This window comes from Nocardioides xinjiangensis (assembly GCF_017916455.1).
GTDB lineage: Bacteria > Actinomycetota > Actinomycetes > Propionibacteriales > Nocardioidaceae > Nocardioides > Nocardioides xinjiangensis.
In genome coordinates, this window is the sequence record NZ_JAFMSY010000004.1 from 1 (window position 1) to 227196 (window position 227196).

General features: G+C 72.4%; 220 protein-coding genes, 5 tRNA genes, 3 pseudogenes and 1 riboswitch (1 of these 229 only partly in view). Of the genes and pseudogenes, 156 read left to right on the forward strand and 72 right to left on the reverse strand.

Annotated elements, in window-relative coordinates:
* Both J3P38_RS15020 and rarD read right to left on the reverse strand, forming a co-directional pair.
* Positions 1-233: hypothetical protein (locus J3P38_RS15020; RefSeq protein WP_210504261.1), on the reverse strand; the 233-nt coding region annotated here is incomplete at its 3' end.
* 121 nt (positions 234-354) lie between these two features.
* Positions 355-1263, reverse strand: coding sequence for an EamA family transporter RarD (gene rarD, locus J3P38_RS15025; protein ID WP_210439780.1), 909 nt, complete (start codon positions 1261-1263; stop codon positions 355-357).
* Between the two features lie 93 nt (positions 1264-1356).
* Between rarD and J3P38_RS15030 the strand changes: the two genes are divergently transcribed.
* The gene (locus J3P38_RS15030; RefSeq protein ID WP_210504262.1) at positions 1357-1764 is read left to right on the forward strand and encodes a hypothetical protein; all 408 of its coding nucleotides are present in this window, start codon (positions 1357-1359) and stop codon (positions 1762-1764) included.
* Between the two features lie 36 nt (positions 1765-1800).
* Here J3P38_RS15030 and J3P38_RS15035 read toward each other — a convergent pair whose 3' ends face one another.
* Positions 1801-2913, reverse strand: coding sequence for a 2-oxoacid:ferredoxin oxidoreductase subunit beta (locus J3P38_RS15035; protein ID WP_210439782.1), 1113 nt, complete (start codon positions 2911-2913; stop codon positions 1801-1803).
* Positions 2913-4838, reverse strand: a complete 1926-nt coding sequence (locus J3P38_RS15040; protein ID WP_307807938.1) for a 2-oxoacid:acceptor oxidoreductase subunit alpha — start codon at positions 4836-4838, stop codon at positions 2913-2915. The genes J3P38_RS15035 and J3P38_RS15040 overlap by 1 nt, the downstream gene beginning before the upstream one ends.
* Before the next feature lie 505 nt (positions 4839-5343).
* On the opposite strand from J3P38_RS15040, the gene J3P38_RS15045 reads away from it, so the two are divergent.
* Genes J3P38_RS15045 through J3P38_RS15060 form a run of 4 tightly spaced genes read left to right on the forward strand, consistent with a single transcriptional unit; the run spans position 5344 to position 9129 of the window.
* Positions 5344-6381, forward strand: a complete 1038-nt coding sequence (locus tag J3P38_RS15045) for a sulfate ABC transporter substrate-binding protein (RefSeq protein ID WP_210504263.1) — start codon at positions 5344-5346, stop codon at positions 6379-6381.
* 16 nt (positions 6382-6397) lie between these two features.
* Positions 6398-7246 (forward strand): sulfate ABC transporter permease subunit CysT, encoded by an 849-nt coding sequence (gene cysT / locus J3P38_RS15050; RefSeq protein ID WP_210504264.1) that lies wholly within the window; start codon positions 6398-6400, stop codon positions 7244-7246.
* Entirely contained in the window at positions 7239-8111 is an 873-nt protein-coding gene (locus tag J3P38_RS15055; RefSeq protein WP_307807939.1) for a sulfate ABC transporter permease, read from the forward strand. Before cysT ends, J3P38_RS15055 begins: the two co-directional genes overlap by 8 nt.
* 40 nt (positions 8112-8151) lie before the next feature.
* Complete coding sequence (locus J3P38_RS15060; RefSeq protein WP_210439786.1) at positions 8152-9129, forward strand: sulfate/molybdate ABC transporter ATP-binding protein; 978 nt, start codon at positions 8152-8154, stop codon at positions 9127-9129.
* A gap of 73 nt (positions 9130-9202) precedes the next feature.
* Here the strand turns inward: J3P38_RS15060 and J3P38_RS15065 are convergent, their stop codons facing one another.
* On the reverse strand, positions 9203-9499 hold the full coding sequence (locus J3P38_RS15065; protein WP_210439787.1) for a hypothetical protein: 297 nt from the start codon (positions 9497-9499) through the stop codon (positions 9203-9205).
* 154 nt (positions 9500-9653) lie between these two features.
* Here J3P38_RS15065 and J3P38_RS15070 point away from each other — a divergent pair, with 154 nt between their 5' ends.
* Positions 9654-10574 (forward strand): methylenetetrahydrofolate reductase, encoded by a 921-nt coding sequence (locus J3P38_RS15070; protein ID WP_307807940.1) that lies wholly within the window; start codon positions 9654-9656, stop codon positions 10572-10574.
* Positions 10575-10734: 160 nt separating this feature from the next.
* On the opposite strand, the gene J3P38_RS15075 is transcribed toward J3P38_RS15070, so the two are convergent.
* The 3 genes and pseudogenes from J3P38_RS15075 to J3P38_RS17905 all read right to left on the reverse strand — a co-directional run.
* Positions 10735-11307: a DoxX family protein gene (locus J3P38_RS15075; RefSeq protein WP_210504265.1), complete on the reverse strand. Its 573-nt coding sequence runs from the start codon at positions 11305-11307 to the stop codon at positions 10735-10737.
* Between the two features lie 131 nt (positions 11308-11438).
* On the reverse strand, positions 11439-13835 hold the full coding sequence (locus tag J3P38_RS18165) for a glycosyl hydrolase (RefSeq protein WP_210504266.1): 2397 nt from the start codon (positions 13833-13835) through the stop codon (positions 11439-11441).
* 98 nt (positions 13836-13933) lie between these two features.
* Positions 13934-15208, reverse strand: a pseudogene (locus tag J3P38_RS17905) (glycosyl hydrolase); the annotation flags it as partial.
* Positions 15209-15396: 188 nt separating this feature from the next.
* On the opposite strand from J3P38_RS17905, the gene J3P38_RS15085 reads away from it, so the two are divergent.
* Positions 15397-16050, forward strand: a complete 654-nt coding sequence (locus tag J3P38_RS15085) for a TetR/AcrR family transcriptional regulator (RefSeq protein WP_210439790.1) — start codon at positions 15397-15399, stop codon at positions 16048-16050.
* A 115-nt stretch (positions 16051-16165) separates the two neighbouring features.
* On the opposite strand, the gene J3P38_RS15090 is transcribed toward J3P38_RS15085, so the two are convergent.
* Positions 16166-16657, reverse strand: coding sequence for a YajQ family cyclic di-GMP-binding protein (locus J3P38_RS15090; protein WP_210439791.1), 492 nt, complete (start codon positions 16655-16657; stop codon positions 16166-16168).
* An 84-nt stretch (positions 16658-16741) separates the two neighbouring features.
* Between J3P38_RS15090 and J3P38_RS15095 the strand changes: the two genes are divergently transcribed.
* The 4 genes from J3P38_RS15095 to J3P38_RS15110 all read left to right on the forward strand — a co-directional run bounded on the left by J3P38_RS15095 (position 16742) and on the right by J3P38_RS15110 (position 20464).
* Positions 16742-16823, forward strand: a tRNA-Tyr gene (locus J3P38_RS15095).
* A gap of 86 nt (positions 16824-16909) precedes the next feature.
* Positions 16910-18166 carry an AGE family epimerase/isomerase gene (locus J3P38_RS15100; protein ID WP_210504267.1) on the forward strand — a complete coding sequence of 419 codons (1257 nt, stop codon included), beginning with the start codon at positions 16910-16912 and terminating at the stop codon, positions 18164-18166.
* Between the two features lie 7 nt (positions 18167-18173).
* The gene (locus tag J3P38_RS15105; protein ID WP_210504268.1) at positions 18174-19127 is read left to right on the forward strand and encodes a carbohydrate kinase family protein; all 954 of its coding nucleotides are present in this window, start codon (positions 18174-18176) and stop codon (positions 19125-19127) included.
* Positions 19124-20464 carry an MFS transporter gene (locus J3P38_RS15110; RefSeq protein WP_307807941.1) on the forward strand — a complete coding sequence of 447 codons (1341 nt, stop codon included), beginning with the start codon at positions 19124-19126 and terminating at the stop codon, positions 20462-20464. Before J3P38_RS15105 ends, J3P38_RS15110 begins: the two co-directional genes overlap by 4 nt.
* Positions 20465-20495: 31 nt before the next feature.
* Here the strand turns inward: J3P38_RS15110 and J3P38_RS15115 are convergent, their stop codons facing one another.
* Positions 20496-21176 (reverse strand): histidine phosphatase family protein, encoded by a 681-nt coding sequence (locus J3P38_RS15115; RefSeq protein WP_210504269.1) that lies wholly within the window; start codon positions 21174-21176, stop codon positions 20496-20498.
* 249 nt (positions 21177-21425) lie between these two features.
* Between J3P38_RS15115 and mptB the strand changes: the two are divergent.
* Positions 21426-22733, forward strand: a pseudogene (mptB, locus tag J3P38_RS17910) (polyprenol phosphomannose-dependent alpha 1,6 mannosyltransferase MptB); the annotation flags it as partial.
* On the opposite strand, the gene J3P38_RS15120 reads toward mptB, so the two are convergent.
* From J3P38_RS15120 to J3P38_RS15130, 3 genes are read right to left on the reverse strand one after another with little or no spacing between them, the layout of a single operon-like run.
* Complete coding sequence (locus J3P38_RS15120; RefSeq protein ID WP_210504270.1) at positions 22718-23902, reverse strand: glycosyltransferase; 1185 nt, start codon at positions 23900-23902, stop codon at positions 22718-22720. The pseudogene mptB and the gene J3P38_RS15120 sit on opposite strands and share 16 nt — an antisense overlap.
* Before the next feature lie 51 nt (positions 23903-23953).
* The gene (gene fahA / locus J3P38_RS15125; RefSeq protein WP_210504271.1) at positions 23954-25183 is read right to left on the reverse strand and encodes a fumarylacetoacetase; all 1230 of its coding nucleotides are present in this window, start codon (positions 25181-25183) and stop codon (positions 23954-23956) included.
* The gene (locus J3P38_RS15130; protein ID WP_210504272.1) at positions 25180-26025 is read right to left on the reverse strand and encodes a hypothetical protein; all 846 of its coding nucleotides are present in this window, start codon (positions 26023-26025) and stop codon (positions 25180-25182) included. Before J3P38_RS15130 ends, fahA begins: the two co-directional genes overlap by 4 nt.
* Positions 26026-26082: 57 nt before the next feature.
* Between J3P38_RS15130 and J3P38_RS15135 the strand changes: the two genes are divergently transcribed.
* The gene (locus J3P38_RS15135) at positions 26083-27303 is read left to right on the forward strand and encodes a homogentisate 1,2-dioxygenase (RefSeq protein WP_210504273.1); all 1221 of its coding nucleotides are present in this window, start codon (positions 26083-26085) and stop codon (positions 27301-27303) included.
* 43 nt (positions 27304-27346) lie between these two features.
* Entirely contained in the window at positions 27347-28621 is a 1275-nt protein-coding gene (locus J3P38_RS15140) for a multidrug effflux MFS transporter (protein WP_210504274.1), read from the forward strand.
* 3 nt (positions 28622-28624) lie between these two features.
* Here J3P38_RS15140 and J3P38_RS15145 read toward each other — a convergent pair whose 3' ends face one another.
* Both J3P38_RS15145 and J3P38_RS15150 read right to left on the reverse strand, forming a co-directional pair.
* The gene (locus tag J3P38_RS15145) at positions 28625-30559 is read right to left on the reverse strand and encodes an ABC transporter ATP-binding protein (RefSeq protein WP_307807942.1); all 1935 of its coding nucleotides are present in this window, start codon (positions 30557-30559) and stop codon (positions 28625-28627) included.
* Positions 30556-32439 carry an ABC transporter ATP-binding protein gene (locus J3P38_RS15150; protein WP_210504275.1) on the reverse strand — a complete coding sequence of 628 codons (1884 nt, stop codon included), beginning with the start codon at positions 32437-32439 and terminating at the stop codon, positions 30556-30558. The genes J3P38_RS15145 and J3P38_RS15150 overlap by 4 nt, the downstream gene beginning before the upstream one ends.
* Before the next feature lie 144 nt (positions 32440-32583).
* Here J3P38_RS15150 and J3P38_RS15155 point away from each other — a divergent pair, with 144 nt between their 5' ends.
* The 9 genes from J3P38_RS15155 to J3P38_RS15195 all read left to right on the forward strand — a co-directional run bounded on the left by J3P38_RS15155 (position 32584) and on the right by J3P38_RS15195 (position 37941).
* The gene (locus tag J3P38_RS15155) at positions 32584-33522 is read left to right on the forward strand and encodes a pirin family protein (RefSeq protein WP_210504276.1); all 939 of its coding nucleotides are present in this window, start codon (positions 32584-32586) and stop codon (positions 33520-33522) included.
* A gap of 53 nt (positions 33523-33575) precedes the next feature.
* Positions 33576-34106, forward strand: coding sequence for a DNA-3-methyladenine glycosylase I (locus J3P38_RS15160; RefSeq protein WP_307807943.1), 531 nt, complete (start codon positions 33576-33578; stop codon positions 34104-34106).
* A gap of 10 nt (positions 34107-34116) precedes the next feature.
* Entirely contained in the window at positions 34117-35532 is a 1416-nt protein-coding gene (locus J3P38_RS15165; protein ID WP_210504277.1) for an amidase, read from the forward strand.
* Positions 35533-35602: 70 nt separating this feature from the next.
* Positions 35603-35675 (forward strand) — tRNA-Thr (locus tag J3P38_RS15170).
* 37 nt (positions 35676-35712) lie between these two features.
* Positions 35713-35789: transfer RNA gene (locus J3P38_RS15175), tRNA-Met, on the forward strand.
* A gap of 39 nt (positions 35790-35828) precedes the next feature.
* Positions 35829-35999, forward strand: a complete 171-nt coding sequence (gene rpmG / locus J3P38_RS15180; protein WP_210439802.1) for a 50S ribosomal protein L33 — start codon at positions 35829-35831, stop codon at positions 35997-35999.
* A gap of 88 nt (positions 36000-36087) precedes the next feature.
* The gene (locus J3P38_RS15185; protein ID WP_210439803.1) at positions 36088-36492 is read left to right on the forward strand and encodes an FAS1-like dehydratase domain-containing protein; all 405 of its coding nucleotides are present in this window, start codon (positions 36088-36090) and stop codon (positions 36490-36492) included.
* Positions 36489-36890, forward strand: coding sequence for a MaoC/PaaZ C-terminal domain-containing protein (locus J3P38_RS15190; RefSeq protein WP_210504278.1), 402 nt, complete (start codon positions 36489-36491; stop codon positions 36888-36890). The genes J3P38_RS15185 and J3P38_RS15190 overlap by 4 nt, the downstream gene beginning before the upstream one ends.
* Positions 36883-37941, forward strand: a complete 1059-nt coding sequence (locus J3P38_RS15195) for a UDP-N-acetylmuramate dehydrogenase (RefSeq protein WP_210504279.1) — start codon at positions 36883-36885, stop codon at positions 37939-37941. The genes J3P38_RS15190 and J3P38_RS15195 overlap by 8 nt, the downstream gene beginning before the upstream one ends.
* Here J3P38_RS15195 and J3P38_RS15200 read toward each other — a convergent pair.
* Positions 37938-38978, reverse strand: coding sequence for an adenosine deaminase (locus J3P38_RS15200; protein ID WP_210504280.1), 1041 nt, complete (start codon positions 38976-38978; stop codon positions 37938-37940). The two genes, J3P38_RS15195 and J3P38_RS15200, sit on opposite strands and share 4 nt — an antisense overlap.
* 125 nt (positions 38979-39103) lie before the next feature.
* Here J3P38_RS15200 and J3P38_RS15205 point away from each other — a divergent pair.
* From J3P38_RS15205 to J3P38_RS15230, 6 genes are all read left to right on the forward strand, one after another.
* Positions 39104-39176, forward strand: a tRNA-Trp gene (locus J3P38_RS15205).
* Positions 39177-39235: 59 nt separating this feature from the next.
* Complete coding sequence (secE, locus tag J3P38_RS17915) at positions 39236-39490, forward strand: preprotein translocase subunit SecE (RefSeq protein WP_210439807.1); 255 nt, start codon at positions 39236-39238, stop codon at positions 39488-39490.
* A 48-nt stretch (positions 39491-39538) separates the two neighbouring features.
* Positions 39539-40351: a transcription termination/antitermination protein NusG gene (nusG, locus tag J3P38_RS15215; protein WP_210504281.1), complete on the forward strand. Its 813-nt coding sequence runs from the start codon at positions 39539-39541 to the stop codon at positions 40349-40351.
* Positions 40352-40495: 144 nt separating this feature from the next.
* Complete coding sequence (gene rplK, locus J3P38_RS15220) at positions 40496-40924, forward strand: 50S ribosomal protein L11 (protein WP_210439809.1); 429 nt, start codon at positions 40496-40498, stop codon at positions 40922-40924.
* 63 nt (positions 40925-40987) lie between these two features.
* Positions 40988-41710 (forward strand): 50S ribosomal protein L1, encoded by a 723-nt coding sequence (rplA, locus tag J3P38_RS15225; RefSeq protein WP_210439810.1) that lies wholly within the window; start codon positions 40988-40990, stop codon positions 41708-41710.
* A gap of 193 nt (positions 41711-41903) precedes the next feature.
* Entirely contained in the window at positions 41904-42770 is an 867-nt protein-coding gene (locus tag J3P38_RS15230) for a hypothetical protein (RefSeq protein WP_210504282.1), read from the forward strand.
* A 21-nt stretch (positions 42771-42791) separates the two neighbouring features.
* Here the strand turns inward: J3P38_RS15230 and J3P38_RS15235 are convergent, their stop codons facing one another.
* Complete coding sequence (locus J3P38_RS15235; RefSeq protein ID WP_210439812.1) at positions 42792-43727, reverse strand: DnaB-like helicase C-terminal domain-containing protein; 936 nt, start codon at positions 43725-43727, stop codon at positions 42792-42794.
* 340 nt (positions 43728-44067) lie between these two features.
* On the opposite strand from J3P38_RS15235, the gene rplJ reads away from it, so the two are divergent.
* From rplJ to J3P38_RS15315, 16 genes and pseudogenes are all read left to right on the forward strand, one after another.
* On the forward strand, positions 44068-44733 hold the full coding sequence (gene rplJ, locus J3P38_RS15240) for a 50S ribosomal protein L10 (protein WP_210439813.1): 666 nt from the start codon (positions 44068-44070) through the stop codon (positions 44731-44733).
* Positions 44734-44814: 81 nt separating this feature from the next.
* Positions 44815-45210, forward strand: coding sequence for a 50S ribosomal protein L7/L12 (rplL, locus tag J3P38_RS15245; RefSeq protein WP_210439814.1), 396 nt, complete (start codon positions 44815-44817; stop codon positions 45208-45210).
* Positions 45211-45418: 208 nt separating this feature from the next.
* Positions 45419-46375 carry an ABC transporter ATP-binding protein gene (locus tag J3P38_RS15250; protein ID WP_210439815.1) on the forward strand — a complete coding sequence of 319 codons (957 nt, stop codon included), beginning with the start codon at positions 45419-45421 and terminating at the stop codon, positions 46373-46375.
* A gap of 18 nt (positions 46376-46393) precedes the next feature.
* Complete coding sequence (locus tag J3P38_RS15255; protein WP_210440764.1) at positions 46394-47167, forward strand: MlaE family ABC transporter permease; 774 nt, start codon at positions 46394-46396, stop codon at positions 47165-47167.
* Between the two features lies 1 nt (position 47168).
* Complete coding sequence (locus tag J3P38_RS15260; RefSeq protein ID WP_210439816.1) at positions 47169-47993, forward strand: MlaE family ABC transporter permease; 825 nt, start codon at positions 47169-47171, stop codon at positions 47991-47993.
* Positions 47994-47998: 5 nt separating this feature from the next.
* On the forward strand, positions 47999-49273 hold the full coding sequence (locus J3P38_RS15265) for an MCE family protein (protein WP_210439817.1): 1275 nt from the start codon (positions 47999-48001) through the stop codon (positions 49271-49273).
* Positions 49270-50307, forward strand: a complete 1038-nt coding sequence (locus J3P38_RS15270) for an MCE family protein (protein WP_210439818.1) — start codon at positions 49270-49272, stop codon at positions 50305-50307. Before J3P38_RS15265 ends, J3P38_RS15270 begins: the two co-directional genes overlap by 4 nt.
* A 61-nt stretch (positions 50308-50368) precedes the next feature.
* The gene (locus J3P38_RS15275; protein ID WP_210439819.1) at positions 50369-51331 is read left to right on the forward strand and encodes an MCE family protein; all 963 of its coding nucleotides are present in this window, start codon (positions 50369-50371) and stop codon (positions 51329-51331) included.
* Between the two features lie 3 nt (positions 51332-51334).
* Positions 51335-52480 (forward strand): MCE family protein, encoded by a 1146-nt coding sequence (locus J3P38_RS15280; RefSeq protein WP_210504283.1) that lies wholly within the window; start codon positions 51335-51337, stop codon positions 52478-52480.
* Positions 52477-53880 (forward strand): MCE family protein, encoded by a 1404-nt coding sequence (locus tag J3P38_RS15285; RefSeq protein ID WP_210504284.1) that lies wholly within the window; start codon positions 52477-52479, stop codon positions 53878-53880. The genes J3P38_RS15280 and J3P38_RS15285 overlap by 4 nt, the downstream gene beginning before the upstream one ends.
* Positions 53877-55166, forward strand: coding sequence for an MCE family protein (locus J3P38_RS15290; RefSeq protein ID WP_210504285.1), 1290 nt, complete (start codon positions 53877-53879; stop codon positions 55164-55166). The genes J3P38_RS15285 and J3P38_RS15290 overlap by 4 nt, the downstream gene beginning before the upstream one ends.
* Entirely contained in the window at positions 55130-55768 is a 639-nt protein-coding gene (locus J3P38_RS15295) for a hypothetical protein (protein ID WP_210504286.1), read from the forward strand. Before J3P38_RS15290 ends, J3P38_RS15295 begins: the two co-directional genes overlap by 37 nt.
* Complete coding sequence (locus J3P38_RS15300; protein WP_210504287.1) at positions 55765-56592, forward strand: J domain-containing protein; 828 nt, start codon at positions 55765-55767, stop codon at positions 56590-56592. The genes J3P38_RS15295 and J3P38_RS15300 overlap by 4 nt, the downstream gene beginning before the upstream one ends.
* Before the next feature lie 272 nt (positions 56593-56864).
* Positions 56865-60416, forward strand: a pseudogene (gene rpoB / locus J3P38_RS15305) (DNA-directed RNA polymerase subunit beta); the annotation flags it as partial.
* Positions 60417-60502: 86 nt separating this feature from the next.
* Positions 60503-64348, forward strand: a complete 3846-nt coding sequence (locus J3P38_RS15310; RefSeq protein WP_210439826.1) for a DNA-directed RNA polymerase subunit beta' — start codon at positions 60503-60505, stop codon at positions 64346-64348.
* Between the two features lie 65 nt (positions 64349-64413).
* Positions 64414-65649: a geranylgeranyl reductase family protein gene (locus J3P38_RS15315; protein WP_210504288.1), complete on the forward strand. Its 1236-nt coding sequence runs from the start codon at positions 64414-64416 to the stop codon at positions 65647-65649.
* 7 nt (positions 65650-65656) lie between these two features.
* On the opposite strand, the gene J3P38_RS15320 is transcribed toward J3P38_RS15315, so the two are convergent.
* The gene (locus J3P38_RS15320; RefSeq protein ID WP_210439828.1) at positions 65657-66679 is read right to left on the reverse strand and encodes an acyltransferase family protein; all 1023 of its coding nucleotides are present in this window, start codon (positions 66677-66679) and stop codon (positions 65657-65659) included.
* Between the two features lie 30 nt (positions 66680-66709).
* Here J3P38_RS15320 and J3P38_RS15325 point away from each other — a divergent pair, with 30 nt between their 5' ends.
* From J3P38_RS15325 to J3P38_RS15345, 5 genes are all read left to right on the forward strand, one after another.
* Entirely contained in the window at positions 66710-67639 is a 930-nt protein-coding gene (locus J3P38_RS15325) for an NUDIX domain-containing protein (RefSeq protein ID WP_210439829.1), read from the forward strand.
* Positions 67636-68901, forward strand: a complete 1266-nt coding sequence (locus J3P38_RS15330; protein WP_210439830.1) for a hydroxyacid-oxoacid transhydrogenase — start codon at positions 67636-67638, stop codon at positions 68899-68901. Before J3P38_RS15325 ends, J3P38_RS15330 begins: the two co-directional genes overlap by 4 nt.
* A gap of 235 nt (positions 68902-69136) precedes the next feature.
* The gene (locus J3P38_RS15335; protein ID WP_210439831.1) at positions 69137-69802 is read left to right on the forward strand and encodes a hypothetical protein; all 666 of its coding nucleotides are present in this window, start codon (positions 69137-69139) and stop codon (positions 69800-69802) included.
* 114 nt (positions 69803-69916) lie between these two features.
* Positions 69917-71119 (forward strand): class I SAM-dependent methyltransferase, encoded by a 1203-nt coding sequence (locus J3P38_RS15340; RefSeq protein ID WP_210504289.1) that lies wholly within the window; start codon positions 69917-69919, stop codon positions 71117-71119.
* A complete protein-coding gene (locus J3P38_RS15345) occupies positions 71112-71984 on the forward strand; it encodes a hypothetical protein (protein WP_210439833.1) in 873 nt (290 codons plus the stop codon). The genes J3P38_RS15340 and J3P38_RS15345 overlap by 8 nt, the downstream gene beginning before the upstream one ends.
* On the opposite strand, the gene J3P38_RS15350 is transcribed toward J3P38_RS15345, so the two are convergent.
* Together J3P38_RS15350 and J3P38_RS15355 are read right to left on the reverse strand one after the other, a co-directional pair.
* Positions 71981-72670 (reverse strand): aspartate/glutamate racemase family protein, encoded by a 690-nt coding sequence (locus J3P38_RS15350; protein ID WP_210439834.1) that lies wholly within the window; start codon positions 72668-72670, stop codon positions 71981-71983. The two genes, J3P38_RS15345 and J3P38_RS15350, sit on opposite strands and share 4 nt — an antisense overlap.
* 20 nt (positions 72671-72690) lie before the next feature.
* Positions 72691-73443: an SDR family NAD(P)-dependent oxidoreductase gene (locus tag J3P38_RS15355; RefSeq protein WP_210439835.1), complete on the reverse strand. Its 753-nt coding sequence runs from the start codon at positions 73441-73443 to the stop codon at positions 72691-72693.
* A gap of 41 nt (positions 73444-73484) precedes the next feature.
* On the opposite strand from J3P38_RS15355, the gene J3P38_RS15360 reads away from it, so the two are divergent.
* The 3 genes from J3P38_RS15360 to J3P38_RS15370 all read left to right on the forward strand — a co-directional run bounded on the left by J3P38_RS15360 (position 73485) and on the right by J3P38_RS15370 (position 76281).
* Positions 73485-74369, forward strand: coding sequence for a ribonuclease HI family protein (locus tag J3P38_RS15360; protein ID WP_210439836.1), 885 nt, complete (start codon positions 73485-73487; stop codon positions 74367-74369).
* Between the two features lie 143 nt (positions 74370-74512).
* A complete protein-coding gene (mshA, locus tag J3P38_RS15365) occupies positions 74513-75769 on the forward strand; it encodes a D-inositol-3-phosphate glycosyltransferase (RefSeq protein ID WP_307807944.1) in 1257 nt (418 codons plus the stop codon).
* Positions 75766-76281 (forward strand): type III secretion system chaperone family protein, encoded by a 516-nt coding sequence (locus J3P38_RS15370; protein ID WP_210504290.1) that lies wholly within the window; start codon positions 75766-75768, stop codon positions 76279-76281. The genes mshA and J3P38_RS15370 overlap by 4 nt, the downstream gene beginning before the upstream one ends.
* On the opposite strand, the gene J3P38_RS15375 is transcribed toward J3P38_RS15370, so the two are convergent.
* The 3 genes from J3P38_RS15375 to J3P38_RS15385 all read right to left on the reverse strand — a co-directional run bounded on the left by J3P38_RS15375 (position 76268) and on the right by J3P38_RS15385 (position 79277).
* Complete coding sequence (locus J3P38_RS15375) at positions 76268-77221, reverse strand: DMT family transporter (RefSeq protein WP_307807945.1); 954 nt, start codon at positions 77219-77221, stop codon at positions 76268-76270. The genes J3P38_RS15370 and J3P38_RS15375 overlap by 14 nt on opposite strands.
* 69 nt (positions 77222-77290) lie before the next feature.
* Complete coding sequence (locus J3P38_RS15380; RefSeq protein ID WP_210439838.1) at positions 77291-77968, reverse strand: response regulator transcription factor; 678 nt, start codon at positions 77966-77968, stop codon at positions 77291-77293.
* A gap of 67 nt (positions 77969-78035) precedes the next feature.
* The gene (locus tag J3P38_RS15385) at positions 78036-79277 is read right to left on the reverse strand and encodes a sensor histidine kinase (RefSeq protein ID WP_374222620.1); all 1242 of its coding nucleotides are present in this window, start codon (positions 79275-79277) and stop codon (positions 78036-78038) included.
* 111 nt (positions 79278-79388) lie between these two features.
* Between J3P38_RS15385 and phoU the strand changes: the two genes are divergently transcribed.
* Positions 79389-80048 (forward strand): phosphate signaling complex protein PhoU, encoded by a 660-nt coding sequence (phoU, locus tag J3P38_RS15390; protein WP_210439840.1) that lies wholly within the window; start codon positions 79389-79391, stop codon positions 80046-80048.
* Positions 80049-80105: 57 nt separating this feature from the next.
* Here the strand turns inward: phoU and J3P38_RS15395 are convergent, their stop codons facing one another.
* From J3P38_RS15395 to J3P38_RS15405, 3 genes are read right to left on the reverse strand one after another with little or no spacing between them, the layout of a single operon-like run.
* A complete protein-coding gene (locus J3P38_RS15395) occupies positions 80106-80849 on the reverse strand; it encodes a phosphoglyceromutase (protein WP_210439841.1) in 744 nt (247 codons plus the stop codon).
* Complete coding sequence (locus tag J3P38_RS15400; RefSeq protein ID WP_210439842.1) at positions 80846-81319, reverse strand: hypothetical protein; 474 nt, start codon at positions 81317-81319, stop codon at positions 80846-80848. The genes J3P38_RS15395 and J3P38_RS15400 overlap by 4 nt, the downstream gene beginning before the upstream one ends.
* Before the next feature lie 21 nt (positions 81320-81340).
* A complete protein-coding gene (locus J3P38_RS15405) occupies positions 81341-82039 on the reverse strand; it encodes a UbiA family prenyltransferase (RefSeq protein WP_210439843.1) in 699 nt (232 codons plus the stop codon).
* Between the two features lie 157 nt (positions 82040-82196).
* On the opposite strand from J3P38_RS15405, the gene J3P38_RS15410 reads away from it, so the two are divergent.
* Positions 82197-82682: a CarD family transcriptional regulator gene (locus J3P38_RS15410; RefSeq protein ID WP_210439844.1), complete on the forward strand. Its 486-nt coding sequence runs from the start codon at positions 82197-82199 to the stop codon at positions 82680-82682.
* A gap of 2 nt (positions 82683-82684) precedes the next feature.
* Positions 82685-83266 (forward strand): 2-C-methyl-D-erythritol 4-phosphate cytidylyltransferase, encoded by a 582-nt coding sequence (locus J3P38_RS15415; RefSeq protein ID WP_210439845.1) that lies wholly within the window; start codon positions 82685-82687, stop codon positions 83264-83266.
* Here J3P38_RS15415 and J3P38_RS15420 read toward each other — a convergent pair.
* Both J3P38_RS15420 and ispF read right to left on the reverse strand, forming a co-directional pair.
* On the reverse strand, positions 83247-83930 hold the full coding sequence (locus tag J3P38_RS15420; protein WP_210504292.1) for an IspD/TarI family cytidylyltransferase: 684 nt from the start codon (positions 83928-83930) through the stop codon (positions 83247-83249). The two genes, J3P38_RS15415 and J3P38_RS15420, sit on opposite strands and share 20 nt — an antisense overlap.
* A gap of 12 nt (positions 83931-83942) precedes the next feature.
* Positions 83943-84428, reverse strand: a complete 486-nt coding sequence (gene ispF, locus J3P38_RS15425) for a 2-C-methyl-D-erythritol 2,4-cyclodiphosphate synthase (RefSeq protein WP_307807946.1) — start codon at positions 84426-84428, stop codon at positions 83943-83945.
* A 36-nt stretch (positions 84429-84464) separates the two neighbouring features.
* On the opposite strand from ispF, the gene J3P38_RS15430 reads away from it, so the two are divergent.
* Complete coding sequence (locus tag J3P38_RS15430) at positions 84465-85982, forward strand: molybdopterin-dependent oxidoreductase (protein ID WP_307807947.1); 1518 nt, start codon at positions 84465-84467, stop codon at positions 85980-85982.
* 43 nt (positions 85983-86025) lie between these two features.
* On the opposite strand, the gene J3P38_RS18465 is transcribed toward J3P38_RS15430, so the two are convergent.
* The gene (locus tag J3P38_RS18465; RefSeq protein WP_210439848.1) at positions 86026-87228 is read right to left on the reverse strand and encodes a peptidase C39 family protein; all 1203 of its coding nucleotides are present in this window, start codon (positions 87226-87228) and stop codon (positions 86026-86028) included.
* Positions 87229-87328: 100 nt separating this feature from the next.
* On the opposite strand from J3P38_RS18465, the gene cysS reads away from it, so the two are divergent.
* The 3 genes from cysS to J3P38_RS15450 are packed head-to-tail and all read left to right on the forward strand — an operon-like array spanning position 87329 to position 91210.
* The gene (gene cysS / locus J3P38_RS15440) at positions 87329-88729 is read left to right on the forward strand and encodes a cysteine--tRNA ligase (protein WP_210439849.1); all 1401 of its coding nucleotides are present in this window, start codon (positions 87329-87331) and stop codon (positions 88727-88729) included.
* A gap of 2 nt (positions 88730-88731) precedes the next feature.
* Positions 88732-89688 (forward strand): 23S rRNA (guanosine(2251)-2'-O)-methyltransferase RlmB, encoded by a 957-nt coding sequence (rlmB, locus tag J3P38_RS15445; RefSeq protein WP_210439850.1) that lies wholly within the window; start codon positions 88732-88734, stop codon positions 89686-89688.
* 7 nt (positions 89689-89695) lie between these two features.
* A complete protein-coding gene (locus J3P38_RS15450) occupies positions 89696-91210 on the forward strand; it encodes a metallophosphoesterase (protein WP_210439851.1) in 1515 nt (504 codons plus the stop codon).
* Positions 91211-91232: 22 nt separating this feature from the next.
* Here J3P38_RS15450 and J3P38_RS15455 read toward each other — a convergent pair whose 3' ends face one another.
* Entirely contained in the window at positions 91233-92441 is a 1209-nt protein-coding gene (locus tag J3P38_RS15455; RefSeq protein WP_210439852.1) for a DUF4032 domain-containing protein, read from the reverse strand.
* Positions 92442-92452: 11 nt separating this feature from the next.
* The gene (locus tag J3P38_RS15460; RefSeq protein ID WP_210439853.1) at positions 92453-94297 is read right to left on the reverse strand and encodes a glycoside hydrolase family 13 protein; all 1845 of its coding nucleotides are present in this window, start codon (positions 94295-94297) and stop codon (positions 92453-92455) included.
* 49 nt (positions 94298-94346) lie between these two features.
* Between J3P38_RS15460 and J3P38_RS15465 the strand changes: the two genes are divergently transcribed.
* Positions 94347-94422 (forward strand) — tRNA-Thr (locus J3P38_RS15465).
* A 9-nt stretch (positions 94423-94431) separates the two neighbouring features.
* Here J3P38_RS15465 and pdxY read toward each other — a convergent pair.
* The 6 genes from pdxY to J3P38_RS17930 form a co-directional block, all read right to left on the reverse strand.
* A complete protein-coding gene (gene pdxY, locus J3P38_RS15470; RefSeq protein WP_210439854.1) occupies positions 94432-95295 on the reverse strand; it encodes a pyridoxal kinase PdxY in 864 nt (287 codons plus the stop codon).
* 33 nt (positions 95296-95328) lie between these two features.
* Entirely contained in the window at positions 95329-96102 is a 774-nt protein-coding gene (locus J3P38_RS15475; RefSeq protein ID WP_210439855.1) for a dioxygenase family protein, read from the reverse strand.
* Between the two features lie 96 nt (positions 96103-96198).
* Positions 96199-96921 (reverse strand): uracil-DNA glycosylase, encoded by a 723-nt coding sequence (locus tag J3P38_RS15480; protein ID WP_210439856.1) that lies wholly within the window; start codon positions 96919-96921, stop codon positions 96199-96201.
* Positions 96918-98342 carry a pyridoxal phosphate-dependent decarboxylase family protein gene (locus tag J3P38_RS15485; protein WP_210439857.1) on the reverse strand — a complete coding sequence of 475 codons (1425 nt, stop codon included), beginning with the start codon at positions 98340-98342 and terminating at the stop codon, positions 96918-96920. The genes J3P38_RS15480 and J3P38_RS15485 overlap by 4 nt, the downstream gene beginning before the upstream one ends.
* A complete protein-coding gene (locus J3P38_RS17925; protein WP_307807948.1) occupies positions 98339-99697 on the reverse strand; it encodes an MFS transporter in 1359 nt (452 codons plus the stop codon). Before J3P38_RS17925 ends, J3P38_RS15485 begins: the two co-directional genes overlap by 4 nt.
* The gene (locus J3P38_RS17930; protein WP_246850065.1) at positions 99694-100824 is read right to left on the reverse strand and encodes an alpha/beta fold hydrolase; all 1131 of its coding nucleotides are present in this window, start codon (positions 100822-100824) and stop codon (positions 99694-99696) included. The genes J3P38_RS17925 and J3P38_RS17930 overlap by 4 nt, the downstream gene beginning before the upstream one ends.
* Positions 100825-100921: 97 nt before the next feature.
* On the opposite strand from J3P38_RS17930, the gene J3P38_RS15495 reads away from it, so the two are divergent.
* The 4 genes from J3P38_RS15495 to J3P38_RS15510 all read left to right on the forward strand — a co-directional run bounded on the left by J3P38_RS15495 (position 100922) and on the right by J3P38_RS15510 (position 104624).
* Positions 100922-101560, forward strand: a complete 639-nt coding sequence (locus J3P38_RS15495; RefSeq protein ID WP_210439858.1) for a fasciclin domain-containing protein — start codon at positions 100922-100924, stop codon at positions 101558-101560.
* Positions 101561-101640: 80 nt separating this feature from the next.
* Positions 101641-102231: an RNA polymerase sigma factor gene (locus J3P38_RS15500; RefSeq protein WP_210439859.1), complete on the forward strand. Its 591-nt coding sequence runs from the start codon at positions 101641-101643 to the stop codon at positions 102229-102231.
* A complete protein-coding gene (locus J3P38_RS15505; protein WP_210504293.1) occupies positions 102218-103003 on the forward strand; it encodes an anti-sigma factor in 786 nt (261 codons plus the stop codon). The genes J3P38_RS15500 and J3P38_RS15505 overlap by 14 nt, the downstream gene beginning before the upstream one ends.
* Before the next feature lie 58 nt (positions 103004-103061).
* Positions 103062-104624 carry an FMN-binding glutamate synthase family protein gene (locus tag J3P38_RS15510; protein WP_210504294.1) on the forward strand — a complete coding sequence of 521 codons (1563 nt, stop codon included), beginning with the start codon at positions 103062-103064 and terminating at the stop codon, positions 104622-104624.
* Between the two features lie 33 nt (positions 104625-104657).
* On the opposite strand, the gene J3P38_RS15515 is transcribed toward J3P38_RS15510, so the two are convergent.
* Positions 104658-106100, reverse strand: a complete 1443-nt coding sequence (locus J3P38_RS15515; protein WP_210439862.1) for an alpha,alpha-trehalose-phosphate synthase (UDP-forming) — start codon at positions 106098-106100, stop codon at positions 104658-104660.
* 190 nt (positions 106101-106290) lie between these two features.
* Between J3P38_RS15515 and J3P38_RS15520 the strand changes: the two genes are divergently transcribed.
* The 23 genes from J3P38_RS15520 (at position 106291) to J3P38_RS15630 (ending at position 128575) form a co-directional block, all read left to right on the forward strand.
* Complete coding sequence (locus J3P38_RS15520; protein ID WP_210439863.1) at positions 106291-106584, forward strand: DUF3263 domain-containing protein; 294 nt, start codon at positions 106291-106293, stop codon at positions 106582-106584.
* A 101-nt stretch (positions 106585-106685) separates the two neighbouring features.
* Positions 106686-107171 carry a LytR C-terminal domain-containing protein gene (locus J3P38_RS15525; RefSeq protein WP_307807949.1) on the forward strand — a complete coding sequence of 162 codons (486 nt, stop codon included), beginning with the start codon at positions 106686-106688 and terminating at the stop codon, positions 107169-107171.
* A gap of 55 nt (positions 107172-107226) precedes the next feature.
* Entirely contained in the window at positions 107227-108066 is an 840-nt protein-coding gene (gene otsB, locus J3P38_RS15530; protein ID WP_210439865.1) for a trehalose-phosphatase, read from the forward strand.
* A 121-nt stretch (positions 108067-108187) separates the two neighbouring features.
* A riboswitch (SAM riboswitch) is annotated at positions 108188-108326 on the forward strand.
* A gap of 10 nt (positions 108327-108336) precedes the next feature.
* A complete protein-coding gene (gene thrC, locus J3P38_RS15535; protein ID WP_210439866.1) occupies positions 108337-109620 on the forward strand; it encodes a threonine synthase in 1284 nt (427 codons plus the stop codon).
* Between the two features lie 14 nt (positions 109621-109634).
* Positions 109635-109910 carry a MoaD/ThiS family protein gene (locus J3P38_RS15540; protein WP_210439867.1) on the forward strand — a complete coding sequence of 92 codons (276 nt, stop codon included), beginning with the start codon at positions 109635-109637 and terminating at the stop codon, positions 109908-109910.
* A 178-nt stretch (positions 109911-110088) separates the two neighbouring features.
* Complete coding sequence (locus J3P38_RS15545) at positions 110089-110928, forward strand: SGNH/GDSL hydrolase family protein (protein WP_210439868.1); 840 nt, start codon at positions 110089-110091, stop codon at positions 110926-110928.
* Positions 110929-110937: 9 nt separating this feature from the next.
* Entirely contained in the window at positions 110938-111813 is an 876-nt protein-coding gene (locus J3P38_RS15550; protein ID WP_210439869.1) for a hypothetical protein, read from the forward strand.
* Positions 111810-112697, forward strand: a complete 888-nt coding sequence (locus tag J3P38_RS15555) for an ATP-grasp domain-containing protein (protein ID WP_210439870.1) — start codon at positions 111810-111812, stop codon at positions 112695-112697. Before J3P38_RS15550 ends, J3P38_RS15555 begins: the two co-directional genes overlap by 4 nt.
* 193 nt (positions 112698-112890) lie before the next feature.
* Positions 112891-114519: a chaperonin GroEL gene (gene groL / locus J3P38_RS15560; protein ID WP_210439871.1), complete on the forward strand. Its 1629-nt coding sequence runs from the start codon at positions 112891-112893 to the stop codon at positions 114517-114519.
* 104 nt (positions 114520-114623) lie between these two features.
* Positions 114624-115415, forward strand: coding sequence for a methyl-accepting chemotaxis domain-containing protein (locus tag J3P38_RS15565; protein ID WP_210504295.1), 792 nt, complete (start codon positions 114624-114626; stop codon positions 115413-115415).
* A gap of 80 nt (positions 115416-115495) precedes the next feature.
* Complete coding sequence (locus J3P38_RS15570) at positions 115496-115999, forward strand: hypothetical protein (protein ID WP_210439873.1); 504 nt, start codon at positions 115496-115498, stop codon at positions 115997-115999.
* Positions 115996-116547, forward strand: a complete 552-nt coding sequence (locus J3P38_RS15575) for a nucleotidyltransferase family protein (RefSeq protein WP_210439874.1) — start codon at positions 115996-115998, stop codon at positions 116545-116547. Before J3P38_RS15570 ends, J3P38_RS15575 begins: the two co-directional genes overlap by 4 nt.
* Before the next feature lie 42 nt (positions 116548-116589).
* Positions 116590-117468, forward strand: a complete 879-nt coding sequence (locus J3P38_RS15580) for an AAA family ATPase (protein WP_246856354.1) — start codon at positions 116590-116592, stop codon at positions 117466-117468.
* Positions 117465-118589, forward strand: a complete 1125-nt coding sequence (locus tag J3P38_RS15585) for a vWA domain-containing protein (RefSeq protein ID WP_210504296.1) — start codon at positions 117465-117467, stop codon at positions 118587-118589. The genes J3P38_RS15580 and J3P38_RS15585 overlap by 4 nt, the downstream gene beginning before the upstream one ends.
* Positions 118582-119715 (forward strand): XdhC family protein, encoded by a 1134-nt coding sequence (locus J3P38_RS15590; protein WP_210504297.1) that lies wholly within the window; start codon positions 118582-118584, stop codon positions 119713-119715. Before J3P38_RS15585 ends, J3P38_RS15590 begins: the two co-directional genes overlap by 8 nt.
* Positions 119716-119776: 61 nt before the next feature.
* Complete coding sequence (locus J3P38_RS15595; RefSeq protein ID WP_210504298.1) at positions 119777-120676, forward strand: exonuclease/endonuclease/phosphatase family protein; 900 nt, start codon at positions 119777-119779, stop codon at positions 120674-120676.
* 206 nt (positions 120677-120882) lie between these two features.
* Positions 120883-121335 carry a hypothetical protein gene (locus J3P38_RS15600; RefSeq protein WP_210504299.1) on the forward strand — a complete coding sequence of 151 codons (453 nt, stop codon included), beginning with the start codon at positions 120883-120885 and terminating at the stop codon, positions 121333-121335.
* A 240-nt stretch (positions 121336-121575) separates the two neighbouring features.
* Positions 121576-122769: a transcriptional regulator gene (locus J3P38_RS15605; protein WP_307807950.1), complete on the forward strand. Its 1194-nt coding sequence runs from the start codon at positions 121576-121578 to the stop codon at positions 122767-122769.
* Between the two features lie 224 nt (positions 122770-122993).
* The gene (locus J3P38_RS15610; RefSeq protein WP_210504301.1) at positions 122994-123947 is read left to right on the forward strand and encodes a ScyD/ScyE family protein; all 954 of its coding nucleotides are present in this window, start codon (positions 122994-122996) and stop codon (positions 123945-123947) included.
* 113 nt (positions 123948-124060) lie between these two features.
* Positions 124061-124546, forward strand: a complete 486-nt coding sequence (locus tag J3P38_RS15615; RefSeq protein ID WP_210504302.1) for a (2Fe-2S)-binding protein — start codon at positions 124061-124063, stop codon at positions 124544-124546.
* Positions 124543-127038 (forward strand): xanthine dehydrogenase family protein molybdopterin-binding subunit, encoded by a 2496-nt coding sequence (locus tag J3P38_RS15620; protein WP_210504303.1) that lies wholly within the window; start codon positions 124543-124545, stop codon positions 127036-127038. The genes J3P38_RS15615 and J3P38_RS15620 overlap by 4 nt, the downstream gene beginning before the upstream one ends.
* Complete coding sequence (locus J3P38_RS15625) at positions 127035-127883, forward strand: FAD binding domain-containing protein (RefSeq protein ID WP_210504304.1); 849 nt, start codon at positions 127035-127037, stop codon at positions 127881-127883. The genes J3P38_RS15620 and J3P38_RS15625 overlap by 4 nt, the downstream gene beginning before the upstream one ends.
* A complete protein-coding gene (locus J3P38_RS15630) occupies positions 127883-128575 on the forward strand; it encodes an SRPBCC family protein (protein WP_210504305.1) in 693 nt (230 codons plus the stop codon). The genes J3P38_RS15625 and J3P38_RS15630 overlap by 1 nt, the downstream gene beginning before the upstream one ends.
* A 17-nt stretch (positions 128576-128592) precedes the next feature.
* On the opposite strand, the gene J3P38_RS15635 is transcribed toward J3P38_RS15630, so the two are convergent.
* Entirely contained in the window at positions 128593-129204 is a 612-nt protein-coding gene (locus J3P38_RS15635; protein ID WP_374222621.1) for an alpha-ketoglutarate-dependent dioxygenase AlkB, read from the reverse strand.
* A 117-nt stretch (positions 129205-129321) separates the two neighbouring features.
* On the opposite strand from J3P38_RS15635, the gene J3P38_RS15640 reads away from it, so the two are divergent.
* On the forward strand, positions 129322-130044 hold the full coding sequence (locus J3P38_RS15640; protein ID WP_210439889.1) for a GntR family transcriptional regulator: 723 nt from the start codon (positions 129322-129324) through the stop codon (positions 130042-130044).
* Here J3P38_RS15640 and J3P38_RS15645 read toward each other — a convergent pair.
* Genes J3P38_RS15645 through J3P38_RS15655 form a run of 3 tightly spaced genes read right to left on the reverse strand, consistent with a single transcriptional unit; the run spans position 130031 to position 131824 of the window.
* The gene (locus J3P38_RS15645; protein ID WP_210504307.1) at positions 130031-130615 is read right to left on the reverse strand and encodes an HD domain-containing protein; all 585 of its coding nucleotides are present in this window, start codon (positions 130613-130615) and stop codon (positions 130031-130033) included. The genes J3P38_RS15640 and J3P38_RS15645 overlap by 14 nt on opposite strands.
* Entirely contained in the window at positions 130612-131478 is an 867-nt protein-coding gene (locus J3P38_RS15650) for an oxygenase MpaB family protein (RefSeq protein WP_307807951.1), read from the reverse strand. The genes J3P38_RS15645 and J3P38_RS15650 overlap by 4 nt, the downstream gene beginning before the upstream one ends.
* Before the next feature lie 40 nt (positions 131479-131518).
* Positions 131519-131824 (reverse strand): DUF1360 domain-containing protein, encoded by a 306-nt coding sequence (locus tag J3P38_RS15655; protein WP_210439892.1) that lies wholly within the window; start codon positions 131822-131824, stop codon positions 131519-131521.
* 124 nt (positions 131825-131948) lie between these two features.
* Between J3P38_RS15655 and J3P38_RS15660 the strand changes: the two genes are divergently transcribed.
* Both J3P38_RS15660 and J3P38_RS15665 read left to right on the forward strand, forming a co-directional pair.
* Entirely contained in the window at positions 131949-132410 is a 462-nt protein-coding gene (locus J3P38_RS15660) for a MerR family transcriptional regulator (RefSeq protein WP_210439893.1), read from the forward strand.
* A 98-nt stretch (positions 132411-132508) separates the two neighbouring features.
* Positions 132509-133549, forward strand: coding sequence for an NAD(P)-dependent alcohol dehydrogenase (locus tag J3P38_RS15665; protein ID WP_210504309.1), 1041 nt, complete (start codon positions 132509-132511; stop codon positions 133547-133549).
* Between the two features lie 141 nt (positions 133550-133690).
* Here the strand turns inward: J3P38_RS15665 and J3P38_RS15670 are convergent, their stop codons facing one another.
* From J3P38_RS15670 to J3P38_RS15680, 3 genes are read right to left on the reverse strand one after another with little or no spacing between them, the layout of a single operon-like run.
* Positions 133691-135337, reverse strand: a complete 1647-nt coding sequence (locus J3P38_RS15670; protein ID WP_210504310.1) for a DNA repair helicase XPB — start codon at positions 135335-135337, stop codon at positions 133691-133693.
* Entirely contained in the window at positions 135334-135909 is a 576-nt protein-coding gene (locus tag J3P38_RS17935; protein WP_246856355.1) for a CGNR zinc finger domain-containing protein, read from the reverse strand. The genes J3P38_RS15670 and J3P38_RS17935 overlap by 4 nt, the downstream gene beginning before the upstream one ends.
* A 22-nt stretch (positions 135910-135931) precedes the next feature.
* Positions 135932-137992, reverse strand: coding sequence for a helicase C-terminal domain-containing protein (locus J3P38_RS15680; protein ID WP_307807952.1), 2061 nt, complete (start codon positions 137990-137992; stop codon positions 135932-135934).
* Positions 137993-138268: 276 nt separating this feature from the next.
* Between J3P38_RS15680 and J3P38_RS15685 the strand changes: the two genes are divergently transcribed.
* Genes J3P38_RS15685 through J3P38_RS15695 form a run of 3 tightly spaced genes read left to right on the forward strand, consistent with a single transcriptional unit; the run spans position 138269 to position 141286 of the window.
* Complete coding sequence (locus J3P38_RS15685; RefSeq protein WP_210504312.1) at positions 138269-139090, forward strand: PP2C family protein-serine/threonine phosphatase; 822 nt, start codon at positions 138269-138271, stop codon at positions 139088-139090.
* Positions 139080-140117, forward strand: a complete 1038-nt coding sequence (locus tag J3P38_RS15690) for an FHA domain-containing protein (protein ID WP_210504313.1) — start codon at positions 139080-139082, stop codon at positions 140115-140117. The genes J3P38_RS15685 and J3P38_RS15690 overlap by 11 nt, the downstream gene beginning before the upstream one ends.
* 11 nt (positions 140118-140128) lie before the next feature.
* On the forward strand, positions 140129-141286 hold the full coding sequence (locus J3P38_RS15695; protein ID WP_210504314.1) for an RDD family protein: 1158 nt from the start codon (positions 140129-140131) through the stop codon (positions 141284-141286).
* A gap of 40 nt (positions 141287-141326) precedes the next feature.
* Here J3P38_RS15695 and J3P38_RS15700 read toward each other — a convergent pair whose 3' ends face one another.
* Positions 141327-143414, reverse strand: coding sequence for a S8 family serine peptidase (locus J3P38_RS15700; protein ID WP_210439900.1), 2088 nt, complete (start codon positions 143412-143414; stop codon positions 141327-141329).
* A gap of 235 nt (positions 143415-143649) precedes the next feature.
* Between J3P38_RS15700 and J3P38_RS15705 the strand changes: the two genes are divergently transcribed.
* On the forward strand, positions 143650-144045 hold the full coding sequence (locus J3P38_RS15705; RefSeq protein WP_210439901.1) for a cold-shock protein: 396 nt from the start codon (positions 143650-143652) through the stop codon (positions 144043-144045).
* Between the two features lie 19 nt (positions 144046-144064).
* On the opposite strand, the gene J3P38_RS15710 is transcribed toward J3P38_RS15705, so the two are convergent.
* Positions 144065-145507, reverse strand: a complete 1443-nt coding sequence (locus J3P38_RS15710) for an MFS transporter (protein WP_307807953.1) — start codon at positions 145505-145507, stop codon at positions 144065-144067.
* A 97-nt stretch (positions 145508-145604) separates the two neighbouring features.
* Here J3P38_RS15710 and J3P38_RS15715 point away from each other — a divergent pair, with 97 nt between their 5' ends.
* Positions 145605-146399 (forward strand): DUF3027 domain-containing protein, encoded by a 795-nt coding sequence (locus tag J3P38_RS15715; RefSeq protein WP_210439903.1) that lies wholly within the window; start codon positions 145605-145607, stop codon positions 146397-146399.
* On the opposite strand, the gene J3P38_RS15720 is transcribed toward J3P38_RS15715, so the two are convergent.
* Positions 146400-147008 (reverse strand): class I SAM-dependent methyltransferase, encoded by a 609-nt coding sequence (locus J3P38_RS15720; RefSeq protein WP_210504316.1) that lies wholly within the window; start codon positions 147006-147008, stop codon positions 146400-146402. It lies immediately after the preceding gene.
* The gene (locus J3P38_RS15725; protein ID WP_307807954.1) at positions 147005-147292 is read right to left on the reverse strand and encodes a DUF2530 domain-containing protein; all 288 of its coding nucleotides are present in this window, start codon (positions 147290-147292) and stop codon (positions 147005-147007) included. The genes J3P38_RS15720 and J3P38_RS15725 overlap by 4 nt, the downstream gene beginning before the upstream one ends.
* A gap of 21 nt (positions 147293-147313) precedes the next feature.
* Here J3P38_RS15725 and J3P38_RS15730 point away from each other — a divergent pair, with 21 nt between their 5' ends.
* The 8 genes from J3P38_RS15730 (at position 147314) to J3P38_RS15765 (ending at position 155937) form a co-directional block, all read left to right on the forward strand.
* The gene (locus J3P38_RS15730; RefSeq protein WP_210504317.1) at positions 147314-148840 is read left to right on the forward strand and encodes an NCS2 family permease; all 1527 of its coding nucleotides are present in this window, start codon (positions 147314-147316) and stop codon (positions 148838-148840) included.
* A 74-nt stretch (positions 148841-148914) separates the two neighbouring features.
* A complete protein-coding gene (locus J3P38_RS15735; RefSeq protein WP_246850088.1) occupies positions 148915-149358 on the forward strand; it encodes a MarR family winged helix-turn-helix transcriptional regulator in 444 nt (147 codons plus the stop codon).
* 89 nt (positions 149359-149447) lie between these two features.
* A complete protein-coding gene (locus J3P38_RS15740) occupies positions 149448-150665 on the forward strand; it encodes an MFS transporter (protein WP_307807955.1) in 1218 nt (405 codons plus the stop codon).
* A 233-nt stretch (positions 150666-150898) separates the two neighbouring features.
* A complete protein-coding gene (gene rpsL / locus J3P38_RS15745) occupies positions 150899-151270 on the forward strand; it encodes a 30S ribosomal protein S12 (protein WP_056906817.1) in 372 nt (123 codons plus the stop codon).
* Complete coding sequence (gene rpsG, locus J3P38_RS15750) at positions 151270-151740, forward strand: 30S ribosomal protein S7 (RefSeq protein WP_129453354.1); 471 nt, start codon at positions 151270-151272, stop codon at positions 151738-151740. Before rpsL ends, rpsG begins: the two co-directional genes overlap by 1 nt.
* An 86-nt stretch (positions 151741-151826) precedes the next feature.
* Positions 151827-153941: an elongation factor G gene (gene fusA, locus J3P38_RS15755; RefSeq protein WP_210439907.1), complete on the forward strand. Its 2115-nt coding sequence runs from the start codon at positions 151827-151829 to the stop codon at positions 153939-153941.
* Between the two features lie 72 nt (positions 153942-154013).
* The gene (tuf, locus tag J3P38_RS15760; RefSeq protein ID WP_210439908.1) at positions 154014-155207 is read left to right on the forward strand and encodes an elongation factor Tu; all 1194 of its coding nucleotides are present in this window, start codon (positions 154014-154016) and stop codon (positions 155205-155207) included.
* Positions 155208-155349: 142 nt separating this feature from the next.
* Positions 155350-155937 (forward strand): mismatch-specific DNA-glycosylase, encoded by a 588-nt coding sequence (locus J3P38_RS15765; RefSeq protein WP_210439909.1) that lies wholly within the window; start codon positions 155350-155352, stop codon positions 155935-155937.
* Between the two features lie 61 nt (positions 155938-155998).
* On the opposite strand, the gene J3P38_RS15770 is transcribed toward J3P38_RS15765, so the two are convergent.
* The 9 genes from J3P38_RS15770 to J3P38_RS15810 are packed head-to-tail and all read right to left on the reverse strand — an operon-like array spanning position 155999 to position 167173.
* Entirely contained in the window at positions 155999-157360 is a 1362-nt protein-coding gene (locus J3P38_RS15770) for a transaminase (protein ID WP_210439910.1), read from the reverse strand.
* Positions 157357-158817 carry an NAD-dependent succinate-semialdehyde dehydrogenase gene (locus J3P38_RS15775; RefSeq protein ID WP_210439911.1) on the reverse strand — a complete coding sequence of 487 codons (1461 nt, stop codon included), beginning with the start codon at positions 158815-158817 and terminating at the stop codon, positions 157357-157359. The genes J3P38_RS15770 and J3P38_RS15775 overlap by 4 nt, the downstream gene beginning before the upstream one ends.
* A gap of 26 nt (positions 158818-158843) precedes the next feature.
* Positions 158844-160184, reverse strand: a complete 1341-nt coding sequence (gene gabT / locus J3P38_RS15780) for a 4-aminobutyrate--2-oxoglutarate transaminase (RefSeq protein ID WP_210504318.1) — start codon at positions 160182-160184, stop codon at positions 158844-158846.
* On the reverse strand, positions 160181-161503 hold the full coding sequence (locus J3P38_RS15785) for a saccharopine dehydrogenase family protein (RefSeq protein ID WP_307807957.1): 1323 nt from the start codon (positions 161501-161503) through the stop codon (positions 160181-160183). The genes gabT and J3P38_RS15785 overlap by 4 nt, the downstream gene beginning before the upstream one ends.
* Positions 161496-162392 carry an ABC transporter permease gene (locus J3P38_RS15790; RefSeq protein ID WP_307807958.1) on the reverse strand — a complete coding sequence of 299 codons (897 nt, stop codon included), beginning with the start codon at positions 162390-162392 and terminating at the stop codon, positions 161496-161498. Before J3P38_RS15790 ends, J3P38_RS15785 begins: the two co-directional genes overlap by 8 nt.
* A 10-nt stretch (positions 162393-162402) precedes the next feature.
* Complete coding sequence (locus J3P38_RS15795) at positions 162403-163314, reverse strand: ABC transporter permease (RefSeq protein WP_210504320.1); 912 nt, start codon at positions 163312-163314, stop codon at positions 162403-162405.
* Entirely contained in the window at positions 163311-164423 is a 1113-nt protein-coding gene (locus J3P38_RS15800; RefSeq protein ID WP_210504321.1) for an ABC transporter ATP-binding protein, read from the reverse strand. Before J3P38_RS15800 ends, J3P38_RS15795 begins: the two co-directional genes overlap by 4 nt.
* Positions 164423-165682, reverse strand: a complete 1260-nt coding sequence (locus J3P38_RS15805; RefSeq protein WP_210504322.1) for an ABC transporter substrate-binding protein — start codon at positions 165680-165682, stop codon at positions 164423-164425. The genes J3P38_RS15800 and J3P38_RS15805 overlap by 1 nt, the downstream gene beginning before the upstream one ends.
* A gap of 45 nt (positions 165683-165727) precedes the next feature.
* A complete protein-coding gene (locus J3P38_RS15810) occupies positions 165728-167173 on the reverse strand; it encodes a gamma-aminobutyraldehyde dehydrogenase (protein WP_307807959.1) in 1446 nt (481 codons plus the stop codon).
* Positions 167174-167343: 170 nt separating this feature from the next.
* Here J3P38_RS15810 and J3P38_RS15815 point away from each other — a divergent pair, with 170 nt between their 5' ends.
* From J3P38_RS15815 to trmB, 3 genes are read left to right on the forward strand one after another with little or no spacing between them, the layout of a single operon-like run.
* The gene (locus J3P38_RS15815; protein ID WP_246850090.1) at positions 167344-167802 is read left to right on the forward strand and encodes an Lrp/AsnC family transcriptional regulator; all 459 of its coding nucleotides are present in this window, start codon (positions 167344-167346) and stop codon (positions 167800-167802) included.
* The gene (locus J3P38_RS15820) at positions 167799-169190 is read left to right on the forward strand and encodes an aspartate aminotransferase family protein (protein WP_210504323.1); all 1392 of its coding nucleotides are present in this window, start codon (positions 167799-167801) and stop codon (positions 169188-169190) included. Before J3P38_RS15815 ends, J3P38_RS15820 begins: the two co-directional genes overlap by 4 nt.
* 52 nt (positions 169191-169242) lie before the next feature.
* Entirely contained in the window at positions 169243-169968 is a 726-nt protein-coding gene (trmB, locus tag J3P38_RS15825; protein ID WP_307807960.1) for a tRNA (guanine(46)-N(7))-methyltransferase TrmB, read from the forward strand.
* Here the strand turns inward: trmB and J3P38_RS15830 are convergent, their stop codons facing one another.
* Positions 169969-170352: a hypothetical protein gene (locus J3P38_RS15830; RefSeq protein ID WP_210439918.1), complete on the reverse strand. Its 384-nt coding sequence runs from the start codon at positions 170350-170352 to the stop codon at positions 169969-169971.
* Positions 170353-170783: 431 nt separating this feature from the next.
* On the opposite strand from J3P38_RS15830, the gene rpsJ reads away from it, so the two are divergent.
* From rpsJ to J3P38_RS15955, 25 genes are all read left to right on the forward strand, one after another.
* Positions 170784-171092, forward strand: a complete 309-nt coding sequence (rpsJ, locus tag J3P38_RS15835; protein WP_008360994.1) for a 30S ribosomal protein S10 — start codon at positions 170784-170786, stop codon at positions 171090-171092.
* 8 nt (positions 171093-171100) lie between these two features.
* On the forward strand, positions 171101-171778 hold the full coding sequence (rplC, locus tag J3P38_RS15840; RefSeq protein WP_210439919.1) for a 50S ribosomal protein L3: 678 nt from the start codon (positions 171101-171103) through the stop codon (positions 171776-171778).
* A 2-nt stretch (positions 171779-171780) separates the two neighbouring features.
* On the forward strand, positions 171781-172623 hold the full coding sequence (gene rplD, locus J3P38_RS15845; protein WP_210504324.1) for a 50S ribosomal protein L4, sunset domain variant: 843 nt from the start codon (positions 171781-171783) through the stop codon (positions 172621-172623).
* Positions 172620-172925 (forward strand): 50S ribosomal protein L23, encoded by a 306-nt coding sequence (rplW, locus tag J3P38_RS15850; RefSeq protein WP_210439921.1) that lies wholly within the window; start codon positions 172620-172622, stop codon positions 172923-172925. Before rplD ends, rplW begins: the two co-directional genes overlap by 4 nt.
* Positions 172926-172949: 24 nt before the next feature.
* On the forward strand, positions 172950-173786 hold the full coding sequence (gene rplB / locus J3P38_RS15855) for a 50S ribosomal protein L2 (RefSeq protein WP_210439922.1): 837 nt from the start codon (positions 172950-172952) through the stop codon (positions 173784-173786).
* A 5-nt stretch (positions 173787-173791) separates the two neighbouring features.
* Positions 173792-174073 (forward strand): 30S ribosomal protein S19, encoded by a 282-nt coding sequence (gene rpsS / locus J3P38_RS15860; protein ID WP_090969263.1) that lies wholly within the window; start codon positions 173792-173794, stop codon positions 174071-174073.
* On the forward strand, positions 174070-174522 hold the full coding sequence (rplV, locus tag J3P38_RS15865; protein ID WP_210439923.1) for a 50S ribosomal protein L22: 453 nt from the start codon (positions 174070-174072) through the stop codon (positions 174520-174522). Before rpsS ends, rplV begins: the two co-directional genes overlap by 4 nt.
* Positions 174522-175355 (forward strand): 30S ribosomal protein S3, encoded by an 834-nt coding sequence (gene rpsC, locus J3P38_RS15870; RefSeq protein WP_210439924.1) that lies wholly within the window; start codon positions 174522-174524, stop codon positions 175353-175355. The genes rplV and rpsC overlap by 1 nt, the downstream gene beginning before the upstream one ends.
* 4 nt (positions 175356-175359) lie before the next feature.
* Positions 175360-175779 (forward strand): 50S ribosomal protein L16, encoded by a 420-nt coding sequence (rplP, locus tag J3P38_RS15875; protein ID WP_210439925.1) that lies wholly within the window; start codon positions 175360-175362, stop codon positions 175777-175779.
* Complete coding sequence (gene rpmC / locus J3P38_RS15880; protein WP_210439926.1) at positions 175779-176018, forward strand: 50S ribosomal protein L29; 240 nt, start codon at positions 175779-175781, stop codon at positions 176016-176018. Before rplP ends, rpmC begins: the two co-directional genes overlap by 1 nt.
* The gene (gene rpsQ, locus J3P38_RS15885) at positions 176015-176299 is read left to right on the forward strand and encodes a 30S ribosomal protein S17 (protein ID WP_210504325.1); all 285 of its coding nucleotides are present in this window, start codon (positions 176015-176017) and stop codon (positions 176297-176299) included. Before rpmC ends, rpsQ begins: the two co-directional genes overlap by 4 nt.
* 118 nt (positions 176300-176417) lie before the next feature.
* Complete coding sequence (gene rplN / locus J3P38_RS15890; RefSeq protein ID WP_056599693.1) at positions 176418-176786, forward strand: 50S ribosomal protein L14; 369 nt, start codon at positions 176418-176420, stop codon at positions 176784-176786.
* 3 nt (positions 176787-176789) lie between these two features.
* Positions 176790-177143, forward strand: a complete 354-nt coding sequence (rplX, locus tag J3P38_RS15895) for a 50S ribosomal protein L24 (RefSeq protein WP_210439928.1) — start codon at positions 176790-176792, stop codon at positions 177141-177143.
* Between the two features lies 1 nt (position 177144).
* Positions 177145-177711, forward strand: coding sequence for a 50S ribosomal protein L5 (rplE, locus tag J3P38_RS15900; protein WP_210439929.1), 567 nt, complete (start codon positions 177145-177147; stop codon positions 177709-177711).
* A gap of 1 nt (position 177712) precedes the next feature.
* Positions 177713-177898: a type Z 30S ribosomal protein S14 gene (locus tag J3P38_RS15905; RefSeq protein WP_011757321.1), complete on the forward strand. Its 186-nt coding sequence runs from the start codon at positions 177713-177715 to the stop codon at positions 177896-177898.
* A gap of 87 nt (positions 177899-177985) precedes the next feature.
* The gene (rpsH, locus tag J3P38_RS15910; protein ID WP_191278206.1) at positions 177986-178405 is read left to right on the forward strand and encodes a 30S ribosomal protein S8; all 420 of its coding nucleotides are present in this window, start codon (positions 177986-177988) and stop codon (positions 178403-178405) included.
* A 34-nt stretch (positions 178406-178439) separates the two neighbouring features.
* Entirely contained in the window at positions 178440-178982 is a 543-nt protein-coding gene (gene rplF / locus J3P38_RS15915; RefSeq protein WP_210439930.1) for a 50S ribosomal protein L6, read from the forward strand.
* Between the two features lies 1 nt (position 178983).
* Positions 178984-179367: a 50S ribosomal protein L18 gene (gene rplR, locus J3P38_RS15920; RefSeq protein ID WP_210439931.1), complete on the forward strand. Its 384-nt coding sequence runs from the start codon at positions 178984-178986 to the stop codon at positions 179365-179367.
* Positions 179368-179452: 85 nt separating this feature from the next.
* Complete coding sequence (gene rpsE / locus J3P38_RS15925; protein ID WP_210439932.1) at positions 179453-180076, forward strand: 30S ribosomal protein S5; 624 nt, start codon at positions 179453-179455, stop codon at positions 180074-180076.
* Entirely contained in the window at positions 180076-180258 is a 183-nt protein-coding gene (gene rpmD, locus J3P38_RS15930) for a 50S ribosomal protein L30 (protein WP_210439933.1), read from the forward strand. Before rpsE ends, rpmD begins: the two co-directional genes overlap by 1 nt.
* A 1-nt stretch (position 180259) precedes the next feature.
* Complete coding sequence (gene rplO / locus J3P38_RS15935) at positions 180260-180700, forward strand: 50S ribosomal protein L15 (protein ID WP_210439934.1); 441 nt, start codon at positions 180260-180262, stop codon at positions 180698-180700.
* Between the two features lie 189 nt (positions 180701-180889).
* Positions 180890-182185 (forward strand): preprotein translocase subunit SecY, encoded by a 1296-nt coding sequence (gene secY, locus J3P38_RS15940; protein ID WP_210439935.1) that lies wholly within the window; start codon positions 180890-180892, stop codon positions 182183-182185.
* Between the two features lies 1 nt (position 182186).
* A complete protein-coding gene (locus tag J3P38_RS15945) occupies positions 182187-182762 on the forward strand; it encodes an adenylate kinase (protein ID WP_210439936.1) in 576 nt (191 codons plus the stop codon).
* A gap of 19 nt (positions 182763-182781) precedes the next feature.
* Positions 182782-183606, forward strand: coding sequence for a type I methionyl aminopeptidase (map, locus tag J3P38_RS15950; RefSeq protein ID WP_210504326.1), 825 nt, complete (start codon positions 182782-182784; stop codon positions 183604-183606).
* A gap of 204 nt (positions 183607-183810) precedes the next feature.
* Positions 183811-184857, forward strand: coding sequence for a TerC family protein (locus tag J3P38_RS15955; RefSeq protein WP_210504327.1), 1047 nt, complete (start codon positions 183811-183813; stop codon positions 184855-184857).
* 136 nt (positions 184858-184993) lie between these two features.
* Here the strand turns inward: J3P38_RS15955 and J3P38_RS15960 are convergent, their stop codons facing one another.
* A complete protein-coding gene (locus J3P38_RS15960) occupies positions 184994-186400 on the reverse strand; it encodes a serine/threonine-protein kinase (protein WP_210504328.1) in 1407 nt (468 codons plus the stop codon).
* Positions 186397-187575, reverse strand: coding sequence for an FHA domain-containing protein (locus J3P38_RS18470; RefSeq protein WP_210504329.1), 1179 nt, complete (start codon positions 187573-187575; stop codon positions 186397-186399). The genes J3P38_RS15960 and J3P38_RS18470 overlap by 4 nt, the downstream gene beginning before the upstream one ends.
* Positions 187576-187744: 169 nt before the next feature.
* Here J3P38_RS18470 and J3P38_RS15970 point away from each other — a divergent pair, with 169 nt between their 5' ends.
* The 11 genes from J3P38_RS15970 (at position 187745) to rplQ (ending at position 202950) form a co-directional block, all read left to right on the forward strand.
* Positions 187745-194017 (forward strand): Ig-like domain-containing protein, encoded by a 6273-nt coding sequence (locus tag J3P38_RS15970; RefSeq protein WP_210504330.1) that lies wholly within the window; start codon positions 187745-187747, stop codon positions 194015-194017.
* 79 nt (positions 194018-194096) lie between these two features.
* Positions 194097-195068 carry an AAA family ATPase gene (locus tag J3P38_RS15975; RefSeq protein WP_210439942.1) on the forward strand — a complete coding sequence of 324 codons (972 nt, stop codon included), beginning with the start codon at positions 194097-194099 and terminating at the stop codon, positions 195066-195068.
* Positions 195069-195076: 8 nt separating this feature from the next.
* On the forward strand, positions 195077-196273 hold the full coding sequence (locus J3P38_RS15980) for a DUF58 domain-containing protein (RefSeq protein WP_210439943.1): 1197 nt from the start codon (positions 195077-195079) through the stop codon (positions 196271-196273).
* Between the two features lie 65 nt (positions 196274-196338).
* On the forward strand, positions 196339-198777 hold the full coding sequence (locus J3P38_RS15985; RefSeq protein WP_210504331.1) for a transglutaminase-like domain-containing protein: 2439 nt from the start codon (positions 196339-196341) through the stop codon (positions 198775-198777).
* Between the two features lie 244 nt (positions 198778-199021).
* Entirely contained in the window at positions 199022-199243 is a 222-nt protein-coding gene (infA, locus tag J3P38_RS15990; protein WP_056599768.1) for a translation initiation factor IF-1, read from the forward strand.
* Positions 199244-199292: 49 nt separating this feature from the next.
* Positions 199293-199406 carry a 50S ribosomal protein L36 gene (rpmJ, locus tag J3P38_RS15995; protein ID WP_004008316.1) on the forward strand — a complete coding sequence of 38 codons (114 nt, stop codon included), beginning with the start codon at positions 199293-199295 and terminating at the stop codon, positions 199404-199406.
* Between the two features lie 231 nt (positions 199407-199637).
* A complete protein-coding gene (gene rpsM / locus J3P38_RS16000) occupies positions 199638-200012 on the forward strand; it encodes a 30S ribosomal protein S13 (protein ID WP_210439945.1) in 375 nt (124 codons plus the stop codon).
* Positions 200013-200082: 70 nt separating this feature from the next.
* A complete protein-coding gene (gene rpsK, locus J3P38_RS16005) occupies positions 200083-200478 on the forward strand; it encodes a 30S ribosomal protein S11 (protein ID WP_056906616.1) in 396 nt (131 codons plus the stop codon).
* A gap of 28 nt (positions 200479-200506) precedes the next feature.
* Positions 200507-201115, forward strand: coding sequence for a 30S ribosomal protein S4 (rpsD, locus tag J3P38_RS16010; protein WP_210439946.1), 609 nt, complete (start codon positions 200507-200509; stop codon positions 201113-201115).
* Positions 201116-201232: 117 nt separating this feature from the next.
* A complete protein-coding gene (locus J3P38_RS16015) occupies positions 201233-202249 on the forward strand; it encodes a DNA-directed RNA polymerase subunit alpha (protein WP_210439947.1) in 1017 nt (338 codons plus the stop codon).
* 95 nt (positions 202250-202344) lie between these two features.
* A complete protein-coding gene (gene rplQ / locus J3P38_RS16020) occupies positions 202345-202950 on the forward strand; it encodes a 50S ribosomal protein L17 (RefSeq protein ID WP_210439948.1) in 606 nt (201 codons plus the stop codon).
* Between the two features lie 324 nt (positions 202951-203274).
* On the opposite strand, the gene J3P38_RS16025 is transcribed toward rplQ, so the two are convergent.
* From J3P38_RS16025 to J3P38_RS16040, 4 genes are read right to left on the reverse strand one after another with little or no spacing between them, the layout of a single operon-like run.
* Positions 203275-204231, reverse strand: a complete 957-nt coding sequence (locus J3P38_RS16025) for a ketopantoate reductase family protein (protein ID WP_210504332.1) — start codon at positions 204229-204231, stop codon at positions 203275-203277.
* A gap of 31 nt (positions 204232-204262) precedes the next feature.
* Positions 204263-204829: a TIGR03086 family metal-binding protein gene (locus tag J3P38_RS16030; protein WP_210504333.1), complete on the reverse strand. Its 567-nt coding sequence runs from the start codon at positions 204827-204829 to the stop codon at positions 204263-204265.
* Positions 204829-205347 (reverse strand): SRPBCC family protein, encoded by a 519-nt coding sequence (locus tag J3P38_RS16035; RefSeq protein WP_210504334.1) that lies wholly within the window; start codon positions 205345-205347, stop codon positions 204829-204831. The genes J3P38_RS16030 and J3P38_RS16035 overlap by 1 nt, the downstream gene beginning before the upstream one ends.
* On the reverse strand, positions 205344-205712 hold the full coding sequence (locus J3P38_RS16040) for an ArsR/SmtB family transcription factor (RefSeq protein WP_210504335.1): 369 nt from the start codon (positions 205710-205712) through the stop codon (positions 205344-205346). Before J3P38_RS16040 ends, J3P38_RS16035 begins: the two co-directional genes overlap by 4 nt.
* 142 nt (positions 205713-205854) lie before the next feature.
* Here J3P38_RS16040 and truA point away from each other — a divergent pair, with 142 nt between their 5' ends.
* Together truA and J3P38_RS16050 are read left to right on the forward strand one after the other, a co-directional pair.
* Complete coding sequence (truA, locus tag J3P38_RS16045; RefSeq protein ID WP_210504336.1) at positions 205855-206691, forward strand: tRNA pseudouridine(38-40) synthase TruA; 837 nt, start codon at positions 205855-205857, stop codon at positions 206689-206691.
* Positions 206684-207280 (forward strand): class I SAM-dependent methyltransferase, encoded by a 597-nt coding sequence (locus J3P38_RS16050; protein WP_210439954.1) that lies wholly within the window; start codon positions 206684-206686, stop codon positions 207278-207280. The genes truA and J3P38_RS16050 overlap by 8 nt, the downstream gene beginning before the upstream one ends.
* 21 nt (positions 207281-207301) lie before the next feature.
* On the opposite strand, the gene J3P38_RS16055 is transcribed toward J3P38_RS16050, so the two are convergent.
* Together J3P38_RS16055 and J3P38_RS16060 are read right to left on the reverse strand one after the other, a co-directional pair.
* On the reverse strand, positions 207302-208045 hold the full coding sequence (locus J3P38_RS16055; RefSeq protein WP_307807961.1) for a sortase domain-containing protein: 744 nt from the start codon (positions 208043-208045) through the stop codon (positions 207302-207304).
* A gap of 39 nt (positions 208046-208084) precedes the next feature.
* Entirely contained in the window at positions 208085-209329 is a 1245-nt protein-coding gene (locus tag J3P38_RS16060) for a cytochrome P450 (protein WP_210504337.1), read from the reverse strand.
* Positions 209330-209441: 112 nt separating this feature from the next.
* On the opposite strand from J3P38_RS16060, the gene mgrA reads away from it, so the two are divergent.
* The 3 genes from mgrA to J3P38_RS16075 are packed head-to-tail and all read left to right on the forward strand — an operon-like array spanning position 209442 to position 212671.
* Complete coding sequence (gene mgrA, locus J3P38_RS16065; protein WP_210504338.1) at positions 209442-210470, forward strand: L-glyceraldehyde 3-phosphate reductase; 1029 nt, start codon at positions 209442-209444, stop codon at positions 210468-210470.
* A 49-nt stretch (positions 210471-210519) separates the two neighbouring features.
* Complete coding sequence (locus tag J3P38_RS18475; protein WP_210504339.1) at positions 210520-211896, forward strand: FAD-dependent oxidoreductase; 1377 nt, start codon at positions 210520-210522, stop codon at positions 211894-211896.
* Positions 211897-211936: 40 nt separating this feature from the next.
* Entirely contained in the window at positions 211937-212671 is a 735-nt protein-coding gene (locus J3P38_RS16075; RefSeq protein ID WP_210504340.1) for an N-acetyltransferase, read from the forward strand.
* Between the two features lie 29 nt (positions 212672-212700).
* On the opposite strand, the gene J3P38_RS16080 is transcribed toward J3P38_RS16075, so the two are convergent.
* The gene (locus J3P38_RS16080; RefSeq protein WP_210504341.1) at positions 212701-213960 is read right to left on the reverse strand and encodes an Nramp family divalent metal transporter; all 1260 of its coding nucleotides are present in this window, start codon (positions 213958-213960) and stop codon (positions 212701-212703) included.
* Positions 213961-214069: 109 nt separating this feature from the next.
* Here J3P38_RS16080 and J3P38_RS16085 point away from each other — a divergent pair, with 109 nt between their 5' ends.
* The 3 genes from J3P38_RS16085 (at position 214070) to J3P38_RS18180 (ending at position 218107) form a co-directional block, all read left to right on the forward strand.
* Positions 214070-215749: an ABC-F family ATP-binding cassette domain-containing protein gene (locus J3P38_RS16085; protein WP_210439960.1), complete on the forward strand. Its 1680-nt coding sequence runs from the start codon at positions 214070-214072 to the stop codon at positions 215747-215749.
* Positions 215750-215822: 73 nt separating this feature from the next.
* A complete protein-coding gene (locus J3P38_RS16090; protein WP_210504342.1) occupies positions 215823-216833 on the forward strand; it encodes a glycosyltransferase in 1011 nt (336 codons plus the stop codon).
* On the forward strand, positions 216830-218107 hold the full coding sequence (locus J3P38_RS18180; RefSeq protein ID WP_210504343.1) for a glycosyltransferase: 1278 nt from the start codon (positions 216830-216832) through the stop codon (positions 218105-218107). The genes J3P38_RS16090 and J3P38_RS18180 overlap by 4 nt, the downstream gene beginning before the upstream one ends.
* 12 nt (positions 218108-218119) lie before the next feature.
* On the opposite strand, the gene J3P38_RS16100 is transcribed toward J3P38_RS18180, so the two are convergent.
* The gene (locus J3P38_RS16100) at positions 218120-218923 is read right to left on the reverse strand and encodes a siderophore-interacting protein (protein ID WP_210504344.1); all 804 of its coding nucleotides are present in this window, start codon (positions 218921-218923) and stop codon (positions 218120-218122) included.
* Between the two features lie 246 nt (positions 218924-219169).
* Between J3P38_RS16100 and J3P38_RS16105 the strand changes: the two genes are divergently transcribed.
* The 5 genes from J3P38_RS16105 to J3P38_RS16125 are packed head-to-tail and all read left to right on the forward strand — an operon-like array spanning position 219170 to position 224005.
* The gene (locus tag J3P38_RS16105) at positions 219170-220210 is read left to right on the forward strand and encodes an ABC transporter substrate-binding protein (RefSeq protein ID WP_210504345.1); all 1041 of its coding nucleotides are present in this window, start codon (positions 219170-219172) and stop codon (positions 220208-220210) included.
* A 34-nt stretch (positions 220211-220244) separates the two neighbouring features.
* Positions 220245-221300: a FecCD family ABC transporter permease gene (locus tag J3P38_RS16110; protein WP_210504346.1), complete on the forward strand. Its 1056-nt coding sequence runs from the start codon at positions 220245-220247 to the stop codon at positions 221298-221300.
* Entirely contained in the window at positions 221297-222373 is a 1077-nt protein-coding gene (locus J3P38_RS16115) for a FecCD family ABC transporter permease (protein ID WP_210504347.1), read from the forward strand. The genes J3P38_RS16110 and J3P38_RS16115 overlap by 4 nt, the downstream gene beginning before the upstream one ends.
* On the forward strand, positions 222370-223185 hold the full coding sequence (locus J3P38_RS16120) for an ABC transporter ATP-binding protein (RefSeq protein ID WP_210504348.1): 816 nt from the start codon (positions 222370-222372) through the stop codon (positions 223183-223185). The genes J3P38_RS16115 and J3P38_RS16120 overlap by 4 nt, the downstream gene beginning before the upstream one ends.
* A 25-nt stretch (positions 223186-223210) precedes the next feature.
* Entirely contained in the window at positions 223211-224005 is a 795-nt protein-coding gene (locus J3P38_RS16125) for an LLM class flavin-dependent oxidoreductase (protein WP_210504349.1), read from the forward strand.
* Here J3P38_RS16125 and J3P38_RS16130 read toward each other — a convergent pair.
* The 3 genes in view from J3P38_RS16130 to J3P38_RS16140 are tightly spaced (at most 13 nt apart) and all read right to left on the reverse strand, a layout consistent with a single transcriptional unit that may run on beyond the window.
* Positions 224002-225150 (reverse strand): acyl-CoA dehydrogenase family protein, encoded by a 1149-nt coding sequence (locus tag J3P38_RS16130; RefSeq protein ID WP_210504350.1) that lies wholly within the window; start codon positions 225148-225150, stop codon positions 224002-224004. The genes J3P38_RS16125 and J3P38_RS16130 overlap by 4 nt on opposite strands.
* On the reverse strand, positions 225150-226289 hold the full coding sequence (locus J3P38_RS16135; RefSeq protein WP_210504351.1) for an acyl-CoA dehydrogenase family protein: 1140 nt from the start codon (positions 226287-226289) through the stop codon (positions 225150-225152). The genes J3P38_RS16130 and J3P38_RS16135 overlap by 1 nt, the downstream gene beginning before the upstream one ends.
* 13 nt (positions 226290-226302) lie before the next feature.
* On the reverse strand, positions 226303-227196 hold the 3' portion of the coding sequence (locus J3P38_RS16140) for an acyl-CoA dehydrogenase family protein (RefSeq protein ID WP_210439971.1). The gene runs 258 nt beyond the window's last position; 894 of the gene's 1152 nt are visible here — the last part of the coding sequence; its start codon lies beyond the right edge, outside the window; the stop codon is at positions 226303-226305.

A 227196-nucleotide genomic window follows, 5' to 3' on the forward strand; every position in this document is an offset into this window, starting at 1 on the left:
AGCGGGCAGCCGTCGCCGGCGATGGGCTCCTCGTGCTCGCACGACGGCACGGTGAACGTCGCGGCGGAGTGGATCGACTCCGGCGGGTGGAGGTCGGCCCACCGGGCCGCGAGGTCGAGCTGGTCGGCAGCTGCGCGGTTCTCGGCCGCGCGGCGCTCGCGGACCGCGGACAGCAGCTCGGCGGCGGTGAGGTCCTCCACCTCAGCCTCGGATGCCGCCAACCGCTCGATCATGTGTTCGATTCTAGGTGCCGCCACCGACAGCGGTCATGTCCTCGGCGACGTCTGTGGAACGTCGCCGCGCCCGCCCCTCGTCGGCTGCTTCGCCCACTGGACGGCGCGCCAGGGCTCGCCCTCAGCAGGCGCTCGCCTGCGCCACCAGGCGCAGCTGGCGGCGGCGGTGGTTGACCGCCTCCACGGTGAAGATCGCGAGCGCGACCCACACCAGCCCGAAGCCGATCCAGCGACTGGCGGGCATGGGCTCGTGGAACACCAGGAGGCCGAGGGCGAACTGGATCGTCGGCGCGAGGTACTGCAGCAGGCCCAGCGACACCATCGACACGCGGATCGCGGCCGCACCGAAGAGCATGAGCGGGACCGCGGTGATGATGCCGGTGGTGGTGATCAGCAGCGCGTGCCCCACGCCGTGGCTGCCGAAGTTCGACCGCCCGTCGGCGACCAGCCACAGCACGTACGCCGCCGCGACCGGCGCCAGGACCAGGGTCTCGAGCGTGATGCTCTCGACCGCGTCGACGGCCGCCTGCTTCTTGAGCAGGCCGTAGGTCCCGAAGCTGAAGGCGAGCACGAGCGCGACCCACGGCGGTCGTCCGTAGTCGAGGGCGAGGACGACGACCGCGACGAACGCGATCGCCATCGCCGTCCACTGGAGGCGGCGGAGCCGCTCGCCGAGGACCAGGACGCCCATGAGCACGGTGACCAGGGGGTTGATGAAGTAGCCGAGCGACGTCTCGACGACGCGGCCGTTGTTGACGCCCCAGATGTAGCCGCCCCAGTTGACCGAGATCACGACGGCCGCGCCACTGATCAGCAGCACCTTCCGGCGATCGCGCAGCACCGACCGGAGCTGGCCGACGCGTCGCCACAGGACCAGGACGAGCGCCATCGTCACGAGCGACCAGAGGATCCGGTGCGCCAGCAGCTCGATGGCCCCGGCCGGCTCCAAGATCGTCCAGTAGAGCGGGAAGACACCCCAGAGGACGTAGGCCAGGGCGCCGACGATCAGTCCGCGACGGCTATCTGGCACTCCGGGAGTCTAGGGCCGCGTCCTCGCCTACGATGGAGCGGTCCCGGGGTTGGGACCCGGGACCCAGTCATCGTCTCTCGAGGGGGAAACACCATGCGGACCTTCCGCGTCCTGGCGGCGTTCGTCGCCGCGCTGCTCGTCTCCGGTGCGCTCAGCACGGGCGCCACAGCCGGCTCGCTGCCCAAGCGCATCATCGACGAGGTCCCGCCGGCCACCAAGCAGGTCTCCTACAACGCCTTCAAGCTCAAGGGCACGGTCATGGAGCCGCAGGTCGACGGCACCCTGCTGCCGTACGCCAACCAGAAGGTGAAGATCCTCAAGAAGAAGTGCGGCAGCTGCAAGTGGAAGACGGTCAAGAAGATCAAGACCAACGACGCCGGCGTGTTCAAGACCCGCATCTACGCCCCGGAGAAGGGCCGCTGGAAGTGGCGCTCGAAGGTCGACCACTCCAACGGCTACGGCAACACCAAGGGCCGGGTCTGGACGCTCTACTTCCGCTGAGCGCCGCTCACCACCCCACCTGCATGACCTCGACGATCAGATGATCGTCCAGGTGTCGCCACCGCCGATCAGCGCCGCCAGACGAGCGGCGCGGTCGGCGGTGGCGTCGTCTCCGGCGCCGATCGCCGACGTGGTGGAACCCATGGCGGTGGCCACCTGCTGGCGGGCCTGGTCGTCATACGTCGGGCGCTCGACCTGCCGGAAGATGCCGATCGGCGAGGTGTTCAGGTAGCCCGCGTCGGTGAGGCGGGAGATCGCGAACGCCATCGTCGGGTCGGGGTTGTGCGCGTCGTGCACGAGGATGTCGGCCGCGTCCACGTCGGCGGTGGCGACGACCGTGACGCCCCCGCTCGCGGCGTCGCGCACCAGCGCCTTGGAGCCGTCGACGCCGAAGGTGATCGGCTGGCCGTGGACGAGCGGGATGATCGCGTCCGCCCGCGTGTCGGGGGACTTGATCGCGTCGAACGCGCCGTCGTTGAAGATCGGGCAGTTCTGGTAGATCTCGACCAGCGACGTGCCGCGGTGCGCGGCCGCGGCGGCCAGCACGCTGGTGAGGTGCTTGCGGTCGGAGTCGATGGTCCGGGCCACGAACGACGCCTCGGCGCCCAGGGCGAGCGACACCGGGTTGAACGGGTGGTCCAGCGAGCCCATCGGCGTCGACTTGGTGACCTTGCCGGTCTCCGACGTGGGGGAGTACTGACCCTTGGTGAGCCCGTAGATCCGGTTGTTGAACAGCAGGATCGTCATGTTGACGTTGCGGCGCAGCGCGTGGATCAGGTGGTTGCCGCCGATCGAGAGGGCGTCGCCGTCGCCGGTGACGACCCAGACCGAGAGGTCCTCACGGGCCGTCGCGATGCCGGTCGCGATCGACGGCGCGCGGCCGTGGATCGAGTGCATGCCGTAGGTGTCGAGGTAGTAGGGGAACCTCGAGGAGCAGCCGATGCCCGAGACGAAGACGATGTTCTCGCGCCGCAGGCCGAGGTCGGGCAGGAAGGACTGCACGGCCTTCAGCACGGCGTAGTCACCGCAGCCCGGGCACCAGCGCACCTCCTGGTCGGAGGTGAAGTCCTTGCCGGTCTGCGGCTGGTCGGCCGCCGGCACCAGCTCGGTGCCGGAGCGGAGGCCGGGGAGGCCGAGGTCGGTCGTCATCAGATGTGCTCCTTCTGGCTGGGCTCGCCCCACACGCCCAGGTCGATCTCGGTGCCCTCGGCCTGGCCCACCAGCTCGCCGATCGCGTGGGCGAGCTCGGTGGCCTTGAGGGGCAGTCCGCGGACGTGGTTGTAGCCGACGGCGTCGACGAGGTACTTCGCGCGCAGCAACAGCGAGAGCTGGCCGAGGTTCATCTCCGGCACGAGCACCTTGTCGTAGCGCTTGAGGACCTCGCCGAGGTTGCTCGGGAAGGGGTTGAGGTGGCGCAGGTGCGCCTGGGCGACGTGGTAGCCGGCCTTGCGCACGCGGCGCACGCCGGCGCCGATCGGGCCGTAGGTCGACCCCCAGCCGAGGACGAGCACCTTCGCCTCGCCCGACGGGTCGTCGACCTCGACCAGTGGGATCGAGTCGGCGATGCGGTCGACCTTGGCCTGGCGGGTGCGGACCATAAAGTCGTGGTTGCCGGGGTCGTAGGAGATGTTCCCGTGGCCGTCGCCCTTCTCGAGACCGCCGATGCGGTGCTCGAGGCCAGGCGTGCCGGGGATGGCCCACGGGCGGGCCAACGTCTGCTCGTCGCGCAGGTAGGGCCAGAACTCGGCCTCGTCACCCTCGCCGTGGTTCTTCTCGGTCGCGAAGGCCGGGTCGATCACGGGGAGCTCGTCGATCGCCGGCACCCGCCACGGCTCGGAGCCGTTGGCGAGGTAGCCGTCGGAGAGCAGCAGCACCGGCGTGCGGTAGGTGACGGCGATCCGGGTCGCCTCCACCGCTGCGGCGAAGCAGTCGCCGGGCGACTGCGGCGCCACGATCGGCACCGGCGCCTCGCCGTTGCGCCCGTACATCGCCTGGAGCAGGTCTGCCTGCTCGGTCTTGGTCGGCAGCCCGGTCGAGGGTCCGCCGCGCTGGACGTCGACGACCACGAGCGGCAGCTCGGTCATCACCGCGAGGCCGATCGCCTCAGACTTCAGCGCCACGCCCGGGCCCGAGGTGGACGTCACGCCGAGGTGCCCGGCGTACGACGCGCCGATCGCCGCGCCGACGCCGGCGATCTCGTCCTCGGCCTGGAACGTCGTCACGCCGAAGGACTTGTGCTTCGAGAGCTCGTGCAGGATGTCGGAGGCCGGGGTGATCGGGTAGGTGCCGAGGAACACCGGGAGCCCGGACTGCACGCCGCCGGCGACGAGGCCGTAGGCCAGCGCCAGGTTGCCGGTGATGTTGCGGTAGGTGCCGGGCGGGAGGGTGGCCGGCTTGATCTCGTACTGGATCGCGAAGGCCTCGGTCGTCTCCCCGAAGTTCCACCCGGCCTTGAAGGCCGCCACGTTGGCGTCGCGGATGTCGGGGACCTTGGCGAAGCGCTTCGCCAAGAAGGTGGTCGTCGGGTCCGTCGGCCGGCCGTACATCCACGACAGCAGCCCCAGGGCGAACATGTTCTTCGCGCGGGCGGCGTCCTTGCGGGAGAGGCCGAACTCCTTGACGGCCGCGACGGTCATGCCGGTGAGGTCGACGGTGTGCACGGCGTAGTCGGCCAGGTCGTTGCCGTCGAGCGGGTTCTGCTCGTAGCCGGCCTTGGTGAGGTTGCGCGCGGTGAAGTCGTGGGTGTCGACGATGATCGTCGCGCCCTTGTGGAGGTCGCCGAGGTTGGCCCGCAGGGCGGCCGGGTTCATCGCGACGAGCACGTCGGGGGCGTCGCCGGCGGTGAGGATGTCGTGGTCGGCGAAGTGCACCTGGAACGACGAGACGCCGGGCAGCGTCCCCTGGGGCGCGCGGATCTCGGCGGGGAAGTTCGGCAGGGTCACGAGGTCGTTGCCGAAGGCGGCGGTCTCCTGGGTGAACCGGTCGCCGGTGAGCTGCATGCCGTCACCGCTGTCACCGGCGAACCGGATGACGACGCGGTCGAGCTGCTTGACCTCTTTCTGGGGTGCTACCACAAGGATCAACGATAGCCGCCGCTCCCGCGCCGATCCCGTCCTCCTGACCCGTGGGACGCGCACTCCCGCGTGGCGTGTGACAGGCATCATGCGCGGTGCGCGCGCAGCGCCGTCCGCTGGCTGCGCCTCCGTCCGGGCGCGACGGTTTGCAATCCCCCGCTCAAGCGGGGGATTGCGAACTTCCGGGGGCGTGCAGACCCCAGCAAGTTCGCAGAACCCTCGGCAAGTTCGGCCCGTGCGCGCCCGTACCTACCCGGTCGTACGGCGGCGTGGCGTCCTGAGCGGACTGCCGGACGTCGTCGCCCGACGCTCCGGCGCCGCGGTTGCCAATGCCACGAGCGGGGTGCCGCTCGGCGCGGCCGCCCGTCACCAGCCGGCCGGCCTGACTGCGAACGCAGCCCGTCGCGACACGCGCGGGACGACTTCCGGACCAATGTCAGCCAGCCTCATAAAGTCATGTATGTTACTCGACATTGCTCCCGATCTAGAAAGTCGAGTACCCCTCATGCAGAACCGTTCACGTGCCGCTCTCGCGGCTGCTCTGGTCGGGGCCCTGGCCCTGTCCGCCTGCGCGCCCGGTGGCGCAAGCGGCGCTGACGAGGACGCGGCCAACACCATCCACATCGTCGGTTTCGCCGTTCCCGAGGCCGCGAACAAGAACATCGCCACGGAGTTCGCCAAGACGCCCGAGGGCGAGGGCGTGACGTTCCAGACCTCCTACGGTCCCTCGGGCGACCAGAGCCGCGCGGTCGCCGCCGGGCTGAAGGCCGACTACGTCCACTTCTCGGTGCCCACCGACGTCACCCGGCTCGTCGACGAGGGCCTGGTCGCCGAGGACTGGGACGCCGGCGAGAACAAGGGCGTCGTGTCGCGCTCCGTCGTGGTCTTCGGGGTCCGCGACGGCAACCCGAAGAACATCAGGACGTGGGCCGACCTGGTCAAGCCGGGCGTCGAGATCGTCACCCCGAACCCGGCCTCCTCGGGCGCCGCCCGCTGGAACGCGCTCGCCGCCTACGGACAGGTGATCAGCGACGGCGGCACGGAGGAGGAGGCCACCGAGTACGTCGACAAGTTCTTCGAGAACGTCGTCTCGCTCCCCGGCAGCGGCCGCGACGCGACCACGGCGTTCCTCGGCGGCACCGGTGACGTGCTCATGGCCTACGAGAACGAGGCCATCCTCGCGGCGCAGAACGACGAGCGCTTCGAGTACATCATCCCGGACACGTCGCTGCTCATCGAGAACGCGGGCGCCATCCTCGAGGACGCCTCGGAGCCGTCGCAGGCCTGGCTGGACTTCGTCCTCTCCGACGAGGGGCAGAAGCAGTTCGCGCTGACCGGCTTCCGTCCGATCCGTGACGACGTCGACTACGGCGGCACGGTCGAGGGCGCGGCCGACCCGAGCAACCCGTTCCCGCCCGTGAAGACGCTGCTCACGGTCGACGAGGACTTCGGCGGCTGGGACGAGGTGTCCACGAAGTTCTTCGACGAGGAGGACGGCCTGATCTTCCAGGCGATCCTCGGCGCCGGTCTCTCCCTCGAGTGATCCGACCCGTCACCGCATGACCTCCACCGAGATCGCCGCGGTCCGGCCGGCGAGGACTCCTCGCCGGTCGGGCCCGCGCTCCACGCTGACGCGGTCGTCGGGCCTCGGGCTCGGCATCGCCATGATCTGGTTCAGCGCGCTGGTCCTGATCCCCCTGGCGGCCGTCGTCGTCACGGCCGTCGACGGCGGCTGGGACGTCTTCTGGTCGACCGTGACCAACGGTCAGACCGCCGCCGCTATCCGCCTCACCGTGCTCACCGCGGTCGGCGTCACCGCCGTCAACGTGGTGATGGGCCCGCTCATCGCCTGGGTCCTCGTGCGCGACCGCTTCTGGGGCAAGTCGGTGCTCGAGGTGATGATCGACATCCCCTTCGCCCTGCCGACGGTCGTCGCCGGCCTGGTGCTCCTGTCGCTCTACGGCCAGGACAGCCCGCTGGGCGTCGACGTCGCGAACACCCGGATGGCCGTCTTCCTGGCGTTCCTCTTCGTGACGCTGCCCTTCGTGGTCCGCATGGTCCAGCCGGTGCTCGAGGAGCTCGACCGCGACGTCGAGGAGGCCGCGGCCTCGCTCGGGGCCAGTCGGTTCACCACGTTCCGCCGCATCGTGCTGCCGAGCCTCGCGCCGGCCATCGCCGCCGGTGCCGCCCTGTCCTTCGCCCGCGGCGTCAGTGAGTACGGCTCGCTCGTGCTGCTGTCGGGCAACCTCCCCTTCAAGACCGAGGTCACGTCCGTGCGCATCCTGAGCAGCATCGAGAACGACAACGTCCCCGCGGCCGCCGCCGTCGCCACGGTGCTGCTGGCCATCTCGCTGGCCGTGATCGTGCTGCTCGACGTCATCCAGAGGCGGGTGGCTGCCCGTGGCTGACACCCTGGTCCACGCGGTGCCCGACCCGGCCCCCGTCGAGGAGCATCGGCGGGCCCCGCGGGTGCGCCGGACGCCCACGACGTACGTCCTCCGGTTCGTCGCGACCGCGTACCTGTTCCTCCTCGTCGCCTGGCCGGTCTCGCTGGTCGTGGTCAACACCTTCGACGACGGCTTCGGCTCGATCGGCTCGCTCCTGGCGGACCCCGACATGGTGGTCGCCCTCCAGCTGAGCGCGTACGTCGCCGTGTGGTCGGTGGTCATCAACACGCTCTTCGGCGTCGGCATCTCGCTGCTGCTGGTGCGCTACGAGTTCCCCGGCAAGCGGCTGCTCAACGCCCTGCTCGACATCCCGCTGTCGGTCTCGCCGATCGTGGTCGGCCTCGCGCTGGTCCTCGTCTACGGCGGACGCAACGGTTGGTTCGGCCCCACGCTGGCCGGGTGGGGGTTCCAGGTCATCTTCTCCACCCCCGGCATCATCATGGCCACGACCTTCGTGGCGCTGCCGTTGATGATCCGGGAGATCGTGCCGGTGCTGGAGGAGGTCGGCATCGAGCAGGAGCAGGCCGCCGAGAGCCTCGGTGCGAGCGCCGCGCAGCGCTTCTGGCGCATCACCCTGCCCTCGATCAAGTGGGGCATCGTCTACGGCGTCGTGCTGACCCTGGCGCGCTCGCTCGGCGAGTTCGGCGCGGTGAAGGTGGTCTCGGGCAACGTGCTGGGCCAGACCCGCACCGCCACCTTGGCGGTCGAGGAGAAGTACCTCAACTTCGACCCGCAGGGTGCCTATGCGACCGCCTTCCTCCTCGCCATGGTGTCGGTCGCCTGCATCGTCGTCGTCGCCATCATCCGTCCCAAGAACCACGCCTGAGCCACGCCTCGGGCCCACAGAACCCGCGAAAGGTCACCCCATGAGCATCGAAGTGACTGGGCTGAACAAGAAGTTCGGCGACTTCGTCGCGCTCGACGACGTCAACGTCACCATCCCGACCGGCCAGCTCACCGCGCTGCTCGGCCCGAGCGGCGGCGGCAAGTCGACCCTCCTGCGCATCATCGCCGGCCTGGAGAAGTCCGACACCGGCACCGTCACCATCGAGGGCGTGGACGCGACCGACCTGCCGGCGCAGAAGCGCAACGTCGGCTTCGTGTTCCAGCACTACGCGGTCTTCAAGCACATGACGGTTGCGAAGAACGTCGCCTTCGGCCTGGAGATCCGCAAGCGCCCCAAGGACGAGATCGAGCACCGGGTGCAGGAGCTCCTCAAGCTGGTGCACCTGTCCCAGTTCTCGCACCGCCTGCCGTCCCAGCTCTCCGGTGGCCAGCGCCAGCGCATGGCGCTGGCGCGCGCGCTGGCCGTGGAGCCGTCGGTGCTGCTCCTGGACGAGCCGTTCGGCGCGCTGGACGCCAAGGTCCGCAAGGAGCTGCGGGACTGGTTGCGGCGCCTGCACGACGACGTGCACGTGACCACCGTGTTCGTCACCCACGACCAGGAGGAGGCCCTCGAGGTCGCGGACGAGATCGTCGTGATCAACGAGGGCCGGGTCGAGCAGGTCGGCACCCCCGACCAGCTCTACGACGAGCCGGCCAACGACTTCGTGATGTCGTTCCTCGGCGAGGTCACCCACTTCGGTGGCGTGTCGCTGCGCCCGCACGACATCGAGCTGGAGACCTCGCCGAAGCTCGCCGGCAGCGTCGAGGGCACGGTGCACCGCCTGGTCCGCATCGGCTTCGAGGTGCGGCTCACCGTGCTCACGGTCGACGGGGACGAGGTCGCCGTGGTGGTCACGAGGGCGCACGCCCGGGCCCTCCAGCTGCGCGAGGGCAGCACCGTGTGGCTCACGCCCGCGGCCGGCGCGACCGTCGTCCCGCGGATGGCGGCCGCGGTCTGACCCGCGTCGTCGAGGCCCGAAATGGGGACCACCCCCGGCGGAGCGCCGGGGGTGGTCTCGTCGGGGTCGCGGGTCAGGCGCGAGCGTCGTGACGGTGCGCGTCGTCGTCGTAGAAGTCGCGGCTGCCCGACTTGGCCAGTCCGCGGCTCACCATGTAGCCGATGGTCAGGAGCGTGACGTAGAACCACGCCTCCTGCGCACCGAAGTCGGTGGAGTCGACCATGGCGGAGGCGATGAGCACGGCCAGCACTGCCGCCACGTAGGCGATCAGCTCGGTCGTCTTGAACGACGCCTTGGTCTCGGTCGAGAGGCGCCGAGCACCGTAGGTGGTGTTCGTGTCCCGAGCACCGGTGTTGACGTTTCCAGACATGGTTGTCTTGCCCGCTTTCATGGGATGGGGTGCCGGAGGGAGGGTCCCCTCCGGCGCTGCAGCACCGCTCGTACCCGCCGTCCAGCGGCCCATTCGGCCGACCACCCGCGCGGGTGCGACGAACGGTGTGTGGAAGCCCACTACCGTGACCCCGGTGGAGATCACCACCCGCGTCAGGTCCGGCCAGGGCGACTTCATGCTCTTCGCGATCACGCCGCCGAGGCGATCGACGCCCGCCGAGCGGCTCCCGGGAATCGCGCGTGCCACGATCGAGCGGCTGGACCACCTCGATTTCGACGGACTGATCCTCTACGACATCGACGACGAGGCGTCGCGCAACCCGGTCGAGCGGCCGTTCCCCTTCAGCCCGACCGTCGACCCGTCCGCCTACCGGGCAGAACACCTGAGGGCGTGGCGGACGCCGGCCGTCGTCTACCGGGCGGTGGGGAAGTACCAGCCGGACGAGCTGCGGAGGTGGCTCGCCGAGCAGGATCCCGAGCGGACGCTGACCGTGCTGGTCGGCGCTCCCTCCAGCAGCGCCACGGCCCCGGTGTCCCTCGCCGAGGCCCAGTTGCTGCGGGCCGAGGTCAACCCGGGGCTGCTGCTCGGAGGAGTGGCGATCCCGGAACGGCACAGCCGCCGCGAGGACGAGCACCTGCGGCTGATCGCCAAGCAGGCCGCGGGCTGCCGGTTCTTCGTGTCACAGGTGGTCTACGACCTCAACGCCGCCAAGAACCTCGTCTCCGACTACCGCTACGAGTGCCAGGCCCGCGGGTTGTCTCCCGTCCCGATCGTGTTCACGTTCTCGGTGTGCGGCTCGATGAAGACCCTCGAGTTCCTCCGCTGGCTCGGCGTCGGGGTCCCCCGGTGGATCGAGAACGACCTCCGGCACTCGACCAACCCGCTGGGTGCCTCCCTGGAGCAGGCGCAGGCGGTGGCCGTCGAGCTCATCGACTTCTGTCGCCGCCTCGGCGTGCCATTCGGGCTCAACGTGGAGAGCGTCTCGATCCGCCGCGAGGAGATCGACGCCTCCGTGGACCTCGCTGCCCGGCTGACCGCCTACCTGCGCGCGTAGTCGGGCCTGGCCGGGAGACCGCCCGCACGTGGACCGACTCGAAAGTGCCGGTGCGTTGGACGGGACGGGCCAACCGCTCCGGTTCGCCGGGTCGCGCCAGGCGGACGTCGTACGTCGGCACGCGCCCGGCTCCCGTCACGCTGGGGGAGCACAGGAGCCGTCAGTCGGTGGTCACCGGGTCGCCCGCCGTCTCGCCCTCGGCGGCCTCGGCGATCGCGCCGTCAGGAGCGGGCGCGTCACCCGCCTGGCCGCCGCTCCGTCCCAGTGCCACGGCCAGGGCCGCCGCGGCGCCGCCGACGGCCAGGCCGCCGATCGCCCACGAGGGCCCCCACTCCTCCCTGCCCAGCAGCGCGTCGACCGAGAGGTCTCCGGGACCGGCATCGATCAACGCCGTCAGGGCGGCGATGAGCACGGCGTTGTACTCCCAACCGCCCTGCGCCGCCCAGGGTCCGTTGGGCTTGTGCACCTTGTGGATCGCCGTCGCCATCGTGCCGATGAGTCCCGCCGCGGCGGCAGGAGTCGCCGCCCCGAGCACCACGAGGGCACCGCCCGCCGTCTCGGTGACCCCGGCCGCAACGGCGTTCGCCCGCGTGGGACGCATGTCGAGCGCGCCCATCATCTCCTCGGTGCCACCGAGGCCGGGCCCGCCGAACCAGCCGAAGAGCTTCTGTGTGCCGTGCCCGACGAACAGCCCGCCGATCACGGCTCGTGCCACCAGTCGTCCGACCTGCATGGGAGCCTCCTCCTCTAGGGAAGCAGGAGAAGTACCCGCGTCGGCCGCCCGTCATCCGCTGACCCGCGCTCCTCGCGAACGGGGGGAGGGCGCCGGGGCAACAGCCCCGACGCCCTCCGAGAACCCCCGTGTCAGCCCCGCTTGGAGACGACCCGCACGGTCGCCTTCGGCGACCGGGACCGCGCGAGCGTCGTGGACCCGAGGAACTTCGCTCGCACCTTGTGCTTGCCGACCCTCCACTTCGGCAGCTTGAGGGAGACTCTGCCTCCGCTCAGGGTGACCGTCCGGTAGGCCTTGCCGCCGACGTTGAGACGCACCTTGCCGTTCACCGTTGCTGCGGCGGAGGTGACCGTGACGACCGCGCGGGCGCGCTTGCCGACCTGCACGGTCGCCGGCCGGACCTCGAGCGTGGTGGTCGTCGCCGCCTTCACCACGCCCGGATCCGTGGGGGCTGGCGCCGTCGGCGTCGGCGCGGTGGGACTCGGGGTGGTCGTCGGGTCCGGCGTGGTCGCCACGATGGTGTCGCGGTAGGGGGTGAGCAGGACGGGGCCCATCAGGCCGGCGTTCTGCCAGGCGGGCATCTGGTAGTTGCTGTCCCCGGTGGACCGGACGGCGTTGAACATCGTGGTTGCGACGCGCACGACCACGGTGTTCGCGCCGGCGTCCAGGTTCCTGCCGAGGTCGATGCGGCTCCGGTCGGCTTGGTCGACCGGGACCTCGACGCCGTTGACCGTGACCGTGACGCTGTCGAGGACTGCACCGAGGTCGAGGTAGGCGCCGTCCTGACCGCTCCACGTGCGGGGCAGGTCCACCCTCGCCGTGTAGGTGCCGATGCCGGAGGACTGGCTCAGGTTGACCGGGGTGAGGATGTCGCGCCAGGACGGCAGCTTCCCGTTGTCGCCGGCGGTGATGGTGAACGGCGGCTGGTCGGTCTTCGTGGTCGTGTACTGGTTGGCACCGGGCGTCCATGTCTGCGCGTCGAGCGTCCACGTGCCGAGGGCTTGGGCCGGTGCGACCCCGGTGACGTCGGTGGTCCGCCTGATGCCGTTGGACAACGTGGTGGCGTAGCTGCCGTCGGCGGTCGCGCGGAGCACCAGGTCCTGGCGGCCTGCCGCCATGACCTCGGCGCCGTCGCCGCCGGTGACGTCGACGGCGTGCACGCGGAGGCCTGGTACCGGCGCCGCGGTGTTGCCTGCGACGGCCAGGATGACGGCGTCGTGGGCGGGCACCTCCACGGGCACGGTGACGGTGCCGTTGCCGGCGTCGGTGGTGTACCGCGCGACGGGCGTGATGGCGCCGGTCGTGGTGTCGAGCAGGTAGGGCTGACCGGAGCCCGTGAGCTCCAGCTCGGTCGCCACTGCGGCGCCGCTGCGGTTGTAGACGAAGTCGTACGTCACTCCGGATGCCTGCCGGCGGACGAGCCCGAGTGCCTCGGTGGGCCGGGTGGGAGTCACTGCGGGACGGATGCCCGCGGCGGCGAGCGCGGCCGGGAGGTCAGGCTCGGCTGCCACTCGAACCACGGACGGCTGGGCGAGGAGCTCCGCCACGACATCGGCGAGAGCGCCGCCGCCGGGCTTCGCGCCCGGGGTGGTGGTGGGAGCGTCCCCGACGACGAACAGCTTGAGGCCGTCCCTCGCCAGGGCCGCGAGGGTCCGGGCGTCGTCGACCGACATGGTGACCTGGTTGTTCAGCACCAGCGCCTTCTGGTCGGAGGTGTCACCGAAGAGGCCGCCGTCGGCCTCCACGGCCACGCCGTCGAGGAAGTCCGGGGCGACGTAGTCGTAGGTGTAGCCGGCCTTCGAGGTCGCGGAGGCGGTGCCGAGGAGGTGCTGCACGGGGCCCTGGGCTCCGACGCTGTCACCGAGCAGGCCGTACTCGTCGTAGTAGACGCCGAGGTCGACGACGGCTCGCCCCTGCTGGAGGACGAGCTGCGTGCGGGCGAGGGTGTCGTTGACCTTCGCGTAGTCGGGCCACGAGGCCTGACGGGGGCCGAACTCGTCGTTGACGTTGATGACGCCGAAGATGTCCCAGGGGTGGTAGCCCGGCCACGTCCCGCCGTCGCGACCCGAGGTGCCGACACCGGCCGGAGCGTCACGGTAGGGGTAGCCGTGCCAGACGACCTGGTTCACGCCACCGGCGTACGACTTGTACACCGAGTCGAGGAGGCCTTGGGAGTACTTGCCGCCGACCGCGGTGCCGTCACCACCCTGACCGAACTGGCCGGGGACGCTCGGGCCGGCGAGGCTGGAGCGGAACCCGCCCTGGAAGATGGCGCAACACTCGACCGAGACGACGTTGCGGCCGGCGACGTGCGCGCCGCCCGCGACGACGCGGTAGTTCTGCTCTGCGCCGAGGTTGTTCCTCGCCGCACCGAAGTTGAGCGACTCGCCCTCGGGGATGCCGGTCTCGGCGGCAGCAACGCCGGAGTGGATCGGGGTGCCGTACGCCTGGGCGCGGAAGTCGAGGCCGTGACTGCTGGCCCAGCGCTGCATGGTCTTGACGTAGCGGTGCGTGTACAGGTCCGACATGGTCGCGCGGTAGTCCTCACGGACCTTCGCTCCCACGTCGGCGAGCTCGAACGCGGGCGTGCCGGTGCCTTGGAGGCCGGAACCCAGAGCGCCGGAAGGAGCAGCGTCGGGTCGTAGCCGCGCAGGGCGGTGAACTCGTCGAGGAAGCCCCAGGTCCACTTCTGCGAGGTGTGCAGCTCGAGCGAGTCCTCGAACACGGCGCCGGATCCGATCTCGTCCAGGTTCGCCCGGACGGCGTCGGTGAGGATGTGCTCGTCCCAGAAGCTGCCCTGGATGCGGGCGCCGCCGCGGCTCCAGTGGTCGACGACGTAGTTGGGCTGCGTGGCTGTGTAGCCGCCCGACTGGGCGATGAGACCCGAGGCGGTCTGCTTGAGGTCGAGCACCACCCAGGGGTTTCCGTTGCCGGTCGGGAAGGTGTGGTCCAGCGCCCCGCCGGTGACCTTGCCGGTCACGTCGACCACGGAGTCGGGGACCAGTGCGATGGAGCCGGTGGTCGCGGCGCTGCACGCGCTCGCGCACTGCGCGACCAGCGTCTTGAGGCGGGTGGACTTCGCGGTGTTGACCACCGGCTCGGCGAGCAGGTGCACGTTCTTCACGGCCGAGACCGAGAGGTCGCCGCACGTGGCGGTGCGGTCGCCGAGCCCGGTGACCACGACCTTCTCCGCGGTCGGGCCGGTGCCGACGGTGATGGTGTCGCCGGGAGCCATGCCGCCGAGCTTCTCGACCCTCAGGACCTCGTCGCCGGTGTTCGCGATGCCGCACAGCTTGGTCGTGACCGACGGTGGCGCGGTCGTGGTGGCCGGCAGGGCACCGGTGCGGCTGGTGCCGGCCGGGTTGAACTCTCGGCCGTAGATCAGTTGTTGCTCGGCCTCGGGCTGGTTGAAGCTGTTGAGCGTCGGGACGGTGGCCGGGTACTGCGGGCCGAGGTTCTGGTCGACCACCAGCCCGAGCCTGGCGGCCTCGTCGGTGATGACCTCCATCTTGTGCGCCCACGCTGGTGTTCCCCACCCGTACTGTGCGAGGAAGGCGTTGGACTGGTTGCCGGCCCCCGGGACGATGAACGGCGCGACCTCCACGCCGCCTGCGCCGGCGGCGGCCATGTCACGCAGCTCGGTGCGCAGTTGCTCGTCGTCGGTGTACGCCAGTGGCATCCACCAGCGGTACATCGGTCGGACGCTCGACGGTGGATCCGCGAACGTCGCAGCATCCAGTCGCGTGCCCTGGACCGAGGGGACAGGTGCCGCCGGAGCGGCGCTCGCGCTGCCGGGTCCGCTGACCACGGCGGTGGGCGCCACGGCCGCGAGCACGGACAGCGACGCCAGCGCCGCCAGCAGCGAGCGACCTCGCGCCGGACGGGATGGGAGTTGGAACATGGCTACCTCGGGGGTGAGTGCGGAGTGAAAGGTTTCAAGTGACGAGTGACACAGTAGGTCCGCGCGGGTCGATAAGCAACGGTGAGTTGCTTGCAGCGACGTGGGCGCGCCGGCGGTCCAGACCGGCTGGCTGGCGTCTGGGCACGACAGAGGCGTGCTGGCGTGCAGGCGGATGCGAGACTCGCGGCGTGAGCACCGCGCGGAGTGGAGCAACGGACGCACCCCCGACGGGGCCCAGCGACGCGTCGATCATCGAGGCGGGGCGCCGCAGACGCGGCCGAGCGCTCGAGGACGCGATCCTGGATGCAGCCCACGACGAGTTCGCCGAGCACGGCTGGGAAGGGTTCACCGTCGAAGCCGTAGCCCTGCGCTCCGGCGCGGCCAAGTCCGTCATCTACCGCCGATGGCGTAACCGCGTCGACCTCGCTCTCGCCGTGCTCGAGCGCGCCAACGTGCCCGCACCTGGAGCCTCGATGGACGGCCACGGCATCCGAGCGGACCTCCTCGAGTTCCTCACCGGCATGGCTCGCTTCCTCCGGACCCCGTTTGGCGCGGCAGTGCGAGGGGTCGAGAGAGACGGCGACGTCGACGGGCGCGTCAGCATCTTCCACGGCGACGCGCAGGTGGCGATCGTGCAGGACATCGTCGATCGCGCCGTCGCTCATGGCGAGCTGGACCACCAACCTTCAGTGCTGGCCATGAACCTCGGTCATGCCATCGTCATGAGCGAGTTCGTCCGGTTGCACCGCCCGCCGGACGACGACGCGTTGGCCGAGCTCGTCGACACGATCTGGCTGCCCGCGCTACGACACACGACACGCAGCGCGCCGGGCTCGGACTGACGCCACACCACGGCCGGACGACTAGTGGGATGGACGAGAACACCCTCCCCGCGCTGCACGGAGCCCGGTCGAGACGTGAGTACCTCTGGGAGCTCCACGCTCACAGCGGCGTGGCTCAGCGGTAGTTGGTGAACTGCACCGCGAAGTCGTAGTCCTGGGCCTTCACCAGCTGCTGCACGGCCTGGAGGTCGTCGCGCTTCTTCGACGAGACGCGCAGCTCCTCGCCCTGCACCTGCGCCTTGACGCCCTTCGGGCCCTCGTCGCGGATGAGCTTGGAGATCTTCTTCGCGTCCTCGGAGGTGATGCCCTCCTTGAGCACGATGTCGATCTTGGAGACCTGGCCCGACTGGCGCGGCTCGGAGGCGTCGAGGATCTTCAGGCTCTGGTTGCGCTTGATCAGCTTGTCCTGGAAGACGCTGAGCACGGCGCTGGCGCGGTCGTCGGCCGAGGCGGTGATCTCGATCGCCTTCTCGCCCTTCCACTCGATGGACGCGCCGGTGCCCTTGAAGTCGAAGCGGGTGGCGATCTCGCGGGCCGCCTGGCTGAGCGCGTTGTCGACCTCCTGGCGGTCCAGCTTGCTCACGATGTCGAAGCTCGAGTCAGCCATTCTGTGCCTCCTTGGGGGCCTTCCGCCGGGTCCCCCCGGCGATTCGTGGTGGTGTCGCTGCCTTGCTATTGTTCCGCACGGCCCGGCAGGTTGCCCGAGCGGCCAAAGGGAGCTGACTGTAAATCAGCCGGCATTGCCTACAGAGGTTCGAATCCTCTACCTGCCACTGGACGGATCCCGATCCAGTCGCGAGACCCCCGCACGACGTGCGGGGGTCTCGTGCGTCGGGGGCCCGGCTGGTTGACTGCGGACGTGAGCGACCCCTCCGCACCCGGTGACGCGTGGCTCGACGCGGAGTGCCGGCGCCTGCTCGACTTCGGCCGCCGGGTCGTGCACCCGCTCGGCGGTGCTGCGTGGCTCGGCGACGACGGCTCGCCCGACCTCGACCGGCCCGTCCACACCTGGATCACGAGCCGCATGGTGCACGTGTACGCACTCGGGTCGCTGCTGGGGGTCGAGGGCTGCGCCCAGATCGCGAGCGGTGCCCTCGAGGGCCTGCGCACCACCCTGCGCGACGCCGAGCACGGCGGCTGGTTCGGCGCCGTCGGCCCGGACGGCGACCCCGTCGCCGGCCCCGGTGGCGCGTCCAAGTCCTGCTACGCGCACGCCTTCGTGATGCTCGCCGGCTCGACCGCCGTGGTCGCCGGCCTGCCCGGCGGCGAGGACGTGCTCGCGGACGCCGCCGACGTCTTCGAGCGGCGATTCTGGGACGAGGGCCCCGGTCGCGTCGTCGACGAGTGGGACCGGGCGTGGACCGACGCCCTGCCCTACCGCGGCCTCAACTCCACGATGCACGCAGTGGAGGCGATGCTCGCCGTGGGCGACGTCACCGGCGATGCGGTGTGGCACCGGCGCGCCGGCCGCCTGGCCGGCCTGGCGCTGGACCTCGCGGCGGCCCACGACGGTCGGCTCCCCGAGCACTTCCGAGCCGACTGGTCGGTCGACCTCGAGCTGAACCGCGACCGGCCCGACGACCCCTTCAAGCCCTACGGGGCCACGGTCGGCCACGCCCTCGAGTGGTCGCGGCTGCTGCTCCACCTCGAGGCCACCCTCGGCCCGGCGGCGCCCGCCGGCCTGGTCGACACCGCCCGCCTGCTGTTCGAGCGGGCCGTCGCGGACGGCTGGCACGCGGACGGGGCGCCGGGCTTCGTCTACACCACCGACTGGGAGGGCCGGCCGGTCGTCCGGCAGCGCATGCACTGGGTCGCCGCCGAGGCGGTCGCGGCCGCGGCGGCGCTGCACCGGCGCACGGGCGAGAGCGGCTACGCCGACTGCTACGGCCGCTGGTGGGCGTACGCGGCGCAGTACCTGGTCGACCTCGAGCAGGGGTCGTGGCACCACGAGCTCGACGCCGCGAACCGGCCGCAGGCGAGCGTGTGGCCGGGCAAGCCCGACCTCTACCACGCGGTGCAGGCCACGCTCCTCCCGCGCCTGCCGCTCGCGCCGAGCCTGGCGAGCGGTCTCGCGGCCGCGGTGCGCGTGCCGGGCGCCGCGGCGCCACCGGCATGATGGAGGCATGACCGACGAGCAGCCCCGGGTCCTCGTCGTCGGCGAGGCGCTGGTCGACGTCGTGCCCGACCGCGACGGGACGCCGCGGGACCTCGCTGGTGGCAGCCCGGCCAACGTGGCCATCGCGCTCGGCCGGCTGGGGCGCGACGTGCGGCTCGTGACGCTGCTCGGCGACGACGACCGCGGCGCCGCGGTGCGCGCCTGGCTGGGCGCGAGCGGGGTCGAGGTGCTGGCGCGGCCCACCGGCAGTGGACGGACGTCCTCGGCCGCGGTCACCCTCGACGCAAGCGGAGCCGCCTCCTACGACTTCGACCTCGACTGGAGCCTCGAGGACGTCCCGGACGAGGCGTGCGACGTGCTGCACGTGGGCTCCATCGCGACCGTGCTCGAGCCGGGCGCCCGCGCCGTGCTCGACGCCGTACGCCGCTGTCGCGGCCGCGCGCTGGTGTCGCTGGACCCCAACTCCCGCCCGGCGATCACCCCCGACCGCGCCGGCCCCGCCGCGCGCGTCGAGGAGCTCGTGGCACTGGCCGACGTGGTGAAGGTGAGCGACGAGGACCTCGGCTGGCTCCACCCGGACGACGAGCCCCTCACGACGGCCGCTCGCTGGGCCACCCGTGGCCCCGGCCTCGTCGTGGTGACCCGCGGGGGCGCCGGGGCCGTCGCGGTGCGTCCCGGCGGCAGCGTCCTGGAGGTGCCGGGCGTGCCGGTGACCGTGGCCGACACGGTGGGCGCCGGCGACACCTTCAGCGGCGTCCTCCTCGACGCCCTGCTCGCCCTGGGCGTCGCCGGGCCCGGTGCGGCCGACGCCCTGCGCGCGTTGAGCGACCGCGACGTGCTCGGAGCCGTCACCACCGCGTCGATCGGTGCGGCCGTCAACGTCTCGCGACCGGGCGCCGACCCGCCCTGGCGCGCCGAGCTCACCGCCGCGCTGGGCGGTCCGGGATCGGGCGAGGAGTGAGCGCCGAGCAGATCCACGACATCGGCAGGCGACGGGCCTGGGTCATCTGGCTGGTCTCGCTCGCGGTCTACGTGCTGGCGGTCTTCCACCGCAGCTCGCTCGGCGTCGCAGGCATCATCGCCTCCGAGCGCTTCGACATCAGCGCGACCAGCCTGGCGTCGTTCACGGTGCTGCAGCTGGTCGTGTACGCCGGCATGCAGGTGCCGGTCGGCGTGCTGCTCGACCGCTACGGCTCGCGGACGATGCTGATCATCGGCCTGGTCCTGATGACCGCGGGGCAGTTCGCCTTCGCCGTCTCCTCGTCCTTCGCCGGGGCCGTCGCGGCGCGAGCGGTGGTCGGAGCCGGCGACGCGATGGTGTTCGTCAGCGTCATCCGGCTGGTGACGGTGTGGTTCCTCGTCCGCCAGGCCCCGATGGTCACCCAGCTCACCGGGCTGACCGGGCAGCTCGGCGCGATCGCCGCGGCCGGTCCGCTGTCGTACCTGCTGCACGAGCTCGGCTGGACCCGCGCCTTCGCCCTCACCTCGAGCGCCGGCGTCGTGCTGCTGGTCGCGGTGCTCGCCCTGGTCAAGGACTCGCCCTACCGCCGCGGCGACGTGGTGGCGATCAAGCTGCGCGCCCTTGCGCAGTCGGTGCGCACGGTGTGGGGCAACCCCGGCACCCGGCTGGGCATGTGGTCGCACTTCACCTCGCAGTTCTCGAGCACGGTGTTCGCGCTGCTGTGGGGCTACCCGTTCCTCGTCCAGGGGCTCGGCTGGTCCAGCGGCGCCGCGAGCACGCTGCTCATGGCCATGACCGCGTGGGCCGTCGTGAGCGGCCTGGTGACCGCCCGGCTCGTCGCCCGGCTGCCCTACTACCGCTCGTGGATCGTCGTCGGCGTCGTCGTCGCGATGGTCGTGCCGTGGACCGCCGTGCTGCTGTGGCCGGGCGTGGCGCCTGCCTGGCTGGTGGTGGTGATGGCCTTCGCCACCGCGAGCGGCGGCCCGGCCTCCATGGTCGGCTTCGACCTCGCCCGGTCCTTCACGCCACCGCACGAGACCGGCCGCGCCAACGGGCTGGTCAACGTCGGCGGCTTCACGGCCTCGCTGCTCACCATGGCGCTGATCGGCGTGGTGCTCGACCTGTCCGCGTCGGGCGGGATGGAGTCCTACACGCTCGGCGACTTCAGGCTCGCCATGGCCGTCCAGTACGCCTTCTGGGCGCTCGGCGTGGTCCAGGTGCTGCGCTACCGGCGCCGCGGCCTGGCCCACCTGGCCCGGCTGCACCCCGGCTCGGTGGAGCAGATGAAGGCGGGACGGCCGTTCGTGCACCCCGGGATCGGCACCGAGGGCGTCTAGCGTCCGTCCCCCGGCCCGGACGCCTCCGGACTCAGCCGACCTCGCCGTCGCCGTCGGCGTCCAGGTCGCCCGTCGGGTCCTCCGCGGTCGGGTCCTCGAGCAGCTCGCCCCCCACGGGGTGGCCCTGCCAGGACACCATCCGCCACCCGGCGTCCGTGTCGCCCTCCAGGACGATGAGCGCGGTGTTGTGCAGCGGCTGCGTCGCGGGCGGGGCGTCCGGGTGCGGTGCCATCCGCGTCGAGACCCACGTCCGCAGGGCGGCGCCGTGGCTGACCACCAGCGCCGCGTCGTGACCGGCCTCGACGATGGTCCGCACGGCCGCGTCGTAGCGCGCGAGGAACTCCTCGCCGGTCTCACCGCCGGGCATCCGGTGGGCGAGGTCGCCCTCGAGCCACGTGGCGACCGTGCCGATGTAGCCGGAGACCGCGTCGTGGTCGCCGCGCATCTCGTAGTCGCCCGCGGAGACCTCCTCGAGCCCGTCGAGCTGCGTCGGCTCGATGCCGCGGTCCTCGGCGACGGGTGCGGCGGTCTGGTGGGTGCGCACCCGGCTGGACACGTAGATCGCGTCGAGCGGCTCCGCGGCGATCGCGCGGGCCGCCGCGGCCGCCTGGGCGCGTCCGAGGTCGGTCAGGTCGAGGCCCGGGTGGGCGGTGTCGAGCTCGCCCGCCACGTTGGCGTGCGTCTGGCCGTGGCGCATCAGCAGGAGTCGCAAGGCAGGGTCCTCAGCTCGGGGACGAGGGAGTGGGCTCGGCGCCGACGGTGGCAGCGGCGCGCCGGGGTGCGGCGTACCGTCCGAGCTGCATCACGAGGGAAAGCCTAGGGCCCCCCGCGAAGGGCGGACGGGGGTTGGCCGCCCGTTCACCCGGACGTCGGGCGCCGGTCGGGAGGCGCCCCTACCGTCCGCGACGTGGTGTCACGGGGAGTCGTCGGGAGCGTGCTCGTCCTGCTCGGGGGCCTGGTGGTGGCGACCATCCCGCCCAGCGCCGCCGTCGCGGACGTCGAGCCCCTGCAGCTGCTGCGCGGCTCGGCCGTGGGCCGCATGGCCGGCCTCGTCGTCGTGCTCGCCGGCCTCGGCATGCTCGCCTCGGCCTGGCTGCAGCTGTGCCGGGTCGCGTCCCGGGCCGACGAGGGCGCGCAGCCGGCCCTGGTCGCACGTGTGCGCACCGCGACCGTCGCGTGGGCGCTGCCGCTCCTGCTCGCCCCGCCGCTCTTCTCCCGCGACGGGTGGTCGTACGCCGCCCAGGGGACGATGGTGCACCGCGGGATCTCGCCCTACGACCACGGACCCTGGAGCCTGGTGGGGCCGCGATCGGTCCCGGGGCCGATCGTCGAGGGGGTCGACCCGCGCTGGATGGCCACGCCGACGCCCTACGGCCCGGTGCCCCTCATCGGCGGCGACCTGGCCGCGGGCCTGACCGCGGACCCGTGGCTCCTCGTGGTCGCCCACCGGATGATCGCGCTCGTCGGCCTGGTCCTGCTGGCGTGGGCGGTGCCGCGGCTGGCCCGCTGGTGCGGCGCCAACCCGGCCCTGGCGTCCGGCCTGGTGCTGACCTCGCCGCTGATGGTGTCCAACGGCGTGGCCGGGCTGCACAACGACCTGCTCATGGTCGGCCTGATGGCCGCCGCGGTCGTCGTCGCACACGAGCACGGGTGGGTGGCAGGTGCGGTCCTGGGCGGGCTCGCCGCAGGGGTGAAGCTGCCGGGCGGCCTGGCGTGCGTCGCAGTCGTGCTGCTCACCGCTCCCGCAGCCGCCTCGGCGGTCGTCCGGCTGCGCCACACCGCGCGCGTCGGAGCGGTCGCCGTCGCTGCGCTGGTCCTCCCCGGCCTGGTGTGGGGGCTCGGCGTCGGGTGGTTCGGTGCCCTGGCCGTGCCGGCCACCGTCGACACGCCCCTGTCGCTGCCGACGCTGGTGGGCGGCTGGCTCGACCTGGTCGCCCAGATGCTGGGCGCCGACACGCCGGACGACACGTTCCTCGGACTGGTCCGGCTGCTCGCGCAGGTCGCCGCGCTGGGCGTCGTGGCCCGGGTGCTGGCGACGTACGCCACCCGCGACCGGCGCCAGGCGGTGCGCGCCCTCGCGGTGGTGATGGTCGCCGTCGTGGCGCTCAGCCCGGTGGTCCACCTCTGGTACTTCCTCTGGGCGGTCCCGTTCGTCGCCGTCCAGCGGCTCGGGCGGGGAGCGATGGTGGCGCTGGTGGCGGTGTCGCTGGTGTCGGGTCTCGTGGCGCCGATGGACTCCTCCCTGCACGGCGCCTACCTGGCGATCGTCATCGGCTCCCTGGTCGTCGCGGCCGTGGTGGCGGTGCTGCTGCTGGTCACCCGACGCGCGCGCGAGCGGCTCTCCGGCATCGCCACCGAGGCGTGGACCTCCAGCATCGACCCGACGGTCGCCGACCACGGGTAGCGCTCGGCGCGCGCACGGGCGGCCGCGCGCCGGCTGGGCACCGGACGGGCCGCCACCGCGAGCACGGCGTCCGCGAGCGCGCGCGGGTCCGGGGAGCCCCAGGCCCCGGAGGTCTCGTCGACGAGCTCGCGCGCACCGCCGCGGTCGGCGGTCACGACAGGGGTGCCCGACGCGAGCGCCTCGAGGACCGAGAGCCCGAACGTCTCGCCCGGGCACACGCTCAGCGCGACGTCGGCGTGCGCCAGCGCGCGGCTGAGCCGGGCGGGGGAGTCGACGTACCCCCGGAAGCGCACCGGCGCGTCACCGGCGATGTCGACGAGCTCGGACCGGTGGGGGCCGACCCCGTAGACGTCCAGGCGCACGGGCAGGCCGCGGCGGTGCAGCTCCACGGCGGTGGCGACGGCCAGGTGCGGGCTCTTCTCCCGCGAGAGCCGGCCGGCGTGGACCAGCCGGAGCACGTCGACCGGTTCGCGGGCATGCGGCCGGAACGTGCCGAGGTCGACGCCGAGGGGGACGCGCAGCACCGGGCAGCCGGCGGCGTCCGCGACGTGCTGGAACTCCCCGCGGGCGTACTCGGAGGTGACCACCACCGTGTCGACGCTGCGCACGAGCAGCCGGTTCAGGAGGGCGACCGACACCTTAGAGGTCGCGTCGAGGCCGGTGCGGAGCGCGAGCATGTCGTCGAGCCGCTCGTGCGAGAGGAGGACCGAGCCGACGCCGCTGCGCCGGGCCCACCGCGCGACCGGCAGCAGGGTGAGCTTGTCGCTGAGCTCGACGGAGGTCGGGCCCCACTCCTCCAGCACCTCCGTCACCCGCCAGGGCTCCACGATCAGCCGGTAGCCGCCGCCGACGCGCGGTGCCCGGAGCTGGACGACGTCACCGGCCGCGGTGGAGGTGCGGGCGTCCTCGGGCCCGGGGACGACGAGCAGGCGCCGGCACCCGGCGTCCACGTAGCCGGCGCCGAGGGCGCGCAGCGCCGTGCGCATCCCTCCCGACGCGGGGCCGACGAAGTTGGCGAGCTGGGCGATGCGCATGGGCGCACGCTGGCGCAGGCAGGTGAACGGACGCCGACGCCGACCCGGCCGTCAGCGGGCCGGGAGGATGCGTCCGGTGACCTCGCCGAGCGAGATCCGGCCCCCGCCCGTGCCGGGCGCGGTGTAGCGCAGGGTCACCTCGTCGCCGTCCTCGAGGAAGGTCCGCTCGCGGCCGGCCGCGGTGAACGGCTCCGTGCCGCCCCAGCACAGCTCGAGCAGCGAGCCTCGCTGGTGGCGCTCGGGGCCGGACACGGTGCCGGAGCCCCACAGGTCGCCCGTGCGCACGCTCGCGCCGTTGACCGTGGTGTGCGCCAGCATCTGGGCGGGCGACCAGTACATCGTGCGGTAGGGCGGGCGGGCGACGACCTCGCCGTCGAGCACCACCTCCACCTCGATGTCCAGCCCGGCCGGCTCCTCGACGCGCAGGTAGTCGAGCACCGGCGGGTCGTCCTGGCCGGGCAGGTCCGTCCAGGCGGCGTCGAGCGCGGCCAGCGGCGTCACCCACGCGCTGACGGAGGTCGCGAAGGACTTGCCGAGGAACGGGCCGAGGGGGACGTACTCCCAGGCCTGCAGGTCGCGTGCCGACCAGTCGTTGAGGCCGACGACCCCGAACGTGTGGCGGGCGAAGTCGGCCGTCGTGACCCGCTCGCCCATCGCCGACGGCACGCCGACGACGAAGCCCAGCTCGGCCTCGATGTCGAGTCGCCGCGACGGGCCGTAGGTGGGGAGCTCGTCCGTCGGCGCCTTGCGCTGGCCGCAGGGCCGCACCACGTCGGTCCCGGAGACCACGACCGTGCCGGAGCGCCCGTGGTAGCCCACGGGGAGGTTCTTCCAGTTGGGCAGCAGCGGCTCCTGGTCGGGCCGGAACATCCGCCCGACGTTGGCGGCGTGGTGCTCGGAGGCGTAGAAGTCCACGTAGTCGCCGACGGTGAACGGCAGCAGCATCGTCACCGAGCCCACCGGGGCGAGGGCGGGCTCGACGAGGTCCCGCTCGGCCTCCGTCGTGAGGAGTGCGGTGATCCAGGCACGCGTCGAGGCCCACACCTCGGGGCCGGCGGCCATGAAGGGGTTGAGCGAGGGCTGGTCGAAGAGGGCGTGGGTGTCCACCATCTCGGCGGCGGCCACCACGCTGAGGTCGAGCACCTGGTCGCCGATGCGCACCGCCACCCGCGGCCGCTCGCCGTCGCGGGCGACGACGCCGTAGGGCAGGTGGTCGACGTCGAAGCCCGAGCCCGCCGCTCCCTCGACCCACGTCGTGGCGGGACGCTGCGGCGGGGTCATGGTTGCTCCGTGGGGTGCTGGGTGGGGGGCGCAAGGAGGCCGAGGGCGAGCAGGTCCTCCAGCGGTGCGGTGACCGAGCACGACCCGAAGGAGGTGAACCAGCGCCGCGCGGCGGCGACGTCGGTGGCGGCGAGGGCCGCGCCGTCGCGCACCTCGAGCACGGCGGCCGCGTCGTCGACGGACCCGCCGTCCCAGAGGACCTGCGTCGCGGCGAGCACGTTGAGGAACCCGTGCGCGCCACCGCCCTCGGGGTCGTGGCGGACGGCCCGGTGCAGCCCGGCGGTGGCCTTGAAGCGCGTCTCGCGGTCGAGCGCCGCGTCGATCCAGGCCGCGACGGTGGCGGGGGAGGGGACCAGGTCGTGGTCGACGTTGCCCAGCCTGAGCTTGAGGCGGTGGCCGCAGGCGGCGACCTCGTCGACGGCCGCGAGCCAGGCCGCCGTGACCGGGCCGGGCACCTCGACGAAGAGGGGTACGTCGACCTCGGCGGCACGGGCGGCGGCGTCGATGCGCCGCACGTTGCCGACCGGGTCGTCGGCGTCGCGCACCGCGGCCTCGATGCCGGCGACCCGGAGGCCCTTGCGCGCCGCGAGCGCCGCGACCCCGGCGACGGCGCCGGCGCCGCTCGTGAGCACCACGGAGACGGGGACGTCCGCAGGGACGGAGGCGAGGTGGGTGTCGGTGACCACGAACGAGCCGACCAGGCCGGAGTGCCACTCCGCGGCGCGGTCGGCGTAGGTCGCGAGCGCGACGCCGAGGTCGGCGTCGCCCGGCGGGAAGGTCGCGGCGTCGTCGACCAGACCGCGCCAGGCGTCGGGGAAGGGAGGTGCGGGATCAGGGGCCACGGCGCTACTCTAACCACCAGATAGCGGACGCATACGTTCGATAATCGGAGGATTGCGATGGCCCACTACCGAGCACTCGGCCGCCTGCCGCGCCAGCGCCACACGCAGCTGCGAGACGACAACGGCCACCTCTTCCGCGAGGAGCTGATGGGTGAGGAGGGCTTCTCGTCCGACTCCTCGCTGCTCTACCACCGCGGTGTGCCCAGCGCGATCACCGACAGCCGGGTGTGGGAGCTGGGCGACCAGTCACGCACCCCGAACCACCCGCTCAAGCCGCGGCACCTCCGGCTGCACGACCTCGAGACCGGCGGCTGCCCGGTCGAGGGACGCCGCCTCGTCCTCGGCAACAACGACGTCCGCATCGCCTACGTCGTCACCGGCACCGAGCCCTCGCCGCTCTACCGCAACGCCATCGGCGACGAGTGCGTCTTCGTCGAGTCCGGCACCGGCACCGTCGAGACGGTCTTCGGTGTCGTGCCCTACCGCCCCGGCGACTACGTCGTCGTCCCCCGCGCGACCGACCACCGCTGGGTGCCGGCCGAGCCGTCCCGGCTCTACGCCATCGAGGCCAACAGCCACATCCACCCGCCCAAGCGCTACCTCTCGCGCTTCGGGCAGTTCCTGGAGCACGCCCCCTACTGCGAGCGCGACCTCCACGGGCCGACCGAGACGTTCGAGGTGGAGGGCGCCGACGTCGAGGTGCTGGTCAAGCACCGCACCAGTGCCGGCATCGTCGGCACCCGCCTGACCTACGCCACCCACCCGTTCGACGTGGTCGGCTGGGACGGCTGCCTCTATCCCTACACGTTCAACGTCGAGGACTTCATGCCGATCACCGGCAAGGTCCACCAGCCGCCGCCGGTGCACCAGGTGTTCGAGGGCTGGAACTTCGTGGTGTGCAACTTCCTGCCGCGCAAGGTCGACTACCACGAGCTCGCGATCCCGGTGCCCTACTACCACTCGAACGTCGACTCCGACGAGGTCATGTTCTACGTCGGCGGCGACTACGAGGCGCGCAAGGGCTCCGGCATCGGCATCGGGTCGATCAGCCTCCACCCCGGCGGTCACGCCCACGGCCCGCAGCCCAGCGCCATCGAGGCCAGCCTCGGCGTGCAGTACTTCGCGGAGTCGGCCGTCATGGTCGACACGTTCGCCCCGCTCGAGCTCGGGGAGGGCGGCCTGGCCGCGGAGGATCCGGCCTACGCCTGGACGTGGGCCGGCCGCGGTCCCGACGCGGCCGGCGGCGACGGCGGGCCCGCGGTCTACAGCAACACCTGACGCCGCGGGGCCGCCGCCGCAGCGGGGGACTAGATTCGCTCCGGTGCCCATCGATCCCGCCCGGTCCACCGCCGGAGGCGGGACGACGCCGAGGACGCCGAGGAGGCTGGGAACGCTGGGGACGCGCAGGTCGCTGGCGCTGATCCCGGTCGTGCTCGCGATGCTGTCGATGATCGGCCCCTTCAGCATCGACACCCCCTTCCCCGCGTTCCCGCAGATGGGCGTGCAGCTCGACGTCTCGTCCGGCGAGCTCCAGCTCGTGGTGACGGCCTACATGCTGGCCTTCGCGGCGATGAGCGTCTTCCACGGGCCGCTGTCCGACGCGGTCGGTCGCCGACCGGTCATCGTCGGCTCGCTGCTGGTCTACGCGGTCGCGTCCGCGGCGTGCGCCTTCGCGCCGACGCTGGAGTGGCTGCTGGTGGGGCGGGTCGTGCAGGGCCTGGCCGCCGGCGGCTCGACGATCGTCAGCCGCACCGTCGTCCGCGACCTGTTCGAGGGCCCCGAGGCGCAGCGGATGATGAGCCAGGTGTCCGTCATCTTCGGGGTGGCGCCGGCCGTCGCCCCCGTCGTCGGGGGCCTGCTCGTGCAGGTGGGCCCGTGGCAGACGGTCTTCTGGTTCATGGCCGGCCTGGCGCTGGTGCTGGTCGCCGCCTCGGTGGCGCTCCTGCCCGAGAGCCACCCGCCCGAGCGCCGCGTCCCGCTCCGGGTGGGCGAGATCGTCCGCGGCCTGGCCGCCGTCGTCGCCGTGCCGGCCTTCCACCGGATGGCGTGGGCGGGCACCCTGGTGTTCGGCGCCCAGTTCCTCTACATCGGCGGCGCGTCCATCTTCATGGTCGACGTGCTGGGCCAGGGCGAGCTCGACTTCTGGAAGCTGTTCGTCCCCATGATCGGCGCGATGGTCGTCGGGTCGGTGGTGAGCGGGCGCTACGGACGGCTGGTCAGCAGCTCCCACCTCGTCTCCACCGGGTACGCCGTCAGCGCCGCCGGTGCCGTGCTCGGGGTCGGCGTCGCGCTGACGCCCCTCGGCGAGGTCATGCCGTGGGCCGTCGCCGGGGTCGCCCTGATCGCCTTCGGCAACGGGCTGGCCTACCCCAACATCCAGCTGCTGATGCTCGACCTCGTGCCGACCCGCCGCGGTGCGGTCGTGTCGGCGGCGGCCTCCATCACCCTCGTGTTCAACGCCGTCAGCGCTGCCGTCCTGGCCCCGTACGCCGGCCGGTCCGTGCTCGGCTTCGCGCTCACCGCCGCGACCTGCGTGCTCCTCGGCTGGGGCTGCTGGCGCTGGCACCAGCGGACCGCGAGGGTCCGGTCCGCCTGAGGCTCAGGACGTCCAGGCCCGCCAGAGCGCGGCGTACTCCCCGTCCAGGTCGAGCAGCTCGTCGTGGCTGCCGAGCTCCACGATCCGCCCGTCGAGCACCACCGCGATGCGGTCGGCGTCGTGCGCGGTGTGCAGGCGGTGGGCGATCGCGACGACGGTGCGACCCTCGAGCAGGCTGTTCATCGACCCCTCGAGCGTCCGTGCGGTGCGCGGGTCGATGAGGGAGGTGGCCTCGTCGAGCACGAGGGTGTGCGGGTCGGCGATGATCAGCCGCGCGAGCGCGACCTGCTGGGCCTGGGCGGGCGTCAGCGCGTGACGGCCGGACCCGATCGTGGTGTCGAGCCCCTCGGGCAGCCGCTCCACCCACGCGAGCGCGCCGACGGCCCGCAGGGCGGCGCGGACGTCGTCGTCGGAGGAGTCCTCCCGCGCCAGAACGACGTTGTCGCGCACGGTGCCGATGAAGACGTGGTGCTCCTGGGTCACCAGCGCCACCTCGGTGCGCAGCACCTCGAGGGGCAGGTCGACGAGGTCGACGCCACCGACGCGGGCCGACCCGGTGCGCGGACGGTTGATGCCCGCGAGGAGCCGGCCGAGCGTGGACTTGCCCGACCCGCTCGGGCCGACCACGGCCAGCCGCTCGCCCGTGCGCAGGCGCAGGTCGACTCCGTGCAGCACGTCGTGGCCCTCGCGGTAGGCGAAGCGCAGGTCCTCGCCCACCAGCTCGACGCCGTCCGGCAGCCGGTCACCGGGCTCGCGGTCGGGCGGGACCTCGGCGATGCCGAGCAGCCGGCTCGTCGAGGCCGCCCCGACCTGGAGGCGGTCGACCTCGCCGATCACGGCGTCGAGCGGCTCGCTCAGGGCGACGACGTAGAGCATCGCGGCGGTGATCTGGCCGAGGTCCACCCAGCCGCGGCTGTAGCCGTAGGCGCCCACGACCAGGGTGACGACCTGGGGCACCTGGAAGGCGCCGTTGAGGGCCGCGAACAGCACGTTGCGCAGCGTCATGCCGTAGCGCTCGGCCTGCGCGGACACCTCGATGTCGTCGCCACCGGCCCGCACCCGTGCGGCGGAGAGGCCGAGGGCCTCGACCGTGCGCGCCCCCTCGACGGTCTCGGTGAGGGTGGTGTTGATCCGGGAGTACGTCGCGCCCTCGGTGATGTACGCCTTGGGTGCTCGCCTGAGGTACGTGCGCACCGCGGGGGTGCAAAGGGCGAACACCAGCAGTGCCGGCACGGCGAGCACCAGCGAGTTGAGCAGCATGGCCACCACGGACAGCACGACCGTCAGCAGCGAGATCAGCAGGCGGGGCACACCCCACTGGACGGAGCGGGCCATCGTGCCGACGTCGCGGGTGACGCGCGTGACGAGGTCGCCGGTGCTCGCGCCCTCCACCCGGCCCACCGGGAGCCGGAGGATCGTGCCCACGACGTATTCGCGGGCCGAGGCGAGGAGGTCCTGGCCGAAGTGCGTGGAGGTGCGCTGGGCCCCGAAGGTGAACAGGGCCTGGAGGACGACGACGCCGACGACCGTCAGCGCGAGGGCGTCGAGCCCGTCGACGGCGGTGCCCTGCGACTCGACCCGGTTGACCAGCGCGCCGAGGAGGCGGGGCACCACGAGCGCCGAGCCGGCCGCGAGGGCGTTGAGGAGCACGAGCAGGGCGAAGGAGCGCCGGCGCCGGCGCACGAGGTCGCCGAAGAAGTGGAGCACGGCCCGGTTGCCCGACACCGGCCAGCCGCGCACCGGGTTGCGCGAGGCCGCGTAGACCTCCTCCGCGCGCTGTCGGCGCAGTGCGTGCCGGTGCCACAGGGCGCGGTGGCGCTCGCGCAGGCTCGCGTGCTCGGGCGGGCGCAGCACGTCGGGCACGGCGGGCGCGTCCTGCGAGCGGTCCCGCCAGGTCTGCGCCGAGGTGGCCAGGAGGTCCGGGCCCGAGCCGGTCACCGGACGACCTCCTCGTCGTCGAGCGCGCGGGCCACGACCCGTCGGTAGTCGTCGTCGGAGACCAGCAGGTCGGCGTGGCGGCCCTCGGCGACGACGGTGCCCTCGTGGAGCAGCACGACGTGCTCGGCGTGGTGCAGCCAGAGCGGCGAGACGGTCGTGACGACCGTGGTGCGGCCCCGGCGCGCGTCGGCGACGCGCTCGGCGATCCGTGCCTCCGTGTGGGCGTCGACCGCCGACGTCGGCTCCACGAGCACCAGCACCGGCGGGTCCGCGGCGACCGCGCGGGCGAGGACGACGCGCTGGCGCTGGCCGCCCGACAGGCCGCGACCGCGCTCGTCGAGCTGGCCCTGCCAGCCCTCCGGCAGCGCGTCGTAGACGTCCTCGGCGCTGGCGACCCGCAGCGCGTGCTCCGCCTGCTCGCGGGTGAGCCGGCCGTGGGGGTCGACGGCGTCCTGGAGCGTGCCGGCGAACAGCTGGCTGCCGGTGTCGCTCACCAGCACCTGGCGGCGTACGTCGTCGAGGCGGGCGCGCGACAGGTCGACCCCACCGAGGGTGACGCCCCACTCGCGACCGGCCCGCTCCTCGTCGCGCGCGGCGATGCGGGCGCGCTCCTGCGCACGGGCGGCACGGGCGCGCCGTGCTGCCCGGCCCCTGACGCCGTCGTCCTCGGCCGCGGGGACGGGCTCGGTGTCGGCGGGGAGGTAGCGGCCCAGGCGGTCGGCCAGCGCCGCGCTCTGCTCCGGCACGGCGCTCACGACGACCGTGAGCAGGCCGGGCCGCACGGTGAGGCCACTGGCCGCGTCGTGCAGGGCGCCGGCGCCGTCCAGCGCGACGGGGTCGGCCGGGTCGCGCCACGGCGGCCGCTGCTCGAAGATGGCGATGGCCTTGCGGGCACTGACCAGCGAGCGGACGCCCTTCTGCGCGAACTCGAAGAACGTCCGGATCGGCCCCACCATGAACAGGCCGTAGCCCAGGAAGGTGATGAGCTCGCCGACGGTCAGGGCGCCGGCCTGGACCTGCCTGGTGCCGAGCCAGACGAGGGAGACCAGGAAGATGCCGGACAGGAGCACGCCGACGGCCTCGACCGCCGCCTGCCAGATGCCGGCGCCGACCCCCGCCTGCTTGGCCGACTGCGACTGGCGGGCGTAGTTGGCGCCGAAGGTCTGCTCGCCGCCGATGCCGCGCAGGATGCGCAGGCCCGCCACGATGTCGGTGGCCAGGGAGGTGAGGTCCGACGTGCGCGAGCGCTCCACCTGCTGGCGGCGGTGCAGCGGGCGCAGCAGCGGCAGCGCCGCCCCGACCAGCACCGGCGCCGCGACCAGCGTGAGCAGGCCGAGCTCCCACGACATCGTCAGGACGATGACGGCCACGGTGAGGTACGACGCGAGCTGGCCGAGCGTGCGGGAGAGGATCTCGGTGAGCGCACCGAACTCGTCGGAGTCGCTCGAGGCCACGCTGAGCACCTCGCCGGTGGGGGAGCGGCGGGGCAGCACGTGCCCCATCTGGGCCACCTTGCGGGTCACCATCTCGAGCGTGCCGTAGAGGCCGACCAGCCAGCTGCGCACGACGAGGGTGTGCGACACGATGCCGAAGACCGCGCCCACCGCCACCACGCCGAGCAGCAGCGACGCCCATCCGAGCAGGGCCGCCTCCGAGCCGCCGACGATGCCTTCGTCCACCGCGTTGCCGAAGATCCACGGTCCGAGAGTCATCGGGAGGAACCACAGCGCGTAGCACAGCGACGACAGGGCGACCAGGGCCTTCTGCTGTCCGAGGACCCAGCGGAGGAACGCCGCGGGCGACCGGGTGTCGGGGTCCGGGCTGGGGGCGTCGTCGCTCCCGGTGAAGAACGTCGCGATCCGGGGTGGGAAGTCCTGCATGTCGTGGGAGACCCTAGGCGTCGCCGCCCAGCGGGCCGGCTCCGCGCGGGCGGTGAGGTGTGTCACGTAGACCAAAGTCGGCAGTCCTCTCACTCCCTGCCACTCCCTCCCGCTCGTCCACCCCTGCGGGTACCGTGGCGGTCGATGACCGACGTCGAGGTGATGACTCCCCGCGAGGTCCCGCTCGGGGGCCCCCGGGCCATGCGCGTACGACGGACGCTCCCGCAGCGGCACCGCTCGCTGATCGGCGCCTGGTGCTTCGTCGACCACTACGGACCCGACGACGTCGACGAGACCGGCGGCATGGTCCTGCCGGCGCATCCGCACACCGGGTTGCAGACCGCCAGCTGGCTCTTCGACGGCGCCCTGGAGCACCGCGACTCCGTCGGCAGCCTGGCGACCGTGCGTCCCGGCGAGCTCAACCTGATGACCGCCGGCCGGGGCATCAGCCACACCGAGGTCTCCACGCCGGGCACCACGACGCTGCACGGCGCCCAGCTGTGGATCGCCCTGCCCGAGGACAGCCGCCACGTCGAGCCGCGGTTCGAGCACTTCGCCCCCCGGCCGGTGCGGGGTCCGGGGTGGGAGGCGCGGGTGTTCATCGGCTCGCTCCTCGGCGCCAGCTCGCCGGTCGTGACCCACACCCCGCTGCTCGGCGTCGAGCTCATGCTCGCGACCGGCAAGAGCCTCGACGTCGACGTCGACGAGACCTTCGAGCACGGGGTGCTGCTCGACGTCGGCGCGGTCGACGTCGACGGCCAGGACCTGCGGCCCAGCGACCTGGCCTACGTCCCGCCCGGCCGCGGCTCGCTCACCGTCACCGCGCACGAGGAGGCGCGCCTGCTGCTGCTCGGCGGGCCCCCGTTCGGCGAGGCGATCGTCATGTGGTGGAACTTCATCGGTCGCAGCCACGACGAGGTCGCCGGCTACCGCCGCGAGTGGCAGCACCAGGTCACCGCCGGCGGTGAGGTCGTGGCGGACGGCCGCCAGGTCGCCCCCGGCCGGTTCGGCACGGTCGACCTCGACCTGCAGCCGATCCCCGCGCCGCCGCTGCCCAACGTCCGCCTCAAGGAGCGGCACTGACGGGCGCCGGGCCCGTCGTGGGGCCCGACGGCATCGCCCGATGCCCGTGGGCGGTGGGCGACGCGGTCAACCTCGCCTACCACGACACGGAGTGGGGCATGCGGGTCTCCGGCGAGTCCGCGCACCTCGAGCGGCTGACCCTGGAGGCGTTCCAGTCCGGCCTGTCCTGGCGCACCATCCTCGACAAGCGCGACAACTTCCGCGCCGCGTTCGCGGGCTTCGACGCCGACGTCGTGGCGGCCTACGGCCCCGACGACGTCGAGCGGCTGATGGCCGACGCCGGCATCGTGCGCAACCTCCGCAAGGTCCAGGCCGCGATCACCAACGCGCGCGCCACCGTCGCTATCCGCGATCGGGGCGGCCTCGAGACGTTCATCTGGTCGTTCCGCCCCGAGCCGGGGCCGGCCCCACGCACGACCGCCGACGTGCCCACCACCTCGCCCGAGTCGGTGGCGCTGTCGAAGGCGCTGAAGAGGGCCGGTTTCGCCCACGTCGGGCCGACCACGATGCACGCCCTGATGGAGGCGATCGGCCTCGTCGACGACCACCTCGAGGGCTGTCACCGCCGCGGCTGCGCCCACTAGCCTCGCGCGCATGACCACCGTCACGCGCGTGCACGCCTTCTCCGCCGACGACGCCCTGTCCGACCTCGACGCCACCGGCCTGGTGTCGGCGCTCCGCGCCGGCGCGGTCTCGGTGCCCGAGGTGGTGGAGGCGGCCATCGCCCGCACGGAGCAGGTCGACGCAGCCCTCGGAGCGGTGGCGTACGCCGCCTACGACCGCGCCCGTGACGAGGCGCGCCGGCCCCGGGGCGGCTGGTTCGCCGGCGTGCCGACGTTCGTCAAGGACAACGTCGACGTGGCCGGCATGCCCACGCAGCACGGCGCGGACGCCTTCGCCGCGGAGCCGAAGCAGGCCGACGGCGACTTCGCCCGCATGTACCTCGCCACCGGCCTGATCCCGCTCGGCAAGACCCAGCTCTCGGAGTTCGGCTTCTCCGGTGCCGCCGACCACGTGCGCCTGGGACCGGTCCGCTCGCCGTGGAACCCCGAGCACTACGCCGGGGCCTCGTCCGCGGGGTCGGCCGCGCTCGTCGCCGCCGGTGCCGTGCCGATCGCCCACGCCAACGACGGCGGCGGCTCGATCCGCATCCCGGCGGCGGTCAACGGCCTCGTGGGGCTCAAGCCGACGCGCGGGCGCCTGGCCCAGGACCGGATGATGCGGGACATGCCGGTGCGGATCGTCTCCGACGGCGTGCTGACCCGCAGCGTCCGCGACACCGCCGCGTTCTACCGGGAGGCGGAGAAGATCTGGCGCAACCCTCTCCTGCCGCCCGTCGGCGACGTCACCCGCCCCAGCCGGTCGCGCCTGAGGATCGCGGTCGTCACCACCGGGATCGGCCGCGAGTGCAGCGCCGAGGTCCGCGAGCTCACCCTGAGGACCGCCGCCCTGCTCGACGAGCTGGGCCACCACGTCGAGGAGATCGACAACCCGGTCCCGGACAGCTTCCCCGAGCACTTCGTGCGGTTCTGGTCCATGCTGGCGCTGGTCATCGCCCGGCGTGGCCGCAAGGACTTCGGCGACACGTGGGACCCAACCAGGCTGGACAACCTCACCCTGGGCCTGGCGCGGCACGCCGCCCGCAACCTGCACAAGCAGCCGTTCTCCATCGCGGTCCTGCGCCGCTCGCAGCGGCTCGCGGCGCGGCACCGGGCGTCGTACGACGTCACCCTGACGCCCACGCTGGCCACCGAGACGCCGCGGGTCGGGCACCTGCGGCCGGACCAGGACTACGACGAGATCATGCGGCGGCTGATGGAGTGGGTCGCCTTCACGCCGCTGCAGAACGCGACCGGCGAGCCGGCGGTCTCGCTGCCCCTCGCCACCACCGCGGGCGGGCTGCCGCAGGGCATGATGCTCGGTGCCGGGGCCGGCCGTGAGGCGCGCCTCCTGGGCCTGTCCTACGAGCTCGAGGAGGCCGTCGGCTGGCCGCGGATCCAGGCCCCCTGACAGGGCCGTCGATCGGGGTCCGGAGCCGATTTCTCATCGTGGCGGGGCGTGTGTACAGTTCTCCGTCGTTGCCCCTTTAGCTCAGTCGGCAGAGCGTCTCCATGGTAAGGAGAAGGTCTACGGTTCGATTCCGTAAAGGGGCTCTGGGTCGGACCCCTTCCGGGGGCGTCCGTCCTCCGCGGCGGGGTAGCTCAGGTGGTTAGAGCACACGGCTCATAATCGTGGTGTCGCGGGTTCGAGTCCCGCCCCCGCTACCACCAGCTGACACCGCACCACCCGCAACCCAAGGATCTGCCATGGCCAGCAAGTCGTCGGACGTTCGCCCCAAGATCACACTCGCGTGCACCGAGTGCAAGGAGCGCAACTACATCACCAAGAAGAACCGTCGCAACGATCCCGACCGGATCGAGCTGCAGAAGTTCTGCCCGCGCTGCCGGCGCCACACCGCCCACCGCGAGACCCGCTGACGCTTCCTCCGTCACCACCGACCCGTCCGAGAGCCTCGGACGGGTCGCTGTGTTTGGGGGGTGCATCCGCAGGCCCTAGGGTCGGAGCATGCCCGTCGACCCCTCGCTGGTGGGGCGCGAGTTCCCCGCACCGGCGCCCCTGACCGTCACCCCCGAGCGGGTCCGCGCCTTCGCGGCTGCGGTGGGCCACCCGGACGGAGCGGTCCCGCCGACCTTCCCCATCGTGCTGGCCTTCGACGCCATGCAGGCCTTCCTCGACGCAGAGCGCATCGACCTGCACCGGATCGTGCACGGCGAGCAGCGCTTCGCCTACGTGCGGCCGCTGGAGCTCGGTGACGAGCTCACCGCGACCCTCACCGTGACCGGCCTGCGCCAGATCGGCGGCGCCGACATCATCGCCACGGCCAGCGAGCTCACCGACGTCACCGGGGCGGTGGTCTGCACGGGCAAGGCGACGCTCGTGCACTCGGCCGGAGCAGGAGGTGCGGCGTGAACGCCGGCGACGTCCTCGGCCCCCTGACCTTCACCGTCACCCGTGCCGACCTCGTCGCGTACGCCGACGCCAGCGGCGACCACAACCCGATCCACCAGGACGAGGAGGTGGCGCGCAGCGTGGGCCTGCCCGGGGTGATCGCGCACGGCATGTACACCCTCGCCCTGGTCGGCCGCGCCGTCGCGGAGTGGACCGACGGGGCGGAGGTCGTGGACCTCGGGGCGAAGTTCACCAGCCCGGTGGTGGTGCCGGCCGAGGGCGGCGCCGAGGTGGTCGTGGCAGGCACGGTGAAGTCCGTCGCCGACGGCCTGGCCACCCTCGCCCTCGAGGTCACCTGTGGCGGGCAGAAGGTGCTCGGCATGCCGAAGGCGGTCGTGAGGACCGGCGCACGTGCCTGACCTGCGCGACCACACCACCCTCCGGCTCGGCGGGCCCGCGCGCGAGTGGGTGCGCGCTCGCACCGAGGCCGAGCTCGTCGCCGCGGTCGCCGACGCCGACGCGAGCGGCACGCCCGTGCTGGTGCTCGGCGGCGGGTCCAACCTCGTCGTCGCCGACGAGGGGTTCGACGGCCGTGTCGTGGAGGTCGCCACCACCGGCGTCGCCGCCGACACCGACACCTGCGACGTCGACGCGCTCGCCCAGTGCGGCGGGGTCGTGCTGACGGTCGCCGCGGGCGAGGACTGGGACGCCCTCGTCGCCCGGACGGTCGCGAACGGTTGGGCGGGTGTCGAGGCCCTCTCCGGCATCCCGGGCTCGGTCGGGGCGACCCCGATCCAGAACGTCGGCGCCTACGGGCAGGACGTGTCCCAGACCATCGCCCGGGTGCGCACCTGGGACCGCCTCGAGCGCACCCAGCGCACCTTCGCCGCCGCCGACTGCGGGTTCGGCTACCGGCACTCCCGCTTCAAGGCCGAGCCCGGCCGCCACCTCGTCCTCGAGGTCACCTTTCAGCTGCGACAGGGCGACCTCGGTGAGCCCGTGCGCTACGCCGAGCTCGCCCGCCGCCTCGGTGTCGAGCCGGGGCAGCGCGCCCCCCTGGCCGCCGTCCGGGAGGCGGTGCTCGCCCTGCGGGCCGGCAAGGGGATGGTGCTCGACGACGCGGACGCCGACACGTGGAGCGCGGGGTCGTTCTTCACCAACCCGATCCTGACCCCGCAGCAGGCGGCGGCGCTGCCCGACGACGCCCCCCGCTGGGAGCAGCCCGACGGGACCGTGAAGTCCAGCGCCGCCTGGCTGATCGAGCGCGCCGGGTTCGGCCGGGGCCACGTGAGCGAGGCGGCAGGGGAGCGGGTCGGCCTCTCGACCAAGCACACGCTGGCACTCACCAATCGCGGGGGTGCCACCACCGACGAGCTGCTCACCCTCGCTCGCGAGGTCCGCGACGGCGTGCGCGAGAGGTTCGGCGTCACGCTGGTCAACGAGCCGGTGACGGTCGGCTGCTCCCTCTAGGCGAGCCAGGCGGCGATGTCGCGCCTCGCGGCAGCGACGACGTCCGACGGCGCCCGGGACGCCTCGAACGACATCTCGGCCAGCCGGGCCAGCGTCGCGTCGTCGAGGTCGTGGGCGGCCCGCATCGTGGCGTACTGGCCGGCCAGGCGCGAGCCGAACAGGAGCGGGTCGTCGGCGCCGAGCGCCACCGTCGCGCCCGCGACCAGCAGCTGCGGCAGGGGCACGGACGTCAGGTCGGAGTAGACCCCGAGCGAGACGTTGGACACCGGGCAGACCTCGAGGGCGATCCCCGCCGAGACGATCCGGTCGAGCAACGCGGGATCCTCCACGCTGCGCACGCCGTGCCCGAGCCGCTGCGGAGCGAGGGCGTCCAGGCACTGCCGCACGTGGTCGGGGCCGCGCAGCTCGCCGCCGTGCGGCACCAGGAGGAGGTCGGCGCGCGCGGCGATCCTGAAGGCGCCGGCGAAGTCCTCGGTCCGGCCGCGTCGCTCGTCGTTGGACAGTCCGAACCCCACCACCCCGCGACCGGCGTACTGGGCCGCCAGCCGGGCCAGCGTCCGGGCGTCGAGCGGGTGCCGCGTCCGGTTGGCCGCGATCACGACGGCGATGCCGAGTCCGGTGCGCTCCGAGGCGTCGCGGACGCAGTCGAGCACGAGGTCGGTGAACGCCGTGATCCCGCCGAACCGGGCCGCGTACCCGCTCGGGTCGACCTGGATCTCCAGCCACCGACCGCCGTCGCGCACGTCGTCCTCGGCGGCCTCCAGCACCAGGCGGCGGACGTCGTCCGGCGTGCGCAGCACCGAGCGCGCCACGTCGTAGAGCCGCTGGAAGCGGAACCAGCCCTTCTCGTCGGCCGCGCTGAGCCGTGGCGGCCAGTCCTCGACCAGCGAGTCGGGCAGCACGATGCCGTCGCGCTCGGCGAGCTCGAGCAGGGTGCCGTGGCGCATCGACCCGGTGAAGTGGAGGTGGAGGTGCGCCTTCGGCAGCGCGCTCACGTCGCGGTGCCGCTCGATCCCGCCCGCCCCCGCTGCCGTCATGGGACGAATCGTAGGGAGCCCGGCGACCTCGGTTCGACGCGGGCTGGATCCGCCCCGTATGCTTCCCGATTGGTGGTTTCGCCACATGCTTCGGCATGCCCCCGGCGAGGGGGAGGGACCATCGGAGGGCACTAGCTCAACTGGCAGAGCATCGGTCTCCAAAACCGAAGGTTGGGGGTTCAAGTCCCTCGTGCCCTGCGAGGAACACTGCACAGCAACGCACGACAACGCACAGCAACAGCGAGAAGGTGGATGACGTGGCCGACGGCAACGCGGTTCAGGACCGGCGCGACTCGCGCGGCGACGACCGTGGGCGCACCAGCCCGGCCACGTTCCTGCGCCAGGTGGTGGCCGAGCTCCGCAAGGTGGTGTGGCCCACCCAGCAGCAGCTGGTCACCTACTTCTTCGTCGTGCTGGTCTTCGTCATCGCCGTGATGCTGCTGGTCTCGGTGCTCGACCTGGCTTTCGGCAAGCTGGTCTTCGAGATCTTCACCGGCAGCAACGCCCAGTGACGACGGGGCAGTGATCCCGCCCCCCAGCAACGACGTACGGAGTGAGACGTGTCTGACAACCATGACGTGGACCGGGTCGACGACCAGGTCGACGACCAGGTCGAGTCCGCCGACGAGGTGACCCCGGAGGACGCCGAGGTGGACGCCGTCGAGGACACCGACGACGCGGCCGAGGCGAGCGACGAGACCGCCGGCGACGACGCCGAGCAGGCAGGCGAGGCTGCTGACGAGGCCGCTGACGAGGACCCGCTCGAGGCGTTCCGTCGCGAGCTGTGGGCCAAGCCGGGCGACTGGTTCGTCGTGCACACCTACTCCGGCATGGAGAAGAGGGTCAAGCACAACCTCGAGAACCGCATCATCTCCCTCAACATGGAGGACTACATCCACGAGATCGTGGTCCCCACCGAGGAGGTCGCGGAGATCAAGAACGGCCAGCGCAAGATGGTCACCCGCACCGTCCTGCCCGGCTACGTCCTGGTCCGCATGGACCTCACCGACGAGTCCTGGTCCGCGGTGCGCCACACCCCGTCCGTCACGGGGTTCGTGGGCCACAGCCACCAGCCCGTGCCGCTGAGCATGAGCGAGGTCGAGGACATGCTCGCGCCGGCCGTCGTGGCCGTCGCCGAGGCCGAGGCCGCCGCGGCCGGCGACAAGGGCGCCTCCACCACCCCGCGCAAGCCGGTCGAGGTCGCCGACTTCGACGTCTCCGACTCGGTGATGGTGGTCGACGGCCCGTTCGCCACGCTCCACGCGACGATCACCGAGATCAACGCCGAGTCCCAGCGCGTCAAGGCGCTCGTCGAGATCTTCGGTCGCGAGACCCCGGTCGAGCTGTCGTTCTCGCAGATCCAGAAGGTCTGAGCACCGACGTCGGACGTCGTTCGTCCCGCCGCACGCGCGGGGGCTCGATTTCCCGCGCGGTCGCTGGGCAGCGACAATGAAGTAGCAACAACCCGTGGCAGGGGGCAACGGCCCTCGTCATGACCACAAGAGAGAGAGAAGGCAATGCCTCCGAAGAAGAAGATCGCCGCGCTGGTCAAGGTGCAGCTGCAGGCCGGTTCGGCCACCCCGGCCCCGCCGGTCGGTACGGCCCTCGGTCCCCACGGCGTGAACATCATGGACTTCTGCAAGGCCTACAACGCCCAGACCGAGTCCATGCGCGGCAACGTGATCCCGGTCGAGATCACGATCTACGAGGACCGCTCGTTCACCTTCATCACCAAGACCCCGCCGGCCGCCGAGCTCATCAAGAAGGCCGCCGGCCTCTCCAAGGGCTCCGGCGTCCCGCACAAGGAGAAGGTCGGCAAGCTCACCAAGGACCAGGTCCGCGAGATCGCGCAGACCAAGCTCCCCGACCTCAACGCCAACGACATCGACGCGGCCATGAAGATCGTCGAGGGCACCGCGCGCTCGATGGGCATCACGACCGACTGAACACGTGGGAGAGCCGCGCTGGCTCGCTGACCACATCCTTCGCACCAGAGAAACGAGAAGACCATGCAGCGCAGCAAGACCTACCGCGCGGCGGCCGAGGCGTTCGACAAGGACGAGCTCTACGCCCCGCTGACCGCCATCAAGATCGCCAAGGGCGGCTCGAAGAAGAAGTTCGACGAGACCGTCGACGTCGTGATGCGCCTCGGCGTCGACCCCCGCAAGGCCGACCAGATGGTCCGCGGCACGGTGAACCTCCCGCACGGCACGGGCAAGACCGCCCGCGTGCTGGTGTTCGCCAACGGCGACAAGGCCGAGGCCGCCCGTGAGGCCGGCGCCGAGTACGTCGGCAGCGACGAGCTCATCGAGAAGGTCGCCGGCGGGTGGCTCGACTTCGACGCCGTCGTCGCGACGCCCGACATGATGGGCAAGGTCGGCCGCCTGGGTCGCGTCCTGGGCCCGCGCTCGCTCATGCCGAACCCGAAGACCGGCACGGTGACCCCCGACGTCGCCAAGGCCGTCACGGACATCAAGGGCGGCAAGATCGAGTTCCGCGTCGACCGCCACGCCAACCTGCACTTCATCATCGGCAAGGCGTCCTTCTCCGAGGTCCAGCTCGCCGAGAACTACGCCGCCGCCCTCGAGGAGGTGCTGCGCCTGAAGCCGGCCAGCTCCAAGGGCCGCTACATCAAGAAGGTCACCGTCTCCACGACGATGGGCCCCGGCATCCAGGTCGACCCGAACCGCACGAAGAACGTCGCGGAGGAGGACGAGGCCGTCCAGGCCTGATCGTCCGCAGCCGCCGCGCCCGGCCCGGCCACCCCGCACGGGGTGGCCGGGCCGCGTCGTTCCCGCGCCTCCGTGCCCCCGCCGCCTCGGGCGGCGCCGTCTCGGTGTGGAACGATCGGGGTACGACGGCGTCGGGCGACCGCCACGGTGTCGCCGATCCTCATCCGTCGAGACATCCGTCCAGGAGACCCACATGCGCGTCCCGTCCCTCGCCCGCCGCCTCGGCTCCGCCGCCCTGGTGCTGACCCTGGGAGTCGGGCTCGCCGCGTGCAGCGACGACTCCGGCTCCGGCGACACCCCGAGCTCCGCCACCGACGAGGGCTCGGAGTCCGCCTCCCCCGAGGAGCCGGCCGAGGAGGCGGAGACCGAGACGGAGGACCCGGCCGAGGCGTCGCCGGCCGAGCTCACCGCCGACGACTTCTACCCGTCGGTGATGGACGCGATGCGCGAGGCCGAGACCTTCGCCTTCGAGACGACCACCGGCACCGCGGGCCAGACCCAGACGATGACCGGCGAGGCCCGGTTCAGCGACGCGGGCATCGAGATGCAGGCGTCCAGCACGGGCGCCCAGGCCATGGAGATGATCCTCCTGGGCAAGGCGATGTACATGAAGTCGCCCGAGCTCGGCACCGGCGGCAAGTGGCTCAAGATCGACCTGAGCGACCCGAACTCGCTCTTCGGCATGATCGGCAAGGCCACCGACCCCGAGGTCATGTTCAAGGCGATGGAGGCCCCGAAGAAGCTCGAGCTCGTGGGCTCCGAGGAGGTCGACGGCGTCGAGACCAACCACTACCGGATCACCCTCGACCCCTCGCAGTACCTCGACGCCATGGAGTTCCCGGCCGCGATGGCCGACATGCTCCCCGAGGAGATGGTGACCGAGATGTGGGTCGACGCCGACAACCTGCCGCGGAGGTTCGCGCAGACGCTGGAGGTCCCGGCGGTCGGTGGCGGCCAGCCGACGACCTCGACCACCGAGGGCACCTACTCCGACTTCGGCCTCGACGTGGAGATCGAGGAGCCCCCGGCCGGGCAGGTCACCGAGCAGCCGGGCATGTGACGCCCGCGGTCGGCGAGCGGGTCAGTCGCGGAAGACCCGCTCGTCGATCAGCTGCTCCTTGACCTCGGTGCCCTCCGGCTCGAAGCGGCCCTGGTCGAAGCGCGTGCGGAACTGCAGCACCGCGCCGTCGCGGCCGAACCGGTTCTTCTCGACCGTCAGCACCGCGTAGTCGCGGAACCGCTCGGCGTTGCCGAGGTCGTAGGTCAGGTGGTGGCGCGCCACGATGTCGAACTTGTTGTTGAGCACCAGCACGACGTCGGCCTCGTAGGCCAGCGCGCTCGACCCGCGCAGGTCGTTGGCCCGCATCCTCCTGCCGGAGCGCAGCGCCGCCTTGTCGGCTGCCGCGACGGCCAGCACCGGGGCGTTGATGTCGATCGCGAGGTCCTTCAGCCCCTCGACGACCTCGGTCGTGCTGGCCTCCTCGTCGAGGTGGTGCGACTTCACCTTCTGCAGGTAGTCGACGACCACGAGCGGCGTGGTCCCCGTCAGCTCGCGCACCGCCTCGATCGCGGCCTGGATCGCCGCCAGGTCGGTGCGGCTGCCGGTCGAGCGGTGCACGAAGAGCATCTCGGAGTACTGCGCGACCTTGGCCAGCGCCTCCACGCCCGAGGGCACCGACTCCAGCCGGTGCTCCAGCGAGCTGACCCACAGGTCGTCGAAGATCGAGCGGATGCTGCCGACCCGCACCTGGTCGGACTCGTCGAGCTCGCCGGCCTCGAGGGCGATCAGCTTCTGCGTGAGGTCCTCGGCGTCGTGCTCGTAGGAGAAGTAGAGCACCGGACGGCCGGTCGCGGCGTTGTTGCGCGCCACCTGCAGGGCGAAGGTCGACTTGCCGAGGCCCTGCGGGCCGGCGAGGAGGACCAGTGAGCCGGCCCGCATCCCGCCACCGATCAACGGGTCGAGCCCGCCGAAGCCGGTCCTCCAGACGCGCCCGGCCGCGTTGCGTCCGGTGAGCATGCGTTCGTCGCTACGGGCCAGCGAGGCCCCGACGGTCAAGAGCTGATGATCCACGCGCACATGGAACCAGTGATGGGTGCCCGACGTGGGAGGATTGCGCGGTTTCGCCGGGGAGCCGCGCCGATTTGTCGGGTCCCCACCGGGCGCGTACTGTTGCCACTCGAAACCAGAGACCGCAGGTTGTCACGGGCTCCCCGCCCGTGACCGAAGGTCCGCAGCAGCGGACGGCCGGCGCAGGTGACAGAGCAGCGGCGCACGCCGCGACCACGCCCTGAGCCTGCGCTCAGGGCGTTCGTCGTCTGTGGGCCCGACGCCGGTGGTCAACCCCGGAAGGAGACCCATGGCGCGGCCAGAGAAGACTGCCGCCGTCGCAGAGATCGTTGAGTCCTTCAACGACTCCGCCGGCGCTGTGCTGACCGAGTACCGCGGGCTCACCGTGAAGCAGCTGCAGGACCTGCGGCGCTCCCTCGGCGAGAACGCCAACTACGCCGTGGTCAAGAACACGCTGGCCAAGATCGCCGCCACCGAGGTGGGCATCGACGGCTTCGACGACCTGCTGACCGGCCCCACCGCCATCGCCTTCATCAATGGAGACGTGGTCGAGGCCGCCAAGGGTCTGCGTGACTTTGCCAAGGCGAACCCCGCCCTTGTCATCAAGGGTGGAGTCCTCGACGGCAAGCCGCTCGACGCGTCCGAGGTGGCCAAGCTGGCCGACCTCGAGTCGCGCGAGGTGCTGCTGGGCAAGCTGGCGGGCGCGATGCTCGCGAGCCTCTCCCAGGCCGTCTACCTGCTCAACGCCCCGATCGCCCAGGCCGCCCGTCTCGCGGGTGCGCTGCAGGCCAAGGCCGAGCAGGACCCCTCGATCCTCGCAGGTGGTGCCGGTACGCCGGCTGCTCCGGCTGCCGAGGACGCCCCGGCGGAGGAGGCCCCCTCGTCCGAGGGAGCCGCCGAGACCGAGGCGACCGACGAGGCTGCCGAGCCGGCCGCCGAGTCCACCGACGCCTGAGCCCAGGCCGACGTACACCACCTGAAACCCGGCACGGCCCGCACCACCGCGGCCGCGCCACACACGGAAGGAACCGCCACCATGGCGAAGCTCAGCACCGACGAGCTCCTTGACGCGTTCAAGGAGATGACCCTGATCGAGCTCTCCGAGTTCGTGAAGCAGTTCGAGGACACCTTCGGCGTCACCGCCGCCGCCCCCGTCGCCGTGGCCGCCGCCCCGGCCGCCGGTGGTGCCGCCGGTGGCGACGCCGCCGCCGTCGAGGAGAAGGACGAGTTCGAGGTCGTCCTCGAGGCCGCCGGCGACAAGAAGATCAACGTCATCAAGGAGGTGCGCGCCCTGACCTCCCTCGGTCTGAAGGAGGCCAAGGACCTCGTCGAGGCCGCCCCCAAGACGATCCTCGAGAACGCCAACAAGGAGACCGCGGACAAGGCGAAGGAGGCCCTCGAGGCCGCCGGCGCCACCGTCACGGTCAAGTGACCCACTGACGGCCGGTCCGCCGGCCGTCGACCGTCCGAGGGCGGCCACCCCACACCGGGGTGGCCGCCCTCGGCGCGTCCCGGGCCCCTGCAGTGACGAGCGTCGCACCGACGCGTAACCTCTCGCCGGGTCCGACGTTGGACTACTCAGGAGTAGCGGGCGGGGGCCGCTCGGACCGGACCTGAGCCCGAAGGGAGGAAGTGCGCGGATGGGTGTGGAGATCCAGGTCCACGACCTCAGCAAGTCCTTCGGCAAGCAGCTCATCTGGGGCGACGTGACGCTCACCGTCCCCGCCGGCGAGATCTGCGTGATGCTCGGTCCGTCGGGAACCGGCAAGTCGGTCTTCCTCAAGACGCTCATCGGGCTGCTCAAGCCCGACAAGGGCTCGATCGTCATCGAGGGCACCGACATCGCGAGCTGCTCCGAGCGTGAGCTCTACGAGATCCGCAAGCTCTTCGGCGTGCTGTTCCAGGACGGCGCGATGTTCGGCTCGATGAACCTCTACGACAACGTCGCCTTCCCGCTGCGCGAGCACACGAGGAAGTCCGAGTCCGAGATCCGCGACATCGTCATGGAGAAGATGGACCTCGTCGGCCTGCTCGGTGCCGAGGACAAGCTCCCCGGCGAGATCTCGGGCGGCATGCGCAAGCGCGCCGGCCTCGCCCGGGCCCTCGTGCTGGACCCGGAGATCGTGCTCTTCGACGAGCCCGACTCGGGGCTCGACCCGGTGCGCACGGCGTTCCTCAACCAGCTCATCGTCGACCTCAACGCCCAGATCGACGCGACGTTCCTCATCGTCACCCACGACATCAACACCGCCCGGACCGTGCCGGACAACATCGGGCTGCTCTACCACCGCCACCTCGCGATGTTCGGTCCCCGCGAGCAGCTGCTCAGCTCCGAGGAGCCCGTGGTGCGCCAGTTCCTCAACGCCCAGCGCGTCGGCCCGATCGGCATGTCCGAGGAGAAGGACGCCGACGAGCTCGCCGCCGAGGCGGGCCAGGAGCTCCCGCCGCTGCCGCCGATCCCGCTCCAGCTCGACCCCTCCAACGGCATCCCGCGCCGCAGCCAGCGTCCGGCGGGGGAGTGGTGCCGCGAGAACGGCGTCACGCCGCCGCCCGGCTCGTTCCAGTCCAGCAACGCCGGCCTGGCCCCGGGGGTCTGACGTCCCGTGGCCACGTCCATGTCCTCGCGCGCGCTCGCGCCCATCGGGGTCGCAGGCAACCTCTTCGCCTTCGCCCTCGACGTGGCTCGCGCGCTGTTCCGGCGCCCCTTCCAGCTGCGCGAGTTCATCCAGCAGGCCTGGTTCATCGCGTCGGTCACCATCGTCCCCACGGCGCTCGTGGCCATCCCGTTCGGCGCGGTGATCGCGCTGCAGGTGGGCGGGCTGATCAAGCAGTTCGGCGCGCAGTCCTTCACCGGCTCCGCCTCCGTGCTCGCCGTCGTCCAGCAGGCGGCTCCGATCGGCACGGCACTGCTGATCGCCGGCGCGGGCGGCTCTGCCATCGCCGCCGACCTCGGGGCCCGCAAGATCCGCGAGGAGCTCGACGCCATGATGGTGCTGGGCATCGACCCGATCCAGCGTCTCGTCGTGCCCCGCGTGCTCGCGTGCATGCTGGTCGCGTTCTTCCTCAACGGCATGGTGAGCGTCGTCGGCGTGACCGGCGGCTACGTCTTCAACGTGGTCCTCCAGGACGGCACGCCCGGCGCCTACCTCGCCAGCTTCACCGCCCTCGCGCAGCTGCCGGACCTGTGGATCGGCCTGCTCAAGGCGCTGGTCTTCGGCCTGATCGCCGCGATCGTCGCGTCCTACAAGGGCATGAACGCCAACGGCGGCCCGAAGGGCGTCGGCGACGCGGTCAACGAGTCGGTCGTCATCACGTTCCTGCTGCTCTTCATCGCCAACTTCGTCCTCAGCATGATCTACCTCCAGGTCGTGCCGCCGAAGGGCGGGTGAGATGGCCCTCCGCGACGTCTACGCCAAGCCGCTCGCCTCCCTCGACGACCTCGGGGGCCAGCTGGCGTTCCACCTCAAGGTGCTGCGGGCCGTGCCCCGCTCCGTCACCCGCTACCCGCGCGAGATCATGCGCATCCTCGCCGAGGTGACCCTCGGCTCGGGCGCGCTCGCCGTCATCGGCGGCACCGTCGGCGTGATCATCGGCATGACCTTCTTCACCGGCGCCCAGGTCGGGCTCTCGGGCTACGCCGCGCTGAACCAGCTCGGCACCGCGGCCTTCTCCGGCTTCGTCTCGGCGTACTTCAACACGCGCGAGATCGCGCCGCTCGTGGCCGGCATCGCGCTGGCCGCGACCGTCGGCTGCGGGTTCACCGCCCAGCTCGGCGCGATGCGGATCTCGGAGGAGGTCGACGCCCTCGAGGTGATGGCCATCCCGTCGATGCCGTTCCTCGTCGCCACCCGCGTGGTCGGCGGCCTGATCGCCATCATCCCGCTCTACGTCGTGGGCCTGCTGTCGTCGTACTTCGCCAGCCGGTTGGTCGTGACCCAGGTCTACGGCCAGTCCGCCGGCACCTACGACCACTACTTCAACGCGTTCCTGCCACCGGGTGACGTGCTCTGGTCCTTCGGCAAGGTCCTCGTCTTCGCCGTCACGGTGATCCTCATCCACTGCTACCACGGCTACAACGCCTCCGGCGGTCCCGCCGGGGTCGGCGTCGCCGTGGGTCGCGCCGTGCGCACCAGCATCGTCGCGATCAACGTGCTGGACCTGCTGCTGTCCATGGCGATCTGGGGCGCCTCCACGACCGTCCGGCTGGCGGGGTGAGCGGCATGAGGACCAAGTCCCTGGGCGTCGTCTTCCTCGTCCTGATGCTCGCCGCGGTGTGGGCGACCTACGCCGTGTTCACGAAGAAGTTCAGCGACTACGACGAGGTCACGGTCAAGGCGTCGAGGATCGGCCTGCAGCTGCCGCACCGGGCCGACGTGAAGATCAAGGGCGTGATCGTGGGCGAGGTGCTCGACTACGAGCCCACGACCGAGGGCGCCGACATCACGCTCGGCCTCTACCAGGACCGCACCACCGACATCCCGCGCGACGTCACCGCCTCGATCCTGCCCAAGACGCTCTTCGGCGAGAAGTTCGTCTCCCTCGTCGTGCCCGACGGCGGCTCCTCCGCCCAGCCGATCGCCGACGGCGACGTCATCGAGCGCACCGACCTCTCGATCGAGGTCGAGCAGGTCCTCAGCGACCTCTACCCCCTGCTGCGCGCCGTCCAGCCTGCCGACCTCAACACCACCCTGAACGCGGTCGCGACCGCGCTGGAGGGCCGCGGCGAGCAGCTGGGCGAGACGATCGAGACCCTCGACCGCTACCTGACCCGGTTCAACCCCGAGCTCCCGGCCCTCGTCGAGGACCTGCGGCTGACCGCCGAGGTGTCCGACACGTACGCCGACGTGCTGCCCGAGGTCGCGACCATCCTGCGCAACACCATCACCACCACCTCCACGCTCGAGGACCGGGAGGACAAGCTCCAGGCGCTCTTCAACGACGTCTCGCAGTTCGCGTCCGTCGCGGAGCGGTTCACCCGGACCAACGGCGACAACCTGGTCCGCCTCGGCGACCTGGCCGCCGCCCAGCTCGACGTGTTCGCCCGCTACGCGCCCGGCTACCCGTGCCTGCTGGGCGGCATCGTCGGGGCCGGCAAGCTCCAGGCGGAGGCGTTCCGCGGGTTCACCCTCCACATCGTGCTCGAGACCCTCCCCAACCAGCCCCGCGGCTACGGGCCCCAGGACGCGCCCGTCTACGGCGACAAGCGCGGCTACTACTGCGGCCGGCTCCCGTCCCCGCCGTGGTCGCAGAGCAACCCGGTGACCCACCAGCCCGACTTCGTCGACGGCATCGACGAGCCCACCGGCAAGGGCACGAGCCGGGTCGGCCCCGGCTGGTCGGGGACCGCCGCCGGCTTCGCCGGCGGCCGCGACGAGGCCGCGCTGCTCAAGGCGCTGCTCGCGCCGGGGCTCGGCGTGAGCGCCGACGACGTGCCCGACCTGGGCGTCCTCCTGGTCGGGCCGATGGCGCGCGGCGCGGAGGTGTCGCTGCGATGAGCGCGGTGCTGGACAAGAAGACGTCCCTCGACCTGGTCAAGCTGCTGGTCTTCGTCGTGGTGACCTCCCTCGCCACGACGGTGCTCGTCGTGACCATCGGCAACCTCGGGTTCGGCTCGTCGCGCGAGTACAGCGCCGAGTTCACCGACGCCACCGGCGTCACGAAGGGTGACGACATCCGCGTCGCGGGTGTCCGCGTCGGCACGGTCGAGGACGTCGAGATCGTCGACCGCACCCGGGCGCTCGTGACGTTCTCCGTGGACAAGGGCACGCCCGTCAACGGCGGGACCAACGCGGCCATCCGCTACCGCAACCTCGTCGGGCAGCGCTACATCTCCCTCACCCAGGAGGTCGGCGACACCGCCCGCCTGCCTGCGGGCTCGACCATCCCCGTCTCCCGCACGAAGCCCGCCCTCGACCTGACGGTGCTCTTCAACGGCTTCAAGCCGCTGTTCCAGGCGCTGTCCCCCGAGGACGTCAACCAGCTGTCCTACGAGCTCATCCAGGTCTTCCAGGGCGAGGGCGGCACCCTCGAGGGACTGCTGGCGCACACCGCGTCGGTCACCTCGACGCTGGCCGACCGCGACGAGGTCATCGGCGAGCTGATCGACAACCTGTCGCTCGTGCTCGACCACGTCGCCGACCGTGACAAGCAGCTGACCCGCCTGATCCGGTCGTTCCGCACCCTGGTCGGTGGGCTGAAGAAGGACCGTCACGCGATCCTGGGCTCCCTGGAGGAGGTCTCCGCGCTGTCGGTGGAGACCGCCTCGCTGATCGACGGCATCCGCGAGCCCTTCGTGAAGGACATCCGCGAGCTGCGAGCCGTGGCGGGCAACGTCGACAGGAACAAGGCCGAGCTGGACCGTGCCCTGCAGGTGCTGCCCATCAAGCTGAACAAGATCGGCCGCACCGCGATCTACGGGTCGTTCTTCAACTTCTACCTCTGCGAGTTCCAGGGCCGGGTCAACCTGCCGGGCAACGTCTCGATCCCGGTCAAGTACCAGACCGGCTCCGACAGGTGTGATCTCGGATGACGTCACCCCGCGCCGTTCTCCCCCGCTGCGCTGCTCCGAACAACGTCGAGGGGACCCCGACATGAAGCCCTTCAGGGAGCGCAACCCCGTCGTCGTCGGCGCCGTCAGCCTCGTCGTCCTGGCGACGGTGATGGTCGCCGCGCTGCGCGCCGACGACCTGCCGATCATCGGGGGCGGGGACACCTACCACGCGATGTTCACCGAGGCGGGCGGCCTGAAGGTCGACGACGAGGTGCGCATCGCCGGTGTCCGCGTCGGCAAGGTGGACGAGGTCGAGCTCGCGGGCGACGAGGTGCGGGTCAGCTTCAAGGTCGACGACGGCGCCGACTTCGGCACCGACACGCGGGCGGCGATCAAGGTGAAGACGATCCTGGGTGCGATGTTCCTCGCGCTCGAGCCGGCCGGCAGCGGCCAGCTCGACGAGGGAGCCACCATCCCGGCCGAGCGCACCACCTCGCCGTTCGACGTGGTCGAGGCGTTCGAGGGCCTGGCCGCCACGTCCGAGCAGATCGACACCGACCAGCTGGCCGAGTCGCTGACCACCCTCGCCGACCTCACCCGCAACACCCCCGACGAGTTCCGCGGCGCCCTCAGCGGCCTGAGCCGGCTGTCCGCGAACATCGCCGCCAAGGACGAGCAGCTCAACACGCTCCTGGTGAACCTCGAGCGGGTCTCGACCGTCCTCGACGAGCGCGACCGCGACATCATCGCGCTGATGGAGGACAGCGACGTGCTGTTCCGTGCGCTCGTCGCCCGCCGCGAGGCGGTGCACGACCTGCTCGTGTCGACCACGCGGCTCTCCCGCGAGCTCACGCGGCTGATCGAGCAGTCGCGCGACGACCTCAAGCCGGCGTTGGCCCACCTCGAGAACGTGCTCGCGGTGCTGCACAAGAACGAGGACAACATCGACAGCAGCCTGCGGCTGATGGCGCCGTTCTACCGCGTCTTCGCCAACACCCTCGGCACGGGTCCCTGGTTCGACACCTGGATCTCCAACTTCCCTCCCGTCCCGCAGGTGGGCTGACCCATGGACCTCGTGAAGCGCATCCTCGTCCCCCTCGTCGTGCTGGCCTTCGTCGTCGCGGCGGCCGTCAGCGTGCTCGGCGGCGACACCGCGAAGACCGTGGTGGCGCACTTCCCGCGCGCCATCTCGGTCTACGAGGGCAGCGACGTGCGCGTCCTCGGCGTGCCCGTCGGCACCGTGACGCGCGTCGAGCCCACCGGCACGGACGTGACCGTGACGATGACGTACGACGCCGAGGTGCGGCTGCCGGCCGACGCCAAGGCGGTGATCATCGCCCCCTCGGTGGTCGGCGACCGCTACGTGCAGCTGACCCCCGCGTACTCCGGCACCGGCGACGTGCTCGCCGACGGCGCCGAGCTGGGCGTCGAGCGGACGTCGCAGCCGCTGGAGCTCGACCAGATCTACGAAAGCCTCGACCGCCTCAACGTGGCGCTCGGCCCACGCGGTGCCAACAGGACCGGCGCGCTGTCCGACCTCCTCGCCGTCACGGCCGACAACTTCGGCGGCCAGGGCGCGACGTTCCGACAGACCATCGCGGACTACTCGCGCCTCAGCGCCACGCTGGCCGGCAACAAGAAGGAGCTGTTCGGCTCGGTCGAGGCGCTGGAGGGGTTCATGCACACGCTGGCCGAGAACGACCAGACCGTCCGGGGGTTCAACCAGTCGCTCGCCGACGTCTCCACCATGCTGGAGGGGGAGCGGGAGGAGCTCGTCGCGGCCACCCGGAACCTGTCGGTGGCACTCACCGCGGTGAAGGAGTTCGTCGAGGAGAACAAGGGCTCCCTCAGTCGCAACATCAGCGGCCTCAACCGCGTGGCGAAGGTGCTCGTGCGCCAGCGCGCGGCCCTCGACGAGATCCTGCACGTCGCCCCGGGTGCGCTCAACAACCTCGCGATGGCCTACAACCCACAGGCCGGCACGCTCGACACGCGCGCCAACTTCGGCCAGTCCATCACCCAGCTCGAGATCGACCCGGCCGCCTTCCTCTGCGGCTTCGTCGGGCAGGTGGAGCGCAGCGGCCGGCTCTGCGACCGGATCACCGAGCTGGTCGCCCGCCCGCGGCCGGGGGCCCTGGACGACACGCCGGTGCTCCCGGCGCGCGAGGTCTTCGACCCGACCCTCGGCGGGCTCGTGGAGGTGGAGCGGTGAGGCGGCTCCAGGCCCTCGTGCTCGGCATGCTCGCCGCGCTCGTGCTCTCCGCGTGCGACGCCAGCGTGTACTCGCTGCCGCTGCCGGGTGGTCCCGACGTCGGCGAGGACCCGATGACGATCAAGGTCGAGTTCGCCGACGTGCTCGACCTCGTGCCGCAGTCGACCGTCAAGGTCAACGACGTCAGCGTCGGCAAGGTGACCGCCGTCGACCTCCAGGGCTACCAGGCGCTCGTCACGCTCGAGATCCGCCGCGACGTCGACCTGCCGGGCAACGCCGTCGCCGAGCTGCGCCAGACCAGCCTCCTCGGCGAGAAGTTCGTCGAGCTCAGGGCGCCCGAGGAGGGCGCGGTCGCCGACCCGCTGGAGGACGGCGAGCTGATCCCCATCGAGCGAGCCGGTCGCAACCCCGAGGTCGAGGAGGTCCTCGGCGCGCTCAGCCTGCTCCTCAACGGCGGCGGCGTGGCCCAGCTCAAGAGCATCACCCAGGAGCTCAACCTCGCGCTCGAGGGGCGTGAGGACTCGGCGCGGTCGGTGCTGCGCAACCTGCGGACGTTCACCGGCCAGCTCGACGAGAACAAGGCCGACATCGTCGACGCGATCGAGTCGCTCAACCGGCTCGCCCTCGCGGCCGAGAAGCAGCTGCCCACCATCGACAGGGCGCTCGACGAGCTGCCGAGCGCGCTCGACTCCATCGACCGCCAGCGCGACGACCTCGTCGAGATGCTGGGGGCGCTCGACCGGCTCTCCGCGGTCGCCGTCGACGTCATCGCCCGCTCGAAGGGCGCGACGATCACCTCGCTCCGCCGGCTCGACCCGGTGCTCACCCAGCTGGCGGCCTCCGGGGACGACTTCGTCAACGCCTTCCACGTCTTCCTCACCTACCCGTTCGTCGACGAGGTGGTGGGCCGCGACCCGCAGGTCGCCCGCAACCTGCACATGGGCGACTACACCAACCTGTCGATCACCCTCGACCTCGACATCGCCGGTGGCGTGAGCAGCACGCCGTCGTTGCCCACCAACCTGCCGACGGTCATCGACCCGACCGTGATCGTCACCGACGTCATCGCCTGCCTCCGCAGCGGCTCGCTCACGAGCGAGGCGTGCCGGAAGGTGCTGGCCAACGTGGAGAAGCTCGTCCAGCTGCGGGAGGAGTGCCGCAAGTCCGAGAACCGGGACAAGGACGTGTGCCGCGAGCTCAACATGATCCCGGGCCTTCCGGAGGTGCCGAGCCTGCCCGTCCCGACGACCCTGCTGCCCACGCTCCTGCCGACCGGTCTGCCCCGTGCCGCGACCGACGAGAAGCCACGGCACGGGCGGGGCCCGACGATGGGTGAGCTGATGGAGACCTACGACCCGGCGCTGGTCAGCCTGCTCGTCCCCGGGATGGTGCAGCGATGATCACCCGACGGACCAAGGTGCAGCTGCTCGTCTTCGCCATCATCACGCTGGTCGGGGTCAGCTTCGTCGGCGCCCGCTACGCCCGGCTCGACCGACTGGTCCTCGACCAGGGCTACACCGTCGTGGCGCACTTCGCCGACTCCGGTGGCGCGTTCGCCGGGGCCGAGGTCTCCTACCGCGGCGTGCGCGTGGGCGAGGTGCGCGAGCTCGTCCTCACCGACGACGGCGTCGACCTGGTGCTCGACATCGACGACGAGCACGACGACATCCCGGCCGACGCGCACGCCCTGGTCGGCAACCGCTCGGCCGTGGGCGAGCAGTACGTCGAGCTCCAGCCGCAGAGCGACCGGGGCCCCTACCTCGCGGACGGCTCGGAGATCGCCCGCGACCGGACCACCACGCCGATCCAGACCGACACCTTGCTGACCCACCTCGACGAGACGGTGCGCAGCGTGGACCAGGACGACCTCCGCACCGTCACCTCCGAGTTCGGCCAGGCCTTCAGCGGCGCGGGCGAGGACCTCCAGACGATCCTCGACAGCAGCAGCGAGTTCATCACCGCCGCCGAGCAGAACTTCGACGTGACCGTCGACCTGATCCGCGACAGCAACACCGTCCTCGACGGCCAGGTCGACTCTGAGGGCGCCTTCCGCCGCTTCGCCCGCGACCTCTCGGCGTTCTCCACGACGGTCGCCGACCACGACGGGGACCTGCGTCGGCTCATCGAGGACGGCTCCCTGGGCGCCGACGAGCTGCGGGTCTTCCTCGAGGCCAACGAGGTCGAGCTCGGCGACCTGATCAACAACCTCGTCACCACCGGTGAGGTGGTGGTTCAGCGCCTCGACGGCATCGAGCAGCTGCTGGTGATCTACCCGTACGTCGTCGAGGGCGGCTTCACGGTCGTGTCCCGGTCGCCCGGCACCGGCCTCTACGACGCCCACTTCGGGATGGTGATGACCCAGGACCCGCACGTGTGCACCGGCGGCTACGAGGGCACGGACCGCCGTTCGCCGCTCGACGGCACGAACACGGGCATGAACGAGGACGCGCGCTGCACCGAGCCGGCCTCGCAGAGCAACGCGCGCGGCGCCCAGAACATCCAGGCGCCGCGAGCCGCGCCCGGGTGGGGGCCGGCCGACTTCGCGTACGACCCCGAGACCGGCGCGCTCACCTCGGACCCCGCCGAGGTCCGGCGCCTGGAGCGGGGCGGTAGCGTTGCGCCCCGCAGCCTGGGAGAGGAGACGTGGAAGTGGCTCTACCTCCAGCCCCTGCTGGCACGCGACTGACCCCACGGGTCCGCTCCGCGATCGCCGCCGCGCTGGCGCTGGTGGTGCTCGTGTGCGTCGCGCTGCTGGCCTGGTCGGCCCTCGGCGGCCGCGCGTCCGCCGACGGGGGACTCGACCTGCCGGAGGAGCGGGAGCAGGTGATGAGCCTGACCGACCAGTTCGTCAAGCGTCTGGGCACCTACAGCCCCGACATGCTCGACGACTCCGGTCAGATGCCCGACTACCGCGAGCAGGTGCGCGAGGTGATCACGCCGAAGTTCGCCGCCGACTTCGACAAGGAGGTGGCGACCGCCGAGCAGCTCGTCGCGCAGGGCGGCATCACCCGCACCACCGACGTCTTCGCCACCGCCGTGTCCTCGATCGACGACGACTCCGCGCGGGTGCTGGTCGCCGGCGCGTTCACCGACAGCTACCGGCAGGGCGCCGGCGCGAAGGCGCGCACGGTCGACCAGGAGCCGCTGCCGTTCCGGTTCACCGTCGACCTCGTCGTGGTCGGGGGCGAGTGGCTGGTCGACGACTTCAGCCCGGTGAGCGCGCCGGACGAGGGCTCGCCGACGGCCCCGCAGGGCGGCGCCGGGTCCACCGAGGGGAGCGCGCCGTGAGCGACGCCCCGACCTGGTACGACCTGCTCGACGTGCCGCGCGACGCCCCGGCCGAGGAGGTGCGGGCCGCCTGGCGGACCCAGATCGCCGACCTCGAGCCCGGCGACCGGCGCTTCGACGCGCTCAACCGGGCCGCGAAGGTGCTGCTCGACCCGGTCGAGCGCGCGGCGTACGACGCCTCGCTGCCGCCGGAGCGGCCGGACGACGCGGCGGTGACCCCAGCCGCGCCGGCCGAGGAGCGCCGTGCAGCGCCCGGGGCGGTCGCCCCCGACGTGCAGGCGGGATCCGTGGAGCAGCCGGATGCCCCCCTGGCCGACCGCCCCGCCGGCGCGAGCCGCGGCGTGCCGTCGTGGCTGCTCGTCGGGCTCGGCGTCCTGGCCGCCGGCCTGCTGGTCGCCACCGCGTGGATGTGGACCCGCGACGACGCCGGCGGTGACGACTCCGCCGCCCGGGAGGCCCAGGTCGCGGCTGAGCGCGCGGTGGTCCCGGTCCTGTCCTACGACTACGAGCACCTCGAGGCCGACCAGCGCGCCGCCCAGGCCCTGATGACCGGGAGCTACCGCGAGGAGTACGACAAGCTCTTCGCCGTCCTGGAGGAGAACGCGCCGCAGACCCGTACGCGGGTGACGGCGTCGGTCGTGGCGTCCGGCATCGTGCGCGCCAGCGCCGAGCGGGTGCAGGTGCTCGTCTTCGTGGACCGGCCCACGACCAACAAGCTCAACGCCGAGCCGGTCGTCTACAAGGACCAGGTCACGCTGTCGATGCAGCTCGTCGACGGCGAGTGGCTCGTCGACGACCTCGCCACCTCGCCCGTCCAGGGCTAGCCCGCGGGGGTGGCCCGGGGGAGGGAACCGGCGCGTTCTGCTTGACCCGGGGCGCCCCGGCGTTCATAGTCGTGGCAACGCGTGGCAGTGTCCTTCCCGGAATCGACCCCGCGTTTGAAGCGTGTCCACAAGTGCGCTATCGTGGCTCCTTGCGCCTGCCCTCAGATGCCCGACGCCTTCCGGACGGTCGTCGCGGTGGTCGGCCGGCGCCGAGATCACTTGATCATTTGTGAGGAAACCTCTTGGCCGCGCGCAGCTCCGCTGGAAACCACCGTCGCACCTCTTTCGCAAAGATCACCGAACCTCTCGAGGTTCCCGCCCTCATCTCGCTCCAGACCGACAGCTTCGACTGGCTGGTCGGCAACGAGCGCTGGGAGGAGACGGTGGCCGCCCGCAGGGCTGCCGGTGAGGACGTCTCCGAGAAGACCGGTCTGCAGGAGATCTTCGAGGAGATCTCCCCGATCGAGGACTTCTCCGAGACGATGATGCTCTCCTTCGACAACCCGGTCTTCCTGGACGAGAAGTACACCGAGGAGGAGTGCAAGGAGAAGGACTTCACCTACTCCCGCCCGCTCTACGTCTCGGCGGAGTTCATGAACCACGAGACCGGCGAGATCAAGGGCCAGACGGTCTTCATGGGCGACTTCCCGATGATGACCCGCAAGGGCACCTTCATCATCAACGGCACCGAGCGGGTCGTCGTGTCCCAGCTCGTCCGCTCGCCGGGCGTCTACTTCGAGTCGACCCCCGACAAGACCTCCGACAAGGACGTCTTCACCGCCAAGCTCATCCCGAGCCGCGGCGCGTGGCTGGAGTTCGAGATCGACAAGCGCGACCTGGTGGGCGTGCGCCTGGACCGCAAGCGCAAGCAGAACGTCACCGTCCTGCTCAAGGCGCTCGGCTGGACCACCGACCAGATCCGCGAGGAGTTCGGTCAGTACGAGTCCATGATGCTGACGCTCGAGAAGGACAGCGTCCGCTACGAGACCGTCTACGAGGACCTGCAGAAGAAGGCGCGGGGCGAGGCCCCGACCGCCGAGCAGGTCAACGACGAGGTCACCCGCCTCGCGCTGCTCGACATCTACCGCAAGCTCCGTCCGGGCGAGCCGCCGACGGCCGAGGCCGCGCAGACGCTGCTCAACAACTATTACTTCAACCCCAAGCGCTACGACCTGGCGAAGGTCGGCCGCTACAAGATCAACAAGAAGCTCGGCCTCCACGAGGCGTTCGACCAGCAGACGCTGACCATCGACGACATCGTGGCCGCCATCCGCTACGTCGTGCAGCTGCACGCCGCGGGTGTGCAGGTCGAGGCGCCCGACCTGGTCGACGCCGAGGGCAACGTCGTCGAGGGTCCTGACGGTGCCCCCGTCAAGGTCCAGGCCGACGACATCGACCACTTCGGCAACCGCCGCATGCGCACGGTCGGCGAGCTCATCCAGAACCAGCTCCGCACCGGCCTGGCCCGCATGGAGCGCGTGGTCCGCGAGCGGATGACGACCCAGGACGTCGAGGCGATCACGCCGCAGTCCCTGATCAACATCCGCCCCGTGGTCGCGGCGCTGAAGGAGTTCTTCGGCACCTCGCAGCTCTCGCAGTTCATGGACCAGACCAACCCGATCGCCGGCCTGACACACAAGCGTCGCCTCTCGGCCCTCGGTCCCGGTGGTCTGTCCCGCGACCGCGCCGGCATGGAGGTCCGCGACGTCCACCCGTCGCACTACGGCCGCATGTGCCCGATCGAGACCCCTGAGGGCCCGAACATCGGCCTGATCGGCTCGCTCGCCTCCTACGGCCGGATCAACCCCTTCGGGTTCGTCGAGACGCCCTACCGCAAGGTCGTGGGCGGCGTGGTCACCGACCAGATCGACTACCTCACCGCCGACGACGAGGACCGCTACGTCATCGCCCAGGCCAACGCGCCGCTGGACGCCGAGATGCGCTTCGTCGAGGAGCGCGTGCTGGTGCGCCAGAAGAACGGCGAGGTCGACGCGATCCTGGCCGAGGAGGTCGACTACATGGACGTCTCGCCGCGCCAGATGGTGTCGGTCGCGACGGCCCTGATCCCCTTCCTCGAGCACGACGACGCCAACCGCGCGCTCATGGGTGCCAACATGCAGCGCCAGGCCGTGCCGCTGATCACGAGCGACAGCCCGCTCGTCGGCACCGGCATGGAGTACCGCGCCGCCGTCGACGCCGGTGACGTCGTGGTCGCCGACGCGGCCGGCGTGGTCAAGGAGGTGTCCGCCGACGCCATCGAGACGATGAACGACGACGGCACCTACCAGACCTACCGCATGGCGAAGTTCCGTCGCTCCAACCAGGGCACCTGCATCAACCAGCGCCCGCTGGTGAAGGCCGGTGACCGCCTCGAGGTCGGCACGCCGATCGCCGACGGCCCCTGCACCGACGACGCCGAGATGGCGCTGGGCACCAACCTGCTCGTCGCCTTCATGCCGTGGCAGGGCCACAACTACGAGGACGCGATCATCCTCAGCCAGCGCCTGGTGCAGGAGGACATCCTCACCTCGATCCACATCGAGGAGCACGAGGTCGACGCCCGCGACACCAAGCTCGGCCCCGAGGAGATCACGCGGGACATCCCGAACGTCTCCGAGGAGGGTCTCGCCGACCTCGACGAGCGCGGCATCATCCGCATCGGCGCCGAGGTCACGACCGGTGACATCCTCGTCGGCAAGGTCACGCCCAAGGGCGAGACCGAGCTGACCCCCGAGGAGCGCCTGCTCCGCGCGATCTTCGGCGAGAAGGCGCGCGAGGTGCGCGACACCTCGATGAAGGTGCCGCACGGCGAGTCCGGCACGGTCATCGGCGTCCGCGTGTTCGACCGCGAGGACGGCGACGACCTGCCCCCGGGCGTCAACCAGCTCGTCCGCGTCTACGTCGCGCAGAAGCGCAAGATCTCGGTCGGCGACAAGCTCGCCGGACGCCACGGCAACAAGGGCGTCATCGCCAAGATCCTGCCGATCGAGGACATGCCGTTCATGGAGGACGGCACGCCGGTCGACGTCGTGCTCAACCCGCTGGGCGTGCCGCGTCGCATGAACATCGGCCAGATCCTCGAGCTGCACCTCGGCTGGCTGGCCAAGCAGGGCTGGGACCTCAACCTCTCCGGCGAGAAGGGCGAGGCCGACTGGAAGAAGCGGCTCATCGCCATCGGTGCCGACAAGGCCGACCCCGACACCAAGGTCGCGACCCCGGTGTTCGACGGTGCCCGCGAGGACGAGATCACCGGCCTGCTCGGCTCCACGCTGCCCAACCGCGACGGTGAGCGGATGGTCAAGGAGGACGGCAAGGCCAACCTCTTCGACGGTCGTTCGGGCGAGCCGTTCCCGGAGCCGGTGGCGGTCGGCTACATGTACATCCTCAAGCTGCACCACCTCGTCGACGACAAGATCCACGCTCGCTCGACCGGCCCCTACTCGATGATCACGCAGCAGCCGCTGGGCGGCAAGGCCCAGTTCGGTGGCCAGCGGTTCGGCGAGATGGAGGTCTGGGCGATGGAGGCCTACGGCGCCGCCTACGCCCTCCAGGAGCTGCTGACGATCAAGTCCGACGACGTGCCCGGCCGCGTGAAGGTCTACGAGGCGATCGTGAAGGGCGAGAACATCCCCGACTCCGGCATCCCCGAGTCGTTCAAGGTGCTCGTCAAGGAGATGCAGTCGCTCTGCCTCAACGTGGAGGTGCTGTCGCAGGACGGCTCCACCATCGAGATGAAGGACGCCGAGGAAGACGTCTTCCGGGCGGCCGAGGAGCTCGGCATCGACCTGTCCCGCCGCGAGCCCAGCTCCGTCGAGGAAGTCTGAGCGAGGCGGTACGCCGGTCCCGGCCGGCGTACCGCACCTCAGTCCCCAGCTTTTCTCCCACGTACTAACGAAGGACTGCAGCCATCGTGCTCGACGTTAACTTCTTCGACCAGCTTCAGATCGGCCTGGCCACCGCGGACGACATCCGCACGTGGAGCCACGGCGAGGTCAAGAAGCCGGAGACCATCAACTACCGCACGCTCAAGCCCGAGCGTGACGGCCTCTTCTGCGAGAAGATCTTCGGTCCCACCCGGGACTGGGAGTGCTACTGCGGCAAGTACAAGCGCGTGCGCTTCAAGGGCATCATCTGCGAGCGCTGCGGCGTCGAGGTGACCCGCTCGAAGGTCCGCCGCGAGCGCATGGGGCACATCGAGCTCGCCGCTCCCGTGACCCACATCTGGTACTTCAAGGGCGTCCCCTCGCGCCTGGGGTACCTGCTCGACCTGGCGCCGAAGGACCTCGAGAAGGTCATCTACTTCGCCGCCTACATGATCACGTCCGTCGACGAGGACGCCCGCCACCGCGACATGGAGTCGCTGGAGAACAAGGTGGGCCTCGAGCGCGAGCGCCTGGAGAAGCGTCGTGACGCCTCCGTGGAGGACCGCGCGAAGAAGCTCGAGGAGGACCTGGCGACCCTCGAGGCCGAGGGCGCCAAGGCCGACGCCAAGCGCAAGGTGCGCGACGGTGCCGACCGCGAGATGAACCAGCTCCGCGACCGCGCCAACCGTGAGATCGCGCGGCTCGAGGAGGTCTGGGACACCTTCAAGGGCCTCAAGGTCCAGGACCTGCTCGGCGACGAGCTGCTCTACCGCGAGATGAAGACCTGGTTCGGCAAGTACTTCGAGGGCCACATGGGCGCCACGGCGATCCAGAAGCGCCTCCAGGACTTCGACATCGAGGCCGAGGTCGAGGCGCTGCGCGACACGATCGCCAACGGCAAGGGCCAGCGCAAGGTCCGCGCCCTCAAGCGCCTCAAGGTCGTCGACGCGTTCCGTAAGACCGGCAACCAGCCGATCGGCATGGTGCTCGACGCCGTCCCGGTGATCCCGCCGGACCTGCGGCCGATGGTCCAGCTCGACGGTGGCCGCTTCGCCACCTCGGACCTCAACGACCTCTACCGCCGCGTCATCAACCGCAACAACCGCCTCAAGCGACTGCTCGACCTCGGTGCTCCCGAGATCATCGTCAACAACGAGAAGCGGATGCTGCAGGAGGCCGTCGACAGCCTCTTCGACAACGGCCGTCGTGGTCGTCCCGTCACCGGCCCGGGCAACCGGCCGCTGAAGTCGCTGTCCGACATGCTCAAGGGCAAGCAGGGCCGCTTCCGCCAGAACCTGCTCGGCAAGCGCGTGGACTACTCGGGCCGCTCGGTCATCGTGTCGGGCCCGCAGCTCAAGCTGCACCAGTGCGGTCTGCCGAAGCAGATGGCGCTCGAGCTGTTCAAGCCGTTCGTGATGAAGCGCCTCGTCGACCTGTCGCACGCGCAGAACATCAAGTCCGCCAAGCGGATGGTCGAGCGCGCCCGCCCGGTCGTGTGGGACGTCCTCGAGGAGGTCATCACCGAGCACCCCGTGCTGCTCAACCGTGCGCCCACCCTGCACCGCCTCGGCATCCAGGCCTTCGAGCCGCAGCTGATCGAGGGCAAGGCCATCCAGATCCACCCGCTCGTCTGCGGCGCGTTCAACGCCGACTTCGACGGTGACCAGATGGCCGTGCACCTGCCGCTGTCCGCGGAGGCGCAGGCCGAGGCCCGCATCCTGATGCTCTCGACCAACAACATCCTCAAGCCGTCGGACGGCCGTCCGGTAACCATGCCGTCGCAGGACATGATCATCGGCCTGTTCTGGCTGACCGCCGACCGTGACGGCGAGCCCGGCGAGGGTCGCGTCTTCTCCAGCCCGGCCGAGGCGATCATGGCCTTCGACCGCCGCGAGATCACGCTGCAGAGCAAGATCCGCATCCGCCTCACCGACGTCGTCCCGCCGCTCGACCTCGAGCTCGGTGCCGACTGGGAGGACCGGACCGCGATCCAGCTCGACACCACGCTGGGCCGCGTGTACTTCAACGACACGCTGCCGGCCGACTACCCCTTCGTGAACGAGGAGGTCGGCAAGAAGCGACTGGGCGCGATCGTCAACGACCTCGCCGAGCGCTACACCAAGGTGCAGGTCGCGGCCTCGCTCGACGCCCTCAAGGACGCCGGCTTCCACTGGGCCACGCGCTCGGGTGTGACCGTCTCGATCGACGACGTCACCACGCCCGACAGCAAGGCCGAGATCCTGAGCCGCTACGAGGCGCAGGCCGAGAAGGTCCAGAAGAACTACGAGCGCGGTGTGATGACCGACGACGAGCGTCGTCAGGAGCTCATCGAGCTGTGGACCCAGGCCGCCGCCGAGGTCGGCCGCGCGATGGAGGCCAACTTCGACCGGGCCAACCCGATCTACATGATGGTCGACTCGGGCGCCTCCGGAAACATGAACCAGATCCGGCAGGTCGCGGCCATGCGCGGTCTGGTGGCCAACCCGAAGGGCGAGATCATCCCGCGCCCGATCAAGGCCAACTTCCGCGAGGGCCTGACGGTGCTCGAGTACTTCATCGCCACCCACGGTGCCCGCAAGGGTCTCGCCGACACCGCGCTGCGCACCGCCGACTCGGGCTACCTGACCCGTCGCCTGGTCGACGTGTCGCAGGACGTCATCATCCGTGAGGACGACTGCGGCACCGAGCGCGGCCTGCCCAAGCGCATCGACGACGAGCACGTGGAGACCTCGGCGTACGCCCGCTCCGCCGCCGTCGACGTCGTGCACCCGGAGACGGGTGAGGTGCTCGCCGCGGCCGGCGAGGACCTCGGCGACGTGAAGATCGGCGAGCTCGTCGCGGCAGGGGTCACCGAGGTGAAGGTCCGCTCGGTCCTGACCTGCGACGCCCGCACCGGCACCTGCGCCAAGTGCTACGGCCGCTCGCTGGCCACCGGCAAGCTGGTCGACATCGGTGAGGCGGTCGGCATCATCGCCGCCCAGTCGATCGGTGAGCCCGGCACGCAGCTGACCATGCGTACCTTCCACACCGGTGGTGTGGCCTCGGCCGACGACATCACGCAGGGTCTGCCCCGTGTCGTCGAGCTCTTCGAGGCCCGCTCGCCCAAGGGTCGTACGCCGATCTCGGAGTCCGCCGGTCGCGTGAAGATCGAGGAGACCGACAAGGCCCGCGTCGTCGTGGTCACCCCCGACGACGGCTCGGAGGTCCAGGAGATCCCGGTGTCGAAGCGCTCGCGCCTCAACGTCGAGGACGGCGACCACATCGACGTGGGTCACCACATCACGTCCGGTACGCCCGACCCGCAGGACGTCCTGCGCATCCTCGGTGTCCGCAAGGCCCAGGAGCACCTCGTCAACGAGGTCCAGGAGGTCTACCGCTCGCAGGGCGTGGCGATCCACGACAAGCACATCGAGATCATCGTGCGGCAGATGCTGCGCCGCGTGACGGTCATCGAGTCCGGCGACACCAACCTGCTCCCGTCCGATCTGGTCGACCGGGTGCGGTTCGAGGAGGAGAACCGTCGCGTGGTCTCCGAGGGCGGCAAGCCGGCCTCGGGTCGCCCGGTGCTCATGGGCATCACGAAGGCCTCGCTCGCGACCGAGTCGTGGCTCTCGGCGGCCTCCTTCCAGGAGACCACCCGGGTGCTCACCGACGCCGCGATCAACGGCCGCTCCGACAGCCTCCGCGGCCTGAAGGAGAACGTGATCATCGGCAAGCTGATCCCCGCCGGCACCGGCCTGGAGCGCTACCGCAACATCCGGGTGGAGCCGACGGAGGAGGCGCGCGCCGCGGCCTACTCGGTCACCGGCTACGACTCCTACGACTACGACTTCGGTCCGTCGTCGCAGGCGGTCGCGCTGGACGACTTCGACTTCGGGTCCTACCAGAACTGAGCGCAGTCACCCTGAGGCCCCGGCTCCTTTCGAGGAGCCGGGGCCTCTGCCTTTAGACTCCGCCGGTGACGAACCCGACCTCCGCCGACGTGCTCGTCGTGGGCGCCGGCCCCGCCGGCTCCGCGGCCGCGGCCTGGGCGGCGCGTGCGGGCCTCGACGTCCTGCTCGTCGACGCCGCGCGGTTCCCCCGCGACAAGACGTGCGGCGACGGGCTCACGCCGCGCGCGATCGGCGAGATGCAGAAGCTGGGCCTTGAGGAGTGGCTGCGGGGCCACACGGTCAACCAGGGGCTGCGCGCCCACGGCTTCGGCCAGACCCTCCTGCTGCCGTGGCCGGGAGGGTCGCTGCCCGACTGGGGCTCCGCGGTCGCGCGCACCGAGCTCGACGACCACCTGCGCACGGTGGCCGTCACGAGCGGTGCCCGGGCGCTCGACGGCGCCCGCGCGGTCGGCGTGCGCCGCGACGGTGAGCGCGTCGCGGCCGTCGAGCTCCGCGACGCCGAGGGGACCTTCGAGGTGGCCTGCCGGTGGCTGGTCGTCGCCGACGGCGTGCGCTCCCCGCTCGGCAAGCTGCTGGGGCGCGAGTGGCACCGCGACACGGTGTACGCCGTGGCGGGGCGCTCCTACGTCGACTCCGACCTCTCCGACGACCCGTGGATCAGCTCCCACCTCGAGCTGCGTGACGAGGCGGGCGAGCTGGTGTCGGGCTACGGCTGGATCTTCCCGCTCGGCGACGGGAGCGTGAACCTCGGCGCCGGCACGCTCGCGACGAGCAGGCGGCCCGCCGAGGTGGCGATCAAGCCGCTGATGCAGACCTACGCCGACGCCATCGGCAAGGACTTCGGGCTCACCGGCGAGCTGCGGATGCCGACGTCGGCACTGCTGCCGATGGGCGGCGCGGTGAGCAACGTCGCCGGTCCCAACTGGGCGCTGGTCGGCGACGCGGCCGCGTGCGTGAACCCGCTCAACGGCGAGGGCATCGACTACGGCCTGGAGACCGGCCGGCTCGTCGCCGAGCACCTCGCTTCCGGCACCGGGCTGGGGGAGGCCTGGCGCGCGACCCTCGTGGAGCACTACGGCGAGGCCTTCTCGATCGCTCGGCGGCTGGCCGGCATCGCCACCCAGCCCAGGGTCGTCTCGGCCCTGGGACCGGCCGGCATGCGCTCGGACTGGCTGATGGCGCTTGCGCTGCGCTGGATGGGCAACCTCGTCGACGACGCGGACCGCGACCGCGCCGCGCGCGTCTGGCGGTGGGCAGGGCGCCGGTCGATGTCCCGGGACGCGCGCCCGCCCTTTTCCTGAGCAGGCGTCAGACCGCGGTGCGGGTGCGGCGTGCCGACCGCCTGGCTCCCAGCCAGCCCAGGGGGTTGGTGAACGGCGTCAGCACCGTGCGGACGGGTCGCGACGCGAGCACCAGGGCGAGGGCCACCGCGCCCAGCGTCGTCAGCACCAGGCCGAGGGTGGGGTGCGCCGCGGTGAAGTCGGGCCAGCCGACCGCCAGGAACGTCTTGATGACGAAGCCGTGGAACAGGTAGACCACCATGGTCGCCGAGCCCATCGTGGTGAACCACCCGAGCGACCGGCGGGGCACCAGCGACATCGCCGCGAAGGCGCCGACGAGCCCCACCATCATCACCGTCAGACGGGTCTGGAAGGCGATCTCGTTGTCGATGGGGAGCGCGGAGTAGCCGGTGTCGTACCAGAGCAGCGCGGTCTCGGCCCAGGTGTCGGTGTAGACCGCCATCACGCCGATCCCGGCCAGCAGCGGCACGGCGGCCGCCCGCACCCACACGTCGTCGAGGTGCTTGAGGTGCCGCGGCTTCAGGTGCAGGCCCAGGACGAAGAACGGCAGCAGCCCGAGGAAGCGCGGGATCATCAGGGTGTCGTCGTTCCACAGCCCGCCCAGCAGGCTCACGATCACCGACAGCGGCAGGAACAGCCAGTGCCGCTTGAGGATCGGCGTCACGAGCCGCCACATCAGCAGGACGATGAGGTACCACATCGTCCAGTGCGGGACGAGCCACAGCGGGCCCTCGACCCCCTCGCCGGCGACCTCGCGCCGGAAGTAGAACAGCGTCGGCTCGAAGATCAGGTAGGGCACGGCGAGGGTCTGGACGAGGTTCGTCATCCGCCGCCGGTCCCACTCGAACGACTTCGACAGGTACCCGCTGACGAAGACGAACGCCGGGATGTGCCAGAGGTAGATGAAGTCGTAGACCCAGTGGCTGCCCGCCGTCTCCTCGACCAGGCCGATCGCGTGCCCGACGACGACGAGGGTGACCAGCACGATCTTCACGTTGTCGAGCCACGGGTCACGGGACGCGGGGGGCACGGCGTCACCGTACTTCACTAGGTTGGAGGCATGGGATCCCTGCCGAGGCGCCAACGGGTGGCCGCGTACGCCGTCATCCTGCGGGTGCGCGGCGGGCAGGTCGACATCCTCCTGAGCCGGCTCGCTCCCCGGGTCTCGCGCAGCGAGATGTGGACCCTGCCCGGTGGTGGGGTCGACCACGGGGAGGACCCGCGCGACGCCCTCATCCGCGAGGTGGGCGAGGAGACCGGGCTCGCTGCCACGGTCGGTGACCGTGCGCGCGTCTACAGCGCCCACATGCCCCGCGCCCCGCGCGACGGCCAGCTCGTCGACGCGCACGCCATCCGGCTGGTCTACGAGGGCTGGGTGGCGCCGGACTCCCCGGAGCCGCGGGTCGTCGAGGTCGACGGGTCGACGATCGAGGCCGCGTGGAAGCCCCTCGGCGACGTCACGTCGGGCGCCGTCCCGGTGTCCGCGGTGGTCACCGAGGCGCTCGTCGACCACCAGCCGTTCCGCCTGCAGCGGGTGGCGGCGTACGCCGTCGTCACCCGCCGGCGCGACGACGTCCAGCAGGTGCTCCTGACGCGGTTGTCGGCGCGGGCAGCCCACCCGGGCATGTGGACGCTGCCGGGCGGCGGGGTCGACCACGGCGAGCACCCGTCGGTCGCGCTCGCGCGCGAGGTCCAGGAGGAGTGCGGGCTGCGCTGCGAGGTCCAGGAGCTGGTCGGCGTCCACGACACGCACTTCTCCGGCACGGCGCCGTCGGGGCGCATCGAGGACTTCCACGGCGTGCACCTGCTCTACCGGGCCACCGTCGAGGACGGCGAGCCGGCGGTTGCGGAGGCGGACGGCACCACCGACGCCGTCGCCTGGGTCGACGTCACCGACGTGGGCGCGGGCCGGGTGCCCGTGCTCGACCTGGTCCGTCACGCGCTGGCCGCGGAGCATCCGGCGCACGTCCGGCCCGGGGGGACCGCATGAGCGAGAGCGTCTTCACCTACGCCGCACCCGGGCTCAAGTTCGGCCGCGGCGCGAGCGGCGAGGTCGGCCACGACGTGCTGCAGCTGTGCCGCGGCACGACCGGCGGGGCGCGGCGCGTCCTGCTGGTGACGGACCCCGGGGTCGCCGCGACCGGCCACCCGTCCCGCGTCGCTGAGGCCGTGCGGGCCCGTGGGATCGAGGTGACCGTCTTCGCCGAGGCCCGCGTCGAGCCGACGGACGCCTCGCTCGCGGCGGCGATCGACTTCGCGCGCGATGCCGGCCCGTTCGACGCGGTGGTCGCCGTCGGGGGCGGCTCGTCCATCGACACGGCCAAGGCCGTCGACCTGCTGCTGACCAACGACGGCGAGCTCATGGACTACGTCAACCCACCCGTCGGTGGCGGCTGTGCCCCCACGCAGGCGCTGCTGCCGCTGGTCGCGGTGCCGACCACGACCGGCACCGGTGCCGAGTCGACGACGATCTGCGTCCTCGACGTGCTCGCTTTCAAGGTCAAGACCGGCATCTCGCACGCTCGGCTGCGTCCGACGCTGGCCGTGGTCGACCCCGACCTGACCATGACCCAGCCCGCGATGGTCACCGCGTCGGCGGGCATGGACATCCTCTGCCACGCGCTCGAGAGCTGGACCGCGCGCTGGTTCGCCGACTTCGACGCCAAGCAGCCCGAGCAGCGGGTGCCCTACTGCGGCGCGAATCCGATCGCGGACATGTGGGCGGAGAAGTCGCTCGCCCTCCTCGCCGGCTCCTTCCGTCGCGCGGTGCACGACGGCTCGGACCGGCACGCACGCGAGCAGATGGCCCTGGCCGCCACGTTCGCCGGCCTGGGCTTCGGCAACGCGGGTGTGCACGTGCCGCACGCCTGTGCGTACCCGATCGCCGGCCGGGTCCGCGACTACCGGCCCGCGGACTATCCCCCCGACGAGCCGATCGTCCCGCACGGGATGGCGGTGGTGATGACCGCGCCGGCGGCGTTCGAGCTCACCTTCGACGCCTCCCCCGAGCGGCACCGGCGCGCGGCCGAGCTGCTCGGCGGCGGCGGCGAGCCGCTCCCCGAGGTGCTGCGGGGGCTGATGCGCGACGTCGGCCTGCCGAGCGGGCTCGCCGAGATCGGCTACGGCGCCGCCGACGTCGACGACCTGGTCGAGGGCGCCCTCCAGCAGCAGCGCCTGCTCGCCACCGCGCCGATCGACGTGACTCCCGACGACCTGGCCACGGTCTTCGCCGCCTCGCTCGAGCACTGGTGAGCCGGGCCCCCCCGGGCGGCGGGGCAGCGGGCAGCGGCAGCGGGGCGGGCCGTGCAGCACTCGCTGGTGCGTGCTCGGTCGTGCGCGCCAACCTCCTGCGGCGGGCAGTCGTCGAACGCAGGAGCCTGGGTCACCCGACCGACTGCGCGACGTCGGTGCGTCGGTGCGTCGGGGCGGCGGAGCCGGCCTGTGGAGGACGCTCCGGGTGCGCGCGCCCGCCCGTAGCGTCGACGGTGTGCCCGAGGTCTGCGACCCGTTCGATCCCCACGACTGGCTGACGCAGCGCGCCGCCGCCCAGGTGCTGCACGAGGACCTGGGCATCCACCCGGAGACAGCGCGCCGGCTCCTCGTGGCCGGAGTGCTCGGTCGTCCCCGGCGCACCAGCCTGGCGGCGTTCCACCACCGCGACGCCGTCGACGCGTTCGTCGCCCGCTGTCGCGAGCAGGCCCCGCTGCCGGTGCCCGACCGCAACCTCGTCGTCGTGAGGGTCGGCAACGCGCGTGTGGCGTACGGCGCGACGGAGCAGCACCAGCTCGACCGACTGGCCGACGGGTGGCGCATGTCCCCGACCTGGCGCGCACTGTGCCGCGGCGTCGTGGAGGCCGGGCTGCCGCCCGTCGGCCTGCTGGTGACGTTGAGCGGCGTCGTCGTGGCCGGGGCCGACATCGCGGGCGCCGAATGGGCAGGGGCCGAGGTCGAGGGGGCGGACCACCGCACCCTGTCGCCCCTCCTGACGCGCTTCGACCTGCGGGCACCCGGCGAGTGGTACGACGACTGGCGCGGCCGCCTGCTGCCGACGGGAGCCGGCGGGGCCGCGCTGCGGTTCTGGGCGCTCGGGACGCGGCCGCCGTGGGAGCGCACGACGAGGAATCGGGCGCCCTGGCGACCGGTCCTAGGATGAGGACATGAACCCCCGCCACCGACGCCTCGTGATCCCGGTGGCCCTCGGGGCGCTGATCCTCGTCGTCGTCCTCGCCGCGGTGCTGTGAGCAGCCGAGGCGCTTCGGGCGGTGAGGTGGGCGACGAGCTGGACCGCTTGCGGTCGTCGGTCCTCGACGCCGACGGACTCGTGCGTGCACTGGCCACCGGGCGTCGGAAGGGCCGGCCCGCGCCGGTCGTCGGCGGCCGCGAGGTGCGGCGCGTCGAGCTCCGGGTGGTCGACCTCAAGGCGGGGCGCCACCTGCAGGTGGTGTCCTACGACGCCACGCAGGCCCACACGACCAACCACCGCCTCGGCGAGGATGCCGAGGCGGCGGTCGACGCGCTGCTCGCGCAGCCGTTCGCCAACTGGCACGTCGACACGACCGCGGAGACGCTGCAGCTGCGGGTGACCAAGAAGGGCGTGCCGCTGCTGCACACCTCCGGTCGCGCCGGGACCGTCGAGGTCTCCCGCGAGCACGACCGCGCCAAGGACCGGCTCCTGCCCGAGGACGACCCGGTGCTGGTGGCCCTCGGCATCAGCGACGCCCACGGTCGGGTGAAGCCGACCCGCCAGGCCAAGTACCGGCAGGTCGAGGAGTTCCTGCGGCTGCTGGACGCCAGCCTGGGCGAGGCGATCGCCCAGGGGCAGGTCCGCACGCCGGACGCCGGCGATCCCCTGCGGATCGTCGACCTCGGGTGCGGCAACGCCTACCTGACCTTCGCCGCGCACGCGTTCCTGAGCAGGCGCCTCCCGGTGCGGATGACCGGGGTCGACGTCAAGCAGCAGTCGGCCGACCACAACTCCCGGGTCGCCGCCTCGCTGGGCATCGACGCCGACTTCGTCGTCGGTTCGATCGCGGACGCGCAGCTCGACCGGGCGCCCGACGTGGTGCTGGCGCTGCACGCCTGCGACACCGCCACCGACGACGCGCTCGACCGCGCCGTGGGGTGGGGCGCGTCGCTCGTGCTCGCCGCCCCGTGCTGCCACCACGACATCGCCGCCCAGCTCCGCACGGCCGAGGCGCCCGAACCGTACGCGATGCTCACCCGCCACGGGATCCTCCGCGAGCGGTTCGCCGACACCCTCACCGACGCGCTCCGCGCCTCGCTGCTGCGGCGCGAGGGCTACCGGGTCGACGTCGTGGAGTTCGTCGAGAGCGCCCACACGCCGCGCAACACGCTCATCCGCGCCGTGCGCACCGGCGCACCCGGCGCCGACGCCGCGCGGGAGTACGACGACCTGCTCGCGACGTGGGGCGTGCGGCCGCGGCTCGGCGAGCTGCTCGACCGTGCCTGACCCCCGACGCGTCGTCCTCGCGACCTGCGTGGTCGTGCCCTTCCTGCTCGGAGCGGCCACCGGCGCGCCCGGACCGGTGGACCGTCCGGCGTTCCGGTTCACCGACGCCGAGATCGTCGAGTCGAGCGGGCTGGTGGTGGTGGACGACCTCGTCGTCACCACCAACGACTCCGGCGACTCCGGCCGGGTCTTCGCCGTCGACGCCACCACGGGCGACACCGTCGGCGTGACCTCGTGGCCGACCGCCCCCGAGGACGCCGAGGCCCTCGCTCCCGCCGGCCGGGGCCACGTGTGGGTCGGTGACATCGGCGACAACAGGCGCGCGCGCGACGCGGTGGTGGTGCTGCGCGTGCCGGTCGGGCGCGGCGACGCCAGCGCTGTGCCCGAGGGCTACGAGCTGGTCTACCCCGACGGCGCCCACGACGCGGAGGCGCTGCTGAGCCACCCGCTGACCGGGCGGCTGTTCGTCGTCACCAAGGGCGTGTTCGCCGGCTCGGTGTACGCCGCCCCCACCCGGTTGCGGTCCGGGCGGCCCAACCCGCTGACCCGGGTCGGCGAGGCTCCCGGCATGGTCACCGACGCGACGTTCCTGCCCGGCGGTGGCGGCGTGGTGATGCGCACCTACACGGCCGCCCACCTCACGGCGTTCCCGTCCTGGCAGCCCGTCGGGTCCTGGCCGCTGCCCGGCCAGGAGCAGGGCGAGGGCCTCGCGCTGGCGGGTCGGGGGCTGCTCGTCAGCACCGAGGGCGCCCGTACGGAGGTGCTGCGGGTGGACCTGCCGGCAGCTGCCGGCCGCACGGACCTGCGGTCACCGGCCTGGACGGCCCTGCGCTGCCTCGCGACGGCGTACGGCCTGCCGCTCTAGGCGAGCGCGGCGTCCAGGGCGGCCTGCACGTGCAGCGTCGTGCACGGGAAGACGGGCAGCTCCACGTCGGCCTGCTTGACCAGCAGCTCGAGCTCGGTGCACCCGAGCAGCACGCCGCCGGCGCCGGCGTCCCAGAGCTCCTCGATGATCGAGACGACGCGGCTCCGGGTGCGCGGCAGCGCGACGCCGTGGACGAGCTCCTCGTAGATCGCGTCGTTGAGCAAGTCGTGGTGGGTGGCGTCGGGGACGACCACGGACAGGCCGTGGGCCCGCAGCCGGTCGACGAAGAACGACTCCGACATCGCCACCTTGGTGCCGACGAGCCCGACGGTCTGCACGCCCGCGGCCCGCACCGCGTCCGCCACGACGTCGCCCAGGTGCAGCAGCGGGATGCCCACCGCCTCCTGCACCTGGTCGGCGACCTTGTGGAACGTCGTCGTGCAGAGCAGGAGGAAGTCCGCACCCGCGCGCTCGACGCCCCGGGCGGCGTCCGCGAGCAGCACGCCGACCTGGTCCCAGCGCTCGTCGTCCTCGAGGTCGGTGACCTCGGCGAAGTCGACCGTCGTCAGCGCCAGCTTCGGGGAGGAGAGCCCGCCGAGGCGCTGCTGCATCCCGAGGTTGAGGTCGCGGTAGTAGACCGCGCTGCTCTCCCAGCTCATGCCGCCGACGAGTCCGATGGTCTTCACGCGCGGCAGTCTCTCATCCCTCAGGACCGGTGCACCTTGTGCGCCGCTGCCTGGGCGCGGGGCTTGATCACCAGCTCGTCGACGTCCACGTGGGAGGGGCGGGTGGCGACCCAGGCGATCGCGTCGGCGACGTCCTCGGCGAGCAGCGGCTGGTCCACGCCGGCGTACACCGCGGCGGCCTTCTCCTGGTCGCCGCCGAAGCGCACGAGCGAGAACTCCTCGGTCTGCACCATGCCGGGCGCGACCTCGCAGATGCGGATCGGCTCGCCGTTGAGCTCGAGGCGCAGCGTCTCGGTCACGACCTTCACGCCGTGCTTGGCGGCGGTGTAGCCGGCGCCGCCCTCGTAGGCCCAGCGCCCGGCGGTCGAGCCGACGTTGACGATCACGCCGTCGCCACTGGCCCGCAGCGCCGGCAGCAGCGCCTTGGTCACCCGGACCAGGCCCAGCACGTTGACGTCGTACATCCAGCGCCACGCGTCGAGGTCGGCCTCGTCGACGCGGTCCACGCCGACGGCCCCGCCCGCGTTGTTGACCAGGACGTGGCACGTCGTCACGGCCGCGGCGAGCGCGTCGACCGACGCCTGGTCGGTGATGTCGCAGGTGACCGCCTCGCCACCGATCTCGGCGGCGAGGTCCTCGATGCGGTCGGTGCGGCGGGCCGCGCACACGACGCGGAACCCCTGCGCGGCCAGGGCCCGGGCGGTCGCGGCGCCGATGCCGCTGGAGGCGCCGGTGACGACGGCGGTGCGTGGCTGGGTGCTGTCCTGGGTCATGGGGTCATCCTCCCAAGATCCCCTGCTGACAGGATGTCGGGGTGATCATCGCGGCGGCCGACGGTTCGGCACTCGGCAACCCCGGCCCGGCCGGCTGGGCGTGGTACGTCGACGACGACTGCTGGGCCGCCGGCGGCTGGCCGCACGGCACCAACAACATGGGCGAGCTGATGGCGGTGCTCGACCTCCTCCAGCAGACCGCCCACCTCGACGAGGAGCTGCGCGTCTACTGCGACAGCACCTACGTCATCAACACCGTCACCAAGTGGATGGCGGGGTGGAAGCGCCGCGGCTGGCGCAAGGGCGACGGCAAGCCGGTGATGAACGTCGAGCTGGTCAAGGGGCTCGACGCCGCGATGCAGGGCCGGCAGGTCGACTTCGTCTGGGTCAAGGGCCACGCCGGGCACGCGCTCAACGAGGCCGCCGACCGGCTGGCCAACGCGGCGGCCGTGGCCTTCCGCGACGGACGCGTGCCCGACCCGGGACCGGGCATGCCCCACAGCCTGACGGCCCACCCGGCGGCGACGGTCGGGCAGGTCGAGGTGGAGGAGGACCTGTTCTCCGGCCTCGATCCGGAGGAGCTGGCGGTGCCGACCGACGAGGAGCACGTCGTCGCGATGGAGCGGGCGCTGCTGGGCGACGAGCTCCGCTCCGACCCCGCCGCTGTCGCCGCCCTGCTCCACCCGGACTGGCGGGAGATCGGCCGCTCGGGCCGGCTGTGGACCCGCGACGAGGTGCTCGAGTCGATCGGCCCGATCGAGCCGGTGGACGTCGAGGTGGTCTCGGTCGACCGCCTCGGCCCCGACACGATCCTGCTGCTGTGGCGCACGTCCACCGCCGAGCGCTCGACCCTGCGCAGCTCCCTGTGGCTGCGCACGGGCGGGCAGTGGCGGGCCCGCTTCCACCAGGGGACCGACGAGCCCTGACCCCCGCCGCCGGGGCACGGCAGCGGACCACCCCGGGGGAGGGTGCGTCGAAGGTCACGGGAATTCGCCGGCCGTCCCGTGGCGTTGTGCCCGAGGTGCTCCCGGGTACCGGACGTGCACGAGACGGCAGGAGAGGAGGCAGCGTGGGCGAGCGGGTGGCGATGATCAGCCTGCACACCTCACCCCTGGACCAGCCCGGCACGGGTGACGCGGGTGGGATGAACGTCTACGTCATCGAGCTCTCCAAGCGCCTCGCCGCGCAGGGCATCGCGGTCGACGTCTTCACCCGGGCGACCTCCTCGGCGCTGCCGCAGGTGGTCGAGGCCGCCGACGGCGTGCTCGTGCGCCACGTCGCGGCCGGACCCTTCGAGGGACTGGCCAAGAGCGAGCTCCCCGGTCAGCTGTGCACCTTCGCGCGCGAGGTGCTGCGCACCGAGGCGATGCAGCCGCTGGGCCACTACGACGCGGTCCACTCCCACTACTGGCTCTCCGGGCAGGTCGGCGCGCTGGCGCGCGACCGCTGGAACGTCCCGCTCGTGCACTCGATGCACACGATGGCGAAGGTCAAGAACGAGGCGCTCGCCGACGGCGACACCCCCGAGCCGCTCTCGCGGGTGATCGGCGAGGAGCAGGTCGTCGAGGCGGCCGACCTCCTCGTCGCCAACACCGACACCGAGGCCGCCCAGCTCGTGGAGCTGTACGGCGCGCGCCGCGACGCCGTGGAGGTGATCCACCCGGGGGTGGACCTCGACGTGTTCGCCCCGCGCGGCCGTGCCCGGGCCCGCCGCGAGCTCGGCCTCCCCGAGGACGCCGCGGTCCTGCTGTTCGCCGGTCGGATCCAGCCGCTCAAGGGCCCCGACGTGCTGCTGCGCAGCGTCGCGGTGCTGCTCGAGCAGGACCCGGCGCTGCGGCACCGGCTCGTCGTCCCGGTCGTCGGCGGTCCGTCCGGCTCCGGCCTCGAGCACCCGAGCGCGCTGGCCGACCTCGCCGGCGACCTCGGCGTGGCCGACGTCGTCCGCTTCGTCCCCCCGGTGACCCAGGCCGAGCTGGCCGTCTGGTCGTCGGCCGCCACCGCCGTCGCCGTGCCGTCCTACAACGAGAGCTTCGGCCTGGTCGCCGTCGAGGCGCAGGCCACCGGCACGCCCGTGGTGGCCGCGGCCGTCGGCGGTCTCACCACGGTCGTGCGCGACGGCGTCAGCGGCCTGCTCGTCGACACCCACGAGCCCCGCGACTGGGCCGCCGTGCTGCGTCGCCTGGTCGACGACCCGGCGCTGGTGGACCGGCTCGGCCGGGGCGCGGTCGCGCACGCGCAGGAGTTCAGCTGGGAGCGCACCGCCGCGCGCACGCTGGCGGCGTACGAGCGCGCGAGCCGTCGGATGCACGTCGAGCTGGCGTCGTGAGCGCCTCCGCCGTCGACCGGGTCCGCGCGTACCTCGCGGACAACCGGCTCGAGCACGAGGAGACCACCCGCGAGGGCGTCGAGGGCGCGACCTTCTCGCTGAGCCTGCCGGGCGAGCGCAAGCTCCAGGTCCCGGTGCGCCTCGACGTCGGCGCCCACGCGCTCGGCGTCCACGCCTTCGTGTGCCGCAACCCCGACGAGAACCACGCGCGCGTCCACCGCTGGCTGCTCGAGCGCAACCTGCGGATGTACGCCGTCTCGTTCGCGGTGGACCGGCACGGCGACATCTACCTCGAGGCGCGGCTGCCGCTGGCGTCGGTCGACGCCGACGAGCTCGACCGCGTCCTCGGCTCCGTCCTCGCCAACGCCGACGAGTCCTTCAACGCCATCCTCGAGCTCGGCTTCGCCTCCTCCATCCGCAAGGAGTGGGAGTGGCGGATCTCGCGCGGGGAGTCCACCCGCAACCTCGAGGCGTTCCGCGGCTGGCTCGAGGCCGGACCTACCGCGGACTGACTCCCGCCGGGCCGCCCGGCCGGCTCGCGGGCCGGGGCTTGCGACGGGTCATCAGCACGCCGACGATCGCGAGCGCGCCGCCGACGAAGGACAGCGACGGCGGCACCTCGTCGATGGTGAGCCACGCGATCACCGTGGCGATCAGCGGGACGAGGAAGGTCGTCAGGGACAGGGCCCCGGCGTCGGTGTGGGTCAGCGCGTAGGCCCAGGTGGTGAACGCGACCGCCGTCGGGAAGACGCCCAGGTAGACGATCCACCACAGCTCGGCGCCGCCGTCGGCGACGATCGCGGGCAGGTCGGCGGAGAACGGCAGGCAGGTGACCGCGCCCATCAGGAACGACACGAACACCACCTGCACCGACGGGAGCCGGCGCAGCAGCACCTTCTGCGTCAGCACGCCCACGGCGTACATCCCCGCGGCGACGAGCACCAGCAGGACCCCGAGGAGGCTGGCGTCCGCGTGGGTCGACGAGCCGCGCGCGATGACGGCGACGCCCGCGAAGCCGACGACCATGCCGGCGACGAGCCAGGCGTGGAGCCGCTCGCCGAAGAGCGGGACCGCGAGCAGCGCCACGATGATGGGGCCGATCTGGATGATCATCGCCGCGGTGCCTGCGTCGACGTGCCGCTCGCCGGCGTTGAGGGTCAGGTTGTAGACGCCGAACCAGCCGACGCCACCGAGCGCGAGGAGCGTCCACTCACGTCGCGTCGGACGCACCCACCCGCGGCGCAGCACGAGCGGCAGCACGACGAGGGCCGCCACGAGCAGCCGACCCGAGCCGAGCGCGCCCGGGCTCACGTCGTGGGCCACGTGGCGGATCACCACGAACGCCGAGGCCCACATCACCAGCGTGACCCCGCCGGCGGCGACCGGCAGCCACGGTGCCGGGGAGGCGGGCGCGGCAGGAGCGGACTGGGTGGTCTGGCTGGCGGTAGTCACGAGTCAAGGCTAGGTACGGTCATGACCGCCCGCCAGCGCATTTCGGACGCCGAACGGTGACTTACCGCCTCAGAGGTCGAGCTTGTAGCCCAGCCCGCGGACCGTCACGAGGTACTTCGGCTCGCTCGGGTCGGGCTCGAGCTTGGCGCGCAGCCGCTTGACGTGGACGTCGAGGGTCTTGGTGTCGCCGACGTAGTCCGAGCCCCAGACGCGGTCGATGAGCTGGCCGCGGGTCAGCACCCGTCCGGGGTTGCGCAAGAACATCTCCAGCAGCTCGAACTCCTTGAGCGGCAGCCGCTGCTCGGAGCCGTCGACGGTGACGACGTGGCGCTCGACGTCCATCCGCACCGGACCTGCCTCGAGCGTGTCGGGCATGAGCTCGGGCTCCTGGCCCCGGCGCAGCACCGCGCGGATGCGGGCGACCAGCTCACGGGGCGAGTACGGCTTGGTGACGTAGTCGTCCGCCCCCAGCTCGAGGCCGACCACCTTGTCGACCTCGTCGTCCTTGGCGCTCACCATGATCACCGGCACCGAGGACGACTGCCGGATCTGGCGGCACACCTCCGTGCCCGGGACGCCGGGCAGCATCAGGTCGAGCAGGACGATGTCGGGGCCGAAGCGGTCGAACTCCGTGAGCGCGGTGGTGCCGTCGGCGGCGATCGCCACCTCGTAGCCCTCCTTGCGGAGCATGTACGCGAGGGCGTCGCTGTAGCTCTCTTCGTCCTCGACGACGAGTACGCGGGTCATGCGGGGTCCCCCTGGTGTTGTTCGGTGCAGGAGCGCAGCGGGGGAGGCGAAGGACATCGTGGGGTACTCATGTGCTGGTCTCCTGCTGTGCTCTGCGGGGTGGTTCGGTGGTGGCGGTCACGGGCCTGGCGGGCACCACGACCTCGACCGGGGTCGTGGTGCGGCCCGAGCCCTGGCCGGGCTCGGAGTTGCGGGGGAGGGTGAGGGTGAAGGTCGAGCCCTGGCCCTCGACCGACCAGACGGAGATGTCGCCACCGTGCGTGGCGGCGACGTGCTTGACGATGGACAGGCCGAGGCCGGTCCCGCCGGTGCTGCGGTGCCGGGCGGGGTCGACGCGGTAGAACCGCTCGAAGATGCGGTCGATGTCGCCGGCAGGGATGCCGATGCCCTGGTCGACGACCGAGACCTGCACCTGCTCGCCCTCGGCGCGGGTGGTCACGACGACCCGGGAGCCCGCGTTGGAGTAGGCGACGGCGTTGGCGACCAGGTTGCTGATGGCGGCGCCGATCTGCTCCTGGGAGCCGAAGACCTCCAGGCCGGGGTCGCCGCAGGACTCCACGGTGATCTGCTTGGCGGCCGCCTCCATGGCGCTGGTGTCGACGGCGGTCGCGACGGCGGCGTCGAGGTCGACCATGACGGGCGTCTCGAGCGGGTCGTGCCCCTGCAGCCGGGACAGCTCGATGATCTGCTGCACCAGCTTGGTGAGGCGGTCGCTCTCGGTGAGCATCCGGTTCGCGAAGCGCTGGACGGCCTCGGGGTCGTCGGAGGCGTCCGTGACGGCCTCCGCCAGCAGCCGCATCGCGCCAACGGGCGTCTTGAGCTCGTGGCTGACGTTGGCCACGAAGTCGCGGCGCACCGCCTCCACGCGCCGCTCGCGCGTGCGGTCCTCGACCAGCGCCAGCACGAGGCGGGCGCCCAGCGGGGCCACGCGCGCGGTCAGCGTGCGGGTGAAGCCGCCGTCGGCCGCGGGCATGTCGAGGTCCTCCTCGCGGATCTGCCCGTCGCGGCGCACCTGGGCGATGAGGTCGAGCAGCTCGGGCACCACGACGGTGTTGCCGCGCACCAGGCCGAAGGCGTACGCCGGCGCCGAGGCCTTGAGGACCCGGTCGGACTCGTCGACGACGACGGCGCTCGAGCGCAGGATGCTCAGCACGGCGGCGACGCCCGCCTGCACGACCGGCTCCTCGACCGTGGGAAGGGTGTGGCGCTGCCGGTCGCTGATGTGCCACGCGAGCACGGCACCACCGGCCACGATGGCCCCGATGATCGCGGCCAACCCGGCCTGCATCGTCGGATCCACGCTCACCATCGTACGCATCGGGCACCGGCGGCCAGCCCTGCTGGACACCCGGCACGGAGTGTTCATCCCTCGTTCACCGGGCACGCACGTCTGTTCGCTTCGGGTGCCTACAGTCGAGGCATGCGTGAGGCTTTCCATGACCAGCTCGACGGCATCTTCGCCGACCTGTCCGAGATCTGCGGCCAGGTCGAGACCGCCGTCCGCGAGGCCACCCGTGCCCTGATGACCGGCGACGTCCACACCGCCGACCAGGTCATCAGCAACGACAAGGTGATCGACGCGGCGCGCGAGCGCGTCGAGGACACCGCCTTCGCGCTGCTCTCCCTGCAGCAGCCCGTCGCCGGCGACCTGCGGATCATCGTCTCCGCGCTCCGCATGGTCAGCGAGCTCGAGCGGATGGGCGACCTCTCGGTCCACGTCGCCAAGATCGCCCGGCTCCGCGTGCCTGCCGTCGCGGTGCCGGACGAGCTGCGCCCGACGATGGAGCGGATGGCCGAGACGGCCGAGGACATGGTCCGCCGCGTCCGCGGCATCATCATCGACCGCGACGTCGACGCAGCGATCGAGCTGGGCCGCGACGACGAGGTCATGGACCAGCTGCGCCGCCGCAGCTTCACCGAGCTGCTGTCCAAGGACTGGGAGCACGGGGTCGAGGCGGCCGTCGACATCGCCCTGCTGGGCCGCTACTACGAGCGCATCGCCGACCACGCCGTGTCGGTCGCCAACCGGGTCGTGTTCGTCGTCACCGGCGACCTGCCGACCCGCCCGGCCCGCGCCTGAGCCGACGTCCCGTCACCGCCGCGCGTCCCGCGCGGCGACCGGCTGAGGGACGGCGGCTCAGCGACCCTGGTTGGCGACGGCCGCGGCGGCCGCGGCGGCGGCCTCCGGGTCGAGGTACTCCCCGCCGGCGACGGTGGGGCGCAGGTCCTCGTCGAGGCGGTAGACCAGCGGCATGCCGGTCGGGATGTTGAGCCCGGCGATGTCCTCGTCGCTGATCTGGTCGAGGTGCTTCACCAGGGCCCGCAGGCTGTTGCCGTGGGCGGCGACCAGCACCGTCCGGCCGGAGCGGAGGTCGGGGACGATCTCGGACTCCCAGTAGGGGAGGAACCGGGCGATGACGTCCTTCAGGCACTCGGTGCGGGGCATCTCCTCGCCGAGGTCGGCGTAGCGCGGGTCGCCCGCCTGCGAGAACTCGTCGCTGTCGTCGAGCGGCGGCGGGGGGACGTCGAAGGAGCGGCGCCAGAGCATGAACTGCTCCTCGCCGTACTGCTCGAGCGTCTGCTTCTTGTCCTTGCCCTGCAGGGCGCCGTAGTGGCGCTCGTTGAGCCGCCACGAGCGCTTCACCGGGATCCAGTGGCGGTCGGCGGCGTCGAGGGCCAGGCACGCGGTGTTGATCGCGCGCCGCTGCAGCGAGGTGTGGACCACGTCGGGGCGCAGGTCGGCCTCGCGCATCAGCTCGCCGCCGCGGACCGCCTCGCGCACGCCCTTCTCGGTGAGGGCCACGTCGACCCAGCCGGTGAACAGGTTCTTGGCGTTCCACTCGCTCTCGCCGTGGCGGAGCAGGACCAGGGTGTGCGTCATGAGGCGTCGAGGCCTTCCCAGTAGCCGGAGTCGTTGCTGACGACGGGGACCTCGAGCGTGACCCGCTCGCCGTTGCCGAAGTCGACGGCCAGCGGGATGAACTCGCCGGCACCGAAGTCGCCTGTGAGCACGACCCCGGTCTCGGACTCGGCGAGGTTGACCAGACCCCCGGCGGGGATGGCGACGGGCTCGAACTCGCCCGCCTCGATGGACTCGCCCTCGTCGCCGGACACGCCGGTGAAGGTCTGCTCGTCGTCGACGTCGTTGTTGGACAGCGACGCGATGAAGGTGCCGGACCCCTCGGTCGCGGAGACCACGACCGCGGACAGGACGTCGACGGTGCCCTCACGGTTCTCGGCGGCGCTGTTGACGTCGTACTCGCGATCGGTGGCGTAGTCGAAGCCGCACGACGACAGCGGCGCGGCGAGCGCGAGGACCGCGCAGGCGGTCGCGAGGGGTCGAAGTCGCATGGCGCACAGCCTAGCGTCGGCTCAGGTCAGCCCGACGGTCCGCCCTGCGATCAGGATCGCGGCGACCACGAGGGCCGTCAGCGCGCCGGCCAGCAGCAGCAGGCGAGGGGTGCCCGTGCGCAGGGCCAGCAGCATCGGCAGCGACCGCTCGCCCTCCTCGTGGTCGTGGACCAGGCCCGGCAGGGCGAGCAGGACGTGCACCGCGACGCCGAGGACGGCGGCGAGCGCGACCATGACCTCGGTCGGCGGCGTGGGGGCGCCGACGCCGGCCCACCCGCCGTAGGCGAGGAAGGCCGGGTAGAGCGCGAAGCTCACCATCCACGGCACGAACGACAGCGGCCGGGCGTGCAGCAGCCGGTCGCCGATCGCCGAGACGGCGAGGAGGGCCAGGTACGTCGCTCCGGCGCGCCTGCCGTGCGCGACGGAGAGCGGCACGACGAGCAGCACCGCGCACGTCAGCGCGAACCAGACCGTCGCCGGGTCCAGCCGGTCGCCGCTGAGCGGCTTGTCGGGGCGCCGGCGGGCGTCGCGGCGACGATCGGCGAGGTCGTCGGCCCATCCGAGCAGCGACTGGCCCACCAGGACGGTCGCCGCCACCAGCGCGACCTCGCGCGGAGGACGGCCCGCCACGGCCGCGGCGGCCGCGAGGACAGCGGCGGTCGCGAGCGCCTGGCGGGGGTGCGCCGCCCTCACGAGGAGCAGCGACGGGGTCGTCGGCATGGGCCGAAGTATGGACCAGCGGCGTGCCGGCGCGGGGCGCGCACCACAGGAACATGCGATCTGTCAAGCCCGGATGTGCCCTCTGACCTGCGCAAACGCGTCGGGAGCCGGTTCGAACCCGTGTTAGAATGGACACCTAGGAAGGGGAACTGAACACATGACTTTCACCGTCGGCGAAACGGTCGTCTATCCCAACCACGGGGCCGCAGTCATCGAGGACATCGAGATGCGGAAGATCAAGGGAGAGGACCGGCAGTACCTCGTCCTCAGGATCGTCGCACAGCAGGACCTCGTCGTGCGCGTCCCGGCCTGCAACCTCGACCTCGTCGGCGTCCGTGACGTCGTCGACCGCGAGGGCCTCGACCGCGTCTTCGACGTGCTCCGCGCGGCGCACGTCGAGGAGCCGACCAACTGGTCGCGTCGCTACAAGGCGAACCTCGAGAAGCTGCACTCCGGCGACGTGATGAAGGTGTCGGAGGTCGTCCGCGACCTGTGGCGCCGCGAGCGGGACCGCGGCCTCTCGGCCGGCGAGAAGCGGATGCTCGCCAAGGCACGTCAGATCCTGGTCTCCGAGCTCGCGCTCGCCGAGAAGACCAACGAGGACAAGGCCGAGGCCATGCTCGACGAGGTGCTCGCCTCCTGAGCGTGGACGACGCCGACCGAGGCCCCTGGGACGACGCTCCCCGGGGCCTCGGTCTCGTTCTGGACGAGGAGCGCGGCGCCCTGCCCTACTCGCTGGTGCACGGCGAGGCCCTGGTGGCCTGTGCCGCGTGGGCGGTGGGGGAGGCCGGGGTGGACCTGGTCGACGCGAGCGTGCCGTGGTCCGAGCTGGCTGCCGCGGGCGCCGACCTGGTCCTGCACGACGCGCTGTGCCCGATGACCCCGCCCGCCTTCATCGCCGCCTGCCTCGACCGGGCCCGACGGACCGGGCGGTGCGTGGTCGGGGTCCGTCCCGTCACCGACACGGTGAAGGTGGTGGCCGCGGGACTGCTCGGCGAGACCCTCGACCGCGACGGGCTGCTCGCGGTGGCGTCACCGCTCGTCGTCCCGGCGCGGGTCCTCGCAGCCGTGCCACGGCGCCCCTCGTCCGACCTCGCCCGAGCGGTCGCGGACCTCGCCGCCTCCGGTCACGCGGTCGACACGGTGGAGGCGCCGCCCGAGGGGCGACGGGTGGCGTCCCCCGACGACGTCCGGCTGCTCGAGGCCCTCACGAGCCCGCTGGGCTGAGCTCCTCCGCGAGGGCCACGTCCTCGGGGAACGTGACCTTGAGGTTCAGGGCGCTGCCGGGCACGGCGGCCACCTCCACGTCGCGGTAGGCCGCGACGCACGCGGACGTGTCGGTGCCCTCGAAGCCGTCGCGCGCCGCCGCACGGTAGGCCGCGAGCACCTCGCCGGCGCGGAAGGCCTGCGGTGTCTGGACGGCCCCGACGCCGTCGGCGACCGGCGTGAGGTCGGCGTGCAGGAGCTGCGTCGCCGGGACGACCGGGACCGCGCCGCCCGTGCGGAGCGCGGCTGCCGCCGCGGCCCGCCAGAGGGAGAGACCGGCCAGGGGCCGGGCGCCGTCGTGGACCACCACGACGTCGACCTCGCCGGAGTCGATGTCCGCGGCGAGCACCCGGAGCGCCGCCCACTCCGACGCGTGGCGGGTCGCCCCGCCGTCGACCACGAGGACCTCGCGGTCCCCCAGGTGGGGGGCCACCGCCGACTCCACCGCCGACCGGTCCGCGGGCCGCACCACGAGCAGGACCCGGCGTACGTCCGGCAGCGCCAGCGCGTCGCGCAGCGACCACACCAGGACGGGGACGCCGCGCAGCGGCAGCAGCACCTTGTTGCGCCCGGCCCCGACCCGGCTGCCGGAGCCGGCGGCCAGGATCACGACGGCGGTCGACACGGCGTGCCCTCCTCAGCGCACGACGAGGGCGGTGGCGATCGCCGCCACGCCCTCGCCGCGACCGGTGAGGCCGAGGCCGTCGGTCGTCGTGGCCGAGACGCTCACCGGTGCGCCGACCGCGGCCGACAGGGCCGTCGCGGCCTCGTCACGGCGAGCGCCGAGGCGCGGCACGTTGCCGATGACCTGCACGGCGACGTTGCCGATCTCCCACCCCGCGGCGCGGACCCGGCGGGCGGTCTCCGCGAGCAGGCTGGCCCCGGACGCGCCGGCCCACTCGGGCTCGGCGGTGCCGAAGTGGGTGCCCAGGTCGCCCAGGCCGGCGGCCGAGAAGAGCGCGTCGCACGCGGCGTGCGCCGCGACGTCGGCGTCCGAGTGGCCCTCGAGCCCGGCCGGCTCGTCGGGCCAGGCCAGCCCGGCGAGGTGCATGGGCACGCCCGCGACGAGGCGGTGCACGTCGGTGCCGACACCGATCCGCGGCACGGGGAGGGGAGAGGTCACGTCGGCATCATGCCCGACGGCCGTCACAATGGGCCCGTGACCACACGCCGTCCCCTGTGGGCCCTCGCCGGAGTCCTCGCCGGGCTCGCCGGGCTCGCGACGAGCTACGCGACGGCGATGGTGCTCACCATCCGCGAGTCCCCGGTGGTCGCGGTCGCCGAGCTGGTCATCAGGCTCACCCCCGGCCCGGTCGCCGAACGCGCCATCGCGGTGCTCGGCCACCTCGACAAGCCGGTGCTGATCGCCGGGGTGCTCGTGCTGCTGCTCGCCTGCTTCGCCTGGGCCGGTGTGCTCGCCCGGCGCGCGTGGTGGCCGCCGATCCTGGTGTGGCTGGTGCTCGCAGCCGTCGGCCTGGTCGCCGTCACGGTGCAGCGCGGGGCGGGACCCGTCGACGCACTGCCCGTCGCGGTCGGCCTCGTCACCTGGATCACGCTGCACTCGGCGCTGACCGACGCGCTCGACCGCGCCCGGCGCCGGCCGGAGCTGGAGTCGCACGAGCGCCGGGTCTTCGTGATGGTCGCGGGCGTCGTGGCGGTCGCGACGGTCGGCATCGCCGTCGCGGGGCGCCTCGTCGGTGCGGGTCGCCGGCACGTGGAGGTGAGCCGGCGGCTGCTCCGCATCCCGGGCGTCACCCGGCGCGAGCCGCCCGCCGCGACGTCGCTGGGGCTGCCCGGCATCGCGCCGTGGCAGACCCCGACCGCGGACTTCTACCGGATCGACACCGCCATCGCGCTGCCCACGATCGAGCCGGACGAGTGGTCGCTGCGCATCCACGGGATGGTCGACCGCGAGCTGACGCTGACCTACTCCGACCTCGTGCGACGCCAGGTCACCGAGTCGTGGATCACGCTCAGCTGCGTGAGCAACGAGGTCGGCGGGGGGCTGGTGGGCAACGCCCGGTGGAGCGGCGTCCGGATCGCCGACCTGCTCGCCGGACTCGGCGTCTCGTCGGGGGCCGACTGCGTCCTCCAGACCTCCCACGACGGCTGGACCTGCGTCACCCCGCTCGAGGTGCTGACCGACGACCGCGACGCGATGCTGGCGGTGGCGATGAACGGCCGGCCGCTGCCCATCGAGCACGGCTTCCCGGTCCGCACCGTCGTGCCGGGCCTCTACGGCTACGTCTCGGCCACGAAGTGGGTGGTCGACCTGGAGGTGAGCACCTTCGCCCGGTCGACCGGCTACTGGACCGGCAAGGGCTGGTCGGCCCTCGGGCCGGTGAAGATCGCCTCCCGCATCGACGTCCCCCGCGCCGGCGACGAGGTCGCGGCGGGATCGGTCTCCTTCGGTGGTGTCGCGTGGCACCAGCACACCGGGGTGGCGTCCGTGGAGGTGCAGCTCGACGGAGGGGAGTGGCAGGCCGCCCAGCTCGGCCAGGTGCCGTCGGTCGACACCTGGGTCCAGTGGGCGCTCACCCTCGACGTGGACGAGGGCGACCACGAGGTCCGGGTCCGCGCGGTCGGCAAGGACGGCGAGACCCAGACGAGCGTCGTGCGCGCGCCCGACCCCGACGGCGCCACCGGGTGGCACACCGTCGGCTTCAGCGCCGGGTGAGCCGGGTGAGCCGGCGGAGCCTTGTGGGCCGGGTGAGGTCCGCTCAGCCGTTGCGGATGACGTACGCCGTGCCGCCCGACGCGGCGATCCACAGTCGCTCGAACTGGGCCCGGTCGTAGGTGCGCCGCACCTGGCCGTTGCTCGCGCCGGCCGGGTCGTTGACGACGACGTCGCCGTCCGCCTCGAACCCCACGACCACCAGCAGGTGGCCGTTGCTCGCCGAGATCGGCGCACCGGCGAGCTGGTTGCGGCCGAACGCGATCGAGACCACGAGCGGCACACCCGCCGCGATGTGGTCCTCGGCCTCGCGCAGGTCGCGCAGGCGCGTGACGTAGCTGTCGCCGCCGACCAGGGTCGCGGCGTAGGCGGTGTTGAACGCCCAGTTGCCGGTGCCGCGGTAGCCGTGGTCGTAGACCATCTTGGCGGTGTGGTCGACCACGGCGTCGGCATGCCCTGGCGCGATGCCCGCCGGTGCCGGCGAGATGCCGTAGTAGCCGAGCACCATCGCGGTCGAGGTCGGCGAGCACCACGCCTCGCCACCGCCGCCCCACTTCGGGTAGTGCCCGCTGTGCGTCATCTGGGAGTACGTCGGCACGGGCAGCACCGTGCCGGCGGCGGGACCGGGGGCCGACGTGCGCCTCGGTGCCGTCTCGTTGAGCGAGGCCACCGCGCCGACGCGCTCGAGGGTGACCGCCTGGGCGCCGCCGCGGGGCCGCATGAGCGTCACCCGCACCTGCCAGGAGGTGACCGCGGTGGTGGCGAACCACGTGTCGGCGCTGACCCGACCGAGGTCGTCGGCCTGTCCGGAGTAGGTGGTGCGCGGCACCGGGCGGTTGGTGCGCGACCAGTCGGCGACGGTGTCCCAGCTGCCGGTCCGGCCGTCGGCGCCGCGCCCGCGGACCTCGACGCGCACCAGGGTGCGGCCCGGGGTCGTGGCCTCCCAGCTCGGGACCAGCGCGGTCGCGGCGAACCCGGGCGTCGCCCAGGGCGACGTCCACGTCCCGGCCTCGTAGGCCTTGCCGGCCACGGTGCGCGGCGACGGGTCGAGCAGGGAGACGTGGCCGCGGCCGAGCTTCAGGCCCGCGCGCCTGCCGGCCTTGAGGTCGGCGTAGCTGCTCCACGACGTCAGTGCGACCTGCGGTGTCGACCGCTTGCGCGCGTCCGCCGGGCTCGCAGCGCCCGCGGACGGGACGAGCGAGGTCGCGAGGAGGAAGGGGAGGGAGAGGGCCGCAGCACGTCGGAGCACTGCTCGACGATAGCCCGGAATTTCCCATGTGTCCCATGAGTCACACAGCCCGTCCCGCTCACTTCGGTGTTGCACGGGCCGCGCACCTAGACTCTGCCGGGTGACTCTGAGGCTCCACGACACCGCGACGCGCGAGACCCGCGACTTCGTCCCCCTGGTCCCCGGCCGGGCGGGGATCTACGTGTGCGGCCTCACGGTGCAGTCGGAGCCGCACGTGGGCCACGTGCGCTCCGCGGTCAACTTCGACGTGCTCCGGCGGTGGCTCACCGCGACCGGCTACGACGTCGACTTCATCCGCAACGTGACCGACATCGACGACAAGATCCTCGCCAAGTCCGCGGAGCAGGGAGTCCACTGGTACGCCCTCGCGGCGGCGATGAAGCGCGAGCTCGACGCCGCCCTGGCGGCGATCAACGTGCTGCCGCCGACGTACGAGCCGGGCGCGACCGGCCACGTGCCGGAGATCGTCGAGCTCATCGAGCAGCTCATCGCCCGCGGGCACGCCTACGCCGCCGAGGACGGCAGCGGCGACGTCTACTTCGACGTCCGCAGCTGGCCGTCGTACGGCGAGCTGACCCGCCAGCGGGTCGAGGACATGGAGCCCGCCGGCGACGCCGACCCGCGCGGCAAGCGCGACCCGCGCGACTTCGCCCTCTGGAAGGGCTGGAAGGAGGGCACCGAGCCGCGCACCGCGTCCTGGCCGTCCCCGTGGGGGCGCGGCCGCCCCGGCTGGCACATCGAGTGCTCCGCCATGGCCGGCAAGTACCTCGGGCCGGCCTTCGACGTCCACGGCGGCGGTGTCGACCTGCGCTTCCCCCACCACGAGAACGAGCAGGCGCAGTCCCGTGCGGCGGGCCGTCCGTTCGCGTCCTACTGGCTGCACAACGCGTGGATCACGACCGCCGGCGAGAAGATGAGCAAGTCGCTGGGCAACTCGCTGCTCATCCCGTCGGTGCTCCAGCGCGTGCGGGGGATCGAGCTGCGCTACTACATGGTCGCGGCGCACTACCGCTCGCACGTCGAGTTCAGCTTCGAGGCGCTGGAGGAGTCGGCGCGGGCGTTCCGGCGGATCGAGGACTTCCTCGACCGTGCCGCCCCGGTCGTCGGCACCTGGTTCGCGGCGCTGCCCGACGCGTTCGTGGCGGCGATGGACGACGACCTCGGCACGCCGGCCGCCGTCGCGGTCATCCACGAGTCCGTGCGCGAGGGCAACCGGCTGCTCGCCGACGGCGCCTCCGACGCGCTGAGCCGGACGTTCGGCGAGGTGATCGCGATGCTCGACGTGCTCGGCCTCAACCCGGCGGACACCGCGTGGGCCACCGACGGCTCCGACGACCGGCTGACCGACGTGGTCGACGCCCTGGTCAGGGGTCTCCTGGCCGAGCGGACGGCGGCGCGCGAGGCCCGGGACTGGGCGCGCGCCGACGCCATCCGCGACCAGATCAAGGCGGCCGGCATCGAGGTCGAGGACACCCCGACCGGCCCGAAGTGGAGCGTGTGACCATGGCAGGCAACTCCAAGCGCAAGGGCGCGATCAAGAAGTCGGGCAAGGGCAACCCCACCGCCGGGTCCGGCGGCCGCGTCCGGCGCGGGCTCGAGGGCAAGGGCCCCACCCCGAAGGCGAAGGACCGGCCCTACCACAAGGCGCACAAGCTGGCGGCCCGTGCCGAGAAGGAGCGGGCCCGGCCGAAGCGGCGCACGACGGCCGACGCCGAGTGGGCGGCGGGGCGCAACTCCGTGGTCGAGCTGCTCCAGGGCGGCGTCCCGGTCGCGGCCGTGTACGTCGCGGAGGGCGCCGAGCGCGACGGCCGGATGCGCGAGGCGTTCCGGCTCGCCGCCGAGCGCGGCCTGACGATGCTCGAGGTTACCCGCAACGAGATGGACCGGATGACCGGCGGCGCCGTGCACCAGGGCCTCGCCGCCCGGCTGCCGGCGTACGAGTACGCCCACGCCGACGACCTCCTCCAGCGCGCCGAGGACGACAGGGAGCCGCCGCTCATCGTCGCGCTCGACCAGGTCACCGACCCGCGCAACCTCGGCGCGGTGATCCGCTCGGCCGCCGGCTTCGGGGCGCACGGGGTGCTCATCCCCGAGCGTCGCGCCGCCGGCATGACCGCCTCGGCGTGGAAGACCAGCGCCGGCGCGGCCGCCCGGCTGCCCGTGGCCCAGACGGTCAACCTCACCCGCCAGCTCAAGGCGTACCAGGAGGCCGGCTGCATGGTGGTCGGACTGGCCGCCGACGGCGATCTGACGCTCCCGGAGCTCGTCGCGTCCGGCGGGCTCGCCGAGGGGCCGCTCGTCGTCGTGGTCGGCTCGGAGGGCAAGGGCCTCGGCCGCCTGGTCACGGAGACGTGCGACCAGATCGTGTCGATCCCGATGGCCGGCCAGCTGGAGTCGCTCAACGCCGGCGTGGCCGCGTCGGTCGCCCTCTACGCGATCTCGCAGGCCCGCCTGGCATGAGCCGCGGATGAGCCTCCCGCGCCGGCTGCTCGTGGCCGCCGCCCTGGCCGGCGTCAGCCTGCTGCTCGGCACGGCGGTCGCGGTCTCCCTCTTCCTCAACAGCACCCGCACCGTGGTGCTCGTCGGCCACGACACCGTCGTGCGCCCCACGCTGGCACGCGACGCGGTGGTCGAGACCGGCCCGCTGCTGCCGGACTTCCGGTTCCGCGACGTGGCCCCGGTCGGGGTCACCCTGACGCTCGGCAAGACCGAGGTGGGCTCGATCGAGGAGCTCGTCGAGCGCTACGCCCTCATCGCGGGCGACCCCACGGCCCCGATCGACAAGGTGCGCGACGTGGTGGTCGACATGGCCGTCTCGGCCGCGCTCCGCGGACTCGCCGTGGGGCTGGTGCCCGTCGCGTTCTACCTGCTGCTCGGCCAGCACCGGCGCGGCGAGCTGTTCCGCGGGGTCGGGACCCGCGAGGGCGTCGTGGCCCTCGGCCTCCTGCTCGTCCTGCCGGTGCTGGTGTGGCAGCCGTGGCACTCCGACGAGGAGACCCAGGAGGAGCAGGGCTCGTGGCAGACCCTCGCCGAGCTTGCCGGGCCCGATGTCGTCCTGCCCGCCGAGGTGCGCGGGATCGAGGTGCGGACCGGACCGGTGACGACGCAGAGCAAGCGGCTGGTGCTGAGCGCGATCGACACCTACGACAAGAGCAAGGCCTTCTACACCGCGGCCGCCGACGGGGCCGCGGGGCTGGTCGCGCAGGGCCTGCGCGTGCCCGCCGACGACGAGACCGTCGCCGTGCTGGTGAGCGACCGCCACGACAACATCGGCATGGACCGGGTCGCGCGAGCCATCGGGGACGCCGCGGGCGCGACGGTGGTGCTCGACGCCGGCGACGACACCTCGACCGGCCAGCCGTGGGAGGCCTTCAGCCTGGACTCGCTGCAGGGCGCGTTCGCGGACTGGGAGCGCTTCGGCGTCGCCGGCAACCACGACCACGGCCCGTTCGTCAGCGGGTACCTCGCCGACCAGGGGTGGACGATGCTCGACGGCGAGGTGGTCGACGCGCCGTGGGGCGGCACGCTGCTCGGCGTCGACGACCCGCGCAGCAGCGGGCTCGGCAGCTGGCGCGACGAGAGCGGGCTGAGCTTCACCGAGGTCGGGGACCGGTTGGCCGACGCGGCCTGCGCGGCCGCGGCGGACGGCGAGCGGGTGAGCACGGTGCTCGTGCACGACGCGAACCTCGGCCGCGAGGTGCTCGCCCGCGGCTGCGTCGACCTCGTCCTCGGCGGGCACACCCACGTGCAGGCCGGTCCGACGGCCGTGACCGGCGAGGACGGCAGCACGGGCTACTCCTGGACCAACGGCACCACCGGCGGGGCGGCGTACGCCATCGCGTTGGGCAGCAAGCCGCGGCGCGACGCCGACGTCACCCTGGTGACGTACGCCGAGGGGCGTCCGACGGGCCTCCAGTGGGTGCGGCTGCGCACCGACGGGTCGTGGCTGGTGGGCGACTGGAGCCCTGTCGAGCCGGGCTGAGCAGCCCGCCCGCCGCCCTGGACTACTCCTGGCCCGCGATCGCCTCGTCCGGGCGCGTGGTGAGGAAGCGCTCGATGTAGTCGCGGGCGGTCTCGTGGATGTCGACCTCGTGGCCCGCCTGCTCGGAGAGGTACCAGCGGTGCTCGAGGATCTCGTGGAAGATCTCGGCCGGCTCGAGCTTGCCGGTCGCGTCGGGCGGGATCATCGCCATGATCGGCTCGAAGACCTCGTGCATCCACCGGCTGGCGACCAGGTGGCGGTCCTCCCGGCCCAGGTCGTGGTGGGCGGTGTAGGAGTTGAGGTCGTTGAGCAGCCGGCGCGCCTGGTTGTCCTCGACGGTCATCCCGGTCAGCGCCTGGATCTCGCGCGCGTGGTGGCCCAGGTCGACCACCTTCGGCTGGATCCGGACGGTGTCGCCGTCGAGGTCGGTGACGATGTCGAGCTCGTCGACGTCGAACCCGAGGTCGTTGAGCCGCTCCACGCGCCTCTCGATGCGCCACATCTCGTCGGCACGGAACTCCTCGAGTCCGGTCAGCTCGGACCAGAGGGCGTCGTAGCGCTCGCGCAGGTGGCCGATGATCGCGAAGCCGTCGATCGGCCGTTTCACCGCGCCGCTCGCCGAGAGGTCCATCAGCTCGGCGAAGATGTTCTCGCAGCCGACCGTGATGTCGTACTCGCGCAGCCGGTCGCCGACCGTCTCGTGCAGCTCACCGGTCTCGGCGTCGACGAGGTACGCCGCCAGCGCGCCGGCATCGCGCCGGAAGAGCACGTTGGACAGCGACACGTCGCCCCAGTAGAAGCCCGCGAGGTGCAGGCGCACGAGGAGCACGACGATCGCGTCGATGAGCGTCGGCACGTGCTCGACGTCCATGCCGCGGCTGAACAGGCTGCGGTAGGGCAGGGAGAAGCGGAGGTGCCGGGTCAACAGGGCGGCCGGCAGCTCCTCGCCGTCCTCGGCCTCCCGGCCCGTGACGACGCCCTGCGGCACGACCGCCGGGAGACCGAGCCGCTGCAGGTCGCGCAGCATCCGGTACTCGCGGAAGGCGATCGCGTCGTTGGTCTCCTTGACCGCGTAGACGTTGCTGCCCAGCCGCACGATGCGCACCACGTGCCGCGACAGTCCGCGCGGCAGCGGCACCACGATGTCGTCCGGCCACTCCTCGAGCGGGGTGTCCCACGGCAGGCCGAGGATCGCCGGGTCGGGCCGGCTCGCGACGATCCGCATGGCCATGCCCAGACACGCTACTCCGTGCCGAGCTCCCACACGTCGGCCCGAGGACCGTCCGCCGCGGGCACCTCGACCCCGTCGGGGCCGGCGGGCAGGTCGGTGCCGCCGGGCTCGGTGCCCAGCAGGTGGCGGGCCGCCGGGAGCGGCAGCGTGAACGACGCGCCGGCCGCGCGGCGCACCACGACCAGGACGGCCTCCTCGGGGTGCTCGCGGACGTAGGCGATGGTGTCGGCGTCGACGTGGGCCCACCGCAGTCCGCCGCGGCGCAGGGCAGGGCGCTCCCGCCGCAGCCGCGCCAGGTCGCCGTACGTCGCGAGGGTGCGGGTGTCCCACTCGTCGCGGCGGTTCCACGGCATCGTGCGGCGGGCGTCCTCGCCGTTGACGCCCTCGAGCCCGATCTCGTCGCCGGCGAAGACCATGGGCACCCCGGGCAGCGTGAACTGCAGCCCGGCGGCGACCCGGTGCACGGCGGCGTCGCCGCCGACGACGGTGCGGATGCGCGCGGAGTCGTGCGAGCCCAGGAGGTTCCAGCTCGACGTCGTCGCGCGCCAGCCGAGCGCGCCCTGCCAGGTCCGGAACGTCTCGACGACCGTGGGCCCGTCGCGCCGGGGGACCGGCACGGGCCGGCCGAACGGCCGGGCGGGGGAGGAGGGGTCGCGCAGCCACGACCACACCGGCCAGGAGAAGCCGGAGTAGTTCATCGTGCCGTGCCAGCCGTCGCCGTCCACGTCGCCGGAGGCGTCGTGGTTGTGCTCGCCGATGATCCACGGGTCCTCGCGCAGCGCCGCCGCGGTGGCGCGGACGGTCCGCGCCACGTCGTGGGCGACGTCGACGGCGCCGAGCCGTCCGGTCATGTTGGCCACGTCGATGCGCCAGCCGTCCAGGTCGTAGGGCGGCTGCAGCCACCGGCCCACGACGGAGCTCGGCCCGTCCACCATCGCGTGGCGGGCGTCGAGGTTGGCGTGGTTGATCTTGGGCAGCGTGCCGTGGCCCATCCAGCACGCGTAGCTGCCGTCGTCCTCGAAGTGGTAGAAGGAGCGGTGCGGGTCGTGCGGGTCGTCGACGGCCGAGAGGAACCACTCGTGCGTGTCGCCGGTGTGGTTGGTCGTGAGGTCGCCGAGGATGCGCCAGCCGCGGGCGTGGACCGCCGCGCTGAGCCGGGCGTACGCCTCGCTGCCGCCGAGCAGCGGGTCGACCTCGGTGAAGGTGGTGGCGTTGTAGCGGTGGTTGCTCTCCCCGGGGAAGACCGGGGTCGTGTAGAGGATGTCGGCGCCCACCTCGTCGACGTGGTCGAGGTGCTCGCCGATGCCGTCGAGGTCGCCGCCGAAGAGCTGCATCGGGGTGCGCGGGTCGCTGCCCTCGAACACGACCTCCTCGTCCCAGGCGGCCGGCAGCGCCCAGTCGGGGACGGGTCGCTCGTCGGCGGCCGCGGAGCGGGCGAAGCGGTCGGGGAAGACCTGGTAGACGACGCCGTCGCGGCCCCAGTCGGGGGCGGCGGGGTGCGCCGTGAGCCTGAAGTCCGCGGCGTCCGGGGGGTCGTGGGCCACGAGGCCCGCGCCGGTCAGCCACTCCTGCCGGCCGCGGCCGTCCGCGGAGTCGCGGACCAGCAGGAACCGGTAGTGCGTGACGGGGTTGTGGACCGGCAGCCGGCCCGCCCACCACGTGGTCGCGCCGTCGGTGGTCGGCGTGGTCGGGTGGTAGACCGGCTCGGCGTCGTACGTCGTGCGCAGCCAGATCGCGTCGACCGGGTCGTCGGTGCTCGTGCGGACCCGGACCGTGACGGTGTCGCCGAGGGCCGGTGCCTCGTCGGAGACGTGGAGCGGGGAGCCGTCGTGGTGGGGCTGGCGGAGGAGGCTCACACGCCCCATCCTCCCTCACCTAGGATGGCCGCCGCGCCCGAAGGCGCAGGCCGGTGTAGCTCAGTTGGTAGAGCGCTTCTCTTGTAAAGAAGATGTCGCGGGTTCGAATCCTGTCACCGGCTCCACGCCGCCGCTCAGCGGACCTGCTGGACCTCGAACTCGCACGCCGGCGAGGCGATGGCGTCCTGGGCGGCCACCAGTCGCAGCTCGCGCTCGCCGGAGTCGAGGGTCTCCTTCAGCACGGCGAACACCGATGAGGCGGTCCGGGCGAGCGCGTCGGCGGGTGAGCCGGTGGTGGCGAGATGGGCGGTGAACAGCGCGGCGGTGATGTCGCCGGAGCCGTTGGCCTTCATCGGCAGCCGCGGGGTCGTGACGAGCCAGGCGCCGTCGGCGGTCACGGCGAGCATCTCGATCGCGTCGGCGGGCGCGCCGTCGCGGTCCATCGAGGTGACCAGCACCGTCGACGGGCCCAGGTCGCGGACCTCCTCGACCGCCGACAGCACGTCGTCGAGCGACGAGGGGCCGCTGAGGCCGTCGCGGCCGGTGATGAAGCCGAGCTCGAACTGGTTCGGCGTGAGCACGTCGGCGACGGGGATCACCGTGGAGCGGTACTTCGGTGGGATCGCCGGGTTGACGAAGCAGCCGGACGTGGCGTTGCCCATGACGGGGTCGCAGGTGTACGTCGCCGCGGGGTTGGCCGCCTTGACCTGTGCCACCGCGTCGACGATGACGTCGGCGATCTCCGGCGAGCCCTGGTAGCCGGAGAGGATCGCGTCGCAGGACGCGAAGGCGCCGCGCTCCCCGATGCCGGTGATCACCGCTGCCACGTCCTCGGCGGCGATCAGCGGCCCGCGCCACGCGCCGTACCCGGTGTGGTTGGAGAAGTTCACCGTCAGCACCGGCCAGACCTCGTGGCCGAGCCGCTGGAGGGGGAAGACCGCGGCGGAGTTGCCGACGTGTCCGTAGGCGACGTGGGACTGGATGGAGAGGACGCGCACGACCTCGACCTTAGCCCCCGGGCCCCGGGCCGGTCAGGCGACCTGCAGCGACCGCTTCGACAACCCCATCCAGTAGCCGTCGATGACCTGGGTGCCCGGCTCGTCGGCGGTGGTCGCCGCGCCCAGCGTGACGAAGAGGGGCGTGTAGTGCTCGACGGTCGGGTGGGCGTACGGCATGCCCGGCGCCTTGGCGCGGAAGTCGGCCAGGGCGTCGACGTCGCCGCGCGCGAGGGCGTCGGCCGCCCACAGGTCGAAGTCGCGCGACCAGCCGGGGACGGCGGCGTCGATCCGCCACTCGGTGAGGAACGGCAGGCCGTGGGTGAGGAAGCCCGAGCCCACGATCAGCACCCCCTCGTCGCGCAGCGGGCGCAGTCGCTCGCCGAGCCTCATCAGGCGGTGCGGGTCGTCGGTGGGCAGCGACATCTGCAGGACCGGGATGTCGGCCTCGGGGTACATCACCTTCAACGGCACCCAGGCCCCGTGGTCCAACCCGCGCGAGGCGTGCTGGTGCACCGGCTCCCCGCTCGGCATCATGGCGGCGACCCGCTGGGCGAGCGCCGTCGCGTCCGGCGTCCGGTAGGTCATCTCGTAGTACTTCGGCGCGAACCCGCCGAAGTCGTAGACCAGCGGGGCGCCGCTGGCCGACAGGCTCACGGGCGCGGACTCCCAGTGCGCCGAGACGATCAGCACGGCCTTCGGTCGCGGCAGGTCGCGGGCCCAGGCCGCGAGCTGCCCGGACCACGTGGGGTCGTCGAGCAGCGGCGGGGCCCCGTGGCCGATGTAGAGGGCAGGCATGGAGTCGGTCATGGTCACCTCGATAGTCCGACTTTCAACTATACGCCCCGGGTAGTCCACCGGCAAACGGTCGGCGACCGGGGTCTTCCGCGACCGTTTCCCGGTGGACTACCGCGGGGGGACGTCGTCGTACGCCGGCAGCGACCAGTCGACCGGCGCGGCCCCCTGCTCCTCCAGCAGCCGGTTCACCCGGCTGAAGGGCCTCGAGCCGAAGAACCCGCGTCGCGCGCTGAGCGGCGACGGGTGCGCCGACTCGACCGACGGGACCGGCCCGAGCAGCGGCTTGAGCGACTGCGCGTGGCGACCCCAGAGAATGGCCGCGCACGGGCCGCCGCGCTCGGCAAGGGCGACGATCGCGCGCTCGGTGATGGGCTCCCAACCCTTGCCGCGGTGGCTGTTGGAGTCGCCGGGACGCACGGTCAGCGACCTGTTGAGCAGCATCACCCCTTGATCGGCCCAGGCGGAGAGGTCGCCGTGCCGCGGCGGCACGATGCCGAGGTCGTCGCGGAGCTCGACGTAGATGTTGACCAGGCTGGGCGGCAGCGGCCACACGTGCCGCTCGACGGCGAAGCTCAGCCCGATGGGGTGCGCCGGGTTCGGGTAGGGGTCCTGCCCCACGACCAGGACGCGGACGTCCGCGAGCGGGCGGCTGAAGGCGCGGAGGACCAGGTCACCCGCGGGCTGGTAGCCCCGGCCGGCCGCGACCTCCTCCCGCAGGAAGCGGCCCATGGCGGCGATCCGGTCGTCGACCGGCGCGAGCGCCTCCGCCCAGTCCGCGGCGACGAGTCCCTTCTCGACCAGCCCTGCCAGCGCGCCCGACCGGGAGCTCATCGGACCGGTCGCTGGAGGCGGTCGAGGAAGGCCACCAGCAGCGCCTCGCGCATCGCCGGCGACGCGACGTCGAGCATCGCGTTGACCTCGGCCATCCGCGTCGGCAGCTCGAGGTCGCCGTCGGCGGACGCGCCCACCAGGCCGGAGGCCGCCAGCAGGCCGTCGAAGTCGTCGTCGCCGAGTGCCGTCGGGTCGAGCGCCTCGATGAAGGCCACCACACCGGGGTCGACCGCGACCGGCCCGGCCGCCTGTGCGGCTGCCACCGAGGCGTGCAGGACCGCCGCGAAGTCGTCCACGTGGGGCAGGGTCCCGGCGCTCACCGACAGGTGGACGCTGGGACCGCCGTCGCCGTGCGACAGCTGCGGCTGGACGTACCAGCCGCGGGAGACCAGCTCGTCGGTCACGGTGAAGGGGTCGCACGAGCCGTCGGTGCTGAAGGTCACGAGCGTCGAGTCCGGCGGCGCGACCAGCTGCAGCGCGGGCTCGCGCCCGAGGCACCCCACGATGGCGTCGACCGCGGCGAACGCGCGACCGGCGAGGTCGAGGTAGCCCGCGTCGCCGAGGTGCTGCACCACCGCCCACGTGCCGGCGACCGGACCCCCCGAACGCGTCGACTGGGTGGTCGCGTTGAGCATCGTGTAGCCCGGCCAGGCGGCCGAGGCGAAGAGCTGCGGCTTGCGCAGCGCCGCGTCCCGGTGCAGCAGCACGGAGGTGCCCTTGGGGGCATAGGCGTACTTGTGCGTGTCCACCGAGAGCGAGGTGACGCCCTCGACGGAGAAGCTCCACGGGGGAACCTCACGCCCGAGCCGTGCGGCGTAGGGCAGCACCCAGCCGCCGATGCAGGCGTCGACGTGGCAGCGCACGCCGCGCGCGGCCGCCGCCGCCGCGATCTCCGTCACCGGGTCGACCACCCCGTGCGCGTACGACGGCGCGCTGGCGACCACGAGCACGGTGCGGTCGTCGATCGCCTCGGCCATCGCCCGCGGGTCGGCGCGGAAGTCGGGTCCGACCGGCACGAGGACCGGCTCGACGCCGAAGTAGTGGGCCGCCTTGTGGAAGGCGGCGTGCGCGGTGGCGGGCAGCACCATCCGCGGCCGGAGGACCTCCGGTCGGCTGTCCCGGGCGGCCTGCACGGCGAGCAGGATCGACTCGGTGCCGCCCGAGGTGACGGTCCCGACGGCGGACGGCGGGGCGTCGACCAGGCCGCAGGCGAAGCCGACGAGCTCGTTCTCCATCTGCAGCAGCGAGGGGAAGGCCGTCGGGTCGAGCGCGTTGGACGCGGCGTACGCGGCGACGGCCTCCCGGGCCACCCGGTCCACCTCCGGGTCGCCGGAGTCGTAGACGTAGGCGAGGGTGCGGCCTCCGTGCACCGGCAGGTCCCGGCGCTGCAGCGCCCTGAGCCGGTCGATGAGGTCGGTCACGACAGGGCTCCTTCGGCGGCGGCCACCTCGGTGGCGTCGAGTGAGTAGCGGCGCAGCCACCACAGGCTCGCCAGGACCAGCAGGGCGGGGACGACCGAGAAGCCGAGCACGATCGCGGTCTGCGCCGACCCGGGCTGCTCGACCGCGCGGCCGTCGCTGGAGACGTAGCCGCCGAGAGCGAGCGCGACGGCGAAGACCGCGGGCCCCAGGGCGAGCCCCAGGGTCTCACCGGCGGTCCAGACGCCGGTGTAGACGCCCGCCCGGTTCTCACCGGTGCGCGCGGAGTCCACGGCGGCGGCGTCGGGCAGCATCGCCATCGGGAAGACTTGGCACCCGGCGTAGCCGACCCCCACCAGCGCCGTGCCGGTCATCGTCCACACGTCGTCGCCGCCCAGCGCGAGCAGGGTCAGCAGGGCGCCGCCGGCGAGCACCAGCGACGCCACGACGTACCCGCGCCGCTTGCCGACCCGCTCGCCGAACCTCGCCCAGACGGGCGTCAGCACCAGCGCCGGCCCGACGAAGCAGACGAACAGGACGGTGGCCGCGCCCGGCCGGCCGAGCACGTCGCCCGCCAGGTAGTCGACCCCGGCGAGCATGCAGCCGGTCGCGAGCGCCTGCAGGACGAACGTCGTGAGCAGCAGCCGGAAGTCCCTGGCCTGCGCCACGATCCGGAGCTGGTCGCGCAGGGAGCCTCCGCCGGCGACCGTCGCGCCGATCGGCGCGTGCCGCGTGCCCCACCACGCCCCGAGCACGCCGGCGACGATCAGCACGGCCATCACCACGCCCATCACCCGGTAGCCGTCGCGGCCGCCGACCGCGTCGCGGATCAGCGGCGCGGTGGCCCCGGCGAGCATGATCGTGAACGCCAGGATGGCCACCCGCCACGTCATCAACCGGGTGCGCTCGTCGTAGGACGCGGTGATCTCGGCGGGCATCGCGACGTAGGGCACCTGGAAGAAGGCGTACGCCGACGCGGCCAGCACGAAGAAGACGAGCACCCACGCCGCCTCCAGCGCCGGGTCGCCCAGGTCGGGGGCCGCGAAGATCAGGGCGAAGGCTCCGGCGAGCATCAGGCCGGCCCGGACGAGCCAAGGCCGCCTCGGTCCGGCGGGGTCGAGCGTGCGGTCGCTGACCCGACCCGCCACCGGGTTGAGCAGCACGTCCCACGCCTTGGGCAGGAAAACGATCACGCCGGCCCACAGCGCCGCGATCCCGAGCTCGTCGGTGAGGAAGGGCAGCAGCATCAGGCCGGGGACGGTGCCGAACGCACCGGTAGCGACCGACCCGGTGCCGTAGCCGATGCGCACGCCGCGCGTCAGCGACGTCGGCCCGCCCGGCGAGGTGGCCGTGCTCACGGGCGACCCGACGGCCGCGTCGACGACGTGCCGGAGGATCGCCCCCTGCGCGCCGGCGGCGGTGGCCCCGACCACTGCGCCACCCACTCGTCGAGGACCGGCCACGTCGTCTCCCGGGCGCCGCGGCCGGTGAGCGTGCCGAGGTGGCCTCCCGGCACGATCTCGAACCGCACCTCCCGCGACCCCGCCAGCAGGGGCACCACGGCGCGTACGGCGGCCAGCGGGGCGATGCCGTCGGTGTTGCCGGCGAGGACCAGCGTCGGCACCTCGACGTCGGCGAGGTCGACGGTCCGCTCGCCCACCTGCATGCTGCCGCGCGCGAGCGCGGTGCCCGCGAGGAAGCGGTGGTAGAGCTGGCCGTAGGTCCGCCCCGGGTACGCCGTCATGTTCGCCCGGAAGCGGGTGACCGCCTCCAGCTGGGCCAGGTGGTCCGTGTCGTCGAGGTGGCTGAGCAGCACGAGCGGCCTGGCGACCGCCTCCACCGCCGCCGCCGCGAAGACCCGGCCCAGCAGCGGGGACGGCACGCCACCGAGCGCGCGGTAGGCCCGCGTGAGGGCGCCCGTTCCCCGGGTGGGGTCGAGCAGCGGCCTGGCGGGGGCGACGAGCGGCACCCGGGTCACGTCGACCGGGGAGCCGACGACCGTGACGGAGGCGATCGGCAGGTCCCGCCGGTCGGCGGCGGCGAGGAGGGTGAGGATGCCGCCCAGGCTCCAGCCGACCAGGTGGACCGCGCGGTCGCCGGAGTGCTCGTGCACCGTCCTCACGGCCTGCGGCAGGACCTCGTCGACCCAGTGCTCCATCCCGAGCGAGCGGTCGCGCAGGGCGACCTCGCCGTACTCGACGAGGTAGGTGGGCCGGCCCTGCGTGACCAGGTGCTCGACCAGCGAGCAGCCGCGTCGCAGGTCGAAGCACAGCGCCGGCGCGGCGAGCGGAGGCACCAGGAGCACGGGGTCCCCCGCCGGGGCCACGCCCCTCGCCGGCCGGTAGTGGTAGACCTCGCGCCGGTCGCCCTCGTCGACCAGCGTCCGCGGCATCGGCCGCAGGTCGGCCACACCGCCGTAGAGCACGGTGTGCGCCACGTTCCCGGCCGCGGCAACCACCTGCTGGGGGCTGGGGATGAGGTCCATGGCGGAAATCTACGGGCACCCGCATCCGGTCGAGCGGCTCGGACGGAGAAGGAGGTGACAGGACGCCACCAGGCGCCCCGAGACGGAAGGACTCCCCATGAAGCGACGCGTTCCCGCACTCCTCGCCGCATCGGCCCTCGCCCTCGGCGCGGTGCAGACCGCCACACCCGCGGCCGGTGCCCGGGCCACCGGCGAGGACAGCCTCGCCGCCCTGCTCACCTCCGACGGCAACACCTTCGACAAGAACAAGTCCGACTTCGACATCGTCACCGAGGCCGCGCTCGCGGTGGTGGCCGCCAAGCCCGACAGCCCGGTCGCGCTCCTCGCCGACGGCTCGCAGCGGCTGACGGTCTTCGCGCCGACCGACCAGGCCTTCCGCCTGCTCGCCGAGGACCTCACCGGCAGGACCATCGCGAGCGAGAGGAAGATCTTCCGGGCGCTCGTGGAGCTGGCCGGCGTCGACACCATCGAGACGGTGCTGCTCTACCACGTCGTGCCGGGCAGGGCCCTGACGAGCCCGAAGGTGCTGAAGTCGGACGGGGCGAGGCTCACCACTGCGCAGGGCGGCAGGATCAAGGTCGACGTCCGCAGGAAGCCGTCCCTCAGCATCACGCTCAAGGACCGGGACAAGAACGACCGTGACCCGTCGGTCGTGCTGAAGGCGCTCGACCTGAACAAGGGCAACAAGCAGGTGGCCCACGGGATCGACCGGGTGCTGCGCCCGATCGACCTCTGAGGAGCCGGGAGCCGACGGGTGGGGCGACGATGACCGCCGTCTCGTTCCCCGCCCGATCGGCTCGCCGGTACGGTGTGGTCGTGGTCAGCGAGGCCAGCGGGGCCGACGAGCCCGAGGACGTGCAGTCCGTCGCCGCGCGCCTCGTGGCAGGTGACGAGTCCGCCCTCGAGGCGGTCTACGACCGGTGGTCGGCCCTCGTCCACACCTTCGCGCTACGCGCCCTGCAGGACCCCCACGACGCCGAGGACGTGACCCAGCAGGTGTTCGTGGCTGCCTGGCGGAGCCATCGCACGCTGACGCCGAGCCCGTCGGCCCTGCCCGCCTGGCTCCTCGGGATCGCGCGGCACAAGGTCGCCGACGCCCGTGCCGCCCGCGCCCGCGACGCCGACCGGGTCGCGGCGGCCGCGGCGCGGCCCGAGGTCCGCCTCGTCGCCTCCGGCGAGGCGGCGGACGCGGTCCTCGCCGACAGGCTCGTGGTCCGGCAGGCTGTCCAGGACCTGCCCGACCCGCGCCGGACCATCCTGTTCCTCGCCTTCTGGGAGGAGCGCAGCCACGCCGAGATCGCCGCGTGCACCGGCCTGCCGCTCGGCACAGTCAAGAGCCACGTTCGGCGCGGTCTCGTCCAGATCCACCACCAGCTCGAGGGGGTGCGGGCCCATGTCGCACGTTGACATCGAGGAGCTCGCCGCGCTCGCGCTCGAGCACGACGACGCCCCCGAGACGGTGCGGCGGCACGTCGCTGACTGCGCGGAGTGCGCCGCCCTGGTGGCGGCGCTCGCGGAGGTACGCGGCCTCGCCGGCGCGACCGACCTGATCGCGCCGCCGCCAGGCGTCCGCGGCCGGGTGCTGGCGCACCTGCGCTCCGACGACGACGGCAACGACCGCGGGGCCCGCCGCGAGGACGACGGCGACGGGGACGGCCCCTCGGCGCCCGTGACGCCGTTGCCGAAGGAGCCCGTGCCGGGTCCGCCGCCGGCTGCTCGCCGGCCCGACCGTCGTGCCGGTCGCGTGCCGGTATGGGCAGCGGGCCTGGCCGCCGCTGTCGCGCTGGTCGCGGGCCTCGGGCTGGGCCGCCTGAGCGTCGCAGACCCGGAGCCGCGGGAGGAGTTGGCGACGGTGGTCGCTGCCGCCGACCTCACCGCGCTCGACAGTGACGACTTGCGTGGCGAGGCGCGCGCCGTACGCTCCGAGGACACCCTCACGCTCCGGGTGGAGGCACGCGCCCTCGGCGACGAGGACGGCTTCCGCGAGGTGTGGCTCATCAACGTCGACGGCACGCGCATGGTCGCGCTCGGCGTCCTGGCCTCGGGCGACGAGGGCGAGTTCCAGGTGCCGCGGGGCCTCATCGACGACGGCTACCGCATCGTCGACATCTCCGTCGAGCCCGAGGACGGCGACCCGAGGCACTCGGGCGTGAGCCTGGCCCGCGGCGAGCTCACCTGACCCTCCCTCGGGACGGGGCGCTCTCGACAACGGCCGGCGCGAGGGCTAGGAACGAGGGATGAGGTGGAGGTACGGCATCCTCGGCGGCACGGCGGCGGCAGCCGCCGCCACGGCGGCCCACGACCTGGTGCAGCGCAAGCACGCGATCCTGCGCAACTACCCCGTCGTCGGGCACGCCCGCTTCTGGGTCGAGAGATTCGGCCCGGAGCTGCGGCAGTACATCGTCACCAGCAACGACGAGGAGCGGCCGTTCAGTCGTGACCAGAGGCGCTGGATCTACGCCAGCTCCAAGCTGGAGAACAACTACTTCGGCTTCGGCACCGACAACGACGTGGAGCGCGTCGAGGGCTACCCGATCATCAAGCACCGCACCTTCACCGGTCCGGGCGCCGCGACGATGCCGCACGCGCAGGAGGAGATCGTGCTGCCGTGCGCCAAGGTGATGGGCGCGTCGCGGGGGCGTGCGCACGCCTTCCGCCCCACCTCAGTGGTCAACATCTCCGGGATGAGCTTCGGCTCGCTGTCCGGCAAGGCGATCGAGGCGCTGAACAAGGGTGCGGCGATGGCCGGGTGCTTCCAGAACACCGGGGAGGGGGCGCTGTCCCCGCACCACCGCCACGGCGGCGACATCGTCTTCCAGATCGGCACCTCCTACTTCGGCTGCCGCGACGAGCACGGCCGCTTCGACATGGCCCGGCTGGTCGACGTCGTGCAGTCCGCGCCGGTGCGCGCGATCGAGATCAAGCTCAGCCAGGGTGCGAAGCCGGGCCTCGGGGGCATGCTGCCGGGGGAGAAGGTGAGCCGGGAGATCGCCGAGATCCGGGGCATCCCCGAGGGCAAGGACTGCGCCTCGCCGAGCCGCCACACGGTCTTCCACGACATCGACTCGATGCTCGACTTCGTGGAGTCGGTCGCCCAGGCGACCGGGCTGCCGGTCGGCATCAAGTCCGCCGTGGGCAACCCGACCATGTGGGACGAGCTCGTGGAGGCGATGCGATCGGGCACCCGCGGCGTCGACTTCGTCAACATCGACGGCGGGGAGGGCGGCACCGGTGCGGCGCCGATGATCTTCGCCGACTCCGTCGCCTACCCGTTCCGGATCGGGTTCAGCGAGGTCTACCGGCGCTTCGCGGCCGCCGGGCTCAGCGACGACGTCGTCTTCATCGGGGCCGGGAAGCTGGGGATCCCCGAGAACGCCGTCGTCGCCTTCGCGCTGGGTGCCGACATGGTCAGCGTGGGCCGTGAGGCGATGCTGTCCATCGGCTGCATCCAGGCGCAGAAGTGCCACACGGACCACTGCCCGGTCGGTGTCGCGACCCAGAACCCGCGCTACACCCGGGGCCTCGACGTGAGCCTCAAGAGCGTGCGCGCGGCGAACTACATCCGCTCGCTGCGGCGCGACCTGCTCAAGGTCTCGGAGGCGATCGGCGTCGTGCACCCCGGCCTCATCGCCCCGCGCGACGTGGACATCGTCGACGGCACCCGCTCGGCGGTCGGCCTCGCCGAGATCTACGGCTACGACCCCTCCTGGCCGCGGCTGGGCCCCGACTTGGTGCGGGAGATCGAGGCCTTGATGACCGCCCAGGACGAGACCGAGCCGTCGCAGCGCACCCCGGCCTGAGGTCGCCCAGGACCGGCCTGAGCGGCGTACGCGTCAGACTGCAGGGGTCGTGCGCACCGTCTTGTCGTGGTGGTCGGGCAGCGTCTCGAGCTCGGTGAGGAAGTCGCGCGCCCACTTCGCGACGTCGTTCTGCACGACCGTCTTGCGCATCGCCCGCATCCGGCGCCCGGTCTCCTTCGCGCCGGCGGCGTACGCCTCGAGGAGGGTCGCCTTCATGCCGTCGATGTCGTAGGGGTTCACCAGCCACGCCTGGCGCAGCTCCTGCGCCGCGCCGGCGAACTCCGAGAGCACCAGGGCCCCGTGGTTGTCGAAGCGGCAGGCGACGTACTCCTTGGCGACGAGGTTCATGCCGTCGCGGAACGGCGTGACCACCATGATGTCGGCCGCCCGGTAGAACGCCGCCATCTCCTCGCGCGGGAAGGAGCTGTGCAGGTAGTGGATGGCCGGACGCCCGATCAGGCCGTGGTCGCCGTTGATGCGTCCGACGAGCCGCTCGATGTCGTCGCGCAGGATCCGGTACTGCTCCACGCGCTCGCGCGAGGGCGTCGCGACCTGCACGAAGACGACGTCCTCGACGTCGAGGTGGCCGTCGCGGACCAGCTCGCCGAAGGCGCGCAGGCGGGAGTAGATGCCCTTGGTGTAGTCGAGCCGGTCCACGCCTAGGAAGATCACCTTGGGGTCGCCGAGGGCCTCCCGGATCTCGGCGGCACGCGCGGTCACCGCCTCGGACCGCGCGAGCTCCTCGAAGCCTGCCGTGTCGATGGAGATCGGGAACGCGGTGGCCTTCACCGGCCGGCCGTCGGGGAGGTAGATCGTGTCGCGGTGGGTCTTGTGGCCGACCCGGCTGCGCACGAGGCGCACGAAGTTCGCCGCGGCACCCGGCAGCTGGAAGCCGATCAGGTCGGCGCCGAGCAGCCCCTCCAGGATCTGGCGCCGCCACGGCAGCTGGGAGAACAGCTCGGCCGGCGGGAACGGGATGTGCAGGTAGAAGCCGATGCGGAGGTCGGGACGCTGCGCCCGCAGCATCTGCGGCACGAGCTGCAGCTGGTAGTCCTGCACCCAGACCGTCGCGCCCTCGGCCGCCACCTCGGCTGCCCGGTCGGCGAAGCGCCGGTTGACCGCGACGTAGGCGTCCCACCACTCCCGGTGGAACTCCGGCTTGGCGACGACGTCGTGGTAGAGCGGCCAGAGCGTGCCGTTGGAGAAGCCCTCGTAGAACTCCTCGACCTCCTGCGCGGTCAACGCCACCGGGATCAGGGAGAGCCCGTTCTCGACGAACGGCTCGAACTCGTCGTCGTCGGCCGAGCCCGGCCAGCCGATCCAGGCCCCGTCGTTCGCGCGCAGGACCGGCTCGAGCGCGGTGACCAGGCCGCCGGGGGACGGGCGCCAGGAGACCGAGCCGTCCGGCTGGTGCACGCGGTCCACGGGCAGCCGGTTGGCCACGATGACGAGGTCTGCCTGCGGTGGTCGGGTCACGTCCGCCACCCTAACGATCCTGTCCGAGCCGCGAGTCACCCCGCGGTGCGTCGCGTCCGTGCCGCCCGAGGGCCCCGCTCGGTGTGTCCAGACGACTCGCCGGAGACGAATGACATCGTTGTCGTTCGTCGCCTAGACTGGCGGCGGTCCCCCCGGTCACGGGTGGACCTGGGGTCGAGAAGGAGACGCAATGGACGCCGCGAAGCACGTCGCCGCCGAGCAGGAGCCCGCTGCAGGGCTCAGCCAGCGCGATCGCGAGATCCTCGAGTTCGAGCGGCACTGGTGGAAGTACGCCGGCGCCAAGGAACAGGCGGTCCGCGAGAAGTTCGACATGTCCTCGACCCGCTACTACCAGGTGCTCAACGCCCTCATCGACCGCCCCGAGGCGCTCGAGGCCGACCCCCTGCTCGTCCGTCGCCTCCGCCGGCTCCGCGCCTCCCGCCAGAGGCAGCGCTCCGCCCGCCGCCTCGGCTTCGAGATCTGACCCGAGCGAGACCCGCCCACTCACGATTGGTCACCTTCCCCATGACCTCCTTCCCCAGTCCTGACCCTCGCCCGCGCCGCCGTCCCCGTGACGAGCAGGGCGTGGCCTTCCCGTCCCCGCTCGTCATGCTGTCGGTGCTCGCCGTCGCGATGGCGTCGATCACGTTCGTGGCCACCCGCGAGCAGGCCCCGACCGAGCGTCGCGTCGACACCGCGACGATCGCCAGCGCCGACCAGACGCCCAGCGGGGAGGCCGAGCCGTCGCCGGCGACGACGACGCCCCCGAAGCCGAAGCCGAAGCCGCAGGTCGAGCGGGGCGAGGTCTACGTCGAGGTCTACAACAACTCGGGCATCCAGGGCCTCGCCGCCGCCACCGCGGCCAAGGCCACCGGTGTCGGCTGGGCCGTGGTGGGCGACGACAACTGGACGGGCCTGATCCCGACGAGCACGGTCTACTTCCCGCCCCGGCTCGAGGCCGCCGGCAAGCAGCTCGCCCTCGACCTCGGCATCAAGCGCACCGCGCCGGCCGTCGGGGTGATGAAGCGCGACCGGCTCACCGTCATCCTCACCGCCGACGCCCCGCGGTAGCCGAGGGCCCGAGGCGGTTCGGCGTCCCCCCGCGCGGCGTGGTTGGCTGAGCCCCATGGAGTTCACCTCCGACGACGCGCGGGCTCACTACGACGCCCTGCGCGAGGTCCTCGCCGGTGCGGTCGTCGGGCTCGACTTCGACGGCACGCTGTCCCCGGTCGTCGACGACCCCGAGGCCGCGCGCCTGCACCCCGGTGCCCCGGGCGCGCTCCTCGAGCTCGCGGAGGCGGTCCGCGCCGTCGCGGTGATCACGGGCCGACCGGCACGCCAGGCGATCGCCATGGGAGACCTCGACGCGCTCGGCAACGCGATGCTCGATCGCGGCGCCGAGCTCTTCGTCTTCGGCCAGTACGGCAACGAGCGCTGGTCGGCGACCGAGCAGCGGATCCGCTCGCCCCGGCCGCCCGCGGGGCTGGCCAGCTTCGAGCGCGAGCTGCCGTCGGTGCTGCGCGGTGCTGGCGCCGCTGAGGCCCACGTCGAGGAGAAAGGCCTCGCGGTCGCGGTGCACACCCGGCGCATGGACGACCCCGCCGGGGCCTTCGACCGGCTGGTCGAGCCGCTCACCGCCCTCGCCGAGCGCCACCACCTCACGATCGAGCCGGGGCGCAACGTGATCGAGGTGCGCTCCGGCGACATGCACAAGGGCGCGGCCCTGCGGACCTTCGTCGCCGAGCAGGAGGCCTCCGGCGTGGTCTTCGGCGGTGACGACCTCGGTGACATCGCGGCCTTCGAGGCGGTCCGGGAGCTGCGTGCCGACGGCCTGCCCGGACTCGTCGTCTGCTCCGCCTCGCACGAGCAGCCCGACCTGGTGCGGCTCGCCGACGTCGTCGTCGACGGTCCGGCCGGGATGGTCGAGCTGCTCGGCCGGCTTCCCGCGCCCCTCGCCGGCCGCTGACCGCCGCGGGCCGCGCAGCCGTCCCCCCAGGCGTCCCTCGGGTCGCCCACGCAGCGGACGCGGCCCGATCACATCGTGGACTCGGTGTGCGCATCGTGAGACGCCCCGCCTAGGCTGGGCGTGCTCATCACGAGGGACTGAGGGAACGGCCCGTCGAAGTCCCGGCAACCACCCGTGAGCCTCCTGTCCGGACACCTCCGGCAGTCACGGGAGCAGGTGCCAAATCCGACCCACGCGAGAGTCGCGGGGACAGATGAGAAGGAGGACTTCATGAGCACCCTGCTGGACGACACCACGACCGCCACGGCGTCGAAGGGGCTGCGCGAGGGCGCCTTCGGGCACGCCCGCGCACTCGCCTGTCGGGAGTGCGGGCACGAGGTCGCCCTCGGCCCGTCGTACGCCTGTCCGGAGTGCTTCGGGCCGCTGGAGGTGGCCTACGACTTCCCGTCGGTGACCCGCGAGGAGATCGCGGCGGGTCCCGCGAACATCTGGCGCTACAAGGCGCTGCTCCCCGTCCCGACCGACATCGAGCAGAGCCCCAACACCGAGCCGGGCTTCACCCGCCTGCTCGAGGCGCGCAACCTCGGCCGCGAGCTCGGCATCGACCGGCTCTGGGTCAAGGACGACTCGACCAACCCGACCAACTCGTTCAAGGACCGCGTGGTCGCGTGCGCCCTCAGCGCCGCCCGGGAGCTCGGCGCGAAGGTCTTCGCGTGCCCCTCGACCGGCAACCTGGCCAACGCGGTCGCCGCCGCCGGCGCCCGCGCCGGGATGCGGACCGTCGTCTTCATCCCGAGCAACCTCGAGAAGCCCAAGCAGGTCAACTCGGCCGTGTACACCGACCGCCTCGTCGCGGTCGAGGGCAACTACGACGACGTCAACAAGCTCGCCTCGGAGATCGCCGGCGAGGAGGAGGGGTGGGCGTTCGTCAACGTCAACGTCCGGCCCTTCTACGCCGAGGGCTCGAAGACCCTCGGCTACGAGATCGCCGAGCAGCTCGGCTGGCGGTTGCCCGACCAGATCGTCATCCCCGTGGCGTCCGGCTCGCAGCTCACCAAGGTCGACAAGGCCTTCCAGGAGCTGATCCGGCTGGGCCTGGTCGAGGACAAGCCCTACCGGGTCTTCGGCGCCCAGGCGACCGGCTGCTCGCCGGTCTCCGTGGCCTACAAGGCCGGCACCGACGCGATCCGGCCCGTCAAGCCCGACACCATCGCCAAGAGCCTGGCGATCGGCAACCCCGCCGACGGCATCTACGTCCTCGACATCTGCCGCCGCTCCGGTGGTGCCGTCGAGGACATCACCGACGACGAGGTGCGCGAGGGGATCCTGCTCCTGGCCCGCACCGAGGGCATCTTCACCGAGACCGCCGGGGGCACCACCGTGGGCGTGCTGAAGAAGCTCGTCGAGACCGGCCAGCTCGACACGTCCCTCGAGACCGTCGTGATCAACACCGGCATGGGCCTGAAGACCCTGGACGCGGTCGCCGACCGGGTCGGTCCCGCCGCCACCATCGCCCCTAGCTACGACGCCTTCGTCGCGTCCGGCGTCCTGTGAAGGAGGAACCCAGCATGAGCGTGTCCGTCCGGATCCCCACCATCCTGCGCACCTACACCGGCGGCCAGTCCGAGGTCAGCGCCGAGGGCGACACCCTCGCCGCCGTGCTCGACGACCTCGACGCCAGCTACGCCGGCATCAAGGGGCGGATCCTCGACGAGGCGGGCCAGCTGCGCCGGTTCGTCAACGTCTACGTCGGCAACGACGACGTGCGGTTCCTCGAGGACCTCGCGACCCCGACGCCCGACGGCGTGCAGGTCTCGGTCATCCCGGCAGTCGCCGGCGGCTGACCCCCCGGCGGCCGGGGGAGCGCGTACGTCGACCACGGCGGCGTTGCCGCGACCGGCGCCGAGCTGGCCGACGCGCGGGGGCGCGTCGTGTGCACCCGTGCCCAGGTGTGACGCCCCGTTGGGTCGGCGGACACCGCGGGTTGCGCGCACGTTCAACGACGTGTGGTTCACAGGCGGGGTGGGAAGCAAGCACCTGACCAGGGCCGGCCTCGCGCTGGCCGTCCTCGGCGGCCTCGCGGGCGGGACGACGTACGGTGCCCGCGAGCTGCTGCACCGTCAGGCTGCGCAGGCGCGACGGGCCATCGGCAAGCCCCTCGGCGAGGTCGCCCCCTCCGCGGACAAGCACTACAAGAAGAAGTACGGGGCGCCGGTGGACCTGCTCGTCCTCGGCGACTCGATCGCCGCGGGGCTGGGCGCCGAGCGGGCCAAGCAGACGCTGGGCAGTCGCCTGGCCCGCGGCATCGCCGAGCACGCGGGTCGCTCGGTGCGGCTGCGCACGGCGGCGGTGGTCGGCTCGGAGAGCAGCATGCTCGCCGCCCAGCTCGCCTCGCTGCCCGGGACGTACCGCCCGGACGTGGCCGTCATCGTCGTCGGCGGCAACGACGTCACCCACCGGGTGCCGGTCGCGGAGTCCGTGCGCCACCTCGCGGACGCCGTCGACCGGTTGCGCGCCCTCGGGGCCGAGGTCGTCGTGGGCACCTGCCCCGACCTGGGCGCGCTGCGGCCGGTGCCGCAGCCCCTGCGCGCGCTCGGGTCGCGGGCCTCGCGCCAGCTCGCGGACGCACAGCGCGGCGTCGCCCTCGAGCACGGCGCGCGGGTCGTCTCCCTCGCGCACGTCGTCGGTCCGTTCTTCATCACGAATCCCGAGGAGATGTTCAGCCTCGACCGGTTCCACCCGAGCGCCCACGGCTACAAGCGCACCGCCAAGGCGATGCTGCCGTCGGTGCTCGCAGCGCTCGGCGTGGTCGAGGCGGTGCCGTTCGGGCACCACGCACCGGGGGTGGGTGGGTCAGGCTAGGGTTCGCGGGTGCGCACCACCGCTCGACGAGCCGGCCAGGCCCTGAAGAAGGCAGCCCAGAGGGCCGGCCGCATCCAGGCATCGCCCGTGCCCGAGGCGCCCGAGCCGGTCGTCGACGCGAAGGCGGAGCGCCGCCGCCGGCTGCTGGCCAGCAACCTCACCGAGCTCGCGATCGAGTTCGGCACCGACAAGTGGGGCGTCCACAGGTACACGCCGCACTACGAGCGGCACCTGCAGCACCTCCGCACGGAGTCGTTCACGCTGCTCGAGCTCGGCATCGGCGGCTACCAGAAGCGCCGCAGGAGCGGCGCCTCGATGAAGATGTGGCGCTGGTTCTTCCCCAAGGCCCGCATCGTCGGCCTCGACATCGAGGACAAGTCGTGGCTCACACGGGGGCGCATCCACGCCTACCTCGGTGACCAGACCGACCCCGAGATCCTCCAGCGGATCATCGACGAGCAGGGGGCGCCGATGGTCGTCATCGACGACGGCAGCCACATCCCGGCGCACGTCCGCGAGTCCTTCCGGATCCTGTTCCCGCTGCTGCCCGACGGCGCGATCTACTGCATCGAGGACACCCAGACCTCCTACTGGCCGGCGTGGGGTGGTCAGCTCGACCCCCGCGCGCCCGGCACGTCGATGGACCTCGTCAAGGACCTCATCGACGGCCTCAACCACGAGGAGTTCCTCATCGAGGGCTACGAGCCCACCTACACCGACCAGTGGGTGCGGTCGGTGCACTGCTACCACAACCTCGTGATCATCGAGAAGGGTGACAACCGCGAGGGCACCAACCGCGACCACTCCGCTCACGAGTTCCACGGGTCCTCCGCGGTCCCCGCCCAGCAGACGTCCGAGCAGCCCTCCGAGCAGCCCGGGGCATGAGCGTCCTGCTCGCCACCAGCGGCGACCTGCCGCAGGGGGAGCCGGGCGCGGCGGCCCTCGACGCGGAGCTGCGCGCCCGCGGCATCGAGCACGCCTGGGCGCGCTGGGACGACCCGGCCGTCGACTGGGCTGCGGCCGACCTGGTCGCCGTGCGGTCGACCTGGGACTACGTGGCGCGCCACACCGAGTTCCTCGGCTGGACCGCCTCCCTCGACCAGTCCCGCCTGCTCAACGGCCACGACGTGTTCGCGTGGAACCACGACAAGCGCTACCTCACCGAGCTCGGCGACCTGCCCGCCGTCCCGACGCTGCTCGCCGACGACCGCGCCGCGCTCGCCGACGCCGTACGCCGCTTCGGCAGCGCGGTCGTCAAGCCGCGCGTGGGCGCCGGCGGTGCGGGGCTCCTCGTCGTCAGCGACGCCGACGACCCGCGCCTCGGCGTCCCGGCTCGCAGCCATCCCGGTCACCCGGAGGTCGGCGGCCCGTGGGTGGTCCAGCCCCTTGTGGAGTCCGTCCGGACCCGGGGCGAGACCTCCGTCCACGTGCTCGGCGGTGAGGTGACCCAGCGCTTCGACAAGCTGCCGGGAGCGGGCGACGTCCGCGTCAACGAGGAGTTCGGCGGCACCGTGCGCGCAGTGCCGACCGGCGACGTCGCCGACCTCGTCCTGCGCGCCCACGGCGCCATGGCCGAGCGGTTCGGCCGGCCGATCGACTACCTCCGGGTCGACCTCCTGCACTGGGAGGGCGACTGGGTCGTCAGCGAGCTCGAGCTCATCGAGCCCGGCCTCTACCTCAACGTCTCCACGGCCAACGCCGCCCCGTTCGCCGACCTGGTGGCCGCGCGGAGCTCCTACCGGTCCTCGCGGCCGCGGCCCCCGGCCTGACGTTTGCACTCTCGGGGGTCGAGTGCTAAACATGAGGTTGGCACTCTCGACGAGAGAGTGACAGCGACCCAGGTGACGCTGAGGTCCGCGAAGCCGGTGTGAATGGATCGCCGGGGGAGCGGATCGTCCGTCGCGGGCAGCCCGCCCGGCGTCGTACCCACAGAACTCACGTCGACAAGGAATCGCGCAAGTCATGCCGAAGCTGATTGCTTTCAACGAGGAGGCCCGCCGCGGCCTCGAGCGGGGTATGAACACCCTCGCCGACGCGGTCAAGGTCACCCTGGGCCCCAAGGGCCGCAACGTCGTGCTGGAGAAGAAGTGGGGCGCCCCCACGATCACCAACGACGGTGTCTCGATCGCCAAGGAGATCGAGCTGGAGGACCCCTACGAGAAGATCGGCGCCGAGCTGGTCAAGGAGGTCGCCAAGAAGACCGACGACGTCGCCGGTGACGGCACGACGACGGCGACCGTCCTGGCCCAGGCCATGGTCCGCGAGGGCCTGCGCAACGTCGCGGCCGGCGCGAACCCGATGGGTCTCAAGCGAGGCATCGAGGCCGCCGTCGCCGCCGTGTCCGAGCAGCTGCTCAGCATGGCGAAGGACGTCGAGACCAAGGAGCAGATCGCCTCCACCGCGTCGATCTCCGCGGCCGACACCACCGTCGGCGAGATCATCGCCGAGGCCATGGACAAGGTCGGCAAGGAAGGCGTCATCACCGTCGAGGAGTCCAACACCTTCGGGCTGGACCTCGAGCTGACCGAGGGCATGCGGTTCGACAAGGGCTACATCTCCGCCTACTTCGCCACCGACCTCGAGCGCATGGAGGCCGTGCTGGAGGACCCCTACGTCCTCATCGCGAACTCCAAGGTGTCGACGGTCAAGGACCTGCTGCCGCTGCTCGAGAAGGTCATGCAGTCCGGCAAGCCGCTGCTGATCATCGCCGAGGACGTCGACGGCGAGGCGCTGTCGACCCTGGTCGTCAACAAGATCAAGGGCACCTTCCGCTCCGTCGCCGTCAAGGCGCCGGGCTTCGGTGACCGCCGCAAGGCCATGCTGCAGGACATCGCCATCCTCACCGGCGGCCAGGTCATCTCCGAGGAGGTCGGCCTCAAGCTCGAGTCCGCCGGCCTCGAGCTGCTCGGCCAGGCCCGCAAGGTCGTCATCACCAAGGACGAGACCACCATCGTCGAGGGTGCCGGCGACCAGGCCCAGATCGAGGGCCGGGTCAACCAGATCCGCGCCGAGATCGAGAAGTCGGACTCCGACTACGACCGCGAGAAGCTGCAGGAGCGCCTCGCCAAGCTCGCCGGCGGCGTCGCCGTGATCAAGGTCGGCGCGGCCACCGAGGTCGAGCTGAAGGAGCGCAAGCACCGCATCGAGGACGCCGTCCGCAACGCCAAGGCCGCAGTCGAGGAGGGCATCGTCGCCGGCGGCGGCGTGGCGCTCGTCCAGGCCGGTGCCGAGGCGTTCTCCAAGCTGGAGCTGACCGGCGACGAGGCCACCGGTGCCAACATCGTCAAGGTCGCCATCGAGGCCCCGCTCAAGCAGATCGCGGTCAACGCCGGTCTCGAGGGCGGCGTCATCTCCGAAAAGGTCCGCAACCTGGAGGCCGGTCACGGTCTCAACGCGGCCACCGGCGACTACGTCGACATGATCGCCGAGGGCATCATCGACCCGGCGAAGGTGACCCGCTCGGCGCTGCAGAACGCCGCGTCGATCGCCGCGCTGTTCCTCACCACCGAGGCCGTCGTGGCCGACAAGCCCGAGAAGGCGCCGGCCGTGCCCGGCGGCGACATGGGCGGCATGGGCGGCATGGACTTCTGAGTCCGGCTCCCCCGAGCACCACGCACCACCAGCAGGGCCCCCGCTCCGGCGGGGGCCCTGCTGCGTTCCCGCGACCCCGGGGACACCGCTGGTAGGAATGAACCATGCGCCTGCCCGTGCCCGGCCCCCGCGACGTGATCTCCGCCCTCGGTCGCGGAGGTGATCAGGTCGAGATGCTGCTCGGGGCCGTGCCGCGCGTGCTGGCCCTCATCGACCAGGCCGAGGTGCTGCTCGCCCGGGCCTCCGTCACGCTCGACCGTGTGGAGGCGGTGGCCGACGATGCGCAGAAGCAGATCGACCGCGTGGGTGCGGTGGCCGACGATGCGCAGAAGCAGATCGACCGCGTGGGTGCGGTGGCCGACGATGCGCGGATGCAGATCGATCGCGTGGGTGCGGTGGCCGACGACGCGCAGAAGCAGATCGACCGCGTGGGTGCGGTGGCCGACGACGCGCGGATGCAGATCGATCGCGTGGGTGCGGTGGCCGACGACGCGCAGAAGCAGATCGACCGCGTGGGTGCGGTGGCCGACGACGCGCAGAAGCAGATCGACCGCGTCGGGACCGTGGCCGACGACGCGGACGCGCTGGTCGGCCGCGCCGTGGGTCTCCTCGACGCCCTCGAGCCCCCGTTGACGACGCTGCTGCCGGTCCTCCGGACGCTCGCGGACACCACCCACCCCGACGAGGTGGCCGCGCTGGTCCGGCTCGTCGACCATCTGCCCGGGCTGACCGTCCAGGTCGAGCGCGACGTGCTCCCGGTGCTGACGACCCTCGGAACGGTCGCGCCGGACCTGCACGAGCTGCTCGACGTCAGCCGCGAGCTGAACGAGCTCCTCGGCAAGATCCCCGGCGTCGGGAGGCTCAGGCGCAAGCTCGAGGACGAGGACGACGCCTGAGGCGGAACGCCCCCGCGACGGCCGGCGTCGAAGGGGTGTGGCACGGTGACCGCACCGGCCCCGCTTCCGCAGGAGGAACCGTGAACACCAGCCGATCCCGTACCGTCGCCCGCCTCGCCGCGTCCCTCGTCGCCGTGCTGGGCCTGGCCGCCTGCGGGTCCGACGACCGGGGCGACGCCGCCCCGGCCGGGTCGAGCGCGGCCGGGTCGAGCCCGGCCACCAGCTCCGAGGCGGGCACCGGCACGCTCGCCCTGACCGTGGAGTCCTCGGCGGCCGGCAAGTGCGCGATGCCCTCCGCCGAGACGCTGGCCACGTTCGACACGGCCTTCGAGGGCACGGTGACCTCGCTGGACGACGGCAGCGCGACGCTGGCCGTCGACCACTGGTACGCCGGCGGGAAGGCCGAGACCGTCACCGTCGCGTCTCCGAGCAAGGCCCTCGAGGACCTGCTGATGGCCGTCGACCTCGAGGAGGGCAAGACCTACCTCGTCAGCGCCACCGGCGACAGGGTCACCCTGTGCGGGTTCACCGCGGAGAAGTCGCCCGAGCTCGAGGCGCTCTACGCCGAGGCCTTCCCGCGGTGACGTCGGTCGCCGGGCTGCTCCTCGCGGCAGGGTCCGGGGAGCGGTTCGGCGGTCCGAAGGCACTCGCCCGCGACGACGACGGCACGTCCTGGCTGCTCCGCTCGGTGCAGGCGCTGCGTCCCTGCGCCGAGGTCGTGGTGGTGCTCGGCGCCGAGGCGGAGCGGGCCGCGGCCCTGCTCCCGATGTCCGTGTCGCGGATCCGCGCCGACGACTGGGCCGAGGGCATGGGCGCCTCGCTGAGCGCCGGCCTCACCGCCCTGGCAGGCACGCGGCACGACGCCGCGCTGGTGTCGCTGGTGGACCTGCCCGACGTCGGCGGAGACGTCGTGGCGCGGCTCGTCGGGACCTCGCGCGGGTCGGCCGACCTCGCGCGGGCGGCGTACGACGGCATGCCGGGGCACCCGGTGCTGATCGGACGGGACCACTGGACGGGCGTCGTCGCGACCGCGACCGGCGACCGCGGTGCCCGCGACTACCTCGCGCAGCACGAGGTCGCGCTCGTCGAGTGCGGCGACCTCGCGTCGGGCGCGGACGTCGACACCCGCTGAGGCCAACGTGCAACCAACGTGGCGGGTCGTAGCCTGAGGCGCATGCCGCCAGGGATGGACTCCGCCGCCGACGTCGCCGCTCGGCTGGGAACGACCGGCTACCTCGCCGACGGCGAGCTCGCGACGGTCGTGTTCCTCGCCGCGCGGATGCAGCGGCCGCTGCTCCTGGAGGGGGAGCCAGGGACCGGGAAGACGGCCCTGGCCGAGGCGCTCGCGCAGGGACTGGACCTGCCGCTGGTCCGGCTGCAGTGCTACGAGGGCATCGACGCCAGCCAGGCGCTCTACGACTGGGACTTCCCGCGCCAGATCCTGCACCTGCGGGCGCTCGAGGCGGCCGGGCAGGTCGACTCCGACGAGGCCGAGAAGAGCCTGTACGACGAGCGGTTCCTGCTCGCGCGGCCGGTGCTCGCGGCACTGCGGCAGGCGCCGGCCGTGCTGCTGGTCGACGAGGTCGACCGCGCCGACGACGAGTTCGAGGCGTTCCTGCTGGAGGTGCTGTCGACCTGGCAGGTGACGATCCCCGAGTTCGGCACGGTCACCGCTCCCGAGCCGCCGCTGGTGGTGCTCACCTCCAACCGCACCCGCGAGCTGCACGACGCGCTCAAGCGCCGATGCCTCTACCACTGGATCGACCATCCCGGTCTCGACCGCGAGGTGGAGATCGTCCGGTCGCGGGCGCCCGAGGTCAGCGAGGCGCTGGCGCTGCAGGTCGTAGGGCTCGTCCAGCAGCTGCGCGCACGCGACGACCTGCTCAAGCCGCCCGGTGTCGCCGAGACCCTCGACTGGGCCCGCGCCCTGACCTACCTGGGCACCGCCGAGATCGACCTGGCGTCGGCCGCCGCGACCCTCGGCGCGCTGTTGAAGTACCGGGAGGACGCCGACCGGGTGCGCGTCGCGCTGGAGCGGATGCTCGCGCGATGACGCCCGACCGCGGTCCCGACGAGATCCTGCTCGGCTTCACCCGGGCGCTGCGGGCGGCCGGCGTGCCGGTGACCCAGGACCGGGCGCGCGCCTACCTCGTCGCGGTCGCGGCCGTCGGTGTCGACGACCGGCAGGCGGTCTACTGGGCGGGCCGCGCGACGCTGTGCGGGTCGCCCGACGACCTCGCCCGGCACGACCAGGTGTTCGCCGCGTGGTACGACCCGCGTGACGGCCTGCCGCGCGCGCACCCGCGCGAGGCGTCCCGCCCCGCCTCGGCCCACCTGCTGCCCGATGCCGAGGACGCCGCCGGCACCGACCCCGACGGGGACGAGGACGTCGTCCGCGCCGCCGCCTCGGCCGCGGACCTGCTGCGGCACCGGGACGTGGCGACGCTCGACGCCGCGGAGCGGCGACGCCTTGCCGCGATGTTCGGCCGGTTGTCGCTGCACCCGCCCGTGCGGCGCACCGCCCGCCACCGCCGCTGGCACCGGGGCGAGCTCGACGCCCCGCGCACGCTGCGCGACTCGCTGCGTCGACTCGGAGAGCCCGGCGAGCTCGCCTGGCGCAGGCGCGGCACCCGCCCGCGCCGGGTGGTGCTGCTCGTCGACGTCAGCGGCTCCATGAGCGCGTACGCCGACGCGCTCCTGCGCTTGGCCCACCGCCTGACCCAGTCGGCGCGGACCGCCGGCGGCACCGTCGAGACGTTCACCGTGGGCACCCGGCTGACCCACGTCACCCGCGCGCTGCGCTGGCCCGACGCCGAGCGGGCCATCGTCGCCGCCGGCGAGGTCGTGCCCGACTGGTCCGGCGGGACGCGACTGGGGGAGACGCTGCGGGTCTTCCTCGACCGGTGGGGTCAGCGCGGGCTGGCCCGCGGTGCCGTCGTCGTGGTGTTCAGCGACGGGTGGGAGCGCGGCGACGCCGGGCTGCTCGGCGAGCAGATGGCCCGCCTGCAGCGGATCGCGCACCGGGTGGTCTGGGTGAACCCGCACCGCGGCAAGGCCGGCTACGAGCCGCTGCAGGGCGGGGTCGTCGCCGCGCTGCCGCACTGCGACGACTTCCTCGCAGGGCACTCGCTGGCGACGTTCGCGGACCTGACCGGGGTGATCGGCCGTGCGTGACGTGCTGCCCGAGCTGATGGCGTGGTGGGAGGCCGGCGAGACCGTCGGTGTCGGCACCGTCGTCGCCACCTTCCGGTCCGCGCCCCGGCCGCCCGGCGCGTCGATGCTCGTCGGCCCAGACGACACGGCGGTCGGCTCGGTGTCGGGCGGCTGCGTGGAGGGGGCGGTCTACGACCTGGCGCAGAGCGTGGTCGCGTCCGGGGAGCCGGTGCTCGAGCGCTACGGCGTCTCCGACGACGACGCCTTCGCGGTCGGACTGACGTGCGGCGGGATCCTCGACGTGTTCGTGGAGCAGGTCTCCCGCGAGACGTTCCCCGAGCTGGCCGGCGTCGCGGCCGACGTCGGTGCCGGCAGGCCGGTCGCCCTCGCCACCGTCATCGCGCACCCGGACCCGGCCCGCGTCGGCCGCCGGATGGTGGTGCGCCCCGACGCCGCCGCGGAGGGCAGCCTGGGCTCCGGCCGCGCCGACGCGGCGGTGCACGACGACGCGCTCGGCCTGCTCGCCGCCGGCACCAACGCGACGCTGACCTACGGTCCCGAGGGCGAGCGCCGTGGCGAGGGGATGCGGGTCTTCGTGTGGGGGTTCGCGCCCAAGCCGCGGATGCTCGTGTTCGGCGCCATCGACTTCGCCGCCGCGGTGGCGAAGGTCGGCTCCTTCCTCGGCTACCACGTGACCGTGTGCGACGCGCGGCCGGTCTTCGCGACGACCTCCCGGTTCCCGGGCGCCGACGAGGTCGTCGTGGACTGGCCGCACCGCTACCTGCAGGCCGAGCTCGCGGCAGGGCGCATCGACCGCCGGACCGTCCTGGCCGTGCTGACGCACGACCCCAAGTTCGACGTACCGCTGCTCGAGGTGGCCCTGCGGCTGGACGAGGACGTGCGACCCGGCTACATCGGCGCCATGGGTTCCCGGCGCACGCACGAGGAGCGGACGGCCCGGCTCGTCGAGGCCGGCCTGACCGAGGCCGAGCTGGCCCTGCTCTCCTCGCCGATCGGGCTCGACCTCGGCGCCCGGACGCCCGAGGAGACCGCCGTCTCGATCGCCGCCGAGGTCGTGGCCCGCCGGTGGGGCGGCTCGGGCGAGCGGCTCACGACCACGCGGGGCCGCATCCACCACGACGACTGACCGGCCGGCGCCCTCCGACGACGAATTTGCCGGTGGGAGTCGTCCGCCTATGGTCGTGCGGGTGCTTTTTCTTGCTGCCCTGTCCCGGAACGTCGCCCGATCGACCGCCCTCGCCGTCGCGACCCTGCTGCTGCTCGTCGGTGTGACGCCCGGCGCCTCGGCAGCGCAGGCCCGTGAGGAGGCACGATCCCAGGCCGCGAGCGCCGGGCCCGCCCACCGCTTCGACGTGGCGACGCTCAACCTGCGCAAGGGGATGCGGGTCGCCGGCATGCGCCACGACATCAGCCAGGTGATCGGCGGCGGCGCCTCGGTCATCGGCTTCCAGGAGCGCCTGTTCAGCCGTTCCGCACTGCGCGCGTCCCTCCCGAAGTCGTGGACCCTGCTGATGCCGAAGGGCCCGACCGGCACGGACGACAACCCGATCGCCTTCGACAAGGACGTCTGGGAGCTCGAGAAGACCTGGTCGGCCCTCCTCACCGGCAGGACCTGGCGGCGCCAGACCGGCCGGATCGCCCACGACCAGTACGGCGTGGTGGCCGTGCTCAGGCACCGTGCGAGCGGTCACGTCATCCGGGCCGTGAGCTTCCACCTGCCCAACCACCTACACGACCGCCGCACGGGCGGGCCCCGCTACGCCAACCGCGGCGGGGTGGAGGCCATGTGGCGGATGGCCAGCCGAGTGCGCGCCATCGCCCAGGACACGCGCAAGGGGCACCAGTTCGTCGCGATGTGCGACTGCAACGTGACCGAGAACCGGGACACCACCGACCACCTCGTGAAGGGGCGGATCACCAGGCCGTTGCGCCTGGAGACCAACTACAGCGGCCGCAAGGGTGGATCGGGGATCGACTACGTGATGGCCGAGCGCGACTCGGCCTTCCGCATCCGCTCCTACCGGTCGTACCGCCACCTGGTGACCGACCACCCCGGCATCGTCGCCACCTTCAAGCGCAAGCGCTGACCGCGGGCGGGCGACGCCGCCCGCACGCTGGGCCGAGCGGGCTGGGGGCCCGGTGGCCAGAAGTACGGCGAACGGCTGACGTCGAGCGACAGGGACTTGACCGACCACGTCCGCTGCGTCGATGTAGTCGCAGACACGAGTCCAGACGCTGGCGTCCGCCACGGTCATGCCCCTGTCCGGGCCGACGCGCGGACTAGGGTTCGCCTGTGAGTGACTCGCCGCAGAGGTATCCGCCCGATGCCTGGTGGCTCCTCGCCGGTCCCGTGACCGGAGTCGTGGGCGGAGCCGTGGTGGGTGCGGTGCTGGGCTGGCTGGCGACCCCCGCCGAAGGCGTGGGGCCCTTGGTCGGCGACCCCGTCGGATCGACGATGCTCGGCGCTCTGCTGGGCGTCACGCTGGGAGTGTTCTCCGGTGTCGTCGTGGGTGCCGTGCTCATGTTCCTGGTCGGACGGGGACGACACGCGTCGACTGCTCGACCGCTTGCCGCCGTCGTCGCTGCGGCGTGCTGCCCGGCCGTGCTGGTTCTCACGTCGGTCATCGGACGGGTCGAGCTCAGCCACCTCCACGTGGCTTCATCGGCCATCGTGGCGGCCGCCGGGGCGGTCGCGTTCGCCTGGGTTGCTGGCACGCGCCAGGCCGCGCTCGACAACCCCGCGTGACCGAGGGCGCGCACGAGGCTCCCGCAAAGGGGCTCGCGCACCGGTATGAGGGGACGCACGACTCGTAGGTGACGACGAGCACCGCAGGTGTCGTCACTCGACGCGTCCTCGTCGGGGCTTCTCGCAGCGACCGGGATGCACGACGACGAGCGATCCCTGTTGTGGACGTCACACTCCGGCTAGGTTGGCCGCGACCCACCGGGAGCCGCCATGACCAGCGATGACCTGCACGCTCGCCGCGTGAGCGCCGTGCGCGCGTGGACGCGCTTCGTCGGGGACGGCGCCGACGAGACCGAGGCCGTGCGCCCGGAGATCCTGCGCAGCTGGCAGCTCTCGGGGGTCGTGTCACCGGACGTCACCCGTGCCCCGCTCGCCGACGAGGGCGACACGGCCGACTTCTGGAGGGCCTCGCCGCTGCAGACGGCCGTCGAGCGGGTGCAGGACGAGCTGCGCCGCACCGCCGAGGACGGCGACCTCGTGATCGCCGTGACCGACGACCAGACCCGCATCCTGTGGACCTACGGCGGGCGGGTGATGCGTCGCAAGGCGGAGTCGGTGAACTTCGTGCCCGGCGGCCGGTGGGACGAGCAGAGCGTGGGCACCAACGCGCTCGCGCTCGCTGGTCGCACCGGTGAAGCCGCGACGGTCTTCAGCGCCGAGCACTACGCCGAGGTCGTGCACAACTGGGTCTGCTGGGCGGCGCCGGTCTTCGACCCGGCCACCGGTCGCTCGCTGGGCGTCATCGACCTCTCGACGACCTGGGACCGCACCCACCCGATCGGCCTCGCGACCGCGCGGGTGATGGCGCGGCTCATCGAGGGTGCGCTGCCCACCGACCGGCGTGCGACGCTCGCCGGCGACCCCGGCCCCCACGAGCCGGGGCTGACGTTGACCCTGCTCGGCACCGCGGAGGTGTGGCTCGACGGCCAGCGGCTGCTGCTCAACCGCAGGCAGACCGAGATCCTGGCGCTGCTGGCGCTGCACCCGTCGGGCCTGTCGGTGGAGCACCTGCACGCGCTGCTCTACGGCGACGCCGCGGTGACCACGTCGACGCTCAAGGCCGAGGTCTCGCACCTGCGGTCCGCGCTCTCGGGCCAGCTCTCCTCGCGGCCCTACCGCCTCACCATGCCGGTGACCACCGACGTCGAGGAGGTGCAGCGGCTGCTGCGCCGGGGCGACGTACGGGCGGCGGTGCGCGCCTACGGGGGCGACCTCCTGCCCGGGACGAACTCGCCCGCGCTGGTGCAGATGGGCGACTACCTGGCCGTGAGCGTGCGCGAGGCGCTCCTGGCCGATCCCGACGCGGACGGCGTGCTGCGCTACAGCGAGCTGGCGCCCTACGACACCGCGGTCGTCGAGGCCTGCCTGGCCGCCCTGCCGGTGCACCACCCGGTCGCCCCGCTGCTCAAGGGACGGCTGGCGAGCGCCCGGTGATCCGCCTCCGATTTGGGGGATAAGCGTGTGGGGGCGGCGCCCCGCCTGCGTCGACCGGCCGATCCTGCGGAGGACCGCCGCGCCAGGGAGGGCGTGGCCACGACAAGGGAGAACGCATGGCTGCAACACGACGCGCGACGGCTGTGGGGGCCGTCGTCCTGCTCACGGGGAGCCTCATGGGCAGTCCCGCGGCGAGTGCCTCTCAGGCACCCGAACCCACGACGGTGGCGAAGAAGCTGGTCACGCCGCTCAGCATGGTGGTCGCCGGCAACGGCACCGCCTACGTCAGCCAGAACTTCGCCGGGCTGCTCACGGCGGTCCCGCCCGGCGGCAAGCCCCGGGTGGTCTACGCCGCCAAGAAGGGCACGGAGGTCGGCGCCCTGTCCGCGTCGAGGGGCAAGATCCACTTCGCGACGACCAAGGGCAGGAGGACCGCGCTGTGGTCCATGCGCCCCGGGAGCCGGCCCACCAAGGTCGCGGACCTGTGGCAGCACGAGCGCACCAAGAACCCCGACGGCGACGTGGCCTACGGGTTCAGCGACCTCGACGCGGCGTGCGCCGCACAGATGCCGCCGGAGGTGCCGGCCGCCTACACCGGCATCCTGGAGTCGCACCCCTATGCCACCGCCGTGCACAAGCGCAGGACCTACGTCGCCGACGCCGCCGGCAACACCATCCTGTCGGTCAAGCCCAACGGCAAGGTCAAGACCGTGGCGGTGCTCCCGCCGGTCCCCGTCGTGGTGACCGCCGAGGCGGCCGCGGCGAACGGGCTGCCGGCCTGCACGGTGGGCCACACGTTCAACTTCGAGTCGGTGCCGACCGACGTCGAGGTCGGCAAGGGCGGCTGGCTCTACGTGACGCTGCTGCCCGGGGGACCCGAGGACGGCAGCATCGGCGCCCAGGGCCGGCTGGTGAAGGTGAAGGCCAGGACAGGCAAGGTCCGTGAGGTGGCGTCCGGGTTCGCCGGAGCCACGGGCGTGGCGGTCGCCAGGAACGGCGACGTCTACGTGGCGCAGCTCTTCGGCGGCCAGGTCTCGCGCATCAAGGCCGGCAGCACGACCGCCAGGCCCTGGGCCGAGGTGATGATGCCCGCTGCGGTCGAGTGGGCCCGCGGCGACGTGTACGTCTCCGCGCAGGTGCTGTCGGAGAAGCCGAAGGGCGTGGTCCTGCGCTACTGACGTGCGGCCTCCGTGCGTGTGCGGCGGCCGGTCCGCACCGACCAACCGGGTTCCAACCGACCCGCCCTAGCGTCGGCGTCGAGTGACCCACCTCACACGCACGGAGGCGCCGCATGACCAAGATCGAACTCACCGTCGACGGGGCCGCGGTCTCCGACGACGTCGAGCCCCGGATGCTGCTGGTGCAGTACCTGCGGGAGACGCTCGGCAAGACCGGCACGGTGATCGGCTGCGACACCTCGAACTGCGGCGCCTGCACCGTCCACCTCGACGGCACGAGCGTGAAGTCGTGCAACGTCCTCGCCGTGCAGGCCAACGGCCGCACCGTCACGACGATCGAGGGGCTCGCGGACACCGCCCAGGGAGGCCTGCACCCGGTGCAGGAGTCGTTCCGCGAGTGCCACGGCCTGCAGTGCGGCTTCTGCACACCGGGCATGATCATGCAGGCCGTCGACCTGCTCGCCGAGAACCCCGACCCGAGCGAGGAGGAGGTCCGGCTCGGCATGGAGGGCAACCTCTGCCGCTGCACGGGCTACCACAACATCGTCAAGAGCGTCCTGCACGCCGCGGGCCAGTCGGCGGGGGGTGCGCGCGCATGACCGCGACCCAGGAGCGTCCCGGCGGCGAGGTCGACCAGGACGCCGCCGAGATCGGCAAGGACCGCCGGCGCAAGGAGGACCAGCGGCTCATCACCGGCCGCACGCGCTGGACCGACAACATCACGCTGCCGGGGATGCTCCACCTCGCGATGGTCCGCAGCCCGTTCGCCCACGCCACGATCACCTCGATCGACGTCGACGCCGCCAGGTCGGCACCCAACGTCGTCGGGGTGTTCACCGGCCGGGACTTCGGCGACGAGCTCGGCGTGTGCATCAACGCCTGGCCGATCACCCCGGAGCAGAAGACGCCCGCCCACTCGCCGATGCCGGCCGACCGGGTCGCGTTCGCCGGCGAGGTCGTCGCCGTCGTCGTGGCGCGCAGCGCGGCCGAGGCGCGCGACGCCGCCGAGCTGGTGGACGTCGAGTACGAGGAGCAGCCCGCCGTCGTCGGGATCAAGAAGGCGCTCGAGGACTCGGTCCTCGCGCACCCCGACCTCGGCACCAACAAGTCCGCGCTCTGGGTCTTCGACTCCGGCGAGGCCGGCACCGGCGGCGACGTCGACGCCGCGATCGAGGAGGCCCGCACCAACGGCATCCTCATCGAGCGGGAGTACCGCCAGCAGCGGCTCATCCCCGCGTTCATGGAGCCGCGAAGCGTCGTGGTGGACCCCACGGGGGAGCAGATCACCATGTGGTCGGCGACCCAGATCCCGCACATCCTGAGGTTCGCCCTGGCGGCCACCACCGGCGTGCCCGAGTCCAAGATCCGGGTCGTCGCCCCTGACGTCGGTGGTGGCTTCGGCGGCAAGCTCCAGACCACGCCCGAGGAGTGGATCGCCTGGGCCGTGGCGCGCCGGCTGGCCAAGCCGGTGAAGTACACCGAGACCCGCAGCGAGAGCCTGATGGCGGCCCACCACGGCCGGGACCAGGTCCAGACCCTGACCCTCGCCGCCGACCGGGACGGCCGGGTCACCGGTCTCAAGGTGCACCTCGACGCCGACCTCGGTGCCTACATCGCCATCGTCGGCGGGGGCGTCCCGGTGCTCGGCGCGTTCATGTTCAACGCGATCTACAAGTTCCCCTCCTACCGCTTCGAGTGCCAGACCGTGCTGACCAACACCACGTTCACCGACGCCTACCGCGGGGCCGGCCGGCCCGAGGCGACGTACGCGGTCGAGCGGCTCATGGACGAGCTGGCCGCGGAGGTGGGCGTCGACCCCCTCGAGATCCGCGAGCGCAACTGGATCACCCACGAGGAGTTCCCGTTCACGACGGTCGCCGGGCTGGAGTACGACTCCGGCAACTACGAGGCGGCCACCGCGAGGGCCAAGGAGGTGTTCGGCTACGACGCGCTGCGTGCCGAGCAGCGCGAGCGGCGCGAGCGCGGTGACCGCGTCCAGCTCGGAATCGGTGTCTCGACGTTCACCGAGATGTGCGGCCTCGCGCCGAGCCGGGTGCTCGGCAGCCTCGACTACGGCGCCGGCGGCTGGGAGCACGCGAGCGTGCGGATGCTGGCCACCGGCACGGTCGAGATCGTCACCGGCGCGAGCGCCCACGGCCAGGGCCACGAGACGGCGTTCAGCCAGATCGTCGCCGACCGGCTGGGCGTCCCGTTCGAGGACGTCGAGGTGCTGCACGGCGACACCCAGGTGGCGCACAAGGGCCTCGACACCTATGGCTCGCGCTCCCTCGTGGTGGGCGGTGAGGCGCTGGTCCGCGCCGTCGACAAGGTCGTCGAGAAGGCCCGGCACCTCGCCGCGCACGTGCTGGAGGCCAACGCCGACGACCTGGACTACGCAGGCGGCCGGTTCACCGTCCGCGGCACCGACCAGGGCGTCGCGATCCAGGAGCTCGCAACGGCGGCGTTCGCCGCGCACGACTACCCCGAGGACATGGAGCCGAGCCTCGACGCCGACGCCACCTTCGACCCCGTCAACTTCAACTACCCGCACGGCACGCACCTGTGCGCCATGGAGGTCGACACCGAGACGGGCGCGGTGAAGATGCGCAAGTACACCTGCTGCGACGACATCGGCACGATCATCAACCCGCTGATCGTGGCCGGGCAGGTGCACGGCGGACTGGTGCAGGGCATCGCGCAGGCACTGTGGGAGGAGGCCGTGCACGACGAGTCCGGCACGCTCGTCAGCGGCTCGTTCGTCGACTACCTCCTGCCGACCGCGGCCGACACCATCTCCTTCGACGTGGTCCACACCGACCAGCCGAGCATCTGCACCACGAACTCGCTCGGCACCAAGGGCGTCGGCGAGGCGGGCACCATCGCGTCGACGCCGGCAGTGGTCAACGCCGTCGTGGACGCCGTACGCCACCTCGGCGTCTCCGACATCCAGATGCCCTGCACGCCCGAGCGGGTGTGGCGGGCCATCCATGCCGGCGACGGCGACGCCTCGACCGCGTCGGACGCGATGCCGCACTTCGAGGCCGGCGCGCTCAACCAGGACCCGACCGCAGGAGAAGGAGCAGGCCTGTGATCCCCGTGAAGTTCGACTACCTCGCGCCGTCGTCGGTCGAGGAGGCACTGGCCGCGCTGGGTGAGCACGGCGACGAGGCCAAGATCATGGCGGGTGGGCAGAGCCTGCTGCCGGTGCTGCGGATGCGGCTCAACGCGCCCGAGGTGGTGATCGACCTCGGCGGCATCGCGTCGTTGCGAGGGATCCGCGACGAGAGCGACGCCATCGTGATCGGCGCGATGACCACCCACCACGACGTACGTGACCACGCCCTGGTGCGCGAGCACGCCCTGCTGCTGTCGAAGGCGGCGGCCGAGGTCGCGGACGCGCAGATCCGCCACCGCGGCACCTTCGGCGGTGCCCTGGCGCACGCCGACCCCGCGGGTGACCTCGGGGCGCCGGCGCTCGCCCTCGGCGCGCAGTTCGTGATCGCCGGACCCGGCGGGAGCCGCACGGTCGAGGCGACCGACTTCTTCGTCGACCTGTTCGAGACCGCGATCGGCGACGACGAGATCCTCGTCGAGGTCCGCGTCCCGAAGCACACCGGGTGGGGCGCGCACTACGAGAAGTTCGTGCGCGTCGCGCACCAGTGGCCGATCGTGGCGGTGGCCGCGACGGTGCGCGGCTCGATCGACGAGGCGAGGGTCGGCCTGACCAACATGGGCCCCACCCCGTTGCGGGCCACCGCGACCGAGCAGGCGCTGGCGGGTGCGCCGGCGAGCGAGGACGGCGTACGCGCCGCGGCCGACCTCGCCGCCGAGGGAACCGACCCGCCGACCGACCTCAACGGGGCGGCCGACTACCGCCGGCACCTCGCGCGGGTGCTCACCCGCCGCGCCGTCCTCGCAGCCGCCGGGGCGTCGTAGTGGAGCTGAGCCACCGCTTCACCGTGCCGATCGGCGTCGAGGAGACGTGGGCGCACTTCAACGACATCGCGTCGGTGGCCGAGTGCTTCCCCGGGGCCCAGGTGACCGAGGCCGACGAGCAGTCCTTCTCCGGGTCGGTGAAGGTCAAGCTGGGACCGATCGCCCTGCAGTACAACGGCAGCGGCACGTTCGTGGAGAAGGATGCCGGGGCCTACCGGTTCGTCGTCGACGCGAAGGGCAAGGACAAACGCGGCAACGGCACGGCGGGGGCGAAGGTCACGGTCGTGATGACCGACGCCGGTGGATCGACCGACGTCTCCGTCGAGACCGACCTCTCCATCACCGGCAAGCCCGCCCAGTTCGGCCGCGGCGTCATGCAGGACGTGTCGGACAAGCTGCTCGGGCAGTTCGTCGCCTGCCTCGAGCAGCGGCTCGCCGCGCCGCCACCGGCCACCGCCGCCGAGGCCGGAGGCGAGCCGTCGGCCGACGCGCCACCGGTGACCGCCGCCGAGCCGGCGCTCCACCAGCCCCTGCCCGGCCGGCCGGCGCCCAACCGGTCCGCGCCCGGCGCCCGGACCGACGCGCTCGACCTCGGCACCGCGGTGCTGCCGGTGATCGCCAGGTCCTACTGGAGGCAGGCGGTCGCGGCGCTCGCCGGGCTGGTGGTGCTGCGCCGGCTCCTGCGGAGGTGAGCTCGCGACCCCCGGGCTCAGAAGACGTTGAGCGGGCGGAACTGCACGGAGATGCGCGGGCCCGAGTGGGCCACCTTCGGCACGGCGTGCTCCCAGGTGCGCTGGCACGAGCCGCCCATCACCACGAGGTCGCCGTGCCCCATCGTCAGCGCGATCGACGCGCCGCCGCCGCGGGGACGGAGCAGCAGCCGCCGCGGGTCGCCGACGCTCACGATCGCGACCATCGTGTCGGCGGTGCGGCCGCGGCCGATGGTGTCGCCGTGCCACGCGACCGAGTCGCGACCGTCGCGGTAGTAGCAGCAGCCGGCGGTCACGAACGGCTCGCGCAGCTCGGGGAGGTAGTGGGCCGTGAGGTCGTCGCGGGCCCGGGCGAGAGCCGGGTGCGGCAGCGGGGCGCCCTGGAGGTAGGTGTGCACGAGCCGCGGCACGTCGACCACGGCGTCGTACATCTCCCGCCGCTCCGCACGCCACGGCACGCGCTCGACCAGGGCGGAGAAGACGGCGTCGGGGTCGGTCAGCCAGTCGCGCTGCACGTCGACCCACGCCCCGCGTGTCAGCCGCCGGCGCTCGGGTGACAGCGCCGCGGAGCCCGCGGCGGGCTCGGCGAACAGGGACGTCTGGAAGTCCACGGCCTCGAGTGTACCGGACGATCGAACACGAGTTCGAACATCAAGAATCATCCAAGGTCTCGACCCGGGTTGGTCAATTTGCGGACGCCGGTCCAGCCCAGTCCTAGCCTGACTGCCATGGATCCGGTGGACCTCGTCGTACCGCGACAGCGGGCGCTCAAGCACGTGCAGGTCCGCGAGCACGTCCGCGCCCTCATCGAGACGCAGCCGCCGGGCTCGGCCGCCCCGTCCGAGCGTGAGCTGGTGGCGCGGTTCGGCGTGGCGCGGATGACCGTCCGCCAGGCGCTCGACGCGCTGGTGGCCGAGGGTCTGCTCGAGCGCATCCCCGGCCGCGGCACGTTCGTCGCCCAGCCGCCCACGTCCGCCGGCCGGCTCACCTCGTTCACCGAGGAGGTGCGGCGCCGGGGCATGCTCCCGGAGTCGCAGACGCTGCTGGCCCGCGTCGAGCAGGCCGGGCCGGGCGTGGCGCGCGCGCTCGACATCTCGCCGGGCGACCCGGTGCTGCACTGGCGCCGACTGCGTCGGGCCGACCAGGCCGTCGTCTGCGTCGAGGACGCCTACCTCAACGAGGTCCTCCTGCCGGGGTTCCTGCAGCACGGCACGCCCACGAGCCTCTACGACGCGTTGGCCGCCCGCGGCCTGCGCCCCACCGAGGCCGAGGACTCCATCAGCGCCGACCGCGCGAGCGCCGACGAGGCCGCCATGCTCGACATCGCCGTGGGTGACCCGGTGCTGCGCCACGCCCGGCGAGCGGTGTCCGACGGGCGCATCGTGGAGGTCTCGCGCACGTGCTACCGGCACGACCGGTTCACGGTCTACCTCCAGCTCAACGACCGCTGAGCTCTCCCAGCTCGCGCTCGAGGTTCGCCCGCGCGGCCGCCTCCCACAGCTCGCGCGCGGGCGCGGTGTGGAAGACGTACGGCTTCGCCGCGAGGCCGCGGAGCACCGCCGCGCGACCTGCGCGGAAGTCGGCGTCCGGCACCTCGGCGAAGTCGGCCCGCACCCCCGCGACGTAGGCGTCGTAGCGCTCGGGCGGCGCGGCCAGGATCGCGAGGTCGGCGTCGCTGAGCGCACACGCCGCCGGGTCCTCGTCGGAGGGTCGGTGGTGCGCGGTCATCCGCACCAGGCGCGCCACCTCCTCGGCGTACGGCTCGGGGAGCGCGCGCTCGGCCCACGCGGCCGACCGCTCCTCGTCGTCGTCGGCGCCGTCGTAGACCGCGTCGTGGAACCACGCGGCCAGGCGGACGGTGACCGGGTCGAAGTCGGCGCCCGCCGCGGCCAGCCGGTCGAGCCGGTCGAGCACCTCGGTGAGGTGGAGCCGGTCGTGGTAGCCGGGGCGGTCCCAGGCGGCGAGCAGCTCGTCGCGCAGGTCGTGCCGGCCCGGCAGTGGCCAGCGATCGGCGAGGCTCACGTGCCGGCCCGGTCCTGCAGGGCGCGCGCGTGGGCGTGGGCCGGCGCCATCGCCCAGCGGATGGTGCGGGTCGCCGCGGCGCCCAGTAGCCGGTTGGTCACCGGCGGCGCGGGCGGCAGCCGGAGCTCGCGGCGCGCCTCCGGCGGCAGCAGCCCGATCGCAGCGGTCACGAGGGACAGGTATCCCGGACGGGCGGCGAGGGGCAGGTCGGGGTGCAGCACGAGGAACCGGATGGCGTCGACCGCGGCCGGTGTCCCTCGCAGCTCCGGACCGTACGCCGCCAGGACCGCGCGCAGCTCGTCGACGGAGGTCGGTGGGTCGATGACCCCGAGGTGGCGGGCCGGCACGCCCGCCTGGGCGACGTACTCGTCGCGCTCCGCTCCGACCAGCGGGCGGTGGCCGAAGCGGTCGTGCGCGGCGAGGAAGCTGTCGAGCTCGGCAGCGTGCACCCAGCCGAGCAGGTGAGGGTCCGAGGCGGCGTACGGCGTCCCGTCGGGCATCGTGCCCGTGACCGACTCGTGCGCGCGCTGGACCGCGCGGATGACCTGCAGGGCGTCGCGCTCGGCGCCGAAGGTGGTCATCGCGATGTAGATCGAGACCTGCGCCAGCCGCCCCCACATGTCGCCGCGGTAGCCCGAGTGGTCCGCGACCCCCTGCATCGCGGCCGGGTGCAGGGACTGGAGCATCACCGCCCGGATGCCCCCGACGAACATCGACGCGTCGCCGTGGACGCGCGCGACGGGGGAGTCGGGGGCGAACCAGCGGGGGCCGGGCGTGCCGTGCACCCGCTCGCGCTGCCGGGGCCCGTCGGGCCCGGCCACCTTGCGGAAGAGCTCGGTGCCGAAGCGCTCGCGGAGGTTCACGCGCTCGAGGCTAGCCACGCCCTGGGAGACGACGTCCTCGTCACGGGTCCAGGTGGGTGGTGGCCAGCCCGGTCAGCGCCGACAGCGCCAGGGGGCGGGTCAGCAGAGAGGTGGCCGTCGGCCACTTGTGACGAGCCAGCGTCAAGCCGGCGCCGAACCAGATCGACAGGCACCACGGGCAGCTGAGCAGGTAGGTGATCTTCGACTGCTCCGGCGGTCCGTTGCGCGCCTCCACGGCCTCGCGCGCCGGTTCGGTGATGCGGTCGTCGCGGACCAGCTTCACCAGGCGGTAGGTCGCCAGGCCGTCGACGAGGAGCGCGAGCGGCCCCTCGGTGTTCTTCGCCATCGGTGTCTTCCTCGGTTCGGGGGTAGAGCGCTCCGTACCCCGATCCGGCCGCACCACTCGCGGTCGAGCGATGTGACGCAGGCGACCTTTGACTTCGAGTACTCGAAGTTCCTACGGTCGAGACGTGACCAGCGAGACCGCCACCCGCAGCTACTCCATCAAGGAGGCGGCCGCCCTGACCGGGCTGCCGGCCAGCACGCTGCGCTACTACGAGCAGGTCGGCGTCATCCCTCCGGTCAGCCGCGGAGCCAGCAGCGGGCACCGCGCCTACGACGAGGACGACCTCGACCAGCTGATGGCGGTCGCCTGCCTGGCCGCGACCGGGATGTCGCTCGACGACATGCGCCGGTACATGGCCAACGCCCGGCTCGGTCCCGACGCGGCTGCGGACCAGCGCGAGCTGCTCGAGGTCCAGCAGCGCCGGCTCGCGGTCGAGGCGGAGGCGCTGGCGCTGCGCCAGCGCTACGTCGCCCTGAAGGTCGCCTACTGGCAGTCGGTCGAGGCGGGAGACCCCGCCCGCACCGACGAGCTCGCCGAGCGCTCGCAGGTCCTGGCCGCCGAGCTGCGGCGGGCCGAGAAGGCCTAGCGCCGCTCACCCGGGTCCCGCGTCGCGTGGACCCGTGATCACTGCACCTCCTCCCTCCACCCTCTCCCTCCACCCCCTCCACGAAGGAGCGCTTCCGCATGCGCGTCAACGCCTATGCAGCCCCCGCAGCCGGCCAGCCTCTGGCCCCCACCACGATCGAGCGCCGCGAGGTCGGTGCCAACGACGTGCTCATCGCCATCGAGTACGCCGGCATCTGCCACTCCGACATCCACACGGTCAACGGCGACTGGGGCCCACAGCCCTTCCCGGTCGTGCCCGGCCACGAGATCGTCGGCACCGTCACCGAGGTCGGGGCCGAGGTCACCCGGCACCGGGTGGGCGACCGTGTCGGCGTCGGCTGCATGGTCGGCTCGTGCGGGGAGTGCGCGAGCTGCCTGCGGGGCGACGAGCAGTACTGCGCCAGGGGCATGATCGGGACGTACGCCGCGACGGACGTCGACGGCACCACCACCCAGGGTGGCTACTCCACCCACGTCGTCGTGGACGCCGGCTTCGTGCTGGCGGTGCCCGACGGCCTCGACCCCGCCGCGGCGGCGCCGCTGCTGTGCGCCGGCATCACGATGTACACCCCGCTCCGCCGCTGGGGAGCCGGCCCGGTCACGAAGGTCGCCATCGTCGGGCTCGGCGGGCTCGGGCACATGGGCGTGAAGATCGCTCACGCGCTCGGCGCCGAGGTGACCGTGCTCTCGCAGTCGCTGAAGAAGCAGGAGGACGGCCTGCGCCTCGGCGCCGACGACTACCGCGCCACGTCCGACCCGGACACCTTCGAGGCGCTGGCCGGGACGTTCGACCTGATCGTCAACACCGTCAGCGCGCCGGTCGACCTCGACGCCTACCTCGGGCTGCTGGCCGTCGACGGCACCCTCGTCAACGTCGGTGCGCCCGCCGAGCCGCTCAGCCTCCACGCGATGACGCTCATCGGCGCCCGCCGGAACTTCGCCGGCTCGATGATCGGCGGCATCGCCCTCACCCAGGAGATGCTCGACTTCTGCGCCGAGCACGGCATCGTCTCCGAGGTCGAGGTGATCCGCGCCGAGCAGGTCAACGAGGCGTACGAGCGGGTGCTCGCCTCCGACGTGCGCTACCGCTTCGTCATCGACGCGAGCACGCTGGCCTGACCTGCGGCGCGTCGGACGACCACGAGCCGGCTCGGAGCGGCGTACCCCACGGTGGACGCCGGTGCGAGGCCGGACCTCCGGTCGTCCGACGCGCCGTCGCAACGCGCCCTCCGGCCCGCCACGTCCCGGGCGGGCGTCCGACTACGCCTCGGCCTGCAGGTCCCCGGCGTCGACGATGCGGTAGGCGTAGCCCTGCTCGGCGAGGAAGCGCTGCCGGTTCTGCGCGAACTCGGCGTCCACGGTGTCGCGGGAGACGATGGTGTAGAAGTGCGCGCTGCGGCCCTCGGACTTCGGCCGCAGCAGCCGGCCGAGGCGCTGGGCCTCCTCCTGTCGCGACCCGAAGGAGCCGCTGACCTGGATGGCGACCTCCGCGGAGGGCAGGTCGATCGAGAAGTTCGCGACCTTGCTCACCACCAGCAGCCCGATCTCGCCGGAGCGGAAGGCGTTGAAGAGCCGCTGCCGCTCCTTCACGGGCGTCTCGCCCTTGATCACCGGTGCGTCCAGCATCTCGGCGACCTCGTCGAGCTGGTCGATGTACTGCCCGATCACCAGCGTCGGCTGGTCGGCGTGCTGGCGGACGAGGTCGCGGACGACGTCGATCTTGGCGTGGGTGCACGACGCGAGCCGGTACCGCGTGTCGGGGTCGCTGGTGGCGTACGCCAGCCGCTCCCCGTCGGGCAGGGTGACCCGCACCTCCACGCAGTCGGCGGGTGCGATCCAGCCCTGCGCCTCGATGTCCTTCCACGGGGCGTCGTAGCGCTTGGGCCCGATGAGGGAGAACACCTCGCCCTCGCGGCCGTCCTCACGCACCAGCGTCGCCGTGAGGCCCAGGCGCCGACGGGCCTGCAGGTCGGCGGTCATCCGGAAGATCGGCGCCGGCAGCAGGTGCACCTCGTCGTAGACGATGAGGCCCCAGTCGCGGGCGTCGAGCAGCTCCAGGTGCGGGTAGACGCCCTTCCGCCTGGTCGTGAGCACCTGGTAGGTCGCGATCGTGACCGGGCGGATCTCCTTGACGGCACCGGAGTACTCACCGATCTCGTCGGCGGTCAGCGACGTGCGGGCGACCAGCTCGTCCTTCCACTGCCGGGCGCTGACGGTGTTCGTGACGAGGATGAGGGTGGTCGCCCGGGCGTGCGCCATCGACGCAGCCCCGACGATGGTCTTGCCCGCCCCGCAGGGGAGGACGACGACGCCCGACCCGCCGTCCCAGAACGACTCGGCGGCCTCACGCTGGTACGGGCGCAGCGACCAGCCGTCCTCGGCGAGGTCGATGGCGTGGGCCTCGCCGTCGACGTAGCCGGCGAAGTCCTCGGCCGGCCAGCCCAGCTTGAGCAGCGCCTGCTTGAGGTTGCCGCGCTCGCTGGGGTGCACCGCGACGGTGTCGTCGTCGATGCGGGCGCCCACCATGCCGGCGACCTTCTTCGCGCGCAGCACCTCCTCCAGCACCGGTCGGTCCGTCGACGCCAGCACGAGCCCGTGCACGGGGTGCTTCTCCAGGCGCAGCCGGCCGTAGCGGCCCATCGTCTCGGCGACGTCGACGAGCAGCGCGTGCGGGACGGCGTAGCGCGACCAGGTCAGCAGCGCGTCGACGACCTGCTCGGCGTCGTGCCCCGCGGCGCGGGCGTTCCAGAGCCCGAGCGGCGTGAGCCGGTAGGTGTGGATGTGCTCGGGGGAGCGCTCGAGCTCCGCGAACGGCGCGATGGCCTTGCGCGCCTCGGCGGCGGAGGGATGGTCGACCTCGAGCAGGAGCGTCTTGTCGGACTGGACGATGAGGGGCCCGTCGGTCACGACGTGGCCGCCCGGGGCTGGGTGACCGGCTCGTGCGCGCCGCTCCTGGTCTGCTCGGCCCGGCGCTGGCGGGCCCGGAAGGCGGCCACGTTGGCGCGCGAGGAGCAGCGGTCGGAGCAGTAGCGGCGCGACTGGTTGGGGGAGGTGTCGACGAAGACGTGGTCGCACCGGGCCGCGGAGCAGATGCCCAGCCGGGTCGCGCCGAGGTCGCAGACCAGGGTGGCCAGGCCCATCAGCGCCTCGCCGATGAGCAGCTCGGCGACCGAGGCGGCACGGTTCGCGACGTGCATGTGCAGGTCGTCGGGGTCGTGGTCGGAGATCATCGGCGTGACGGGATGCATGGCGAGCAGGTCGTTGAGCGTGCGCACGACGCTCGGGACGTCGTCGGCGTCGGAGGCCTCGAACACCGGCCGCAGCTCGGCCCGGAAGGCGTGGAGCGCGGCGACGTCGCCCGGGACGACCGCGTCGTGCAGCCACGTGCGGTCGGCCAGGTGCTCACGCAGCGCCGCCTCGTCGGGCAGCTCAACGTTGACCAGCGCCGCCGAGCGCTCGGCGTACCGGATGAAGTCCATCCTCCCAGTCTACGGAGGGGATTCAGGCGGGACGGACGGCTGTGATGCGGTGCACGGCGAACTCGCGCACGTCGTCGGAGCGGTGGTCGTACGCCGAGAGCCGGCCGCCGTCGAGGCGCCGGGGGTCGACGACCCGCTCGCCGGTCGCGCCGTGGCTGTCGACGTAGCCGATGACGACGGTGCTGCCGGCCTCGATCGCCTCGCGGAGCGCGGCGAGGGCGGCGGAGGGGTGGGTGACCTCGACCGCCGCCGGCCGCGAGGACCGCGCCCGGTCGCCGGCACGGATCGCGGTCGCCACCGCCTGCACCTGCGCGGCCTGTCGGGCCTCCACCGCGCCCGCGGGCCGTCGACCGCGCCGGGTGCTGGCGCGGTGCAGGTCGGGCCGGCTCACCCGGACGGTGCCGTCGGCAGCCTCCACCACCGGCGCGGCACCCAGCTCCCGGAGCCGGGGGAGCAGCACGTCGAGGGGCGAGGTCGCGATGGCCACGGTCGGCGCCAGCAGCCGCAGGCCCAGCGTCCGGGCGCGGGGGTCGTGGACCAGCGCCGCCAGCGCGGCCTCGTCGTCGGAGCGGAGGAACGCCTCGGCGTGCCCGACGCGGACGCTGCCGAACGTGCGCGCCACGTCGTCGACGAGGAACTCCAGCGGCTGCGGGACGGGCGTCTGGGAGACCGAGGTCAGGAAGTCGCGGACCTCGACCGCCGACCAGCCCGCGTCGAACCCGCGACGCAGGGAGCCGGACGTGAAGCGGTAGACGGTCGCCCCGCCGCGGGACTCCACGTCGGCCAGGAGGTGCAGCCGACGGGCCACCTCGGTCTCCAGCGGTCCGGGCGCGACGGCGGTGAGGTCGGCCTGGAGGAGCACCCGGTCCACGGGGCGGGGCAGGTGCGGGTCGATCGCCTCGGCGGCGCCGGGCAGGTCCCCGGCGGCCACCCGCCGGCCGCTGGGCGGCAGCCCGCCGGCGCCGCTGACGCCGAGCACGGCGGCCTCGCCGAGCGCCGCGGCGACCAGGTCGGAGAACACCGTCGGCCGCCGGGGCCGCAGCCAGCCGATGCGCTGCACCACCGACGCGACGCCGGTCCCCACGGCGAGCACCTCACCCTCGGGCACCTCGGCCAGCACCTCGAGCGCCAGCCGTCGGGCCTCCTCGGCGAGCCCGCTGGACAGCTCGGGGGCGAGGGCGTTCCACGCCTTGCCGGCCGCGTCGCGCGACCCGACCAGCGACGGCACCCGGCTGCTCGCCAGCCAGCCGCCGACCAGGCGGGCCCACCGCTCGGAGATCGGGCGGCCCGACCAGACGTCGAACTCGTCCGTCGGCAGCCACGACGGCGTGCCGTCGGCCACGGCCGCCTCCGCCACCAGGCCCGCGGACAGGGCGAGCTCGACGACGAGGGCGGCTCCCGGCTCGTCGACGTGGAGCGCGGCAGCGACCGCCTTGAGGTCGCGCACCGCCAGTCCGCCGCTGCGCAGCACGCCGGGTGGCCGGACGCCCCAGTGGTCGAGCAGCAGCTCCACGCGGCGTACGACGTCGAAGGCGGCACCGGCGGCGCTACGGGCGACGAGCGCGGGGTCACGCGCGGCCGTCGCGAGGGCGGGCACGTCGTCGACCGGCTCGGTGGTGGTGCGCCCGCCGCGGAGGGCCAGGCCCACCTCGCCGGGCAGCACCACGGCGTCGCCCTCGCGCGGCACCAGCAGGCGCCGGCTGATCAGCTCCTCGGCAGGGGTGCGGGCCTCGGCCGGGGAGACGGTGCGGCGTGCCGCGCCGGTCGTGCCCTCCCCGCCGTGGTCGGCGACGTGGTGCAGCAGCGCCGTCGCCGCGGGCGACAGCTCGGCGATGCGGGCCGCGACCTCCTCCGGGTCCGGGGGCTCGGGGCTCGAGGGTCGCAGGCCGCTCACCAGGCCGGGCATCCCACGCATCGCGTCGGCCACCCCGGTCAGCGCGCGCAGGCCGCCCGGCGCCTCCCACACCAGCGCGAGGTCGAGCAGCCGCTGCAGCGCGGCCGCCGTCCGGTCCTCGTCGGCCCGGACGATCGAGATCAGCTCCGCGGACGTGGTTTGACCCGCGACGAGGAGGGCATCAAGCACGGACAGCTCCAGGCGGTCCAGCCCGTCGAGAGCGCGGTGAATCGACGAGCGCGTGGCAGCCCGGGAGGCGAGCTGCGACGAATCCTGAGGGGCAGGCGTGGCGAGATCCGGACGGGCCCTGAGCAGAGCCACGAGCCGCTCGTCCGGCCAGCTGCGCAGCTGGTCGGCGAGCGTGCGTGCGGGTGTCGTCGGCCCTGAACTGGACATCCCTCTTACGCTACTCGCCGGGTCGGCACCGCGGCCCGGCATCTCGACACGGGGCGAAGAGGGCTGGACATGAGGAACGTCGATCTCCACCACGGGGCGGCGACCGACGTCGGGCTGGTGCGCAAGGTCAACGAGGACTCCTACCTCGTCTCGCCCCCGGTCTTCGTGGTCGCCGACGGGATGGGCGGCCACTCCGGCGGCGACGTCGCCAGCCGGATGGTCGTGGAGGAGTTCCAGCGGCTCGCCGAGGACTACGACCCGGGCCGGGGGGCCGAGCACGTCTCGGACGCCTTCGCCCGGGCCCAGGCGCGCATCCTCGACTACGGCGACGCCCACCGCGTGCATCAGCCCGGGTGGCACGCCGGCACGACCGCGGTCGTGGCCGTGCTCGTCGACGACGACGGGGTGACCAAGTGGCTGCTGGCCAACCTGGGCGACTCGCGGATCTACCGGATCACCGACGGGCGCCTCGAGCAGGTCAGCGTCGACCACTCGGTGGTCCAGGAGCTCATCGACTCCGGCCAGATCACCCGCGAGGAGGCGGCGGTCCACCCCGAGCGTCACGTGATCACGCGCGCGCTCGGCAGCCCCAGTGGCATCGAGCCCGACTTCTTCCTGCTGCCGCTCGGGTCCGTCGAGCGCCTGCTGCTGTGCAGCGACGGCGTGACCGGGATGATCGAGGACAGCGAGATCGAGGAGATCCTCGAGTCGGTCGCCGACCCGCGTGACGCGGCGGACTCGCTGGTCCGTGCCGCGGTCGCTGCCGGGGGCCGCGACAACGCCACGGCGATCGTGGTCGATGTGGTGGGATTGGTGAAGGACGCCACCTACGACTCGCAGCGCCAGCTGCAGAGCCTCAAATCCAAGCTGGGGGGACCACGTGAGCGCTGAGGCCAGGTTCGCCGCGGGGGACTGGTACGCCGTCGTCGGCGAGAGCGCGACGGTCCTGCTGCCCGGCAGCCAGCGCGGCCGGGTGGCCGCCCTGTGGGACCTCGCCGACTCCGGTGCCGGCGCGGACGACCTCCTCGACGCGCTCCTCGCGGGCGGGCTGTCCTCCCTCGACCACTTCGCGCTCGTCGCCCACGGCGACGACGCCACCCGACTGATCGTCCGCGGCGCGCCGACCGCGACCGTCTCCGCGACCTCGGGCGAGGAGCTCGTCACTGCCGCCCCCGGCACCGCGTGGGCCGAGCGGCTCGTCACCGGCGTCACGAGCGTCCGGGTCACCCTCACCGGTGACGGCGCGACCGACCACGTCCTCACGCCCGGCCTCGCGCGGGTGTCCGCCGTCGAGTTCGGTACGCCGTCCGCGTCCGGCCCGTCGGGCTCCCGGCCGGCCGACGAGGGACGGCGGGCTCCCGCCGTCCAGCCCGAGGCGGCGCCGCCGCCCGCCCCGCCGATGCACTTCGGTGAGCCGGAGGACGACCCGACGCCCACCGGCGAGACGCCGGCCGTGCAGGGCGACTGGCCCGACCTCGACGGCCACACCCGGGCCGGCGTGCCGGTGCCCGACTTCGACCGCCCGCCGATCCCCGGCCACGAGGTCGCCCCCGACGTGGTCTCGCAGCCGGTGGCCTCGCTCGTCTTCTCGACCGGCGACGTCGTGGCCGTCGACCGCACCGTGCTGGTGGGCCGCGCCCCCGAGGCCCGCCGCTTCGCCTCCCAGGACCAGCCCCACGTCGTGACGGTGCCCAGCCCGCACCAGGAGATCTCCTCCACCCACCTGGAGATCCGGCCCGGCGCCGGTGCCGACCACGGCTCCGCGATCGCCACCGACCTCGGCTCGACGAACGGCACCGTCCTGGCCCAGCCCGGCCTCGACGCGGAGGAGCTCAGGCCCGGCATCGCCGTCAGCCTCATCCCCGGCGCCGTGCTCGACCTCGGCGACGGCGTGACCATCCAGGTCACCAACCCCTGAGCCGCACCACCGTGACCGAGCGCCACCAGGCCGCGCCGCCCCAGGCGCAGCACGCCCGCGCCATGACCTACCCGAGCGCCGAGCTCGAGCGCCGGTTCACCGCGTTCGCCGTCGACCGCCTGCTCACCTGGGGCCTGCTCGCCGCGGTCGGGACCGGCACCGCACTGCTGGTCTCGGAGGACCTCTGGACCATGGTCGGCGCCGTCGCAGCCACCGCCGTCGTGCTCTGGGTGCTGCTCGCCGTCGTGCTGGGCGTCGCCGGGACCTCCCCGGGCAAGGCGCTGACCGGTCTCCGCGTGGTGCACCACGCGACCGGCGCCCCGATCGGGGTGGGGCGGGCCCTGGTGCGCTCGCTCGTGCTGGGCATCGCCGGGCCGCCCACTTTCGGCATCGGCGTGGCCACCCTGGCGTGGACGGCCGTCGCGGACCGCGGCCGGCAGCGCCGCGGCTGGCACGACCACCTGGCCCGGAGCGTCGTGGTCGACGTGCGCCCGGTGGCGGAGGTCGCCCACAGCGAGGCCGACGACGGCCCGCGCCAGATCGTGAACCTCACCGCCATGCGGCTGGTCCCGGCGCCGGCCGTCGACGTCGTCAGGACGCCGGAGCGGTCCGAGCACTCGGTGCGCCGCCAGCCCCTCCCCCCGGAGGTGACCACGCCACCACCGGCCCCCCGCCCCGCGCCGCCGGCGCCGCAGGCCCCGCCCCGGATCTCCCCGCCAGGCTCGCCACAGGCCCCGCCCCAGCCCCCGCCCCAGCCCCCGCCGCCCCAGGCCCCGTGGTGGGCGCAGGCAGTCCCGCCGCGACAGGTCCCTCCCGCGACCCCGGCGCCGGCTCCCGCGCGTTGGCGGGTGCGGTTCGACAACGGCGAGAGCTTCGTGGTCGCGGGCCTCGCGCTCGTCGGCCGCCGCCCGGAGCCGCGACCCGGTGAGCAGGTGGCCCACCTGATCCCGCTCACGTCCGCGGACATGTCGGTCTCGAAGACCCACGCCCAGTTCGGCCCGGCGCCTGACGGCACGATCGTCGTCGTGGACCGCGGGTCCACGAACGGCACTGTGCTGGTCCGGCAGGGCGTGTCGCGCCAGCTCGCTCCCGGCAGGCCCGCGGCCCTGGTCGACGGCGACAAGGTCGTCTACGGCGACCGGGAGATGACGATCTCACGCGAGCGGTGACCGGTTCCCCCGGCTGCGGGGGTGCTCGGTGGCGCGAGCCTCAGCGGGTGAGCGCCACCGGCACCCGGGTGATGCCGCCGCGGGCGCCGAGCCACACCAGCGCGCCGTCGTCGAGCCGGCCCGGCGTCGCGGGTCCGCTGACGGTGACGGTGAAGTCGGCCGACTCGCCGGGCGCGAGCCGCACGGCGAGCGGCTGGACGCGCACCCGGTGCGAGGCGAACCCGCGCGCGGTGACCGAGAAGTACTCCGCCCGGTCGCCGATGTTGGTGACCGTGCGGACCGCCGTCGGCTGCCGCGCCGACAGCAGCAGCGAGCTGGTGTTCAGCTCGGCGAGGGAGTGGTGCCGGAGGGCACGGCGCCAGGCGTGCGGCTCCACGTCGAGGGCGAGGTGGGCGCGCGGCGCGCGACCGGGCAGCGCTCCGGCACCCTGCTCCAGGGCCGAGGCGTCGGGGATCGGCCGGGCGGCGGTCACCAGGAGCGAGCGGACGACCGCTGCCGACCAGTCGGGGTGCTCACCGATCACCAGCGCGGCGAGCCCGCTGGCGTGCGCCGCGGCGGCGGAGCTGCCGCTGAAGACTCCCCAGCTCCGGCCGGTCGACTCGGGCAGGGCGCCGAGCACGGCGTCGCCGTCGGCCACCGCGTCGGGCTTGAGGGAGGCACCACGCGGGTCCCCGGCCGCGCTCCACGACGCCGTGCGCCGGTTGCCGGGGTCGCCGGTCGCGCGGGACATGCGCACCACGGCGGCCGGGTGCCGGGCGACCCAGCGGCTCAGGGCGCGGCCGGCGGGCGCCGGCAGGTGCACCGTCGGCACGGCGTGGAGGTCGGCGGTGACCGCTCCGCGCCGCTGGTTGACCAGAACCATCGCGCGGCCGCCGGCCTGGGCGACGGACTCGGACTTGTCGATGCGGCCGATGCCGCCGCGTCGGCACACGACGATCCGGCCGGCCACGAGGCGGGAGTCGAGCGCCCCCAGCCGGCAGTGCGCGGCGGCCCTGCGCGACGTCCCGGGAGCGGCAGCGTCCTGGGCGAGGACGGCACGACCCCTGACGTCGTTCGGCCGGCCGCCTCCGGTCCACGAGCGGCCGTCGGGCAGCGTGACGCGCCCGCGTGCCATCCGGCCGACGGCTGAGCCGACGGTCGTGACCCACGGGCCCGCGTGGGCGGCGTACGCCGATGCGCCGGAGTTGCCGGACGCGCCGACCACGACGACGTCGGCCTCCGCGGCGCCGAGCAGGGCGAGCTGCAGGGTGTCGATGCCCTCGCCGCCGGCCAGCGCGAGGCTCAGCACGTCCACGCCGTCGGCCACCGCCGCGTCCACGGCCGTGACGACGTCGGCGGTCGAGCAGCCGTCGTCGGCGGGATCCGGGGCTCCCCAGCACGCCTTGTAGGCGGCGACCCGTGCCTGCGGCGCGACACCGCCGAAGCGGCCGGCGTCGCGGTCGTCGACGCGGACGCTGACGCCGGCGTTGCCGGCGGCGACCGAGGCGACCTGGGTGCCGTGGCCCAGCACGTCGAGGGCCGAGAGCGACTCCGAGGACCGGACCCGGTCGGCGCCGAACCCCTCGACGAACCAGCGGGCACCGACCACCTTGCGGGTGCAGTCGTCGGCCGACCAGCCCTCGCCCTCCGCGCACGCCCCGAGGAAGTCCTCGGGATCCGCGCCCAGCCCGGGCACGTCGGCGAACGCGGGTGACTCCGGCGCGATGCCGGAGTCGACGACGCCGACCACCACGCCGGCGCCGCCGCGCAGCCGAGGGCTGGCGGCCGCACCGGTGACGGCGGCTCGCGAGGTTGGACCGGCGAGCGGACGGATGGTGTCGGCCTCGACCGCGGCGACGCCGGGCTGGTCGTCGAGGGCGGCGAGCTGGCTGTCGCTGAGGCGGACGGCGAATCCGTTGAGGGCGGTCGTCCACCGGTAGACCGGCTCGTCGGCCCCGACCGCGTCGAGCACCGCCTCCTGCCGGGCGACGACCTGGGTGACGTCGTGACGCCCGGCGGCGGTGCCGCCGCCGGCCAGGGTGACGAGCGTCAGCTCACCGGGACCCGCCGGGGGAGCGGTGTCGGCGGCCCGCGCGGTGCCGGCGACGGGCAGGGTGAGCGCCAGCCCGAGGAGGCCGCACCCGAGCACCCGTCCAGTCCTCCGCAGCCGCACCGCGACCTCCCGCTCGTCCGTCCATCCCCGCCGGCCCAGTGCCGCGAGGTCCCCGAGCCTCCCATCGTCCCAGCAGCCACGCCAGCAAATCAAAGAAGCCCTCGTCACCCGGTGGACAGATCTGGTTGGTGGGCCGTCGGCACGGCCGCCTATCCTGTGCGAGCCGCGCGGGTCCGCGCGGCGTCGGGTGCAGAGCTGAGTGGGGTGGACCGTGCCGACTGGCAAGGTGAAGTGGTTCGACGCGGAGAAGGGCTTCGGCTTCCTGTCGCAGGACAGTGGCCCCGACGTCTACGTCCACTCCGACGCGCTCCCCGAGGGGACGGCCACCCTGAAGGCCGGCACCAAGGTCGAGTTCGGCATCGCCCAGGGTCGCCGGGGCGACCAGGCGCTCCAGGTCCGCGTCCTCGACGCGCCCGCCTCGGTCGCGCGCAACCAGCGCAACGCCCAGCGCAAGAAGCCCGAGGCAATGGTGACCATCGTCGAGGACCTCATCAAGATGCTCGAGGGCGTGGAGGAGACCTACCGCCGCGGCCGGCACCCCGAGCGCGCCGCCGCGCGGGGCACGGCGAAGGTGCTGCGTGCCCTCGCCGACGAGCTCGACGCCTGACCGAGGCGTCAGGCGGGCCTCAGGCAGCCGGCACGGCCCGGCGTGGGCGGCTGAGCAGGACGAAGGTCGCCCAGGCGCCCAGCACGCCGGCGGCGATGCCGATGCCGAGCTGCGGCATGAGCGGCATCGCGATGCCCACGAATCCGCCGATGACCCACGCGAGCTGCAGCGTGGTGTCGGAGCGGGCGAAGGCGCTGGCCTGGATGCGGCTGGGAATGTCGCGCTGGATGGTGGAGTCGAGCGACAGCTTGGCCAGTGCCTGCGCGAGCCCGGCCGTGAGGCCGAGCAGGATCAGGGGGACGAGACCGTAGAACAGCGCGGCCACGGTCGCGACCGCCACGTCGGCCAGCAGCGCGAGCACGACGGTGACCGCGGGGTTCAGCCTGCGCAGCAGTGACCCGATGGTGATGCCCAGGGTGTTGCCGAGGCCCGCCGCACCGATGACGAGGCCGAGCAGGACCTCGGGGCGCCAGTCGCCGATCGGGTTCTCGCGCAGGAGGAACGCCATGAACATGGTGAGGAAGCCCGACAGCCACCGCGGTCCGCAGTTGGCCCGCAGCGCGAACGCCACCGCTCCGGGGATCCGCGTCCTCGGGCGGCGGCTCGTGCGGGCCTCGTCGCTCGGACCGGTGAGCACCATCTCGCCCTCGCCCTGGCTCGCGTCGACCTTGTCGGGCAGCCGGATCGCCCAGATCGTGGCGAGCACGAAGACGAGGAACCCGTAGCGCAGGGACCACTCCGGACCGAACGTCGAGGCGAGCACCGCCAGCGGCGCCGAGACCCCGGCGCCCACCACGCCGGCGAGCGAGACCCGGGCGTTGGCCTTCACCAGCGTGAGGTCGGGCGGCAGCAGCCGGGGCACGGCGGCGGCGCGGGTCACCCCGTAGGCCTTGGACGCCACCAGGCAGCCGAGCGCGGCCGGGAACAGCCACCCCGACTCGGTGACGACGGCGGTCGCGAGCACCCAGCACAGGAAGCACCGGATCGCCATGGTGGCACCGACGGCCCAGCGGCGGCCGTGGCTGAAGCGGTCGAGGAACGGTCCGATCAAGGGCGCCACGATCGCGAACGGCAGCATCGTCAGGCCGAGGAACAGCGCGACCTGCCCGCGCGCCTCCCCGGTCGGCACCTGGAAGAACAGCGTGCCGGCGAGCGAGATCGCCACGGCGGCGTCGCCGGCGGCGTTGAAGGCGTGGAGCTCGATCAGGCGCGACAGCCCCGAGTCGCCGGCGCCCTCGGCCCGGGCGGCCCGCCGCGCCTGCGTGACCGCGAAGTGCCCGGCGGTCCCGGCCCCGCGACCCGCGACGCGAGCCCCCCGGCCGGCGGCCCGGGCCCCGCGCGCGACGCCGGTCAGCGACCGGCGTACGGCCCCCGGGCGCGGCGGGGCAGCGGGCTCCTCGCGGCGCTCCCGGGGCGGCTCCGACTGCTGGCCCGGGGGCGGGTCGGTGCGCTCGGAGGTCACGGGCACCATCTTGGCGCACGCCGCCGACGCGCAGGTCGCGGTCCGCTCACGCGTCCCCGACGGGACAGGACCGCCAGGCGTTTGCGATGATGCACGGGTGATCGCTCTCCCCACCCGCGCCGGCAGGCCGGACCCGGCCCTCGCCAAGGCCGTGGACCTGGCACGCGAGGTCGTCCTCGAGGTCGCCGACCCCTCCGAGGTGGGCGACCACCTCGGCGCGCGGGCCGAGGGGGAGCGCGTCGTCACCCACCACTTCGCGTGCACCGCCGCGGGCTACCCGGGCTGGTACTGGTCGGTCACGCTCACGCGGGCCAAGCGTGCCAAGGACGCCACGGTCAACGAGGTCGTGCTGCTGCCCGGCGACGAGGCGATCGTGGCGCCCGCCTGGGTGCCCTACAAGGAGCGGCTCCAGCCGGGCGACCTCTCGCCCGGCGACCTGCTGCCCGTGGAGGACGAGGACGTCCGCCTGGTGCCGACCTACCTCGTCGGCGACGACCCGCTCGACACGCCGCTCGACGGTGACGCCCGGGCGCAGGTCCGCCGGGTGGCCGAGGACCTCGGTCTCGGCCGGGTGCGGACGCTGAGCCGCGAGGGGCTCGACATGGCGGCGGAGCGGTGGCACGACGGCCCGGGCGGGCCGGAGGCGCCGCTGGCGAAGAGCGCCCCGGAGAGCTGCTGGTCGTGCGGGTTCCTGGTGCGGCTCAACGGGTCGCTGGCCGACCGGTTCGGCGTGTGCGCCAACGGCAACGCCAACGACGACGGCCGGGTCGTCACCTTCGACCACGGCTGCGGCGCGCACTCCGAGGTCAAGCTCGCCCGCAAGCAGCAGCCCGTGCCGCTGCCCGACCACGTCCACGACACGATGACCGAGGACGACCTCGAGCCGCTCTGATCAGTCGCGCCGTGCTCGCTCGAGCACCCAGACGGCGTACGCCTCGTCGGGCTCGTGCAGCTCGTAGCTGCCGAAGCGGTGCACGACCCGCAGACCCGCCGAGGTCGCGTTCTGGACGAACTCCTCGGCGGGGTAGGTGCGGCTGCCGGACATGACGGCCGTGAGGTGGAAGCCGACGAGCACCCGGCCGGACGGCGCGAGGAGCTCGCGCACGCGTCCGAGGACCTGCCGCTCCGTGCCCTCGCCGAGGTAGATCATCACGTTGCCCACCAGCACCACGAGGTCGAACGCGCCGACCTCGTGCGGGTCGAGCGCGAGGGCCTCGTGGGGGAGGACCTCGAGGTCGGGGTAGGTCGCCCGGGATTGCTCGCGGAGAGCGGCGTCCGGCTCGGTCGCGACCACGTCGTGCCCCCGGGCCTGCAGCGCCGCCGCGACGCGCCCCATGCCCGAGCCGACGTCGAGGACGCGGGCACCGCGGGGGACGAGCGCGTCGGCGAGCCGGGCCTCGCCGTCGACGTCGACGCCGCGGGCCACGACGTCGGCGAAGTGCCGGCCATAGCCGCGGTTGTCCTCGCCGGCCAGCTCCCAGCGGGTGGGCGGCAGGGTCACCGCGACGCCTGCTGGGCGGCCCGCTCCTTGCGCCGCCTGCGGCAGTACTCCAGGCCGCACAGCCCGAGCCCGAAGCCGGCCAGGCAGGTCCACAGCCACCACGTGCGGCCGCTCTCCTCGAGCGCGCCCCAGAAGGGCAGCAGTGCCAGGAAGCCCAGCAGCCACAGCGCCGTGCCGACCTCGACCGTCCGCACGCCGTCGACGTCGAGCGGGGCGACCGGCGCGACGATGTAGGTGCGGCGGCCGATCTCATGCTGCGTCGGCTGCTCGTCACCCAGGTCCACGCCGTCACGCTACACGCGGGCATGGGCACGAAACACGCGCGTAGCACGCTTCTGCCACACTGCCGTTCCGTGACCGACCAGACGCAGACCGCAGCGCAGCCGCCCAAGGCCACCGGCCTCGACGGGTTCTTCCGGATCAGCGAGCGAGGCTCGAGCGTCGGCCGCGAGGTCCGCGGCGGCGTCGTGACCTTCCTGACGATGGCCTACATCGTCGTCCTCAACCCGCTGATCCTTGGGTTCGTGCCCGACTCGACCGGCGCCTACCTCGGCGGTGGGTCCGGCGACGGCTCCAACCTGCCGGTCATCGCGGCCGGCACCGCGCTGGTGGCGGGAGTGCTGACGATCCTCATGGGGGCCGTGGCCAACTTCCCGCTGGCGCTCGCCACCGGACTCGGCCTCAACGCGTTCGTCGCCAACGCCGTCGCGACCCGCTCCACGTGGGAGGACGCGATGGGCCTCGTGGTGCTCGAGGGCCTGATCATCCTGGTGCTGGTCCTCACCGGCTTCCGCCGGGCCGTCTTCCACGCGGTGCCGCAGCAGCTCAAGGTCGCCATCTCGGTGGGGATCGGCCTGTTCATCGCCCTCATCGGCTTCGTCGACGCGGGCTTCGTCACCCGCATCCCCGACGCCGCCCTCACGACGGTCCCGGTCCAGCTCGGCAGCGGCGGGACGCTCACCGGGTGGCCCGTGCTGGTCTTCGCGATCGGCGTGGTGCTCGTCGTCGCGCTGTGGGTACGCCGCGTGCGGGGGGCGATCCTGATCTCGATCGTCGCCACCGCCGTGCTGGCGTTCGTCCTGCAGGCGGCCCTCGACCTCGGCTCCGTCGCCGAGGAGGGACCGGGCAACTGGTCGTTGAACGTGCCGGAGCTGAACGGCGTCGTCGACGTGCCCGACTTCGGCACCCTCGGTGAGTTCTCGCTCTTCGGCGCCTTCTCGTCCGTCGGCCTGCTCGCCGCGCTGCTGCTCGCCTTCACGCTGCTGCTGGCCGACTTCTTCGACACCATGGGCACGATGACCGCGATCGGCGCGGAGGCCGGCCTCAACGACGACGAGGGCGTTCCGCCGAACTCGCAGCGCATCCTGGTGGTGGACTCGGTCGCCGCCCTCGCCGGCGGCGCCGCCGGCGTCTCCTCCAACACCTCCTACATCGAGTCGGCGTCGGGGGTGGGCGAGGGCGCCCGGACCGGCCTGGCGTCGGTCGTGACGGGACTGCTGTTCCTGCTGAGCACGTTCTTCGCCCCGATCGTGCAGGCCATCCCGTCCGAGGCCGCGGTCCCCGCCCTCGTCCTGGTCGGCTTCCTGATGATGCAGCAGGTGCGAGGCATCGACTGGGACGACCTCGAGATCGCCATTCCGGCCTTCCTCACCATCGTCCTCATGCCGTTCACCTACTCCATCAGCGTCGGCATCGGCGCGGGCTTCCTCGCCTACGTGCTGATCAAGGTGGTGCTCGGCAAGGCCCGCGCCGTGCACCCGCTGATGTGGATCGTCGCCGCGCTGTTCGTCGTCTACTTCGCGATCGACCCGCTCACCTCCTGGCTCATCTGACGAGGGCGGCCCCGGGGGCGGCGGTCGTCCGCCGCCGGGAATAGTTAGCACAGGTAATGAGTTATGCTAACGACATGCCGACCGCCGACCTCCGCTCCGACACAGGCCTGGCCTCCGAGCTCCGGGCCGGGGTGATGCGCCTGCGCCGTCGCCTGATCTCCGAGCGCCACCCCGACAACGACCTGAGCATCAGCCAGATGGTCGTCCTCGGGCTGCTGGTCCGGTTCGGCGACCAGACCGTCGGCGAGCTCGCCCGCGCGGAGCGGGTGCAGCCGCCGTCGATGACCCGCACCGTGAACTGTCTCGAGTCCGACGGCTACGTCGAGCGCCGGGCCCACGAGACAGACGGACGCCAGGTCGTCGTCACGCTCACCGACGCCGGCCGCGCCGCGGTCCTCGCCGACCGCCAGCGCCGCGACGCCTGGCTCGCCCGGCAGCTGGGCGGGCTCACCCCCGCCGAGCGCGCCACCCTCCGCGAGGCGGCGCCCATATTGGCCCGCCTCGCCTCGACCGACTGATCCGCCTCCCCGACCGAGGAGTTCCCACGAGTCCCACCTTCCGCTCCCTCGCGAACCCCAACTACCGCCGGTACGCCGCCGGCGGTGTCGTGTCGAACACCGGCACCTGGATGCAGCGCGTCGCCCAGGACTGGCTGGTCCTGGAGCTCGCCGCCGGCTCCGGCGCCACCGCGCTCGGCATCACGACCGGCCTCCAGTTCCTGCCGTTCCTGCTGCTGACCCCGATCGCCGGCCTCGTGGCCGACCGCATGCCCAAGCAGCGACTGCTCCAGCTCACCAACGTCGGCATGGCCGTGCCCGCTGCCGTCCTCGGCGTGCTCGCCGTCACCGGCGTCGCCGAGGTGTGGCACGTCTACGTCCTGGCCTTCCTGCTCGGCGCCGCCTCCGCGTTCGACGCCCCGGCGCGGCAGTCCTTCGTCTCCGAGCTCGTCGACCCGAACGACCTGACCAACGCCGTCGGGCTCAACTCCGCCAGCTTCAACGCCGCGCGCCTCGTCGGCCCCGGCCTGGCCGGCGTGCTCATCGCCGCGTTCGGCGGGGGAGCGGTCGCGACCGGCTGGGTCATCCTGCTCAACGCGGTGTCGTACGCCGCCCCGATCTGGTCGCTGCGCCACCTCGACCTCAGCCGCATCGACGCCGCCGCGCCGGCGGACCGCGGTCCGGGCGCCATCCGCGAGGGTGTCGCCTACGTCCGCGCCCGTCCGGACCTCCTGCTCGTGCTGAGCATGGTGTTCTTCGCGGGCACCTTCGGCCTCAACTTTCAGATCACGTCCGCGCTGATGGCCACCGAGGTCTTCGGCAAGGGCCCCGAGGAGTTCGGCCTGCTCGGCACCGTGCTGGCCATCGGCTCGCTCACCGGCTCGCTGCTGGCCGCGCGCCGCGGCCACGTCAGGCACCGGCTGGTCGTCGGGTCGGCGCTGGCCTTCGGCGCCACCGTCGTGCTGGCCGGGCTCATGCCGACCTACCTCGCGTTCGCCCTGCTCGCCCCGGTCACCGGCCTGACCGCGCTGACGTTCATCACCGCGGCCAACACCTACATGCAGCTGCACACCGACGCCGGTGTCCGCGGCCGGGTGATGGCGCTCTACCTGATGATCTTCATGGGCGGCACGCCGCTGGGCGCCCCGATCATCGGGTGGATCGGCCAGGAGTACGGAGCGCGGTGGACGCTGCTGGGCGGCGGGCTCATCACGATCGCCGGCGTGGCGCTGTCCGCGGTGGCCTACCTGCGCCTCGAACGGACCCGTCAGGACCGGGTCGCTAGCATGGAGTCGTCACGCGCCGAGGCAGCACCTGCGGCGTTTTGACCCTGATGTAGGGCCCGAGTAGCCTCTTTCCTTGTGTCTGGCACGTCCAGACCCTTGCGCATGCTCGCACGGCGCCCGTTGCAGGGGCGCCCGCCCGAGGGGCGCGTCCGCGAGGTCCCACCGCAGTCGCACCGAGCACGAGCAGGTACAAGCAGGCACACGCAGGAACGCACGACCCCGAGCCCGGCAACGCGCCGAGCCGTGACGAGAGAACAGAGAGAGGGAACCACCCGGTGCCCACCATCAACCAGCTGGTCCGCAAGGGCCGCCAGGACAAGGTGTCGAAGAACAAGACGCCTGCCCTGAAGGGATCCCCGCAGCGCCGTGGCGTCTGCACCCGCGTCTACACGACCACCCCGAAGAAGCCGAACTCCGCCCTCCGCAAGGTCGCCCGCGTGCGCCTGAGCAGCGGCGTCGAGGTCACCGCCTACATCCCGGGTGTCGGTCACAACCTCCAGGAGCACTCCATCGTGCTCGTGCGCGGCGGCCGTGTGAAGGACCTTCCCGGCGTCCGCTACAAGATCATCCGCGGCTCGCTCGACACCCAGGGTGTCAAGAACCGCAAGCAGGCCCGCAGCCGCTACGGCGCGAAGAAGGAGAAGTAATGCCTCGCAAGGGTCCCGCTCCCAAGCGCCCCCTGGTCGTCGACCCGGTCTACGGCTCGCAGCTGGTCACCCAGCTCGTCAGCAAGGTCCTCCAGGACGGCAAGAAGGCCGTGGCGCAGCGCATCGTCTACACCGCCCTCGAGGGCTGCCGCGAGAAGACCGGCACCGACCCGGTCGTCACGCTCAAGCGCGCGATGGACAACGTCAAGCCGGCCATCGAGGTCAAGTCCCGCCGCGTCGGCGGCGCGACCTACCAGGTCCCGGTCGAGGTCAAGGCCAACCGCTCCACCACGCTGGCCCTGCGCTGGCTCGTGGGCTACGCCCAGGACCGCCGCGAGAAGACCATGGCCGAGCGCCTCATGAACGAGATCCTCGACGCGAGCAACGGCCTCGGCGCCGCGGTGAAGAAGCGCGAGGACACGCACAAGATGGCCGAGTCCAACAAGGCCTTCGCCCACTACCGCTGGTGACGGCGAGGGGCCGCACGAGCGCAGCGCGCGGCGTGCGGCCCCTCACCCCACAACCCCATCAACTTCCGAGGGACTGAGACACAACAGTGGCTGTCGACATCACCACCGACCTCAACAAGGTCCGCAACATCGGCATCATGGCGCACATCGACGCCGGCAAGACCACCACCACCGAGCGCATCCTGTTCTACACCGGCATCACCTACAAGATCGGTGAGGTCCACGAGGGTGGCGCCACGATGGACTGGATGGAGCAGGAGCAGGAGCGCGGCATCACCATCACGTCCGCCGCGACGACCTGCTGGTGGAAGGACCACCAGATCAACATCATCGACACGCCCGGCCACGTGGACTTCACCGCCGAGGTCGAGCGCTCGCTGCGCGTCCTCGACGGCGCCGTGGCGGTGTTCGACGGCGTCGCCGGTGTCGAGCCGCAGACCATGACGGTGTGGCGCCAGGCCAACAAGTACTCCGTCCCCCGCATGTGCTTCGTCAACAAGCTCGACCGCACCGGAGCCGACTTCTTCCGCTGCGTCGACATGATGGTCGAGCGCCTCAACTCCACCCCGCTCGTGCTCCAGCTGCCCATCGGCGCGGAGTCCGACTTCCTCGGTGTCGTCGACCTGGTCGGCATGCGTGCCCTCACCTGGCGCGGCGAGACCAAGATGGGTGAGGACTACGACGTCGAGGAGATCCCGGCCGAGCTCGCCGACAAGGCCGCGGAGTACCGCGAGCGCCTCGTCGAGACCCTCGCCGAGGCCGACGACGACATCATGGAGGTCTACCTCGAGGACGGCGACGTCTTCGACGTCGAGACCCTCGAGGCCGCCATCCGCCGCGCCACCCTGGCCGACAAGCTCAACCCGGTCCTGTGCGGCACCGCGTTCAAGAACAAGGGCGTCCAGCCCCTGCTCGACGCGGTCGTGAAGTACCTGCCCTCGCCGCTCGACATCGACGCGATCATCGGCCACTCGCCGCGCGACGAGGAGCAGGCGATCTCTCGCAAGCCCTCCGACGACGAGCCGTTCTCCGGCCTCGCCTACAAGATCGCCAGCGACCCGCACCTCGGCAAGCTGATCTACGTCCGCGTCTACTCGGGCAAGCTCGAGGCCGGCTCCACCGTCGTCAACTCGGTGAACGGCAAGAAGGAGCGGATCGGCAAGGTCTACCAGATGCACGCGAACAAGCGTGAGGAGATCGCGTCCGTCGGCGCCGGCCAGATCGTGGCCGTGATGGGCCTGAAGGACACCAAGACCGGTCACACCCTCTGCGACCCCAACAACCAGGTCGTGCTCGAGTCGATGACGTTCCCGGCCCCGGTGATCGAGGTCGCGATCGAGCCCAAGACCAAGGGCGACCAGGAGAAGCTCGGCACCGCCATCCAGCGGCTCTCCGACGAGGACCCGACCTTCACGGTCAAGACCGACGAGGAGACCGGCCAGACGATCATCGCCGGCATGGGCGAGCTCCACCTCGAGATCCTGGTGGACCGCATGAAGCGCGAGTTCCGCGTCGAGGCGACCGTCGGCAAGCCGCAGGTGGCCTACCGCGAGACCATCCGCAACAAGGTCGAGAACCACAGCTACACCCACAAGAAGCAGACGGGTGGCTCCGGCCAGTTCGCGAAGGTCGTCATCTCGCTCGAGCCGAACATCGACCCCGAGACCGGCACCGGCGCGGGCTACGAGTTCGTCAACAACGTCAGCGGTGGTCGCGTCCCGAAGGAGTACATCCCCTCGGTCGACCAGGGCGGCCAGGAGGCCATGGAGTTCGGCGTGCTCGCCGGATACCCGATGGTCGACGTGAAGTTCTCCCTCGAGGACGGTGCCTACCACGACGTCGACTCGTCCGAGCTCGCGTTCAAGATCGCCGGCAACCAGGCCTTCAAGGAGGCCGCCCGCAAGGCCCGACCGGTCCTGCTCGAGCCGATGTTCGCGGTGGAGGTCACGACCCCCGAGGGCTTCCTCGGCACGGTCATCGGTGACATCAACTCGCGCCGCGGCCAGATCCAGGCGCAGGAGGAGCGTCACGGCGACATGGTCGTCAGCGCCCTCGTGCCGCTGTCCGAGATGTTCGGGTACGTTGGCGACCTGAGGTCCAAGACCTCCGGTCAGGCGTCGTACTCGATGGAGTTCGACTCGTACGCCGAGGTTCCCACGAACATCGCCGACGAGATCGTGAAGAAGGTCCGCGGCGAGTGATCGCTGCCGGATCCTCGGCACCCCAGCAAGACCCACCCACGAGTCAAGTAACAACAATCAGGAGGAGCCCCAGTGGCTAAGGCGAAGTTCGAGCGGACCAAGCCGCACGTCAACATCGGCACCATCGGTCACATCGACCACGGCAAGACGACGCTGACCGCGGCGATCACCAAGGTGCTGCACGACAAGCACCCGGACCTCAACGAGGCTTCGGCGTTCGACCAGATCGACAAGGCTCCCGAGGAGCGCCAGCGCGGCATCACGATCTCGATCGCGCACGTCGAGTACCAGACCGAGTCGCGCCACTACGCGCACGTCGACTGCCCCGGTCACGCCGACTACATCAAGAACATGATCACCGGCGCGGCGCAGATGGACGGCGCGATCCTGGTGGTCGCGGCCACCGACGGTCCGATGCCGCAGACCCGTGAGCACGTGCTGCTCGCCCGCCAGGTCGGCGTGCCGGCCCTGGTCGTCGCGCTCAACAAGTGCGACATGGTCGACGACGAGGAGCTCATCGAGCTCGTCGAGATGGAGGTGCGCGAGCTCCTCTCCGAGTACGAGTTCCCGGGCGACGACATCCCCGTCGTGCGCGTGGCGGCCTTCCCGGCCCTCAACGGCGACGCCAAGTGGGGCGAGTCGGTGGCCGAGCTCATGCAGGCCGTCGACGACTACATCCCGACCCCCGAGCGTGACACCGACAAGCCGTTCCTCATGCCCGTCGAGGACGTCTTCACGATCACCGGTCGTGGCACCGTCATCACCGGTCGCATCGAGCGCGGCATCGTCAAGGTCAACGAGGAGGTCGAGATCATCGGCATCCGCGAGGGCTCGCAGAAGTCCACCGTCACCGGTGTCGAGATGTTCCGCAAGCTCCTCGACGAGGGCCAGGCCGGTGAGAACGTCGGTCTGCTGCTCCGCGGCACCAAGCGCGAGGACGTCGAGCGCGGCATGGTCGTGATCAAGCCGGGCACGACCACCCCGCACACCAACTTCGACGCCTCGGTCTACATCCTGTCGAAGGACGAGGGCGGCCGTCACACGCCGTTCTTCAACAACTACCGTCCGCAGTTCTACTTCCGCACCACGGACGTGACGGGCGTCGTGACCCTGCCCGAGGGCACCGAGATGGTCATGCCGGGTGACAACACCGAGATGTCGGTCGAGCTCATCCAGCCCATCGCGATGGACGAGGGCCTGCGCTTCGCCATCCGCGAGGGCGGCCGCACCGTCGGCGCCGGTCGCGTCACCAAGATCACCAAGTGATCCCCGCCGGTCGCTGACCGGCACCAGCAGCACCACGAAGGCCCCGGACCCCTGGTCCGGGGCCTTCGTCGTGCGCGCCAGTCGCACGGACGGCCCGGGGGCGGTGACCGCGATCGCGCCGGCGCGGGGCACGATGGTGCCCATGGGGTTCACCAGGGACCAGCTCGAGTCGTTCCGTGACGTCGAGGTGCCCGACCTGCTCCCGACCGGCGACCAGCCGCTGCTCCTGCTGTTCGTCGGCATCAACCCGGGGCTGTGGACCGCCGCGACCCAGACGCACTTCGCCCACCCGGGCAACCGGTTCTGGCCCGCGCTGCTGCGGGCCGGGGTCGTGACGCACCCGGTCGACCAGGCGGCGGGCATGACCGAGGACGACCGCGACGCGCTGCGGCGACGCGGCATCGGCATCACGAACCTCGCTGCGCGTGCCACCGCCCGGGCCGACGAGCTCACGCCCGAGGAGCTGCGGCGAGGCGGCGAGCGGCTGCGCGCACTCGTGGCCGAACGACGGCCCCGCGTCGTCGCGGTCGCCGGCGTCACCGCCTACCGCACGGCGTTCGACCGCCGCGCCGCGGCCGGCGAGCAGCCCGCCCGGTGGGGAGCGTCGCGGGTGTTCGTGGTGCCGAACCCGTCGGGTCTCAACGCGCACGAGACCGTCGACACGCTCGCCACGGCGTACGGCGAGGCGGCTCGGGCCGCCGGGGTCGTCGACGGCCCGCCGCCGGGCTGACCGGGGTGGTCGCGCCCCCGCAGGTGCACCAGGACGTCGCCGGGCATCCGTCGCGGGCCGCTCATCCCAGCAGCGCCTCCACCGCGCCGCGGAACGCGCTGGTGTGCGCGTCGACGTCGGACCGGGAGTGGTACGGCGAGAAGAGCGACATGTTGTGGAACGGCGCGAGCAGGACGCCGCGGTTCACCGTCCAGAGGTGGAAGAACGCGTCGAGCTCCTCGTCGACGGCGGCCGCCGCCTCCGCCCCGGTGCGCGGGGGCGGGCAGAACCAGTACTCCGCGCGGCAGCCGAGGCGCTGCACGTGCCACGGCAGGTCGTGGTCGTCGATGACCCCCTGGATGCCGTCGGTGAAGCTCGTCGCCAGCGGGATCGAGACGTCGAAGTCCTCCTGCCGCAGCGCCGTCGACAGCGTCGCCCGGACCGCGGCCATCGCCAGGGCCGAGCCCGACAGGGTCCCGCCCACGCCGGCGACGTCGATCTCGTGGCCCAGCATCGGGCCCTCGAGGCGTGCGGCGACCTCCTCGGCCATGCCGTACGCCGCGACCGGGATGCCGCCGCCGATCGGCTTGCCGATGACGACGAAGTCCGGCTCGAGCCCCCATGCGGCCGTGGCGCCGCCGGGACCGGCGCAGATGGTGTGGGTCTCGTCGTTGACGAGCAGCACGCCGTGGCGGCGGGTGACCTCGCGGACGCCGGCGAGGTAGCCCTCGTCGGGCAGCACGATGCCGATGTTGGTCAGCGCCGGCTCCATCAGCAGGCAGGCGACGTCGCCATCCGCCAGCCGCCTGTCGAGGGCGTCGAGGTCGTTGAACGGGACGACCGCGGTCGTCCGGGCGACGTCGACCTGAGGGCCGAGCGCACCCGGTCGGGCCACCACGCGGTCACCGGCCCGCCCGTGCTCGAGCACCGCCAGCGTCTCGTCGACGGTGCCGTGGTAGCACCAGTCCATGACCGCGATGCGCTGCCGTCCGGTGAGGTGGCGCGCGAAGCGCAGCACGAACCGGTTGGCGTCGGTGGCCGTCATCGCCATCTGCCAGCGCGGCAGCCCGAAGCGCCGGCTCAGCTCCGCGGCGACCCACGTGGCGTCGGTGGAGGGCAGCATCGTGGTGATGCCGCGCTCGGCGCGCTCCCGGACGGCGTCGGCCACCGCGGGGAGGCAGTGCCCGGTCATCGACCCCGTGTCGCCCAGGCACAGGTCGACGTAGTCGAGGCCGTCGGCGTCGGTGAACCGGCCACCGTCCGCAGACTCGACGAAGAGCGGGAACGAGCCCGGCCAGCGCGTCATCCACGGCATCGGCACACCGGCCAGCAGGTGCTCGCCCGCCTCCTTCGCGAGGCGGGCGGAGGTCGGGTGCAGGTCGACGAAGCGCTGCTCCTCCTCGGCGTGAAGGGCCGCCAGGCGCCGGCGGTCGACGGTCGTCACAGCGCGCTGCCGACGTACTTGGTCTCGAGGTACTCCTCGATGCCCTCGAACCCGCCCTCGCGCCCGAAGCCCGAGTGCTTGACCCCGCCGAAGGGAGCCGCCGGGTTCGACACGATGCCGGTGTTGACGCCGACCATGCCGAACTCCAGCGCCTCGCTGACCCGCAGGACGCGGGCATGGTCGCGGGTGAAGACGTAGGCGACGAGGCCGTACTCGGTGTCGTTGGCCCGCTCGAGGGCCTCCTCCTCGGTGCCGAACGTCGTGACGGGGGCGACGGGGCCGAAGATCTCCTCGCGGAACACGCGGGCGGAGGCGGGTACGTCGACCAGCACGGTCGGCGGGTAGAAGTGGCCCGGGCCGTCGGGGACCGCGCCGCCGACGAGCGCGCGGGCGCCGCTCGACACCGCCTCCTCGACCAGCTCGTGCACCCCGCGGCGCGCCTTGTCGGTGATGAGCGGGCCCACGTCGACGCCCTCCTCGGTGCCGTCGCCCACGGTGAGGCCGCCCATCCGCTCGGCCAGCCTGGTCGAGAACTCCTGCGCGACCGACTGGTGGACCAGGAAGCGGTTGGCCGACGTGCAGGCCTCGCCGATGTTGCGCATCTTGGCGAGCATCGCGCCGTCGACCGCGGCGTCGAGGTCGGCGTCCTCGAAGACGAGGAAGGGGGCGTTGCCGCCGAGCTCCATGGAGACGCGCAGCAGCTGGTCCGATGCCTGCCCCACGAGGACCTTGCCGACGCCCGTCGAGCCGGTGAAGGTGAGCTTGCGCAGCCGCGGGTCCTTGATGATCGGCTCGCAGACGCCGCCGGAGTCGGTGGTGGTGACGACGTTGAGCACGCCGGGAGGCAGCCCGACCTCCTCGAGCAGCTTCGCGAGGGCGAGCATCGTCAGCGGGGTCTCCGACGCGGGCTTGACGACCATCGTGCAGCCGGCGGCGATGGCCGGACCGATCTTGCGGGTGCCCATCGCCAGCGGGAAGTTCCAGGGGGTGATCATCAACGTGGGGCCCACCGGGGCCTTCATGGTGATCAGCCGGCTGTTGCCGGACGGCGCGGGGGAGTAGCGCCCGTGGATGCGCACCGCCTCCTCGGAGAACCAGCGGAAGAACTCCGACCCGTAGGTCACCTCGCCCTTCGCCTCGGCCAGCGTCTTGCCCATCTCGAGGGTCATCAGACGGGCGAACTCGTCGGCCCGCTCGGTGAGCAGCTCGAACGCGCTGCGCAGGATCTCCCCGCGCGTCCGCGGCTCGGTCGCGCGCCACTCGCGCTGGGCGGCGGAGGCCGCCGCGAGCGCCCGCTCCCCGTCCTCGGGTGTCGCGTCGGCGACGCTGGTCAGCACGCCGCCGTCGGCGGGGTTGTGCACCTCGAATTTGCCGCCACCGGTGGCCTCGACCCACTCGCCGCCGATGAGCAGCCGCGTCGGCACCGTCTCGATCACGCTGTTGTCCACGTCAGCCATGCCTCCACCTTGCCACCGCCGGCCCGTCACCCGACGACCCCCTCGAACGCCGCCTCGAAGACGTCGAGGCCCTCGACGAGCAGGTCGTCGCTGATCGCGAGCGGCGGCAGGAACCGGAAGACGTTGCCGAACGTGCCGCAGGTCAGCGTCACCAGCCCCTGCGAGGAGCAGGCACGGTGCACCGCGGCGGCGAGCGCCGCGTCCGGCGTACGTCCGGGGCCGTCGGCGACCAGCTCGACCGCCAGCATCGCGCCGCGTCCGCGGACGTCGCCGACGCGGTCGGGGTGCCGCTTCGCGAGCGCGTGCAGCCGCGGCAGGAAGATCGCCTCGATCTCGCGTGCCCGAGCAGGCAGGTCCTCGGCCTCCATCGTCTCGATCGCCGCCAGGGCGCCGGCGCAGGCGACCGGGTTCCCGCCGTACGTGCCGCCCAGCCCACCGACGTGGACGGAGTCCATGACGTCGGCGCGACCGGTCACGGCGGCGAGCGGGAGGCCGCCGGCCATGCCCTTGGCGGTCGTCAGCAGGTCGGGCACGACCCCCTCGTGGTCGCAGGCGAACCAGTCGCCGGTGCGGGCGAATCCCGTCTGGATCTCGTCGGCGATGAGCAGGATGCCGTGCTCGCGGCACCACTCGGCCACCCGGGCCAGCCACCCCGGCGGCGGGACGATGAAGCCGCCCTCGCCCTGGATCGGCTCGACCAGCACGGCCGCGCAGCTGTCCTCGCCCACCTGTGCGTGCACGGTCGCGACGAAGGCGTCGAACGCCTCCTCGGCGCACGCCTCGCGACCGCCGGGCCAGCGGTACGGGTACGCCATCGGAGCCCGGTAGATCTCGCCGGCGAAGGGCCCGAAGCGGTGCTTGTAGGGCATGTTCTTCGCGGTCAGCGCCATCGTGAGGTTCGTGCGTCCGTGGTACGCGTGGTCGAACACGACGATCGCGTCGCGGCCGGTGTGGTGCCGGGCCACCTTGACCGCGTTCTCCACGGCCTCGGCGCCGGAGTTGAACAGGGCGGAGCGCTTCTCGTGCTCGCCCGGGGTGACGTCGGCGAGCTTCTCGCACACCGCGACGTACTCCTCGTAGGGCGTGACCATGAAGCAGGTGTGGGTGAAGTCGGCGACCTGCCGCCGCACCGCCTCGACCACACGCGGGTGGGCGTTGCCGACCGTCGTGACCGCGATGCCGGACCCGAAGTCGATCAGCTGGTTGCCGTCGACGTCGCGGAGGATGCCGCCGCCGGCCTGCTCGACGTAGACCGGCAGCGTCGTGCCGACACCCGCCGACACGCTCCCGAGCTTGCGGGCCTGCAGGTTGAGCGAGCGCGGGCCCGGGATGTCGGTGGCGAGGATGCGTTCCTGGCTGAGCGTCATGCGCGGTCCTTTCCCGGGTCGTGGGGTGGTCTGTCCTCGATCCCCCACGGGGAGCCGTAGCCCTCCGGCCTGGGTGCGGCGAGCAGGTCGAGGAAGGGCTTCGGCGGCAGCGCCTCGGGCCCCAGCACGCCGGTGCCCGACCACGTGCCGCGTGCGAGCAGCTCGAGCGCGACGACCGGGTTGAGGGCGGTCTGCCAGACCACGCACTGGGTGCCGTAGTCGCGCATCGAGTCGGCGTTGTCGACCACGTGGTAGAGGTAGGTCGACCGGGGCCGGCCGTCCTTGCCGGCGCCGGTGACCCAGAGCCCGGCGCAGGTCTTGCCCTCCATCCGCGGCCCGATCGTCGCCGGGTCCGGCAGGCAGGCGGCGACGACGTCGCGGGGGGACACCTCCACCCCCTTCACGGAGACGGGCTCGGTGGAGTCCAGGCCGAGGGTGTGCAAGGTGCGCAGGATGGCGATCATCTCCTCGCCGAGGCCGTACTTGAACGTGACCCGGTCCGCCTCGATCCACCGTGGCATGAGCAGCACCTCCTCGTGCTCGACGTGCACGCACTCGACGGGGCCGATCCCCTCCGGGAAGTCGAACACCTCCGGCTCGGAGAAGGGGGGCAGCGTGAAGAAGCCCGCCTCGAGGTCGCCGTCGCCGCGCTGTCGCTCCCACACCACCGGCGGGTTGAGGCACTCCTCGATGATCGTCCACATCGAGAAGCCGGGCGCAAAGACCTCGTTGCCGTCGTCGTCGCGGATCACGAGGTTGGCGCCGTCACGGGTGCCGAGCTCGTCGATGTGGTCGAACAGCTCGTCGGCGGCGTAGCGGGCGAACACGTCGGAGAGCCCGGGCTCGACCCCGATGCCGAGCAGGGCGAGCCGGCCGGCAGCCTCCCACTCGCCGGCGAGGGCGAACTGCAGGTCGCCGAGCTTCACGCCCACCTTCTCGTAGGGCGCCTCGGAGTGCCGCTCCGACAGGCTCATCGCCATGTCGAGGTAGTCGGCGCCGGCGTCCAGTGCACCACTGAAGACGGGCATGACGAACCGCGGGTCGACAGCGTTCAGCACGTGGGTGGCCCGCACCTGCCGAGCGAGCGCGGTCACGGCGGCCGCGTCGGAGGCGTCGACCTGCGCGGCGGTGAAGCGCTCCTCGCCCGCTCGCCGCTCGCGTGCGGCGGTGACGGTGCGCTCGGCGCGCTGGAGGTCGTAGTCGGCCACCACCCAGGCCTCGAAGAAGTCGCGCTCCACCGCGATGCGGGCGGCGGCGTCACCGACGCCACCCGCCCCTACCATCAGCACGCGCACGGGCTGCACCACGCGCTCACTCACTCCTCGACCGACCTCGGGAACGCGACGACCGCGCCGATCCCACGACCTGCGCTCCGATGACGAGCAGGACCGCCAGCACGAACATCGAGAAGCCGATGACGTTGGCCTCCGCGGGGATGCCGCGGCGCGAGGCGACGTAGACGAACTTGGGGAACGTGTTCTCGTTGCCGGAGACGAAGTTGGTGATGATGAAGTCGTCGAAGGACAGCGAGAAGGCGAGCATCGCCGCGCCCAGGATGCCCGGCAGGATGAGCGGGAACGTGACCTTCCAGAAGGTCTGCACCGGCCCGGCGTAGAGGTCCTGGGCGGCCTCCTCGATGCGGGGGTCGAGGGACTGGATGCGCGCCTTCACCGTGACCACCACGAAGCTCAGGCAGAACATGATGTGCGAGAACACGATCGTGCCGAAGCCGAGGTGGATCCCGATGTTGGAGAACCCCTGCACGAAGATCGTGAGCAGGGCGGCGCCCATGACGATCTCGGGCGTGGCCATCGGCACGAAGATCAGGACGTTGCTGGCTGCCTTGCCCCGGTAGCGGTAGCGGACCATCGCCAGCGCCATGAGCGTGCCGAGGACCGTGGCCACCAGGGTGGAGATCGCCCCGACCTGCAGCGAGGTCACCAGCGACTCGCAGGCGCCGGCGACGCCGCACGGGTCCTGCCAGTGCTCCCACGTGAAGCCCTGCCACACGATGTTGGTCTTGCCGTGGTCGTTGAACGAGAACGCGAACGTGTAGGCGACCGGCAGGAAGAGATACAGCAGGACCAGGATCGCCGACAGCATCGCGAAGTGCTTGGCGAGCCACAGCTGGACGCGCTTGGCGAGCGAGGGCCGGTAGCCGGGGGAGGAGGCACCCGTGGCCGGGGGCGTGGTCCGGGGGGTGGTCACCGTCGCCATGTCAGACCAGCTCCTCGGTGCCGAAGCGGCGGACGTAGAGGAAGACCATCGCCAAGATCGCGGCCATGAGCGTGAACGACAGCGCGGCCGCGACCGGGTAGCCGCCGGGGATGGCGAGGAACTGGTCGTTGATGACGTTGCCGACCATCTTGCCGCGCTGGGGGCCGAGCAGCTCCATGTTGACGAAGTCGCCGGCCGCCGGGATGAAGGTCAGCAGCGTCCCGGCCAGGACCCCCGGCATGGACATCGGCAGGGTGACGGTGCGGAACGTCGTGAAGCCGTTGGCGTACAGGTCGCCCCCCGCCTCGATCACCCGCGGGTCGGCCCGCTCCAGCGAGGCGTAGATCGGCAGCACCATGAAGGGCAGGAAGTTGTAGGTCAGGCCCGCGACCACCGCGACCGGTGTGTTGATGATGTGGCCGCCCGGCAGCAGGTGGAGGACGTCGAGCGTCCGCGCCACCCACCCCTCGTCGGCCAGGATCTGCGACCACGCGAAGGTGCGCAGGATGAACGAGGTGAAGAACGGCGCGATGACGCAGATCATCATGAGGTTGCGCCACCGGCCGGCCTTGAACGCCATCGCGTAGGCGAGCGGGTAGGCCACGACGAACGCGAGCAGGGTGGCCAGGCCCGCGTAGAGGAACGACCGCGCGAAGTGCGGCGCGTAGTCGGTGAGCGCGCTGACGTAGTTCTCGACGTTGACGTCGCGGTAGTAGTAGCCCGGGAAGCCCGGGTAGCGGCTCTGCAGGCTCACGGAGGCGAGCTGCACCAGGGGCAGGACGAAGAACACCCCGAGCCACAGCGCGCCCGGGAGCAGGAGCAGGTACGCCGTCCGGCTCCGCTTGGTCGACTCCGGAGCCGGCGCGGCTCGGCTCACCCCGGGATCGCCCGCGACCTGCGCGAGCCCGCTCATGCGGGGACCACGGCGTCGTCCACGGGCACCCCGAAGGCGTGGCCGGGGTTCCACGTCAGCCACACCTCGTCCCCGGGCCGCAGGTCGATGGGGTCGACGTCGAGGTTCTGCTCGTAGCAGCTCCACGTGGCCCCGCTCGGCATGTCGACGAGGTAGCTCGTCGCCACCCCGAGGAACGACACGTCGCGCACCACGCCCTTGACGTCGTTCCCGACGCCGGCGGGCTGGTCGCGCGAGACCGTCACCTTCTCGGGGCGCACGCCGAAGAGCACCTGGCCCTCGTGCACCTCCGAGCGCGACCTCAGGATCCTGACCTTGGTGCCGAGCACGTCGGCGACGAGGTGGTCGCCGTCGGTGCCCTCGATCGTCCCCACGCCGGTGTTCGCCTGGCCGAGGAAGTTCGCGACGAAGCGGGTGCGTGGGAGGTCGTACAGCGACGCGGGAGCGCCGAGCTGCTCGATCCGGCCCCGGTTCATCACCGCGACCGTGTCGGCCATGGTCATGGCCTCCTCCTGGTCGTGGGTGACGTGGATGAAGGTGAGGCCCACCTCGGTCTGGATGCGCTTGAGCTCCACCTGCATCTCGCGGCGCAGCTTGAGGTCGAGCGCGCCGAGCGGCTCGTCGAGCAGCAGCACCTCGGGGTGGTTGACGAGCGCCCTGGCCAGTGCGACGCGCTGCTGCTGGCCGCCCGAGAGCTGCGCGGGCTTGCGCCCGGCCAGGGGCGTCATCTGCACCAGCTCGAGCGCCTCGTCGGTCCGCCTGGCGGCGTCCTTGTCCTTGCGGCGCTTGGGTCCGAAGGCCACGTTGTCGCGGATCGTCAGGTGCGGGAACAGCGCGTAGGACTGGAAGACGGTGTTGACCGGCCGCTCGTACGGCCGGGATCCGGTGAGGTCGGTGTCGCCGATCATCACCCGGCCGGCGGTGGGCTGCTCGAGCCCCGCGACCATACGCAGCGTGGTGGTCTTGCCGCAGCCCGACGGGCCGAGCAGGGCGAAGAACGAGCCCCGCGGGACCGTCAGGTCGATGTCGTCGACGGCGGTGAAGTCGCCGAAGGCCTTGGTCACGCCCTCGAGCCGGAGGTCGCCGCGTGCTTCCCGGAAGCCGGCCATCAGTTGCCCATCACCTTCGTGGACCACAGGTCGGCGAACTCGATGTCCTCGTCGGCACCGAGGGCGCGGAACTGCTGGATGTTGCGCTCGGCGATGAAGTCGGCCGTGGGGAAGATCCAGGGGCTCTCCGCGAGCTCGGGGTCGATCTTCTCCATCTCGGCCTGCGCGCCGTCGACGGGGCAGACGTAGTTGACCCAGGCAGCGACCTGCGCCGCGACGGCCGGGTCGTAGTAGTAGTCCATGAGCCTCTGCGCGTTCTTCCGGTGGGTGGCGGTGATCGGCACCATGAGGTTGTCCGACCAGAGAGTGCCGCCGGACTCGGGGATGGTGAACGTCCAGGCCGGGTCCCCGGTGTCGTAGGCCAGCACGAAGATGTCGCCGCTCCAGGTGATGCCGGCGACGGCGTTGCCGCTGGTGAGGTCCTCCATGTACGAGTTGCCCTTCACCTTGCGGATGTAGCCCTCCTCGATCTTCTGCTCGATGAAGTCCAGCGCGCTCTCGAACTCCGCGCGGCCCCAGTCGCTGTCGATGTCGACTCCCTGGGACTGCATGACCAGCCCGGCGGTGTCGCGGAACTCCGAGAGCACGACGACGCGGCCCTTCAGGTCGTCGGTCCACAGGTCGTCGAGGGACTTGAGCTCCCGGCCGACCTTGTCGCGGTTGTAGCCGATGCCGGCGAAGCCGCTCTGCCAGGTGATGGAGAAGTTGCGGCCGGGGTCGAAGGACACGTCCTTGAGCGGCTGCAGCAGGTTGCCGACCACGTTGGGCATCTGGATCAGCTCGAGCGGCTGGCACAGCTGGTCGCGGATGACCCGCCCGGCCATCCAGTCGGTGAGGGTGAAGATGTCGCGGTCGATGCTCTGGTTCGCCCGCAGCTGCGGGGCGACCTTGGCGTAGTACGAGTCGTTGTCGTCGATGTCCTCGCTGTAGCTGACCTCGATCCCGGTCTGCTGCATGAACGCCTCGAGCGTCGGTGACTTCGTCTCCTTCCCGTTCATGTCGAGGTAGGCCGTCCAGTTGGCCCACTTGAGGATCTTCTCCGCGTCGGAGACGTCCTCGGGCAGGTCGAGGTTGGTCAGCCCGGCGCTGCCCGACGGGGGCTTCGGCGGTGCGCACCCGGCGAGGGCGACCCCGGCGCCGGCGGCCATGCCGGTGCCCAGCAGCGCCCGGCGGCTCAGCCCGCCGGAGGAGGCTGCCGCGACGACGGCGGCGGCCGGCGTCGACAGGGGACGCCGCGCGCGGCGTGGGATGGGTGTCATCTGTTCTTTCCTCCGCTCAGCCCGAGTCGCTCCTGCTGGCCCGGCTCAGACCTCGATGTTGGCCATGACGTGCTTGATGCGGGTGTAGTCCTCGAAGCCGTACATCGAGAGGTCCTTGCCGTAGCCGGACTTCTTGTAGCCGCCGTGCGGCATCTCGGCGACGAGCGGGATGTGGGTGTTGATCCACACGCAGCCGAAGTCGAGCGCCCGCGACATCCGCATCGCGCGGCCGAAGTCCCTGGTCCACACCGAGGAGGCCAGGCCGTAGTCGACGCCGTTGGCCCAGCGGACCGCCTCGTCCTCGTCGGTGAAGCGCTGGACCGTGATGACGGGGCCGAAGATCTCGTTCTGGACGGCCTCGTCGTCCTGGCGCAGGCCGGAGAGCACGGTCGGCTCGAGGAAGTAGCCCCCGCCGAGGTCCGTGCGCCGGTTGCCGCCGGCCGACACGGTCGCGTGCGCGGGGAGGTTCTCGATGAAGCCCGTGACCCGCGCCAGCTGGTTGGTGTTGTTGACCGGGCCGAGCAGCGCGTCCTCGTCGTCGGGCAGCCCCACCGGCGCGGAGCTGCGCGCGTACTCCGCGAGCGCGGCCACGAAGTCGTCGTGGATCCCCGGCGCGACGAGGACCCGTGTCGCGGCGGTGCAGTCCTGGCCGGCGTTGAAGTAGCCCGCGACGGCGATGCCCTCCACGGCGGCCTCGAGGTCGGCGTCGTCGAAGACCACCACCGGCGCCTTGCCGCCCAGCTCGAGGTGGACCCGCTTGACCTGCGGCGCGGCGCTCGCCGCCACCTCCGCGCCGGCGCGCACCGAGCCGGTGATCGCGACCATGGCGGGCGTCGGGTGCTCCACGAGCAGGCGGCCGGTTTCGCGGTCGCCGGTCACGACGTTCAGCGTGCCCGCGGGCAGGTGCTCCGAGGCCAGCTCGGCCAGCCGCAGGGTGCTCTCCGGTGTGGTGTCGCTGGGCTTGAGGACGACGGTGTTGCCGGCGGCGAGGGCGGGGCCGATCTTCCACACCGCCATGAGCAACGGGTAGTTCCACGGCGTCACCTGGCCGACGACGCCGATCGGCTCCCGCCGGATCCACGACGTGTGGCCCGCCATGTACTCGCCGGCGGCCTTGCCCTCGAGGACCCGGGCCGCACCGGCGAAGAACCGGAGCTGGTCGACCATGGGCGGGATCTCCTCGCTCGCGGTCAGCGCCTTGATCTTGCCGGTGTTCTCCGACTCCAGTGCGATCAGCTCGTCGGCGTGGGACTCCACGGCGTCGGCCAGCTTGAGCAGCGCCTGCTGGCGCTCGCTCGGCGTCGTGCGGCCCCACTCCCCGAAGGCCCGGCCGGCGGCGTCGTACGCCGCGTCGACCTCCTCGGTGCCGCTCACCGGCGCACGGGCGACCACCTCGCCCGTGGCGGGGTTGACGACGTCGCTCATCGCTCCGGGGCTGCCGTCGACGAAGCGGCCACCGATGAAGTTGCGAAGCGTGCGGGGGCTGGTCACGTGTGTCCTCCCGGTCGGGTGCGGTCGAAGGGAGACTAGGACGGCGGACCGGTCAATCTCCATACCCACGGGCAAAGATTCTGCGGTAATCGCAGAATTAACGAGTATGAAATGCGGATTCCACGTCCGACGACTTGCGAAGCCGCAGTCTCCCGTCCACGATGGGCCGCATGAGTGAGGGATCGGTGCGGCTCGATGCGACCGCCAAGCGCATCATCGAGCTCCTCCAGGAGGACGGCCGCATCTCCTACGCCGCGATCGCGAAGGCCGTCGGGCTGTCCGAGGCCGCTGCTCGCGCGCGGGTCCAGAAGCTGCTCGACTCCGAGGTGATGCAGGTCGTCGCCGTCACCGACCCGACCCAGGTCGGGTTCACCCGCCAGGCGATGATCGGCGTGCGCACCGAGGGCGACCCGATGAAGGTGGGCGACCGCCTCGCCGAGGTGAGCGAGGTCGACTACGTCGTCACGACCGCCGGCAGCTTCGACCTCCTCGTCGAGGTGGTGTGCGAGGACGACCCGCACCTGCTCGACGTCATCCGCCAGGTCCGAGAGCTCGAGGGCGTGGTCTCCTCGGAGACCTTCGTCTACCTCAAGCTCAACAAGCAGCACTACAACTGGGGTACCCGATGAGCCTGCACACGTCCTCCGCCGACACCTTCGACCACCAGGCCGCCGGGCGCGACCACCTGTGGTTGCACTTCACCCGGCACTCCACCTACGAGAATGGCGGCGAGATGCCGATGATCGTGCGGGGGGAGGGTCACCGCATCTGGGACAGCCACGGGCGGGAGTACATCGACGGCCTCGCCGGCCTGTTCGTCGTGCAGGTCGGCCACGGCCGCGAGGAGCTCGCCGAGGCGGCCGCCCGCCAGGCCAAGGAGCTCGCCTTCTTCCCGCTCTGGTCCTTCGCCCACCCGCGGGCGGTCGAGCTGGCCGACCGGATCGCCGCGATGGCCCCCGGCGACCTGAACCGCGTCTTCTTCACCACCGGTGGCGGCGAGGCCGTGGAGTCCGCCTGGAAGCTGGCCAAGCAGTACTTCAAGCTCACCGGCAAGCCGAACAAGCACAAGGTGATCTCCCGCGCCGTGGCCTACCACGGCACCCCGCAGGGGGCGCTGTCCATCACCGGCATCCCGCCGCTGAAGGAGATGTTCGAACCCCTGGTGCCGGGAGCGCACAAGGTGCCGAACACCAACTTCTACCGCCGCCCCGAGTTCGTGGGCGACGACGAGAAGGCGTTCGGCCGGTGGGCCGCGGACCGGATCGCGGAGGCCATCGAGTTCGAGGGCCCCGACACCGTCGCCGCGGTCTTCCTGGAGCCGGTGCAGAACGCGGGCGGGTGCTTCCCGCCGCCGCCCGGCTACTTCGAGCGGGTCCGCGAGATCTGCGACGAGTACGACGTGCTGCTCGTCTCCGACGAGGTCATCTGCGCGTTCGGCCGCGTCGGCGAGATGTTCGGCGCCTCGGAGTTCGGCTACCAGCCCGACATCATCACCTGCGCCAAGGGCATGACGTCCGGCTACTCGCCGATCGGCGCGATGATCGCCAGCGACCGGCTGTTCGAGCCGTTCAGGAGCGGGACGACGGCGTACGCCCACGGGTACACGTTCGGTGGCCACCCGGTCTCCTCGGCCGTCGCGATGGCCAACCTCGACATCTTCGAGCGCGAGGGCCTCAACGACCACGTGGCCCGCAACGCCCCGGCGTTCCGCGCGGCGCTGGAGAGGCTGCTGGACATCCCGATCGTGGGCGACGTGCGCGGCCACGGCTACTTCTACGGCATCGAGCTCGTGAAGGACCGGGAGACAAAGGAGACCTTCAACGACGCCGAGTCCGAGCGGCTGCTCCGCGGCTACCTCTCCGGGGCGCTGTGGGAGGCCGGGCTCTACTGCCGCGCCGACGACCGCGGCGACCCCGTGATCCAGCTCGCGCCGCCGCTGATCATCGGCCAGCCGGAGTTCGACGACATCGAGCAGCGGCTCCGCTCGGTGCTGACGGGGGCGCTCGCGCACCTCTGAGCGGCACGTCGCTGATGTGCGCCCGCCCGGGGTGACCGGGGAGGATGGGCACGTGAACGACGTCGTACGCCCGGCCCGCCCGCACCTCAAGCTCACCGAGGACGGGCGGCGCATGCGCGAGGTCCTCACCTACTCCCGTCGCGGCAACCGGTTCACCCCGCGCCAGGCCGAGTCGTGGGCGGCCCACCACGCCGGCTGGGTCATCCCCGACGAGGCGGTCGACCGACCCGGCTTCTCGCTGGCCGAGTGGTTCGGTCGCGAGGCGCCGCTGATCGTCGAGATCGGCTCGGGCATCGGCGAGGCCACCGCGGTGCTCGCCGCCGCCCGGCCCGACCACGACGTCCTCGCGCTGGAGGTGTGGCGCCCGGGTGTCGCCGACTCGCTGTGGCGGGTCGCCGAGGCGGGCGCCGACAACGTGCGCTTCTGCTCCGTCGACGCCGTCTGGTCGCTCGAGCACCTCGTCGCGCCGGGCAGCCTCGCCGAGCTCTGGACGTTCTTCCCCGACCCGTGGCGCAAGACCAAGCACCACAAGCGGCGACTGGTGAACCCGGCCAACGCCGCGCTCGCGTCGTCGCGGCTCGTGCCCGGCGGCAGGTGGCGGCTGGCCACCGACTGGGCCGACTACGCCGACCAGATGCTCGAGGTGCTCGACGCCGAGCCGACCCTGGAGGGCGGTCGCGTCGAGCGGTGGAGCGAGCGGCCGGTCACGCGCTTCGAGCGCAAGGGCCTCGAGGCCGGACGTGACATCGTCGACCTCTGCTACCGCCGGACGTCCTGATCACTCCAGCACCAGGCCGGCCTCGCGCAGGAGGTGCTCGAGGCGGAGCCGCTCCGCCTCGCGGTCGGTGCCCTCGGGGACCCCGCTGAGCGTGTCGGGCACGCCGAGGCGCTCCGCCGCCTGCACGAGCAGGTCCTCGTACGCTGCCCGCGTGCCGCGCCGCCGTGCCATGGTCGTGCCCGGGGCAGGTGCGACGACCTCGGCGCGCACCCGTCGCAGGGACCGCGCGAGGTCCTCGATCGCGGGGCCGACGGGCGTCTCCGGGGGAGGGGAGGCGCGGTCGCGCACCCGCCGCCAGGCACGCCGGACCCGGTCGTAGCACACCACCGCGAGCCCCGCTCCGAGCAGCAGCACGACGACGAGCACCTCGACCGGACCGGCCATCCTCCGACGGTAGGCCGGGGCCCTGCGGCGGGCAAGAGCAGGGCGCCGGCCGGCACGAGGGCCACCCGCCGGACCGGGTCTCCTGCGATTTGGCGTGGGCGCGCGGAGTCTGTCAAGATGTTCCGGTTGCTCCGGCGGGTCGCCGGGGAGCGGCACGCCTTGACTTCTGAATCGCGTCTCCTTGATCGAGCCAGTCGTCTTGCGTGCACCGCACCGGATCACGTGGTGATCGGAGACCCGACCAGATCCGACAACCGTCGGGTGCCACCCAGAGCATCACCGCTTCCCCTCGGGGTCGTGTCACGAGTCAGAACCGCGACACGCCCGACCGCGGGGGTCGGCGGGTGGCGGAGAGACAGGCGGCGCTCGCCCACCCGGGGCAGGGAGCCGGAAACAGACCAGGCGTACGAGATCGAAGAGGACACGGACCTATGGCGGGACAGAAGATCCGCATCAGGCTCAAGGCCTATGACCACGAGGTGATCGACACCTCGGCGCGGAAGATCGTGGACACCGTCACCCGCACGGGTGCGAAGGTCGCCGGCCCTGTGCCGCTGCCGACCGAGAAGAACGTGTACTGCGTCATCCGTTCGCCCCACAAGTACAAGGACTCCCGCGAGCACTTCGAGATGCGGACGCACAAGCGCCTGATCGACATCATCGACCCGACGCCGAAGACCGTCGACTCGCTGATGCGTCTCGACCTGCCTGCCGGTGTCGACATCGAGATCAAGCTCTGAGGCGCGACATGGCTAACACTTTCGAACGCAACGTGAAGGGCCTGCTGGGCACCAAGCTCGGCATGACCCAGCTCTGGGACGAGAACAACCGCATCGTCCCCGTCACCGTCATCGCGGCCGCGACCAACGTCGTGACCCAGGTCCGCCAGCCCGAGGTCGACGGCTACAACGCCATCCAGGTCGGCTTCGGCGAGATCGAGGCCCGCAAGGTGAACTCGCCCGAGGCGGGTCACTTCGCCAAGGCCGGCGTCACCCCCCGTCGCCACCTCGCCGAGATCCGCACCGCGGACGCCGCCTCGTACACCGTGGGCCAGGAGCTCGGGGTCGACACCTTCGCCGCAGGCGAGGAGATCGACGTCACCGGCACCAGCAAGGGCAAGGGCTTCGCCGGCACGATGAAGCGGCACGGCTTCGCCGGTGTCTCCGCCTCGCACGGTGCCCACCGCAACCACCGCAAGCCCGGCTCGATCGGCGCCTGCGCCACGCCGGGTCGCGTGTTCAAGGGCACCCGCATGTCGGGCCGCATGGGCAACGACACGGTCACCACCCAGAACCTGACGGTGCACGCCGTCGACGCCGACAAGGGCCTCATCCTCCTCAAGGGCGCCGTTCCCGGCCCCCGGGGTGGCCTCGTGGTCCTCCGCTCGGCCGCCAAGAACTCCGCCGCTACTGGCAAGGAGGCCTGAGCATGGCTGTCCAGACCGTCCAGGTCGACCTCCCCGCCGAGATCTTCGACGTCGAGGTCAACATCCCGCTGATCCACCAGGTCGTCGTGGCCCAGCAGGCCGCTGCGCGCCAGGGCACCCACGCCACCAAGACCCGCGGCGAGGTCCGCGGCGGTGGCAAGAAGCCCTACAAGCAGAAGGGCACCGGCCGCGCCCGCCAGGGCTCGACCCGCGCCCCGCAGTTCGCCGGTGGTGGCACCGTGCACGGCCCGCAGCCGCGCAGCTACGACCAGCGCACGCCCAAGAAGATGAAGGCCGCCGCCCTGCGCGGTGCCCTCTCCGACCGGGCCCGCAACGGTCGCGTGCACGTGGTCGACGGCCTGGTGTCGGGCGACAAGCCCTCCACCCGCGCCGCGCTCGCCGCGCTGACCTCGCTGACCGACCGCGTGGGCTACCTCGTGGTGCTGGAGCGCTCCGACGCGATCACCTGGCTCTCGCTGCGCAACGCGCCCGAGGTCCACATCGTCGCCGTCGACCAGCTCAACACCTACGACGTGCTGGCCGCTGACGACGTGGTCTTCACCAAGGGCGCCTACGACGTGTTCGTCGGTGGCGCCACCGCCCCGGCCGCCGGCTCGACCACCGGGGCCGACGCCGCCGACGAGCCGGCCCTGCCGGCCGGCGCCAAGGCGCCGCTCAAGAGCGGGAAGAACCCGAAGGGCTACGAGGTCCTCGGCCAGCAGTCCGGCACCTACCTCGTCGAGGGCGACGCCGGCTACGACGTCGCGGGCGGGGACTTCTGGTTCAAGTCCGTCGAGGACGCCGAGGCCGCCGGTCTCACCCGTGGCAAGGAGGACGACAAGTGAGCACCCTGCACAAGGACCACCGCGACATCCTGATCGCCCCGGTCGTGTCCGAGAAGAGCTACGGCCTGCTCGACGCCAACAAGTACACCTTCATCGTCCACCCGGACGCCAACAAGACCGAGATCAAGATCGCGGTCGAGAAGGTCTTCGACGTCAAGGTCACCTCCGTCAACACGATCAACCGCCAGGGCAAGACGCGTCGCACCCGCTACGGGATCGGCAAGCGCCCCAACACCAAGCGCGCGATCGTCAGCCTCGCCGAGGGTCACCGCATCGACATCTTCGGAGGTCCGGTCTCCTGACCGGGCTGGTGAATAGGAACTGATATGGCTATCCGCAAGTACAAGCCGACCACCCCGGGCCGCCGTGGCTCGTCGGTGGCCGACTTCGTCGAGATCACCCGGACCACGCCCGAGAAGTCGCTGACGCGCCCGCTGCCCAAGAAGGGCGGCCGCAACAACCAGGGACGCATCACCACGCGTCACCAGGGTGGCGGTCACAAGCGCGCCTACCGCGTCATCGACTTCCGTCGCTACGACAAGGACGGCGTGCCGGCCAAGGTCGCTCACATCGAGTACGACCCCAACCGCACCGCTCGCATCGCGCTGCTGCACTACGCCGACGGCGAGAAGCGCTACATCGTCGCGCCGAAGGACCTGACCCAGGGCACCGCCGTGGAGTCCGGCCCCAACGCCGACATCAAGCCCGGCAACAACCTGCCGCTGCGCAACATCCCGGTCGGTACCACCATCCACTGCGTGGAGCTGCGTCCCGGCGGCGGCGCCAAGCTCGCCCGCTCGGCCGGCAACTCCGCCCAGCTCGTCGCCCGTGAGGGCTCGCGCGCCACGCTGCGCCTGCCCTCGGGCGAGATGCGCTACGTCGACGTGCGCTGCCGCGCGACCGTCGGCGAGGTCGGCAACGCCGAGCAGTCGAACATCAACTGGGGCAAGGCCGGCCGCATGCGCTGGAAGGGCAAGCGCCCGACCGTCCGCGGTGTCGTCATGAACCCGGTCGACCACCCGCACGGTGGTGGTGAGGGCAAGACCTCCGGTGGTCGCCACCCGGTCTCCCCCTGGGGCAAGCCCGAGGGTCGTACGCGCAAGCGCAAGGCCAGCGACTCCCAGATCATCCGTCGTCGCAAGTCCGGCAAGGGTAGGAAGTAACCGACATGCCTCGTAGCCTCAAGAAGGGCCCCTTCGTCGACGACCACCTGCAGAAGAAGGTGGACGCCGAGAACGAGAAGGGCTCGCACAACGTCATCAAGACCTGGTCGCGCCGGTCGATGATCGTGCCCGACATGATCGGCCACACCATCGCCGTGCACGACGGTCGCAAGCACGTCCCCGTCTTCGTCACCGACTCCATGGTCGGCCACAAGCTCGGGGAGTTCGCCCCCACCCGCACCTACCGCGGGCACGTCAAGGAAGACCGGAAGGGACGCCGTCGATGAGCACCACCGAGCGCAGCCGCACCAGCGCGCGCCGCGAGTCGCTGCTCGGCGACCAGCCGGGCGCGTTCGCCAGCGCACGCTACGTGCGGATCACCCCGATGAAGGCCCGCCGTGTCGTCGACATGGTCCGCGGCCTCCCGGTCGACGAGGCGCTGACGCTGCTGCAGTTCGCGCCGCAGGCCGCCTCCGAAACCGTCTACAAGGTCCTCGAGAGCGCGGTCGCCAACGCCGAGACGACCGAGGGCCTCAACCGCGCCGACCTCGTCCTCTCCGTCGCCATGGTCGACGAGGGTCCGACGATGAAGCGCTGGCGTCCGCGTGCCCAGGGCCGCGCGACCCGCATCAACAAGCGCACCAGCCACATCACCCTCGCGGTGCAGCCGGCTGACGCGCTCGACGCCAAGCCGGGCAAGAACGCCCGTGCCAACAAGAACGGAAGGGGTGCCTGATGGGTCAGAAGATCAACCCCAACGGCTTCCGCCTGGGCATCTCCACCGACCACAAGAGCCGCTGGTACGCCGACAAGCTCTACAAGTCGTACGTCGGTGAGGACGTCGCCATCCGCAAGCTGCTCTCCAAGGGCATGGAGCGGGCCGGCATCGCGAAGGTCGAGATCGAGCGCACCCGTGACCGCGTCCGGGTCGACATCCACACCGCGCGTCCCGGCATCGTCATCGGCCGCCGCGGCGCCGAGGCCGACCGCATCCGCGGGGAGCTCGAGAAGCTCACCGGCAAGCAGGTGCAGCTGAACATCCTCGAGGTCAAGAACCCCGAGGTCGACGCGCAGCTGGTCGCCCAGGGCGTCGCCGAGCAGCTCTCGGGCCGTGTGCAGTTCCGCCGCGCCATGCGCAAGGCGATGCAGACCTCTATGCGCTCCGGCGCCAAGGGCATCCGGATCCAGTGCTCGGGCCGCCTCAACGGCGCCGAGATGTCGCGCACGGAGTTCTACCGCGAGGGCCGCGTGCCCCTGCACACCCTCCGCGCCGACATCGACTACGGCTTCTACGAGGCCCGCACCACCTTCGGCCGCATCGGCGTGAAGGTCTGGATCTACAAGGGCGAGGTCGCCGGCACCCGTGCCGAGCGCCAGGCCCAGCAGGCCGCCCGCGCCGGTGCTCCCGGCCGCGGTGGTCGTCCCAACACCCGTGGTGGCGACCGTCCGAGCCGTGGCTCGCGCGGCGACCGCGGTGCCCGCGGTGGCGACGCCCCCGCCGTGACCGAGGCGCCGGCCGGCGGCGACACCGCCCTGGCCGCCACCCCTGCAGAGACCCAGGAGGGCTGACACCATGCTGATGCCCCGTCGCGTCAAGCACCGCAAGCAGCACCACCCCAAGCGCCGCGGCGTCGCCAAGGGCGGCACCACGCTGGCCTTCGGTGACTTCGGCATCCAGGCGGTCGAGGGTCACTACGTGACCAACCGGCAGATCGAGTCGGCCCGTATCGCCATGACCCGTCACATCAAGCGTGGCGGCAAGGTGTGGATCAACATCTACCCCGACCGTCCGCTGACCAAGAAGCCGGCCGAGACCCGCATGGGCTCCGGCAAGGGCTCCCCCGAGTGGTGGGTGGCCAACGTCAAGCCCGGCCGCGTCATGTTCGAACTCTCCGGCGTCGACGAGACCGTTGCCCGCGAGGCCATGCGCCGCGCGATGCACAAGCTCCCGATGAAGTGCCGGTTCATCTCCCGTGAGGCCGGTGAATTCTGATGGCTGCCCTGAACGCCCACGAGCTCGACGAGCTCAACGCCAGCGACCTGGAGGCCAAGCTCCGCGAGGCCAAGGAGGAGCTGTTCAACCTCCGCTTCCAGGCGGCCACCGGCCAGCTGGAGAGCAACGGCCGGCTCCGCACGGTCAAGAAGGACATCGCCCGCATCTACACCGTGGTCCGCGAGCGCGAGCTCGGGATCCGCACCACGCCGGGCACCAACGAAGAGGCGAAGGCATGAGCGAGAACACTGCGACCCAGTCGGCCGACGAGCGCAACCAGCGCAAGGTCCGCGAGGGCCTCGTCGTGAGCGACAAGATGGACAAGACCATCGTCGTCGCCGTGGAGGACCGCGTGAAGCACGCCCTCTACGGCAAGGTGCTGCGCAAGACCTCGCGCCTCAAGGCCCACGACGAGACCAACCAGTGCGGCGTCGGCGACCGGGTCCTCATCATGGAGACCCGTCCGCTGTCCGCCACCAAGCGCTGGCGGCTCGTCGAGGTCCTCGAGAAGGCCAAGTGAGCCCTCGGTGAGCCGATCCGTCGGCTCACCGGACCAGCACCACCCGTAACCCCACCAGTTCGGCCAGGCTCCCGCCCCGCGAGGGCGTGAGAACCGGCTCGACAACCAGGAGAAACCAATGATCCAGCAGGAGTCGCGACTCAAGGTCGCCGACAACACCGGTGCGAAGGAGATCCTCTGCATCCGTGTTCTCGGTGGCTCCGGCCGTCGCTACGCCGGCATCGGTGACGTCATCGTCGCCACCGTCAAGGACGCGATCCCCGGTGGCAACGTCAAGAAGGGCGACGTCGTCAAGGCCGTGGTCGTGCGCACCGTCAAGGAGCGTCGCCGTGCCGACGGCTCCTACATCCGCTTCGACGAGAACGCCGCCGTCATCCTCAAGAACGACGGCGAGCCTCGTGGCACGCGCATCTTCGGCCCCGTGGGCCGCGAGCTGCGCGAGAAGCGCTTCATGAAGATCATCTCGCTCGCCCCGGAGGTGCTGTGAGAGATGGGTAAGAACATGAACATCAAGAAGGGCGACACCGTCAAGGTGATCGCGGGCAAGGACAAGGGTGCCCAGGGCAAGGTCATCTCGGTCCTCCGTGAGGAGGAGCGGGTGGTCGTCGAGGGCGTCAACCTCGTCAAGCGCCACACCAAGTCCGTGCAGCAGACCAACACCACCGGCGGCATCATCACCCGCGAGGCGCCCATCCACGTCTCCAACGTGATGCTCGTCGAGGGCGACGGCGTCACGCGTGTCGGCTTCCGCCGCGACGAGGTCACCAAGCGCCGTCCCGACGGCTCGACCTACGCCGCCAGCCGCTCGGTCCGCGTGTCCCGCAAGACCGGCAAGGAGATCTGAGATGGCCGAGACCCAGACGACGGAGATCCCCCGTCTCAAGGCGCGCTACCGCGAGGAGATCGTCCCCGCCCTGCGCTCGGAGTTCGACATCGCGAACATCATGCAGGTGCCCGGCCTGACCAAGATCGTGGTCAACATGGGCGTCGGCGAGGCCGCTCGCGACTCCAAGCTGATCGAGGGCGCCATCCGCGACCTCACCGCGATCACCGGCCAGAAGCCGGCCGTGACCAAGGCCCGCAAGTCCATCGCGCAGTTCAAGCTGCGCGAGGGCATGCCGATCGGTGCGCACGTCACGCTGCGCGGCGACCGGATGTGGGAGTTCCTGGACCGGCTGCTGTCGCTGGCCCTGCCACGCATCCGCGACTTCCGCGGCCTCTCGCCGAAGCAGTTCGACGGCCGCGGCAACTACACCTTCGGTCTCACCGAGCAGGTCATGTTCCACGAGATCAACCAGGACAGGATCGACCGGTCCCGCGGCATGGACATCACCGTCGTGACCACCGCCACCAACGACGACGAGGGCCGCGCGCTGCTCAAGCAGCTCGGCTTCCCGTTCAAGGAGAACTGACATGGCGAAGACTGCGCTCAAGGTCAAGGCCGCCCGCAAGCCGAAGTTCGCTGTCCGCGGCTACACCCGCTGCCAGCGCTGCGGCCGCCCGAAGGCCGTCTACCGCAAGTTCGGCCTGTGCCGCATCTGCCTGCGGGAGATGGCCCACCGCGGCGAGCTCCCCGGCGTCACCAAGTCCTCCTGGTGACCACGGTCTCCTGGTAAATCACCTCACACCCGTTGCAGGTCCACCGGCTGCGAGCCGGCGGAAACCACGACGAGAAAGAACCACATCATGACGATGACTGACCCGATCGCAGACATGCTCACGCGTCTGCGCAACGCCAACCAGGCGTACCACGACGTGGTGTCGATGCCCTACAGCAAGATGAAGGCCGGCCTCGCGGAGATCCTCAAGCAGGAGGGCTACATCACCTCCTACGACGTCGCGGACAACGTGACCGCCGAGGGCGAGCCCGCCGTCGGCAAGACGCTGACCGTCACGCTCAAGTACGGCCGCAACCGGGAGCGCTCGATCGCGGGCGTCCGCCGCATCAGCAAGCCCGGCCTGCGCGTGTACGCCAAGCACACCAACCTGCCCAAGGTCCTCGGCGGCCTCGGCGTCGCGATCATCTCGACGTCCCAGGGCCTGCTCACCGACCGCCAGGCGAACCAGAAGGGCGTGGGCGGCGAAGTCCTCGCCTACGTCTGGTGACCCGGACCCTCTGAGACCAGGAAGAGAGAGAAGCATGTCGCGCATTGGCAAGCTCCCCATCGCGGTCCCGTCCGGTGTCGACGTCGCGATCGACGAGTCGATGGTCACCGTCAAGGGCCCCAAGGGCACCCTGTCGCACACCGTCGCCGCGCCGATCACGGTCGCCAAGGGCGAGGACGGCGTCCTCGAGGTCACGCGTCCCGACGACGAGCGCACCAGCCGCTCGCTCCACGGCCTGACCCGCACGCTCATCAACAACATGGTGGTCGGCGTCACCGACGGCTACGAGAAGAAGCTCGAGATCGTGGGCGTGGGATACCGCGTCCTGCCCAAGGGCCCGACGCAGCTCGAGTTCCAGCTCGGCTACTCGCACCCGATCATCTTCGACGCCCCCGAGGGCATCACCTTCACCGTCGAGGGCCCGACGAAGCTCGGCGTCGTCGGCATCGACAAGCAGCTCGTCGGCGAGGTCGCGGCCAACATCCGCAAGCTCCGCAAGCCCGAGCCCTACAAGGGCAAGGGCGTGCGCTACGCCGGCGAGCAGATCCGCCGCAAGGTCGGAAAGGCCGGTAAGTGACATGGCGATCTCCCTGAGCAACAACAAGCACACGGCGAACCGTGTCCGTGCCCGCCTCCGCCGCCAGGCGCGTGGCCGCAAGCGGATCCACGGCACGACCGAGCGCCCGCGCCTGGTCGTGACCCGGTCCTCGCGTCACATCACCGTGCAGGTCGTCGACGACCTCGCCGGTGCCACGCTGGCCTACGCCTCCTCGATGGAGGCCGACGTCCGCAGCGCGGGCGGCGACAAGACCGAGCAGGCCAAGAAGGTCGGCGAGCTCGTCGCGAGCCGTGCCAAGGCGGCGGGTGTCGAGGGCGTCGTCTTCGACCGTGCCGGCAACAAGTACCACGGTCGCATCGCGGCCCTGGCTGACGCCGCCCGTGAGGGCGGCCTCCAGTTCTGATCGCACGACACCCCAAGATTCTGCGCGGCAGCGTGGCGACGAAGTCGGCACGGTCGCGCCAGACAACACTGAAGGAGCAAGTCTCATGAGCGGAGCCCAGCGCGGACAGCGCGGTGGCGAGCGCCAGTCTGGTGACCGTCGCGGACGCGACAACGGTCGCCAGGCTGACAAGACCGCCTACATCGAGCGCGTCGTGGCGATCAACCGTGTCGCCAAGGTCGTGAAGGGTGGTCGTCGCTTCAGCTTCACCGCCCTCGTGATCGTCGGCGACGGTGAAGGTCTGGTCGGCGTCGGCTACGGCAAGGCGAAGGAAGTCCCCGCGGCGATCGCCAAGGGTGTCGAGGAGGCCAAGAAGCACTTCTTCAAGGTCCCCCGCATCCAGGGCACCATCCCGCACCCGGTCCAGGGCGAGAAGGCCGCAGGCGTCGTCCTGCTGCGTCCCGCCGCTCCCGGTACCGGCGTGATCGCCGGTGGCCCGGTGCGCGCGGTCCTCGAGTGCGCCGGCATCCACGACGTGCTCAGCAAGTCGCTCGGCTCGTCCAACCAGATCAACATCGTCCACGCGACCGTCGAGGCGCTGCGGATGCTCGAGGAGCCCGAGGCCGTGGCCGCGCGCCGCGGCATGCGCGTCGAGGACGTCACCCCGGCCGCGCTGCTGAAGGCGCGCGCCGAGGCCGAGCTCGAGGCGACGGCGGGGGTGCAGTCCTGATGGCACAGCTGAAGGTCCAGCAGAAGCGCGGGCTGGTCGGGCTCAAGGCCAACCAGCGCGAGACGCTTCGTTCCCTCGGTCTCAAGCGCATCGGCGACGTCGTCGTGAAGGAAGACCGCCCGGAGATCCGGGGCATGATCAACACCGTCCGTCACCTCGTGACGGTCGAGGAGGTGGAGTGACATGACGCTCAAGCTGCACCACTTGCGTCCCGCTCCGGGTGCCAAGACCGCCAAGACCCGCGTGGGTCGCGGTGAGGCCTCGAAGGGCAAGACCGCCGGTCGCGGTACGAAGGGCACCAAGGCGCGCTACCAGGTCCCGTCTGCGTTCGAGGGCGGCCAGATGCCGATCCACATGCGCCTGCCCAAGCTGAAGGGCTTCAAGAACCCCTTCCGCGTGGAGTTCCAGGTCGTCAACCTCGACCGCCTCGGCGAGCTCTTCCCCGAGGGCGGCCAGGTGACCGTCGCCGACCTCGTGGCCAAGGGCGCGGTCCGCAAGGGCCAGCCGGTCAAGGTCCTGGGCCAGGGCGACATCTCGGTCCCGGTCCAGGTCAGCGCCGACGCGTTCTCGTCCTCCGCCCGGGAGAAGATCGAGGCCGCCGGCGGCACCGCGACCGTGGCCTGAGGCCACATCTCGCACATCCGGTGAAGGCCTGGCCGCACAGTGGGAACTGTCGGCCGGGCCTTCGTCGTCGTGGGGGGAAGTCGCTCCGACGCTGACTGTTAGGCTTCCCCGGGCCCTCCGCCGCACGACGGCGAGGGATTCTCGTCCGCCCGCCGATCCTGGCCGGGCACCCTTACGAAAGAGGAACCAGTGCTAGGCGCGTTCGCCAACGCTTTCCGGACGCCGGACCTGCGGCGCAAGCTGCTGTTCGTCCTGCTGATCATCACGATCTTCCGGCTCGGCTCGCAGGTGCCCACCCCCGGGGTGCACGTGGCCAACGTCCAGGCCTGCATCGACCAGCTGGAGGAGGGCGGGCTCTACAGCCTGATCAACCTCTTCTCCGGCGGTGCGCTGCTGCAGCTCACCATCTTCGCGCTCGGGATCATGCCGTACATCACGGCGTCGATCATCCTGCAGCTGCTGGTCGTGGTGATCCCACGCCTCGAGGCCCTCAAGAAGGAGGGCCAGGCCGGGCAGACGAAGATCACCCAGTACACCCGCTACCTGACGCTCGGCCTCGCGGTCCTCCAGGCCACGGGCATCGTGGCGCTGGCCCGCAACGGCGCGCTGCTGCAGGGCTGCACCCGCGACCTGCTGCACGACGACGGCACGGCGACGTTCCTCGTCATGGTCGTCACCATGACCGCCGGCACCGCGGTCATCATGTGGCTCGGTGAGCTCATCACCGACCGCGGCATCGGCAACGGCATGTCGATCCTCATCTTCACGCAGGTCGTGGCCACCTTCCCGGCGTCGCTGTGGAGCGTGCAGACCTCGCAGGGCTGGGTCACCTTCACCGTCGTGATGATCGTCGGCCTGATCCTGGTCGCCGGCGTGATCTTCATCGAGCAGGCGCAGCGCCGCATCCCGGTGCAGTACGCCCGCCGGATGGTCGGCCGCAAGATGTTCGGCGGCAACTCGACCTACATCCCGCTCAAGGTCAACCAGGCCGGCATCATCCCGGTCATCTTCGCCTCGTCGCTGCTCTACCTGCCGGCGATGGCGGTCCAGTTCAACCCCGAGAGCAGCAACCCGGTTCTCGACTTCGTGAGCACCTACTTCGTCAACGGCGACCACCCGCTGTACATGGCGACCTACTTCGCGCTCATCATCTTCTTCACGTACTTCTACGTCTCGATCACCTTCAACCCCGTCGAGGTGGCGGACAACATGAAGAAGTACGGCGGCTTCATCCCCGGGATCCGGGCGGGCAAGCCGACCGAGGACTACCTGTCCTACGTCCTGTCCCGCATCACGTTCCCTGGAGCTCTCTACCTCGGCCTGATCTCGCTGGTCCCGCTCATCGCCTTCGCGGCGATCGAGGCCAACCAGAACTTCCCCTTCGGCGGCACGTCCATCCTCATCATGGTCGGCGTGGCCCTCGACACCGTGAAGCAGATCGAGAGCCAGCTCCAGCAGCGCAACTACGAAGGATTCCTCCGCTGAAATGAGACTCATCCTCATGGGCCCGCCGGGCGCCGGCAAGGGCACCCAGGCCAAGGTCGTGGCCGACCACTTCGGCATCCCGGCGATCTCGACGGGGGACATCTTCCGGGCCAACGTCTCCCAGGGGACCCCTCTCGGCGTCGAGGCGAAGCGCTACATGGACGCCGGCGAGTACGTCCCGGACGAGGTCACCAACCTGATGGTGCGCAACCGGATCGACGAGGCGGACGCCGCTCCCGGCTTCCTCCTCGACGGCTACCCCCGCACCCTGGCCCAGGTCACCGAGCTCGACGGGATGATCCGCTTCACCGGTCACCAGCTCGACGCGGTCGTCGTGCTGACGGTCGACCCCGAGGAGCTCGTGCAGCGCCTGCTGCACCGCGCGCAGACCGACGGTCGCGCGGACGACACCGAGGACGTCATCCGCCGGCGCCAGGAGGTCTACGCCGAGCAGACCGAGCCGCTGATCGACGTCTACCGCGACCGCGGCATCCTCATCGAGGTCGACGGCATGGGCGAGGTCGACGAGGTCACCAAGCGCATCTTCGGGGCGCTCGACGTGGTCGCCCAGAGCTGACCCCGGCAGGCTGCGCACCATGGCGTTCCGCGACCGCGGGATCGAGATCAAGACGGCCGAGCAGATCGACCTCATGCGCGTCGCCGGCCGGCTCGTGGGGGAGACGCTGGAGCTGCTGCGCGCCGCCGTGCGGCCCGGGGTGACCACGCTCGAGCTCGACACGCTCGCCGAGGCGCACATCCGCGACCACGGCGGCGTCCCGTCGTTCAAGGGCTACAGCCACCCGCCGTTCCCGGCCACCATCTGCGCGTCGGTCAACGAGGAGGTCGTCCACGGGATCCCCGGCGACCGGGTGCTGGTCGAGGGCGACGTCATCTCGATCGACTGCGGGGCGATCGTCGAGGGGTGGCACGGCGACGCGGCCGTCACGGTCCCCGTCGGGGAGGTCGCTGCCGACGTCACCGAGCTGCTGCGCGTCACCGAGGAGTCGCTGTGGCGCGGCATGGCCGCGGCGCGGCTGGGTGGACGCGTCACCGACATCAGCCACGCCATCGAGACCTACGTCCGCGCCCAGGGGCGCTACGGCATCCTCGAGGACTACACCGGCCACGGCATCGGCACCGAGATGCACATGTCGCCCAACGTGCCCAACTACGGGCGGCGCGGACGTGGCCCCACGATCGTGGAGGGGCTGGCGCTGGCGGTGGAGCCGATGGTGACCCTCGGCAGCAAGCACACCGACCTGCTCGAGGACGAGTGGACGGTCGTCACCGTCGACCGGTCGCTCGCCGCGCACTTCGAGCACACCTTCACCGTCACCGACCGGGGCGCGTGGGTGCTGACCGCCGTCGACGGCGGCGAGAAGCGCCTGCGCGAGCTCGGCGTCCCATTCGGCGGACGCTGAGGGGCGGGTTCGCGCCCGTCGCGAGCCCCGTGACAGACTGACCGGGTTGGAGGGGAGTATTCCCCGGCAGTGGTGTCGTCAGTACGGCGCCCGCGCGAGCGGGGCCCGGTGCCGCTGGTCCCTCGCCCCTCGATCGAGCCGGGGCGGGCGGGCGGAAGAGACCTCCGGAGCCACGACCTGTTCACAGCACCGGAGGTATCGTCCGTGGAAGTCACCCCCCTCGTCTGGGGCATCACCGTCGCCGTGACGGTGGGTGTCCTGCTCTTCGACGTCGTCATGATCGCGCGTCGCCCCCACGAGCCCACGATGAAGGAGTGCGCGATCGCGCTCTCCTTCTACATCGGTGCGGCGCTCGCGTTCGCCGCCTACATCTTCGCCGCCTACGGCCGCGAGATCGAGGCGGACGGCAGCGCGGGTGAGCTCTACGGAGTGCAGTTCCTCACCGGCTGGCTGGTCGAGTACAGCCTCTCGGTCGACAACCTGTTCGTCTTCATCGTGCTGATGGCCGCGCTCAAGGTCCCGCGCAAGTACCAGCAGGAAGCCCTGATGGTGGGCATCATCCTGGCGCTGATCTTCCGCGGCATCTTCATCGCGGTCGGTTACCAGCTGATCGAGAACTTCGCCTGGGTCTTCTACATCTTCGGCGCGTTCCTCATCTACACCGCCTACGGCCTCGTCAAGAGCTACCGCCAGCACGAGGACGAGCACCCCGAGGACAACCGCGTCGTCAAGTTCGCGCAGTCCCACATGAACGTCGGCGACCAGTGGCACGGCCTCAAGCTGTGGTACCGCGAGAACGGCACCCGCTTCGTCTCGCCGATGTTCATCGTCATCCTGGCCCTGGGCCTGACCGACATCATGTTCGCGCTGGACTCCATCCCGGCGATCTTCGGCATCACGCAGGAGCCCTACCTGGTGTTCACCGCGAACGTCTTCGCGCTGATGGGCCTGCGCCAGCTCTACTTCCTGCTCGGCGGCCTGCTCAAGCGCCTGGTCTACCTCTCGCTCGGCCTGTCGTTCATCCTGGCCTGGATCGGTGTCAAGCTGATCATCCACGCCATGAAGGAGGGCGGCATCATCGGTTGGGAGGTCCCGACCCTGCTGAGCCTGGCGGTCGTGGTGGTGACCCTCGTGATCACGGCGGTGGCCAGCATCGCCAAGACCCGCGGCGTCCCGGACGAGGAGCAGGACGTCTCCCTGCAGAGTCCCGTCGAGACGCTCGAGGACACCGTCAAGCGCGACGAGGGCTGAGCGCCCGCGAGAGCACGCGACACCCGTACGACGTCCGCGTCGGTCGCGGCAGGGGGGACCCGCCGCGGCCGGCGCGGACGTCCGTGCGTCCCAGCACCGGGGGACGCGACGACCGCGCCGCCGTGCGCGCGTCAGGTCACGACACGCACTGGCTCGCGCTGGGCGAGCTGTCCTGCCCGCGCGTCATCCGCACGTCGAGGCAGACCGGCTCGTCGGTGCGCACCAGCAGCCGCCGCCGGGGCGTGTCGCCGTACTCGCCGGTGTCGTCGCGGTGCCAGCTGAAGCTGTCGCCCGGCTCCACGTCGACGGGAGGCCGCCACTCGAAGAGCACCCCGCGCGGCGTGCGGCTGCCCGTGAGCGAGACGGCCTCCGTCAGCTGGTCGGGCACCACGGGCTCGGGCGTCCGGGACCGGGGCGGGACGACCACGCCGGGATCCTCCTCGCGGTCGCCGCCGAGCACCAGGAACCCGACCAGGACCGCGGCCACCGCGGCCGCCACGCCCGCCCACACGAGCCCGGGCACGCCGCTCCTGCCGCCCTCGCCCTCCGCCTGCGCCGGCACCGGGTCCTGCGCGGCGATGCGGCGGGGACCGCTCGCCGAGATGACCGTCACCGGCTTCATCGCGGTCGCGTCCTCGGGGACGACGGGTACCTCCGGTGGCGCCACGGCGGCGTCGGGCCGGTCGCCCTCCACCGCGACGGCGGTCCGGGGCCAGCCGGCCGCCGCCTCGATCCGCTGCAGGGCGCGGGCCAGCTCGAGGGCGCTGGCGGGTCGGTGCTCGGGCCGCTTGGCCAGGCACTGCTGCAGCAGCCGGTCGAGCGCGGGCGGCACGTCGGGGCGCTGGGTGGCCGGGGGAGCGGCGTGCAGGATGCGCGCGCTGAGCGCCCGGGTGGAGTTGTCGCCGGAGGGGATCGAGAAGGGCGACCGGCCCACCAGCAGGTGCCAGATCGTGGCGCCGAGGGAGTAGACGTCCGAGGCGACCGAGCCGTTGGAGCGGCCGTCGAGGAGCTCCGGCGGCGACCACGGGTAGGAGATCCGGACGTCGTTGTCGCCCTCGACGTCGGCGATGTGGCCGGCGATGCCGAAGTCGGTCAGGGCCGGCTCGTGGTAGGTGGTGACGAGGACGTTGCTGGGCTTGATGTCGCGGTGCAGGATCCCGGACCGGTGTGCGGTCTCGATCGCGCTGGCGAGCTTGATGCCGGTGGACACCGCGTCGACGGGCGCCATTGGGTTCGACCGCACCCGCACGCCGAGGTCCGGCGGGGGGCAGTAGCGCATGACGAGGAACGGACGACCGCCCTCGGCGGTCACGCCGGCCGTGATCACCGAGACGATGTAGGGGTGGTCGGCCAGCCGTGCCATCGCGTTGGCCTCGGCCGTGAAGAGGTACTTCTCCCGGTCGGTGAGCGGCACGTCGGGGCGCACGACCTTCACGGCCACGCGCTGGCGCGGCCACTGCTGCTCGTAGAGGAACACGTCGGCGAAGCCGCCGCTGCCCAGGTGCTCGACGAACGTGAACCCGGGGATGACGGGGGCGCTCACCGGGCGACCGCCCCCGTCTCGAAGCGCACGGCGTAGACCTGGGCCATGTCGAGGACCGTGCCCGGCTCCAGGACGTACGCGTCACCCGGCCGCATCCGCTGGGGCTCGCGCCCGGGCGGTGCGATGGTCGTGCCGCCGCGGCTCTCGAGGTCGCGCGCCACGACGTCCCAGCCGTCGAGCTCGACCTGGAGGTGGCGGCGGGAGACGAAGGAGTGGTCGGCCGGCAGGTGGACCAGGTGCGGCCAGTCGGTGCTGCCCTCCGGGGGCGCGGGCTTGCGACCCAGGATCACCCCCCGGTCGAGCGGCACCACCTCGCCGGTGGGCAGGCGGAGCCCCCCGAGCGAAGGACGCTCGACCCGGCGCGGTTCCTGGGGTGCGACCCGCTGGTGGCACACGCGGCACTGCGGCGCGGCCGGCGGGGTGAGGTGCCCGAGCGGGCAGCTGACCGCCAGCACCGTCGGGGCCGTGCTGTGCGCGAGGTGCGCCGGGCGCGTCGACGTCGGCCCGGCCGCGTCGGCGGCCGGTGCGGTGTGCGGGGCGGACGCCGGTCGGATCGTGGTGTGCGTGCCCTCCTCGATGCGCTCCACCAGCAGCGGGTCGGGCTCGGCGGTGTCGGGAAGGGCGCCGGTGTCCTCCACGCGCCGGCGGACCCGGTTGCGGGGAGGTGGGCCGTCGGGCCCCTTGGCCGCCAGGATCGAGGCCGGGATGCCGTCGATGAGGGCCCCCGCGGGCGCGGGCGGCTCGGAGGCGCGCGCGTGCTGCACGGGCGCAGCAGTGCGGAGGGACACCGGCTCGAGCTCCACGCGGCCGGCTGCGACGACTCCGCCCACCAGGCGTCGCAGGGGAGCCACGCCGTCGGGGTCCGCGCCGGCGTCGATGCTCAGCACCCGCACCGGCCCGGCGAGGCGGACGTGGCCGGTGCCGCGCGAGAGCGTGGTGGACGCCCCGGAGGTGAAGTCGACCAGGGCCAGGCCCGGCGGGTCGCCCTCGAAGGCCTTCTCGACGACCGCCAGCACGCGCTCGGCGACGCTCGCGCCGGAGGGCGCGGTCAGCGACACGACGTCCCAGATCTCCTGCACCACCCGCTCGTCAGCGGGGTCGCTCAGCAGCACCCAGTGGGCGCCGCTGCCGATGAGCACGCCCGACCCGTCGGCGTAGCGCGCCTCCACGATCACCGCCGACCCCCCTCGTCCACGCCCACCGCTCCATCATCACCCATGACGGCAGACGGGTGCACACGGTTCGGACTTGTCGAAAACTTGTCGCAAGTTCCGGGACATACTTACCCTCCAGTGGGTGACTGCGGTGGGCGCAGGCCATCCGTGGGGGTCAAGGGGGACCGGCGTGGGACGTGCGACTGCTCTGCGTCGCCACCGGGCGGGCATCGCCTCGGGCGTCGCGCTGGCGATCGCCTGCACCGCCGTGGTCGTCCAGGCGCTCGGCGCCCAGGGCTACAAGAAGCACGAGGCCGACCTCAACGACGGCGGGGTGTGGGTCGTCAACGGCAGGAAGGGCTGGTCCGGCCGGCTCAACAAGCCGATCAACCAGCTCGACGGCGTCGTGCCCAACCAGGACGGCAAGGCGCGCCTCGACGTCGTCCAGGACGGCGCGGCCGTCGTCACCCTCAACGCCGACGCCAGCCGCGGGCAGGCCCTGGAGACGAGCCGCCTGGAGGCGCAGGACGGTGGCGCCGCGGCCGTCCCGGTCTCCGGCGACGTGCGGATGGCCGGGGGGACGCTCGCCACCGCCGACGCCGAGACCGGTGACCTCTGGGCGGTGCGCTACGACCCGCAGGTCGGCAAGCCGGTGATGACCGCGGTGGACCGGCAGACCGACCCGCTCGCGACGGCGGGCGAGGGCGCCGCCCTCGCCGTCAGCCAGTCCGGCACGATCGTCGCCACCTCGACCGAGGAGGGCACCCTCACGACGGTGCCGCCCGAGGGAACCGGGTTCGGCAAGCCGCGGACCCGTGACCTGCCCGCCGACGCCGGCCGGGTCTCCGAGGTCACCACCGTCGGCGACCGCGTCGTCACGCTCGACAGCGACGCCGGCGTGCTCGGTGTGCTCGACGGTGCCACGGCGTCCGTCCCGCCCGGCAGTCGGCTCCAGCAGGCCGGCCCGTCCTACGACGCCGTGCTGGTCGGCGCGCCCGACGGGTTGCTGAGCGTCGACCTCGAGTCCGGCGACGCCACCACCGTCTCCGACATGGCAGGCACGCCCGCGGCTCCCGTACGCCTCGGCGCCTGCGTCTACGGCGCGTGGTCCGGCGGACTGGGCGCCGTCGCGGTGCAGTGCGGCTCGGACGAGGTGAACGAGGACCCGCTGGGCGGCGACGCCACCAGCCTGGCGTTCCGCGTCAACCGCGGGGAGATCGTGCTCAACGACGCCAACAGCGGCACCGTCTGGGACGTCCAGCAGGACCGACCGGTCGAGATCGACAACTGGGAGGCGTTCACGTCGAAGAAGAAGGACGACGAGGACGACGACGAGAACGAGAACCAGACCGAGGCGGATCGCCGCCCGCCCCGGGCGAAGCCCGACTCCTACGGCGTCCGTGCGGGCCGCACGACCGTCCTGCACCCGCTCGACAACGACTCGGCCCCCGACGGGCGCCTGCTGAGCATCGTCGACGTCGACCAGCCCTCGGGCGGCGCTCGCGTGGAGATCAGCCCCGACGGCCAGACGCTCGTCCTGCAGATGCCCGACGACGCCCGCCCCACGCGGTTCGACTACTTCATCGACGACGGCCGCAACGGCGTCTCGGCGCACGCCGCGATCGACGTGACCGTGCGGGGCACCGGGCAGAACGAGCCGCCGACGCTGCGCGAGGGCTACGAGAAGCCCACCTACAAGGTGCCGCACGGCGGCGCGCTCGCCGTACCGGTGCTCTCGGACTGGCGCGACGACAGCGACGGCGACACGCTGCTGCTGGACTTGGCCCAGGCGGTCGGGGGCGAGGAGTCGGGTGCGCGCGCCCGTACGACGGCCGACGGGCGGATCCGCTTCTCGGCGCCGACGGGACCGGCCGACGGCGCGCAGCTGGTCCGGGTCGAGCTGGCCGTGACCGACGGCCGCTCGGCACCGGTGCGCACGTCGATGAGCTTCCAGGTGCAGGCGCCGAAGGACCAGACGTCGTTCGCGCCCAGCGCGGAGCCCGACGTCGTGCGCGGCGAGGTCGGCAAGCCGATCAAGATCCGTCCCCTGCTCAACGACCTGCCGGGGTCGGACCCCAACGACACCGACGCCGAGCTCGCGCTCGGCGGCAAGGTGCCCCAGCAGCCGGGGGCGAAGATCGTCTCCGACCTCGACTCCGGCCAGATCACCTTCACCGGCGACCGGGCCGGCACCTACTTCCTCAGCTACGACGCGGGCTACGGCAACGCGCCGCTCGACCAGGGCACCATCCGGGTCGACGTGAAGCCGCGGCCCAAGCGCGCGGCCGACCCGATCGCGATGCCCGACACCCTGACGGTCTACGGCCAGGCACCCGGCACCGTCGACGTGCTCGCCAACGACCTCGATCCTGCCGGCGGGCTGCTGGTGGTCCAACGAGCGGCGGGGGACCGGCCCGGGCAGCTCGACGTCGCCATCGTCGACGGCCGCTGGCTGCGGATCTCGGCGGTCCAGCCGACACTCGCTCCCGCCACCCAGACGGTGTCGTACACCATCAGCAACGGCACCAGCACGGGAGTGCGTGGCGAGGTCGTGGTCACCCAGCGTCCCGCCCCGGCCGACAACACGCCGATCACCGTCTCCGACCGGGTCGTGGTCCGCGCCGGCGCGTCGGTGTCGGTGCCCGTGCTCGACAACGACGTGTCGCCGGCCGGCGACCGGCTGACGCTGCTGAACGACCTCGTCGAGAGCCAGACCCCCGGCCAGCTCGACGTCGCCGCGCCGATCGACGTGACCGGCGACCTCGGCAGCGCGTTCGTGTCCGGCAGGGTGGTCCGCTACGTCGCTCCCGAGGCGATCGAGGACCGCGACACCTACACCATCACCTACGTCGCCCAGAACCTGGAGGGCAAGCGGGCCCCGGGCACGCTCAAGGTCACGATCGTCCCCGCGGACGACCCCAACGACCCGCCCGAGCCCCCGACGCTGGAGGGGCGGGTGGTGTCCGCCGACTCCGTGAAGATCCGCGTCCCGAGCGTGGGCGTGGACCGCAACGGCGACCCGGTCACCGTCACCGGCATCACCTCCGCGCCGCGCCTGGGCCGCATCGTGGCGGTGGGCGGCAACTTCCTGGAGTACCAGGCCTACCCCCGCACGGTCGGCACCGACGAGTTCACCTACTCGGTGGTCGACTCGCAGGGCGCCTTCGCGACCGGCACGGTGCGGGTCGCCGTGGTGGCGCCCGGCCAGCCGCAGCCGCCCCTGGCCGTCGAGGACCGGCTCACCGTCGAGCCCGGCCGCACGGCGACCTTCGACCCGTTGGCCAACGACTTCATCGCGGCGGGCGACGCGGTCGAGGTCGAGCTGCTCGACGCCCCCGGCGGTGCCACGCTGGACCCCGAGACCAACCTGGTGACGGTGCCGGCGCCGGACGCGGCGGACGCGCCGCCCACGGTGCTGGTCTACCGGGTCACCAACGGGCTCGACGAGTCTCGCTCGACGATGACCCTGACGACCGCCCCGGACCACAACAACCCGCCGGTCGTCCACGACGCGTTCGGCCGGGCCGACGACAGCGGCAGCGTGGTGGTCGACGTGCTCGAGGGTGCCTACGACCCTGACGGTGACGCGGCCGACCTCGCGGTCGCCGAGGTGTCCGGGGACGACTCGGCCCGGGTGGTCGACGGCGTCCAGGTGAGGGCCGACCGCGGCGAGGCCCCGAAGGTGCTGCCGTTCGTGGTGCGCGACGCCGACGGCGCCACGGCCGCCGCGTCGGTCTACATCCCGCCGACGGGCAACGGCCTGCCCTACGTCCTGCCCGACGCGCTCATCGAGCTCGACTCCGGCGGCAGCACCAGCGGCAAGGTCTCCGACTACGTCGCCGCTCCCGACGGCGCCCAGGTGCGGCTGGCGTCCGGGCGCCGGTCGTGGTCGGCGTCGCCGTCGGCGCTCGTCGCCGGCCCCGACGGGGACAACCGCTTCACCCTCTCGGCGTCGCCCGGCTTCCGCGGCCCGGGCGCGCTCCTGGTGGAGGTGACGACCGCGAGGGACGCCAGCGGCAACGAGGACGCCACGACCGTCGACGACGGCGTGACGGCGCTGCTCTCGATCCCGGTGCAGGTCGGTGACGACACCCCGTCGCTCGAGTGCCCGTCCACCGTCGTGCCCATCTCGGCGGGCCAGCGCGTCGACCTCGACATCGCGACCTTCTGCAAGGTCTTCACCCTCGACCCGCGCGACGCCGCCGGCCTGGCGTACTCCGCCGAGTGGAGCCAGTCCGTCGACGGGGTCGACGCCGGCGGTGTCGAGGGCTCCGTCGTCGCGATCAGCGCGGCCGACACCGCCACCCAGGGCGGAGAGGCCGTGCTGGCCGTCCGGGCGGGGGAGAGCAACACCGAGGAGGTGCGGTTCCGGCTGGCGCAGGCGCCGCCGCCGCGGCTGTCGCCGATCCGCGTCGAGACGATGGAGGCGGGCCAGAGCCGGACCTACGACATCGGCGCCTACCTCCGGGCCGGGGTGGCCGAGCCCGACCCGACCATCGTGTCGGTCCAGAGCACCGGCAACCCCGGCGTCCGCGCGACGACCGAGGGGAGCCGGCTCACGCTGACCGCGGAGCGCGACACCCGAGGGGTCCGCGCGAGCTTCCGCCTGGTCGTCAGCGACGTCGCCGACTCCGACCCGCCGTCGTCGCGCACCGCGGAGGGCAGCATCCAGTTCCAGGTCATCGGCACCCCCAGCCAGCCGGGCGAGCCGCGGCCCTACCAGACCAACTCCGAGGTCGGCACCATCAAGATGTCGTGGGCCCCGCCCGACGACGACGGCGGCGCGCCGATCACCCACTACGTCGTCCGCGAGGAGCGGCGAGGCGCGACCCAGCGGTGCGACACCAACGAGTGCGTCTTCCGCAAGCTCCAGACCGGTGGGCGCTACAGCTTCCGCGTGCAGGCGGTCAACCGCGTCGGGGCCAGCGAGTGGAGCGACCTGTCCCGCTCCGCGCGGGCCGACACGGCGCCCGGGCGCGTCCAGGACATCACGATGGCCGACCGGGGCAACCAGCAGATCACCGTGGCCTGGGACCGCCCGGCGACGAGGACCTCGCAGATCCTCGACTACACGATCACCTGGGCGGGCGGCCAGGCGGTCGTGCCGGGCGACGTCACCTCCTACACGGCGACCGGTCTGGACAACAACGAGAAGTACGTCTTCACGATCAAGGCACAGAACGCGGTGGGCTACTCACCGCCGCGGCCGTCCCCGGAGATGCAGTCGCTCGGTACGCCGCCCGTCCCGGCCGCGCCCGCGGTGACCGACCTCGAGGCCGGCGCGAACCAGACCAACCTCCGCATCAGCTGGCAGCCCGTCCTGCCCGAGGGGCCGGGACCCACCGTCTACACCGTCAGCTACGCCAACGGCGCCACGTCGGGTCCCGTGCCCGGGTGCCAGCGGACGGCGTCGCTCACCTGCACGCACACCGGCGTGCCCTACGACGGCCTCGTCTACACCTACCGGGTGGTCGCGGCGAACCAGCCGCTCGGTGAGCCCGGCAACCGGTCGCAGCCCAGCGAGGGCACGTCGATCGAGGCCGTCGGTCGGCCCGCCGCGTGGGGCGCGTTCCAGGTGCGGGCGACCGGCGCCAACCAGGAGGCCGAGGTCACTTACACGGTGCCCGACTCGCGCGGCAGCACCAGCAGCGTCGGCGTCCTGGTCGGTGGACAGGTGGTGCGCGACTTCGACCAGCAGACCGGCACCAACACCGTGCGGTTCGCGACGCCCAGCAACGAGCAGCCCTACCCCGTCCAGCTGCGGGTGTGCAACGAGGACGCTCCGGTCGGCTGCACGCTGAGCGGGCAGCAAAACGTGCAGACCTACGGCCGCCTCGACGGCATGCTCGACGACGTCGGTCCCGGACGGGTGAACGGCAGGACGGTGACATGGACCATCACCGGCACCAGCAACGGCAACCCGAGCATCGTGGAGGTCCAGGTCGACGGAGGCGCCCCCGAGCTGTTCCGTCCGGGCGGGCCGGGCCGCTTCTCGTTCGAGAAGACGTACACCGCGTCGGGCTACAACCAGAACGCCACCATCTCGGTGCGCCTGTACGACGACGACCCCGGCGGCCGGGGAGAGGACCGCTCCTCCCGCACGGACCGTTCCGGCCCGCCCCCAGCGCCCGCAATCGGCGTGTCCCGAGGCGCCGCGTGCACCGACGGTGACCTGGACGCCGGCAACGACTGCTGGGACGGCCCGCCCGAGCGACCCTGCGACACCGCGTCCTGCGGGTTCGTGCACTTCAGCGTCACGTTCGCGCCCGACGCGCCCGACGCCATCTGGCGCTGCCGGTTCGACAAGTTCCCGTGGCCGTCCTCGCGGGTGGCGCAGGGTGCGGGCAGCTCCTCCGGCCAGGTGGATGCCTACTACGACGCCGGCGAGACGGTGTCGGGCCGGTGCGAGTTCTCCGCCAACTACCCGGACCAGTCCTTCAGCTTCGCCTTCCCTCCTCCGTAGCCGACGCCGCCGCCGGGCCGAGGTCCGCCGGGCCCGCATGCTCGTACCTCGCGACTCACCGACACCACCAGGAGCACCCTTGACGATCAGCCACGAACAGGCCGAGTGGTTCAGGTCGACCTTCGACCAGCTCACGGACAACATGGAGAAGGCCGTCCTCGGCAAGCGCCACGTCGTCCGTCTGGCGCTGACCTGCCTGCTCTCCGAGGGGCACATCCTGCTCGAGGACTTCCCCGGCACGGGCAAGACCATGCTGGCGCGGGCCCTCGCCAACACCGTGCAGGGCAGCCACGCGCGGATCCAGTTCACCCCGGACCTGCTGCCGTCGGACGTCACCGGCGTCACGGTCTACGACCAGCACAAGGGCACGTTCGAGTTCCACCCCGGCCCGATCTTCCACACGATCGTCCTAGCCGACGAGATCAACCGGGCCTCGCCCAAGACCCAGTCGGCGCTGCTCGAGGTGATGGAGGAGGGCCGGGTGACCGTCGACGGCGTCGCCCACCCCGTGGGCAGGCCGTTCCTCGTGATCGCCACCCAGAACCCGATCGAGCAGGCCGGCACCTACCGGCTCCCCGAGGCGCAGCTCGACCGCTTCCTGATGAAGACCTCCGTGGGCTACCCGGACCGTCAGGCCACCGTCGAGCTGCTCAACAACGCCGCCGTACGCGATCGCGCGGCGCTCGTCACGCCCGTGATCACCGCCGCCACCATCGCGCAGATGAGCGGGCTCGCCGACGACGTCTACGTCGACCCGGCGGTCATCGGCTACGTCGCCGAGCTCGCGGAGGAGTCGCGGCGCCAGCCGCACGTCAAGCTGGGTCTCTCGGCCCGCGGCTGCCTGGCCTTCGTGCGCGTCGCCAAGACGTGGGCGGCCGCGGACGGGCGCGACCACGTGGTGCCCGACGACATCAAGGACCTCGCGGAGCCGGTGCTCTCCCACCGCCTGCTCCTCGACGCCGAGGCGCAGTTCAGCGGCGTCGACGTGCAGACGGTGATCTCCCGCCTGCTCGACGCCGTCGCCCCGCCGACCGACCGCGTGGGGGTCTGACGCGTCCGATGGGCCCACAGGGATTCAGGGGGCGGCTGAACGACGCGCTCGAGGTGGTCAAGCCGATCGGCTGGCTGGTCGTCGGCCTCGGCCTGGGCGCGCTCCTCGTCGCCGTCTTCACGCTGTGGCGCGAGCTGGCGGTCCTGGGCACCGCGTGCCTGGTGCTCGTCGCGCTGGCGCTGCCCTTCCTGGTGGGTCGCACGACGGTCTCGGTCGACCTGCGGCTGCAGCCCGAGCGGGTGGCCGCGGGGGAGTCGGTGGCGGCCGGTGTCCTGGTCGTCAACCGTGCGGCCTCCCGCCTGGTCCCCACGACCCTCGAGGTCCCGGTGGGCTCGGCCGTGCACCGCTACGGCATCAGCTCGCTGGCGCCGGGCGCCGCCCACGAGGAGTCGTTCACGATCCGCACGGAGCGGCGGGGGGTGATCGCGGTGGGGCCGGCGATGACCCGGCGCGGCGACCCGGTCGGCATCTTCTCGCGCGACGTCGTCTGGACGCCGGTCCGGGAGGTGCTGGTGCGTCCGCACCTGGTGCCGATGGAGTCCCTCGGCGCCGGCCTGCTGCGCGACCTCGAAGGCGTCTCGACCGACGCCGTGAGCCAGAGCGACCTCGCCTTCCACGCCCTGCGCGAGTACGTCCCCGGCGACGACCTGCGCCACATCCACTGGCGCTCGTCGGCCAAGGTGATGGCCTCCACCGGCGAGTCCGCGCTGCTGGTGCGCCAGTACCTCGACACCCGCCGCAGCCACGCCACCATCGTGGTCGACGACCGGCTGGCGTCGTGGGCCGACCCGGAGGACTTCGAGACCGCGATGGCCGTCGCCGCCTCCATCGCCGTGCGGGCGGTGCTCGACGAGTTCGACGTGTCCTTCGTCTGCGGCCGCCACGCCTCGTCCGGCTCCGACGGGCACCTGGCCCTCGACGCGGTCTGCCGCGCCGACTTCGGCGACCGCGGCCTGGTGGAGTCCGGCCGGCAGGCCACCGTGCTGGCACCCGACACGAGCCTGGCGTTCTTCGTGGGCGGCAGCGAGTCGCCGTTCACCGACATGCTGCGCTGCGCCGCGGCGTTCCCGCCCGAGGTGCGTCGCTTCGGCATCGTGGTCGACCCCGCCGGCAACAGCCGCGTCACCGAGACCGGCGGCCTGCCGGTCCTCCACCTCGCCGCCAAGGACGACCTCGGCGGCCTCCTCCGGTGGAGCGTCCGGTGAGCCCCCGTCGGGGCGCGCGCCGGAGCCCCGGCGGCCCCGGCGGCCCCGGTGGCACGTCGCCCTCCGTGACCGGCACCCGCACCCGCGTACGGCCCCACGCGCTGCTGCCCGACCGGCACTCGTGGACCGACATCGCCTTCACCCTCGCCCTGGCCGGGGTGGCCCTCACCGCGTTCGGCACGTCGTTCACCGGGGTGGGCTACCTCGTCGTCGGCATGGCGGGGGTGGTCATCGCGGTGGTGGTCACGCACCTCACCCGCGCAGCGGGGTGGCCGGTCGTCTCGTCCGTCGTGATCTGCCTGGCCCTGTTCTTCCTGCTGGGCGGTCCGCTGTGCCTGCGCTCGCTCGGCGACACCTACGCCCTGCCCGGTGGTGCGACGCTGGCGCGCCTCGCCGACCAGGCGGTCTTCGGCTGGAAGGACCTGCTCACCACGCTGCCGCCGGTCGACGGCGACGGGCCGCTGCTGGTGCTCCCGTGGCTGGCGGGGATGCTCGCCGGTCTCATGGGCCTGAGCCTGGCGCACCTGCCGGTGCGGCGCGCCTGGCTGGCCGCGATGCTCCCCGTCGTCGGCATGACGGTCGTGCTGTCCGGCGCCATCCTGCTCGGCGTCCGCCACCCCCAGTCGCTGCTCGTGCAGGGCTCGGTGTTCACCGGCCTGGCGCTCGCGTGGCTGGCGGTCCGGGCCCGCCGGGCCAGTGCCACCGTGCACGGCGGGGCCACGTCGTACGTCAGGGGCGTCGGGGCGGTGGCCATGCTCGCCGCGGCCGCCGGCATCGCCTACCCGGCGAGCGCGATCTTCACCGAGGACGACACCGAGCGCGCCGTCGCGCGCAACTGGGTGGAGCCGCCCTTCGACATCGGGCGATACCCCTCGCCGCTCGCCGGCTTCCGCAAGTACGTCGACCTCAAGGGCAGGACCGACGCCACCAACGTCTACGACAAGGCGCTGCTCGACGTCGAGGGGGTCCCGGCCGGCACGCGGGTCCGGTTCGCCACGATGGACCGCTACGACGGCATGGTGTGGGGGGCGAGCGACGACGCGCTGCCGGGTCCGGCCGACGACTCCTTCCAGCGGGTGTCGTCGACCATCGACAACCCCGTCGAGGGCGAGGCGGTCGACGTCACCGTGACCCTCGGCGAGGGGTGGAGGGGCGTGTGGCTGCCGACCGTCGGCGCCCTGCAGTCCATGCAGTTCGAGACCAGCGACGCCCGGACCAAGGCGGAGGTGTTCCGCTACAACCTCGCCACGTCGACGGCGGTCGTCCCGACCGGCATGCAGCCCGGGGACCGCTACTCCTTCACGGCGGTGCGACCCGACGACGAGCTGACCGACGAGACCGTCGGCTCCTCCGAGCTCGCGCCCCTGCCGAGCGGGGCGACCTTCATCCAGGGACCGACCGAGAAGTGGACCGAGGACGCGGGCCCCGACCCGATGGACCGTGTCCTGGCCGCCGCCGAGCACCTGCGCACGCAGGGCAGGTACTCCGACGGCGTGGGTCGCACCGAGCGCATCTACGTGGCCGGACACAGCGTGTGGCGCCTCTCCGACGAGTTCGTCAACGCCCCGCAGATGGTCGGCAACGACGAGCAGTACGCCGCGACCATGGCCCTCGTCGCCAACGGCATCGGCGTCCCCGCACGGGTCGTGCTCGGCGCGGTCGTGCCGGAGGACGGCACGGTCATGGGCAAGCACGTGTCCGCGTGGGTGGAGCTGCGCGCCGCCGACGGCTCGTGGAAGACGCTGCCCACCGAGGCGTTCATGTCGACGACGCCGCCGGCCGAGCAGATGCCCGAGACCAACACACCGATGTCGGGGACGGTGATCCCGCCGCCGAACCCGATCCCGCCGCCGTCCGACGCGGGGGAGCAGAGCGACGCCGACCTCAAGGAGCGCAAGGCGACCCGCAAGAAGGCCGACGAGGACGAGGAGAGCCTCATCCCGGGCGTGCCGTCCTGGCTCGGTGTCGTCCTGGGCTACGTCGGCGTGCCCGTGCTCCTCGTCGCGCTGGTCCTCGGCGGCATCGTCGGGCTCAAGGCGTTGCGTCGCCACCGTCGTCGCAGCGCCGGCTCGCCGTCGGCACGCTTCGTCGGCGCCTGGCGAGAGCTCGTGGACCACGCCCGCGACCTGGGGCAGGTCGTCCCACTGGGCCCGACCGTCACCCGTCGCGAGCAGTCGGTGGGCATCGTCTCCGGCCAGGCCGGGGCGCTCGCCCGCCGGGCGGACAGCTTCGTGTTCGGCCCGCGCACGCCGGAGGCGGGCGCCGCGAGGTCCTACTGGGAGCAGGTGGACGCCGAGCGGCGCGCGATGTCGCAGGAGGTGGGGCGCTGGCAGCGCGTCCGCGCCGCGATCAGCCTGCGGTCGCTGCGACGCACCTCGCCCGGGGCGGTGCGCGGCCGGCGCCCCGACGCCCGCCCGGAGGCCGGCGCCGCCGCGACGGACGCCGCGGCCCCCGCGACCGGGCGTGTCGTGCCGACCGCGCGGCGTTCGCGCCGGGTTCGCTGATTGGCGTTCTCGCAGGTCGCCTGACTAGACTGGCTCGTCGGCCCAACGTGGGCTGTGTGTCGTGGTGCCTCGCGGCTGCCCGGATCTCGTGCGACTCGTCCCTGACGTGTCGGTGCGCGCCCGGGAAGGGGCTCCCGGGACGCCCCACGAGGTCCACCGGCCACCTGCGCGCAGGAGCCGGGCGGTTCCCGGGCCGACGGTAGACACGCATTTTGATCCAGCACTGCGACAGATTGTGGAGGACATGCCGAAGAAAGAAGGCGTGATCGAGATCGAGGGCACCGTCGTGGAGGCCCTCCCCAACGCCATGTTCCGCGTGGAGCTGGCCAACGGGCACAAGGTGCTCGCGCACATCAGCGGCAAGATGCGCCAGCACTACATCCGGATCCTCCCCGAGGACCGGGTCGTGGTGGAGCTCTCGCCGTACGACCTCACCCGGGGTCGGATCGTCTACCGCTACAAGTGACACTGCCAGCCGAGTAGCGAGCCAGCTACACCGTGAGAAAGGCGTTGACATGAAGGTCAACCCGAGCGTCAAGCCCATCTGTGACAAGTGCAAGGTCATCCGCCGTCACGGCCGGGTCATGGTCATCTGCGAGAACCCCCGCCACAAGCAGCGGCAGGGCTGAGCGACCTCGTCCGGCTCCGCCGGACGAGCAGGGCGAGCGGCGCGGCCGCTTGCGGCTCGACCCGAGCAGGACCACCGCACCACCGCACAACTGAAACACCACAACGTGATCGCTAGGCCGGGCACCGCCCGACCGAAGTCACCTCCGGAGCACTGGCCGGAGCCCACCCGAGGCGGGATGGGACGCGACACGACCAGAAACCAGCGCACGAACAGACAAGGAAACCGCCACATGGCACGCCTCGTTGGTGTTGACCTCCCGCGCGACAAGCGCATCGAGGTCGCCCTCACCTACATCTACGGCATCGGCCGTACCCGCGCCAAGCAGCTGCTCGAGACCACCGGTGTCGACCCGAACGCCCGCGTCCACACGCTCGGTGACGAGGAGCTGGTCAAGCTTCGCGACGAGATCGAAGCCAACTTCAAGATCGAGGGTGACCTCCGGCGTGAGGTCCAGGCGGACATCCGCCGCAAGATCGAGATCGGCAGCTACCAGGGTCGCCGCCACCGCATGGGCCTCCCGGTCCGCGGCCAGCGCACCAAGACCAACGCGCGCACCCGCAAGGGCCCCAAGCGCACCGTCGCCGGCAAGAAGAAGGCCAAGTGATCGCACGCCTCACGGCGTCTCACTGACCTCTTCCACGAAGCTTCCCGACCAGAACCTCAGGAGTTACTGAATGCCTCCCAAGAGCCGCGCGACCAAGGTGCGCCGCAAGGAGAAGAAGAACGTCGCCCAGGGCGAAGCCCACATCAAGAGCACGTTCAACAACACCATCGTCACGATCACCGACCCGACCGGTGCGGTGATCTCGTGGGCCTCTGCCGGCACCGTCGGCTTCAAGGGCTCGCGCAAGTCCACCCCCTTCGCCGCCCAGATGGCTGCCGAGGCCGCCGGCCGTCGCGCCATGGACCACGGCATGAAGAAGATCGACGTCTTCGTCAAGGGCCCGGGCTCGGGTCGTGAGACCGCCATCCGGTCGCTGGGTGCCATCGGCCTCGAGGTCGGCACCATCCAGGACGTCACGCCCACCCCGCACAACGGATGCCGGCCGCCCAAGCGCCGCCGCGTCTGACCCGAGACTGAGAAAGAGAGACTGACACATGGCCCGCTACACCGGTCCCATGACCCGCAAGTCGCGCCGTCTCGGTGTCGACCTCGTCGGCGGCGACTCCGCCTTCGAGAAGCGTCCCTACGCCCCCGGCCAGCACGGCCGCGGCCGCATCAAGGAGTCGGAGTACCTGCTCCAGCTCCGTGAGAAGCAGAAGGCGCGCTTCACCTACGGCGTGATGGAGAAGCAGTTCGTCCGCTACTACAAGGAGGCCAGCCGCCGCCAGGGCAAGACCGGCGACAACCTCCTGCAGCTGCTCGAGTGCCGCCTCGACAACGTGGTCTACCGCGCCGGCTTCGCCCGCACGCGCCGCCAGGCCCGCCAGCTCGTCGTGCACGGCCACTTCCTGGTCAACGGCAAGAAGGTGGACATCCCGTCCTACCAGGTCACCGACCACGACATCATCGACGTGCGCGAGAAGTCGCTGGAGCTGACCCCGCTGATCGTGGCCCGTGAGACCCACGGCGAGCGCGTCGTCCCCGCCTGGCTCGAGGTCATCCCCTCGCGGATGCGCATCCTGGTGCACCAGGTCCCGGTCCGGGCGCAGATCGACGTCCCGGTCCAGGAGCAGCTCATCGTGGAGTACTACTCCAAGAAGTGACCCACCGTCGGTGGCCGCCCGCGCCCCGGGCGGCCACCGACGCCCCGCTCTTCCCCTCGCCAACTCCATCAGGTTCGGATCCGTCAAATAGTGGGTGGATCCGGAAAGGAAAACTCCGTGCTTATCGCTCAGCGCCCGACCCTCACGGAAGAGACCGTCGACGAGTTCCGCTCGCGGTTCGTCATCGAGCCCCTCGAGCCCGGCTTCGGCTACACGCTCGGCAACTCGCTTCGTCGTACGCTCCTCAGCTCCATCCCGGGTGCCTCGGTCACCAGCATCAAGGTCGACTCCGTCCTCCACGAGTTCTCGACGATCGAGGGCGTCACCGAGGACATGACCGAGATCATCCTCAACCTCAAGGGACTCGTCGTCTCCTCCGAGCACGACGAGCCGGTCGTGATGTACCTGCGCAAGTCCGGTGCCGGTGACGTCACCGCCGCCGACATCACCCCGCCCGCCGGTGTCGAGGTGCACAACCCCGAGCTCAAGATCGCCACGCTGTCCGACAAGGGCAAGCTGGAGATGGAGCTCGTCGTCGAGCGCGGTCGCGGCTACGTCTCGTCCGTGCAGAACAAGGGCGCCGACAACGAGATCGGCCGCATGCCCGTCGACTCGATCTACAGCCCCGTGCTGAAGGTGACCTACAAGGTCGAGGCGACCCGTGTCGAGCAGCGCACCGACTTCGACAAGCTGGTCATCGACGTCGAGACGAAGCCGTCGATCCGTCCCCGCGACGCCATCGCCTCGGCCGGCAAGACCCTGGTGGAGCTCTTCGGCCTGGCCCGCGAGCTCAACGTCGAGGCCGAGGGCATCGACATCGGCCCGTCGCCGGTCGACGAGCAGCTCGCCGCCGACCTGGCACTGCCGGTCGAGGACCTCCAGCTGACGGTCCGCAGCTACAACTGCCTCAAGCGCGAGGGCATCCACACCGTGGGTGAGCTGATCTCCCGCTCCGAGCAGGACCTGCTCGACATCCGCAACTTCGGCGCGAAGTCGATCGACGAGGTGAAGGCCAAGCTCGTCGAGATGGGCCTCTCGCTCAAGGACAGCGCGCCCGGCTTCGACCCGCACGCCGCCCTCGCCGCCTACGGCGACGACGACGACGACGCGTTCATCGAGGACGAGCAGCTCTGAACCCCCGGGCTCCGGCCCGACCTCACCCAAACCGACCGGCGCCGCCGGTCGTCTACCCGGGTACCTGACACGGCCCGAGAGAAGAAAGGCACCCCATGCCCAAGCCCAAGAAGGGTCCCCGCCTCGGCGGCAGCCCGGCCCACCAGCGCTTGATGCTGTCGAACCTGGCGACCGCCCTGTTCGAGCACGGCCGGATCACCACCACTGAGACCCGGGCGCGCCTACTGCGCCCGGTCGCGGAGAAGCTGATCACCAAGGCCAAGCGCGGCGACCTGCACAACCGTCGCGAGGTCCTCAAGACCATCCGTGACAAGTCGGTCGTGCACACCCTGTTCACCGAGATCGCGCCGACCTTCGCCGAGCGTCCCGGTGGCTACACCCGGATCACCAAGATCGGCCCCCGCAAGGGCGACAACGCCCCCATGGCGATCATCGAGCTGGTGACCGAGGCCTACAGCCCCAAGGCCCCGTCGACGAAGAAGACCGAGGCCGCTGCCGCTCCCGCGCCGGCCGCCGAGGCCGCTCCCGCCGAGGTCGAGGCCGAGGGCGTCGACGGCGAGACCGAGGTGCTCGACACCGAGGCCACCGAGGTCGAGTCGGCCGAGGCGCAGGCCCAGGGCGACGCCGCCGAGGTCACCGACGCGCCGGAGGCCTCCGAGGCCACCGACGAGCCGGCTGCCGAGGACGACACCAAGGCCTGATCCAGGTCCACCCGCACCACGCGAGGCCCGCCACCCTTCGGGGCGGCGGGCCTTCGCGCGTCCCGGGCGCGGACGTCGTACGCCCGAGCGGTGCGTGGGGCAGGTTTTCGCGGGCAGGAAGCTGCCTCACGCACCGCTGGCGCGGAGGTCGTGGGTCGAGCGGTGCGTGGCGCAGGTTTCCGCGGGCAGGAAGCTGCCTCACGCACCGCTGACGCGGTGTTGTACACCCGACCGGTGCGTGAGGCAGATTTTCGCGGGCAGGAACCTGCCTCACGCACCGCTGACGCGGAGGTCCAGGGTCGTACGCCGAGCGAGCGGGGCCGGTCAGAGCGCCGCGAGGACCGCGCCGGCGTCGAGGCTGCGGGGCGGGCCGCCCGTGGCGGCCAGCCTCCGCGTCGCGGCCACGACGGCCTCGTTGACCGGCGTCGGGAGGCCGAGGAGCCTGCCCTGGAGCACGACCTCGCCGGCGAGGTAGTCGATCTCGGAGTCTCCGGTGGCGCGGGTCAGGCTCTGCCACGTCGACCCGCCCCGGCGATCGAGGTCGGGGCGGCGCACGAGGATCGACCCGCGCCGGGCGCGGTCCTCCTCGGCGCTCACGACCGTGGCGCCCGCCGCGGCGAGCACCTGCTCCCCCTCCGCCTGCGCCAGCTCTGCGAGCCGGTCGGCCTCCTCGCCCTCGGCGAACGAGGCGTCCACGCCGTTGCCGAGGTTCATCACCAGCTTGCGGCGCTTCATCGCCATGATGTCCTCGCGCTCCACCGACTCGATCCGCGCGGCGCGGAGGTCGGCCGACACCGCGGCCGTGGTGGCGTCGGTGCCGCCCGGGAAGCGGCCGATGTCGAGGATCGCCGGCGTGGGGTGGCACGAGGCCACCACGACCCCCGGCTCGAGGTGGGTGGCCGGCAGCATCACGCAGACGGCGTACGTGCGGGCGAAGAGCCGCAGCACCGCCAGCTCGGTCGCGACGCCGTTGGTCAGGCAGACGACCGGCACGTCCGCCGGAGCGTGGGCCCGCAGGTCCGCCAGGGCGGCGGCCGCCTGGTGCGACTTCACCGCCAGCAGCACGACCGTGTCGTCGGTCCACTCGACGTCCGCCGCCGAGTCGGTGGCCGGCGCGTCGACGCGGTGGCGGCCGTCGCCGGCGTCGAGGGTGAGGCCGCGGGCGCGGATCGCCGCGAGGTGCTCGCCGCGGGCGACCAGCGTGACAGCGCTGCCGGCCCGGTGGAGGTGTCCGCCGACGACCCCGCCGACGGCGCCCGCGCCGTACACCACGTATCGCATGCCCCGAGCCTAGGAGCGCCCGCGGCGCGGGTCAGGCAGGCGGTCGCCAGCCGGGATCGCGGCCCACGAACGCCATCAACCGGTCCACGACCGGCGCGTCGTCGGGCACGGGCACGGCGGGGCCGTACTGGCCCGACTCGCGCAGCAGCTGCTCCATCGGCCGCATCCCCTCGAGCAGCCGGCCGGCGAAGTCCTCGTCGATGCGCGCCTCCTGGCCGCCGGCGCGGGCGAGGTCCCAGGAGTGCATGACGACGTCGGCGGTGTAGAAGCGGTCCACGGTGTCGGCGAGCGAGTGCGTCCCGACCCGGGGGTGCGTGAAGGTCTCGTCGCCGCGCTCGTCGAGGAGCGCCTGCACGGCGCCGGCGTGGTGCCGCCACGCCGCGACCGGGTCGTCGGCCACCGCGGGACCGGAGGGCAGCTCGACGCCACCGGCGGCGAGGAAGCCGGGGAACCACGACACGAGGTGGTCGACGACGTCGCGCGCGGTCCAGCCGTCGACCGGTGAGGGGGCCGACCAGTCCGGGGTGTGCGCGGCCAGCCGGGAGAACTCCCCGGCCGCGGCCTCGTGGCGGGCGGCCGGGGACTCGGGCAGCGCCATCACAGCTCGCCGTCGGCCAGCAGCGTGTCGATGGCGGCGTACCCGTCGTCGACGCCGACCTCCATGCCGCTGCGGAGCCACGCGTCGCGGTCCTCGAAGGAGCCGCAGAGGCTCACCGCGTGGAGCCGCGTGCGACCGTCGCCGAGGTCCTCGAAGGTCAGCGTCTCCAGCGAGACGCCGTCGGGCATGCCGTCCCAGGTGAACGTCTGCACGATGCGGTCCTCGCGCACCGTGTGGAAGCAGCCGTGGAAGGACGTCTCGAAGTCCTCTCGGCCGTCGCTGCCACGGGCGGTGTAGCTCCAGCTGCCGCCGTCGCGGGCGTCCCAGTGCGTGATGTCGGCGCCCACACCCGTGGGCCCGATCCACCGGGCGAACAGCTCGGGGTCGGTGTGCGCCCGGAACAGCTGGGCGGGCGTGGCGGCGAAGTCGCGCCAGATGTGGATGGCGGGCACCTTCTCGTCCGCCTCGATCGCGGCCTCGGTGTAGCGGGTCGTGCGGGCGTCCTGCGTGGTGGTCATGATGCGGTTCCTTCCTGCGATGCGGTGGAGCGGTGGGTGGTGTCGTCGTCCTGCATCCGCGCGAGCACGGCGTCGAGGCGCGTGAAGCGCTCCTCGGCCCGTCGGCGGTAGCGCTCGATCCATCTGGTCATCAGGTCGAACACCTCGGCTTCCAGGTGCACCGGCCGGCGCTGGGCCTCCCGGGTCCGGGTCACCAGGCCGGCGTCCTCGAGCACCTTGAGGTGCTTGGAGACGGCCTGGACGCTCACGTCGTACGGCGCGGCCAGCTCGTTGACGGTGTGGTCGGCCTCGGTGAGCCGGGCCACCATGTCGCGACGAGTGGGGTCGGCCAGGGCGGCGAAGACGCGGGAGAGCTGGTCGGTCACGGAACACCTTCTTCAACTGATTGGTTGAATACAAGGTAGGCCCGCTGCGGCGTGGTTGTCAACCAGTTGGTTGAGGAACGTCGCGCGGGTCGGCGGCCGCGCCGCTTCCGCGCGGCCCGGCCGCCCGGCCTAGGATCGCTGCGTGCGCCTGCGGATCGACTGTGCCTACGACGGCGCGGAGTTCTCCGGCTGGGCGGCGCAGCCGGGCCTGCGCACCGTCCAGGGCACCCTCGAGGCGGCTCTCGCCACCGCGCTGCGCGTGCCGGACGTACGGGTCACGGTGGCGGGCCGCACCGACGCCGGGGTGCACGCCCGCGGCCAGGTGGCGCACCTCGACGTGGACCGCGACGTGGTCCTCGCGTCCGCCGGGCGCTCCGCCGATCCACCGCTCGAGGCGCTCGCGCGCCGGGTCGACGGGATCCTGCCGCCCGACCTGCGCGTACGCCGGGTGGTGGAGGCGCCGGACGGCTTCGACGCCCGCTTCTCCGCGACCTGGCGCCGCTACGCCTACCGGATCGCCGACTCACGCGAGCTCGCCGACCCGCTGGTGCGCGGTCACGTGCTGACGTGGGGCCGCCGCCTGGACCTGGACGCGATGAACGAGGCGTCGGCATCGCTCGTCGGACTGCGCGACTTCGCCTCCTTCTGCAAGCAGCGGGAGGGGGCGACGACGGTGCGCACCCTCCTCGACCTCCGCTGGACGCGCGACGACTCCGGCCTCGTGGTCGGGACGGTGCGGGCCGACGCCTTCTGCCACAACATGGTCCGCGCCCTCGTCGGGTGCCTCCTGGCGGTCGGCGAGGGGCGCCGGCCGCCAGGCTGGCCGGCCGAGGTGCTGGCCGGCAGGCGCCGCGACCAGGGCGTACGGGTGGTGCACGCCCACGGCCTGACCCTCGAGGAGGTCGGCTACCCCGACGACGAGGACCTGGCCGCGCAGGCCGGACGAGCCCGAGCACGACGAGAGGCGATCGATGCCTGAGCACTACTTCTCCGCCGACCCCAGCGTCCCCTTCGAGCGCGAGCGCTTCACCGCCGAGCTCTGGGGCAGCACCCTCGCCTTCGACACCGGGGCCGGGGTGTTCAGCCGCGGCCACCTCGACCACGCGACGGCCGTCCTCTTCCACGAGCTGGAGCCCCCGCCGCAGGGCCAGTTCCTCGACCTCGGCTGCGGCTACGGCGTCATCGGGCTGGCCATCGCCCGCGCGGTGCCGCTCGCCAACGTCACGGGCGTCGACGTCAACGAGCGCGCCCTGCTGCTCGCCAACGAGAACGCTCGAGCGGCCGGCCTCGACTCGCGCTTCGTGGCGTGCCTGCCGGACCAGGTGCCGGGCAACCAGGTCTTCGACGAGATCTGGTCGAACCCGCCGATCCGCATCGGCAAGGAGGCGCTGCACGCGCTGCTGCTCACCTGGCTACCCCGACTGACGCCGGACGGCCGGATGGTCATGGTCGTCGGCAAGAACCTCGGCGCCGACTCGCTGCAGCGCTGGCTCACCGACGAGGGGTGGCCCACGGAGCGGCTGGCCAGCCGCAAGGGCTTCCGGGTGCTGGAGACCCGGCGCGGCTGAGGGCTGCCGTCGGCACTCGCGTCACCGGCTGTCCCGGGCGGGTCGCGTCGCGACCAGCACGCCGATCTTGTCGATGCGGTGCTCGGGATTGCCGAACTCGTCGGACCAGTAGTTGCCGGCAGCGTGGTCCTCGAGCGTCGCGCAGGTCGAGAGGGTGATCATCGCTCGCGTCGCGGACTGCCCGGGCCGGCCCGGCACCTCGGCGCGCTGCGCCCGGAGCGAGGCGGGCCGGCGGAAGGACGTCCACCGGGTGCGGCGCACCTCGTAGACGTGGAGCGTGTCGCCGCTGCGCACCCGGATCCGGTCGCCGCGCACCAACGACGGCGAGTGGCGCAGGGGAGCGGTGCCGGTCAGCCGGTGCCCGGTGATGATGTAGTTGCCGACCTCGCCGGGGCCGGTGCCGCCGCGCGGCCCCCGCGGGGACGCCATCTCGCCGGCGTTCTGGAGCGCAGTGCCCGGCGCGTCGTCGGGGGAGCCGCGGTAGCGCACGACGGGGAAGTCGCGCAGCCCGATCGCCGGGATGGTGACGTAGGAGCGGCGCGGCTCCGGCCGCTCGGGCTCCGGCTCCGTCGTGGGCTCGGTCGTGGGCTCGGTGGGCTCGGTCGTGGGCTCGGTGGGCCCGGACGCCGTGCCCGCCTCGGGCGCCGACGCGCTCGTCGTGCGCTCCTGTGCGGGAGTCCGCCCGGCCCGCGGGTCGTCGGCGGCGCACGCCGTCGTCACCACGGCGAGGGCCGCGGCGAGGGTGAGCGCGACGCGGCCTGCCACGACTCCACCGTACGGAGGAGCTGGGCGTGCGAGGCGCCGTCAGCCCAGGCGGACGGGCAGCCGCTCCACGCCGTGGACGATGGCGAGCTCGGTGAAGCGCAGCTCGGTGGGGTCGCAGGCGAGCGCGAGGTCGGGGAACCGGCGGGCCAGGGCGACGAGCGCGGTCCGGAGCTCCATGCGCGCCAGCTCCGCGCCGATGCAGCGGTGCAGGCCGTGGCCGAAGGCGAGCGTCCCGGCGGACGCCGTGGTGGGGTCGAAGCGCTCGGCGTCGACGTGGCGCGCGGGGTCGCGGCCCGCGCCGGTCAGCGACACCACGACGATGTCGCCGGCGCGGACGACCTGCTCGCCGACCGGCACCTCGTGCCGCGCGACTCGGGGGAAGGCGACCTGCACGGGGCAGACGAACCGCAGCAGCTCCTCGACCACCCGGTCGACCTCCGTGGGGTGGCCGCGACGCAGCGCCTGCCACGAGTCGGGGTGCTGGAGCAGGACCCACGTGCCGAGGGAGAGCATGCTGGCGCTGGTCTCGTAGCCGCCGAGGAACACGCCGTCGGCGAGTCCACCGAGCTCGACGTCGTCGAAGTCCGCGCCGTGGTCGGCGACCATCCGCGCGAGGAGTCCGTCAGGGAGGTGGGGCTCGCGTCGCTCGGCGGCGACGATGTCGATGAGGAACTGCCGGGTGCCCGCCGCGGTGTCGAAGATCCGCCCGCCGGCGTCGCGCAGGTCGAACCGCGCCGCGCCGTGCTGGCGGAACGCAGACCGGTCGACGTCGGGCATGCCGAGCAAGTCGCAGATCACCCCGAACGGCACCTGGAAGCCGAACCGCTCGACGAGGTCGACCTCGGGTCCGTGGGCCGCCATGTCGTCCAGGGCGGCCTCGACCACGCGGTCGATGTCGGGCTGGAGCTCGGCCAGCCGCCGGCGGGTGAAGTAGGGGGTCAGCACCCCGCGGAGGCGGCCGTGGTCGGGCTGGTCGGTCATGCCCAGGCCGCCGATGCGCTCGGCCGGGGCGCGGTCCTGCCGGCCGATGAGGTCGCGCACGTCGTTGGCGAAGGCCTCGGAGTCGGCTAGCACGGCGCGGGCGACGTCGTACCCGGTGACCAGCCAGACGCGGGTGCCGAGCAGGCTGGCGAAGCGCACCACGTCGCCGCGCTCGCGGGCCTGCGCGAGCCGGGGGACCGGCTGGACGCCGTCGCGCTGGAGCGGGTAGCGGATGCGGGCCGGCACACGGCGGGCCGACGTGAGGGCGACCCGGAGTGCCGTGCTGCGCAAGGTGGCTGGCATGCGGCCAGTCAACCGCCCGCAGGGGTGTGGCGCCATCAGGCACGCCCCGGATCGGCCCTCGGGGGAATCCCCGAGGCAGCGACGCGGCCGGCCGAGGAGGCAGGATGGGGCCATGCCCTACGACGCAGCGCCCGACAGGTACGACGCCGGCATGGAGTACAGGTTCACCGGAAGGAGCGGCCTGCGGCTCCCTGCCCTGTCGCTGGGCCTCTGGCAGAACTTCGGCACCGACCGGCCCGAGGAGACGCAGCGGGGGATCCTGCGGCGCGCCTTCGACCGCGGGGTCACCCACTTCGACCTGGCGAACAACTACGGCCCGCCCTACGGCCGCGCCGAGGAGAACTTCGGCCGCTACCTCCGCGACGACTTCGCGGCCCACCGCGACGAGCTGATCGTCTCCACGAAGGCCGGCTGGGACATGTGGCCGGGCCCCTACGGGCAGGGCGGCGGCTCCCGGAAGTACGTGCTCGCGTCGCTGGACCAGTCGCTGCAGCGGCTCGGCCTCGACTACGTCGACATCTTCTACAGCCACCGCTTCGACCCCGACACCCCCGTCGAGGAGACGATGATGGCCCTCGACACCGCGGTCCGCTCGGGCCGTGCGCTCTACGTCGGCATCTCGTCCTACTCGGCGGCGAAGACCCGGGAGGCCGCCACCATCGCCCGGGAGCTCGGCACGCCCCTGCTCATCCACCAGCCGTCGTACTCCATGCTCAACCGCTGGATCGAGGGCGGGCTCCTCGACGAGCTCGAGCAGCAGGGGATGGGCTGCATCGTCTTCACCGCGCTCGCGCAGGGGCTGCTGACCGACCGCTACCTCGGCGGCGTGCCGGACGACTCCCGCGCGGCCCGCGAGGGATCGACCGTCGCCGGGCTGGACGACCAGGTGCTGGACCGGGTGCGGTCGCTCAACGCCATCGCCGAGCGCCGCGGCCAGAAGCTCGCCCAGCTGGCGCTCCAGTGGGTGCTGCGCGACCGGCGGGTCACGAGTGCGGTCATCGGGGCCTCCAGCGTGGAGCAGCTCGACACCAACCTCGACGCCCTGTCGGCCGCGCCGCTCACCGACGACGAGCTCGCCGAGATCGACCAGCACGCCGTCGAGTCCGGAATCAACCTCTGGGCGAAGCAGACCGAGCAGTGAGGCAGCGCGTCCAGCGCCTGCGCACCCGGGGTGCCGAGCGGGTGCGCCCGTGACCCCGGCCTCCACGCGCGTGGTCGTCGTGGGCGCCGATGCGGCCGGGATGTCCGCGGCGCACCAGGCGCTGCGCACCGCCCGGCGGACGGGCCGGCGGCTGGACGTCACCGTGCTCGAGCGCGGGCACCACACGTCCTACAGCGCCTGCGGCATCCCCTACTGGATGGCCGGCGACGTCCCCACCGGTGACGACCTCGTCGCCCGCACCGCCGACCAGCACCGCGAGGCCGGGATCGACCTGCGCTTCGGCGTCGAGGTCGTGGCCGCCGACCTCGCGGCCCGGACCGTGACCACGGCCGACGGGGGAGCGGTCGGCTGGGACGAGCTGGTGGTGGCCACCGGTGCCCCGGCGGTCGTGCCGGACTGGGCGCTGCGGTCGGACGGCACGACGTACGACGGCGTCGGCGTGGTCAAGACGCTGGACGACGGCGCGGCCTGGATCGAGCGCTTCGCAGCGGCGGGAGACGGTGCGCACGTGGTGGTCGTGGGCGCGGGCTACGTCGGCGTCGAGGTGGCCGAGGCCGCCCTGCGGCACGGGTTCGGCGTCACCGTGCTGACCCGCGGGCGCGGCACCGGGATGCTCGAGGACGAGCTGGCCGACCTGGTCAACACCGGGCTCGTCGACGCGGGTGCCGAGCTGGTCCTGGGTGCCGAGGTGACCTGCCTCGACGTCACCGACGGCCGGGTGAGCGGCGTGCGGTGGGACGGCGGCACGAGGGCGGCGGACCTCGTGATGGTCGCCGTCGGCGTGCGCCCGGCGACGGACTTCCTCGAGGGCACCGGCCTCGAGCTCTCTCCCAACGGGGCGTTGCGGCCCGACCCGCACGGCCGGGTCGGCGACCACGTGTGGGCGGCCGGCGACTGCTGCGAGGTGCGGCGCCGCGTCGACGACCAGTGGGTGTTCCGCCCCCTCGCGACGTACGCCACCAAGCACGGCAGGGCGCTCGGCGACAGCCTCGCGGGCGGGTCGCTCGGCTTCGACGGGATGGTCGACACCTCGATCACCCGCTTCGCCCACGCCGACGTGCACCTGGAGATCGCCCGCACCGGCCTGTCGCGCCGCGACGCCGACGCCGCCGGCTTCGACGCGGTCGCCCTGCTCACCGAGGGCACCACGACGGCCGGCTACCTCCCCGAGGCCGAGCCCGTGGCCGTCTGGGTGATGGCCGACCGCGCCACCCGGCGGCTGCTGGGCGTGCAGGTCGTCGGCGGCCGGGGCGCGGGCAAGCGGGTCGACGCGGCCGCCGCCGTCCTCTGGGCGGGCGGCAGCGTCGACGACCTCGCGTGGATGGACCTCGCCTACGCCCCGCCGTTCTCCACGACCTGGGAGGTGCTGCAGGTGGCGGCGCGCCGGGTGGCCGAGCGGCTCTGAGCCCGCGGAAACCGGTTGCCGCCGCCTGCAGGATGGCGGCATGGAGCTCGAGATCGTCACCCTCGCCGACCGCCCCGACCTCATGGAGGTCTTCTGGGACCTCGAGACGTCGTGGCCGGAGTTCATGAAGCACGACCCGATCGGCAACGCGTACTACAACGTCCTGAGCGAGTTCAGCGAGTTCGTGCTGGTCTGCCTGGACGCATCCGGCCGGATGGTCGCGAAGGCCCACTCGGTGCCCTTCCAGCTGGGCGAGGGCGAGCTCCCCGACGCCGGCTGGGACGCCGCCATCCGCAGCGGCCTGCTCACCCGGCTCCGGGGCGAGCAGCCGGACGCCGTCAGCGCCGTGGAGATCGCGGTCGAGCCCGGGCTCCAGGGCACGGGGCTCTCGGGGCGCATCCTCACGGCGCTGCGGGAGAACGCCGGACGGCTCGGCTTCTCCGAGCTCGTCGCGCCGGTGCGCCCCAACGGCAAGGCCGACGTCCACGAGCCCATGGCGACGTACGCGTTCCGCACCCGCGGCGACGGGCTGCCCGTCGACCCGTGGCTGCGCGTGCACGTGCGGGCCGGCGGCCGCATCGACCGGGTCGCGCCGCGCTCCATGGTCATCCCGGGCACCGTGGAGGAGTGGCGCGAGTGGACCGGGCTGCCGTTCGACACGACCGGGCCCGTCGTCGTGCCCGGGGCCCTCGCGCCGGTGATGTGCGACGCCGAGCACGGCACCGCGACGTACGTCGAGCCGAACGTGTGGGTCCGCCACCCCACGGGGGTGTGAGGCCCGGGGCGTGAGGCCGGCAGCCGGCGTCAGCCTCCTGAGACCGCCTTGCGCACCTCGTTGACGCACAGGGCCAGGAAGGCGAGGGCGCACAGCGCCATCAGCACGTTCGAGTGGAGCTTGTTGCGCCACTCCTGCGGCGTGCGGTCGGTGTTGAGCAGCCACAGCAGCGTGATCGCCAGGAACGGCATGAAGAACGCCCCGAGCACGCCGTAGGCCAGGATCAGCCACACGGGCTTGCCGAGGAACATCATCGCCATCGGCGGGAAGGTCAGCCACAGGATGTACGCGCGGTACCACCTGCCGCCGGCGCGGGCGGCGGGGTCGGCGCTGGTGCCGCCGGTGGCGTGCGTCATGAAGTCGGCGAACATCAGGCTCACGCCGTTCCAGACCCCGACCAGCGAGGACATCGCGGCCGCCCAGAACCCGAGCAGGAACAGCTTGCCCGCCCACTGGCCGTAGCGGTCCTGCAGGACCACGCCGAGGTCGAGCAGGCCGGCGTCGCCGCTCTCGATCGCGACGCTCGTGGAGTAGAGCAGCTCCGCGCCCACGACCAGGGTGGCGAGCACGAAGATGCCGGTCACGACGTAGGCCACCGTGTTGTCGATGCGCATAACCCGCATGAACCGGGGGGTGTCCCAGCCCTTCTCCCGCAGCCAGTAGCCGTAGGCGGCGAGCGTGATGGTGCCACCGACCCCGCCGGCCAGCGCGAGGGTGTTGACGAGGCCGCCGTCCGGGATGCGCGGCGCCAGGCCCGTGACCAGCTCGCCGAGGTTGGGCAGCGTCAGCAGCGCGGCGCCGACCATGGTGACGAACATGATGCCGACCAGGGCGGCCAGGACCTTCTCGAAGACGCCGTAGCGCCCGGTCCACACCAGGACGAGGCCGAGCAGCCCGGACAGGATGCCCCACCACGTGGTGGACAGGCCGCCGGCGAGGCCTTGCAGCGCGAGACCGGTGCCTGCCATGGCGGCGGCGCCGTAGACGAAGCCCCAGATCACGATGTACGGCGCGAAGTACCACGTCGTCCACACGCCGAGCGAGCGCCAGCCCTCGAAGATCGTCCGTCCGGTCGCGAGCGAGTAGCGGCCCGCGCCCTCGACCAGCACGATCTTCATCACGCACCCGACGACGACGCACCACAGCAGCGTGTAGCCGAACTTCTGGCCGGCGATCAGGGTCGCGACCATGTCGGCGGCGCCGACGCCGGTCGCGGCGACCACGAGGCCGGGACCGATGATCTTCCAGCGCGGGACGGTGGTCTGCTCCGGGGAGGTGCTCTGGGACATGGGGTGCACCCTAGCCGCGGACTAGACCACTGTGCGCCGGTGCGGTGCCGCCTGGACGCCGCCGGAAATCCACGCGACGCGGACCGGCGGTGCTTGCGAGAATCGCTGCGTGGGTCACGTGGATGTCGCCGGGGTGCGCTACGAGCTGCCGGACGGGCGGGTGCTGCTCGACGACGTCAGCTTCCGGGTGGGCGACGGCCAGAAGGTCGCGCTCGTCGGTGCCAACGGGGCGGGCAAGACCACGCTCCTGCGGATCGTCACCGGCGACCTCAAGCCGCACGCGGGCGTGGTCACGCGCTCCGGGGGGCTGGGGGTGATGCGTCAGTTCGTCGGTCACGGGGGTGCCGACGAGACCGTCGCCGACCTGCTGCTCTCCGTGGCGCCGGCCGACGTGCGCCGGTGGGCCCGGGAGGTCGCCGACCACGAGCTGCGGCTGATGGACGACGACAGCGAGCCGGTGCAGATGGCGTACGCCGAGGCGCTCGGGCACTACGGCGACGTGGGCGGCTACGACCTCGAGGTCGTCTGGGACAAGGTGACCACCGCGGCGATGGGCCTGCCCTACGACCGCGCGAAGTACCGCGCCCTCACGACGCTGTCGGGCGGCGAGCAGAAGCGGCTGGTGCTGGAGTACCTCCTCCAGGGCCCCGACCAGGTGCTGCTGCTCGACGAGCCCGACAACTACCTCGACGTGCCCGGCAAGATCTGGCTCGAGGAGCGGATCCGCGAGTCGCCGAAGACGATCCTCTTCATCAGCCACGACCGCGAGCTGCTCGCCAACACGGCCACCCGGATCGTCACCGTCGAGCTCGGCAGCGCCGGCAACCTGGTGTGGACGCACCCGGGCGGCTTCGCGAGCTACCACCAGGCTCGCGCCGAGCGCTTCGAGCGGTTCGAGGAGCTGCGCCGGCGCTGGGACGAGGAGCACGCCAAGCTGCGCGCCCAGATGCTGATGTACAAGCAGAAGGCGGCCTACAACTCCGACATGGCCAGCCGCTACCAGGCGGCGCAGACCCGGCTGAGGAAGTTCGAGGACGCCGGTCCGCCGACCGAGCAGCCGCGCGAGCAGCAGGTGAAGATGCGGCTCAAGGGCGGGCGCACGGGCAAGCGCGCCGTCGTGTGCACCGACCTCGAGCTGACCCGCCTGATGAAGCCGTTCGACCTCGAGGTCTGGTACGGCGAGCGGGTGGCCGTGCTGGGCTCCAACGGGTCCGGCAAGTCGCACTTCCTGCGGCTGCTGGCTGCCGGCGGGAGCGACCCCGACGTCGAGCACCAGCCCGTCGGCGTCCCTCCGGCGCCCGTCGCGCACACCGGCAGCGCCAAGCTGGGAGCCCGGGTCCGGCCGGGCTGGTTCGTGCAGACGCACGAGCACCCCGAGCTGGTCGGTCGCACCCTGCTCGAGATCCTGCACCGCGGCGACGACCACCGCGACGGCATGGGTCGCGAGGCCGCGAGCCGGGTGCTGGACAGGTACGAGCTCGCGCACGCCGGCGAGCAGCGGTTCGAGTCGCTCAGCGGCGGCCAGCAGGCCCGCTTCCAGATCCTGCTGCTCGAGCTGTCCGGAGCTACCCTGCTGCTGCTGGACGAGCCGACCGACAACCTCGACGTGCAGTCCGCGGAGGCGCTCGAGGCCGGTCTCGAGGCCTTCGAGGGCACGGTGCTCGCGGTGACCCACGACCGCTGGTTCGCACGCGGCTTCGACCGGTTCCTGGTCTACGGTGCCGACGGCGAGGTCTACGAGTCCGACGGACCGGTGTGGGACGAGGGCCGCGTGGCGCGCGCCCGCTGAGCCGCGGCGTGCCCGGGAAAGTGCACGCCTTCGGGGGAGGACAAGGTTTGTCGAGGGCGGTGAGGATGTCGCCGTGCTGCAGCCCTCGCGCCGTCCCGACGCGCTCGCGGTGCCCCACCACCTGTTGCTCGGGCCCGCCACGCACGGCGTCACCCGGTACGCCGGCGAGGTGGCCGGAGCCGCAGGGGCGCCGGTCGTCCGGGACGTCGGGCGCCTCGTCGCCGGGACCCCGGTGCACCTCCACGTGACCGACCGCCTGCTCGGCCGCGACCCCCGGGACGCCGCGGCGGCGGTGGAGTCGCTCGCGCGGCGGGTGTGCCTGACGGTGACGCTGCACGACGTCCCGCAGCCGACCGACGGACCTTTGTTCCACGAGCGGGCGGCGGCGTATGGGCGGATCGTGCGGGCGTGTCGGGCCTGGGTCACCAACTCGTGGCACGAGCACGCGCTGGTCGATCGCTGGAGCGCGGCCGGCGCCCGCGGGACGGTGATCCCGCTCCCGGTGCCCGAGGTGGCGCGCATCCCGCGCATCGTCGGCACGACCTCGCCCGCCGAGCCGGTGCTGGGGGTGTTCGGGTTCGTCTACCCGGGCAAGGGTCACCGCCAGGTGGTGCGGGCCGCGGCGGCTCTCCGGCGCGGAGGGACGTCGGCACTGGTGCGCGTGCTCGGCGGCGCGGCGCCCGGGCACGCCGAGGAGGTGGCGACGATGCTGCGCCTGAGCCGGGAGCGCGGTGTGCCGCTCGAGGTGACCGGTCGGGTGCCGGAGGGCGGGGTCGTCCGTGCCCTGCAGCGCGTCACCGTGCCCGTCGCGGCGCACCGCAACGTGTCCGCGTCGGCGAGCGTCAACTCGTGGATCGCCGCCGGACGCCGGCCGCTCGTGCGCGACGGTGCCTACGCCAGGGAGATGGCGGCACTGCGGCCCGGCACGATCACCCTCTTCGACGACGCGACGCTCGTGCCGCGCCTGGAGGAGGCGCTGCTGCGGCCCTCGTCCACGTGGACGGCCCCCGACGCGGACCTCGGGCCCCGGTTGGCCGACACCGTCGAGGCCTACCGCGCCTGGTGGGCCGCGGTGCACCGATGACCGCTCCACCGCCCTACGGGACGAGCGTGCCCGGCAACCGGTGGGACCTCGCTCCCACCGGCTCGCCGCGACGGAGCGTGTCGGTGGTGGTGACGCACTACGAGCAGCAGGCCCAGCTCGACCGGACCCTGGCGGCGCTGCGCCGCCAGACCCGCCTCCCCGACGAGGTCGTCGTCGCCGACGACGGCTCCAGCAGGGCGCCCGACGTCCCGCCCGGCGTCCGGCTCGTGCGGCAGGCCGACGAGGGTTTCCGGGCGGCCGCTGCCCGCAACCTCGGGGTCGCCGCGACCAGCGGCGAGGTGCTGGTGCTGCTCGACGCCGACACCTGCCCCGAACCCGCGTTCCTCGAGCGCATGGCGGCGCTGCCCGAGGCGTTGCCGGAGGCGCTGGTCGTCGGCCGCCGTCGCCACGCGGACCTGTCCGGCACGTCCCCCGGGGACATCGTCGAGGCGGTCGGGCCGACGCAGGAGCTCCCCGAGCCGGAGTGGCTGCGCACCGCGTACGCCGCCACGCGCGACCTGCTCGACGCCGACGCGACGAGCCACCGCTTCGTGATCAGCGCCGTGCTGGCGTGCAGCCGCTGGTGGTACGACGAGGTCGGCGGGTTCGACGAGTCGTTCCGCTCCTACGGCGGGGAGGACTGGGAGCTCGCGCACCGGTCGTGGCTCGCCGGCGGCCTGCTGGCGCACCGCCCGGACGCCGTCGCCTGGCACGACGGCCCCGACGCCGCGACGCGCCGGCGCGATCCGGACTCCCGGCTGGCCGAGACCGTCGCGGTCGCCGACCGCACCTGTGCCCCGGGCACGACGTGGCGCGGGCTCGGGCGCGGTCCGGCGGACCTCGTCGTGACCCTCCAGCCGGAGCTGGGGCCGACCGAGGCGCTCGTCACGCTCGACTCGCTGCTGGCGGCCCTGCCCCGCGCGGCCGTCCGGCTCGGTGGGCAGCACCGGGCGCTGGTGGGCGCCGACCCCCGGGTGCTGCGGCTCGAGGACGACCTCCCCGCCAGCGCGCGCCTGCACCTCGTCGTACGACGCGGGCTGGTCGGCGACCGAGCGGCCTGGACGTCGGCGCTCGAGGGCCTCGACGGCACCGTCGCCTCGCGCGAGGTGGCCGCCGGCAGCGCGGAGGTCCAGGACCTGCGGCTCCTGCGCCGGGCGGCCCGGTGGCACCGGGCCGACCTGGCGCCCGGCGGCCCGCCGCTCGCCACGGCGCTGCGGGCGTGGACGCGGGACGTCACGCTGGAGTCGTGGTTGGGCGGGTGGGCCGGCGGCTGAGCGCCGCTGCGCTCAGGCCGGGACCTCCGCCGCCACCGCGCGCACCCAGTCCGCCTTGACCGCACGCCACTGCTCGTCGTCGTGCCCGCGGCGCCAGTAGGGCGAGCAGGAGAGCAGCTCCTCGCGCACGATCCGCTCGGCGAGCAGGACGCGGCGCACGGCACGCGTCGCCGCGGCCTCACCGTGCACGAAGGCACTGACGGTCCCGGGGGGCCGGGGGAGCGCGCGCACCGTCTCGGCGAGGAGGTCGTCCGGGTCGCCCGCGTGCGAGGCCCGGTGCACCCAGCGGACGTCGAGGACGCCCGAGGAGCTGAGCGGCACCTCGCCGGCGGCGTCCTCGACCTCGACGACCGCCACGACCGGCCGGCCCGCGGGAACGGCCTCGGCGCAGGCGGCGATGGCCGGGAGCGCGCTCTCGTCACCCACCAGCAGGTAGCTGTCGGCCTCGGGGTGGGGCCGGTAGCCGCCGGCCGGGCCGCGCAGCTGCAGGCGGTCGCCGGGGGAGGCGTGCAGCGCCCACCGGCCGGCGTGACCCACGTCGCCGTGCGCGGCGATGTCCAAGGTCAGCTGGCCGCGGGCCTCGTCCCACGAGCGCACGGTGATGCGACGTGCGAACGGCCGCTGGGCCCGCGGCAGGTCGCGCACCTCGTCGTCCTGGAACGGCACGGAGTAGGGCGCGGACGGCGGCAGGAAGAAGCAGTTGACGTACTCGTCGGCGTCCCCGGTGGAGACGAAGCCCGCGAGCCCGGGCCCGCCGAGCACCACCCGGACCAGGTGCGAGCCGAGGCGCTGCGTGGAGACGACCTCCCCGTGCACGTCAGCACCGCCCGTCGGGCGCAGCGGCGTACGGCGTGCACAGGTACTGCGCGAGCAGGTACGGCGCGAACAGGTGCGGCGCAAACAGACGCGGGCGGGACGGAACGGGATGGTGCACGGCGATCTCCTCGGGACGTCGCCCGCGCTGCGACCGGTGGGCCGGCGCGGGCCGGGGCCGACCCCTGTCGACCCGGGTCCACGGTATCAGTTAGGTTTGCCTTACCTAATCGAGAAAGCGGGGACGAGATGTCTGCAGCACGAAGGACGGCGCTGCCCGTCGCACTGGTCGCGATCGCCGCGACCCTGGCGGCGTGCGGATCGGAGGCCGAGGGGACGGAGGCCCCGTCGGAAAGCGCGGCCACGGAGGACTGGCAGCCGGTCACCGTGCAGCACGCGTTCGGCGAGACGGTCCTCGAGGAGAAGCCCGAGCGGGTGGCGACGGTCGACTTCGCCAACCAGGAGGTCCCGCTCGCGCTCGGCATCGTGCCGGTCGGCATGTCCGAGATGACGTGGGGCGACGACGACGGCGACGGCGTCCAGCAGTGGACCGAGGACCGGCTCGAGGAGCTCGGCGCGGAGACGCCGGTCCTCTTCGACGAGACCGACGGCTACGACTTCGAGGCCGTCGCGGGCACCGACCCCGACGTGATCCTGGCCGGCTACTCGGGCCTCACCGAGGACGACTACAACACCCTCAGCGAGATCGCGCCGGTCGTGGCGTACCCGGACGACCCGTGGGCGACCGAGTGGCGCGACTCCATCGTGCAGAACGCCACGGGCCTCGGCATGGAGGCCGAGGGGGAGCAGCTGGTCGCCGACCTGGAGCAGACCATCGACGACGCGCTGGCGACGCGGCCCGAGCTCGAGGGCGTGACGGGCATGTTCATGACCCACGTCGACCCTGCGGACCTCAGCGAGATCAACTTCTACAGCGCCGCCGACACGCGCTCGAAGTACCTCACCGACATCGGCATGGAGATCGCGCCGAGCATCGTCGAGGCGACGGGCGACAGCACCGACTACGCGGGCTCCATCAGCGCCGAGCGCGCCGACGAGCTCGCCGACGTGGACGTCATCATCACCTACGGTGGCCAGGAGCTCATCGACGCGCTCGAGGGCGACCCCGTGCTGTCCCAGCTGCCGGCGGTGAAGAACGAGGCCATCGTCACGCTCGACGGCGCCGAGGCGATGGGCACGGCCGCGAACCCCACGGCGCTCTCGGTCCCCTACCTCGTCGAGGACTACGTCGCCCTGCTGGCCGACGCGGCCGCGTACACGACCGAGTGATGCCGCCGAGCGGCCCCGACGCGGTGACCCACCGGTGACGACGTCGCTGGGCAGCCGCCAGGCCTCCGGACCCGCCGCCCCTGCAGCGCCGCTGCGGGGGCGCCGGACCCGGGGCCTGGCGCTGCTCCTGCTCGCGGTCGCGCTGCTCGCCGCCGCCGCCACGTCCATCGTCCTCGGCTCGCGCGACGTGTCCTGGGCCGAGGTCTGGGCCGGTCTCTCGGGCCGCGCCGACGGGTTCGCCGAGGCCGCGGTCGCGAAGCGGGTGCCGCGCACGCTGCTGGCGGCCGTCGCAGGAGCCGCCCTGGCCGTGTCGGGGCTCGTGCTGCAGGGCATCACCCGCAACCCGCTGGCCGATCCCGGGATCCTGGGGGTCAACACGGGCGCCTCCCTGGCCGTCGTCAGCGGCATCGCCTGGTTCGGCCTGGTCTCCCCGACGAGCTACATCTGGGTCGCGATCGTGGGGGCGGCGCTCGCCTCCGCCTTCGTCTGGACCGTGGGGTCCCTCGGGCGCGGCGGGGCCACACCGCTGAAGCTGACGCTGGCCGGGGCAGCCACCGCGGCCGCCCTCTCGTCGTTCGTCACCGCCGTGGTGCTGCCCCGCCCCGACATCTCCGAGAACGTCGTGTCGTGGCAGGTCGGCGGCGTCGGCGGGGCGACCGACGACAAGGTCTGGCTGGTGGCGCCGTTCCTGCTGGCCGGGGCGCTGCTCTGCGCCTGGTGCGCCCGCGGCCTGAACATGCTCGGCCTCGGCGACGACCTCGCGGCCGGCCTGGGCGAGGACGTGAACCGCACCCGGCTGCTGGCCGCCGCCGGTGCCGTCACCCTGGCGGGCGCCACGACAGCCGTCACCGGACCGATCGCCTTCGTCGGCCTCGTCGTGCCCCACGTCGGTCGGCTGCTGCTCGGGACCGACCACCGCTGGCTGCTGCCCTTCAGCGCCATGGGCGGCGCCGTGCTGCTGCTCGTCGGCGACGTCCTGGGACGCGTCGTCGTGCCGCCGTCGGAGGTGGACGTCGGGATCGTCACGGCCCTCGTCGGGGCGCCGGTCCTTATCGCGGTGGTCCGCGGGTCCCGGGTGCGTGAGCTGTGAGCGTCCTCCCGCGCACGGTGGCCGACGACGTGGCCGCCGACAGCCCCGACCTCCTCCGGGTGGTCTCCGCACGCCGGGCCCGCCACCGCAGGCGCCGCCAGCTCGTCGGCGCCCTGGCCGCGCTCGTGCTGGCCGCCTACCTCGGCAGCCTCATGCTCGGGTCGACGACCTACGGGCTGGTCGACGTGGCGCGCGTGGTGGTCGGCGACGACGCCGGCGGCGCCGAGTTCGTCGTCGGGCGGCTGCGGCTGCCGCGGGCCACCCTCGCGCTGCTCGTGGGGGTCGCGTTCGGCCTGGCGGGGGTCACCTTCCAGACGCTCCTGCGCAACCCGCTCGCGAGCCCGGACGTCATCGGGGTCACCGAGGGTGCCAGCGCCGCTGCCGCCGTCGCCATCGTCAGCCTCTCCCTCAGCGGACTCGCCGTCTCCTGGCTCGCGGTCGCGGCGGGGATCGGCGTCGCCCTCACCATCTACCTGCTGGCCTACCGGCGCGGCACCGCGGCCGGCACGCGGCTGATCCTGATCGGCATCGGCGTGGCCGCGATGATGCAGAGCGTCATCGCCTGGCAGCTCGAGCGCGCCACCAACTTCCAGCTCGCCGAGGCGCTGCGCTGGCTCACCGGGAGCCTCAACGGCGCCCTCTGGCGCGACGTCCTGGTGGTCCTCGCCGCCGTCGTCGTGCTGGGCGGCACCGTGCTCCTCCAGACGCGCGCCCTGGCGGCCGCGCAGCTCGGCGACGACGCGGCCTCGGCGCTCGGCGTACGCATCGAGCGCACGCGACTGCTCACCATCGTGGCCGCGGTCGGGCTCGTGTGCCTGGCCACGGCGGCGTCGGGGCCGATCGCGTTCCTCGCGCTGCTGTCCGGCCCCATCGCCGCCCGGGTGGTGGGGCCACGCGGGTCCCTGCTGGTGCCGGCGGCGCTCGTCGGGGCGCTGCTCACCCTCGTCGCGGACCTCGCCGGTCAGTACGCCTTCGGCACCCGGCTGCCCGTCGGCGTCGTCACGGGCATCCTCGGCGCCCCCTACCTGCTCTACCTCATCGTCCGCGTCAACCGGGTCGGAGGCACCCTGTGACCACCAGCCAGCCACGCCTGGAGATCGAGCGGCTGACGCTCGGCTACGGCGACCGGGAGGTCGTCCACGACCTCGACCTCGTCATCGCGCCGGGCGACGTCACCGCCATCGTGGGGCCCAACGCGTGCGGCAAGTCCACGCTGCTGCGCTCGATGACGCGGCTGCTGCCGCCCCGCACCGGCCGCGTGCTCCTCGACGGCAAGGAGGTCCACGCCACGCCGGCCAAGCAGCTCGCCCGCCGGATGGGGCTGCTGCCGCAGTCGCCGATCGCGCCGGAGGGCATCACCGTCGGCGAGCTCGTCGGACGGGGCCGGCACCCGCACCAGCGCGTCCTCGCCCGCTGGTCGCAGGCCGACGACCGCGCCGTGACCGCTGCGCTGCGGGCCACCGACACCCTGGAGCTGATGGACCGCGCCGTCGACGAGCTGTCCGGCGGGCAGCGGCAGCGCGTGTGGATCGCGATGGCGCTCGCGCAGGAGACCGAGGTGCTGCTCCTCGACGAGCCCACCACCTTCCTCGACATCAGCCACCAGGTCGAGGTGCTCGACCTGCTGACCGACCTCAACCGCACCAGCGGCACGACCATCGTGATGGTGCTCCACGACCTCAACCTCGCGGCGCGCTACGCCGACCACCTGGTCGCCCTCCACGACGGCCGGCTGCACTCCGCGGGCCGACCCCACGAGGTGCTCGTGCCCGAGCTCGTCCGCGACGTCTTCGGCATGCCCAGCGCCGTCATCGAGGACCCGGTGTCGGGCAAGCCGCTCATGCTGCCCATCGGGCGGCACCACGTGCTCACGCGGGACGGCTGAGCGGTGCAGGTGCTTCGATGAGGGCATGACCACGCGTCGCGGGCTCTTCGTCGCCCCCTTCGACCAGCTGGCCGACCCGCGGGTCGTCGGCGACCTCGCCGCCGACGCCGAGGCGGCCGGCTGGGACGGGTTCTTCGTCTGGGACCACCTGCTCTACGGCGAGCGCGTCACCGACATCGCCGACGTGTGGACCTGCTGCGCCGCGGTCGCGATGCGCACCGAGCGCCTCCTGCTCGGACCGATGGTCACCCCGCTGGCCCGGCGCCGGCCGCAGGTCCTGGCGCGGCAGGCGGCGAGCCTGGCGGTGCTGTCGCGCGGCCGCTTCGTCCTGGGCCTCGGGCTGGGCGACGACTGGGTCGGCGAGTTCAGCGCCTTCGGCGACGAGCCCGACCCGAGGACCCGCGCCCGGATGCTCGACGAGGGACTGGAGGTCCTCTCCGGCCTGCTCGGCGGCGGGCGGGTGGACCACCAGGGCGAGCACCACGCCGCCCGGGGGGTGACGTTCCGTCCCGCGCCCGACGTGTTGATCTGGCTGGCGGGCCGCTTCCCCAACCGCGCGCCGCTGCGGCGCGCGGCGAGGTACGACGGGTTCTTCGTCATCGGCCTCGACGGCCCCGGCGACCTGGAGCGCACGGTGTCCGCGCTCGCCGAGCACGACCCGGCTCCGGGCTTCGACGTCGTGGTCGACCTCCGGCCCGAGCAGGACCCGGGCCCGTGGCTGGACCGCGGCGCCTCGTGGGTGCTGACCCGCATCGGGCCCTTCGACCTCGACCTCGACGAGGTCCGCCGGGTCGTCGCGTCGGGTCCGGCCCGGACCTAGAACGCGCTGACCCCGGTCTCCGCCCGCCCGATCAGCAGCTTCTGGATCTGCGACGTGCCCTCGTAGAGGGTCATCACCCGGGCGTCGCGGAGGTACTTCGCGACGGGGAAGTCGTCGACGTAGCCGGCGCCGCCGTGCACCTGGATCGCGTTGTTCGCCGCCCGCACGGCCGCCTCCGACGCGAAGAGCTTCGCCTTCGACGCCGCCGTGCCGTAGGGCTCGCCCCGGTCGACGAGGTCGGCGCAGCGCCACGCCAGCAGCCGGGCCGCGTCGGCGTCGACCGACATGTCGGCGATCAGGTCCTGCACGAGCTGGAAGGACGCGATCGGCTTGCCGAACTGCGTGCGCCGGGTGGCGTACGCGACCGAGGCCTCGAGGCAGCCCTGCACGATGCCGACGCAGCCCGACGCGACGGCGAGCCGGCCCTTGTCGAGGGTCCCCATCGCGATCCGGAACCCCTGACCGACCTCACCGAGGCGCGCCGCGTCGGGCACACGTACGCCGTCGAGGAACAGCTCGGCGGTCGCCTGCCCGCGCAGGCCGAGCTTGCCGGTGACCTCGCGCGCCACGAACCCGGGGGTGTCGGTGGGCACGAGGAACGCCGTGACGCCGCGGGGGCCGTCGTCGCTGGTGCGGGCGAAGACCAGGGCGACGTGGGCCCACGTGCCGTTGGTGATGAACAGCTTCTGGCCGTCGAGCACCCAGTCCGACCCGTCCCGGACGGCGCGGGAGGTCAGGTTGCCCGCGTCGGAGCCGGTGCCGGGCTCGGTGAGGCCGAAGCAGCCCAGCGTGGAGGCGGTGGCCAGCTGCGGCAGCCACTCCCGCTTCTGCTCCTCGCTGCCGTGGAAGAGGATCGACTTGCCGACCAGCCCGCTGCTGACCGAGACGATCCCCCGGAGCGCCGAGTCGGCACGGCCGAGCTCCTCCATGGCGAGGGAGTAGGTCACGTAGTCACCCCCGACGCCGCCGTACTCCTCGGGGATCGTGAGCCCGAAGAAGCCGAGGTCGGCCATCTTCCGCACGATCGCGAGGTCGACGGACTCCTCGCGGTCCCACCGCATGCGATGCGGGACGGCCTCGCGCTCCAGGAAGTCGCGGGCGAGGTCGCGGAAGGCCTGCTGGTCCTCGGTGAGCGAGAGGTCCATCAGAGCGCGTCGACCAGCTCGTGGTCGTCCACCCGGCCGGCGAGGCGGGCGAGGTGGTGCGGGCCGTTGCCGAGCCACTGCTCGAGCACGGCCAGGTGCGCGGTCCCGACGCCGACGGCGTACTCCGCGGTCATGCCGATGCCGCCGTGCAGCTGGATCGCCTCCTGGCCGATGTGCCGGCTCGACCGGCTGACCTGCAGCCCGACGCGGTCGGCGGCCTCCGCCACCGCGTCGCGGTCGCCACCGGCGATCGTCATCGTCGCCCAGTCGACCATGCTGTGCACCAGCTCGAGGGAGACGTACATGTCGGCCGCCCGGAACGTCAGCGCCTGGAAGGTGTTGAGCGTGACGCCGAACTGCTTGCGCGACCTCAGGTAGTCCGTCGTCGCGCGCAGCTGGCTCTGCAGCACGCCGAGGGCCTGGTTGGCGCCCAGGATGCGTGTCAGGTCGCTGATCGTCGCGATGCTCGGGGCCAGGTCGCGCCCGGGCTCGCCGAGCGGCGTCGCGGTGCTGCCCTCGAAGCGGACGGTGGCTGCGCGGGTCAGGTCGGCCGCCGCGTAGCCGCTGCGCGACACGTCGTCCGCGGCGACCAGGAAGACACCGGTGCCGCCGCCGTCGGGCAGCGCGGCCGTCACCACGAAGCAGTCGGCCGACTCGCCGCCCATCACCGGGTCCGCCACCCCGTCCAGAGTCCAGCCGTCGCCAACGACCGAGGCGCGGACGCCGTCGGCGCGCGCGGCCCAGCGGTCGCCGGGGGAGGTGTCGGCCGCAGCGAGCAGGAGGTCGCCGGCGCTCAGTCGCCCGAGCAGGTCGGCTCTCTGCTCCGCCGTGCCGACGGCCGCCACGAGCCCGCCCGCGTGCACGACGCCCGACAGGTAGGGCTCGGGGGCCAGCACGCGGCCCAGCTCCTGGCAGACGATGCCGATCTCGACGGGGCCGGCGCCGACGCCGCCGTCGCTCTCGCTGAACGGCAGCCCGAGGATGCCCATCTCGGCCAGCCGACCCCACAGGGCGCGGTCGAACCCGGGCTCGGCGGCGACCGTGCGACGCCGGGCCTCGTGGTCGGCGTACGCCGTCGCCAGGAGGCCCCGGACGGCCTCGCGCAGCGCCTGCTGCTCGTCGTCGTAGGTGAAGTCCATCTCGTCCGCCCCTTCAGAGTCCCAGGATCGTGCGGCTGATGATCTGGCGCTGGATCTCGTTGGAGCCGCCGTAGATCGAGGCCTTGCGGAGGTTGAGGTACGTCGGCGCCGATCGTCGCGCCCAGCCCTCCTGGGGCGAGTCGTCGCCTGCCCGCGCCGCCAGCGAGGCCGGTCCGGCGAGGTCGAGCGCCAGCTCGCTGACGGCCTGCTGCAGCTCGGTGCCCCTGAGCTTGAGCACCGACGAGGCCGGGTGCGGCGCGCCGTCGGAGGAGTGCGCGACGACGCGGAGCGCGGTCAGCTCGAGGGCGAGCAGCTCGTTCTCCAGCTCGGCCACCCGGGCGCGGACCAGCGGGTCCGCCAGCTGGTCGGCAGCCGTCGCCTTGAGCGTGGCCAGGGCGCGCTTGGTCGCGCCGACGGGCGCGACGCCCACCCGCTCGTTGCCGAGCAGGAACTTCGCCATGGTCCAGCCCGCGCCGGGCTCACCGACGAGCAGGTCGCCGGGGACCCGGACGTCGGAGAACCACACCTCGTTGACCTCGTGGCCGCCGTCGATGAGCTCGATCGGGCGCACCTCCACCCCGGGCGTCGTCATGTCGATCAGCAGCATGGAGATGCCCTGCTGCTTCTTGACCTCCGGATCGGTGCGCACGAGCGTGAAGATCCAGTCGCCGTGCTGCCCGAGCGTGGTCCAGGTCTTCTGGCCGTTGACCACCCAGTCGTCGCCGTCGCGCACCGCGGCCGTCCGCAGGCCGGCGAGGTCGGAGCCGGCGTCGGGCTCGGAGAAACCCTGGGACCACCAGATGTCGAGGTTCGCGGTCGCGGGCAGGAAGCGCTGCTTCTGCTCCTCGGAGCCGAAGTGGGCGATCACGGGGCCGATCATCGAGGCGTTGAACGCCAGCGGCGCCGG

What these genes read in the sequence shown, in the direction of transcription:
- J3P38_RS15030 (WP_210504262.1), top strand. Translation starts at nt 1,357, where the DNA reads ATGCGGACCTTCCGCGTCCTGGCGGCGTTCGTCGCCGCGCTGCTCGTC.
- J3P38_RS15035 (WP_210439782.1), bottom strand. Translation starts at nt 2,913, where the DNA reads ATGACGACCGACCTCGGCCTCCCCGGCCTCCGCTCCGGCACCGAGCTG.
- J3P38_RS15045 (WP_210504263.1), top strand. Translation starts at nt 5,344, where the DNA reads ATGCAGAACCGTTCACGTGCCGCTCTCGCGGCTGCTCTGGTCGGGGCC.
- cysT (WP_210504264.1), top strand. Translation starts at nt 6,398, where the DNA reads ATGACCTCCACCGAGATCGCCGCGGTCCGGCCGGCGAGGACTCCTCGC.
- J3P38_RS15060 (WP_210439786.1), top strand. Translation starts at nt 8,152, where the DNA reads ATGAGCATCGAAGTGACTGGGCTGAACAAGAAGTTCGGCGACTTCGTC.
- J3P38_RS15065 (WP_210439787.1), bottom strand. Translation starts at nt 9,499, where the DNA reads ATGTCTGGAAACGTCAACACCGGTGCTCGGGACACGAACACCACCTAC.
- J3P38_RS15075 (WP_210504265.1), bottom strand. Translation starts at nt 11,307, where the DNA reads ATGCAGGTCGGACGACTGGTGGCACGAGCCGTGATCGGCGGGCTGTTC.
- J3P38_RS18165 (WP_210504266.1), bottom strand. Translation starts at nt 13,835, where the DNA reads ATGTCGGACCTGTACACGCACCGCTACGTCAAGACCATGCAGCGCTGG.
- J3P38_RS15090 (WP_210439791.1), bottom strand. Translation starts at nt 16,657, where the DNA reads ATGGCTGACTCGAGCTTCGACATCGTGAGCAAGCTGGACCGCCAGGAG.
- J3P38_RS15105 (WP_210504268.1), top strand. Translation starts at nt 18,174, where the DNA reads ATGACCGACGAGCAGCCCCGGGTCCTCGTCGTCGGCGAGGCGCTGGTC.
- J3P38_RS15120 (WP_210504270.1), bottom strand. Translation starts at nt 23,902, where the DNA reads ATGCGCATCGCCCAGCTCGCCAACTTCGTCGGCCCCGCGTCGGGAGGG.
- fahA (WP_210504271.1), bottom strand. Translation starts at nt 25,183, where the DNA reads ATGACCCCGCCGCAGCGTCCCGCCACGACGTGGGTCGAGGGAGCGGCG.
- J3P38_RS15135 (WP_210504273.1), top strand. Translation starts at nt 26,083, where the DNA reads ATGGCCCACTACCGAGCACTCGGCCGCCTGCCGCGCCAGCGCCACACG.
- J3P38_RS15150 (WP_210504275.1), bottom strand. Translation starts at nt 32,439, where the DNA reads ATGCAGGACTTCCCACCCCGGATCGCGACGTTCTTCACCGGGAGCGAC.
- J3P38_RS15155 (WP_210504276.1), top strand. Translation starts at nt 32,584, where the DNA reads ATGACCGACGTCGAGGTGATGACTCCCCGCGAGGTCCCGCTCGGGGGC.
- J3P38_RS15165 (WP_210504277.1), top strand. Translation starts at nt 34,117, where the DNA reads ATGACCACCGTCACGCGCGTGCACGCCTTCTCCGCCGACGACGCCCTG.
- rpmG (WP_210439802.1), top strand. Translation starts at nt 35,829, where the DNA reads ATGGCCAGCAAGTCGTCGGACGTTCGCCCCAAGATCACACTCGCGTGC.
- J3P38_RS15185 (WP_210439803.1), top strand. Translation starts at nt 36,088, where the DNA reads ATGCCCGTCGACCCCTCGCTGGTGGGGCGCGAGTTCCCCGCACCGGCG.
- J3P38_RS15200 (WP_210504280.1), bottom strand. Translation starts at nt 38,978, where the DNA reads ATGACGGCAGCGGGGGCGGGCGGGATCGAGCGGCACCGCGACGTGAGC.
- rplK (WP_210439809.1), top strand. Translation starts at nt 40,496, where the DNA reads ATGCCTCCGAAGAAGAAGATCGCCGCGCTGGTCAAGGTGCAGCTGCAG.
- rplA (WP_210439810.1), top strand. Translation starts at nt 40,988, where the DNA reads ATGCAGCGCAGCAAGACCTACCGCGCGGCGGCCGAGGCGTTCGACAAG.
- J3P38_RS15230 (WP_210504282.1), top strand. Translation starts at nt 41,904, where the DNA reads ATGCGCGTCCCGTCCCTCGCCCGCCGCCTCGGCTCCGCCGCCCTGGTG.
- J3P38_RS15235 (WP_210439812.1), bottom strand. Translation starts at nt 43,727, where the DNA reads ATGCTCACCGGACGCAACGCGGCCGGGCGCGTCTGGAGGACCGGCTTC.
- rplJ (WP_210439813.1), top strand. Translation starts at nt 44,068, where the DNA reads ATGGCGCGGCCAGAGAAGACTGCCGCCGTCGCAGAGATCGTTGAGTCC.
- rplL (WP_210439814.1), top strand. Translation starts at nt 44,815, where the DNA reads ATGGCGAAGCTCAGCACCGACGAGCTCCTTGACGCGTTCAAGGAGATG.
- J3P38_RS15250 (WP_210439815.1), top strand. Translation starts at nt 45,419, where the DNA reads ATGGGTGTGGAGATCCAGGTCCACGACCTCAGCAAGTCCTTCGGCAAG.
- J3P38_RS15255 (WP_210440764.1), top strand. Translation starts at nt 46,394, where the DNA reads ATGTCCTCGCGCGCGCTCGCGCCCATCGGGGTCGCAGGCAACCTCTTC.
- J3P38_RS15260 (WP_210439816.1), top strand. Translation starts at nt 47,169, where the DNA reads ATGGCCCTCCGCGACGTCTACGCCAAGCCGCTCGCCTCCCTCGACGAC.
- J3P38_RS15265 (WP_210439817.1), top strand. Translation starts at nt 47,999, where the DNA reads ATGAGGACCAAGTCCCTGGGCGTCGTCTTCCTCGTCCTGATGCTCGCC.
- J3P38_RS15270 (WP_210439818.1), top strand. Translation starts at nt 49,270, where the DNA reads ATGAGCGCGGTGCTGGACAAGAAGACGTCCCTCGACCTGGTCAAGCTG.
- J3P38_RS15275 (WP_210439819.1), top strand. Translation starts at nt 50,369, where the DNA reads ATGAAGCCCTTCAGGGAGCGCAACCCCGTCGTCGTCGGCGCCGTCAGC.
- J3P38_RS15280 (WP_210504283.1), top strand. Translation starts at nt 51,335, where the DNA reads ATGGACCTCGTGAAGCGCATCCTCGTCCCCCTCGTCGTGCTGGCCTTC.
- J3P38_RS15290 (WP_210504285.1), top strand. Translation starts at nt 53,877, where the DNA reads ATGATCACCCGACGGACCAAGGTGCAGCTGCTCGTCTTCGCCATCATC.
- J3P38_RS15325 (WP_210439829.1), top strand. Translation starts at nt 66,710, where the DNA reads ATGGGATCCCTGCCGAGGCGCCAACGGGTGGCCGCGTACGCCGTCATC.
- J3P38_RS15330 (WP_210439830.1), top strand. Translation starts at nt 67,636, where the DNA reads ATGAGCGAGAGCGTCTTCACCTACGCCGCACCCGGGCTCAAGTTCGGC.
- J3P38_RS15355 (WP_210439835.1), bottom strand. Translation starts at nt 73,443, where the DNA reads ATGACCCAGGACAGCACCCAGCCACGCACCGCCGTCGTCACCGGCGCC.
- J3P38_RS15380 (WP_210439838.1), bottom strand. Translation starts at nt 77,968, where the DNA reads ATGACCCGCGTACTCGTCGTCGAGGACGAAGAGAGCTACAGCGACGCC.
- J3P38_RS15385 (WP_374222620.1), bottom strand. Translation starts at nt 79,277, where the DNA reads ATGGTGAGCGTGGATCCGACGATGCAGGCCGGGTTGGCCGCGATCATC.
- phoU (WP_210439840.1), top strand. Translation starts at nt 79,389, where the DNA reads ATGCGTGAGGCTTTCCATGACCAGCTCGACGGCATCTTCGCCGACCTG.
- J3P38_RS15395 (WP_210439841.1), bottom strand. Translation starts at nt 80,849, where the DNA reads ATGACGCACACCCTGGTCCTGCTCCGCCACGGCGAGAGCGAGTGGAAC.
- J3P38_RS15400 (WP_210439842.1), bottom strand. Translation starts at nt 81,319, where the DNA reads ATGCGACTTCGACCCCTCGCGACCGCCTGCGCGGTCCTCGCGCTCGCC.
- J3P38_RS15405 (WP_210439843.1), bottom strand. Translation starts at nt 82,039, where the DNA reads ATGCCGACGACCCCGTCGCTGCTCCTCGTGAGGGCGGCGCACCCCCGC.
- J3P38_RS15410 (WP_210439844.1), top strand. Translation starts at nt 82,197, where the DNA reads ATGACTTTCACCGTCGGCGAAACGGTCGTCTATCCCAACCACGGGGCC.
- rlmB (WP_210439850.1), top strand. Translation starts at nt 88,732, where the DNA reads ATGGCAGGCAACTCCAAGCGCAAGGGCGCGATCAAGAAGTCGGGCAAG.
- J3P38_RS15450 (WP_210439851.1), top strand. Translation starts at nt 89,696, where the DNA reads ATGAGCCTCCCGCGCCGGCTGCTCGTGGCCGCCGCCCTGGCCGGCGTC.
- J3P38_RS15455 (WP_210439852.1), bottom strand. Translation starts at nt 92,441, where the DNA reads ATGGCCATGCGGATCGTCGCGAGCCGGCCCGACCCGGCGATCCTCGGC.
- J3P38_RS15475 (WP_210439855.1), bottom strand. Translation starts at nt 96,102, where the DNA reads ATGACCGACTCCATGCCTGCCCTCTACATCGGCCACGGGGCCCCGCCG.
- J3P38_RS15480 (WP_210439856.1), bottom strand. Translation starts at nt 96,921, where the DNA reads ATGAGCTCCCGGTCGGGCGCGCTGGCAGGGCTGGTCGAGAAGGGACTC.
- J3P38_RS17930 (WP_246850065.1), bottom strand. Translation starts at nt 100,824, where the DNA reads ATGGACCTCATCCCCAGCCCCCAGCAGGTGGTTGCCGCGGCCGGGAAC.
- J3P38_RS15495 (WP_210439858.1), top strand. Translation starts at nt 100,922, where the DNA reads ATGAAGCGACGCGTTCCCGCACTCCTCGCCGCATCGGCCCTCGCCCTC.
- J3P38_RS15505 (WP_210504293.1), top strand. Translation starts at nt 102,218, where the DNA reads ATGTCGCACGTTGACATCGAGGAGCTCGCCGCGCTCGCGCTCGAGCAC.
- J3P38_RS15510 (WP_210504294.1), top strand. Translation starts at nt 103,062, where the DNA reads ATGAGGTGGAGGTACGGCATCCTCGGCGGCACGGCGGCGGCAGCCGCC.
- J3P38_RS15520 (WP_210439863.1), top strand. Translation starts at nt 106,291, where the DNA reads ATGGACGCCGCGAAGCACGTCGCCGCCGAGCAGGAGCCCGCTGCAGGG.
- otsB (WP_210439865.1), top strand. Translation starts at nt 107,227, where the DNA reads ATGGAGTTCACCTCCGACGACGCGCGGGCTCACTACGACGCCCTGCGC.
- thrC (WP_210439866.1), top strand. Translation starts at nt 108,337, where the DNA reads ATGAGCACCCTGCTGGACGACACCACGACCGCCACGGCGTCGAAGGGG.
- J3P38_RS15540 (WP_210439867.1), top strand. Translation starts at nt 109,635, where the DNA reads ATGAGCGTGTCCGTCCGGATCCCCACCATCCTGCGCACCTACACCGGC.
- J3P38_RS15555 (WP_210439870.1), top strand. Translation starts at nt 111,810, where the DNA reads ATGAGCGTCCTGCTCGCCACCAGCGGCGACCTGCCGCAGGGGGAGCCG.
- groL (WP_210439871.1), top strand. Translation starts at nt 112,891, where the DNA reads ATGCCGAAGCTGATTGCTTTCAACGAGGAGGCCCGCCGCGGCCTCGAG.
- J3P38_RS15565 (WP_210504295.1), top strand. Translation starts at nt 114,624, where the DNA reads ATGCGCCTGCCCGTGCCCGGCCCCCGCGACGTGATCTCCGCCCTCGGT.
- J3P38_RS15580 (WP_246856354.1), top strand. Translation starts at nt 116,590, where the DNA reads ATGCCGCCAGGGATGGACTCCGCCGCCGACGTCGCCGCTCGGCTGGGA.
- J3P38_RS15585 (WP_210504296.1), top strand. Translation starts at nt 117,465, where the DNA reads ATGACGCCCGACCGCGGTCCCGACGAGATCCTGCTCGGCTTCACCCGG.
- J3P38_RS15615 (WP_210504302.1), top strand. Translation starts at nt 124,061, where the DNA reads ATGACCAAGATCGAACTCACCGTCGACGGGGCCGCGGTCTCCGACGAC.
- J3P38_RS15620 (WP_210504303.1), top strand. Translation starts at nt 124,543, where the DNA reads ATGACCGCGACCCAGGAGCGTCCCGGCGGCGAGGTCGACCAGGACGCC.
- J3P38_RS15640 (WP_210439889.1), top strand. Translation starts at nt 129,322, where the DNA reads ATGGATCCGGTGGACCTCGTCGTACCGCGACAGCGGGCGCTCAAGCAC.
- J3P38_RS15655 (WP_210439892.1), bottom strand. Translation starts at nt 131,824, where the DNA reads ATGGCGAAGAACACCGAGGGGCCGCTCGCGCTCCTCGTCGACGGCCTG.
- J3P38_RS15665 (WP_210504309.1), top strand. Translation starts at nt 132,509, where the DNA reads ATGCGCGTCAACGCCTATGCAGCCCCCGCAGCCGGCCAGCCTCTGGCC.
- J3P38_RS17935 (WP_246856355.1), bottom strand. Translation starts at nt 135,909, where the DNA reads ATGGACTTCATCCGGTACGCCGAGCGCTCGGCGGCGCTGGTCAACGTT.
- J3P38_RS15685 (WP_210504312.1), top strand. Translation starts at nt 138,269, where the DNA reads ATGAGGAACGTCGATCTCCACCACGGGGCGGCGACCGACGTCGGGCTG.
- J3P38_RS15730 (WP_210504317.1), top strand. Translation starts at nt 147,314, where the DNA reads ATGGGCACGAAACACGCGCGTAGCACGCTTCTGCCACACTGCCGTTCC.
- J3P38_RS15735 (WP_246850088.1), top strand. Translation starts at nt 148,915, where the DNA reads ATGCCGACCGCCGACCTCCGCTCCGACACAGGCCTGGCCTCCGAGCTC.
- rpsG (WP_129453354.1), top strand. Translation starts at nt 151,270, where the DNA reads ATGCCTCGCAAGGGTCCCGCTCCCAAGCGCCCCCTGGTCGTCGACCCG.
- J3P38_RS15765 (WP_210439909.1), top strand. Translation starts at nt 155,350, where the DNA reads ATGGGGTTCACCAGGGACCAGCTCGAGTCGTTCCGTGACGTCGAGGTG.
- J3P38_RS15775 (WP_210439911.1), bottom strand. Translation starts at nt 158,817, where the DNA reads ATGGCTGACGTGGACAACAGCGTGATCGAGACGGTGCCGACGCGGCTG.
- gabT (WP_210504318.1), bottom strand. Translation starts at nt 160,184, where the DNA reads ATGACGCTCAGCCAGGAACGCATCCTCGCCACCGACATCCCGGGCCCG.
- J3P38_RS15795 (WP_210504320.1), bottom strand. Translation starts at nt 163,314, where the DNA reads ATGAGCGGGCTCGCGCAGGTCGCGGGCGATCCCGGGGTGAGCCGAGCC.
- J3P38_RS15800 (WP_210504321.1), bottom strand. Translation starts at nt 164,423, where the DNA reads ATGGCCGGCTTCCGGGAAGCACGCGGCGACCTCCGGCTCGAGGGCGTG.
- J3P38_RS15805 (WP_210504322.1), bottom strand. Translation starts at nt 165,682, where the DNA reads ATGACACCCATCCCACGCCGCGCGCGGCGTCCCCTGTCGACGCCGGCC.
- J3P38_RS15815 (WP_246850090.1), top strand. Translation starts at nt 167,344, where the DNA reads ATGAGTGAGGGATCGGTGCGGCTCGATGCGACCGCCAAGCGCATCATC.
- J3P38_RS15820 (WP_210504323.1), top strand. Translation starts at nt 167,799, where the DNA reads ATGAGCCTGCACACGTCCTCCGCCGACACCTTCGACCACCAGGCCGCC.
- J3P38_RS15830 (WP_210439918.1), bottom strand. Translation starts at nt 170,352, where the DNA reads ATGGCCGGTCCGGTCGAGGTGCTCGTCGTCGTGCTGCTGCTCGGAGCG.
- rpsJ (WP_008360994.1), top strand. Translation starts at nt 170,784, where the DNA reads ATGGCGGGACAGAAGATCCGCATCAGGCTCAAGGCCTATGACCACGAG.
- rplC (WP_210439919.1), top strand. Translation starts at nt 171,101, where the DNA reads ATGGCTAACACTTTCGAACGCAACGTGAAGGGCCTGCTGGGCACCAAG.
- rplD (WP_210504324.1), top strand. Translation starts at nt 171,781, where the DNA reads ATGGCTGTCCAGACCGTCCAGGTCGACCTCCCCGCCGAGATCTTCGAC.
- rplB (WP_210439922.1), top strand. Translation starts at nt 172,950, where the DNA reads ATGGCTATCCGCAAGTACAAGCCGACCACCCCGGGCCGCCGTGGCTCG.
- rpsS (WP_090969263.1), top strand. Translation starts at nt 173,792, where the DNA reads ATGCCTCGTAGCCTCAAGAAGGGCCCCTTCGTCGACGACCACCTGCAG.
- rplV (WP_210439923.1), top strand. Translation starts at nt 174,070, where the DNA reads ATGAGCACCACCGAGCGCAGCCGCACCAGCGCGCGCCGCGAGTCGCTG.
- rpsC (WP_210439924.1), top strand. Translation starts at nt 174,522, where the DNA reads ATGGGTCAGAAGATCAACCCCAACGGCTTCCGCCTGGGCATCTCCACC.
- rplP (WP_210439925.1), top strand. Translation starts at nt 175,360, where the DNA reads ATGCTGATGCCCCGTCGCGTCAAGCACCGCAAGCAGCACCACCCCAAG.
- rpmC (WP_210439926.1), top strand. Translation starts at nt 175,779, where the DNA reads ATGGCTGCCCTGAACGCCCACGAGCTCGACGAGCTCAACGCCAGCGAC.
- rpsQ (WP_210504325.1), top strand. Translation starts at nt 176,015, where the DNA reads ATGAGCGAGAACACTGCGACCCAGTCGGCCGACGAGCGCAACCAGCGC.
- rplN (WP_056599693.1), top strand. Translation starts at nt 176,418, where the DNA reads ATGATCCAGCAGGAGTCGCGACTCAAGGTCGCCGACAACACCGGTGCG.
- rplX (WP_210439928.1), top strand. Translation starts at nt 176,790, where the DNA reads ATGGGTAAGAACATGAACATCAAGAAGGGCGACACCGTCAAGGTGATC.
- rplE (WP_210439929.1), top strand. Translation starts at nt 177,145, where the DNA reads ATGGCCGAGACCCAGACGACGGAGATCCCCCGTCTCAAGGCGCGCTAC.
- J3P38_RS15905 (WP_011757321.1), top strand. Translation starts at nt 177,713, where the DNA reads ATGGCGAAGACTGCGCTCAAGGTCAAGGCCGCCCGCAAGCCGAAGTTC.
- rpsH (WP_191278206.1), top strand. Translation starts at nt 177,986, where the DNA reads ATGACGATGACTGACCCGATCGCAGACATGCTCACGCGTCTGCGCAAC.
- rplF (WP_210439930.1), top strand. Translation starts at nt 178,440, where the DNA reads ATGTCGCGCATTGGCAAGCTCCCCATCGCGGTCCCGTCCGGTGTCGAC.
- rplR (WP_210439931.1), top strand. Translation starts at nt 178,984, where the DNA reads ATGGCGATCTCCCTGAGCAACAACAAGCACACGGCGAACCGTGTCCGT.
- rpsE (WP_210439932.1), top strand. Translation starts at nt 179,453, where the DNA reads ATGAGCGGAGCCCAGCGCGGACAGCGCGGTGGCGAGCGCCAGTCTGGT.
- rpmD (WP_210439933.1), top strand. Translation starts at nt 180,076, where the DNA reads ATGGCACAGCTGAAGGTCCAGCAGAAGCGCGGGCTGGTCGGGCTCAAG.
- rplO (WP_210439934.1), top strand. Translation starts at nt 180,260, where the DNA reads ATGACGCTCAAGCTGCACCACTTGCGTCCCGCTCCGGGTGCCAAGACC.
- J3P38_RS15945 (WP_210439936.1), top strand. Translation starts at nt 182,187, where the DNA reads ATGAGACTCATCCTCATGGGCCCGCCGGGCGCCGGCAAGGGCACCCAG.
- map (WP_210504326.1), top strand. Translation starts at nt 182,782, where the DNA reads ATGGCGTTCCGCGACCGCGGGATCGAGATCAAGACGGCCGAGCAGATC.
- J3P38_RS15980 (WP_210439943.1), top strand. Translation starts at nt 195,077, where the DNA reads ATGGGCCCACAGGGATTCAGGGGGCGGCTGAACGACGCGCTCGAGGTG.
- infA (WP_056599768.1), top strand. Translation starts at nt 199,022, where the DNA reads ATGCCGAAGAAAGAAGGCGTGATCGAGATCGAGGGCACCGTCGTGGAG.
- rpmJ (WP_004008316.1), top strand. Translation starts at nt 199,293, where the DNA reads ATGAAGGTCAACCCGAGCGTCAAGCCCATCTGTGACAAGTGCAAGGTC.
- rpsM (WP_210439945.1), top strand. Translation starts at nt 199,638, where the DNA reads ATGGCACGCCTCGTTGGTGTTGACCTCCCGCGCGACAAGCGCATCGAG.
- rpsK (WP_056906616.1), top strand. Translation starts at nt 200,083, where the DNA reads ATGCCTCCCAAGAGCCGCGCGACCAAGGTGCGCCGCAAGGAGAAGAAG.
- rpsD (WP_210439946.1), top strand. Translation starts at nt 200,507, where the DNA reads ATGGCCCGCTACACCGGTCCCATGACCCGCAAGTCGCGCCGTCTCGGT.
- rplQ (WP_210439948.1), top strand. Translation starts at nt 202,345, where the DNA reads ATGCCCAAGCCCAAGAAGGGTCCCCGCCTCGGCGGCAGCCCGGCCCAC.
- J3P38_RS16025 (WP_210504332.1), bottom strand. Translation starts at nt 204,231, where the DNA reads ATGCGATACGTGGTGTACGGCGCGGGCGCCGTCGGCGGGGTCGTCGGC.
- J3P38_RS16030 (WP_210504333.1), bottom strand. Translation starts at nt 204,829, where the DNA reads ATGGCGCTGCCCGAGTCCCCGGCCGCCCGCCACGAGGCCGCGGCCGGG.
- J3P38_RS16035 (WP_210504334.1), bottom strand. Translation starts at nt 205,347, where the DNA reads ATGACCACCACGCAGGACGCCCGCACGACCCGCTACACCGAGGCCGCG.
- J3P38_RS16050 (WP_210439954.1), top strand. Translation starts at nt 206,684, where the DNA reads ATGCCTGAGCACTACTTCTCCGCCGACCCCAGCGTCCCCTTCGAGCGC.
- J3P38_RS16060 (WP_210504337.1), bottom strand. Translation starts at nt 209,329, where the DNA reads ATGCCAGCCACCTTGCGCAGCACGGCACTCCGGGTCGCCCTCACGTCG.
- mgrA (WP_210504338.1), top strand. Translation starts at nt 209,442, where the DNA reads ATGCCCTACGACGCAGCGCCCGACAGGTACGACGCCGGCATGGAGTAC.
- J3P38_RS16075 (WP_210504340.1), top strand. Translation starts at nt 211,937, where the DNA reads ATGGAGCTCGAGATCGTCACCCTCGCCGACCGCCCCGACCTCATGGAG.
- J3P38_RS16080 (WP_210504341.1), bottom strand. Translation starts at nt 213,960, where the DNA reads ATGTCCCAGAGCACCTCCCCGGAGCAGACCACCGTCCCGCGCTGGAAG.
- J3P38_RS18180 (WP_210504343.1), top strand. Translation starts at nt 216,830, where the DNA reads ATGACCGCTCCACCGCCCTACGGGACGAGCGTGCCCGGCAACCGGTGG.
- J3P38_RS16105 (WP_210504345.1), top strand. Translation starts at nt 219,170, where the DNA reads ATGTCTGCAGCACGAAGGACGGCGCTGCCCGTCGCACTGGTCGCGATC.
- J3P38_RS16125 (WP_210504349.1), top strand. Translation starts at nt 223,211, where the DNA reads ATGACCACGCGTCGCGGGCTCTTCGTCGCCCCCTTCGACCAGCTGGCC.
- J3P38_RS16130 (WP_210504350.1), bottom strand. Translation starts at nt 225,150, where the DNA reads ATGGACCTCTCGCTCACCGAGGACCAGCAGGCCTTCCGCGACCTCGCC.
- J3P38_RS16135 (WP_210504351.1), bottom strand. Translation starts at nt 226,289, where the DNA reads ATGGACTTCACCTACGACGACGAGCAGCAGGCGCTGCGCGAGGCCGTC.